At 40.3% G+C, this 203,324-nt stretch carries 148 protein-coding genes and 2 pseudogenes; 77 read left to right on the forward strand and 73 right to left on the reverse strand.

Annotated features, from left to right (window positions below):
• Positions 1-354: 354 nt before the first annotated feature.
• The 8 genes and pseudogenes from QNM18_RS16050 to QNM18_RS16085 all read left to right on the forward strand — a co-directional run bounded on the left by QNM18_RS16050 (position 355) and on the right by QNM18_RS16085 (position 6,536).
• On the forward strand, positions 355-876 hold the full coding sequence (locus tag QNM18_RS16050) for a glycine-rich domain-containing protein (protein ID WP_284137774.1): 522 nt from the start codon (positions 355-357) through the stop codon (positions 874-876).
• Positions 877-1,099: 223 nt separating this feature from the next.
• Positions 1,100-1,849, forward strand: coding sequence for an SAM-dependent methyltransferase (locus QNM18_RS16055; RefSeq protein WP_284137775.1), 750 nt, complete (start codon positions 1,100-1,102; stop codon positions 1,847-1,849).
• Between the two features lie 37 nt (positions 1,850-1,886).
• The gene (locus QNM18_RS16060) at positions 1,887-3,173 is read left to right on the forward strand and encodes a cytochrome P450 (RefSeq protein WP_284137776.1); all 1,287 of its coding nucleotides are present in this window, start codon (positions 1,887-1,889) and stop codon (positions 3,171-3,173) included.
• A 48-nt stretch (positions 3,174-3,221) separates the two neighbouring features.
• Positions 3,222-3,542 carry a hypothetical protein gene (locus QNM18_RS16065; RefSeq protein WP_211008730.1) on the forward strand — a complete coding sequence of 107 codons (321 nt, stop codon included), beginning with the start codon at positions 3,222-3,224 and terminating at the stop codon, positions 3,540-3,542.
• Positions 3,543-3,959: 417 nt separating this feature from the next.
• Positions 3,960-4,223 (forward strand): hypothetical protein, encoded by a 264-nt coding sequence (locus QNM18_RS16070; protein ID WP_284137777.1) that lies wholly within the window; start codon positions 3,960-3,962, stop codon positions 4,221-4,223.
• Between the two features lie 549 nt (positions 4,224-4,772).
• Positions 4,773-5,205, forward strand: a pseudogene (locus tag QNM18_RS16075) (transposase); the annotation flags it as partial.
• 686 nt (positions 5,206-5,891) lie between these two features.
• A pseudogene (locus tag QNM18_RS16080) lies at positions 5,892-6,026 on the forward strand (transposase); the annotation flags it as partial.
• A gap of 171 nt (positions 6,027-6,197) precedes the next feature.
• Entirely contained in the window at positions 6,198-6,536 is a 339-nt protein-coding gene (locus tag QNM18_RS16085; protein WP_284137778.1) for a hypothetical protein, read from the forward strand.
• 745 nt (positions 6,537-7,281) lie between these two features.
• On the opposite strand, the gene QNM18_RS16090 is transcribed toward QNM18_RS16085, so the two are convergent.
• The gene (locus QNM18_RS16090) at positions 7,282-7,596 is read right to left on the reverse strand and encodes a DUF6172 family protein (RefSeq protein WP_284137779.1); all 315 of its coding nucleotides are present in this window, start codon (positions 7,594-7,596) and stop codon (positions 7,282-7,284) included.
• A gap of 573 nt (positions 7,597-8,169) precedes the next feature.
• Here QNM18_RS16090 and QNM18_RS16095 point away from each other — a divergent pair.
• The gene (locus tag QNM18_RS16095) at positions 8,170-8,496 is read left to right on the forward strand and encodes a hypothetical protein (RefSeq protein ID WP_211008734.1); all 327 of its coding nucleotides are present in this window, start codon (positions 8,170-8,172) and stop codon (positions 8,494-8,496) included.
• Between the two features lie 243 nt (positions 8,497-8,739).
• Here the strand turns inward: QNM18_RS16095 and QNM18_RS16100 are convergent, their stop codons facing one another.
• Together QNM18_RS16100 and QNM18_RS16105 are read right to left on the reverse strand one after the other, a co-directional pair.
• On the reverse strand, positions 8,740-9,369 hold the full coding sequence (locus QNM18_RS16100) for a LysE family translocator (RefSeq protein ID WP_284137780.1): 630 nt from the start codon (positions 9,367-9,369) through the stop codon (positions 8,740-8,742).
• Between the two features lie 9 nt (positions 9,370-9,378).
• Positions 9,379-10,008, reverse strand: coding sequence for a hypothetical protein (locus QNM18_RS16105; protein WP_284137781.1), 630 nt, complete (start codon positions 10,006-10,008; stop codon positions 9,379-9,381).
• A gap of 92 nt (positions 10,009-10,100) precedes the next feature.
• On the opposite strand from QNM18_RS16105, the gene QNM18_RS16110 reads away from it, so the two are divergent.
• Together QNM18_RS16110 and QNM18_RS16115 are read left to right on the forward strand one after the other, a co-directional pair.
• Entirely contained in the window at positions 10,101-10,976 is an 876-nt protein-coding gene (locus tag QNM18_RS16110) for a LysR family transcriptional regulator (RefSeq protein WP_284137782.1), read from the forward strand.
• Between the two features lie 741 nt (positions 10,977-11,717).
• On the forward strand, positions 11,718-13,028 hold the full coding sequence (locus QNM18_RS16115) for a cysteine hydrolase family protein (RefSeq protein WP_211008738.1): 1,311 nt from the start codon (positions 11,718-11,720) through the stop codon (positions 13,026-13,028).
• Positions 13,029-13,131: 103 nt separating this feature from the next.
• Here the strand turns inward: QNM18_RS16115 and QNM18_RS16120 are convergent, their stop codons facing one another.
• The gene (locus tag QNM18_RS16120) at positions 13,132-14,220 is read right to left on the reverse strand and encodes a helix-turn-helix domain-containing protein (RefSeq protein WP_284137783.1); all 1,089 of its coding nucleotides are present in this window, start codon (positions 14,218-14,220) and stop codon (positions 13,132-13,134) included.
• Positions 14,221-14,470: 250 nt separating this feature from the next.
• Here QNM18_RS16120 and QNM18_RS16125 point away from each other — a divergent pair, with 250 nt between their 5' ends.
• From QNM18_RS16125 to QNM18_RS16140, 4 genes are all read left to right on the forward strand, one after another.
• Entirely contained in the window at positions 14,471-14,905 is a 435-nt protein-coding gene (locus QNM18_RS16125; protein ID WP_211008740.1) for a DUF6326 family protein, read from the forward strand.
• Between the two features lie 93 nt (positions 14,906-14,998).
• Entirely contained in the window at positions 14,999-16,396 is a 1,398-nt protein-coding gene (locus QNM18_RS16130; protein ID WP_284137784.1) for an FG-GAP repeat domain-containing protein, read from the forward strand.
• Between the two features lie 452 nt (positions 16,397-16,848).
• Entirely contained in the window at positions 16,849-17,841 is a 993-nt protein-coding gene (locus tag QNM18_RS16135; RefSeq protein WP_284137785.1) for a transposase, read from the forward strand.
• Between the two features lie 663 nt (positions 17,842-18,504).
• Positions 18,505-19,719, forward strand: a complete 1,215-nt coding sequence (locus QNM18_RS16140) for a YncE family protein (protein ID WP_284137786.1) — start codon at positions 18,505-18,507, stop codon at positions 19,717-19,719.
• Between the two features lie 1,000 nt (positions 19,720-20,719).
• Here the strand turns inward: QNM18_RS16140 and QNM18_RS16150 are convergent.
• The 4 genes from QNM18_RS16150 to QNM18_RS16165 form a co-directional block, all read right to left on the reverse strand.
• The gene (locus tag QNM18_RS16150; RefSeq protein WP_211008744.1) at positions 20,720-21,133 is read right to left on the reverse strand and encodes a hypothetical protein; all 414 of its coding nucleotides are present in this window, start codon (positions 21,131-21,133) and stop codon (positions 20,720-20,722) included.
• 393 nt (positions 21,134-21,526) lie between these two features.
• Positions 21,527-22,798 carry an O-acetylhomoserine aminocarboxypropyltransferase/cysteine synthase family protein gene (locus tag QNM18_RS16155; RefSeq protein WP_284137787.1) on the reverse strand — a complete coding sequence of 424 codons (1,272 nt, stop codon included), beginning with the start codon at positions 22,796-22,798 and terminating at the stop codon, positions 21,527-21,529.
• A gap of 297 nt (positions 22,799-23,095) precedes the next feature.
• Positions 23,096-24,034: a hypothetical protein gene (locus QNM18_RS16160; RefSeq protein WP_284137788.1), complete on the reverse strand. Its 939-nt coding sequence runs from the start codon at positions 24,032-24,034 to the stop codon at positions 23,096-23,098.
• 745 nt (positions 24,035-24,779) lie between these two features.
• On the reverse strand, positions 24,780-25,178 hold the full coding sequence (locus QNM18_RS16165) for a hypothetical protein (protein ID WP_211008749.1): 399 nt from the start codon (positions 25,176-25,178) through the stop codon (positions 24,780-24,782).
• Positions 25,179-25,840: 662 nt separating this feature from the next.
• On the opposite strand from QNM18_RS16165, the gene QNM18_RS16170 reads away from it, so the two are divergent.
• Complete coding sequence (locus QNM18_RS16170; RefSeq protein ID WP_211008750.1) at positions 25,841-26,170, forward strand: hypothetical protein; 330 nt, start codon at positions 25,841-25,843, stop codon at positions 26,168-26,170.
• Between the two features lie 339 nt (positions 26,171-26,509).
• On the opposite strand, the gene QNM18_RS16175 is transcribed toward QNM18_RS16170, so the two are convergent.
• On the reverse strand, positions 26,510-28,405 hold the full coding sequence (locus QNM18_RS16175) for a di-heme oxidoredictase family protein (protein ID WP_284137789.1): 1,896 nt from the start codon (positions 28,403-28,405) through the stop codon (positions 26,510-26,512).
• A gap of 106 nt (positions 28,406-28,511) precedes the next feature.
• The gene (locus QNM18_RS16180; RefSeq protein WP_284137790.1) at positions 28,512-28,655 is read right to left on the reverse strand and encodes a hypothetical protein; all 144 of its coding nucleotides are present in this window, start codon (positions 28,653-28,655) and stop codon (positions 28,512-28,514) included.
• Positions 28,656-28,864: 209 nt separating this feature from the next.
• On the opposite strand from QNM18_RS16180, the gene QNM18_RS16185 reads away from it, so the two are divergent.
• The 5 genes from QNM18_RS16185 (at position 28,865) to QNM18_RS16205 (ending at position 35,878) form a co-directional block, all read left to right on the forward strand.
• Positions 28,865-29,872, forward strand: a complete 1,008-nt coding sequence (locus QNM18_RS16185) for a ferritin-like protein (RefSeq protein WP_211008752.1) — start codon at positions 28,865-28,867, stop codon at positions 29,870-29,872.
• Positions 29,873-29,883: 11 nt separating this feature from the next.
• Positions 29,884-32,040: a LodA/GoxA family CTQ-dependent oxidase gene (locus tag QNM18_RS16190; protein WP_284137791.1), complete on the forward strand. Its 2,157-nt coding sequence runs from the start codon at positions 29,884-29,886 to the stop codon at positions 32,038-32,040.
• 9 nt (positions 32,041-32,049) lie between these two features.
• The gene (locus tag QNM18_RS16195) at positions 32,050-33,171 is read left to right on the forward strand and encodes an NAD(P)/FAD-dependent oxidoreductase (protein ID WP_284137792.1); all 1,122 of its coding nucleotides are present in this window, start codon (positions 32,050-32,052) and stop codon (positions 33,169-33,171) included.
• Between the two features lie 164 nt (positions 33,172-33,335).
• On the forward strand, positions 33,336-35,243 hold the full coding sequence (gene amt, locus QNM18_RS16200; RefSeq protein ID WP_284137793.1) for an ammonium transporter: 1,908 nt from the start codon (positions 33,336-33,338) through the stop codon (positions 35,241-35,243).
• Positions 35,244-35,644: 401 nt separating this feature from the next.
• Positions 35,645-35,878 (forward strand): hypothetical protein, encoded by a 234-nt coding sequence (locus tag QNM18_RS16205; protein ID WP_211008756.1) that lies wholly within the window; start codon positions 35,645-35,647, stop codon positions 35,876-35,878.
• Between the two features lie 299 nt (positions 35,879-36,177).
• Here QNM18_RS16205 and QNM18_RS16210 read toward each other — a convergent pair whose 3' ends face one another.
• The 5 genes from QNM18_RS16210 to QNM18_RS16230 all read right to left on the reverse strand — a co-directional run bounded on the left by QNM18_RS16210 (position 36,178) and on the right by QNM18_RS16230 (position 45,310).
• On the reverse strand, positions 36,178-37,512 hold the full coding sequence (locus QNM18_RS16210) for a glycosyl hydrolase family 28-related protein (RefSeq protein WP_211008757.1): 1,335 nt from the start codon (positions 37,510-37,512) through the stop codon (positions 36,178-36,180).
• 425 nt (positions 37,513-37,937) lie between these two features.
• Positions 37,938-41,228: a TonB-dependent receptor gene (locus QNM18_RS16215; protein WP_284137794.1), complete on the reverse strand. Its 3,291-nt coding sequence runs from the start codon at positions 41,226-41,228 to the stop codon at positions 37,938-37,940.
• 1,007 nt (positions 41,229-42,235) lie between these two features.
• Positions 42,236-43,828, reverse strand: a complete 1,593-nt coding sequence (locus QNM18_RS16220; RefSeq protein ID WP_284137795.1) for a S8 family serine peptidase — start codon at positions 43,826-43,828, stop codon at positions 42,236-42,238.
• A gap of 398 nt (positions 43,829-44,226) precedes the next feature.
• Positions 44,227-44,472 (reverse strand): hypothetical protein, encoded by a 246-nt coding sequence (locus QNM18_RS16225; RefSeq protein ID WP_284137796.1) that lies wholly within the window; start codon positions 44,470-44,472, stop codon positions 44,227-44,229.
• A gap of 463 nt (positions 44,473-44,935) precedes the next feature.
• Positions 44,936-45,310, reverse strand: a complete 375-nt coding sequence (locus tag QNM18_RS16230; RefSeq protein WP_284137797.1) for a hypothetical protein — start codon at positions 45,308-45,310, stop codon at positions 44,936-44,938.
• A gap of 1,240 nt (positions 45,311-46,550) precedes the next feature.
• Between QNM18_RS16230 and QNM18_RS16235 the strand changes: the two genes are divergently transcribed.
• Positions 46,551-47,396 carry an alpha/beta hydrolase gene (locus tag QNM18_RS16235; RefSeq protein WP_284137798.1) on the forward strand — a complete coding sequence of 282 codons (846 nt, stop codon included), beginning with the start codon at positions 46,551-46,553 and terminating at the stop codon, positions 47,394-47,396.
• 132 nt (positions 47,397-47,528) lie between these two features.
• Here the strand turns inward: QNM18_RS16235 and QNM18_RS16240 are convergent, their stop codons facing one another.
• Positions 47,529-48,821, reverse strand: coding sequence for an alkaline phosphatase (locus QNM18_RS16240; RefSeq protein WP_211008762.1), 1,293 nt, complete (start codon positions 48,819-48,821; stop codon positions 47,529-47,531).
• Positions 48,822-48,950: 129 nt separating this feature from the next.
• Between QNM18_RS16240 and QNM18_RS16245 the strand changes: the two genes are divergently transcribed.
• The 3 genes from QNM18_RS16245 (at position 48,951) to rnd (ending at position 52,777) form a co-directional block, all read left to right on the forward strand.
• Positions 48,951-49,823, forward strand: coding sequence for an alpha/beta fold hydrolase (locus QNM18_RS16245; protein ID WP_211008763.1), 873 nt, complete (start codon positions 48,951-48,953; stop codon positions 49,821-49,823).
• A 122-nt stretch (positions 49,824-49,945) separates the two neighbouring features.
• Positions 49,946-51,595: a long-chain-fatty-acid--CoA ligase FadD gene (gene fadD, locus QNM18_RS16250; RefSeq protein WP_211008764.1), complete on the forward strand. Its 1,650-nt coding sequence runs from the start codon at positions 49,946-49,948 to the stop codon at positions 51,593-51,595.
• Positions 51,596-51,646: 51 nt separating this feature from the next.
• Positions 51,647-52,777 (forward strand): ribonuclease D, encoded by a 1,131-nt coding sequence (gene rnd, locus QNM18_RS16255; RefSeq protein ID WP_284137799.1) that lies wholly within the window; start codon positions 51,647-51,649, stop codon positions 52,775-52,777.
• 160 nt (positions 52,778-52,937) lie between these two features.
• Here rnd and QNM18_RS16260 read toward each other — a convergent pair whose 3' ends face one another.
• From QNM18_RS16260 to QNM18_RS16270, 3 genes are all read right to left on the reverse strand, one after another.
• Positions 52,938-54,032 carry an MBL fold metallo-hydrolase gene (locus tag QNM18_RS16260; protein ID WP_284137800.1) on the reverse strand — a complete coding sequence of 365 codons (1,095 nt, stop codon included), beginning with the start codon at positions 54,030-54,032 and terminating at the stop codon, positions 52,938-52,940.
• A 402-nt stretch (positions 54,033-54,434) separates the two neighbouring features.
• On the reverse strand, positions 54,435-55,385 hold the full coding sequence (locus QNM18_RS16265; RefSeq protein ID WP_284137801.1) for a carbohydrate kinase family protein: 951 nt from the start codon (positions 55,383-55,385) through the stop codon (positions 54,435-54,437).
• Positions 55,382-56,575 carry an AGE family epimerase/isomerase gene (locus QNM18_RS16270; protein ID WP_284137802.1) on the reverse strand — a complete coding sequence of 398 codons (1,194 nt, stop codon included), beginning with the start codon at positions 56,573-56,575 and terminating at the stop codon, positions 55,382-55,384. Before QNM18_RS16270 ends, QNM18_RS16265 begins: the two co-directional genes overlap by 4 nt.
• Positions 56,576-56,816: 241 nt before the next feature.
• On the opposite strand from QNM18_RS16270, the gene QNM18_RS16275 reads away from it, so the two are divergent.
• The 13 genes from QNM18_RS16275 (at position 56,817) to asd (ending at position 75,021) form a co-directional block, all read left to right on the forward strand.
• Complete coding sequence (locus QNM18_RS16275) at positions 56,817-58,088, forward strand: sugar MFS transporter (RefSeq protein ID WP_417714822.1); 1,272 nt, start codon at positions 56,817-56,819, stop codon at positions 58,086-58,088.
• Between the two features lie 186 nt (positions 58,089-58,274).
• Positions 58,275-60,602: a GH92 family glycosyl hydrolase gene (locus tag QNM18_RS16280; protein ID WP_284137920.1), complete on the forward strand. Its 2,328-nt coding sequence runs from the start codon at positions 58,275-58,277 to the stop codon at positions 60,600-60,602.
• Positions 60,603-60,604: 2 nt separating this feature from the next.
• On the forward strand, positions 60,605-61,366 hold the full coding sequence (locus tag QNM18_RS16285) for a basic secretory protein-like protein (RefSeq protein ID WP_284137803.1): 762 nt from the start codon (positions 60,605-60,607) through the stop codon (positions 61,364-61,366).
• Between the two features lie 176 nt (positions 61,367-61,542).
• Positions 61,543-63,432, forward strand: a complete 1,890-nt coding sequence (locus QNM18_RS16290) for a methyl-accepting chemotaxis protein (protein WP_211008771.1) — start codon at positions 61,543-61,545, stop codon at positions 63,430-63,432.
• Positions 63,433-63,619: 187 nt separating this feature from the next.
• Positions 63,620-64,372 (forward strand): DUF3450 domain-containing protein, encoded by a 753-nt coding sequence (locus QNM18_RS16295; RefSeq protein WP_284137804.1) that lies wholly within the window; start codon positions 63,620-63,622, stop codon positions 64,370-64,372.
• Between the two features lie 61 nt (positions 64,373-64,433).
• Positions 64,434-65,753 carry a MotA/TolQ/ExbB proton channel family protein gene (locus tag QNM18_RS16300; protein ID WP_417714824.1) on the forward strand — a complete coding sequence of 440 codons (1,320 nt, stop codon included), beginning with the start codon at positions 64,434-64,436 and terminating at the stop codon, positions 65,751-65,753.
• A gap of 2 nt (positions 65,754-65,755) precedes the next feature.
• The gene (locus tag QNM18_RS16305) at positions 65,756-66,283 is read left to right on the forward strand and encodes a MotA/TolQ/ExbB proton channel family protein (protein ID WP_211008774.1); all 528 of its coding nucleotides are present in this window, start codon (positions 65,756-65,758) and stop codon (positions 66,281-66,283) included.
• Between the two features lie 18 nt (positions 66,284-66,301).
• Positions 66,302-66,712 carry an ExbD/TolR family protein gene (locus QNM18_RS16310; RefSeq protein ID WP_023399110.1) on the forward strand — a complete coding sequence of 137 codons (411 nt, stop codon included), beginning with the start codon at positions 66,302-66,304 and terminating at the stop codon, positions 66,710-66,712.
• 9 nt (positions 66,713-66,721) lie between these two features.
• A complete protein-coding gene (locus QNM18_RS16315) occupies positions 66,722-67,327 on the forward strand; it encodes an energy transducer TonB (RefSeq protein ID WP_211008775.1) in 606 nt (201 codons plus the stop codon).
• A gap of 20 nt (positions 67,328-67,347) precedes the next feature.
• Positions 67,348-68,652, forward strand: a complete 1,305-nt coding sequence (locus tag QNM18_RS16320; protein WP_284137806.1) for a tetratricopeptide repeat protein — start codon at positions 67,348-67,350, stop codon at positions 68,650-68,652.
• Positions 68,653-68,828: 176 nt separating this feature from the next.
• Entirely contained in the window at positions 68,829-70,442 is a 1,614-nt protein-coding gene (locus QNM18_RS16325) for a hypothetical protein (protein ID WP_211008777.1), read from the forward strand.
• Positions 70,443-70,522: 80 nt separating this feature from the next.
• Entirely contained in the window at positions 70,523-73,237 is a 2,715-nt protein-coding gene (locus tag QNM18_RS16330) for a TonB-dependent receptor plug domain-containing protein (RefSeq protein WP_211008778.1), read from the forward strand.
• Between the two features lie 674 nt (positions 73,238-73,911).
• Positions 73,912-75,021: an aspartate-semialdehyde dehydrogenase gene (gene asd, locus QNM18_RS16335; protein WP_284137807.1), complete on the forward strand. Its 1,110-nt coding sequence runs from the start codon at positions 73,912-73,914 to the stop codon at positions 75,019-75,021.
• A gap of 44 nt (positions 75,022-75,065) precedes the next feature.
• Here the strand turns inward: asd and QNM18_RS16340 are convergent, their stop codons facing one another.
• The 4 genes from QNM18_RS16340 to QNM18_RS16355 all read right to left on the reverse strand — a co-directional run bounded on the left by QNM18_RS16340 (position 75,066) and on the right by QNM18_RS16355 (position 77,962).
• Positions 75,066-75,491, reverse strand: a complete 426-nt coding sequence (locus QNM18_RS16340) for a hypothetical protein (RefSeq protein WP_211008780.1) — start codon at positions 75,489-75,491, stop codon at positions 75,066-75,068.
• Positions 75,492-75,798: 307 nt separating this feature from the next.
• Positions 75,799-76,686, reverse strand: coding sequence for a sterol desaturase family protein (locus QNM18_RS16345; protein ID WP_284137808.1), 888 nt, complete (start codon positions 76,684-76,686; stop codon positions 75,799-75,801).
• Between the two features lie 8 nt (positions 76,687-76,694).
• Entirely contained in the window at positions 76,695-77,291 is a 597-nt protein-coding gene (locus QNM18_RS16350) for a hypothetical protein (protein WP_284137809.1), read from the reverse strand.
• An 86-nt stretch (positions 77,292-77,377) separates the two neighbouring features.
• A complete protein-coding gene (locus QNM18_RS16355; RefSeq protein WP_284137810.1) occupies positions 77,378-77,962 on the reverse strand; it encodes a TetR/AcrR family transcriptional regulator in 585 nt (194 codons plus the stop codon).
• Positions 77,963-78,087: 125 nt separating this feature from the next.
• On the opposite strand from QNM18_RS16355, the gene QNM18_RS16360 reads away from it, so the two are divergent.
• From QNM18_RS16360 to QNM18_RS16375, 4 genes are all read left to right on the forward strand, one after another.
• A complete protein-coding gene (locus QNM18_RS16360; RefSeq protein ID WP_284137811.1) occupies positions 78,088-81,219 on the forward strand; it encodes a YncE family protein in 3,132 nt (1,043 codons plus the stop codon).
• Positions 81,220-81,297: 78 nt separating this feature from the next.
• On the forward strand, positions 81,298-82,482 hold the full coding sequence (locus tag QNM18_RS16365; RefSeq protein WP_284137812.1) for an aromatic ring-hydroxylating oxygenase subunit alpha: 1,185 nt from the start codon (positions 81,298-81,300) through the stop codon (positions 82,480-82,482).
• Between the two features lie 673 nt (positions 82,483-83,155).
• Positions 83,156-84,316: a hypothetical protein gene (locus QNM18_RS16370; RefSeq protein ID WP_284137813.1), complete on the forward strand. Its 1,161-nt coding sequence runs from the start codon at positions 83,156-83,158 to the stop codon at positions 84,314-84,316.
• 126 nt (positions 84,317-84,442) lie between these two features.
• Positions 84,443-85,234, forward strand: coding sequence for a carbohydrate binding domain-containing protein (locus tag QNM18_RS16375; protein WP_284137814.1), 792 nt, complete (start codon positions 84,443-84,445; stop codon positions 85,232-85,234).
• Positions 85,235-85,572: 338 nt separating this feature from the next.
• Here QNM18_RS16375 and QNM18_RS16380 read toward each other — a convergent pair whose 3' ends face one another.
• From QNM18_RS16380 to QNM18_RS16395, 4 genes are all read right to left on the reverse strand, one after another.
• A complete protein-coding gene (locus tag QNM18_RS16380; protein ID WP_284137815.1) occupies positions 85,573-86,742 on the reverse strand; it encodes a flavin monoamine oxidase family protein in 1,170 nt (389 codons plus the stop codon).
• 499 nt (positions 86,743-87,241) lie between these two features.
• The gene (locus QNM18_RS16385) at positions 87,242-87,451 is read right to left on the reverse strand and encodes a hypothetical protein (protein ID WP_284137816.1); all 210 of its coding nucleotides are present in this window, start codon (positions 87,449-87,451) and stop codon (positions 87,242-87,244) included.
• Positions 87,452-87,455: 4 nt separating this feature from the next.
• A complete protein-coding gene (locus QNM18_RS16390) occupies positions 87,456-89,297 on the reverse strand; it encodes a tetratricopeptide repeat protein (protein WP_284137817.1) in 1,842 nt (613 codons plus the stop codon).
• A gap of 147 nt (positions 89,298-89,444) precedes the next feature.
• Positions 89,445-89,852 carry a hypothetical protein gene (locus QNM18_RS16395; RefSeq protein WP_284137818.1) on the reverse strand — a complete coding sequence of 136 codons (408 nt, stop codon included), beginning with the start codon at positions 89,850-89,852 and terminating at the stop codon, positions 89,445-89,447.
• A 616-nt stretch (positions 89,853-90,468) separates the two neighbouring features.
• Here QNM18_RS16395 and QNM18_RS16400 point away from each other — a divergent pair.
• The 3 genes from QNM18_RS16400 to QNM18_RS16410 are packed head-to-tail and all read left to right on the forward strand — an operon-like array spanning position 90,469 to position 91,878.
• Positions 90,469-90,741 (forward strand): hypothetical protein, encoded by a 273-nt coding sequence (locus QNM18_RS16400; protein WP_284137819.1) that lies wholly within the window; start codon positions 90,469-90,471, stop codon positions 90,739-90,741.
• Positions 90,734-91,711, forward strand: coding sequence for a hypothetical protein (locus tag QNM18_RS16405; RefSeq protein ID WP_284137820.1), 978 nt, complete (start codon positions 90,734-90,736; stop codon positions 91,709-91,711). Before QNM18_RS16400 ends, QNM18_RS16405 begins: the two co-directional genes overlap by 8 nt.
• On the forward strand, positions 91,708-91,878 hold the full coding sequence (locus QNM18_RS16410; RefSeq protein ID WP_284137821.1) for a hypothetical protein: 171 nt from the start codon (positions 91,708-91,710) through the stop codon (positions 91,876-91,878). The genes QNM18_RS16405 and QNM18_RS16410 overlap by 4 nt, the downstream gene beginning before the upstream one ends.
• 545 nt (positions 91,879-92,423) lie before the next feature.
• Here the strand turns inward: QNM18_RS16410 and QNM18_RS16415 are convergent.
• The 7 genes from QNM18_RS16415 to QNM18_RS16445 all read right to left on the reverse strand — a co-directional run bounded on the left by QNM18_RS16415 (position 92,424) and on the right by QNM18_RS16445 (position 99,495).
• Complete coding sequence (locus QNM18_RS16415; protein WP_284137822.1) at positions 92,424-93,356, reverse strand: hypothetical protein; 933 nt, start codon at positions 93,354-93,356, stop codon at positions 92,424-92,426.
• Positions 93,357-93,512: 156 nt separating this feature from the next.
• Positions 93,513-94,829 carry a sphingomyelin phosphodiesterase gene (locus QNM18_RS16420; protein ID WP_211008792.1) on the reverse strand — a complete coding sequence of 439 codons (1,317 nt, stop codon included), beginning with the start codon at positions 94,827-94,829 and terminating at the stop codon, positions 93,513-93,515.
• Positions 94,830-95,145: 316 nt separating this feature from the next.
• Positions 95,146-96,024, reverse strand: coding sequence for a substrate-binding periplasmic protein (locus QNM18_RS16425; protein ID WP_284137823.1), 879 nt, complete (start codon positions 96,022-96,024; stop codon positions 95,146-95,148).
• Between the two features lie 397 nt (positions 96,025-96,421).
• Positions 96,422-96,874 (reverse strand): hypothetical protein, encoded by a 453-nt coding sequence (locus tag QNM18_RS16430; protein WP_023399132.1) that lies wholly within the window; start codon positions 96,872-96,874, stop codon positions 96,422-96,424.
• Positions 96,875-97,123: 249 nt separating this feature from the next.
• A complete protein-coding gene (locus QNM18_RS16435) occupies positions 97,124-97,759 on the reverse strand; it encodes a TetR/AcrR family transcriptional regulator (protein WP_284137824.1) in 636 nt (211 codons plus the stop codon).
• Between the two features lie 212 nt (positions 97,760-97,971).
• Positions 97,972-98,364 (reverse strand): hypothetical protein, encoded by a 393-nt coding sequence (locus QNM18_RS16440; RefSeq protein ID WP_211008795.1) that lies wholly within the window; start codon positions 98,362-98,364, stop codon positions 97,972-97,974.
• A 117-nt stretch (positions 98,365-98,481) separates the two neighbouring features.
• Positions 98,482-99,495 carry a zinc-dependent alcohol dehydrogenase family protein gene (locus QNM18_RS16445; RefSeq protein WP_284137825.1) on the reverse strand — a complete coding sequence of 338 codons (1,014 nt, stop codon included), beginning with the start codon at positions 99,493-99,495 and terminating at the stop codon, positions 98,482-98,484.
• A gap of 168 nt (positions 99,496-99,663) precedes the next feature.
• Between QNM18_RS16445 and QNM18_RS16450 the strand changes: the two genes are divergently transcribed.
• The 12 genes from QNM18_RS16450 (at position 99,664) to QNM18_RS16505 (ending at position 117,772) form a co-directional block, all read left to right on the forward strand.
• Positions 99,664-100,560 (forward strand): LysR family transcriptional regulator, encoded by an 897-nt coding sequence (locus QNM18_RS16450; protein WP_284137826.1) that lies wholly within the window; start codon positions 99,664-99,666, stop codon positions 100,558-100,560.
• Positions 100,561-100,889: 329 nt separating this feature from the next.
• Entirely contained in the window at positions 100,890-101,828 is a 939-nt protein-coding gene (locus QNM18_RS16455; protein ID WP_284137827.1) for an aspartyl/asparaginyl beta-hydroxylase domain-containing protein, read from the forward strand.
• A gap of 495 nt (positions 101,829-102,323) precedes the next feature.
• A complete protein-coding gene (locus QNM18_RS16460; protein ID WP_284137828.1) occupies positions 102,324-103,376 on the forward strand; it encodes an efflux RND transporter periplasmic adaptor subunit in 1,053 nt (350 codons plus the stop codon).
• Positions 103,377-103,385: 9 nt separating this feature from the next.
• Positions 103,386-106,478 carry an efflux RND transporter permease subunit gene (locus tag QNM18_RS16465; protein WP_284137829.1) on the forward strand — a complete coding sequence of 1,031 codons (3,093 nt, stop codon included), beginning with the start codon at positions 103,386-103,388 and terminating at the stop codon, positions 106,476-106,478.
• A gap of 401 nt (positions 106,479-106,879) precedes the next feature.
• Positions 106,880-109,666 carry a hypothetical protein gene (locus QNM18_RS16470; RefSeq protein ID WP_284137830.1) on the forward strand — a complete coding sequence of 929 codons (2,787 nt, stop codon included), beginning with the start codon at positions 106,880-106,882 and terminating at the stop codon, positions 109,664-109,666.
• A 444-nt stretch (positions 109,667-110,110) separates the two neighbouring features.
• Positions 110,111-110,995: a hypothetical protein gene (locus QNM18_RS16475; protein ID WP_284137831.1), complete on the forward strand. Its 885-nt coding sequence runs from the start codon at positions 110,111-110,113 to the stop codon at positions 110,993-110,995.
• Positions 110,996-111,204: 209 nt separating this feature from the next.
• A complete protein-coding gene (locus QNM18_RS16480; protein ID WP_023399139.1) occupies positions 111,205-111,588 on the forward strand; it encodes a response regulator in 384 nt (127 codons plus the stop codon).
• Positions 111,585-112,496, forward strand: coding sequence for an AAA family ATPase (locus QNM18_RS16485; RefSeq protein WP_211008803.1), 912 nt, complete (start codon positions 111,585-111,587; stop codon positions 112,494-112,496). Before QNM18_RS16480 ends, QNM18_RS16485 begins: the two co-directional genes overlap by 4 nt.
• On the forward strand, positions 112,496-113,446 hold the full coding sequence (locus QNM18_RS16490; protein WP_211008804.1) for a DUF58 domain-containing protein: 951 nt from the start codon (positions 112,496-112,498) through the stop codon (positions 113,444-113,446). Before QNM18_RS16485 ends, QNM18_RS16490 begins: the two co-directional genes overlap by 1 nt.
• The gene (locus QNM18_RS16495) at positions 113,436-115,385 is read left to right on the forward strand and encodes a transglutaminase TgpA family protein (RefSeq protein ID WP_349774893.1); all 1,950 of its coding nucleotides are present in this window, start codon (positions 113,436-113,438) and stop codon (positions 115,383-115,385) included. The genes QNM18_RS16490 and QNM18_RS16495 overlap by 11 nt, the downstream gene beginning before the upstream one ends.
• 1 nt (position 115,386) lies before the next feature.
• Positions 115,387-116,709, forward strand: coding sequence for a Na+/H+ antiporter family protein (locus QNM18_RS16500; RefSeq protein ID WP_239426055.1), 1,323 nt, complete (start codon positions 115,387-115,389; stop codon positions 116,707-116,709).
• Between the two features lie 205 nt (positions 116,710-116,914).
• Complete coding sequence (locus QNM18_RS16505) at positions 116,915-117,772, forward strand: 2-phospho-L-lactate transferase CofD family protein (RefSeq protein WP_284137832.1); 858 nt, start codon at positions 116,915-116,917, stop codon at positions 117,770-117,772.
• A gap of 27 nt (positions 117,773-117,799) precedes the next feature.
• On the opposite strand, the gene QNM18_RS16510 is transcribed toward QNM18_RS16505, so the two are convergent.
• From QNM18_RS16510 to QNM18_RS16590, 17 genes are all read right to left on the reverse strand, one after another.
• Positions 117,800-118,792, reverse strand: a complete 993-nt coding sequence (locus QNM18_RS16510) for a substrate-binding domain-containing protein (RefSeq protein WP_284137833.1) — start codon at positions 118,790-118,792, stop codon at positions 117,800-117,802.
• Positions 118,793-118,934: 142 nt separating this feature from the next.
• A complete protein-coding gene (locus QNM18_RS16515; RefSeq protein WP_284137834.1) occupies positions 118,935-119,612 on the reverse strand; it encodes a hypothetical protein in 678 nt (225 codons plus the stop codon).
• Between the two features lie 107 nt (positions 119,613-119,719).
• Positions 119,720-120,856, reverse strand: a complete 1,137-nt coding sequence (locus QNM18_RS16520; RefSeq protein WP_284137835.1) for a glycosyltransferase family 4 protein — start codon at positions 120,854-120,856, stop codon at positions 119,720-119,722.
• 150 nt (positions 120,857-121,006) lie between these two features.
• The gene (locus QNM18_RS16525; RefSeq protein WP_211008810.1) at positions 121,007-121,459 is read right to left on the reverse strand and encodes a GNAT family N-acetyltransferase; all 453 of its coding nucleotides are present in this window, start codon (positions 121,457-121,459) and stop codon (positions 121,007-121,009) included.
• A gap of 18 nt (positions 121,460-121,477) precedes the next feature.
• Positions 121,478-122,869 carry a sensor histidine kinase gene (locus QNM18_RS16530; RefSeq protein WP_211008811.1) on the reverse strand — a complete coding sequence of 464 codons (1,392 nt, stop codon included), beginning with the start codon at positions 122,867-122,869 and terminating at the stop codon, positions 121,478-121,480.
• Entirely contained in the window at positions 122,866-123,531 is a 666-nt protein-coding gene (locus QNM18_RS16535; protein ID WP_284137836.1) for a response regulator, read from the reverse strand. The genes QNM18_RS16530 and QNM18_RS16535 overlap by 4 nt, the downstream gene beginning before the upstream one ends.
• Positions 123,532-123,555: 24 nt before the next feature.
• Positions 123,556-126,582 carry an efflux RND transporter permease subunit gene (locus QNM18_RS16540; RefSeq protein WP_284137837.1) on the reverse strand — a complete coding sequence of 1,009 codons (3,027 nt, stop codon included), beginning with the start codon at positions 126,580-126,582 and terminating at the stop codon, positions 123,556-123,558.
• Positions 126,575-127,657, reverse strand: a complete 1,083-nt coding sequence (locus tag QNM18_RS16545; RefSeq protein ID WP_284137838.1) for an efflux RND transporter periplasmic adaptor subunit — start codon at positions 127,655-127,657, stop codon at positions 126,575-126,577. Before QNM18_RS16545 ends, QNM18_RS16540 begins: the two co-directional genes overlap by 8 nt.
• Positions 127,647-128,390: a MipA/OmpV family protein gene (locus QNM18_RS16550; RefSeq protein WP_284137839.1), complete on the reverse strand. Its 744-nt coding sequence runs from the start codon at positions 128,388-128,390 to the stop codon at positions 127,647-127,649. Before QNM18_RS16550 ends, QNM18_RS16545 begins: the two co-directional genes overlap by 11 nt.
• 263 nt (positions 128,391-128,653) lie before the next feature.
• Positions 128,654-129,781, reverse strand: coding sequence for a hypothetical protein (locus tag QNM18_RS16555; RefSeq protein ID WP_284137840.1), 1,128 nt, complete (start codon positions 129,779-129,781; stop codon positions 128,654-128,656).
• Positions 129,782-130,067: 286 nt separating this feature from the next.
• Positions 130,068-130,250: a hypothetical protein gene (locus tag QNM18_RS16560; RefSeq protein WP_023399160.1), complete on the reverse strand. Its 183-nt coding sequence runs from the start codon at positions 130,248-130,250 to the stop codon at positions 130,068-130,070.
• A 936-nt stretch (positions 130,251-131,186) separates the two neighbouring features.
• Positions 131,187-131,345, reverse strand: coding sequence for a hypothetical protein (locus QNM18_RS16565; protein WP_211008817.1), 159 nt, complete (start codon positions 131,343-131,345; stop codon positions 131,187-131,189).
• A gap of 541 nt (positions 131,346-131,886) precedes the next feature.
• Positions 131,887-132,819, reverse strand: coding sequence for a TolB family protein (locus tag QNM18_RS16570; RefSeq protein WP_284137841.1), 933 nt, complete (start codon positions 132,817-132,819; stop codon positions 131,887-131,889).
• Positions 132,820-133,014: 195 nt separating this feature from the next.
• A complete protein-coding gene (locus QNM18_RS16575; RefSeq protein WP_284137842.1) occupies positions 133,015-134,199 on the reverse strand; it encodes a response regulator in 1,185 nt (394 codons plus the stop codon).
• The gene (locus QNM18_RS16580; protein WP_284137843.1) at positions 134,186-134,542 is read right to left on the reverse strand and encodes an Hpt domain-containing protein; all 357 of its coding nucleotides are present in this window, start codon (positions 134,540-134,542) and stop codon (positions 134,186-134,188) included. The genes QNM18_RS16575 and QNM18_RS16580 overlap by 14 nt, the downstream gene beginning before the upstream one ends.
• Positions 134,526-137,162, reverse strand: coding sequence for an ATP-binding protein (locus QNM18_RS16585; RefSeq protein ID WP_284137844.1), 2,637 nt, complete (start codon positions 137,160-137,162; stop codon positions 134,526-134,528). The genes QNM18_RS16580 and QNM18_RS16585 overlap by 17 nt, the downstream gene beginning before the upstream one ends.
• A gap of 502 nt (positions 137,163-137,664) precedes the next feature.
• On the reverse strand, positions 137,665-140,187 hold the full coding sequence (locus QNM18_RS16590) for a GH92 family glycosyl hydrolase (protein ID WP_284137845.1): 2,523 nt from the start codon (positions 140,185-140,187) through the stop codon (positions 137,665-137,667).
• A gap of 490 nt (positions 140,188-140,677) precedes the next feature.
• Here QNM18_RS16590 and QNM18_RS16595 point away from each other — a divergent pair, with 490 nt between their 5' ends.
• The 4 genes from QNM18_RS16595 (at position 140,678) to QNM18_RS16610 (ending at position 146,147) form a co-directional block, all read left to right on the forward strand.
• Positions 140,678-141,352 (forward strand): response regulator transcription factor, encoded by a 675-nt coding sequence (locus tag QNM18_RS16595; protein ID WP_284137846.1) that lies wholly within the window; start codon positions 140,678-140,680, stop codon positions 141,350-141,352.
• Positions 141,345-142,727 (forward strand): sensor histidine kinase, encoded by a 1,383-nt coding sequence (locus QNM18_RS16600; protein WP_284137847.1) that lies wholly within the window; start codon positions 141,345-141,347, stop codon positions 142,725-142,727. The genes QNM18_RS16595 and QNM18_RS16600 overlap by 8 nt, the downstream gene beginning before the upstream one ends.
• A gap of 109 nt (positions 142,728-142,836) precedes the next feature.
• On the forward strand, positions 142,837-144,780 hold the full coding sequence (locus tag QNM18_RS16605) for a DUF1800 domain-containing protein (RefSeq protein ID WP_284137848.1): 1,944 nt from the start codon (positions 142,837-142,839) through the stop codon (positions 144,778-144,780).
• 11 nt (positions 144,781-144,791) lie between these two features.
• Positions 144,792-146,147, forward strand: a complete 1,356-nt coding sequence (locus tag QNM18_RS16610; RefSeq protein WP_284137849.1) for a DUF1501 domain-containing protein — start codon at positions 144,792-144,794, stop codon at positions 146,145-146,147.
• Positions 146,148-146,587: 440 nt separating this feature from the next.
• Here QNM18_RS16610 and QNM18_RS16615 read toward each other — a convergent pair whose 3' ends face one another.
• Complete coding sequence (locus QNM18_RS16615; RefSeq protein ID WP_211008827.1) at positions 146,588-147,343, reverse strand: vWA domain-containing protein; 756 nt, start codon at positions 147,341-147,343, stop codon at positions 146,588-146,590.
• 348 nt (positions 147,344-147,691) lie between these two features.
• Here QNM18_RS16615 and QNM18_RS16620 point away from each other — a divergent pair, with 348 nt between their 5' ends.
• Entirely contained in the window at positions 147,692-149,680 is a 1,989-nt protein-coding gene (locus tag QNM18_RS16620) for a methyl-accepting chemotaxis protein (protein ID WP_211008828.1), read from the forward strand.
• Positions 149,681-149,862: 182 nt separating this feature from the next.
• The gene (locus tag QNM18_RS16625; protein ID WP_284137850.1) at positions 149,863-150,519 is read left to right on the forward strand and encodes a DUF1826 domain-containing protein; all 657 of its coding nucleotides are present in this window, start codon (positions 149,863-149,865) and stop codon (positions 150,517-150,519) included.
• A 65-nt stretch (positions 150,520-150,584) separates the two neighbouring features.
• On the opposite strand, the gene QNM18_RS16630 is transcribed toward QNM18_RS16625, so the two are convergent.
• Positions 150,585-151,574, reverse strand: coding sequence for a hypothetical protein (locus QNM18_RS16630; RefSeq protein WP_284137851.1), 990 nt, complete (start codon positions 151,572-151,574; stop codon positions 150,585-150,587).
• 542 nt (positions 151,575-152,116) lie between these two features.
• On the opposite strand from QNM18_RS16630, the gene QNM18_RS16635 reads away from it, so the two are divergent.
• Positions 152,117-154,714 (forward strand): ExeM/NucH family extracellular endonuclease, encoded by a 2,598-nt coding sequence (locus QNM18_RS16635; protein ID WP_284137852.1) that lies wholly within the window; start codon positions 152,117-152,119, stop codon positions 154,712-154,714.
• A gap of 26 nt (positions 154,715-154,740) precedes the next feature.
• On the opposite strand, the gene QNM18_RS16640 is transcribed toward QNM18_RS16635, so the two are convergent.
• Together QNM18_RS16640 and QNM18_RS16645 are read right to left on the reverse strand one after the other, a co-directional pair.
• Positions 154,741-156,270, reverse strand: a complete 1,530-nt coding sequence (locus tag QNM18_RS16640; RefSeq protein ID WP_284137853.1) for a cytochrome-c peroxidase — start codon at positions 156,268-156,270, stop codon at positions 154,741-154,743.
• A gap of 80 nt (positions 156,271-156,350) precedes the next feature.
• On the reverse strand, positions 156,351-156,959 hold the full coding sequence (locus QNM18_RS16645) for a MarR family winged helix-turn-helix transcriptional regulator (RefSeq protein ID WP_211008833.1): 609 nt from the start codon (positions 156,957-156,959) through the stop codon (positions 156,351-156,353).
• Positions 156,960-157,024: 65 nt separating this feature from the next.
• Between QNM18_RS16645 and QNM18_RS16650 the strand changes: the two genes are divergently transcribed.
• From QNM18_RS16650 to QNM18_RS16665, 4 genes are all read left to right on the forward strand, one after another.
• The gene (locus tag QNM18_RS16650) at positions 157,025-157,618 is read left to right on the forward strand and encodes a carboxymuconolactone decarboxylase family protein (protein ID WP_284137854.1); all 594 of its coding nucleotides are present in this window, start codon (positions 157,025-157,027) and stop codon (positions 157,616-157,618) included.
• Between the two features lie 380 nt (positions 157,619-157,998).
• Positions 157,999-158,544, forward strand: a complete 546-nt coding sequence (locus QNM18_RS16655) for a GbsR/MarR family transcriptional regulator (protein WP_023399180.1) — start codon at positions 157,999-158,001, stop codon at positions 158,542-158,544.
• Positions 158,545-158,560: 16 nt separating this feature from the next.
• Positions 158,561-159,907 carry a cytochrome ubiquinol oxidase subunit I gene (locus QNM18_RS16660; protein WP_211008834.1) on the forward strand — a complete coding sequence of 449 codons (1,347 nt, stop codon included), beginning with the start codon at positions 158,561-158,563 and terminating at the stop codon, positions 159,905-159,907.
• Complete coding sequence (locus QNM18_RS16665; RefSeq protein WP_284137855.1) at positions 159,900-160,901, forward strand: cytochrome d ubiquinol oxidase subunit II; 1,002 nt, start codon at positions 159,900-159,902, stop codon at positions 160,899-160,901. Before QNM18_RS16660 ends, QNM18_RS16665 begins: the two co-directional genes overlap by 8 nt.
• A gap of 59 nt (positions 160,902-160,960) precedes the next feature.
• On the opposite strand, the gene QNM18_RS16670 is transcribed toward QNM18_RS16665, so the two are convergent.
• Together QNM18_RS16670 and QNM18_RS16675 are read right to left on the reverse strand one after the other, a co-directional pair.
• Complete coding sequence (locus QNM18_RS16670; protein WP_211008836.1) at positions 160,961-161,989, reverse strand: lytic murein transglycosylase; 1,029 nt, start codon at positions 161,987-161,989, stop codon at positions 160,961-160,963.
• The gene (locus QNM18_RS16675; protein WP_211008837.1) at positions 161,970-162,251 is read right to left on the reverse strand and encodes a YcgL domain-containing protein; all 282 of its coding nucleotides are present in this window, start codon (positions 162,249-162,251) and stop codon (positions 161,970-161,972) included. Before QNM18_RS16675 ends, QNM18_RS16670 begins: the two co-directional genes overlap by 20 nt.
• 146 nt (positions 162,252-162,397) lie before the next feature.
• Between QNM18_RS16675 and minC the strand changes: the two genes are divergently transcribed.
• From minC to QNM18_RS16700, 5 genes are all read left to right on the forward strand, one after another.
• The gene (minC, locus tag QNM18_RS16680) at positions 162,398-163,099 is read left to right on the forward strand and encodes a septum site-determining protein MinC (protein WP_211008838.1); all 702 of its coding nucleotides are present in this window, start codon (positions 162,398-162,400) and stop codon (positions 163,097-163,099) included.
• A gap of 5 nt (positions 163,100-163,104) precedes the next feature.
• Entirely contained in the window at positions 163,105-163,914 is an 810-nt protein-coding gene (gene minD, locus QNM18_RS16685) for a septum site-determining protein MinD (protein WP_023399187.1), read from the forward strand.
• Position 163,915: 1 nt separating this feature from the next.
• Entirely contained in the window at positions 163,916-164,179 is a 264-nt protein-coding gene (minE, locus tag QNM18_RS16690; RefSeq protein WP_023399188.1) for a cell division topological specificity factor MinE, read from the forward strand.
• A gap of 1,104 nt (positions 164,180-165,283) precedes the next feature.
• Complete coding sequence (locus QNM18_RS16695) at positions 165,284-165,760, forward strand: PLAT/LH2 domain-containing protein (RefSeq protein ID WP_284137856.1); 477 nt, start codon at positions 165,284-165,286, stop codon at positions 165,758-165,760.
• Positions 165,761-165,931: 171 nt separating this feature from the next.
• Positions 165,932-167,575, forward strand: a complete 1,644-nt coding sequence (locus QNM18_RS16700; protein ID WP_284137857.1) for a LamG domain-containing protein — start codon at positions 165,932-165,934, stop codon at positions 167,573-167,575.
• 141 nt (positions 167,576-167,716) lie between these two features.
• On the opposite strand, the gene QNM18_RS16705 is transcribed toward QNM18_RS16700, so the two are convergent.
• From QNM18_RS16705 to QNM18_RS16725, 5 genes are all read right to left on the reverse strand, one after another.
• The gene (locus tag QNM18_RS16705; RefSeq protein WP_284137858.1) at positions 167,717-168,619 is read right to left on the reverse strand and encodes a hypothetical protein; all 903 of its coding nucleotides are present in this window, start codon (positions 168,617-168,619) and stop codon (positions 167,717-167,719) included.
• The gene (locus QNM18_RS16710; protein ID WP_284137859.1) at positions 168,619-172,839 is read right to left on the reverse strand and encodes a DUF637 domain-containing protein; all 4,221 of its coding nucleotides are present in this window, start codon (positions 172,837-172,839) and stop codon (positions 168,619-168,621) included. Before QNM18_RS16710 ends, QNM18_RS16705 begins: the two co-directional genes overlap by 1 nt.
• Entirely contained in the window at positions 172,836-175,901 is a 3,066-nt protein-coding gene (locus QNM18_RS16715; RefSeq protein WP_284137860.1) for a hypothetical protein, read from the reverse strand. The genes QNM18_RS16710 and QNM18_RS16715 overlap by 4 nt, the downstream gene beginning before the upstream one ends.
• A gap of 1,151 nt (positions 175,902-177,052) precedes the next feature.
• A complete protein-coding gene (locus QNM18_RS16720; protein WP_211008844.1) occupies positions 177,053-177,556 on the reverse strand; it encodes a YcgN family cysteine cluster protein in 504 nt (167 codons plus the stop codon).
• Between the two features lie 81 nt (positions 177,557-177,637).
• Complete coding sequence (locus QNM18_RS16725) at positions 177,638-179,542, reverse strand: sensor histidine kinase (RefSeq protein ID WP_284137861.1); 1,905 nt, start codon at positions 179,540-179,542, stop codon at positions 177,638-177,640.
• A 401-nt stretch (positions 179,543-179,943) separates the two neighbouring features.
• On the opposite strand from QNM18_RS16725, the gene QNM18_RS16730 reads away from it, so the two are divergent.
• On the forward strand, positions 179,944-181,083 hold the full coding sequence (locus QNM18_RS16730; RefSeq protein WP_211008846.1) for a Na/Pi symporter: 1,140 nt from the start codon (positions 179,944-179,946) through the stop codon (positions 181,081-181,083).
• A 118-nt stretch (positions 181,084-181,201) separates the two neighbouring features.
• Positions 181,202-181,696, forward strand: coding sequence for a hypothetical protein (locus QNM18_RS16735; RefSeq protein WP_284137862.1), 495 nt, complete (start codon positions 181,202-181,204; stop codon positions 181,694-181,696).
• Here QNM18_RS16735 and QNM18_RS16740 read toward each other — a convergent pair.
• The 9 genes from QNM18_RS16740 to QNM18_RS16780 all read right to left on the reverse strand — a co-directional run bounded on the left by QNM18_RS16740 (position 181,685) and on the right by QNM18_RS16780 (position 194,419).
• Positions 181,685-182,869: an anhydro-N-acetylmuramic acid kinase gene (locus tag QNM18_RS16740; protein WP_284137863.1), complete on the reverse strand. Its 1,185-nt coding sequence runs from the start codon at positions 182,867-182,869 to the stop codon at positions 181,685-181,687. The genes QNM18_RS16735 and QNM18_RS16740 overlap by 12 nt on opposite strands.
• A gap of 2 nt (positions 182,870-182,871) precedes the next feature.
• Positions 182,872-183,285, reverse strand: a complete 414-nt coding sequence (locus QNM18_RS16745; RefSeq protein ID WP_211008849.1) for a hypothetical protein — start codon at positions 183,283-183,285, stop codon at positions 182,872-182,874.
• A 9-nt stretch (positions 183,286-183,294) separates the two neighbouring features.
• Entirely contained in the window at positions 183,295-184,053 is a 759-nt protein-coding gene (locus QNM18_RS16750) for a substrate-binding periplasmic protein (RefSeq protein WP_284137864.1), read from the reverse strand.
• Between the two features lie 148 nt (positions 184,054-184,201).
• A complete protein-coding gene (locus QNM18_RS16755) occupies positions 184,202-186,661 on the reverse strand; it encodes a glycosyl hydrolase family 18 protein (protein ID WP_284137865.1) in 2,460 nt (819 codons plus the stop codon).
• Between the two features lie 68 nt (positions 186,662-186,729).
• Positions 186,730-188,163 carry a lytic polysaccharide monooxygenase gene (locus QNM18_RS16760; protein ID WP_211008851.1) on the reverse strand — a complete coding sequence of 478 codons (1,434 nt, stop codon included), beginning with the start codon at positions 188,161-188,163 and terminating at the stop codon, positions 186,730-186,732.
• 80 nt (positions 188,164-188,243) lie between these two features.
• On the reverse strand, positions 188,244-191,372 hold the full coding sequence (locus QNM18_RS16765; RefSeq protein WP_284137866.1) for a glycosyl hydrolase family 18 protein: 3,129 nt from the start codon (positions 191,370-191,372) through the stop codon (positions 188,244-188,246).
• Positions 191,373-191,871: 499 nt separating this feature from the next.
• Positions 191,872-192,822, reverse strand: a complete 951-nt coding sequence (locus QNM18_RS16770; protein WP_211008853.1) for a sensor histidine kinase — start codon at positions 192,820-192,822, stop codon at positions 191,872-191,874.
• 2 nt (positions 192,823-192,824) lie between these two features.
• A complete protein-coding gene (locus QNM18_RS16775; protein ID WP_284137867.1) occupies positions 192,825-193,364 on the reverse strand; it encodes a heme NO-binding domain-containing protein in 540 nt (179 codons plus the stop codon).
• Positions 193,361-194,419 carry a response regulator transcription factor gene (locus QNM18_RS16780; protein WP_284137868.1) on the reverse strand — a complete coding sequence of 353 codons (1,059 nt, stop codon included), beginning with the start codon at positions 194,417-194,419 and terminating at the stop codon, positions 193,361-193,363. The genes QNM18_RS16775 and QNM18_RS16780 overlap by 4 nt, the downstream gene beginning before the upstream one ends.
• A gap of 95 nt (positions 194,420-194,514) precedes the next feature.
• Between QNM18_RS16780 and nosR the strand changes: the two genes are divergently transcribed.
• Positions 194,515-195,816 (forward strand): response regulator c-di-GMP phosphodiesterase, NosR family, encoded by a 1,302-nt coding sequence (nosR, locus tag QNM18_RS16785; protein WP_284137869.1) that lies wholly within the window; start codon positions 194,515-194,517, stop codon positions 195,814-195,816.
• 321 nt (positions 195,817-196,137) lie between these two features.
• On the opposite strand, the gene ppsA is transcribed toward nosR, so the two are convergent.
• The gene (ppsA, locus tag QNM18_RS16790) at positions 196,138-198,513 is read right to left on the reverse strand and encodes a phosphoenolpyruvate synthase (protein ID WP_284137870.1); all 2,376 of its coding nucleotides are present in this window, start codon (positions 198,511-198,513) and stop codon (positions 196,138-196,140) included.
• Positions 198,514-198,654: 141 nt separating this feature from the next.
• On the opposite strand from ppsA, the gene ppsR reads away from it, so the two are divergent.
• Positions 198,655-199,464: a posphoenolpyruvate synthetase regulatory kinase/phosphorylase PpsR gene (gene ppsR / locus QNM18_RS16795; RefSeq protein ID WP_211008858.1), complete on the forward strand. Its 810-nt coding sequence runs from the start codon at positions 198,655-198,657 to the stop codon at positions 199,462-199,464.
• A gap of 25 nt (positions 199,465-199,489) precedes the next feature.
• Here ppsR and QNM18_RS16800 read toward each other — a convergent pair whose 3' ends face one another.
• Complete coding sequence (locus tag QNM18_RS16800) at positions 199,490-200,845, reverse strand: class II 3-deoxy-7-phosphoheptulonate synthase (protein ID WP_284137871.1); 1,356 nt, start codon at positions 200,843-200,845, stop codon at positions 199,490-199,492.
• Positions 200,846-203,324: the final 2,479 nt, after the last annotated feature.

The raw sequence follows: 203,324 nt of genomic DNA on the forward strand, positions 1-203,324 counted from the left end.
AGTAAAAAGTAATTTTATCCTTGCTTATCAATCTAGACTCTTCTTGTTTAATAAAATGAATATATTCCTAAATTATATTTATTTCTACCATAAGGCGGATTTTAATCCCGCGGCTCAGAAACCCTTAGGCTGGAAATACATTTCTACAATTTAATTCTAACTTTAAAAAAGAAAAGAAAGAAAAGTGCCTGTCCTATTTTTTCTGCGCTGTTTTTGTACATGAGTGCTCAAATACCTATTAAGCCAGCCTTTGCCTAATTACTTCTCACAACTGTCATTTTTTTCCAGTTGTGACCGCGCTCCTTGAATGATAGAGTAGTCCCGTAAAGACGAAAGGATATACAACAGAACAACATGGATAATCTATACAACCTCCCTCAATCGATCGAGAAGCGACAACGATATTCAAACGTAATGTCATATCAAAATGACAATGTTATTGACAAATTTACTGAATCGTTCGATGTGTCCAGAGATGAGTCCGCTGCCATTTTCGAAGAGATGAAAAAGTTACTGTGGTTAATGCACCAAGCTTCAAATGAGTCAGGCCCAGAAATCTATGTGCATAAGGAAATTTTAATCATCGATGAAATGTGGCACACCTTTATTCTGTTTACTCGAGATTATGAGGCTTTTTGTCTTCAATTTTTTGGTGAGTTTTTACATCATAGTCCGACAACATTACGCGAAAAAGAGCAAATGAAAAGTGACTATGATAACGCCCAAAGTGTATTTTTAAGCGAGCGTAAGGCTGAGTTAGAGGCTCAATACTCGTACGTTTATGATGCTTTGGGCGAAAACACTTTGCTCAAGTGGTATCAAGAATATCCAGAAACCTACTCTGAGCAAAACATTAAAAACCTTAGAAAATACTAATCAACCATTTTTTGGAGAGATCATGAATAAATCAAAAATCATCAATTCACTTGTAAACAAAAACCTAGAGCGTAACAAGGGCGCAAGATTCTGTGGATGCGTTATTTGTCTTGTTGATAGAAAGCCTGGTGTTGGCCCAAAAAACAAATAAATTGAATGAGGCTGTGCCACATTGGTACAGCCTATTGCTGGTTGCAATGATAATTGTAAGAGGTAGTAGAATTTGTCTGAATTTCTTTTTGATTACGAGCGTGCTTTTAATCCCTTAATTACAGGCCATTTAGAAAGTGCCTCTTTTGACCTAATGCTAAACCAGCAACAAGCGAAGCAAATTCAGAGCTTTCTTGCATTAGAAAAGGGTATGAAAATACTTGATATTCCCTGTGGTACTGGGCGTCATGCAAAGTTATTGGCTGAGCAAGGGTTTGAAATTGATGCATTAGACTACAATGCTTTATTTATTGAACGAGCCCAACAGTTTGCAAAAGAAGCCGGTCTTTCTGTCAATTTTATGCAAGGAGATATGCGTGATCTCAGGTTTAAAGAAAAGTACGACAGAATATTTAACGTTTTTAGTTCGTTTGGCTACTTTGACGATAAAACTAACTTGCAGGTGATGCAAGAAATGTCATCCGCACTTAAGCCCGGTGGACGTCTGTTGTTAAATGTTCTCAACGGTGAGTCAGCGGCAGTAAAGGGCAGTGAAAATGGTATTGCGCGTCAATTTAAAGGCTTGGATACGCAATACGATCCACAAAGTAAAATATTAACAACCAATCGTGTGCTTAATATAAAAGGCGAAGAATATAGCTATGAGTTTAAGGTGCGTCTCTATAATGCCTCTGAACTAACTCACATGCTCGAAATGTGTGGCTTAGTACCTTTGGAATGGCACGGCGACTGGGCAGGCTCAGCTTTAACCAATGCTTCGGCACAAATTTTTGTTGTAGCTGAAAAAAGCTTTGTTGCTTAGTGCTCCAAAAAACTTGATATAAGTAATGGAGTTAGCTGTGAATCTACTTGAACAAAATCAAAATAGTTTTGAGCAACCAGTGCATGTTGCATTGACCGACGTAAGCCAAATGAATGGCCTAAATTTGGTTGATTATATTAAATCGTGCGTGGCTCAGTTTGGAAACATATTCACATTGTCTATTTTTGGTGGGCCGAAAATCACATTAGTTCAGGAACCAGATCTGTTCAGTGACGTCGTGGCAAAAAATAAGATGAATATTAACCCTGAGCTTGTGGAGGTAAGGAGTCAATTTGAAATTGACAATGTATTTTGCGATGAGCAACAAATTGCACAAATGAATCGAGACTTTGTACTCGCACTAAAAGGGCAAAAGTTAGCAATCACAAAAGCACGTTATGATGAAAGACTCAATTTTGAATGTCAGAAATTTGCTGAGCGCTATTTAAATACACATAATTATTGTGAAGTTGAGTTGGCCGAACTGCAACTTAAAACCATGATAAAGGCAAGCCTATATTCACTTTTTGGTAAACCTTTAGCGAGCGACCAAGCTATTGCTGAATATTTTAGCTTTAGTGAAAGTTTGTCACCGACCGTTTCTGATTGTAAGCAAGCTGCAAATGACGCAAGCTGCGCCAAAGAAAAGCTGCTTTTACTGTTTGAACAAGTCCTTGCTGAAGCGCAAACTCCACTTATACAATCGTTAAATATAGGGTTGTTTAGCAGCCCAATGATAAATCAAGAGGACAAGGCAAAGGTATTGCTATATTTTTTATGGGGTTCGCTGTCGAATATATTGCCTTCGATGCAATCGTTTTATCGAACACTTGTCCAGCACCCCTCCTATGTTAATGAAATTAGAGCGAACCCCAGTTTTGATATGTTGCCCCTTATCAAAGAAGTGCTTAGATTGCGTGGAAATAAACCCATTTACAGGTTGGTAGAATCTAATATCAAGATTCAAGGAACTGATGGAAAAAAATTTGTCGTGCCTAAGGGACATTGGTTGGGTTTTATTTCGCAAATACACCACCAAGACGAGAAGACTTTTAGTGATCCAAACAAATTTGACCCATCACGTTTTTGCAAGGCCTTTGGTCATACAAAAAGTAACAAGCGCCCGTCGCTATTTGTATATGGTGTAGGAAACTCAAAGTGTCCAGGCAGTGCCTTTGCAAATCATATGATGGCGAGCACGGCAATGTATTGGCTAAAACATTTTGATGCTAAACTGTGTGGCTCGCATCAAGCCGAAGCCATACGTATGTTCGATTCAGTATTGGGTGACAAGCAGTCACTTTTATTGAAAAAAAGAGCTTAGCCAACGGAATAAAGAAAAGAGTCTGTCCTATTTATTTTTGTGACTATTTTGAAAATCAACATTCGGAAGTACGAAACAGATGGTCGGTTGCTAGCTGTAATCATTGAAGATAAAAATAATGATTACGATGGCTGGGTGGCATTTGAGAGTCTGAAAAGTGTTGCTAACGAGATTGCATCGCATAAAACCAGTTCCAAATTATTACCGTTTACAGAGTTTACTGAAGTTTATAATTACGGTGACACTGAGGTAACACTGCAATACTGTGCTGATACTGGTGATATAGATATTGTCAGTGATTCGAGTAATGGGATAAGCACTTTCCTTGATAAGTTAGTTACCAGTTATGACTTTGAGCTAGCCACATAACAATGCAAATTAAAAGAAACCAAATGGGACAGACACAAGTTCTTTGCAGGCAGGCCAAGTGCAAAACAAAAATACTGTGAACACTTAAAATTAAAGCGACGAGCCAACTTGCTCAGTGTAGTGAATTACTAGCCTAGACTTTATATGCAATAACACTTCAACTTCAACGTAGCTTTTTTGAAGTTACGTGGATAGCCATGTCTGAAATCCTGCCAGAAGCGTAAATTCGAGAAAATTTCCTGCGTAAAAAAGTAAATGTGGGGTTGCTGAACCGTTTGTTTCTGTTTTGAAACTCACCAAAGTATGGTTATGGTATAAATATATATGGGTGTCATTTTTAGTGTTATTTACCAAACCTGAAAGATTACTCAAAACCCGTTTACGAGTTTAAAGGAGATAGATGAGTTGAAGATTATAATGACTATTCTATTTTTCTTAGCATTATTTACTGCAAAGTTTTTAGTAAATGACTCCAAAGAGACGCTGAAAGAAGATAAATTTAATTATGATATTGAAATAGTCAATAGTGCGATGAAAGTCTATTTTAAAGAAAATGGAAAAAACGTTGATGCTATAGAAGAATTAGTCCCGAAGTATTTAAGTGAGATACCTAATTGTCCATACGAAGGGGTTTATATGTTGAAAGAAGGGAATGGTGAATTAATTGTCGTATGCAATTGATTTTCAGCAGGAAATTTTTAGGCTTTACTTTCCGGGTTCAATTTGAGGAAAATAAACATGGAATAAATGATTTTAAAAGAACCCTAATCTAAAGCCCCAGCACACTTGCTGGGGTGTTTTCATGTTTGGTCGCGTTTCGTCGATTTTTTGGTCACGCCTATTTATTACCATTCACCTGCTAATTCATTAGAATCTGTGTCAATATATGGAACAATGAGTGCGCCGTTAATGGTTAATGATTTGTACTCGATAAAACAAAGCTTAGAGAATATAGCTAGATTGAGTGATGGGAATTAATATGTACGAATTTTTTATGGTTTTGATCGCTATAGTTTTAACTAGTACACATTTTTTTATTAAAATATTATGGAAAAGAAAACGCTTTAATTATCTATACCCCTTACAGTTTTTTGCTCTATTTGCGAGCTTTTCTATTGCAGAGTATTTTTTTGAAAAACCGGGGTTCCAGTTTTTTATAGGAGCGTTGGGTTTTTTTCTTTTTGTTGTTAACCTATTGCTAATGGTTGCGCGGAGAAAAAGTTAACGTACTTAGCATATGTTGATTTAAACCCAGTCAGAGCAAACATGGCAGAAACCCCTGAAGAGTCCAGACCACACCAGTATTAAAAAGCGTGTTGAAACAGCCAAGGTGGGTAAGCAGCCCAAATCACTAATGCGTTTTGCAGGAAACCCACGAAAGCACATGCCCAAAGGCCTACCGTTTGAATTTAAATATTATTTGGAGCTTGTAGATTTAACAGGTCGGTGTATTCGAGAAGACAAACGCGGATTTATTAAGGATTCTCAACCCATTTTAGCCAGGCTCAATATCCACCCAGAGAATTGGTTAAAACTCACCACCCAATTTACCAAAGTGTTTAAAGGCTCGGTGGGCAGGCCAGATGCAAAACAGAAATACTGTGAACACTTAAAATTAAAGCGACGAGCCAACTTGGCTAAGTGTAGTGAACTGCTTGCTTAGCTTGTAATACGAATTAAAACACCCACTTTAACCATAACCAATTAAAAGTTACTAGGCTACTCATGCCTGAAATCCTGCCACAAGCATAAATTCGAGAAAATTTCCTACGTAAAAAAGTAAATATGGGGTTGTGGATTCGAGTGTTTCTGTTTTAACACTCACTGAAGTATGGTTATGGTATAAATATAAATGGGTGTCATGGTTAGTGTTACAATCTTTTGTGAACTCAAGCGGAGTTGTAATGAGTAGAACAGTAATGAGGTATCAAAGTGGTTTTAAAGGTATTAAGGCAACTTTTTCATAGCAGGATGTTTATATTAGGTGTAAGCACTCTGGGCATTCACTCAACAAGCTATGAGAGAACTGACTTTGGTTGGGGAGTAGAAGCTATTTTTGCTTTGTCTTCAATTTTGATAATAGCTTCGATATACAGAGCATGTCTAGAGAATTATAAATGATTGTTAATAAATTAACATGATGTATATGGGCATTCTATTTATGTAAGATAGTAATATAGATGACACCCAATCCTAAGCCCCAGCATTTGCTGGGGCTTTTCTGTTTCTGGTCGCGTTTCGCCGATTTTTTGGTCACGTCTATTTGACCTAGATGGTCGCATCTATCTTGTAATAAACTGAAACAGTTCATAAGTAGAATTTCTTTCAATATAAGAAGGAAAATTTAAGATGCGGAAAAGTAAGTTCACTGAAACACATATCGTGGGCATGATCAAAGAAGCTGAATCTGGAGTGCCTGTAACGGAAATATGTCGTAAACATGGCGTTGGTCAAAGTGCATTTTATAAGTGGCGTTCTAAATATTAAAGTTTATAGATGACATAAATATTGTGTCCATATACTTTATTTTAATATATTTTTTAAAAAAACAATTTAAGTTATTATGTATGTGATTTAATTGTGTTGTTTTTGTGTTTTATATGTTGTAATGTGAGGGGTAATAAGAGTGTTAATTTTGTTTAATTAGGAGGTGAAATGAAATTCAAAGGTTTTTTAATTTCTTTTATGGCATTGTTTTCTATTAATTCGTTTGCGGCAGTTGACTGTCAACCCCGTAAAGTTATTAATGTTCAGGTTGAGAATACTAAGGTGTTGGTTAATTTAGAGGGAGCAAATTGGCACTTGGTAGGAAATCATGATCACCCCGCTACCGAGATGAAATTGTCGGTTTTGATGTATGCTCATGCACAAGATAAACCTGTTACTCTGCGCTTTCCTGATGGTTATAACTGCACTAACTACGATACAAGTACACCTTCTCTAATGGTTAGATTAAGTAATTATTCGTATAAGCCATGCGTTACCTATTTATAAATAGAGTGAAACGAATAGGTAACGTAAAACAACTTAATTTTACCAATGTCGGTCGACTACTGTGCCAATCAAAAATCAACGTGTCGAAAGGAGTTAATAAATTTTAACGCATTCAGGAAAAACCAAGTGCTGTCGTTATATTCAGTGTATTTCTAATCTCGGTGAGAGCCATCACCATTAGTAAATAGTGAGCACATATATAGATTAAGGCCTCCCAGGCGACACCAGCAGACTACCTATAAAGGCTGTGCAAAAAGCCACCATTATAAGTGTTGAAGTATCAACCTAAGAAAATATGGTATAAACTCATTCTATTTATTTTAAGAGTGTTATTAATAAACCTAAATAAGGTTTTTAATGGTGTCTTATGATGCTTATTGGAGTGTTTCATCTTTTGTAAAATGAAAAAGTGCCCCAAGCTTGTACTTAGAAGCAAAGGGTTATTTTGGAATTGTCAAAATTTGCCAGATCAAAGAGCAACAATCGATGGTTGGCTGATCTACAAATAGAAGGACATGTACCTTGATATTAATGTCTATTGCGAGAAATTAAATATTAATATGCAACTTTACCCGCGTGATTATCAATTGGATCAACATTGGACTACCGACATTACTGACCTATAAAAGTGAAAATTACACTAAAATTAAGCGCTTTGCTCAGCTTAATGTTGGGAAACTTTGGAAATAAAATAGGTTGAGCGTAGGTAAAGCCGGGTCAGCGTTGCCGACCCACTTTTTCGTAGTTAGTCGCTCAAATCGGCGTCATCTGATTGCGGTTTAGCTTGCCTGTGGGCGGCTCTCGCCAGGATTTCAACATAGAATGAAGTTAGGTTTTCTTGTTGGGTTTGATCAATGAGTTTATTGATTTGAGATACATGAACGGCTTCAGCCTCTGCCTCAGTATTACCAAATTTACAATCAAAGTCCCAAAAATCTGCACCTTCAGGCAAAGTTTTGTTGCGCTCCCGTTTAAGGTACTTTTTTATTTCATATTTAACTGCGTCTACACGCCTTGCTAGTTTGATTTTGGGGTGAGTTAATTCAAATGTTTTTTTCATAATTGCCTTTAAACAAGAAATACTCTGGTCTGCATTCAGCTTGACGAGTAAAGGGAGAACTTTTGACTGCTAATCTCTTCTTAAGGAGAGGCTAGCAAGGCCATTGTACTGTAAGTTTAGCAGACTGGCATTAACTATTAACCCATTTTAAAATTTGTTTTTGGGCTGGCCCGATAGTCGTTGCATAGGTTGACTTGCACTGGCATCTCTTCGGGAATAGAGGGGTAAAGGCACTCATATTAATTTAGATAAAGTTTAATAACTTGTTTGAACGTTAATAGGAGGTGAGTTTTGGGTTGCTTTTTATGATGGCGGCACAGAGAAGAAAAGCTAGCTTTGTATGTGTTAAGAAAATAACTGTATACCTTGAAGCGTAAGGTGAGTACTTTGTGCTCGGAAGGAAAGCGAAATATAAACCTTTAATGGCTTTCATTTTAGTTGAATAACTTTACTCTCAGGGAAAGTTGTAATTTTTTTCTAAATATTTTCTTTTGTTTTGTTCTTGGGTACTTGTTTATTGTTGGGTTTAATTGTACAATGCATTTTTTATTTTCTATTATTTATAGGGACTTAATGATGTTAAGAATAGTAGCATTGTGTTTGCTTTTAATTCCATTTTTTTCGAGCGCTTCGGTAGGCTATACTGGTCAAGTTAAAAAGTATTCAATAGAGGGTGGAATTGTAAAGTTTGCTGTTTGCAACTCTGATTCTTCTGTTTGTCGAGGCTTTTGGTTTAAACCTGAAGGTGATTATGCTGCTGCAATGTTGTCGATAGTTCTAACTGCTAAAGCAACAGGTGACCAGATTTATGTTCATGGTCATGCTGTTTCTGAAAACCCAGCAGGTTGGCAATATGGTTCCAATAGCAAAGTGTCGAGTATTATCGCGAACTCTCAATAATTCTCGAATAAAATATAATTATATAAAAAGCCGCTATTTTGCGGCTTTTTATTTTTCAAATAAAGCAATACGGTTTGGTTGATGTATGCTGCCATTTTTGCAAATTCCGAGTTATATAAAATGCTATAACTGTTATTCATGTGTTGAAATAATCTAATTAGCTAAATAGAACGGACTGATTTTTTTATTAAACTGATTAAGTTTGCTTTCAATACATGTAACGACCAACCGTTTCTAATGCGTTTATTTAACTGTCTCATAGCCTATTACCCCGGCTAAAATAAACATTACACAGCCTGCTAACCTGTCTTGCCAATGACTTTGGTTATTGTTTTTATTAAGCCAACTCCCAAGTTTACCAGAGAGCAATGCAATCGAAATATCACAGCATAGGGTGATTAAGGTATATATTGCCCCGAGTACAAATAGCTGTGTTGATACTTGTGCTGCTTCGTTATTTACAAACTGAGGTAAGAAGGCTAAAAAGAACAGTGCTGTTTTTGGGTTTGTGAGCTCCACCACAAAGCTTTGTTTCATGATGGTAAAGTTATTTGCGTTGCTCAGTGAGGGAGTACCAGTCAATTGTTCAGCAGGTTTAAAATACTGCCAGCCCAAATATACCAAGTACACAGCCCCAACAATTTTTAACCCTGTGTAAGCAATAGGGGAGTATTTAAAAATGGCTGCTAACCCTAATACTGTCGCAATAACATATACAAAAGATCCTAAGGCCATCCCGCTTGCTGCTGATACACCTGCGCTTGGTCCTTGACTAACACTACGTGCTATTATGTACAAAATTGAGGGGCCTGGAGTAATACTCAGTAAAAAGCAAACGACAGAAAAGGCCGCGAGTATTTCTAGTGAGGGCATGGTGAGTCCTTATTTAAAGTCATTGGTTTCTAAGTAAAGGGTGTTAGTATTTTTAATATCAGTCAATTCGAATCTTTTAACTGGTCCGTTCATTGAGCTGTTTAGTTCAGCAATTTTCCCTGCACGATAGTCACAATTGGCCGTTGCTATTTGGTCAAAACTTGGTGATCTCCCAATCTTGTGTACGAGCAAACAGGTGTTGTTGCCCAGCCCTAGCGTATAAAATTGCCCATTGCGTTGAGACGAGTTTATGTCCTTATTTAATATCGTGTTTTGAACTTTAAATGTGATATCTGTGTGCTTAATTTTGCCAGAGCGTTCAAAGTGACCGATAAAGATATCTCCTGAAAACTTTGTAAGTTGACCAGCTCTTAGCTTGTTTAAAGAGAAGGTTTCAGGTCGGACGGTTATGAGCTCATGCGCTTTTAAAAAAGGAATTAGTTGCGCTTTGTATTGACTTGGCAGCTGCGTTTCAAAAATGAACTGTACGGCATGTTTTCCTTGTGGCATCGGGAGGTGGGATGCGTATATACGGTCATTAATTGCAAATAGAACCATGCCGTGTAAGCCTATTGAGTGATCATGTGCACGAATAGAGCCACAGCAGATAAGTAGTAAAAAAATAAAAGTGTTTTTCATAGCAAACTATTAAATTAAAAAGTGTGGAGTTAGTCTAGAATATGTTATTTTAGATTCTAAATCGTTTCTAAAATGTGGCTTTAGATTCCAAAATGGAAATAGCAGATTTACACAAATTTTTAGTTATCGCGCAGCAACAAAGTTTGCAAAAAGCGGCTCAGCTCCTTGATACATCACCCAGTGCATTATCAAAATCATTAAAACGATTAGAAAGCTCTCTACAAGTAAAATTGTTTGACCGAGTAGGAAAGTCATTGCGTTTAAATGAACATGGTGCGATGTTGCAACCTAGAGCTGTAGCTTTGACAAATTTAGCTGAAGATACCAAAGCACAGTTAAAACAGGGAAGTAAAGCGATTAACTGTGTTGTTGCTGCTCCTAGCATTTTACAATTCAAGTGGGCAAGTGTTTTAGCACGTCAATCCAACACGAATAAGCACATTACACTGACTTTTGACACACAATATGAATCAAATGCATTACATAAACTGCTCGCAGGTGAAGTGGACTTAGCAATAGTAACCGGTGAAGTTGTAAAAAATCTGCCAAATGACATTCAATTAACAGAGCTAGGTAAACTAACGATGCAGATTGCAATGGGGCAGAGTCACCCTTTGCGCAAACAAACAAGCACCAGCTTAAAACAACTCGTCAATTACTCTTTTGCAGCGCCTGATACTTCACCGTTTTGCGGAGAGCAAAGAGGTGTTGGATGTGATGGTTGGCTGGCACCAAATATTGCTAGAAATATAAAGTGGGTGGTTAATGATTATGCCGTACTTGGCCAACTAGTTAAAAGTGGGTTGGCGTTGGCATATTTACCTGATTACATCGTGAGAGAATGGCAGTTATTTGAATTACCAAAATGCTCTGAAAATTTAGAGTACACTGAGCATGTCTATATACTCAGCCATAAATCTGCACCCAGATGGTTAAGTCAATTGTTACAAGACTTACGTACTGACTGATAGATAAAAATAGTTAAAGGCTGCGCTTTTTGCTCCTGCTCTCTATATTAGCCAATGCATCTTCTGCGATACCTTTCCATTCCTGATAGCGTTTCAACAACTTTTTTGCCACCTAGGTTGATCATTGAGGCCTACTACTTGGACTTTTTAGTCTTAATTTAGTGGTCTTGGCGTGGGACAGGCACATTTTTGTCCTGCCCAGTTTTATAAAGCCAGTTGAAATTAGTTTGGGACAGTCACTTTTTGGCTTTCCCATAATTACTCTCGATATGGCAGAGCACTTTATTTTAACATGCCTCATGTTAAGGGTTGTGGAGATATGTATGCGCTGAGGACGTCACATTGGTGTATCCACAATAGAGCGTGTTAAACAACCTTCAGAGCAATACGGCTCCAAGCGGGTATTTGCTCAAGGTTAATGGAGCGACAATATGGGACAGGCGCATTTTTGTCTCTGTTCAGTTTAATAAGCTTCGTTGATGTTGCCATCAATTGTAAGCCACACCACTAAAAGAGTTTTGCGGTTTTTCTTATAGGAACTAAGACTATGTGCCTGTCCCAGACAATTATCCCCAGACTACTCCCATATATCACTTTTAAATTAGCCAGGAATAGATGCAAGTATGATGCTTGATTTATCCTCAATTGACTTTGTTAATAAAACGTTTAAATATCGCTTTGGTTAAAAAATAACCAGTCAATTCATTTGCTTTGAAACAAGGATAATTAAACAGGTGATTTATGAAAAAGTCTTTATTAGTACTTTCGTTGGCGTTTGGACTGTCGGCTTGTAACATCGATGACAGATTGCAATTTGCTTCAGAAACCAAAAAGAGTGAGCAGGTTTATCTGAGTGCCCAAAATACGGGCTTACTGATTATTGATGCTCAGGAAGAATATGTGATGGACAGCGATATATTCTGGGTTAAAGTTTTTTACCCTGAGTATCAAATACCAGCGCAAAATGTAGACCCGCAATTGCACGCTAGCATCGACCGAATTGCACAACTGGCACAAAAAGCCAATGATTTAAATATGCCAACAACCATTACTTACGAAGCCTCCAACACCGATCAAGGTTTAGATTATTCGGCTTATATAACGCGTATTGCTCAAGCACTTGATGAAAATACACAAAGCTTCTTCAAACAAACGTTTAACTCAACACTAGAATCTGACATTCATGCCGCCATGGAAGCTTGGTCTGATGCAGGTATTTCCCGAGTGGTAGTCGCAGGTGCAGAAACCGATGTGTGTGTTATGCAAACCGTTTTAGGGCTCAAGAAAATGGGCTTCGATGTCTATTTAGCAAGTGACGCAACGTTTTCAACCGAAATCTATGAGCGACCCACTTTTAAGCGTTTACAACAAGCGGGCGTAAAATTGGCAACGGCCAGTGAAATTATTGAATCAATGGAGTCTAAGGACAAATTGGTCTATAGCCCACGCTACGCAGTGGGTGAACGTGATGAGCTTCACCAAAGCGATCGTCATAAAACCGCGATGATTAATTTTAATATGGATGACACTAGCCTCGCGATGGCTGAGCATGACAACAAATTAGCGACAGAGCCGAGACTTACATTTTTAGGCTTAGAGCAGGAGTTTTTATTTAGCTATATGCCGAACTTTCATGTTAATGAAAAAGGAAAGCCCTATACATCCAAATATCGTAAAAATGCTAATGTGGTCAGCTACAAAAAAATTGATCCAGTGGTTGCTGATATTAAAGCTGCAGGTAAGACTCAAGCTGTTATATCTGGCGTAGTTTCTCAATTTGGCTTGTATGACGCTGTTTATAAATTAATTGAAGCGGGTATCACTCCAATCATTCTGGAGGACGCATTGTTGGGCTCTGATGTGGACCCTGTCCATTATTTGGATTACATTTATCAGCTTGGAGCTGTGCCCAGTACGCAAAAGTCTCATGGCTATGAAATGTTTGTCGAAATACAACTTGGAGACTTTACTGAAGAAGAAATAGCGGCTTACTATCAAATGATATCGCTAAATGAGGTCGTTATTCCTGAAGTATATCCGCGTCTACGCTAAATTTTCTAAGCTTTATATAGGGCTGATAAGAGTAGCCCTTATTAGGTCGCAGAGTTCAACGGACGTCTGTTCTCAAATAAGCCAGTTGAGTTCTGCTCAAAGCTTAACTATTTGCGTGGCCCTTTCGAAATTCACTGGGGGTTTGTCCTGTTGTTTGTTTAAATGCTTTATAAAAGGATGAACGTGCGTTAAACCCCACCTCCAATGCAATATCGAGCACGGTACTATTATTGGCCAATATTTTAGGTTTGGCAGCCTCAATACGCCATTGATTAACAAAATCGAAAAAGCTCACGGATAACGTTTCATTCAGCGTTTGTGATATATAGTTTGGCGAAATATTAAGGTGCTTTGACAGTTTTTGTAAGGATAGGTTTGAGTCTAAATAGAGTTTGTCTTGCTCCATTGCTGAGTTTATTTTTATTGCAATCCGGGCTGATTGTGTTTGACCTAAAGCGGAGCGCTGATATTTTTTAGTGGGGGAGTGCGTATCATTGGAAGGGTTGTCGTGTTCTTTGCTCATGTCTTGGATATCTCCATCGTCTAGATCAGTGAACGCAGGCTTTTGTTGCAGGCCAAAGTGGGTTATGCACCAGATTAATAGAACAGACAGGCTCATCTCCGTATTACTATTGAATAAGGCATGGTCAAATAAGCTTGAGGAAAATACTGTCACTAAAGAAGATAGCCACACGCTTACTGAAATAAAAAGTAGCCAATTCATCCAGTTGAGTTCTTTTTTATCATGATTGGAATAAATGTCTTTTAACTTTTTACGATATTGATTCAATCTGCGTACAATCTTTAATAGTGTATAAGCACATTGGATCAGCCAAAGTATCATCATGATCAAAATTCCCAGAAGTAATGTGCTAACAAAGGGATCATTTACCTCTTCATCAAGGATGAAAATGGCATTATGAATGTCTTTGGGTAAAAATATAATCATCACGGAGATCAGTAAGGCTGGCGCTAATAGCACATAGTGGCCAAGCTGCTTATGATGCAATTGCCAAGGTGAATCAGCTGTAAGTCCTTCAACATAAAACCATAGTGATGGGGAAAGTAAAAATAGCACTGGAAAAGCAAAGGCTGTGTACAAAGCATAGTAATCAGGTAAAACAGAAGATATCGTTGAATTTAACGCCAAAACAGCACTGGCGATTAAAAACAACGCCAATGGCAAATTCATCGCACACTTCACCACTCTTGATAAAAGAATAGGCACACTGATACAAACTTGCCCAACAATTATCATAGTGAGAATAATTTCGATAGGGTCGACCAAACTCTGTTCCTTTTATTACTTTTCTTTGAGTGATTCAAATATAAATAAGTGTCCGTACTTATAGTCTCGGACGACCTAACTATTTATAAGTTATATCGTTTAGCTTCGTCAACAACCCCTTTCCCAAGGGCTTAATTTAAACAACGGAGTTAATATGAATACGATAAAGGACATCTCCATTCCTTTTGAGGACTACCAAATAAACGTAAAGCTAAAGCTTTCAGCACTTTGGGTCGCAGTGATGTTTTGCTATGTGTACGGTGATTACATTCAAGTGTTTGTGCCTGGTATCATGTCCGAGGCATTGCTCGTGAGTGCAGAAAAGGAAGGTATTCAATTTGAGTTTTTTGCCGTCGCGCTATTAATGTCAATACCAAGTGTCATGATTTTTCTAACCTTGACACTAAAACCTAATATCAATCGAAGATTGAATCTCATCATCCCTAGCTTATTTGTTGTGCTACTTGTATCCATCAATTTAGAAACCGTGTGGGGCTTTTATCTTTATCTGACCGGGCTGGAAGTTGTGTTGTCTTTGATGACAATTTGGCACGCATGGAAGTGGCCAAAAACCGAAAACATGAGCTAAGCATAAGCGTAAAAAGTAGCTTAGCCAAATCGTAATAGTAAATTATATCTATATCTTTCAGGCAATTAAAAAATATTTTAATGGACTTCTACTATGAAAAGATTACTTCCTTTTGTTTTATTCAGTAGCTTGAATTACGCATATGATTCAATCGATTTACAATACAAAGCCGATGACAAACTTATCATGGCAGATACAGACTCAGCTTTTGTAGCCGGTAATGGTGAATCTGCCTATTTACAAAAAATCGATCTTAAAACTCAACAAGTCTCTTTGTTAGCTGTACCAGATAAGCCAATTATGTATAGCGTTGGTAAACTTAAAAATCATCAAGGAAGCCAAGCTTTTGTGTTAACTGAGCGGGGAGTGTTCCACGCTGATGCAAATAAAATAAATAATTTGATAGAAGCTGAGACTTTGTTTCAGCCTGACACTTTCTCGTATTTCAAACATCAAACGTTTACGTTAGACGTAAATGGTGATGATTTAACAGACTTTTATTTCCCCGGCATTGAAGAGCAGACCATTTATATCCAACTCGATACTGGCAAGTTTAGGCGCATTACACTTCCACTAAAGGCTAAAACAGTTACTCATGCGTCAGATCAAAACTTGACGATTAGTCATACATTGCCTCGACCTCCTACTTTGGCTGACATAAATGGAGATGGCATCGATGACTTAGTGTTTTATGAGCCAAAAAAGGTGCAGTATTTTTTGGCAACCCCTCAAGGGCCCAGCAAAAAACAGCAAACGCTCATTACTTTTGATGAAAGTAGTAAACAGAAAATCGAGAAGTTTAGCGATTTTAACAATGATGGTTATCCAGATATTCATACGATAGAGAGTCTCTCTGATGGTGATGAAGAGAAGGATTTAAACAGCGAAAGCATTCATAGGGTTTTCTTTTCTGAGCAGACGAGTAACGGACTGGTTTTCAAAGACAGCCCAGATATTAAACTTACTTTGGAGGAAACTAGTGCCATTGCCAATATCAGTGACTTTGACGGTGATGGGCTGGATGATTTGGCGGTGATCTCTTTTGACATTGGCTTTATGGATATTATCTCAATTGCCAGTGCTGCGATGGAAAATAAAGACGTTACGCTTGATAGTACAATTAGTATTTTTAAAGGAACAAACGATAATCAGTTTGAGAAAAAAGCAGCTGCAAAGAAAAGTTTCGAAATAACGATGAATATGAACGAATCAAGCAGCGGGGCTGGCAAAGGTATTATCTTTGAAGACTTCAATGGTGATGGATTAACTGATTTATTGATAAGGGCAGATACCAATGAGCTTAAAGTTTATTTTGGTGATGAAAGAAGAGGGTTATCGCGTAGACCTAAACGAATTAAACGTTCGTTACCAAGTTCTTCGGATGATATTTACAGTTATGATATTAATCAGGATGGAAAAGAAGAAATAGTCTTGAAGGTAATTGACAAAAAAGGAGGTTTTAGGCTGGATACCGTTCTAATCACTAAGTAATTTTATTATGTTGAGCAGTCTGCCTTTGCTTTGATTAGGTAAGGTCAGGCTGTTTTATAAGGAATTGAAATTGTGAGTAAGCTTATCTCCGGGAGACTTTTATTTTTTGAGTTTCTCGTATTTGCGCTAGTGCAACAGATAACTCGGGGTTTTGAAGTTGAGTACCTAAAGCAAACCCTAACTTTTAAGTGCTTTTTTCAAACTAAACGTTAAAAACAAGATAACAGATAGCGCATGGTGGGATTGCAAGAAAATGTAAGAAAGGACAGGCATAAATTTAAAGTACCTAGATGTGCTGAAACTCGGCTACCACCCAATAGTGCTGAGGCAGGATAAGTTTGGGTACTCAGGTAAATAACATGAAATAACATTGGACAGGCACAAACTTGTTGCGTAAACAGACCCCTTCTACTACTGTTTATTTATCCAGTTTAAAGCGGGGTGTAAAAAGAATGACCAGAGCAAGGAAGGCTTTAATAGATTTATCGTCGACGTCTTATTATCACTTAATAGCGAGATGTGTACGTCGCGCTTTTTTGTGTGGGGAGGATAAGTATACCGGCAAAAACTTTGACCATAGACGTAGGTGGTTGGTCGAGCGGATGAAATTGTTAAGTAGCGTATTCGCGATAGATATAGCGGCTTATGCCATCATGAGCAATCACTATCATATGGTTGTAAAAGTGAATAGAAAAGAAGCAATAAATTGGTCAGATGATGAAGTAATAACGAGATGGTACCGATTATACAAAGGCAGCCCAGTTATTGATAGATATTTACAAGAGCAAGTGCTCAGCGAAGCAGAGAGATCGCTGGTATCTGAATTAATTACTAAGTGGCGTGCGAGGCTATATGACATTAGTTGGTATATGAAAAACCTCAATGAATATATTGCAAAGAAAGCAAATAAGGAGGATGACTGTACGGGCAAGTACTGGGAAGGGCGATATAAATCACAAGCGCTTTTGGATGAAGTTGCTCTACTAAGCTGTATGGCCTATGTAGATTTGAACCCAATACGAGCGCATATAGCAAAAAAGCTTGAAGAGAGTGATTTCACATCAATTCAAGAGCGATTAAAACAATTTGAGGTAAGTAGAGCTGGCAGTTCACCACAAAAACATAGAGAAGCAGAGCGAAATCCATCTCAACCTAAGTTGCTAAAGCCATTTGGTAGCTGCAATAAAGGGAACACCTTGCCATTTTCTTTGTTGAGTTATTTCTCGCTGGTTGATTGGACTGGGCGACACATTTACTTAAAGCAGAGCGGGTATATAGAAAAGGAAGATTCAGATATCTTGGTATTATTGAATATAAAAGAAGCAACATGGCTGGATATGGTGAAAAGCTATGGTCGGCATTATGCAAACTTTGTAGGTGCACGGTCAAAACTGAAGGCACATGCTGCTAAAAATGATGTGAGTTGGTATAAAGGTGTTGGATAGTATTGGTTTGAGTTTTCGTTCTCTGCGAACCTAAATTTTCACTTGTTTATCAGTATGAAAATATTCCTAATTGTGAGTTTATTTCTAGTAAAGAACATAAATCTGTAACGCATGCTTATATGGTAGCTCTAACGGTAGCGTTGTTTGGTTGTAATGTTACTCGTTTTTAAAATGTGCCTGTCCGATTTTTGTGTAATGATTCCCGCTCAACTGATTTACATAGCGTTGCTTTAACTATGCTTTTGGACCCAAGCTTAGGTGTAATATATCTATTATCGCGAGTGATAAAGTCGTGTAAGTAAAGACTAAAAGCTTCGATACTGTATTGACTAATTCTGGCTTGAAAAGGTGGGGTTATATCTATAGCCACTTTTGTATTTAAGTAATTTTAAAAGGTTGTGATGAGATATAATAAAATAATCATTAATAAATAAAACTAAATAATCAACGTGATTAAATTTCATTTTATTGCCTTTATTGCGGAAATTAGTGGATGTAGGTGATGAAAATCTAATATTATCTATCTGTATGTGTATAAGGTACTTTCTTATTAGTTGATAAGTAGTGCTAATTATATACAGTACACCCTGAAGGGAAAAGTTATTGAATTAAACAATGACTTCCACAATTACTCTAACAATCTAAATAAGAAAGGAAATCGCAATGGGAAAAAAAACAACTCTACTACTTTCCATGCTCTCAGCGTTGAACATTCAAGTGGCGATGGCGCACAGCACCGGGTTTTATGCAGATAAAGATAACAACCAAGTACTGACATTTGAGCCTCAATCGATGAAAATCAAAGAAGTCATCAACTCAATAGGGGATAGCCCATACCCTATCGACAAAGCTGGCGACGGACAAGTGTACGTGACTACCAGAAACACGCAATCTTTGGATGTAATTTCTAGCCAAACGTTAGAAATAGGTGGTGTGATCCCTCTAAACCACTTTCCTCGCTCTGTAACTTATAACAAAAGTAAAAAGCTGGCGGCAGTGTCGGGTACCAAGAAAGCGGTAACAAGCATCATTGATACAAAGACCAACGAAGTGATTGCAACAGTTGGCAACGAAACTCCTCTAACAGTCAATGACTTTGGTGGGGGCCTTGCTACCGGGCATCCATTTTGGGTAAGTGAAAAGCAGTTTTTGATTTTGGACAGAGCACGCAGAACGTTAGAGCTCTATGAGGTAGGGGTTGAGCAAGGCAGTCATGTCATTTCGCATAAATACACTCTTGCGACACCTACATCTGTGCATCACATTATGTCGACACCTAACGCAACTGGTTGGAGTAAAAATGTTTTCTATGCAGTATTAGAAGGCTCGCCAAAAAATGGTGTCGCTCCAGGTATTATGGCGTTTGAGCTGTCTGATAATAAATTGTATCAAAAGCAGATCAAACATATGCCAGCAACTGCTACAAATGTTGGGACAATGGGTGCACATCATGCTTCTTTCCACCCTGACGGCGTTCATATTTACTTAGGATCAAACGAGGGCAAAACCTTTGTCATCAATAGTGTATCTATGGAAGTAGTTTCAACTATCGAAACGGGGAAAGGAAATGGTCATACAACAATGATCCCTGGTCGCATGTTAGCTGTGTCAACCAATCACACAGATACCTTTATGACGGTGATAGACTTAATTACACACAAAAAAGTGACTGACATTGAGGTGAGTCCACCTGCTTCTTCAAAAAGCCGAAAAACTCAGTCACATACATCTTCTTTTGATCCAAAAAATGATAGATATTTTTATACCGCTGCCAGTGATGATGGCCGTATTCTTGAAATTGATCTAGACACGTTCACTATTTCACGTGAGATCGAAATGTCTGGTAGTTATCCAATTCAAGGGACTTTTGTGTGGTAGCACTAAAAAGGCGTAATTAAACATAATCGTGGGCACCGTAAATATGAAACAGCGTGCCCTTTAAATTCACTATTTTAACTATTCTTCGCTATATCTTTTCACTAAATATGGACTATAGAAACCTTTGTACCCTTCTAGGCTTTAAATAGTGTTATAAACAAGCAAATTCTGGGTTTTAAAGTTGCAAGGTCATAATTGTATTTGTTCAACCTTTTTTAAGTTTAGTTAGAACTTTTCTTATTCGAGAGGTGATTATTAATAAGTTTCTTTTGGCACTTACGGGTGTACACATAAGCTTGGTAGCGGGTGATGGTATATATGAAATCTTGCTAATTTCAATAGCAATAGATTAACTGGCTTACATTTTTACTCTAAATTATTAGCTGATTGTGAAGATATAGAGTCATATATATTTTTAAATTTATTGTGCTATACACAAGCTTCTTTATAGTGGAACACTTCTTTGAAAAAACGGACAGCCAGTTTTTGTAGGTGTTTTAGGTTTCCTCCTTTTTATTATTTATTTAATGCTTATGGTTTTCAGTAGGAGAAGTAAATGAAGTGCATATGGGGCAGTACTTTTCGTTTTAGAGGCGTGTTATATTGTAATTGAGTATTAAACCTTTCCAGAGCTCTCGCAATTTTTGATAGTGCTTTGACGTTCATTTTCTAAAAAACAGCATTTGAAAAGAAGGGGCTGTTCCTTTTTTAGTTTTTCATAAAATAGCAATACCTATATGGCTGGGTGTCATTCAAGGTTGCATGAATTTTGAGGTGCTTACTTGTTTGAAACATTCAATTTGTTGACAGAAATAGTGTGGTTCTATCGTTTGGATTACAACGAAGAACGCACACATGAAGGCTCTGTTAATCAGTCGCTGGTTGTTTACCAGGCTAATAACTAGAGATTACAGATGTTTTACTTACAGGTAAGTGGAAACATCCGTAAGTGCTAAGAAGCTTTCCATCGGTATTTTCTAATTAATTCAGACTTAATTATTTAGAAAAACTTCAGTGAAGAGGCCGCATCGTTAAAACCAATATTAACTAAGTTGTTTTCTTGACCTAGTACAATTCGGTAGTCACCACCAAAATCCCTATCGCGGTAAAGAATTACACCAGTCGAGTTAATGACTTTGATTGAAGAAACTGTGTCGTTAAAACCAATATCTCTAAAGTTACTAACATTGCCGATTACGATACGATATTCATTGCCATAATCTCTATCTTTGTAAAGAATAGCCATTCCAGCTTGGTTATTAATAGCATTGTCAAATGCGTATAACTGCTCGCTGGATAAGTTTTCTCTGATAGATTGAGTTTCTTGAACACTTAATTCGCTAACAAATTCAAGTTGTGCTGCTTGTGAAGATAGTGATGCAAAAGCAAAAGCGGTTAAGAGTAGTTTTTTCATTTTCAAATTTCCTTTTAGTTTAAAAAATCGAGGCCACTTTAACATGCTGAAAACCTCATGTAAATATATCTTATATTGTATGCAATTTAAAATAATTGGGAGCGTGTGGCATCTACATTTTGTTTGTAATTAGACAAAGGTGTTACATGTGTCTTAGTTAAGGTTAAAGTTAACGCGGCTAGTTTATTTCTATGGCACGGAAAGTAATTGTCAGTTTGGTAGACACCTGTTGCTAGGCGTATGTAATCACGTTGACGTTAACCTAAGCCCTAATATTTAATCAACAACCAGCAAATTCTGGGGCTGCAGAGCCATTTTAAAAAGGTTTTGCTAGGCTGAACCAATTAAACTGATTCAGCCCAACCTTACAAATCACTATCAATTGTTGTGGTACTAAGCCTTGTCCAATGCTTGAGCAACATCTTCAATAATATCATCGATATGCTCAATACCAACCGAGATACGAACTAGATCTTCGCTTACACCAGCCGAAGCAAGTTCCGCTTGGTTTAGCTGTCTATGTGTTGTGGATGCTGGATGACACGCCAATGACTTTGCATCACCAATATTAACTAAACGAAGGATCATATTGAGTGCATCAATGAACTTTGAGCATGCTTCCATACCACCTTTAATTCCAAAACTGAGTATACCTGACGCTTTGCCACTTGTTATCTTATGGCAATTCTCGTTATCCGGGCTGTCATTGAGCGCAGCGTAGTTTACCCATTCTACTTTTGGGTGGCACTTTAAAAACGCGGCGAGCTTTTCTGCATTTTCACAGTGGCGATCCATCCTTAAGCCCAATGTTTCAAGGCCTTGGAGAATTTGAAAGGCATTCATTGGCGACAATGCTGCTCCGGTGTTTCTTAGAGGCGCAACGCGACAGCGCCCAATATAAGCTGCCGCGCCAAAAGCTTCAGTGTAAACCACGCCGTGGTATGATGGGTCTGGTTCGTTCAAAACTGCAAAACGCTCCTTATTGGTAATCCAGTCAAACTTACCAGAGTCAACGATAATACCGCCAATTGACGTGCCGTGACCACCAATGTATTTCGTTAAAGAGTGTACGACAATATCCGCCCCAAGTTCAAACGGGCGGCATAGATAGGGCGTTGCGACAGTATTGTCAACTATCACAGGTACGCCGTGTTTATGTGCTATTTTTGCTAAACGGCAAATATCCACAATGTTGCCCGCAGGATTGCCGATAGACTCACAAAAAATAGCTTTAGTGTTTCTATCTATCGCAGCTTCAAACCCATCAAAATCATCATACGAAACCATTTTGACCTCTATACCTTGCCTAGGTAAGGTATGGGCAAATAAATTGTAGGTACCGCCGTACAATTGACTGGTGCTGACAATATTGTCACCAACTTTTGTAAGGCATTGAAGCGCATAGGTAATGGCTGCCATACCAGATGAGACAGCTAAAGCGCCTATACCTCCTTCCATTGCAGCAACACGTTTTTCCAATACATCATTCGTTGGATTCATAATGCGGGTATAAATATTGCCTGGTACCGCAAGGTTAAAAAGGTCAGCGCCATGCTCGGTGTTATCAAAGGTGTATGAAGTCGTTTGGTAAATAGGAACGGCAGCAGACTTAGTTGTTTGCTCTGATGTATAACCTTCATGTAACGCAATAGACTCTAATTTCACAAGATTCTCCCTAAAAAGTGCATAAAAAGCCCTGCTATTGCGCCCTCAACGCTGAAATCCTCATCATGTAGGGCGCAACAAGTTTATTTATAGATTTAATTAGAGAGAATGTAGCATACTTTTTATTCAATTAAGTAATTAAGAGAGTAGATATACGTAAGATAAAAGTAGCAGAATACTTTAGTTAGGTTAAATAACTCAGATTTTGGTGGTGTACGAGGTTTTTTTTTGATAGGGGCGCTCGTATTTCAATAATATTAAGCTTGTCTGCTGTGAATTAGACAATAAATACAAGGGTTAAACTGAGCAGGTACCGTGTGGTGTAGACTCTATCTTACTTTTTGCATCGCTCGCCTCCTGTACTAAACAGTCTTGGTGTGCATTTTGAATCGAATCTGTAAAAAATTGATAGGCTTTTTCATCGATTAGGTTGACCTCTCGGAGAATACTCATTGCTAAGGTTAACTCTTTTAAAAAAGCTTTTTTACGAGCCAATATCACGGTATTTTTACCATCTTCACCTTCTTTATCGAAACCTTGCCCCAACTCTGAATTTACAATGAGCCCAGTCGGGCTTATAAAGGTTGAAATAACAACCATGATTTCACCAAAGTGACTGGTTGCTTTTCCAAAGTCATTTAACTGGCTGATTTTAATATCAGACTGCACTCTCGAATGATTCAGTACTGGGGCAGAAGCTGACATCGAAAAGTTTTCTACTTTTTCGTGAGAGTTGTTTGGAAATGTTCTTTCATACATCTTGCCCTGGTTTATCGTCACTTTGGCCGCAAATTCTTTAGAATAACTAGCATACTGCATGAGTAAATGATCGACATGATCACCAAATAGGTTTTTATGACCGATGTAGAAAGCGAGTGTTTCTTTTTTTTGTGCTAAGTTATATTGCTTGTGCGAGACTTCTAATTGGGCTTGCATCTTAAGGCCGCGCCAATATAGTCCAACTAAAGAAGTTAGGGCGATGAATAGCGTGAATACCCCAATTGGCAAAGAAAAGGTTTCGTGAACACCTGTCCAGTTTTCAAGCTTAGTCGGGTCATAGTGTAGCTGATCCCATGTAAAGATAAATTGAATGACTAAGGTTAACAGCGGAATAACCAAGGTACTAACTAGTAGCCAATGAAATATCCGGCCCAACCTTACAATTAACATTCTGTCGTCATAGCTTTGTATTTCTGCATCTTTTATATTAGTGTTTTGAAACCATTTACTAAACAATGCCTTTCTCCCATTTTTGTGTGCAACCCACTCAATTGAATGATGTTACTGTATGTTAATTGTTTAACCAAGTTTATGTTTTAGATTTGATAGCATGTAAATAAAGTCGCGAAAATAGGTAAGAACCGCGAAAAGAGGTGAGCTGTGAATATCGAATAATAAAATAGATAAAGAATTCTGTTAACGTACTGGTGCACATAGTAAATGGCGCTATAGCTTTTGTATATGGCAATAGGGCAAATCGACCCCGAATTGTTTTAGATGAAGAATATCTACATATTGTTACTTTCAATGATACGCGTAGCGTGTTTTTAAAGTGCAATAAAAAAGAGGCTGCAAGCCGCTGAGAAGAAGCCAGAAACAATAAACCGAGATGTTTCTATTGAGGAGCCCAAAATAACGGTGACAGGTAATGAGGCTGAGCAAGGAAGAAGATCAAATGTTGCGCTTTAAGTCTCGGTTTTCAATGGAGTTTATAAAAAACGGAATTGACAGCAATATAATTAACATGATCACCACGTTCAAGTTACATCCATCAAAGAGAGAAGGTGTTGACAAATGTGAGAGTGCTTGACACGTCGAACAAGAGCAAATTTAAGTATGCAATACTGGACTCTAATACCACCGTAGTTATAAAAGAGTTGCGTTTTCACTGACACCTACTGTTTAGATGTTAGAGAGTCATTTTGCTTTTAGTAGTTACGCAACAACTAAAAGTTGCTGCGCTTGTATATTAACTAGTTGGCTACCTTTGTATTAGATGAGGCTCTAGATTAGTTTGTATAACCTCTCTGACGGTTGCCCCGCCAATACTTGCACAGGTTTGTCCGTCACGCAGATATAGCTTGGCAGCTTCCCCCCTTACAACCGGGCGGACAAAACGCCATGGGAAAAATCCAAATCTTTGCGAACCAACATAATTAACCACAGCATTGGCGTTCACTGCGTTTGCTTTTCTTGCAAGGTGCGGCAAAATATCTGAGACACTACCATATGTTCCTTTTCCATATTTAATTTTATGAATTTTCTCAAATGATACATCTGAAGATGGCTCGCCTGTGATTAAACATATATCAAGAGAGTCATCAGCGATTACTGTAGTTGACGCAAGTATTGATAATCCGATTAAGCTTTTTTTTATCATGAATTGATACCTAATGACCTTTCCACTAAAGGGGAGACAGTAAAAGTGGGATTTTATATCGTTTGTGTGTTATTCGAAATAATTGAACAGCATAATTTATTGATTTAATTTCCAAATGGGTAATAAACAAACGCTTTGTTCGGAAAGTGCACTTGTATGTTTGTATTGACGGCAACTGAAAGCATAATTTTAGAACTAATTAACTTGAGGCTATGAAGACTACAAGAAGAATTAACATGATGCCTTCGTTAATTTGTAGTTAGAATTGAATGGGTGTTCTCAATAGAGGAGCTTCTTTTGAAGGTTAAAGTGTGGACTATTCATGATGGCAATCGTACGGAAATGACTAGTGAGCTGGGTTGATGCCAAGAACTATCGCTGTATCTTTCCACGCATGATGCGACCAAAAAGTTAAAACGGTAAGCGAATTTAACGCTGTGCTGTGAATTACTAGCATAAACTTAAAACGCTACTAACTATTCTCACTATTTTTAAACTTGGCTTTTCTTTATAAGCTCGTATTATATTTTTTATTTCTTCTCTTGCTGAGGCGTTATTAAATGAATTTATTTATTTTTAGTTGCCATTAATTTCTTTATGAAAATCAATTTTGATTTTTATCTCTTTGTGGATATAATCTCCCTTTTTTGAGGGGTATGTATATGAGATTATTAATTGTGCTATTGGCACTATATAGTGGGTTGAGTTTTGCGACACCGAGTCACACTGGGAAAATAACATCTATATTATCTGGGCCAGTGTATGGTGACAAATTATTTATAAAGGTTGAAGGTTCACTAATCAAAAAATCTTCTTGCCATACAAATACAAATTTTGACTATGTGTTAGATACTTCTACTGCTTCTGGTGAGCGGTATATGAGCATGATCCTGACCGCATATGCGTCAGGAAGAAGCGTAACTATCACAGGTTACGATGGGTGTTCTATTTACACTGGCGTAACTAACTTTAGGTCAATCAGCTTAAAGTAATGATATAGGCAAGTAAATCGCCTTGATTTAGTGGCTATTTTTATTAGCCACTAAATGTTTTCAATCAACATAAGCAAGCGTTACAAAAAGAGCGTACTAAAAAAAGCATTTAATAAAAAAGTATTTAATAAACACTTTATTAAAGTTAGACGAAGCTATGTTTTTTAACCTAGCTTTATCGATTACGTGTAATGTATCTTAAACCATCTGGATCGCCTTTTATCAACGTAATGCTATATGTGTATGTACAATTCATTCACGAGCCCTTGTACTTACAAAGTGAGGCACAGGGTCTAATCTGACCTCACTTTGCTTCTGCAATACTCACTAATTGCGTGTCTACTTATTAACGTACTGTATTTCGGAGACACCGTCTTGTATGGGGAGTCTAAGGCTCTCTAAAAATTCAATGAGTTCTTGTTGCTCGTTCGCTGATAGATTGTTGAAGTTGATGAATTCTTTTTTCGCCTCACTACCCTCGGCACCGTGCAACTGTATGGCTTCCAATAAAGTCCTCGCTCGACCATCGTGCATGTAAGGAGCTGTGTCACCAACTCCCCAAAGTGGACGTGTCACATAGACACCTGGTTGAGCAGCATACCCGTCAGTATCCGTTGGCTGTGGATAATTATCAGACAGTTTTTTACCCATAAAATGGAGTTTCAAGTCACTGTATAAAGGTACTGAAGTTGTAGCCCCGTTTTTGCTAATTAACCTAGGCCACACATAATCAGGGACTTGGTTGTGCGCATATCCAGTGAGATTCAAATCTATTTGATAGTTACCTTCGGCTAAATGTTTGACGTTAGTGGTGTGAAGGTGTGGCAATGCGGTTTGATACAGTTTTTCAGGGGTTATTAGCTCATTAGAACGAGTCAATGCTAATACTGACTGGTTTTGAAATGCATGTTTGACTTGTAGTTTAGCTTCTTTTGCGGCGCCTGAAAGTTGATCTGCTGGGTTGATCAGTTGTGCTACTTCCGGAGGGCATGCTTTATCGTCAGGCACATCAGGGGGGGTCATTATAGTCAGTGTCGGATTGTCCATTGTCAAAGTTGAAGTGTGGCAGTTTATACAGCCGACCTGCTCAAAGAGTGCTTTGCCTGGTAGCTTTTGTGCACCTTTGTCGTTGTTAGCTAGCTGAATAGGTGGCCTAAACATACTGACATATGCCGTAAGGGCGGTCACGTTACCTACTGTGATCTCATTAATAAGACCATCTAAATCACAATCCTTGTTGCCGACTTTCTCAACAGCCTGCACACTGAAGTGAAAATCTAATGCATCACGGGCAAAATGTCTGACTGTGGAGGAAATTCCACCCCATTGGAACGGGCGAACAACAAAGTCTTTCTGCACGCCCACAACTTCTAAAGTATTTTCATCACAGTTATCAATTCCACCCTTTGCACAAGTCACTGAGTAACGACCGAATTTAATGCCTTTTGATGTCAATTGAATACTCTGAGTGTTGTTTCGATACAATAGAGCAACCATTTTGGTGGCTTCTACTTGTGCTTGTAATTCGGTTGTCATTTCCGTCGCTAACCGCTGGGTATAACCCGAACCGAATACATGAGGAGGATTGCGTACAAACTTGGTCATTACAGCTTTGTTTTTTGGATCTGTCCCCAGTAGTTGATAGAGCTCCTCTGGAAACTGGTCATTAATAAAAGCATTACTGGCTACAGCGGCTGAGCCTCCTTGTGCCGCTGGCTTTCTAACCTGAGCGATTGTTTTAGCGCCATTTGGAGTGTATTGACCAATGGTATTGTGGCATTCAAAACAGCTTTGTGAATCAAGACCATTCACTCTTAAAAATGGCCACGCTGCTGGGTCTTTATCGGTACCACCACGGTTATTCCATATATACCTTTGCTTAGATCTTGGTCCCTTTGCGCCTTCACCATGGCCATTGGCGGGGTCAAAAGGAACATTAAACTGGTTTTGTCCAGCCTCTAGTAATTCATTTAGGGAATATCCACCGGCCAGCAGCGTATCTTGATCAATACTCGGAACGCGCTGTGGGGTCTCACTTCCGCCTTTTGGGAAAGCGACGTAGAGATCCGGTGAAATTTTACGTATCCCAGAATCCGAAAATTGAAATATATTCGACTCTTTAGGCTTCTCTTGATTGGTAAATACGTTGCAGCCAACGACAGTGCTTACTAATGCAACAGAAATTGCACCCAGCTTTAGCGTGACCCTTGATGTGTTTAGACGGTGTTTCATCATAGTCCCTTGCTCTTTGTGTCTCAAATCAAACCATTCTTGCTAAGAACAGCCCCATTCAAGCGTATCGCACCGCCTGATTTAAGGTATTACATCCTGTTACATCAAATCAGTCAGCAGGTGTAATAAAGTGTAAGGTTAATTGGCTGGCATTTTGATAGATCGGATCTAAGGTTTCGGTGAGGTAAGTAGCAATCGAGGGGCGCGTATCTACTTTACTCGATACAATTTTGGCTAAATTGGTGTCACTCAACAAGTATGCTATTTGTTGTTTCGTGTGTTGTTTGGACAGTCATTTTTGATCTTGTCAACGTAGTTCGCTCCTCATTTACTCCTTATGTACCGTCAAAGTTTGTTCGTAAAGTTACGCTCGATGCCTATAGAGTTTGTATTGCTCCATAGATGCGACTGGGGATGGCATTAAGTGGGTTTGCGACAAGCTAAACCCATAAAGGAATTATCATGATAAAACTTGTCAATGCTTCGCCCTTGCTAAAGGCAAAAAAGCTCATTAAACCCAAAAAAGTGACCCGAGATGACCTCTGGACATTGAAGGCTCTGCACGAGCACCTCCAGTGGGCGGTTGATGTTGAACTGTATACAATCCCGTTTTATATGGCGGCAATGTATTCGATAAAGGATCAGTCAACCGAAGCTGGGCGACTTATTAAGTCTATCGTTAATCAAGAAATGCTGCATATGCAAAGTGCCGCCAACATCGCCAATGCCTATGGTACAGAACTTCAAATATGTGCCCCAATGTATGGTGGAGAGATCCCACATCTAGACTTTGATTTAGATACACCTAACCCCAAAGATATTTACTACCCTTATTCAACAGCCATTGGTGCTTTTGATATTCAAAGATTAAATACCATGTGTATCATTGAGTATCCGGATTGGTCCGTGCCTGATAGCAAACAGGTATCCGATGAGTATGGTTCAATTGGTGAGCTGTATAGTGCAATAGCAAACGGTTGCCATCAATTAAGAGAATGTATTCAAGGTAACCATAAACAAGTTAATCATTTTGAGCGCTTCTATCCAGATACGCAGTTGACCATTACTGAGTCTCATGAGCAGGGACTACCTCAAGTGAATAACCTAATCGATCTGATCGTCGATCAAGGGGAGGGGGTTGCCAAGGATGCACAATATGTCCCCCCTGAATATCAGAACCGTGTTGATGACGTTCAGCCAACGTGGGATCACTATGAGAAGTTCACTTATATGCTCAAGCAGCCACTGCCAGAAACATTTGCAATAGAACCCTATGGCGAGCGGCAGAAAAAGTTACAGGAAATCCAACTGTCTCACTTCAATGAGTTCCTGTTGATTATGAATGAAACATTCACCACAGGTAACACGCCCAAAGACTTTGCCACTGTGATGTACAAAAATGGCGCGGCGATATCTGCATGTTGGCAAAACGGTGTACTACCCGTTTTTTCGATGTCCAATGAATCATAAGGAACATGAGTATGTCTAAAACAATATTTAGAGTTCATCCAGCTATAGGCATTGCACGTGTTGGTAACAGTGAAGAATATTACCTTGCACCAGAGTCTATCGCAGCGTTGCCTCAACCAGGAAAGCCTGAAGATAAAACAACGGGCGGACTGCCGCTCGACCCAGATACTGGAGAAGTCATAAAAAGTAGCCAGCTGAGAGATCAACAAGGTGCATTTAAGCGACAAGCTGCGCGTTTCAGAGTCTTTGCATATAGCGACCTTGATAAGCCAAGCTACCCCGAACAGGGTGCTGAACAAGAAGTGACAATAGGGTCTCAGATCCAAGGGAAGACGGTTATAAATATTAAATGGTGTGTGCACTTAGCCAATAAAAAATCGGCATGGTTTGTCAACGACGATGATCATGGTGTTGTTGCTTATGAAAACGGAAACTTTCCGGTATTAAGAAATTTACCTGAAGGCTTAGACCCATACAATGAGAGCCGTTTACGCCGCTTGGTAATTGATGCAGGGCCCAGAGTGGTCGATCAAAACAATGACCTTGCACAGTTTGACAGCAAAAGCCACACACAGGCTGCATATTTAAAAGGCACAGAAACAGTCAGCGTTGCGGATTATCCATTTTCCTTTCCTTATATGCACTTTGACCATTTAGATATTCCAAAAAAGGGCGAAGACACCAAACGATGTACCGGAAAGCCACTTCAAAAAAGTAGAGAGGCAAGGGGGATAACCAGCTTAGGAAACATGCTAACAGACAGTTGCGGTAGGCTAATCGTGGCGGGCGGGTATGGTAAAGCTGTTGGCTGGCGGTTAGACAACAAAGATAACCCTGTCCCTATCGATGGGCCGGTTAATAATGATCAATGGTTTGATGACACTTCGGACGGCCCAGTCACAGCTGTGATTGAGTTTGAAGATGGCTCTTGCGAAGAAGTATTTGGCGGCTGGGTCGTTGTGACAGATCCGAGTTATGCGCCTCAAACGTTAAACGTAGTATCACTTTTTGACGAAGCGTATGACACATTTGTGAGAAAGCTAAACTTGCAACCTGACGTGTTTTGCAATGGTCGCTTTAACCCAGAGTACAAACCTGCTTTTGATGACCATATACGACCTATTTTTAAAGCGACAGGGCAGCAACTTTGGAATGCCTATCTTCCGGAAATTGCGATACAAGCACATAAATCTGTGGATGAGATCACCGCAAGCGATGATCCCGACACGACAATTCTTGCTGGTTTAGCCTATATCCGCCAACCTAATCCCGGTACTGAGGCGACGTGGCGATCGCAGTCAATTGACGAAGGTGCACCACTCATGCCGTTATCGCTCGGGGATTCGAGCGAAGCGGGAGGAAAGCCGTTTTTGACGCCAACGGTCACGCAATACCAGTTCTTACATAGTTGGTCGAATCACAATTATGTAGACAGCAATGCACAAAAGTTAGGTGAAGGAGAGTATCTCGACCGAGCTACATTGCAAAACTGTCTGGGGGGTCGGTTTAGCCCTGGAATCGATATGACATGGATAATTAGAGAAACAGCCATGTATCAGGATTGGCAAACTGGCGCAGGTCCATTTCGGATAAAGCATAAACCACTTAACTATGCTGCGATAAATAATGCCAACACAGCGTTTTTAGGGTTAGGTTGGATACCAAGACACGAAGATGTGGAGCATTTAGGTTTGGAGCCAGGTGACGCGACTAAATTTATGGCGTTGCCTTGGCATGCCGATTACAACTCTTGTGCAATTCACCAAACGTCTCCCAACGACTTGAATTCAGAAACCCTTTATTGGTCTTGGCCAGCCCAGCGTCCTGTAACCGTATATGTTGCGCATGACTATGATATTAATGCCAAAGATCTACCTGCACAGCGTTACTCCGTTAGAGGAAAAGGAACTTACCCGCTGGAGAATACGCCAACTGATAAACATGATTTAGCCAATGCTGGTCGCTTTTGGGAATACCGGGAAATGTTGACTAAATGGGATGATATTGGCGTTGTTGTTCAAGGTACTGTCATTGATGATGGCAGGGAGTATTCAGAGCATGTTTATCTCGAAGTCGAAAGTATGCTGCATGGAGATGAGCCTGAGTTAGCAGCGCCTATGCCATGGCCTTTGTTAGGTGGTAGCGGTACTGCGACTCGCAAGAAGTAAGGAGAGATCATGCGCGATTTTTGTTTCGAGGTTGCCATTATTGGTGGCGGTCCTGCTGGTACAGCAACAGGGATCGCGCTTAAGAACTTGGGCATTGATAGTGTTTTTATTGTTGAAGCAGGCACCTATTCAAAGCCTAAAATAGGAGAGAGTATTCCGCCAAATACCCAAACTCTGTTCCAGCGTTTGAATATATTTGATGCTTTCTCTTCGCAACATCATGAACCGTGTTTAGGTAGTTATTCGTGCTGGGGAAGCACTCAATTGGGATTTAATGACAACTTATTTAATCCCTACGGAGCAGGCTGGCATTTGGATCGACGCCGATTTGATTTGTTTCTGGCTCGACAATTTAAAGCCTTGTCTGGCGCTCTAGTCGACAACACACGGTTTAGCAATTTATCTGTCATGAAAAATGACCTATACCCCATCAAGCTGTCATTTGAGAACCACCCTGATGTTTGTTGCCGTTTTGTTGTAGATGCAACGGGGCAGTCCGCAAAAGTTGCGAGAAAGTTTGGTGCAGCGGTGAGTATGCAAGATTTAATGGTGAGTTTTGCTGCGTATTTTGACTGTCAAGACACCCACTTGAATGAGAATAAGCTGACCCTGTTAGAGGCGGTTGAGCAAGGTTGGTGGTATTGTGCTTCAATACCCAACAATTTACAGGTTGTTAGCTTGACCACGGATATTGCGGTGGCAAAAAAGCTCAAGTTAAAACAGCCTGAAAACTGGTATTCATTACTCAAACATAGCAAACATATCAACAATCGAATTGAAGGTTCAGCGTTCCCTAATCGACTAAATAGTTGGAAAACACCCTCTAGTTTATTGAGCCCTCCTGCTGGAAACGGATGGCTTGCAGTGGGCGATGCTGCTGCTTGCTATGATCCAATTAGCTCTCAAGGTATATACAAAGCACTTGCAAATGGCCTACAAGCAGCTAAGGCTATTGCGCTTTGGTTAAATGGCGACGCCAATGGGCTGACGGAGTATCGCAATAAAGTCGTCAAAGACTTTGTCAATTACCTTGAGCAAAGGGACTATTTCTATGGGCAGGAACAACGTTGGCTGGAAGCCGAATTTTGGGTAAAACGGCGCGCTTATCTTGCTGGGTTAAAATATGGATAGGTAACATGTGGGTAAACGCGACGTTCTGAACTATCGTTCATGCACAATTTGCACAAAATCAGGTCTAGCTAGACTGTTTAATAACAGAATTGTGAGCTTGTGTGGAGAAATATAAGGAGCTTGTCTAAGCTCGTTATACGAGTCACCAAACGTTTGGGGTATCTTTGCTAAATATTGAGATCGACCCACATACGATATCTATTACGTGGACGTTGCTTTGCACCGCGCTTGTGCTGCTAATGCAGCCTGGGTTTACTTGCTTAGAAAGTGGATTGGTTCGAAGCAAAAACAACATTAACGTCGCTTTGAAAAACGTTGCAGATTTTTGCATTAGCGGCGTTTGCTTTTGGTTAGTCGGGTATGGTTTGATGTATGGTGCGAGTGCAAGTGGGTTCTTCGGTACCAATCAATTTGCCTTGGATAGCTATGACAACCCCTCAATCTTAGCGTATTTCTTATTCCAAATGATGTTTTGTGGCACCGCGGCGACTATTTTATCGGGTGCAGTGGCAGAGAGAATGCGATTTTCCGGTTACATTATCTGCTCTTTTTTAACCGCAACAGCATTATTTCCTATCGTTGGCCATTGGATTTGGCATGGTAAACATTTCGAACAGGCACCAATGGGATGGCTTATTGAGCTTGGCTTTATCGATTTCGCTGGCGCAACCGTTGTTCATTCTGTTGGTGGGTGGATAGCTTTAATTGCACTTGTTGTTGTGGGGCCTAGGTTAGGGCGGTTTACTAGAGAAGGTGAACCAAAAGAAATGTATTGCCAAAACTTACCTCTGTCAGCGCTGGGGACTTTTTTACTTTTTATTGGGTGGTTTGGGTTTAATGGAGGTAGCATACATACACCTAGCACTGAGTTGGCTCGGGTGTTTTCAAATACAGCTCTTTCAGCATGTGCAGGTGGTGTGAGTGCACTACTATTGTCTTGGAATTTACATTCTATGCAAGGAATACGTTATGTATTGAACGGACTACTTGCTGGGCTGGTGGCAATATCTGCCAGTGCAGATTTAGTAAATTTACCTTCGGCGATTGTTATTGGTGCAATCTCTGGCTGTATTAGCGTATTGCTTGGCGATCTATTAGAGAAGTTTAAAATAGACGATGTTGTAAGTGCAGTACCAGTTCATTTGGGGGGCGGTATTTGGGGTACTGTCGCAGTGGCATTGTTTGTGCCATTGGAAAAACTAAAGCTAGAAACTCACTCAGAGCAGCTTATCGTGCAGTTGATAGGGGTCGCGGCGTGCGCTATCTGGGTTTGCTCCATAGGTTTAGTTTTTTTGTGGTTAGTAAATAAAGTACACCCTCTGCGGGTCTCCGCTCAGACGGAAACGATAGGCTTGAACTTTGGCGAACATGGCATGAAAGATGAGCTGATAGACTTAATGGAGCAATTCGACAACATCGCTAAAAATGAGAATACACCCCAGCATCTTAACGTTGAACATGGGTCAAACAACGCGTCGTTATGCATGACTTACAATTACCTATTAGATCATACGAGTAGGCATTTTAAGGCGCGAGAGGAAGAGTTACTACGCCTTGCAAGTTTGGATCCTTTAACTGGGATAGCTAATCGCCGCGTCTATGAAAATGTGCTTTCGGAGACTTTGGAAAAAAGTAAAAAGTCGAGTTTAGATTTTTGCCTTTTAGTGATCGATGTAGATAATTTTAAACAATATAACGACCACTATGGTCATCAACTTGGAGACTATTGCTTACAAAATGTTTGTCAGGCGTTGTCGAGCAAGTTAACGATAAAAAATGGCTTACTTGCGCGAATAGGCGGGGAGGAGTTTGCCATTATTCTCCCAAATACAAGTCAAAAAGCGGCACAAAGTTTAGCTGAAAAAATACGTAAAGCGGTCAGTGCACTTAAAATACCACACTGTGCAGGACAAGGTGAATTTGTCACCGTTAGTATTGGAGGAGCCCGTTGGAGCCATACAAATGAAGTAAATCTTCAAACTTTATTTGATGACGCAGACATGGCCCTGTTTCAAGCCAAAAGTAATGGTCGAAACCAAGTGCGATTTAGTGGTCAAGCAGAGACAAGTTGATCCCATTTATTACGCATTGCTATTTATCTAAACAATTCAAATTTATATATTTCAATACATTCCGACGGAGTTTTGGAGAACGTCTAAAAAGTCCTCTTTGGATACGTGTATCTACACTCAGTTTCTGAAATGGGTATTTTAATATAAACAGAGCTTTAGGTGTTTTATCTTTAAGTGAGCAACTTGGTATATGTTTGTTTGACAGTAAGATATACACGTAAACGAGACGTCAATAAAGGTTATTTTAGCGAATTGCTTAACATTAAGCTTGGCTCAAAGTTTGCCCGCTTTGTAGGAGATTTAGCGCACTATTAAAAGAAACATAATTGTGACAAGTTTCTTTACATTTTGTAAATTTAGGTATAAAAAATAGATGCTAATCTATAAAAGGAGAATAATTAATGAAATTAGCATCTTTATTTCTGAGTGCGGCAATTACACTCGGCGCTGCAGCACCTGTGTCTGCGAAGTCAGTTACCGACTTCGCGTATTATCATGTAGGCTGCTATGCGACAAGTTCTGGCGATATGATGTGGTATGAAATTGCGGATACAAGCTCTCAGATAAGAAGCATTATCCAAAGGTGTACCGCAGAGGGAGGCCAATTTAGAATTCAAAAAATATACTACAGATAGTTTCTTAGCGTATATAGAGTGAATTAGTACAACTTAATAAGCTCCCGCTCGGGGCTTATTATTTTTCGTTAAGTTGAACCTCAATAGCATAGTGATACAAATGTGTTATTCAATTGAGCCTGCTTGAATGAAGGATCGAAAGTTGGGGGTAAGCGGGGGATGAAATTAACCCGTTTGTGGGAATTGTTTCACTGCAATTTTGGGGATATAGAAAATTGCAGCATTTCAAGGTGGTATAATCAGTTTTATTGCTTACTGAAGGTGAGCCAATAAGCTCACCCACAGATTCACACAAATGTTTAGTGAAGCCTTTCGATAGTAACTTTACCACCGCTTAAGCCATTGCCGCCATTGTAGGCTAATTGTGCGTAGAGTCGACCACCTTCAACTTTAAGCTTTACACGGCCAACTCCTGAATTATGCACGATTTTGCCATAACGACTTACGCCATTCCAATTGAATATAGTGTACTCCTCCAAAACGGGCTCGTAGCCATCTCGGATCCCGGTAACGGTGACTCTGTAAGTACTATTGAGAGAGACTGCGACACTGCTAGGAAGCGCAACCCAGCTGCTGTTGGCAGGTAGGCTAATACCAGCGGTTTGTTTACTGGAGTAAACCGATTGAGCATCGATACTTGGAGTGCCTCCCACTGCCGCAACGTGCCCAGTTAAGTTTGTATTTTTCAGGATTACGCTGTGAGTCCACCAGTCTTGACCTGTCATACCTTTGACATTAATTACACCACCATTTTCGGCGTCTATAACAGCGTACGCTCGATCGCTGCTTTTACCACCTTGGGCAAACACGCCGTTAATATCCAATGTTCTGGAGTTTTTCACTTTAAATACTGTCTTTACACCTTCGGCATAAAAGTTACTTATTTGGTTATTCCATGTTCTATGATCTGCAGGTCCATAGATCTCGATACCAACTCGTGAGTTTTGTACCGTAGAGTTTGCAATGTCGCTGCCCATCGCTGCTAACTTTATGCCAGTATCTGACTTTTCTACATATACATTGTCAAAGATGTTGACGTTATTAAACCAGCCATTTGGTTCTGTATTCCAATAAGCTGGCGCTTCACCATTACCATGTAAATGAATACCAAGGTTTACATTGGCGATAAATAAATCTTCGAAGCGACTCCATATTACCCACTTGCCATTAATACCCGTATTGAACCCGGATATATCTAGTTTTGAGAAATTTGATCTATAACTTGCAAACGGAATGTCGATTGCAGTGCCTTTTTTATAACCTGCTGTTTGAGACAGAGATAAATTATGTAATTCCACACCGTGTGCTACTTTAAATAAAGCTATGTCAGCGGAAGTTTCTAATTTTGATAAGTTACGTTTCTCACCATATATTTTAATTCTAGAGTTATGATTTCCTTTGCGTTGCGTTACATCAAGTGTATTTGAAACTTTGAAAGTACCCGCAGGAATATATACGCTTTTGTTATTTTCTACAGCATAATTTATAGCAGCTTGAATTTGAACTGTATCGTCAATATTGTCATTTGCAATTGCACCGAAACGGCTGTCTGTAATTGATATTACACTAGCATCAAAAGCAAATGCGGAAGAAGATAACAAGCTTAACAAGAATATTGAGTTGCGTTGGTTCATTGTAGTCCTTTTATTGAAGTTTTAACTTTCTCGTAGATAGTACACTATTTTTATAATTAATATAGAGGTGTGGTTAATATAGTTTAAATATTAATATTTTAATGTAAATGGGTTTTTAAGTGATTTATATTTTCTTGTTTGAATTATAATCAGGTTGAGATTTTGGTGTTTAATCCGTTGTGGTGGTTGTCTTTATTTTGAAATTAGGTTAAAGAGGGTGTGTGGTTATAAATAAAAAGTTATGTTGATTAAAAGCCCGGATAATTAAATTTATAGCCAATTTATCGATAAGTAAAAAGTTGCCTTACTGAGAGATTAAATATTAACCTCTCATAGAGCACACCTAAGAATAAGTGATATACCATATAAATAAAAATGGCCAACAATTGTTGGCCATCATAAAGTTATGTAGTTAGTTTCAACTATTAAAATGTATAGCGGATACCAACTTTAGCTTGCCAAGCTGACGAGCCTTTATCAATTTGAGAGTAGTTACGAACATCAGAGCCTTTGTAACGCTCATCGATCACAAGCTGACCATTTTCTAAACCACCAAAGTCATACAGTTTTTGGTCACTGTGGCTAAGCTTCTTCTCGATACCCCAGTCGCTATTAAGTAGGTTTGCAAAGTTTTCGATCATGAAATAGATCTCGCCTTTGTGCTCTTTATAGAAACCTGGAATTTCTTGTTTAAAGCTGACATCCATAGTTGTAACCCAAGGTTGAGTACCCGTATTTCTGTCAAGGATCTGACCGCGCTCAGAAATGCCTGCACGGTTAAGAAGTGCCTCTAGCTGCTCCCAGTTGAGGCCAGATTCATCCCAATTTACTTTTGGATCGTTGGCACCAGTTGGAATGTAAGCTAGGTATGCTGACGTGCGGTTAAAGTCGCGTGTATCACCAAAGTCGCTGTCATTGTATGAACCCATTGTGTAGCTGAATGGGCGGCCTGAACGACGTTCGAAGAAAACATTGAACTTAGATGCATAGCCGTCAATAAATTCTGTTTGGTAACGAAGGTTCAGCTTGAAGCTGTGCTCAACTTCATAGTGACCACGACCGACTAGGTCAACATTACGACTGTGTGTAGTTGTATGCTTGTAGTTTCCATCTGCTTGCGATGCGCCGCCAGGCACGATGTCTTCAACGTCTTGGTTTGTGTAGCTTGCAGAGATATATAGGCCGTTTTCAAACTCTTTCGCAATTGCTGTTGAGATGATGATTGATTTGGCTTCAAGATCAGAGTTGGTCATCATGATATCGTAGTTATCACGCAGATCACCTGAGTAAATGCTGTCGTAGATTACACGACCTGTTGCAGAGCGAACAATGTTTCCACTTTCATCTAACTGGGGCTTGATAGATGTGTTGCGCCATACTGCTTCGTCTTGTTTATTTTGGTATGCAATTTCCGCAGACCATTTAAAGCCATCACCTAGTAGTTCTGAATCGAACTCATATTCAAAACCTACTTGCGCACGAATACTTGAAGGCAACTCAAAGTCTGGATCAGTATATGCCGTGCTGCCAGTACCTGGTTTTAAAGAATCTTGGATCCCTTGAGGTACTTTTGTAATATCCACCTGTTCAACGTCAGCAAAGTGTGCGTTGATTGCAGCTTGCGTCGCAGCTACTTGTGTGTAACCGTCTTTTTGGAAAGGGTTGTTAAACCAAACATTTGGAATACCACCTTGGAAACGGCCAATACCACCGTTGATAGTCAAGGCGTCAGTCGCATAGTATTTGAATCCGATACGAGGCAGGATGATATCTGCGCCATCTAGGTTTTCTTGGTTTGTGTAGCCATAAGTATTCTGGAATGCTGCGTTAAGTCTTGGCTCATCGCTTGAAGCCAAACGCTCATAACGAACACCCGTAGTGATTTCTAGGTCATCAGTTAGATAGAACTTGTCTTCAATATATAATGCGATCTGTTCACGAGTTGCGTCATAAGCAAGGTCATTTACGTTATTAGTGTATGCATTAGTATATGAGAACTGATAATCTTCAACTTCGGTTCTTCTGTCTTTAATAACGTGCAGCTTCTTATTTGCAAAGTCTTCAAGGCTACCAAATGTCCAAGTACCCATTGAGCCTTCACCGAAAACATTATATAGACGTTTACTTTCTAGTTGCGCACCAAAGTTGATTTCGTGGTCGCCCATGAAGTATGTAGCATCGAATGTCAGCGCGAAAGTCTCAGTTTCACTTTTGTTTGCGTGACGGTATCTGTCACGGCCAAACTCAAATGATTCACCTCTACCACCGTCGATAAATACTTCAATCGAGCCTAAATCAGAGTTTGTGATACTGTCATTGGTAACATTTTTGTACGCTAAACCGATTTCTGTTGAGAATTCATCAGACCAATCAGAATATAGCTTGGTTGCAAAGTTGTCGAACTTAGTCGTGTACTCATATCGGCTAGACGCCATGCTTAGTGAGTTACCACCAGTTGCAAAACCTCTGTCGTCTTTTTCATCTTGCCACTGGTAAGTGAAATCGGCGCGGTGTAAATCACTAATATTCCAGCTCAGTTTTACTAGTAAGCTTTCACTCTTATCTTCTGGATTGCCGCCTAGTTCATCTTGAATACCGTAAGTGTTGTTTAGCGTGTTAACAAATGTGTTGTAATCAGATTCAGTGATATCGAATTCATGTGCAGTACCTGAACCGTCAAAGCCGTAATCCATGTCCATCTCTTGCTTCCAAGAGTTGTAGTTCACAAAATAGAACAGTTCGTCTTTGACAATTGCGCCACCAGTACTGAAGCCCATGCGAGACTCAGTTTCGATAGGATCTGTACTAGAAATCTCAAACGTTTTATGGCCATTCTCATCAAGAATGCTCGAGCCTGCGCGGTGAATCGTTTCACCATTCGCATCTTTTACATCTTCTTTGTATTTAGCTTCAGAAATATTGTCTAGTTTACCTGTCAGGCTAGGCGTACTGGTTTCATAAAAACCAGTAAACGTGTAATCATTTGAGCCAGACTTAGTAACTGCGTTAATGGTACCGCCACCAAAGTTACCTTTTTTCGCAGAAAACGGAGATGTATCTACTGAGATTTGCTCAACAGCATCTAGAGCAACAGGAGGTTGTGAAGTAGGGTAGCCACCGAAGTTCAAGCCAAAATCATCATTTTGACCAATACCGTCTACAGTTAAACTGTTTGTTCTTGGGTTATTACCTGCAATGGTCAGTTCGCCGTTACCGTTAATGCTTGCCATTGGATTTAGGCGCGCAACATCTTTAATATCGTTGTTAAAGCTAGGGACATTATTGATTGCATCTTCACCAAATACGCTACTTGATCCGCCAGCCTGTTGTACCAACTTATAACCACTTACTTCAATTTTTTCAATGGTTTGTAGAGGCTTTAATTGATTGCTGATTCTGTGCGTGTCGCCCAATTGAAGGAAGATATTGTCAAGCTCTGCATCTAGGTATTTGTCAGAGTCCAGCACTACGCGGTAAGGACCGCCTACGCGTAAGCCTTTGGCAATAAAAGCACCCGCTTCATTGGTAGTAAATGTGCTGATAGTGCCAGTTGGTTCGTGAATAACTGTAACTTTAACATTAGCTGCCGCATCTCCGTTAGGTGTGGTGATTTTACCACGCATTGCAGACGATGTATCAGAAGCGAATGCGCTTGCTGATACGCCAATAGCTAATGCTAAGGCGCCGGCCACTTTAGTTAAGCGAACGTTTTTCATTGTGTTGTTTCCCGTGTGTTTTGTATTTAAAAATTAATAAGGTCAAATATTTGAATCTCAGCTCAATGCATATTTGACTTAAACAAACTGCTCCTTCGAACGACTTTATTTCTCACACCAAAACACGGTTAGATTCTAAGCTAGGACTAACCTTGAGAGTTGATGCAGTAAAGTACAATCGATAGGAATTACTAACTAGAAGTTGATGCTATTGCCAAAGGGCATTGTGATTACGATGGTTTAATATCGGCGAGTTTACCAAGCGGATTGTTGAATCACTCAAAAGTTCGTCGACCAAAGTCATTTTTTGAGCTTGTAACAGCATTGTGTGTTGAATTACCACGTTTTAGTTTATCCAAATCATCGTTAAAAAAGGTTTTTGACGTTGTTAAGTACGAAATAGAGTTTCCATAGGACATTCATCCTGTGTACTTAAAACAATGTGTTTTATTCTTCTCTTTTACTTAAGCTATAGTCCTATGCGCTAGCAGTGCAATTGAGAAGAACCCTTTGGATTTTTGCAATTGTTGAGGCGCATTATAGCGCAATGTTTATTAACTTATCAAAGATATTGCTACTCAATGGAATAAATATTGCACAAAAGGAGAGGTGATTTTACCCCAAAGGATAAAGTTGCTGTATAGGTAATCAGTAGTTGGTTTGAAATATACGCAATGTAGTAACTTTTACTGATTGAGTAACCTAAGTGTATATTAATAAAGCTATTAATTGTTTTAGGTATTAGCTGGTTTTATCAAAAGAATTTGAGTGGTGCATGGTGGGGTTATGGTATCTCAACACCTCGAATTTATGATGTTTTTATATTTATAAATTGTGAATAGCTGATAATATATATTTAAAAAAAATAACGCGGCAGGTTGCTTTATTGTTGCTATATTTAGTTTAATTAATGAGGGTTTGATTTCACTTCTTCAGAAGTGAGTCGACGCAATCACAGCCGACTCTATGAGAAAAGTAAAGTGAGGTGAGACTCACTTTACGTGTGTTTATTTATATGAGTAGTTTAACGTTACACCATTGTAATTGTTGTAACCATATAGGCTGATGTGCCATGTACCCGCATTTGGATTAGTAAATGAGCACTGCTCTTCATTACCATTTTTCCATGGACGGCAAGTATAGTTGTTAGCGTCTGGTTGAGCGTTGTATCTCACGTAAAGGTCAGCATCACCTGTTCCTCCTGTGATCGCCAAGTTCATTTCTTTCACTCCCTGTGGAATATTCCATGTGTAGTGGGTCCAACCATTTTGATTACCTTGCAAGTTTGGTAAAGACCCGTTTACTGGTTTAACATCACCTGGGTTGCCCGGATCGCCGCCACCTTGACAGCCATTTGCAGAAAGGTAATCTGATGCACTTTTCGCTTGGGCGATACCATGTCCATAGTAATTATCACGGCCAGCTGCGCCCTTGTCTTTTGCTGTAGCGTTAATGGCTGCACGGATCTCTTGGTTTGTACATTGCGTGTGATGGCTCCAAACTAGTGCTGCTACACCTGCAACATGAGGCGATGCCATAGATGTACCACTTAGACTTCTATAAGTATTAGTTGGATAAGTTGAGTTTACATTCGAACCTGGCCCTGCAACCTCGACTTGGTCATTGTATTGAGAGAAAGAAGAGCGAGACTCGCTTGATGTTACAGACGCAACAGAAATGACCGAATTGTAAGATGCTGGGTAGGACTTAGAGCTATTTCCGTCGTTGCCTGCGGCTGCCACAAGCATCATGCCGCCATTTACGAAGTTTTGCATCGCCGTATTTTCACTGCTCGAATAGTTACCTCCGCCTAAGCTCATATTAACAACATGAGATCCTGCGTCTTTACATTGCTGGATAGCATTAATGAGGTTCGACGCGTGTGTCCACTGACCATTATCGTTAAATATTTTAACGATATGAAGGTCTACGCCAGGGTAAACACCTACCACACCTTGACTGTTGTTTTCGGCCGCTATGGTGCCGGCAACGTGCGTTCCATGACCATTTCCGTCATTATTCCATCTACCGACGGCATTATTGTTCGCAATGCCTGTGACGTTGCCGTAAGGTAAATCTGGGTGTCCTAGATTGTAACCTGTGTCAATTACACAGACTTTTCTTGCAGAGGTGTTATTTTGAGACAGTAAGTGTCCTTGCACCATATTGATACCGTATGGCGTACTTTGTGCGTAAGGGCTAATTACGCCGTCAGATTTAGTGGCATCAAGTAAGAAACGCTTTGGGTCAATTTCTATCGACTCAATAGATGACAAGCCGCGCAATGTTTCCAGACTATATTCGTCTAGTTCGGCAACCATGGCTTGTTGACCATTAAGCGAGAATAATGGTTCAGCACCAGCTGTAAAAAGGAAATTCATAGCAATAAAGTCATTAAAGACTCGTTTTTCGGCTGTTTTTTCACTCTTAAATTTAATGATGTAGCGGTTGTTGGTTGCTGATTTTTCCTCTAGCTTAAAAGCGCTTAGCTGCTTTAGTTGTTGCTCTTGCAGCACAGGGGCGTCCGCCAAAGTTGGAAAACTCATAGCTGATACCATGATGGTTGCTACTGTAGAAAGTTTAAATCGCTTGATACTCATGTTTGTTCCTTGTTGTCTTTAGTTACGGTTGTTTTGAACTGATAACTCACTTAAACATCAGCACTAAAAAACAGAGCATAAAAGTGGTTTAACTGCTCTTTCAATTTCATAAAATTGACTTAAGTTAAACATATCAGTTACATTTTGTGTGTTTTTTAAACAACCTTACACTTGGAACGGTCTAACCGCAACTCTGAAACTGACTTCAATACGCCAAGCTGTACCTTGTATGGCTAAAGTTTAAGCTGAAAGCTATTGTTAAATATGCACTTTTTATCAACATGAAAAATTTTAATAATGAGCCAAAACTACATTGTAGTTGTTAAATTTGGGTTAATCCACTTGAGTTGAAATGTTCTTTTCGTAAAAATTCGAGGAGTTATCTCTGCACATTTGCTTCATGTATGGTTTGTTAGAACAAACAGCTTGGAAATGAAGTCACCTAAGGGGGCCAAATACTCTGAGCGATAGGGGCAGTCAGTATTTATTAAGTACACAGGACTATTTTGCTGAAAGAGAGAGCCAAGCATCAACATTCGATGCCCTAAATTCGCATGAAAACGCGATTGCTGCGACAAGAAACGACTATTTAATTCGCAGTTCACCAATAGGGATAAGCCTTGAGTGCGAGTTGAAGTTGTCATATATACAGCTCAATACGTGAGAAATTAGGCTGATAATAAACATGTGCTGTTTTCAATTAGCCATGTTTCACCTGCTCGGTATGAACTAGGCTACTACGATAAGTTAATGGAGTTGAGTATAGCGGTATAGCAGTAATTAAACTGTTTTCTATGAACTTGGTCGATTCTGAACAATGTTAGCTACTTACAAAGTACTGGTCATTCGAATATCGCTAGTGTGGTTCGGGATTAATACTCAGAAAGTAAGTGCCTGTTTTTAAGTTTTTGATAGGTAATGTACTTTTTATGGGTTCTCAATATTTGTAAGCATAGTATTTTTAACTCTGGGCATTATGTATTAAACCTACTTTGTCGTTTTTCCAAAAGACATAACTAAAAAACCAAAAGCTTATTGGGGGCTAATCAATTTGCAGCGCCCGTTAAATTTAGACAAGGCGCTGCTGTTTTTAAAAAGCCCTAAATTTTAGTGGCCTGTTTCGTACGACGCTCTGGCAGTATTTGTTCTTTCCCAAGTGCCATCTTTATAAAGAATAAGTGCTGATGCCGTATTGCCACCTGAATAAGCTCTAACAGTAACATTACAGCTTGTACCACCGCTACATCTTGCAATACCGTCCCAACGAACCTCTTCAATATCCTTCGTCACATCTTTGAGATAAAAGCGGCCTGACGTTGAGTTACCGAAAGAAAAATCGAGCGCCATACAATTTTGAGTGCCATTACCCCATGAATGGCCGCTACCTTTAGCATAGACGTCACATACAACTTGAGCTGAGAAAGCAGATCCCGCGAAGAAAGTACCAGCAATTAGCGTAAGAGCTTTTAAAGTAGTTTTCATTTTAAATTCCTGTTTATTGATATTTTTTAATGTTGCGCATCAGCGCAATAACAAGGTAGTAAACAACTCTAAGTGGAGTCAATAGGGTGAATTTCTCTTTGATTTGTCTGTTCTTGCTTATTAAGTAACTAGATTTTTCTTATAAGTCGGATAATTTATCTAAAGCTATTGAGGGTGAATTATTTTGATTTTTTCGAATTTGATGATTTACCTTCTTATTTTTTAACGTTTGCAGTGCTTTGATAAGGTAGGTCAGGGCGAAAGAGATAAAATTCAATTTATTTTATTCTTGGTTGGTGCTTTTGCTTTGAATTTAATATTACATTCTTTTAACGGGTTGATTTTATGAACTATAAATTGCAGATTTTTATTTTTCTTCTGTGTAAATGGTAAGTAAATTTGAAACTTTCAAACGTCGAAAAATTCAACGTTGTTTTTTTGTTGCTTTTTTGTTTCCAAGTGTTTTAGCGATTCAAATTAGAGTGTTTTTCAATTTTTAGTCGATATACACGTAAGGCATGAATGCGCATCGACTAGGAAAACAATACACGTTATAGATCCTAGATTAATGAAACATGAACAGTGCAATAGAGGAGGGGCAACTTGGGTTGAAAAGAATACCCTTGCAAATTATTCTGAATCGGAACCCACACATACAGGAAGTATCTTCGTATATTTTTTTATAGGGCTCAAACCGGGTGGGTTGAACTTATATTTTCAAACATCGAACCAAAGTAAGTTAAGTCGTATTACTAGGATAAGAAAGACACTCAGGTAACAATGAGAGTATTAGGTAAGTTATACAGAAGTCACAATACACGCACTGAAAAGCATCGCATTCACGTCTTGCCGGCCAAGCGGATCTTTCGACAGGCTATTACTCCCGATGAATTAAGAGTTAGGTCGCTGATGCATGATTTTGGTTAGCAAAAAAATCACATCATGATGTAATTGGTCATTGTCGTTTTCTGGCGGCTTAATTTCTATTTAATGGCGCAAGAGCGGCCTAAAACGAGTATCTTGCTGGCTTCCAAAAAACGAAAAAGGTGTGTTCACTATTTAGTGCTTTTCAAAGTCTTATTAGGAAACGTATTACTCACTAAGTGTCGGGTATAATTACTACTAGCCTAAGGGTTTTGTATAACTCAGTTATTTTTAGTTACAAGATGGGACTGACAATGGCTTGTCAGTTTCTGCTAAATTAATCACTCCACCGCTAAAGAATAATAAGGACAATACGATGAAAAAGACAATATTAGCCCTGGGGCTTGCAACAGCGCTAACGGGTTGCTCGGTGTCTATTAAGGAATCAAACTTTATTAGCCAAGACGAGGTGGTCACTTATTATAGTCGTGATTTTGTTGAAAAGCTGAACGCTAAGACGCCTGAACATGCAATTAGACCAATCTCAATTCAAGTCAATGGAGAGGCTGTCGTATTACACGGTCTACACTTTGACCATGCAAATACAAAAGACACCATTTTATATATTCCCGGCAATGGTATGAGCGTTGAAAAATCAGTGAGTACTGAACTTAGTGATATTGTGAAGTACGATTATGATATTGTTGTATTTGACCGTAGAGGATTAGGTGCGAGCAATGGAACTGCAACGATTTCAACCTTAATCAGCGATGCACAATTAAGTTACGAATTTAGTAAAAATGAATTGGGTGCTGAAAAATTAATAGTTCATGGCTTTTCTCTTGGTAGTTTTATTGCGGCACAAGTTGCCAAAAGTAACTCAATTGATGGCCTAGTAATGCAGGGTTCTGCGACAAACGTTGCTGATTGGATCGACGAAGCCATTCCTTGGTACAAAAAAATGTGGGTTGATGTGCAGGTCGATGATGTGTTTTTTTCGGTCAATAATGCGCAAGTCCTTAGCGATTATTATCAGGGTCCACTGCTAGTGATAGGCGGATCAAAAGACAAGCAAACACCAGTATCTTTGTCACATAGACTATACGACGCAAGCCAAAGTATTGATAAACAGATAGTGATATCTGAAGAGGCTGGTCACTACAAAATGTTTGATAATAAGCAAGTACGCTTAGCTTACGAGGAGTTTCTCAATAAGATTTAGAGGCCACTTGAGAGACACGGAGCTGCGGACTATGTGTTTTGTCCCTTGCAATAAAAGCCGCTAAAAAATGACTTAGATGGTCAAGTTCGGCGGCTTTAGTACCGCCAAACCTTCATATTTAAAACAAACTAATTACTCAATAAAAGAAATTAGCTTTTCAGCAATTTGGGTGTTGTTTTGCGAACCAATAAAATGTTCACGGCCTTTTCCGTGGGCAAATACTTGCACATCAATTGCTGTGTGGCCTCCAGTAGTCCAACCTGTATAGCTTGCTTGGTTGATGTATCCATTGATGACGTCAAAAATTGCTCTATCGCCGTTAGGCTTTGCCTCAGTGAGCTTTTTAGCTATGTCTTCAGAATATTCTAATCCGGTCAGCTCTACCCAGTCACGTTCAATATTTTTGCTATCTTTAAGCTTTTTCGTGATTGTTTTGACAGAGTTTTTTACATTTGCTACGACATCTCGTTCCCATTTGTAATCGCCGTCAGCTCCAAGAGTTAAACCGCCTGTTGAGTGGTCAGCTGTGATTACAAGTAGCGTGTCGGGGTTGTTGTCAACATAAGCCTTGGCCAGTTCAATAGATTGTGCGAAATCTTCCATTTCTTTCATGGCACAGGCAATGTCATTAGCATGACCACACCAGTCGATTTGACTTCCTTCGATCATGACAAAAAAGCCTTTATCGTTTTTGTCTTTGTTCAGCAAAGACAGTGCTTTTTTTGTCATATGTGTCAGGCGCAAGGGACTTTCATCGATAGCGTAAGGCATGCCCTTTTCTGCAAAAAGCCCAATTGCTGGGATTGATTCAATGGTATTTAGCTTGTTCAAATTATCAATATATTGATAGCCAGCCTGTTTAAATTCAGAGACAATATTACGGTCTTCGCGAATAAAATACTTAGTACCACCCCCTAGCATAAGGTCAACAGGCAGCTTACCTGCAACTTTTACATCAACATAGTCGTCAGCAATTTCATCGTAGTTACGACGAGATTCATTATGTGCTGCAAAGCTGGCTGGTGTAGCATGGTTTATTTGAGAGGTAGCGACTAGCGCTGTGGTTTTTCCGTTTTCTTTTGCCATTTGCAGCATGGTTTTTAACGGCTTCTTTTTTGTGTCGACCGCGATTGCACCATTATAGCTTTTAATAGCTGTGCTTAGCGCAGTTGCTCCTGCTGCACTGTCCGTAACAACCGTGTTGTCGTCTGGGTATGTATGCGCCATGCCAACTAAAATAGAGTCAAACACAGTTGGTTCTACAGTTTTTGTTGTTTTATCGTCTTTGTAGTATCTATACGCAGTTGTGTATGCCGGACCCATACCGTCACCAATCATATAAATGATATTTTTTGGTGCAGCGTAAATTTGACTACTTGCCAATAGAGAGATAGCCGCTGCAACTGCCGAAATTTTGCGTGACATAGTTTTTCCTTTGATTTCCCGTGTTTGGTTTAAACGAGTTTTGTAATAATTGATATAATTATTACCTTAAACGCTTAAGTTTTATCGCGTATGATCTTAACTAAATGTGATTGTGAAGAATATCAATAAATGTCGATTAATAAAAAAAATGAGATGAAAGACTATTTTTGCAATGGTTTTGCGTGGCAGCAAGTTGGTCATGGTCCTAATGCAGTGGTGTGTTTGCATGGTTGGCTGGACAACAGTAACAGTTTTAAGCCCATGGCAGAGCTATTGTCCGAGCAGCACTTAGCAATGCATACTTGGTATCTGGTGGACTTACCAGGCCATGGTCGTTCAAAGTGGAAATCGGCGGATGCACAATATTATTTTATTGACTATATATACGATGTGATCCGATTTATGGATGCAATAAACTTGCCGCAGGCGCATTTTGTGGGTCATTCAATGGGGGCGTTTATTTCCAACTTGCTGGCTAGCACTTTCCCAAATATGGTGCAGTCATTGAGCTTAGTGGATGGTATAGGGCTCGTGTATCAAAGTCCTGAGCATGTGAAATCAAACTTGATTAAAGCCTTTGAAGAGAGAAAAAAGCTTGCTGCTCAGCCAAAACGTTGGTTTGACGATAGACAATCAATGGTCAGAACACGGGCTACAGTCGGCAAGTTTAGTGATGATATCGCAGAGATATTAATGGCCCGTACAATAATCAGCGAGCAGGGGAGGTACACGCTAAGCTCTGATCCTAAATTAAAATTGCCCTCTACGATTAGGCTAGGCCAAGAACAAGCGATGAGTTTATTAGATAAAATCACAGTAGACACTATGCTTATCTTACCAAATGAAGGATATGCTCAAATGCGTGATAACATGAAACAATTTCTTCCATGTTTTGATACGCTTAGCGTTTCAAAAGTTCAAGGAGGGCATCACTGCCATATGCAATACCCAAAAGAAATATTGAAAGAGATCGTCTCTCATATTGAAAAAGCAAGGGGCTAGTTGATTGTAAGTTTGCTTTAAATATGGGAATATCCCTCAGTTAGAGTAATTACTCAATTGTTTAAGTGCCTTATTTGCTTTAAGGTAAGTGTAAAAAAAGAACGAGAATACAGGAGCTAAGAGTGGAAAAAATCTGGCTAAAACGCTATCCAGAAGGCATGCCGGCGACGATTGATCCAGAGCACTACAACTCGCTGCTAGAACTAATAGACGAATGTTTTACCAATTATGCTCAGTTACCCGCTTATTCAAATATGGGCAAAACACTGACATACAAAGAAATAGACAATGCGACTAAAGCAGTTGCTAGCTATATTCAAAATACGTTGAAACTTGGGAAAGGCGATAAAGTAGCGGTCATGATGCCGAATTTATTACAAACGCCGATCACCATTTTAGGTGTACTCAGAGCGGGCTGCACGGTTGTAAATGTGAACCCTCTGTACACGGTTCGTGAGTTGGAGCATCAACTTAATGATTCAGAAGCTAAAGCGATTTTTATTCTAGCTAACTTCGCTAGTACGCTAGAAAAGGCTTTGCCTTCGACACCTGTGAAACACATAGTGATGACGCAGATTGGGGATTTGCTTGGTGGTGTTAAAAAACACTTAGTGAATTTTGTCGTCAAGAAAGTTAAAAAAATGGTCCCTGCGTATAATTTGCCATCGGCCATTCCGTTTGCTCAGGCAATAAACGCAGATCCCAATAGCTACAAAAAGCCAGACGTTAGCCAAACTGATTTGGCTTTCTTGCAATACACTGGTGGAACTACTGGTGTTTCGAAAGGTGCAATGCTGACCCATGGCAATATGGTTGCGAATTTAGAGCAAGTTTCAGGCTGTTTGGACAAAGTTCTAGATAAGGGCAAAGAAGTCGTCATCACGGCTTTACCGCTTTACCATATATTTGCGCTCACTGCGAATTGCCTGACATTTATGAAATACGGCGGTCACAATATCTTGATCACTAACCCTCGTGATATGGCCGGGTTTGTTAAAGATTTGGCTAAGTATCCGTTTACCGTTATTACGGGTGTAAATACCTTATTTAATGGTCTACTCAACACTGAAGGTTTCGCACAGTTAGACTTTTCAAATCTTAAAGTGTCTTTAGGTGGTGGCATGGCGGTACAACGACCTGTGGCTGAAAAGTGGCAATCTGTCACCAATTCTAGATTGCTTGAGGGCTACGGCCTGACTGAATGTGCGCCGCTTGTCACGATTTGCCCGCTAGACCTTGAAGGTTACAATGGCTCGATAGGCCTACCTGCACCTAGCACGGATCTAAAAGTTGTGCTTGAAAACGGTGAAGAAGCACCAAAAGGTGAGCCGGGTGAATTGTTAGTTAAAGGCCCACAAGTCATGGCTGGATATTACAACAGGCCTGATGCCACAGCTGATTGCTTGCAAGATGGTTGGTTCGCTACCGGAGATATTGCGACATATGATGATGAAGGGTTCTTTTATATTGTTGATCGTAAAAAAGACATGATCTTAGTCTCTGGCTTCAATGTGTTCCCGAACGAAATTGAAGAAGTCGTTGCCAGCCATGATGGCGTTCTTGAAGTTGCCGCTATTGGCGTACCTCATGAGGTAAGTGGAGAGCAAGTAAAAGTTTTTGTTGTAAGAAAAGATCAATCTTTGTCAGAAAAAGATATAATAGCGCATTGTCGTGAAAACCTAACAAACTACAAAGTTCCTAAAATGGTTGAGTTTAGAGATGAACTACCAAAGACAAACGTAGGAAAAATATTACGTAGGGCGTTAAAATAAGAAAAAACCGGCAGCAGCCGGTTTTTTTTCGCTAAATGCGAAGGAGTCAATGTGCAGTATCAGTTTATTCAATACCAAGCTGAATTAGATGAGTTTGTAAGCCTCATTTCGGATAGTAAAATTTTGGCAATAGATACCGAGTTTATGCGAAGAAGAACGCTTTACCCGGAAAATGCCTTATTGCAAGTCTATGATGGTAAACATTTGGCGTTAATAGACCCCTTGGTAGACATGGATTTCTCGGCGTTGTGGGCATTATTTACGTCACCTGATGTGATTAAAGTGATCCACTCTCCTTCGGAAGATATTGAAGTATTTCAAAACTTTGCAGGTATAGTACCGGCGCCTCTTTTTGATACTCAATTTGCCTTACAGCTTTTAGGGGAGGGCAACTGCGTTGGTTTTGCTAATATGGTTAAATCATTGCTAGATATTGAGATAGATAAAAGCATGTCTCGTACAGATTGGTTGAAAAGGCCCCTGTCGGATAAGCAACTTGAATATGCAGCTGCTGATGTATTTTACTTATTACCCTGTTTCGAAAAAATCATTGAGCAGATAGAACAAAAGCAACTGTTTGATATCGTGATTTCTGAAAGTGAACTCATCGCTAAAAAGCGTGCATTCAGAACCCCTGACGAATACATTTATCTTAACATCAAAAATGTATGGCAACTGCGCAGTCGCGATCTGGCTGTGTTGAGAGAGCTTGCTGCATGGCGTATGAATAAGGCTGAAAAAAAGAATATTTCAGTAAACTTCATACTCAAAGAGCTCAATATGGTTGAAATTGCGAAAAGAAGACCTTCTTCATTAGCAAGTATGCGCAATATTCCTGAAGTTGAAGCGATGGAAGTGAACCGTTCTGGTAAAGAAATCTTAGCATGTATTGAAGCGGGCCGAGCTGTTGAGGAAGATGCATTACCGGCCAAAGTTAAGCGGTTAATCGATTTTGCGCAGTATAAAAGAGCAGCTAAAGAGATTAAATCTGACATCACCCAAGTTGCGAAAGAGCGCAATTTACCAGTGGATGTGATCGCGTCCAAAAAACAAATTAATCAGGTAATAAGTTGGAATTGGAAGCTTACCGATACACAACGGCAAGTGATGATTAAACCTGACCTTTTTCAAGGTTGGCGCAAAGAAATCATTGGTGATGCGCTTAAAAAGTGGGAAATTTAAGCCTGCTAATTGGATAATTTATGTAGACGTGTAAAAGGCACTGGCGCTGTGCCTTTACTTTTAAAGTTTATTTAGTTGTAGCAAACATGGGCCATTAAGCCCTAATTAGTCTGCTGTTGCTAGCGAAGTAATGATTACTCGCTATCAATAGGATATGCAACTATAGCTTAACTTGCTCACCCTCATTTAAAATATATAGTGGAGTTGTACTTTTTAGCTGGGTTTTCATATGGAGTAGTCTAAATAGCGCAGAATGAGAGGAATGATCTCCCATTTTCCAGCTCATATTGCCATGACCCCATGGGATCATTACCCCACAATTGAGTTCTTTGGCAGCTAAAAGCGCATCTTCGGGTGTTAAATGGACATTACGATACCATTTTCCATGTGTTTCATGATGGTATGACGCAATTGGAATGAGGCATACGTCCATATCGCCGTACTTTGCATGAATATCTTTAAAGTGTCCTGAATACCCTGTATCACCAGCGAAAAACAGTTGTCTGCCAGCGCTTTTAAATACCCATCCACCCCACAAAGTTTCGTCGTCATCATTGGTGATCATAGGCACAACTACACGGTTGCTGAAATGGTGTGCTGGAACAAAGTGAACACCAGTCTGACCTACGTCATATTGAGTATACCAAGGCATTTCAACAATATTGTATCCGCCAGTTGGAAAGTAGTCGGCAAAGTTTAGTGGAGTAAGATAGGTAGGTTGATTACCGATTTTTTCGATATCAGATTTACTAAAATGATCGTAGTGAATATGTGAATAAACGACTGCTTTGGCATCGTTCAAAGTTTGTTTTTGGTACGCGGTTGGTTCATTGCGATAAAACCCGCCTGCTAGGTGCACAAAAGCCCAATCTACTGGCCAATCGAATTGTCCTGTTACCGGGTCAATCAAAATGGTTTCCCCTGTGGGAGTTGTGACTGAAAAGCTGGCATGTCCTAACCATTTTACGTCAAATGTATGCTGTTCATTGATAGAGAAAGCGGGGTTTTCTCCGATGTATTGACATGTTTCCATATCGTTTTGACATTCAATATATTGACTCTTAGGGTAACAATTTTCTACACAGGTATGGGGGTAAGTCTCAGGCATTTTGTAGCTGTTAGCAAATTGATGTGTGTATCCTTCGGTAGACTTATATTTTATCTCTTGAGATGGCTCTAAACGATTGACATTGTTTGGGGTGGCGCAGCTAGCAAGTAAGATGCACATTGGCAATGGTAGGTATTTGTTTATCATGGGTATTCAAATCTTGTTGTAATTATGGCTATCTGTCTCTATTCTGACATTGACTGAAATTGCTTGTCTTATTCAATGTTAAACCGCTACGGGAGTATTATGGAACGAGTGTCAGATGAAACTTGGTACGCTGTATTATTGTTCTTTGCTTTAATAATAGTACCGTTTTTAATAGGGCTCGCAATCTTTAAAATGTATCGAAAAGTGTTTCCTTACAAGCCATCTGAGTTTCAGTCTATTGTTGAGGAACTCAACGCTAAACGGGTCGGGTTTTTCAAACCTTTTTTGGTGGGGTGGGTAATTTGCAGCCCAGTGGTATTTTGGTTTTATAGTGAATATCTAGCACATCTTTAAATTTAAATAGGCTCTTCCATGAGCCTGTCTCACACTTAGGAAAATGTTCTAGCCTATATCGTGTTTTGTTGGCAATGAAGCAAACGCGCCATATCTAGTCACCGCATATGCGCCACATTTTGCCGAGAAGTTAACTAAATCTAAAACTTGTGCTTCGTTATTGACGATTTCATTGAATGCTATTGACTCGAGCTTTCTGGTCAACTCCGCAAGTAGGCCGCCGACAAAAGCATCTCCACCAGCTGTTGTATCAACGGCGTTGACCTTTGGTGGAGAGATGTAACCTGAAAATTGATTGCTAAAATAGCGGATATCATTCGCCCCATCTGTAATGAGCAACAGCTTTACACGACTATTGAGAATTGCTTCTATCGTTGTTTGCTCATCTTGTGAAGGGTGCGCATGGGTATTCAAAAACTCCAATTCTTCTTTAGAAAGCTTAACAATATCTGCCTGAGTCATGATATGCCAAATTCTATCCAAGCAATGATTCATGGATGGCCATAAATTTTCTCGCAAATTCATGTCAAAGCTTTTGATCAAACCGTGGTTTTTAGCTTGTTCCATTGCAGTGACTGTACTTAAATAAATATTCTTTTCGGTCAAACTATTTGAGCAAACATGCAGAATCTTTCCCTGCTCGAACATGTCAGACTCAAAGTGCTCTGCACGAAACAATAAGTCAGCGGCTGGTGGTCTGTAGAAGCTAAAGCTTCGCTCTCCGTTAGCATCCAATGATACGAACGCAAGGGCCGTTTTCGCTTCTTTCGTAAATTTAACGTACTGCGTGTTTACTTGTTGGTGAGATAACTCTTCTTTGAGAAAATGGCCGAACATGTCATCTCCTAACATGCCACAAAATGCGCTGTCCACACCTTGCTTTGCCACCGCGACAGAAACGTTAGCGGGGGCGCCGCCTGCGTATTTTGTAAATGACTCTGGCGTGCCGCCATCGGATAAGAAATCAATTAATGCTTCGCCAAAACAAACTACACTCATTGGCTTTTCTCGCTTATATTGTAGGCTCTAAGTACTTCGTAGCATGCGCCCATTGTATGGTAGTCAGTTTTACCTGCGGGGCTTTTTTCATCACTATATGAGCGATTGTCTTGTGTTAGTATTCGATACCACGCACCATATTTATGATCAATCATATGTTGCCAGCTGTATTGCCAAATTTTGTCGTACCACTGCCAATACTTCTCGTCATTGGTTTCAATAGCGAGAAGTGCGGCCGCCGCAAAGCTTTCTGCTTGAACCCAAAAGTACTTGTCGCCATCACAGATAGTTTTATCCGGTGCGAATCCGTAGCAAATACCACCATGTTCTTCATCCCACGCGTTATCTAGTGCTTGGTCGAATAAAAACTTGGCTTTTTCTACCATCCAAGATTCTGGTTTGTGTCTGTTGAGAATTAACAACAGTTTGGTCCATTCAGTTTGGTGACCTGGCTGAAAACCCCAGGGTCTGAACAAATGTTTCGGGTTGTCTTTATTATAATCCCAATCAATTTCCCAGTCTGTGTTGTAGTGCTCCCAAATCAGTCCGTCTGCCAGTTTAGCCTGACGAACCGTCATATTGTGGGCAAGGGTATAGGCTCTTTCCAAAAACTTACTGTCATTGGTGGCTTCAAAGCACATCAGCAGCGCTTCACACATGTGCATATTGGCATTTTGGCCACGATATTGATCTGCATGTTCAAAGCTTGCATCAAACTCATCTAAATACAGCTCGAACTGAGTATCGTAATATTTGTCTTCTAGCAGTGACCATACACGCTCTATAGTGTCACTTGCTGAGTTTATGCCGGCTTTGTGCGCAATGGCGTTAGCTAAAAGTACAAAAGCAAGGCCATAGCAGTGGTTGGTAAGGTCAGTGGCTACACCGTTTTCAATTAGCCAAGCATAACCGCCATTTTCTTGTTTATGTACGTTTTCAAGGTAATCAAGCCCATGACGTGCTAGATCTAAATATTCGGTTTTATCTGTATGGATATACGCCATTGCATAATTGAAAACAAATCGTGTACTTGAAACTAGGTGTCGGGTTGTGGCGTCATACACCTCACCGCTATCTTTAAAAAATTGATAAAACCCGCCTTGGCTGTCTACGCATCTTGGGTGATAAAAATCCATCGTTCTATCAATATGTTGCTGTAAAAAATCTCTACTCTTAAAATCTAGCGACATAAATTCGTGCTCCACTCTCTAATCGCGTAGCGGTAAATGCTTAACAAGCTTAGCGTGTTTTTGAATCAAAACGTTTTTCTTTTAGCTTTGTTAATTTAGGGAAGTGCATCAACCGTTGTTTTTCATTTATTCGTTTACTCTAGCATCTTAAAAAAAATAATGGAACGATCCAATAAAACATTTGTGATTTTCTTGTAACAATGTGTAGAATCATTACATCCTTTAACATGGAGTAATCCGAGTGAGTGAAATCAACATGAATCAAAGCATTGCTGCTGGCACCCATAACAACGAAAAAAACTTTTTTTTTCCGTTAGCAGCAATGACAACCCTGTTTTTCTTATGGGGTTTTATAACTGTATTTAACGATGTATTAATTCCGAGATTAAAAAGTGTCTTTGACTTAAACTACACCGAAGCAATGTTAATTCAATTTTGTTTCTTCATTGCCTATTTTGTCGTTTCCCTTCCAGCTGGCTCTTTAGTAAAACGATTTGGATATCAAAAAGGTATAATCATTGGTTTGATTGTCGCCGCGTGTGGCTGCCTATTGTTTTACCCCGCAGTGATTGTACACCAGTACTGGATCTTCTTGACTGCACTGTTTGTAATGGCGTCAGGTATTGTGATCTTACAGGTATCTGCCAACCCGTATGTTGCAGCGCTGGGCACCTCTAAAACAGCCTCAAGCCGCTTAAACTTAGCCCAAGCACTTAATTCACTCGGCACAACACTCGGCCCAATCGCAGGCGGTATGCTGCTCTTTGGCGCTGGTGGTGCAATGGCTGTAGAAGCTGCAAGTGCAGATTCGGTAAAAGTACCATATCTCGTTATTGCAGGGGTTTTGGTTGCTATTGCCGTGGTATTCGCATTTTTAAAGCTACCTACAATTGAGGCACATGTTGAAACTGTAGACTGCAAAGTTAAAGACAAAAATCTTAAAGAAGCCCCGCATTTGATGATGGGGGTTGTCGCAATCTTTTGTTATGTAGGCGCAGAAGTGTCTATTGGCAGTTTTATTGTAAATTACTTTGCAGAAGCGCATATCGGTGGCTTGGATGCGCCTACAGCAGCCAAGCTACTAGGCTATTATTGGGGTGGTGCCATGGTAGGCCGATTTATCGGTTCGCAAGCACTAAAATATGTAGCGCCATCTAAGGCACTGATCTTTAATTCTGTATTTGTGATGTTGTTGCTGGTTGTAACAATGTCAACAGAAGGGAATGTCGCAATGGTTGCTGTTTTGGCAATTGGTTTATTCAATTCCATTATGTTCCCAACTATCTTTACAATCGCGATTGAGGGCCTAGGCTCGTTGACCAGTAAGGGTTCTGGCTGGTTGTGTTTGGCTATCGTTGGCGGTGCAATTATTCCGTTGTTACAAGGTGTTGTGGCGGATAGCATGCATATTCAAATTAGTTTTATTGTACCACTGGTGTGCTATGTGTTTATTGCATGGTACGGACTTAACGTCGTTAAGTTATCTAAACAATGGCATGATAAAGTAGCCTAGCGCTCAAGCACCCCCTGCAATTAGGCAAGTGTTCACTTGCCTTTTTCATCTTAAATTTATAAATTTCTATCTCATAACTATTGAATACGTATTCATAGACGTTGTATATTAAACTCAGTTGGAACGATCCAATCATAATTTAGAATAAAGGAGAGGCACATGCATCGCTCTATTTGGGCAGCAGCTATGCTGTCACTTACCACTGTATCGTCGGTAAGTGTCGCTAGCGGGTCAAACACGCAGTGGGTTGATACATTTATTGGTACCGGGGGAGATGGTCATACTTTCCCTGGCGCAGTGGTTCCATTTGGTATGGTGCAATTAAGCCCTGATACCGATAACCCGATGCGCGGCGTTTCACCACAACCAGAAATATACAAACGTTGTGCAGGTTATCATTATGACGATCACACCATTGTGGGATTCTCCCATACACATTTCTCAGGTACTGGACATTCTGACCTAGGTGATCTTTTAGTCATGCCTATAACAGGTGATGTCAAACTAGATGCGGGTACAGCAGAAAAACCTGACACAGGTTATCGCTCTCGCTTTTCACACGACAAAGAGTGGTCAGAGCCAGGTTATTATGGTGTCGAACTACAAGACTACAATGTGACGGCTGAACTCACCGCAACAGCACGTGTGGGCATGCACAAATACACCTTTAACAGTCATGATAGTGGTCATGTTCTGTTTGATTTAACTAGCTCTATTTATAACTTTGAAAATAAAGTGATTTGGAGTGATATTCGCAAGGTTGATGACAGAACCCTAGTTGCGTATCGCGCCACAAACGGTTGGGCTAGAAATAGACAAATGTATTTTGCGATTCAGTTCTCTCAACCAATTGAGGACTATCAATTTATCAATCAAGACAACATGCGTTACAGATGCATGAACTGCCTAAATACAAAGCAAAAACATTCAACAATTGAAAATAAAGCGGTAAAAATGACCGCAGGTAAAGCGGTTAAATTTGTTGCATCATTCGATGGCTTAAAAGACAAACCTCTTTACGTAAAAGTTGGTCTTTCAGCTGTTAGCCGTTCAAACGCCCTTGAAAACTTAAATGCAGAGATCCCACATTGGGACTTTGAGAAAGTGCGTGCAGACTCAAAACAACTTTGGGCAAATTATTTAGACAAGGTTGACGTAGAAGGTACGGTTTCTGAAAAACGTCAATTCTACACCGCACTTTATCACGCACTTCAAGCACCGAGCATCTATCAAGATGTTAACGGTCAATATCGTGGCGTTGATGGTGAAATTCATGAAGGTAAAGGGTTTGAACACTACACTCTATTCTCTTTATGGGACACGTACAGAGCACTGCACCCGCTATTAACATATATTGACCCAGACCGTGTATCCGGCATGATCCAGTCCATGTTGGTTCACTACCAGCAAAGCTATGAAAAAATGCTGCCAATTTGGTCTTTCCATGCTCATGAAACTTGGACAATGATTGGTTACCACGCGGTATCGGTTATCGCGGACGCTTACCTAAAGGGCATTAGAGATTACGACATTGACCTAGCAGTTGAAGCGATTACCAATACGGCGAACAACAAAGTATACGATGCGATACCTGAGTACAAAAAGTATGGTTATGTACCTATGGATGTGCTGCCAGAATCTGTGTCGATCACTTTAGAATATGCCTACGACGACTATGCGATTGCACGCATGTTTGAAGCCATGGGTAAAACTGAACTGGCTAAAGATTACTATGCACGTGCAATGAGCTATCGAAATGTATTTGACCCACAAACCAAGTTTATGCGTGGTCGTGATACGAAAGGTAACTGGAATCCAGACTTCAATGCGTACGAAGCAAAGTACATGGGTGCATTCACAGAAGGTAACTCAATGCAATACAGCTTCTATGTGCCACATGATGTCGCAGGTCTGATTGACTTAATGGGTGGTGACGATGCCTTTGAGCAGCGCCTCGATGATCTATTTGATACACACTTGTCCGCTGACATGATTAAAGAGCATGAAGATATTGCAGGTCTTATCGGCAACTATGCACATGGTAATGAACCAAGCCACCATATTGCATATCTATACAACTATGCAGGTAAGCCTTGGCGTACACAAGAGCGTATTCGTCAGATCATGGATACATTGAGCTCTGATAAACCAGATGGCTTGGCAGGTAACGATGACGTAGGTCAGATGTCAGCATGGTATATTTTCTCTGCAATGGGCTTTTACCCTGTCGCGCCGGGTGATTTAGCTTATGCAATTGGTGCGCCTCAAACGCCAAAAGTAACACTTAAACTTGCCAACGGTAAAACGTTTACAACCACGGCAAAAGGTTTGAGCAAAACACACAAATATATTCAGTCTGTTAGTTTAAATGGTAAGCCGCTAACACGTAACTATCTGACTCATGACGATATCATGGCTGGTGGTGAATTAAAGTATGTTATGAGCGATAAGCCTAATAAAGCGTGGGGTAGCGATATTACCGCGCGTCCGCCTTCAATGTCGGAGTATCACTAAGTATGACAATTAAGACTGCAATCACTACGCTTGCAGTGGCTGTGGGCCTATTGGCTCACAGCGCATCAGCGTTAGAGAATATCAATACAGACATCAAACCGATTCAATTTGATGCAGACATTGCCTGGCAAAACTTTTCGTTACCCAACGTTCAAATACGTAACTTTAGCAAAGAAGCAGTGCCCGTATGGCAGCACGTCAACGTTGATTTGATCAAGCAAATTTCATACAACGTCGCGCGTATTTTGTATAGCCAAAAGCATCGAGCGCCCCAGCTACCATTGCTGGAGATCATCGTTGAAGATATGAAAGGAGTTGCCTATAAAGAAGGTGACTTTAACGGCGCAAAAATACACATCAGTGCGCAGTATCTCAATAAATTTGCTGAAAACCATAGTGAGCAAGCGCTTTATGATGAGCTCATTGGCGTGCTTTACCATGAAATTGCACATGCCTATCAATTGGACGATCACAATTATAAAGAGATTGGACCTATCATTGAAGGCATTGCGGATGTGGTGAGAATGAAAGGTGGGTATGTCGATTTTGCACATAGAAAGACCGGAGGCAATTATGACTCAGGTTATAAAACAACCGCATTTTTCTTGCACTGGTTAGAGCAGAATCATCACCCTAACTTGTTGGTAGAACTAAACGCCCAATTAGATCCCTCTGATAATAAAAAGTGGACTTGGCAAACCTTCTCCTCTGAGCTGGAAATCAGCTTGGATACGGCTTGGTCTGATTATCAAAGTAAACTCTAATATTAGTTCTTTTTTACTAGCTAAAAGGCGGGCCATACCTGCCTTTTTTTGTGCCAATTAAAAATAATTCAATAAATTTATAATAGAAAGATAAAAACTGCCGATAACATAAGACAAAGCTTTAAAGATTTGATACAACCTACTTAGAAGTAGATAAGAATTAAAACAGGATCTGCATGTTTAGCGCCTTTAAATTTACCACCAAAATTACCCTTGCGGCTTCGGTCGTGCTCGTTATCGTTTTAAGTCTATTTACAGTGAATAACTTTGTCTTGATGCGTTCACAGACTCAAGATCAGTTGACACTTGTATTACAAGAGATATCCCAGTCCGTATCGCAAAATATTGCTAATTGGCTAAATGATAGATTAGACATCGTGCAGTCGGTTGCACAAGGTCACCTTAAGTCAGACAGTAATGAAGAGGTACGTAGAAGGCTGCAAACAGCAGCTAAAGCTGGCCACTTCAAAAATACCTTTATTGGTACACCAGACGGCCAATTTGTATTAAATGACGCCTCTATTGTATTACCGAGCGACTTTGATGCGACAACGCGTCCTTGGTATCAATTGGCAATGCGGAAAAGAGATACCGCTTTTACCACACCATATACAGATGCAACTACCAATGAGCTGACGATTACTGCGGTTGTACCAGTTTATAGCAACGGAGTTTTGTCTGGAGCAACAGGTGGTGACATAGATATGGCCACTATTACTCAGATCATTAATGAGATTGATTTCTTAGGTTTTGGTTACGGTTTCTTACTCGATGGAGAAGGGCGCATTTTAAGTCACCCAAATACGCAAATGAACGACAAAAATATGCGTGACTTATTCGGCCAGCAGCTGAACTTGCAAGAAGACTTTGTCGAAATAGAAATCGACGGAACAGAAAAACTCGTATCGTTTGTCAAAATGCACGGTATCAAAAATGTTGAGTGGTATCTTGGCGTTGTTATCGACAAAGAAATTGCTTATTCCTCGATTTCATCATTCAGAAATATGGCTCTGATCTACATGTTATTGGGTGTAGTCGTAATTGTCGTTATGATGCAAGTGCTGTTGAAATATCTAATGAGACCAATGACCCATCTCAATGAGGCCATCAAAGATATTGCTCAAGGTGAGGGTGATTTGACTCGGCGCTTAGTTGTGGAAAATAACGATGAATTTGGAGAGCTTTCAAACTACTTCAATTTGTTTGTAGAAAAAATTCATCAAAGTATAGGCAAGGTTAAAAGTACAACAGATGCGTTAGAAAATGTTATGGAAGGTCTGCAAAGACAAACTCAAGATGCATTGGATATCTATACTGAACAAACTAAACGTACCGACAATGTCGCAACAGCAATCAATGAGTTGTCTTCTAGCGCTATTGAAATCTCAAACAATGCCAAGCACGCATCTGAGTTAGCAACTGGCGCAAATACAATGTCTGATGAAAGCCAATCCGCGCTGAACTCAAATATTGAAGAGATCGGCGCATTGAGTTCAAAAATGCAAGAAGCTCAGTCAACTATTGACGGTCTTGATAGACTGACAGCCAGCATCGGACAAGTATTAGAAGTTATTAAGGGAGTCAGCGAGCAGACAAACCTATTGGCACTCAATGCTGCGATAGAAGCTGCTCGTGCTGGTGAGGCTGGGCGTGGATTTGCAGTCGTTGCCGACGAAGTTAGGCAGCTTGCACAACGTACCCAAGAATCTACACAAGAAATTGAAAACACCATTGCTGAGTTACAACAAGGCTCAGCGTCAGCTGTTGCTGTTATGAAGCTCAGTATTGAAGACTCCAGCGCGAGTGCAGAGCAAGCGCAGTCAGCTGGCACAAAAATGCAAGAGGTGTCTCATGCAATTGAATCGATCGATGGAATGAACCATGCGGTGGCTAATGCGACACAAGAGCAAAATACAGTAATTCAATCATTGGATAGTGATATCCACGGCATAAGTGATTTATGTGTTCAGGGGAGTGCGAGCTTGCAGCAAACCTTAGATGAATGCAAAACACTAAAATTGCAATTTGATGAATTAGAAAACATGATGAATAAATTTAAAGTTTAATTATATTAGGGCTGTATAAATACAGCCCTTTTTTAAATGTTGAACTAAATAGCACAAACCCTCCTTTAAAATAATATTACAGCTGTAACATTAACGTATTATTTGCGCAACACGGCTGTCATTTTTCATATTTAAACTGCACACACTTCAAAATTGGAACAAGCAAATATTATAAAAGGTGTGTGAGATGAAGTGCGTTAACCAATTGCTTTTAGCGGGCGCGTTTGCAGTAGCAAGCAGTACGCAGGCAAACGATCTCAATCAAGTAATAGACTCTAGCTCTGCAATCAATAATTCAGCGCTAACTTCTCAAAATAAAATCGACGCGATTTCAGATAGTATGCAGTCTCGTCTGCAGCAATTTAGAACGTTGAATAAGGAAATCGAAGGTCTTGTTGTTTATAACAGCCAATTAGAAAAGCAAGTTAATAACCAACTTGAAGAAATGGCAGCTATCAACGCTTCAATGGACCAAGTATCGGTAATAGAACGTCAGATCACTCCACTAATGCTGCGCATGATCACTGGCCTTGAGCAATTTGTTGCTTTAGATGTGCCATTTTTACCAGAGGAGAGAGCAAAGCGAATCGCCTCTCTTAGAACCCTGATGGACAGAGCCGACATCACATCCAGTGAAAAATTCAGACGTGTACTTGAAGCCTATCAAGTCGAAGTAGAGTACGGACGTACAATCGAAGCATACTCAACACTACTCACCATTGATGGACAAGAGCGTGAAGTCGATATGTTGCGTATCGGACGCCTTGAGCTGTTATACGTCACTAAAGACTCTGCAAAAGCAGGTAGTTGGAACCGAGAGTCAAAGCAATTCGAAGCTTTGCCTAATACCAACATCAGCCAAATCAATAAAGGGGTTCGCATTGCGCGCAAACAACTAGCCCCAGATATGTTAACTCTGCCAATTCAAGCTGCTCAATAAAGAGGTATAACTAATGAGCTTTTTAAAATCATTTAGTCGCAAAGCATTACTTGTATCCTCAATGGCCTTAAGTGCATCAGCTCTGGCAAATGAAGCAATGGATCTAGATTCTTTGTTGAAAACGCTAGAATCTGGTCAGGCTGCGCAAACACAACAAAACCAGCAACGTGAAGCTGAGTTTAAAGCGCGCGAAAATCAGCAAGTACAAATGCTAAATGACTTAAAGTCAGACCGAAACAATCAGCTTAACCGTTCTGAGCGCATGGAAACACTGTTTGAAGAAAACGAAATCAAGCTGGGTAACTTAAGCGACACGTTATCCAAGCGTATGGGTTCTTTAAAAGAGCTGTTTGGTGTGCTTCAGCAAGCTTCTGGTGATGCGAGTTCAAAGTTCAGGACCTCTGTTGTGTCTGCTCAAATTCCAAATCGTAGCGATGTGATGGATGAAATGGCCAAGAAAATGGGCTCAACATCTAAGCTTGCATCTATCGAAGATATTGAAAAAGTTTGGTTTGAACTACAACGTGAAATGACCGAGCAAGGCAAAGTGACTCGCTATAACACGGATGTCATTGTAGCTGGTGGTGAGAAGATCAACAAAGAAGTTGTACGTGTTGGTGCATTTAACCTAATTGCCGACGGACAATACCTAAATTACAGCCCTGAAACCAATACTATTTCGGAGTTGACACGTCAACCTGTATCTCGTTTCCAACAAAGTGCGGGTGACTTGCAGGCTGCAAACTCGGGCATTGTTGACTTTGCATTAGACCCAACTGGTGGTTCTATCTTGGGTTTATTAGTACAGGCACCTAATCGTAAAGAACAGGTAGAGCAAGGTGGTGTAGTTGGGTATGTCATTTTAGCAGTTGGTGCTTTAGCACTCCTTATTGCACTAGAGCGTTTTGTTTCACTGATGCTGATTGGTGCCAAAATCAAACGCCAGCTTAAATCGGATGTTGCTAAAGACGACAACCCGCTGGGTCGCGTTATGAAAGTCAAAGATCAATACCCTGATGTAGCTTATGACACGCTTGAGCTTAAATTGAGTGAAGCAATTTTGCGTGAAATGCCAAAAATCACTCGCAACCTAACTTTGATTAAAATCATCTCAGTGGTTGCCCCTCTGCTAGGTCTACTTGGTACGGTAACCGGTATGATCAACACATTCCAAGCAATTACACTGTTTGGTACTGGTGACCCGAAACTAATGGCTGGTGGTATCTCAACTGCGCTTGTAACTACGGTATTGGGCCTAGTAGTCGCTATCCCAACAGTGTTCTTATACACGCTATTGAACACGCGTTCACGCAACCTTCTGCTTATTCTTCAAGAGCAAAGTGCGGGCATTATCGCTGAGCGCAGTGAGAAAGGAGCGTAATCATGGTGCTACTAGTAGATGCTATCACTGCACTACAAGAGTTCCTTGATACTGGTGGCCAGGTTCTCCTGGTCATCGCAGTAGTCACCTTTGCTATGTGGTTACTTATCCTGGAACGCTTTATGTACTTTTTTGGAAAGTATAGGGGATACAAAAAGCAGACAGTAGAAACCTGGCAAAACAGAAATGAGCGCAACAGCTGGAATGCTGAACAAATCCGTCAAGCCATGATCTCTAAAGCAGGTATTGAACTTAACTGCAACCTGCCTTTTATCAACGTGATGGTTGCGCTGTGTCCTTTATTAGGGCTATTGGGTACGGTAACGGGCATGATTGAAGTATTTAACGTAATGGCTATTACAGGCTCAGGCAGCGCACGTTCAATGGCAGCAGGTGTGTCAAAAGCCACTATCCCAACAATGGCAGGTATGGTTGCAGCATTATCTGGTGTTTTTGCATCGACTTACTTGCAACGAAAAGCGAAACGAGAAGTTGAGCTTTTAGAAGATAAATTGCTGTTAGATCATTAAAGAATTTGAGGTAAAAAAATGAGAGCTCCTCTAGCAAAAGTTTTCCAAGAAGAAGAAACCGAAGAAATTAACATGACGCCTATGTTGGATGTTGTTTTTATCATGCTTATCTTCTTCATCGTTACAGCGACATTCGTCAAAGAAGCGGGCATTGATGTAAACCGCCCAGAAGCGGCAACGGCTGTAAAAAAACAGCGCGCCAATATTTTGGTAGCCATTTCTGACAAAGGTGAGATTTGGATCAACAAGCGCCAAATTGATATTCGTGCTGTACAAGCAAATATCGAGCGTCTTAAAGCGGAAAACCCGCAAGGTAGCGTTGTAATTCAAGCCGACAAGAAAGCAACGACTGAAATTTTAATTAAGGTCATGGATGCGTCAAGAGCCGCGGGTGCCTTTGATGTTTCTATCGCTGCACAGGAATCCTAAGGGAAAACAATGCGCTATATAATTGCATTATTAATTGCTGGTGTAGTTACATTCTTCCTATTTTTGGGAATGCAGGCCTTGATCAATGGTGGCCAAGGCACGGCCACAGAACCTGTTAAAGGCAATGTGCTTGACTTTGTTCGCCTGAAAAAAGAAGAAACAGTCGAGAAGAAAGAGCGTAAGCCACAAAAGCCACCTACACCAAAAGAGCCGCCACCGCCGATGGATGCACCGCAAATGCAAGCAAATAATCTAGATGCGGGCGCTTCAAGCTTTGACTTCTCAGCAAACGTGGACGCCGATGTTGATCTCGCCGGTGGGCTGGCACTGGAATCAAGTGATGGCGAATACTTGCCAATAGTAAAAGTGGCACCAGTATACCCAAGACGCGCGCTTTCAAGAGGTATTGAAGGATATGTATTGGTTGAGTTTGTGGTTACAAAGCAAGGCACAGTGAGAGACCCAAAAGTGCTTAAAGCTGAGCCAGAGAACATTTTCAATCGCGCCGCAATGGATGCTGCACTGAAGTTTAAGTACAAGCCTCGTGTCGTAAACGGCGAAGCTGTAGAAGTGGCTGGTGTACAAAACAAAATCACCTTCCAAATTAACGGTTAGTGAAATTAGGAGTTTGTATTATGAAGTTAATAAAAAACGCATTGGCACTGAGTGCCGCTGCACTGGCCATTAATGCTTCTATTAGTCTTGTTTCTTTGGTACCTGAGGTGTCATTTTCGAGTGCATACGCTGCGACAAAGACAAAACGTGTGCCTGCGCTAAGGGAAAAAGTATACAGCCAACTCGCCAGAGCTCAAAAGCTGGCTGATGACGGTAATGTTCAAGAAGGTCTTGAGGTACTTGACTCAATTAAAGAGCGCTCATCGAGTATGAATTCGTACGAAGTGGCCATGATGCATAACTTTTATGGGTTTATTTACTACAACGAGAATGAGTTGAGTAAAGCCATCGCATCGTTTGAAAAGGTTGTTGCCGAAGAGGCTATTCCTGAGTCTTTAAAACTGTCCACGACATTTAGTTTGGCACAGCTTGCAATGGCTAATGGCGACTATGAAAAAACAGTGGTGTATTTAGATAACTGGAAAGCGCTAAATACACAACCGATAAAGAGCAACTATTATACATTAAAAGCGCAAGCGCTTTATCAAAACAAGTCATACAAAGATGCATTGGAAAATATCAATGTTGCCATCTCCCTATCTGAGTCAAAAAACGAAGTGCCTAAGGAGAACTGGTTAGTACTTCAAAGGGCTCTATATTACTCATTAAACCAGCCAGAAAATGTAGTAGCGACATTGGAAAAAATGGTTCAGCTATTTGACAAGCCACAGTATTGGATACAGTTGGGTGGCATGTATGGTGAGGTTGGAGATGAGAAAAAGCAATTGGCTATATTAGAGACTGCAAAACAGCGCGGATTTATTAAAACTAAGTCAGAAGTTTTGCAACTTGCTCAAGTTTATTTGTATAACGGATTGCCTTTTAAAGCAGCTCAAACATTAAAGCAGGGCATAGATAGTAAAGTAATAGATAACTCTGAAAAGAACTTATCTTTTATTGCTGAAGCGTATGTTCAAGCAAAAGATGATGAAAAATCAATTGCTTTCTTTAAGGAAGCTGACAAATTAGCCTCTCATGGTAAATTTCAACAGCGACTTGCAGAAGTATACATTAATATGGAGCATTATAATGAAGCCGCTGATGCAGCAAGAGCTGCATTAGATAAAGGTGGTTTAACATTTGAATCTAATGCTTATGTTGCACTTGGTATGGCGCAATATAACTTGGAAAATTTTGACGCATCTATATTGGCATTTGAACAGGCAGAAAAACACAAAAAATCTGCAAGACTGGCTAAACAGTGGATTAAATATGTTCAAAACGAAAAGCTTCATAAATTGAGTTTAAAACAAGCTGTTCTTTAATTTATTGTTAAATATTCGCAACACCAAAGCCGCCTTCGGGTGGCTTTTTTATTTTTAATTAATATTTATTATGTCATTTTAAATTATAAAAACTGTCACCCATTTGTAACACGTTAAATCTATTCTGGCTCCATTAAATAAATACCGTTATAACAATTATATCTTTGGAGACCAACATGAACCTTTCTGGTTTATTTAAAGTAAGCTTAATTTCTTCTGCTCTTGTACTTGCTGGTTGCGGCGGCGACATCAATATCACACCTACTAACAATGACAACCATGTAGACAACTCAGTTGAAAATCCGGTCGTTGTTCCAGATACAGGTAATGATGATAACGATAAGCCTGTTGAATTACCTTGTGCGAGCTACGCGATAGATGGCACAACATTCAAAGGTGACCAGGATGGTACACACTGTAAATACAGCCAAGCGTTCGCGAGCAATGCAAAGAACATTACATCTTCTTTCCTATTAGAAGCATTGCCTGACGGTGGTGCTCACATTTTCGAAGGCGCACTATTCATCGGTGATGACGTGCAAACTTCTGAAGGTGAAACGGTTGATCCAAATGGCCCAACACTGACGATTGAAGCTGGTGCGACAATCGCATTTACAAAGGCTGAAAACTTTGTACGTATCGGTCGTGGTTCTAAAATTCACGCTGTGGGTGAGCTAGGTAAGCCAATTACTTTTACGTCGATTAAAGAAATCGATGGTGATGATACAACTGTACCAGCGATGCAGGACTGGGGCGGAATTCAAATCAATGGTATGGCTACAACAGAGAGCTGTTCAAAGACTGCTGCTGATGAAGGCAAATGTGACGCAAAAGCTGAAGGCGTAATTTCTTACTACGGCGGTAACAATGATGCTGACAACAGTGGTTCTTTAGAGCACGTTGTTGTTAAGTTTGCTGGTAATGGTGTTGAAGGCGATGAGCTAAACTCTATTACGCTAAACGCTGTAGGTTCAGGCACTAAGATTGAATACATCCACATTCACCAAGGCTACGATGATGGCATCGAGCTATTCGGTGGACAAGTTAACTTAAAGCACATTGTTGTCACTGAAACAGCGGATGACGGTATCGACTGGGATACAGGTTGGAAAGGTAATGGCCAATTCATCCTTGTTCAAACTCTGACTCAGGGTAACCACGGTTTCGAAACAGACGGTGGTAAAGATGACCCAACAACTGCTGATAAAGCAACAACTGTATCAAATCCAACAATTGCAAACGCAACAGTTGTAAGCAACGGTATCAAAGGTCCTCGTGGTCACGGTGCTGGTATGGAAATGAAAGAGTGGGGCAAAGCTCAGCTTCATAACATGCTATTTGTGAGCAAGGGTACTGAAGATGGTTCAGGTTGTTTTGACCTAATGAACAAAAATGACTTGTCGGGCGCTGCGGGCATTCATGCTAACGCGAAGAATGGTGAAATCAAGTTCCACAACTCAATTTTTGCTTGTGCGAAGAACTTCGAGTCAACAAAAGTTCCACTTGTAGGTGATTTAGCTGACTTCAACATCGAAACTTGGTTCACGGACGATGGTAACAAGTTAGTCGGCTTTAACTCATTCTCAAATGTACTTGGTGACGACTTAGCAACAACAAAAGGCACAATCCTAGACAAAGATGGTAATGCTATCGAAGCTGTTGAAACTTCTAAACTAAGCGACGAAAACTCATTCTTTACTGACGTAACTTACGTAGGTGCGTTAGGCGAAGATGAAACGGACACTAACTGGGCTAAATTCGTAGCTGAGTCAATCGCTCGTACAAAATAATCTAAGCCATATAAGAACAAATTGAAGGGCGCTTTAATGCGCCCTTTGTGAATCAATATTTTGGTTTAGAGGAATTACAAATGAAACCAATCAAAGTGTTCAAAACAAATTTGATAACGATTTCTTTGCTTTCTCTGTTAAGTCCTTTGTCTACACATGTAATGGCAGAAGAGACAGCCCAAGAAATAGAAGAAGTTGTTGCAGTAGGTAGCCGCCTCAAAGGCAGCGCGAGTGCGGTAATCGAAGAGCGTAAAAATCAAGCATTTGTTGCAGATATCATGGGCTCTGAGCAGATCTCTCGTACTGGCGATAGTGATGCAGCGTCTGCGCTACGTCGTGTGACTGGCTTGAGTTTGGTAAATGATAAGTTCATTTATGTTCGAGGCCTCGGTGAACGATACTCTAGCGTGAGACTTAATGGCGCTCAAGTGCCAAGTCCAGACTTAACTCGTAATGTCATTCCGCTTGATATATTCCCATCAAGCATCATCGAATCTTTGGCAGTGCAAAAAGCCTATTCACCAAATATGCCTGCGGCATTTGGTGGTGGTGATGTAAACATCAGAACAAAAAGCATCCCGAACGATCGTGTTATAAAGCTAGAAATTGGTGTGACACACAAAGATACCAATGATCATGGCTTTGTTTATAACGGTAGTGATGATGACTGGTTAGGTGAAGATGATGGTTTGCGTGCAATGCCTGCAACGATGACATCGGCACTGAACAAATATATCAATGGTATCTCCGATATTTCGGTTCTGAATATCCGTGATATTGAGTCTAAAGAGCGTGGTGAAGCTGTTTCTCAGGAAGAGGCCGTAGCAATTAACAAGTCACTTACTAAATCACTTCATCGTGATTTTGGTATGGTCGAAAAAGATTTGGACCCAGATTTTGGCGGTAAGCTTGTTTACGGTGACAAATTTGACGATGTATTTGGGCTAGGTGGTGCGTTAGGCTTTTTATTCTCTGCGGCATACGACCATGAGTGGTCGCATAGCAAAGGATACTCAGCTGTATTATCTTCAGTAGAAGTTAACCCAGATGACTGCTCAAAGTCTGATTTGGAGTGTTACTCTGCAAGAACAGATAAAGAGTCAACGAAGAAAAATGTTAAGTTAAATACTTCTTTGAACCTTGGCTACAAATTGGATGGTCATGACTTAAACGCATCTTATATGAAGCTAAGAGATACTGAAGATGAAGCTGCTGTGTCTCTATACCAAGAGCCATCTAAGTCTCTAAGTATCGCGGATGGCGAAGTTCAACGTAAAAACCTTACGTCTTTTGAGCAGCGTGAGCTAGAAGTAATTCAATTCCGTGGTAATCACAACATTGAATATGACTTTATCAAGGGTGTTGGTTTCGACTGGCAATATACAGATTCAACCGCTACGACTGATATTCCGAGTGAGTTAGAGATCACAGCGCGAGATCGCTACACTGGCGGGACTTATACTGACACATACACAAGTGGTGCATTAGGGGGCGACCCTTTCTTATACCGCTTTGTTGATATGGAAGATAAGGTTGAAAACTATAGCTGGAATCTTTCTAAAGTCTTCTACTTCGATTCTTCTGAAGTAGAGCTCAAAGGTGGTGGTTATTTCGTTGACAAGACACGTGAATACAAAACTGACTTCTTCAAGTATCGTTTTGGACCGAGTGAAAATATCACGCTCGCAACAAATAAAAATGAAGCTTTAGGTATCGGCAGTATTTTCAGAGATGATAGTCGTGTAGACGATACTGATGTTGAACTACTATTCCAAGAACCAATTGCAGATGATTACCTTGCGGCGCAAAAAATCGATGCTTATTACGGTAGCTTTGATTATGTGTATGCAAATGACTGGCGATTTTCAGGCGGTTTGAGATATGAAGACTTTAGACAAGTCGCGCTGGCTTTCTCACGCTCTACTTTTGATGCTGAATTACTGAAGGACAAGTTAAGCGGCGAAGCAATTCAAAAGTCGACAGTAATGGAAGACGAGACGTTTGGTTCACTATCCATGACGTATAGCCAACCTACGTACCAAGTACGTGCAGGCTGGGGTCAAACAATCGTTCGTCCTGATTTACGTGAGCTGACACCTGTTCAATATCAAGATCCACTGACTGACTACAGAACATTAGGTAACCCAAGGCTGGAATCGAGCCACTTAGATAACTTTGACTTACGCGTTGAGTTTTACTTTGAAAGCGGTGATAACTTCTCTGTTGGCGCATTTTACAAAGACATTGACAAGCCAATCGAAGCACAGCTAAATGAGTCGGATGGTCGATTCACTCTTGAGTTTGAAAATGCTGACTCAGCCTATGTTTACGGCTTGGAAGCAGAGTGGCTGGTGGAGTTGTCGTCTGACTTCTTAGGTGGCGCATTCTTCACTTCAGGTAACTTAACAGTGAGTGACTCTGAAGTTGAAATTCTAGAGCTTGATAGCGGTGATTTGACAAACCTGAAGCGTCGTATGACTGGTCACTCTAAATACGTAGCTAACTTGCAGTTGAACTATGACTCTCATGATGGCAACCATCAGGGCTCGGTGATTTACAACGTCTTTGGTGACCGTATCTTAGCGGCAGGTGTGAATGGTTTTGACGATGCTTACGAGCAACCGATCAATTCTTTAGACTTGGTGTATAGTTACTACCCAACTTTCAGTACAACTGTAACCTTTAAAGTTAAGAACCTATTGGGTCAAGACTTTGAAGTAGAGCAAAACGATGTGCTTATCCGTTCAAAGGAAACTGCGCAACAAGTTAGCTTAGACTTTGCGATAGAATTTTAATATTAAAAACTGTTCAAAAAAAGGCCGCCGTTAAGGCGGCCTTTTTATTTTTGCGATTAACTTAATAATTATAAATATTATTTAGTATAATTATTTTAATCTCTCCTAAATATGTACCCATTTAAATCGTCTTCATTTTAACTTGGAATATTATCTATAAAATTTAATAACTTTCATGTGAGAAATATTACATTTACGTAAAGGTAAACATATATTAAATTTAGATTTTTTTTATAACCTAGATCAATATTTAGAATGATTTTTACTTGAAAATAGTACTAAAGTGACTCATAATAGCTAACACAAAAAGGTTATCGCATATCCTTACCACATTCAGGTATTTTGTTTACATAAAATAAACATATTACCAAAACAGAGTTCTAGTTTGATGCATAGCATCAAGCTTGGACGCAACCTTTACATGTTGTATCCAAACCCCGCATCGCGGGGTTTTTTTATGCTTTCTGACTGCTTTCACCACGTGATATCGACAGCTCTTTGACTGTAAAACAGTGTTACGCTCGTTCCGCCAAAAACTTCTATATCTCCGTTACATGAGTAATTCGCTTAACGACTAAAAAAGTACTAGAGATGGCAAGTTAATTTTGATAGGTTAGACGTCTAGACGTACCCCTCACGCAATGAGTCATTTAAAATTAAATAAGGGTAATGTAATGAACAATGTTGGATTTATCGGCTGGCGCGGTATGGTTGGCTCAGTATTAATGGAGCGTATGCAACAAGAAGGTGACTTTGCTCATCTTGACGCGCATTTTTTTACTACATCTCAGGCGGGCCAGCTAGGACCTGACTTTGCTGGTGAAGCCAAACCACTTAATAACGCTTATGATCTGCCTTCTCTAAAGAAGATGGACATTATTGTTTCATGCCAGGGTGGTGACTATACCAAAGAAGTTTATCAGCCTTTGCGTGATGCTGGTTGGCAAGGATACTGGATTGACGCGGCTTCTGCACTGCGTATGTCCAGTGATAGTATTATTGTTTTAGATCCTGTCAATAATGATGTTATTCAGCAGGGACTAGAGCAGGGTGTTAAAACGTTTGTAGGCGGAAATTGCACCGTTTCTTTGATGTTACTAGCGCTTGGTGGGCTATTTGAAAAAGATCTCATCGAGTGGATAAGCCCGATGACCTATCAGGCTGCATCAGGTGCTGGAGCGCGTAATATGAGAGAGCTCATCACACAAATGGGTGAGATCCACGGTAGCGTAAAATCTCAGCTAGAAAGCCCTTCATCAGCGATTCTGGAAATAGACAAAATTGTAGCAGACAAACTCAAAGATAATGAATTACCAAAAGACCAATTTGGCGTGCCACTAGCTGGCAGTTTGATCCCTTGGATTGATGTTCCAATGGAATCAGGCCAAAGTAAAGAAGAGTGGAAAGCAGAGGTTGAGGCCAATAAAATTTTAGGGTCAATCAAGCAACCTATACCGGTAGATGGCCTTTGTGTCAGGGTAGGCGCAATGCGCTGTCATTCTCAGGCGCTAACCATCAAACTTCGTGAGGACATTGAGGTTAGCGAGATTGAAAGAATTCTCGATGAACACAATGAGTGGGTAAAAGTTATTCCTAATGAAAGAGGTATAACTGAGCAGGAGCTGACTCCTGTGAAAGTCACTGGATCTTTGCATATTCCAATTGGCAGGATCAGAAAGTTGTCTATGGGCGATAAATTCATCAGCGCATTCACTGTGGGCGACCAGTTACTATGGGGAGCAGCCGAGCCGTTAAGACGCATGCTCAGAATCATCACAGGTTAGCAGCTAAAAGTGCCTAGCATTTCACTCTAGGCACTATTCTTTTATTAAAAGTGGAATTCATGCACACTATAGGTGTGATCTACGCCATTACAATCAGTTGCGATTGCAGTTGTCGGGCGAAAGCTACTATCTAAAAACCATTTAGCCTTCATTTTTGAACCATCTGGGCAAGTTGCCCCTTCTGTATGTGCGACTCTTTTTCCAGCTGATACACCCGCCGGGACATTTTTATTCCAGTAAATTCGAACTTCTGAATGTGGTGGAATATCAGGCACAAACTTGTAATAGACTTTCATAGGGTAGCGACGTGTGACAATATCACCGCAAGAGCTAGATTCACATTTAAGATAAACAAAGTTGTAGGAGTACTTGAGTACGCCATCACTACTTTGTGTATCTTGTTCATTTGCCATGGCAAAGTTGCCTGTAAAGCCGGCGACTAAAAGTCCAGCTAAAATAACGCTTTTCATAATTTATCCTTTTATGTATACCAATTTTAACTAAGGTTTGCTTAAACCTACTTATCTATAGCATCAAAATGGGTAAATAAGCACCCTAAAATGGTTACGATTTGTTTACACTGAAACGGTTTTGAAACAAGTGTGACTGTCAGCGGATAGATGCCGGTAATTGGCTCTTGAATCCAAGGAAAAAGAATGACTCAGACAATCATCTTTTTGATCTGTTTGGCCAGTGGTAGGAGGTCGTACTTTGGAGAAATGGCCTAGGAGTCAACTAAATTCGACAACGCCGAGGCCAGCATCTAAGGATTAAAAGCTATTTATTTTTGTTTTCTTGTTGCCAAGCCCAAAGTGGTGGCTTGATGAGTAAGTTCCATCGATAACGCCAATTTGGGGCGTGCCACATTTGACGTACAAGCTTTACATACCCACTAAAAAACACAGTGACTGGGTTGATACTCTTAACTGCCGGATAGATCCCGTATTTCACTTTGATATCTTCCTTAGCAAAAGTACCAAACATGCGGTCCCAGACAATAAAAATACCTGCGTAGTTTTTATCTAAGTACTGCTTATTAGTTGCATGGTGTACGCGATGATGTGAGGGGGTATTGAAAATAGCTTCAATTGGACGAGGTAACTTTTTCACGGTCTCCGTATGCAACAAAGTCTGGTAAACCTGAACGACCACTTCCGCCAGAAAGATGATAAATGGATTGAAACCCAGAATAGCCAAGGGTAGGTGAAAGAATAACGGAAACAGCCAATCTAAAGGCCCATGACGGTACGCGACAGAAATATTAAAGTGCGGAGAGCTATGATGAACTGTGTGTGTAGCCCAAGCAAAGCCATTTTTATGCAAAAAACGGTGTTCCCAGTAATATGCTAAGTCAGCCAATACGATACAACACAGTATGGTCCAAGGCGTCAGGGGAAGTTCAACCAACTTAAAATTATCATAAACATAGAAAAAGACGCCTGCATACGTTGCCGCTACTAAAGCGACAATCAATATAAATGTGCCGAGGGTAATAAAATTGGTAACACTGTCCCCAAGCAAATTGCGTGTAAATGTTTTTTTTAAGCCGTATCGAATGAGCTCAATGACAAAAAGTGACAGTGCAATTACCAAGAACCAGTCGTCAATAAAAGTTTCGAGCCACCAAATATCATCGGTTGAGAAGGAGTATGTTAAAAAATCCATGATTTCCCCTATTTGTAATTAACCATGAATTCAGAAGACACGGGGTGTCCACTGGCATCCAAGTAGTGGATCTCTAGCACAGATTGTAAATTTTTGCGGTAATCTATTTTTTTCCATGCATCGGCGAGTTCTTCGTTTGAGTGAGCTGCCTTTTGTAAGACCCTTTCATACCTTCCACCTTGAATGGTCGTTGACTGATTTGCGGAGCGAACGATGTCTGATAGGTAACCAATTGATATTTCTGCCTGTTGGAAATCTTGACTGAAGTTTTGGTAATAGACGCTGATTTTTCTTGGGTATCGCAATAGATTTTTATTGAGTGCTTGTTGGTTTTCAAACGTCTCCCACAACTTTGCGATATGTTTGATTGCAATTTTTTGCTGTACGCCACTGATACTCATAGTGTTAATCCGTACACCCTTCACAGCCTCGGTTGTATTCGGGCGTAGACTGGGTTGTTTTGTAGCGAGATTGGGTGCTTCAACCTGTACATCAGGTTTGTCGCTGTGCTCAGTTGCAGCCATTAGGGGGAACTGCATCATAGCTACCCCCCAAATACTTACAACCACCACTCCCGAGATTGCGAAAGAACTCATTAACTTCATTGATACTCCACATAGCATTTGATCATTAGATTGATATATAGGCTAGTGTTAGAGATTTAAATTGTCAATATGAAAATTAACTTCGTTTATTCGGTGTTAAGTGTCGTGCATAACAATTTGGAGCTATGTTTTAAGGTGTGGACTTGCTCTTTAAACTTGAGCGGGAGTAATGATTCGGCCATTAAATAATTAGCATATATACCATTGCTTACTAAGTTGATCTTGTCATCCCCAGCATTAGGGTAGTCCACTTTTAAGGCATCCGAGACGTGCTGGATAAACTCGGACATTATGTGTTGTTGGTCGTCTTTAATGGCATCAAGACGTTTGGCTTCTGCAAATAAGGCTTCGCCAATGATAGTCGCGTTGAGCTGCTCAGCAGATCCAACTGAGAATAGCGTTTCTATGAGTGCTTCCGAACGGCTATTATTGGGTAGCCAGTCTATAACTTGCTGCCATTGAGCACTGTAGATACCCCGCCAGCGTTTGCTGAGTGCGCAAATAATGTCATCACGATTTCCGATATAGTGGCGCAAAATCGTTCTTTTTACGTTGGCGGTTTCCGCTATATTTTCTAAAGATGTTGCTTGCATACCTTGTTTTAAGATACACACCTCTAAGGCATCAAGAATCTCTTTAATTCTCTGTGCTGCCATGCTTGGGCGAGCCATATTAAACCTCTTCTATCACAGTGCTTGAATATGGATAATTTTAGCAAATATATTTTCACATTGACAATTTAAGGTTGTGCGATCTAATCTATAAATTGTCAATGTGAAAATATACGGGTGATAAAGTGGATAAAGTTAAAACCAAGAAGCTCATTGGAGTTTTATATTTGGTGCTGTTGGCTAGCTGTGGTAGCAATCCTGAAACAAATAATGAAAAGCCTCAGGGATCTGATATACCGGAGGCCATTGTTATGCCAGAGCCTATTGCTATGCCAGAACCTCCTGTAAAAGTAATGCCACCAAGTGCAAAGTCGGACTACATTGGTTTTGAGTCTGCACCAGTGAGGCCCATGGCGAAAACCTCTGACGGTAAAAAATTATTGCTGACCAATACTTCTAACCATACTCTAGAGATTTTTTCTATTGGAAAAGATGGGACGCTCTTATTGTCGCAAAGCGTGCATGTCGGATTAGAGCCAGTGTCTGTTGCAATTAGAAATAATCAGGCTTGGGTCTTAAATCACCTATCTGATTCAGTAAGTATTGTGGACTTGTCGCTTTCGCCAGCCCGTGTAATTCGAACCCTGCTTGTCGGTGACGAACCAAGAGATATTGTTTTTGCGAACAATAAAGCTTTTATTACCACAGCACATCGAGGCCAACAAAGGCGAAGCCCCGCGCTAGCGAAGGTAAAAGGTGCAGGAGATCCAAAGCTGTACACACCCGGTATAGGGCGCGCTGACGTCTGGATTTTCGACATTTATAATTTGGGGGATAATCTAGGGGGAACGCCTTTAGAAATTGTGTCTATGTTTGGAGACACGCTGAGGGGGCTTGCCGTATCTCAGGATGAGAAAACAGTATATGCCGCCGTACTAAACTCTGGAAATCAAACCACAGCAGTGCATGAAGCCGTTATGTGTTTGGGCTTTGAAGACGATCAATATGGTGCAGTACCTTGCCAAGTATTAGATGGGTTGAGTTCCCCTAAGGGGCTGCCAGAGGGATACTTACCAGGCGGGAGAACTGCACCGGGCGTAAATGCAGACGGCGAATATCAGCCTTGGACGAGTATGATTGTGCAATATGACCGTGCATCAGGGCAATGGCAAGATAGCAAAGGGCGCAACTTTTCAAATGGAGTTCGTTTTCACCTGCCAGATCATGATGTATTTGCGCTTGATACACAGACCCATAGAACAATAGCAAGTTTCAAGCATGTGGGTACAACGCTATTTAATATTGCGGTTAGTCCGACCACCGGCGCATTGTTTGTATCCAATACAGACGCCAACAATGCAACTAGATTTGAAGGCTCAGGCAAGTTCACAGGATCTACGGTGCAAGGGAATATTGCAAAAAGCCGTATTACAGTTATAGATCCTTCGACTGGTAATGTTTTTGCTAGACACTTAAACAGACACATTAATTACAACGATTTAAAAGGGAATAAGTCGGTAAAGCATCATAGCTTATCGGCCCCTCTACAGCTTGAAGTGAGCAGCGATGGAAAGCTGCTTTACAGCGCTGTGTTAGGCTCAAATAAAGTTGCTGTATTGCCGACATCTGAATTGACCGACGATAGCTATTGGGACAATAAGGACCAAGAGTTCGACCCTAAAGAGGCGAGTGCACGTTATTTGTCAGTACAAGGGGGGCCTGCAGGAATATTACTCAATGAGCGGCATCAGTCGTTGTATGTATTTACACGTTTCGATAACAGCCTCGTTCATATTAATTTATCAAATCGAAGTGAGTTGCAGCGTATTGCAATGCCCACACCTGAGCCCAAGGATTATATGGCAGGCAGGTCCATGCTCTACGATGCTAATCGTTCGTCGTCAAATGGTGAGTCTTCTTGTGCAAGCTGCCATATCTTTGGGGATACAGACCACTTAAGTTGGAATTTGGGCAATCCCGATGTAAGTAACATCAAGAATCCGCAACCTTTCCCAACTCAAAATTTGTCAGAGCTAGGCTGTTTGTTAGTTGGTCCTGAAGAAGAAAGTTGTCAACTTCTGGAAATTATTAACGGCAATGGTGATGAACGTAGCTTCGCTTCTATGAAAGGGCCTATGGGGACACAAACATTAAGAGGGATGCAGCATCATGGGCATATGCATTGGCGCGGGGACCGTTCAGTTGGCTATTTTGGTGATGATACTGCGCAGACTTTGGATGAACGTATTTCTTTTAAAAACTTTATTGTTGCTTTTGAAGGCTTGTTGGGTCTGGATATAGCGCTTCCTGAATCAGTTGATGCAGACTTAAAGACCGCAGATGTAAGACAATTGGAGCAAGACATGGATAAATTTGCTGACTTTATGCTCAAAGTAGCCTTACCACCCAATCCGATTAGAAGCTTAGACAATGCTTTATCTTCCTCTGCGCACATTGGCGAGCAGTTTTTTCATGGCGCAAGGCGGTCAGATGGCGCAGCGCAAGATACGCCATTAAATGGCAATAATGCCGATGGAGTAAACTGCGAGGGGTGCCATGGTGTTGATCATGAAAAAGGGTTTTATGGCAGCCGCGGCGAGATCGCACACGGAGGAGAAATTCAAATATTAAAAGTACCCCAATTAAGAAACCTGTATACGCGTGTTGGTATGTTTGGCTTGCCTGACCGTGAAGGGTTTTTACCTTCTCACACGAAAAACCATCAAGGCGACCAAATAAGAGGTTTTGGCTTTTTACATGATGGTGCGACGGATCAGTTGCTAAACTTTCTCAAAGGAGGGGTATTCGATAATGGTGAGCAAGGTTGCCCAGACGGCGCAGATGAAAGATATGGATGTCATTTCAATGCTGGTGAGATAGGCATTCCTGACGAAACAACGCGACAGGGGTTAGTCGATTACATGATGGAATTTGATAACGATTTGGCCCCGGTTGTTGGACAACAAATCACATTGACTGAACATACACTTGAGGTTGTCAAATCGAGGATCTTACTACTCGAGCAACGCGCAAGTACGCCTTTTGTTTCCAAGCTGTTGGGTGGAAAGGTCACCGAATGCGACTTGATTGTACTGGGCGTCGTCAATCACGAGCAGCGGGGCTACTTATTTGATCAAATAGAGCAAAACTACAGAAGTGATCGCGCATTTGAACGCCGTCTGACTTTGGCACAATTGATGAATCTGGGGGCGACAGCAGACAATAGCTTAACCTTTACTTGCACCGTTCCCGGTAAAGGTTGGCAAGCTGCATTAGACTACGACTTAGACGGCATATTAAACGGTGATGCAATTTAGGCTGTATTTTTGGGGCGAATAAGCTAAAGAGAGACAAATAGCATTTACGATCAGGTAAGTAGACTAGCAGGTAAAATTATGAGCAAATACAAAACGCAGCTTATTTCAGAGTATGAACAAATCGCACAGGCGCCTATAGAGGAAGCCTACTCGCTGCCTTTTGCGGTATATAAAGACCAAGATATACATTCGCTTGAAATGGAGCATATATTTAAAAGCGAATGGGTATTCATTGTTAGCGAACAAGAGCTAAGCCAAACTGGGGACTATTTTGCATTTACACTCGCAGGCGAAGCGATCGTTTTGATCCGCAGCCAAGACGGCGCGGTTAGAGCGCTTTCAAATCTTTGCCGGCACAGAGGCACATTGTTGCTAGACGAAGGGTATGGTCGTGTCGATAAAAACATCGTTTGTCCTTATCATGCATGGACCTATTCAGACGAAGGCACGTTTAAAGGCGCACCCTTTACAGGAAAAGTGCAACTTGATAAAAAGGCACATTGCTTATTGCAATTTCATTTAGAAAGTTGGCATGGATTGCTGTTTATTCACCTTGGAACTCCTGATAAACCGCTCAGCAAACGTCTTCAGGGAATTGACGACTACTTGCATCATTTTAACCTACCTTCATTTACGCATGGCTACCGCTCACAAAGTCTGGAGCTATGGCATACAAACTGGAAGCTCGCGATGGAAAATGCCATGGAAAGTTACCACTTGTTTAAGGTGCATAAGGAAACACTAGAGACTGTTACACCAACTAAGCAAGCGTTTGATATTGCAGGGCACTTTGAGTGGACTTTGACTGGCGGGGAGATGAAAGATAACGCCAGTAAACTGGCTAAATGGTTTAGAGGAAGTTACCCAAAAGTGTTCGACAATTATGTGCTGATATCAATTCCACCTTCTTTTGTTGGGATCTTAACGTCTGAGAGCCTATCTTGGGTGCATGTGTTACCGCTAGACAGTGAGCAGTGTACTGTTCGATCTGCTGGGATTTCAAATGTTAAAACGAGCAGCGAAGATAAAACAGAAAAAGCGTTTGTAGACGCGTTTTTTGCTGAAGATAAAGATATTTGTGAGCGTGTACAAAAAGGAATGGGGTCAACTATTGCTCGAGGAGGAAAGTTAGTTTCAATGGAAAAAGTAATTGCTGACTTTCATCAATTTCTGGGAAACAGCTTATTCAATACGCCCACATGCGACTTTTACGAAGCGCCAAAAGCTAAGCTTTTTTTAAGTGACAGCGGAAATGAGGAGTAGTTTGTCTGAAAGTGCAGAACGCCTAGTGGGGAGCACGTAAAGTGCCCCTTCACTAAGGTGACGTGAGTTATAATGTTATGTCCGGTCATGCTTTTGTATATGTATAGACTCTATGTCAACAGCGCCCGGTGAGCACTTATTGGCAGGGCGTATCGACAGTAGGCGTTTAGCCCTTTAAAAACGTAATACATCATCAAACTTGTTATTCGTGGTCATTTTTAACACTGACATAAATATCCCCCATCAATGAAGTAACTAGCACTCTAAAGTTTACAAAAAAACAACATTTTCAGGTGAGCTACATGCTTTTGCTCGCTTATTAATTGAGAAAAACGCTGTTAATTGATCGCTCTATACATATAAAACGGAACAGATTAAATCAGTGCCCAAAATGTGTACTTTTATTATTTCATTGCAAAATTTACCCAATATAGAAAATTTCAACGAGTTTAAGCCACCAAATACCAATTATATGCTTTAAGGTGTAATGAAATTTATACTAAATTTGGTGAAAGATACCAAGTCTTATATCTTGCAAAGAAGATTTAAATCACCAAATATAATTCGCACATTATTAAAATTTGTTCAAAACGTATCTGTCTTGCTACTTCTAAAATAATGACATTAGGGTAATATAACTGCCTAATTTATACTCAATTTAAAAGGATGATTTATGAATAAAGTGATAAGAATGACTTCCTTGTCTATTTTGCTGCTCGGTACATGTAATGTAAATGCAGAACACGCTCGAGGTGAGTGGATCGATAAGTTTGACCTAATAAGTGCTCAATATCAGGCACAATACCCAAATAGTTTTAGTCGTTCGAGCAGCCTAGCGTGGGCTGAAGCATATTATTTGGATGCACTCATTGAAATGTATTTGGGGACAAAAGATCCTAAGTACCTAGATACATTTACGCTACGTCTAGATATGGCGATAGCGCTTGCAAAAGATGATACAGGGATGGGAGTTGACGGGTTCAAAGGGTGGGGCGAATGGAAGTATTCCATCGATGCCATTCAAAATTTTAATGCAGAAATCGCAGATCAAGAAGACAGCTCTCTACCTGCTAATTGGGTCAGGTGGCAATCAACCGATGAAACTGCATACAGGAACACAACTGAAGCGGATAACGTTGATAAAAGTACTGCAGCCTTTACAATTAAAACGGCTCCTCAAACCAATCGTTGGCAAGTACTTCAAACACCTTTAAGAAACCCCCACAAACCCAATGAACACTTTGATCCAAACAGTAAGTATCAAATTAATTTCCATGCGAAGATAGAGAATTGTGATGCGGGCGTAAAAGGCCGGCTGCAAGTTTATGACTTTACCCAAAGAAAAGTACTTTTAGATAGGTTTATCGAGTCGCAATCATACCTATATCACACTGCTGATTTTGTCTCGCCTGAAAACCCCACAAACGACGTTCAAGTCAGACTTTATACTACAGATTATCGTAAAAATTGTACCGTGCATTTTGATAATATAAGCGTCAAGTCTTGGCGTGAGTACCTTGTTCACGATGGGATGATCACAGCACCAATGGCAAAATTTATAAAGTTGGCAAGGACAGGGCGCTTGGAACCTCGTTTTTCACAATTTGCCGATGAATATTACGATTTTTTAGTGACGCAAATTTTCCCTAAATGGCAAAAAGATTTACACGGTACGCTAAGTGGAAATTTAGTTTATTTATTCGCTGATGACTCATCTAGTAGAAAGCCTGGTCAGTCGTTACCACATAACCAATACCTTGCACTACAACGCACGTATGCAGAGTTGGCACAGATAGAAGGCCATGATCCTAATCATAAGTTTATGGCGCAATAGTTAATTAAAGCATTTAAAAGTAGCTTAAAGCTCGGGCAATACCAATCGGGATCTGGTTCAACAGCCAATAAGTATGAATGGAGCTACTGGAGTATACTGAGCGATAGAGACACAATAAATGACGGCTTGAACTGGACAGGCACTGAAGATACAAGCCATGGTAACTTAGATGTTGCTGCGGCTTTTAGCAGTTACTATGCAGGGGTTGGATTAAATAAAGAAGACATGACGTACTTTGCCAATACAGCAGATTTTATGATTTCTCACTGCGGCAACTTTAGTAAGCATGTAAACAAATGCTACGGCGACGAGTCTTTTACTTCTCTAAGGTGGTGGATGCAATTAGCAGAGTTTAAACCGAGTATTTATCACGACTCTGAAGCCAAATTAACGCAGGTATTCAATGCAATCCAAGGTGTAGGTCAGCGTTATTATATGGGGGCAATTGCACAACTTGTAAAAGGTTATCGGGTTTACGATCAACCATTTAATAACGTAGCTGAAAATGCATTGCCTGAAGGTTGGAGACATTGGCAGTCAAATCCAGAGACTGTATTTTTAAGCCCTAATAGCGCGTTTAGTGGATCACAAGGTCTAGCAGTAAAAAACAGACCGAGCTATGGCTGGCAAGTGGCGCAAAAGGTTTTCGATTATGAACCTGGGGCAACATATAGACTCGATACGATGGCGCGCGTATTCTCGGGAGATGCCAATGGTCGAGTTATGATTTATGACGCAACGAGCAAAAAATCAGTCGCCCAAGTGATTACAACAAGTAGAGATTGGTCGCCGATCTCTATGGAGTTTACTGTGCCAAATGTTTCTGGCCATAATTTACAGATCTATTTGTATTCAACAAAATGGCAAGTTGACAGTGAGATACACTTTGACGACTTGGAAATTTTCAGAATAAACTAAGTTACACTAGGTGGCGAGCTCATTGGGGCAAGCCACCCATAAACTGACTACAACTAAAAATATTCTGAAGTGCGTCAAGTACCTAAAGCCAATATAGGGCACTTAAATAAAAGATGATATCTTGATGGTAAATCAAATTTTTAGGCTAGGTTTTAGTAGATGTGGTGAGTAAGACTTCTATACGTTAAATATCCCATAATTCATATTATGTTAAATAGGGTTTTTATCTATATATCAAAGATAACACCTCTGCTTTTGTAGCGCTGTGTTCGCCATGCTTCTGTTATGTCCAATACTAGTCAGTATCGGACTTAACGGGAGGTTCGTAACCCATAACATTATGATTTGAGTATATCTTTAACGGCACGTTTTGCTGAATACACAGCGGCATGAACTGAACCCCAGTCTTGACCATCAGTGTATGCATCACCAGCAAAAAACAAACGTTCATTAGTGCTTTCACCAAGCTTTTTTATTTGTCTCCAATCTTCATTGTTACGTACGTAAGCGCCAAATATGTGCGGTTCAGTATTCCAATTCTGGATTATATGCTTGACGTAATATGTTGATGCCTTGCCATCAAACAGCGCATCAAGTTCATCTAATATGTATTTAATTATCTCGTCTTCTTGTAAATCAACATAAGGAATTGAGGCTGCACCAACTGCAAATAATCCTAGTATATGATGTGTCGTGTTCTGACCATAAGCTGCATCATAATAGAGCTTCTCTCCATGTTCAGGTGGATTGACATTGAAGCCAATCAGCGCAGGATAAAACTTATCTGAAAACTCAATAAATGCTTTAAACCCACCCCAAACTTTAACTTTATCGATTGCATCTTGTTTAAGCTTGGGTAGTTCAGGTGTAAAATTAATCTCTCTTTGTTGAAGAATTTTTATCGGCGCTGTTACGATAACTCGGGACGCATAATGGGTGCTATCATGTGTTTCAACTATGACTTCATCAGTTGAATAATCGATACTTTTAACTTTTGAGCTATATACAATGTGTTTCTCAATAGATGGTGCAATGTATTGTTCAAAGAAGTCGAACCAGGTAGAGTTCACAAACTTACTGTCTTCGCTCATTTCCATTTCTTTGATGCTGATCTTTTCACCCTCGTATAATGCATAATCATTTTCGGGATCATACATTAGCGTATCTATATCAACATCTACTGAGTCATCATTAACAATTTCGTCTAGTATTTTTGGCTCTGCATGTATCCATTCGGCGCCCAAAGGAATTGGAAAATTTGAAAAGTCGCTTGTGCGCTTCATGCGTCCTCCATAATTTGAAGACGCCTCTAAAATTTTGATGCAAATCCCCTGCTGCTTCAGCAAGTAACCTGCAACTAGCCCAGCAGCACCAGCACCAATAATAATCACTGGCTTAGTGCTATCATTTTGAAAAATCTGCTTATTTGTGCAGGCATTCAGAAATGGCTGCAGTGGTATGATGATACCTAGCGCACGACAAACTTTTATAAATTTTCTTCTATTCATTTATTGTATTGTTTATGCAAGTTTGCTCTTCCACTATCGAATATTGTATAGGTTAAGACGCGGGAAACATAAACTCAAGGTTAGTTTGATGGTAATTTTTACTAATGAATTTACCTTTACAGTTGCGCCTCTATGCATCTGTATTCCTTTTGAAGTATTTTATTTCAGAGGCTGGCTTTTATATCAAACCAGATACTAAAAAGTTCGTAAATCAAGTCAAACACACTAAGGCTTAGCATACAGGTCAAGCGGGAGATAAAGTCTTAAAGTCAATTATGTATTTGTCTAATCTCGATGGGTTAGAACCAATTAGTTTTGCATATACAGAAATGCAGAATGATGACTCAGACCTGCTCTGACAGCAGACGCATTCCAACCGTCGACTATCAAAACTTCAAATCAATGGATAATGATATCGTTCAGTACGGAACGGCTAAATTAGTTGAGTATTAGGCTGGATAAGGTAAAAAAAGTTTTATTTAACATAAAATGGTGGCTGCTACTTTTTCGGCAGCTCACCTTTGTTATCCCCGCCTATTTGTACGGCGTTATTAATATCACTACCAGATATGCTCTGGTTAACGGATTCTTGCGGCTCACTGCGCCCTGACTTTTTGAATATAGCGACAAGTACCCCGATAATGCTCACCAACAGCGTCAAGGCACTAATTTGCTCTCCTGTACCAAGTGAGGTAAACCATTCCATCATAAAATTATGACTTCTTTGTATTCTCTAATTCTTCAAGCCAGCTAGACACTTCCGCTATTTCTAGTTTTGCGCCCACTTGCTCGTACAATACCAAGGCCTTTTCCCAATGCGCTTTTGCTTGATTGAGGTCGTCCTGTAGTTCAGATAATACGCCCATATTGGCATACTGATTTGCCATGCCTTGTTTGTTACCTAGAGATTCATTGATTTCATGGCTCTTTTTATAGTACTCAAGCGCCTTATTTAGCTCACCTTTATTTTTGTAGAAAAGTCCCATATTGCCATACTGAGTGGCCATACCTTCTTTACGACCTAGAGTTTCATTGATTTCAAGGCTCTTTTTATAGTACTCAAGCGCCTTATCTAGCTCGCCTTGTATTTGGTATAGGTTCCCTATATTCCCATAATGGTTTGCCATGCCTTCATTACGACCTAGATCTTCATTGATCTCAAGGCTTTTTTGATAATATTCAAGAGCCTTATCCAACTTGCCTTGTGTTTGGTAAACAATCCCCATATTGCCATAATTATCAACCATGCCTTCTTTGCGACCTAGAGATTCTTCGATTTCAAGGCTCTTTTGGTAATATTCAAGTGCCTTATCCAGCTCGCCTTGTATATGGTAAACACTCCCCATATTACAATACTGGCGCGCGAAGCCTTCTTTGCGACCTAGGGATTCATTGATTTCAAGGCTCTTTTGGTAATATTCAAGTGCCTTATCCAGCTCGCCTTGTGCTTTGTAAACACTCCCCATATTGCCATAACTAATAGCCATGCCTTCTTTACTGCCTAGAAATTTATTAATTTCTAGGCTCTTTTGGTAATATTCAAGTGCCTTATCTAGCTCACCTTGTGTTTTGTAAACGACCCCCATATTACCATAATCACGGGCCATCCCTTCTCTACGACCTAGAGACTCATTAATTTCCAGGCTCTTTTGGTGATATTCAAGTGCCTTATCTAGGTTGCCTTGTATTTGGTATACATTCCCTATATTACCATAGTGACTGGCCATGCCTTCTCTACGACCTAGAGACTCATCAATTTCCAGGCTCTTTTGGTAATATTCAAGCGCCTTATCTAGCTCACCTTGTGTTTTGTAAACGATCCCCATATTACCATAATCACTGGCCATGCCTTCTCTACGACCTAGAGACTCATTAATTTCCAGGCTCTTTTGGTAATATTCAAGCGCCTTATCTAGCTCGCCTTTTATTTGGTAAACAATTCCCATATTACCATATGATACGGCTTTACCTTCATCATCACCGGTCTTTTCAGCCAAGCTTAAAACATGTTGATAAGCTTGTAATGCACCGCCTAATTCACCAGTTCGCCTATACATATGGCCAGCCCTAGTCCAAGCATTTATATGCTCATGGTTTAATTGCGTCGCCCTGACAAAATCCTTAAGTGTTTGTGTAGACTCGTGAAGATAAGATAACGAACCGCGCTGATAATAATATTCTGCCTGTTTGAGAATGATGTCTTCGTTTTCATCGATCAGCTGTGACAGTAGCGCTCGTGCTTCATCAACATCACCACTATCTATGATTGCTTGTAATGCGGCATCTACATCTTCGGCGGGCAATTCGTTATTTTGTTTGCTTTGACTTAAATTAAATATGATTTCTAGATAAGTTTTAAGCAGCTGCTTGTATTCAGCAATTTCAATTTGTTTTTTATCTAATTCAGCTTTTAAAGCTTCGAACGCTTTCACTGCTATCGGATCATTGATGACAATATCACCTGAATTATTTCCAGCAATTTGAACCACAGTTGAGTTATCAGTGCGTGCTGTTTGGAATACGCCGCTTAATTTTTTGAACAGAGATGCTATCAACGTTATATCCTTGTATCGCTTCACAATACAACTCTACTTAACTGGATACTAAAATCAATGCAAACATTAAAGATTTAATGCATATATGAAATGGTAACTGAGGATAGGTTTCGACTCACTTTGGGATGTCTAAAAGCAAACGTATTTTTATCCAAATTCGAAACGCGCGTTGCAATAATACTCGGCCTGTTTGAGAATGGTGTCTTCGTTATCATCAATCAGCTTTGACAGTAGCGCTTGTGCTTTATCGACGTCGCCACTATCTATAATTGCTTGCAATGCAGCATCAACATCGTTAGCTGGTAATTCGTTATTTTGTTTGCTTTGGCTTAAATTAGAGATGATGTCTAGATAGGTTTGAAGCTGCTGCTTGTATTCAGAAACCTCGATGTGCCTTTTATCTAATTCAGCTTTTAAAGCGTCGAATGCTTTCACTGCTATCGGGTCATTAATGACAACATCACCTGAATTGTTTCCAGCAATTTGAACCACAGTTGAGCCATCGGTTTGCACAGTCTGTATTATGTCATTGGATTTTTTAATCAGAGAGTTCATCAACGTTATATCCTTGTATTGCTTCACAATACAACTCTACTTAACTGGATACTAAAAGCAATGTAAACATGAAAGGTTTAATGCAGATATGAAATGGTAACCGAGGAAAGGTTTGAACTCACTTTGGGGTGTATAAAAAAATGTATTTTCATCCAAATTCAAAAGGCGCGTTAGAAGGAAGTTATATTACATAATAGCTCTGGTGTAAATTCCATTGATATAGGTCTTTTGTGAATATTAAAAGAAGCCTAACAGCTCTATTGTTGAGGGTAATATCATGAGTGCCGTACAACGGAGGAGCCAGTGTAAATTATGTTCCAATATTTAATCAAACTCCTATGTCCTCTTCACTGAACATGAGACATGTTTAATTAGAGTTCTTGTATCATTACTAATAGGAAACAGCGGTTCTACTCTAGTAACTACTTTGATTCTCTTCAATTTTTATGAATGAAAGCTAGATTTATAAATTATATTATGTTTGAATAATAATCAACCCGCTAGGTGCAGAAACGAAGCTCAGTGATATATGGGGGTCAATATATTAAAGATGAGAACTGTCAAATGTAACTATTGTTTATGTTTACTTCTACTTTTCCTCCTCACTGGTTGCGCAGTGACATACGTTGATGAAAATGGTGACAAAAATATCATTGGTTTTGTCAACATCAAAACCAAGTCCATTGAAGACCGTTTTTTGATTGGCGGAGAGACCGTAGATGTTACAAGCTTTGGAGTTATGTTTTTTAACTCATCTGAACAATCGTCAGTAACAATTGGCTACGGAAAGGAATCTAACACTTATCTTAAAGATAATGTCTTACTACTAAACGCATTGGACACAAATACGATGCAATGCCTCATCAACGAGGGAGTGAAGAATGAATAAAATTGTAATTGCCATGGTTTTTTGTGCAGTAATAGCCGGGTGCTCATCTGTTGATAAAGCTGTATTTGTTACCAAAACATCAATTAGTGTGATTGATGTAGATTCTACGCCATCAGAAGTCTCACTTGCATACGATCGTACAGAAGGTTTTATAGGCCCAAATTATGAAAATGGAAGCGTCCCTTCTGTTGTGGGATCTTTTAGCTCAGACGGTAAGATTATTAGCCCTAAAATAAAGCAGGTTTATGCTACTGGAGAAGCTGCAAATTTAGTAGTTGACGACGGTGCCCCTAAATATACACCGGTTGAGCAAGACAAACATAAAACTAATGGAAAAGATGATAAAAAAACTCTGTTCTTTGGTACCAGTACAAGCTTAGGGTTCAAGTTTGGAGTGCAAAATACGAATCCAACATTTTTACTTGGCTACAGAAGAAAAGAGGCCTCTTATATTCCACTTAGGAAAAATTCTGATGGTGAGGAAGTATATTCTTCCGTGCTAGCGAGTATCGACACGTCGATATCTAAATCAGATGGGGGCGAGTTTACGCATGGACAGTACTTTGCTACAGGTGTAGCAGCTAAGAAAATGGCATCTCAGGATATTGTGCAGAAAGCATTTAGAAAACGAGCAAAATCAGCATTAGAGCAATATGACGATGAAAACAGACGTCAGTCGGACTCTTTGTCTAAGTTGTCGTCATGTGCGTTAAGAATGACTAGTGTAGCTAACTGGAAAAGCATTGTGGATTCAGCTGCTGTAGCTGGACTCTTTAAGGATGCTGACGCGGTAGGGGTGGAGTTAAATGATTATGCTGGGGCCACAAAAGCGGAAAACCTTCTTGAACTTATTGCAATATACATTGATGAACTCAAAGTTGGTAAGGTTATAACCTCGAGCGAACACTCCCTACTCTTAGAAAAACACAGCTTGCATATATGCAAGCTTGCAGACGAGGAAGCGCAATGACCGATAAAGCAAATAAAGTACATACTGAAAACGTGCCCTGTGAACGCTGTAGACAGCGTACTGATGAAATTACTTCGGGAGGTCGTTATGAAGTGTTAAGTTGTACTAAGAAATCAGATAACCCTTGTATCTGTGAATTAAGGTATACGCGAAAGCGGAGAAGTTGATTAAAACTAAAACTCAGTAAGTTAATTTGTAGTAGTGTGGGCACGTCAAAATCACTAGGTACTACAACTTATACCGTCAGTATCACTGGGCAATCACACTTACTCAATTAATCACCATTTCCTATACTACTTGTTGGTTGTAATTCTCTAGTTTCTCAAACATCATCCAAAACACATTGCCTGCATGTATGTATTTACGTGAGGAGTGCTCATGTACTCTGATACAGAGATTGTTTGGTACCCTTGAAGGACTCTTTATATTTAGCGGGTCCAACAAAAATGTACTGGGAGGCAAATTGTATAATTTTGATAAATAGTGTATTGATTAGGTTTTTGTGTAACTAGCTTTGCATTAACACTAATAACTTATCATTATCAAGCTTTAAGCATCTTCCTAGCCTTAATCTTCCAGCAGTTTTGTTTACATATCAACAATACCTGTCTTTATCTCACGTTAGCTAGGTGGCTTTGGTGGAGCTGTTTATTGGTGTTAACTATATTGCCGAAATTACCACTCCACCAGCAGTAACTTATATGCTTGTCATTCAATTACTTTGGAAAAACGCTTTTCTAAATGACTTTACCTCGTTTTCATAATGGGTTTGCCACTGCTGCGCTGATAAGTGCGCATATTCGGATCCTTTGAGCATGTGTAACTGTGCTTTCTTTTCGCTGAGTGCTTGTTGGTAGCTGAGCACGGTCTCTTGTTGGTGAAGGATTTGCTGTTGGCGAACTAAAATGGCTTGGGCTTGCTCATGGTCAAAGTAACGCCGAGCAAGCTGACTTCGTAGATGTGATAGTTCATTTGGTGTCATATTCGTGCCTAAAATCTCAATTGCGATGCTATATTGCGCCTGCGCATCCGATGAGACTTTACCTTGTTGGCTTAAAATATCCAGTTGCTCAATAAAGTCATCGGGTGTCATTTCTTGGCTTAAGTCGGTAAATTCGGCAAGCGTTGCTCTGGTGTCATAAAAAGCAAATTCTTCATGAAATAGATCTGTGGCGAGATCTCCCCAAACTTGAGTGTAGATACGCTTGATCCTGCTGACCTTTTCAACTGTGGTGGTATTAAAGTCTTCACTGGCGGTCAATTGCTCAAATTCTTGTTTTTTGGCTGGGTAATCAGCAATCAATTGATATCTATGTGTGCTTGCGTGAGCATGCAGTTCCGCAAGTAGTGCGTCACATTGTGATTGTCGCAAGCAGTGCTGCCAAAATGACTCTATCAGTGGTTTCAACTCATTTAAATTAGTCTGGGCTAGTTTATTGAGCAGCTCCCCTCTTCTATTTTCGCTATGTTCAAGTGGCAATTGTTTCGGCGTTTCAGGTAGTGGGTTGTGCTCTTGATATGGAGTATTTTGAGTCGCTTGTATGTTGGCTTTGGGCTCTGCTGTCACAGGCTCTTCGCTCTGATAAACAGCGCCAGTGACAGCTGCAAGGATGGCAAGACTCAAGAAAATGGTTGTTTTGTTCATTGTGTCACCTTGGTTAAAAATCTCGGCTTCTCATTCGAATGGTTAAGTGCATATGTCATTTTACGAAATATACAGCGATTAACGGTTAGGGTTTGGCCGTTTCGTTTCAAGGACATTGGAGCAAGCTTTTAAATAAGCTTGCTCCATTAAATTGAATTACTTGATCACTGCTTTTACTGGGAAGTGATCAGACAGATCCCAATGCTCCCAAATACTCTGAGCAGTGCTGCGAGGTACTTTGACTTCATTCACATTGCTTTGAGTTGCTTTGTATTCATCACTTACAACAATGTAATCGAGATATTCAACCGTATCGCCCGCTTTTTTGGCGAATGAATTTACACGAGGGTCAAAAGTCGAGCTGGTATAGCCGGTGTATTGAGGAGCGGATGCCGCTAAATTTGCCAGCATATTGGTATAGTCTCCAGGGAACTTAAGTTTATTGACGTTAAAGTCGCCCCCATAAACAACAGTTTCATTGCTTGGTATGTTTAAACTCGTTGCTAAACTACGTATTTGTTTAAACTGTAATTGTCTGTGTTGACGCGCCGTATCTGTATCGCTAGATGCAGTATGTGTTGCAAACAGATGGTACGCTTCTCCGTCTTTTATGATTTCTGCGTAATTAACGCCTTTATCAGCAAAACAATCTGTACTAGAGCAGTCAGGAAAAACATATTGCGCTTGGTTGACGATTGGATAACGGCTAACAATGATCACGCCACCATCGTATATATTGACGCCTGATTTATCTAACATTTTGGTTTGGTATGGGTACTCAGTGGCAATTTCGCGCAGGAAAGACTCTCGTTGTGAATGAAAGACTTCTTGCAGTAGCAATGCATCGTACCCTTTTAAATATTCAGGGATTAATGTCATACGATCGGAAATATGGGATGCAATCACAGGGAGCGCCCAAATATTGTATGTCATGACTTTAAGCGCCTCTGGCGCTGGGTTGGCAGCTTCGTCTTGGTGTGACGGCGTAATGGAATAATAAAAGTCGTCATATCTGGCCGTTGCTTTGGCCTTAAAAGCGACTTCTGCCGGTAATGATGATACGCCAACGTTTGACTGATATCTGTGGATGTTTCTATCGCTAAAATTGCCTGAACTAAAATCTTGTCCATGTGCACTGTGCGTGATCGTGGAGCCGTACCAAGTGCCCTTCATATTTTGTTGCAAGTTAATAACCTCGCCTGACTGCGTTGTCACCTTTGTTTTAAATTGGTAGTTGTGACCAGACTTGGCGCCATAATAGCGATTAAAGCTTAAAACCATACGGGTTTCATAAGGCTTTAACTGCGTTGTGTGTTGAGACCATTCATCTCCATATTCCATTAGATCGGAGCCGGTATGTTCTACAGAGATATTTAAAACTTGGTCGCTATTGTTCGTTACATAGATGTCACTGTCGGCAAGTACCGACGTGGAAACCAGTGCTGCTACAAGACCTAATAATTGAAATTTCATATATTTTTCTTTTTAGTGATTAAAGTTGCGAAGAATTATTCACAAACAATATTTCAATATCATGTCTTTTCTGTGAATTGGTATAGACCAGGTTGTATTTGGGATTAAAATTTATCGGTATGTTGAGTTTACTTGTTATAGCTATGATTTATTTGAATTATTTTTCAGGCGTTGATAAGTTTAACTAACTTTAGAACTTAGTGCTTGTACTTTCATGGTGTTTTATTGGGACGTTGAAAACGTTTTAGGTCTCTAAAGTGAGCCTTATGAGGGGTCGAAGACAGCCTGTTTTGGGCAAAAGTTACAATTTTTAGTTTTACTGCTTTTCGTCTAGTTCATATTTGTACTTTTCAATGATTGATTGCGTAATTTTGTGTTCGCTCGGTGGCAAAAAATTCAAATGTGCGGCGACAAAAGACTGTGTCTTGTATATTTTGCGCATAGCTTTATTAATGGCTTTTATTAGCGCCTGACTGTTAGATGTTTTGTTACACATGACGTGGCCGAGTATAAAAGTCGGCGTCCCGGCTATTTTATACGAGCGATAGCTTGCCCCATCGTTTTTAACATGGCGAAACACCTCTGCCGGGTAGCCCAGTAGATAGTCGACTCGTTGTAAACGGAACATTCTGTATATGGTTTCGTATTGTTCACTGCCACTTCGTATGACTTTGTTACTGCTGTCGACTTGCTTTAATTGATCATCTAAAAAAGGGCCGTAAGACATATTGTCAGACAGCGCGATCAACTTACTGCTGTATACTTTGAATAAGGATTGCAAAGAGCGTATTTCCCCATTTGGGTTGAGCACTGCATTTGCCAGCTTTCGTGCCGATGCATGCTGATATAATCTCCGACTAACGTAAAAGTTTACTGGCAAACTAAATAAAAAAGAGGCTTCTCGCTCAGCAGTTTTGATGCGATTAATGGTGCATATCGCTTGGGTATTGGACTGCATCTCTCGCAGCGCTCTATTGTAACTGGATAGCGCGAACTCTATTGAATCATTATCTAAGACATCGAATAGCAACTTATTTGTTGCCCCTGCAATGTTTGAAGGTGCTGTTAATGAAGTAAATACTTTAAGTTCATCTTCCTCATCGAGGTATATGCGGGCTTTATTAGCCAAACATTCATTTATCGACATAAAAAAAGGCAGTATACATGCCCAAACCCATCTCTTGGCGAGTCTCATTTTCCCACTCCTTTTCTCAGGGAAAGCCGCAATAGCTTTCGTTCAATTACAAAGGCGTAAGATAGATACCAATCTTTAGTTTAGTTAATGTATCTACAATTTAAAAGGCGACAGCTAGGTTACCGGGTTAAGGTATTTTTGTGCATTAAAAGAGTGTCTTATTGGTTCGCACCGAGTACTTGGCAAAATGACTTTGCCAATGTAGCTTTTTGCTCGCACTTTTCTAGTAACGTCGATTCGCAATGCGGGCTTTATCCAAACCAAAGTAACTTTAGTTTTGGCAGTCGTCGCCTTGAATGACCTAACAGGGCTTAACTTTGCTGTTTCGAAATGTTGAGAGCGCCCATTTTTTGGGTCCTTTTAACTTGTTTTCGTTACTCAGCGGATATTGATAATGTTAGTGCCATACAGAAACTGGAAATGACAACCTCATAAATGTACGAGAGATCAAATCAAGTTTGACGCCAAAGTCGATTATTTCCTCGCAAGTCCAACCGTCTGGGTGCAACCAGTTCTCTTCCTCCAAAGCACATAATATTGCCAAATCCTGATCTATATACCCTAATGGGGCTGCGGCTAACCCCCACAGCATTACTAGTTTGCCTTCGGTTTCTGGGTTTCGTGGATTGTTAGACTCAAGTGTTCGAAAGTACTTTTTGGTTTCCATTAAGGCTTTCGATACTTCAACCAGTATTGCGTCTCTAATGTAGTGATTATCCATTGGAATTGCATATAACTTAACTGCCACCTCATTGAGTTTTTCGATAAGTTCGTTATGAGACTGACTATGGTGTCTTTCAAAAAGCTCAATGTAAGCATCTTGCGCGGTTGTGGTCGCTTTAAGAGCCATATCCCTACCCCTAATTTAGTTGTCATAATGGATAATAATCGTGAAGTACACCCTTATGTTTAGCAACAAGGTTAGCAAAAGGACAGATAAAACTATTAAATTATTTCGAGCAATTTTTGAAGTGGATATAGGCAATTGAAATTACGCTAGTAGTTTTTTGGGGACTCATATAGGATACGAGTGCCCCTTTATAAACCTGCTTCTGATTCAGTTTGATGGCGGGAGTTGAAGTAAGACGTTTGCCAATATTTATTGTGTATAGATGTGCAATACGTTTTCCTTACATTTTACCTGCCCGGCGTCGAGCAGCATGTCTACTAGCTGAGCACTGTTTACCTCTCCGTAAGGAGTTTTATGCTGGTGACCGACACCAAATGCAGCAAAGATCAATTGACAATATGTGTGTGCTTGCTGAGGCGCTAATTGTAAATCACCATCTTCGATACATTGCGTAATATCAATCATCATATCGTTAAACATGACTTCCGCGATAGGGGCGTATTGAGAAAAGGTATTGACTACAAAGCGATTCCAAACTGTGTCTTTTTCGATTCTTTTGAAGTACTGTGTCAGCACTAACACTAGCCTTTTCAACCCCGGCGTCATTTCAGCATACGCGATCCCGGTTTGCTGCTCAAAGTCGTCATCAAATGCTTTGTTTTCTCGGGTAGCTAGCTCGCCAATATATTGCTCAATAGACTCAAAGTAAGAATAAAAAGAGGTGCGGTTAAGGTTGGCTTTTTTACATAGTTCGCCTACAGTAAACCCATCAATTCCGTGATCGGCAATAAGTTCTATGCCTGAGTCTAACAGTGCTTTTTTTGCTCTATAGCCTTTTTGCGACTTAGATTTAAAAACGCTGTCGTCGCTATATTGATTTGTCAAAGCTTTCCCCTAGTTATCGTATAGATTACATGCCAAAAGCAACATGCTGTCATTAATTTTTGACTTTAAATAATCCTTGTATATTAACACTCTATTTTAAAACGAACACGCTTGAAAGCAGTTCAAAGATGAAGAATTATATGGGGAGTTATGGCAACCATGCCGTTTGTAGTTTGATTTTTACTTAAATGAATTTACAACTTATATGTATTCTACTGTTCGTAAAACATGCCCTTTTGCGTTAGCCAAGACTTAGCGTCATCTAAATTTAGAAAGATTTGTGTATCGACATTAGGCATTGCTTCGTGGATCAACTCAACTAAGGCTTGCTGGTATGAAGCGCCACAAACAACAGCTTCGTACTGCTGATTTTGCTCGTTACTCCACTGGCTATAGCGTTTTATATGTGCCCAAGCCTCTGGGACCAATAGCTCAAACTGTGTTAAGTTGACTAAACACGCCCATGGTTTGTCAGCTAGTAGGTGAACATTTTTTTGATACTCATCACTCCAACGCAAAGCGGTCTCAAGATTCCAAGCACCCATGGCGTCAACAACAATGGTTTGCCCTTTAATGTACATTTCAAAGTTACCATGTTCACGCATGCAGCCCTCCCGAGTTATATCAAAACACTGACATGAGCTTCATTTTGGAGCTTATGCCAGTGTTAGTGAAAATGCAAAGAAGGCGCTTAGTTTATCGGTTAGCTTGGTTTAATTTAGTTACCATTGAACACAAATTTTACCAAAATGTGAGCCTGATACTTGATATCGAAATGCATCGGCAAGAGAGCCGTAATCGAATACTTTGTCTATTACAGGTCTCACATTATTTGCTTCGAGTGCTTTTACATAATCTTGTTGTTGGCTTCGACTCCCCACCAGCAGACCTTGTAGTCGTGTCTGTTTAAACATCAATTGTGCAGTTGGCAGATTGCCTTCAAAGCCTGTTAATACGCCTATCAGGTAGATATTTCCGCCAACAGCAACGGATTCAACAGATTGGGCAAGTGTGCCCGGTCCACCTACCTCAATTATGTGTTCTGCGCCCTTACCATCTGTGATAGCTAATACATCTTTAGCCCATTCTGGGTTGGTTTTATAATTAATAATGTGATCTGCGCCTAGTGCTTTTGCACTTTGCAGCTTTTCGTCAGAGGAGGAAGTTACAATCACCTTTGCGCCAAACATTTTACCGATTTGCAGCGCTGCTAAAGATACACCGCCAGTTCCCAAAGTAACGATTGTTTCACCGGCTTTTAAGTTGCCGTCGCTCACTAGTGCGCGCCATGCAGTTAAACCTGCCGTGGTGATGGTTGAAGCTTCCAGATGAGACCAGCCCTTTGGTGCGACCGTAAATGCAGAAGCGTCCCTCGTTACATACTCCGCAGCCATGCCATCTATGCCATCTCCCGGCGTCTTAGCAAAATCTCCAACTGCGTGGCTCGGGCTTCCTGAAAGCCATTGAGGGAAGAATGTTGAAACGACATGGTCGCCCACTTTAAATTCAGTGACTCCTTGGCCAACTGCAACAACCACTCCGGCACCATCCGAAAGCAGTACTCGCTCTTGCTCGAGTGGTAGATGCCCGTCTGCAACCAAGTAATCATGATAGTTCAGTGAGCTTGCCAATATCTTTACTTTGACCTCCCCTTTTACAGGAGCTGAAGATTCTGTGTCTTTAGATAAATATATGTTTTCCAATCCACCTGCTCTTTTTACCTTTATTGACTGCATTTATTTGTACTCCAAACATTTAGCTTTGTTGCTTTAAGTGGTTTATGAATTGGCAGGCCTGTACGTAGGCCAACCAAAGTAGTGCCATTTTAATAAAGCTAAACAACTAGAAAAAGATTGTGCTTATTGTAATATTAACAATTAAATGATTGTTAATTGGTGTGGTAAATGACTGAATTGGATAAGCTGGATGTCAAGCAAATGCGGTTGCTTCTTCTGCTACTCGAAAAGCAAAGTATTAGCAGAGTGGCTGAATCTTTGAATGTCAGCCAACAAGCTGTGAGTCTTCAACTTAAGTCTCTAAGAGCTATTTTTAACAATCAGCTTTTTGTGCGTCATGGTAGAGGTATTGCGCCCACGCCTAAGGCATTGTCGTTAGGTAAAATGCTTGAGGGGGTTTTAAACGTATTGGAAGGCGCAGTTCTTACTGATGACTTTGATCCAGAAGAAGTTGAGAGGACAATCGTGATTTCTTCCACTGATTACGCGCAGCAAGTTGTGACTACGGCGTTGTTTTGCCATTTCAGGAAAATAGCGCCAAATATCAAACTCATTATTAAAGATCTAGAAATTGAAACTCTAACCGAGTCGTTGACAAAGGGCACAGTCGATTTTGCAATCACGATCCCCGATTTTTTGGACTCAAATATCCCATATAAACGCCTTTACAACGAAAGTTACCAGCTCGTGACTAGTGCAAAGAGTACATTGAGTGCGCACATCAAGATTCAAGAACTTAACAACCATAATCACCTTATTGTGTCTCCTGCCCGTGCAAACCTAAGAGGTTCCTCTACTGAGTGGTTTAAAAAGTATCAGGTTGAGCGCAATATTGTCGCATCGATTCCATCATTTAAAATAATGAGTGAATATGTACACCACTCTGATGTGGTAGCGTTTATTCCAAAAAGAATGTTACCGGATCCAAAGCTAAAAGAAATCCAATTACCAGACTACCCACCTGGCTTCAATGTAGTGCTTGCTTGGCACCAAAAAACAGCAAATGATCCTTTTTATAAATGGGTTGTAGAACAAATCACCTTGATCTGCAGCAAGCTGGATTGAGAGTTTAGGTCGAGCCTATTACTGGTCAGCAGATAACGACGTAATTTCTAGGAATATATGACCATCGTATATTCTTAGGCTACCTCCCGTCCTCACATATTAAAAGTCAATCAAGCGGTGCACATTGTCTGAGATACTCATGCGTTAAATCACCGTGGTTAGAAGTACAAAACTGTCCATGTGTAAGTCTCTAGAAAGGTTCAAAGGTTATGTTAAGGCAAAACATAGTATGAAATGGGCACTTATTTAGGAAACTAAATAGGTGTGAACTTTGAATTATCTGTTCTGGCGGTGGTGGAATGATTAGCTTTTATATATTGATTCTTATAATGTCTTTTACAACGTTATCAATATTATATGTATATAAATTTAGGGGCCAAGCAAGGTTTGCTAGTTTTGTTGAATATTTACGTAAAGGCTGGCCGATATTTGCCCCACTAAATGTACTTTTATACCTTTCTACAAAACGTGGCGCAAGAAGTGCTTTTGTTGATGCAGGCCAGTTTGAAGGGTTAGCTATATTACAAGATAACTGGCAAGAAATAAGTAAAGAAGTAAATAATTTATATCACTTAGGCTACTTTGAAAAGACCACAAACAAAGACAATTTAAGCTTTTATGATGTCGGATTTAGGACATTTTATAAATATGGTTGGAGTAAATTCTACTGTACTTGGTATGGTACAACCCTAAATTCAGCCAAGGAATTATGCCCAAACACAATAAAGCTGCTTGAGCAAATTCCAAGTGTTAATGGCGCAATGTTCACAATTTTACCAGCTGGGTCGAAGTTAACTCGTCATCTAGACCCAATAGCTTGCTCGTTTAGATATCATTTGGCGCTGGACACGCCAAATAGCTCAGACTGCTTTATTAATGTCGACGGAAAAAAGCAAGCGTGGCGAAATGGTGAAGCGTTTATTTTTGATGAAACCTACCTACATTTTGTCGAAAATAATACTGACAAACCTCGATTAATTTTAATGTGTGATATCGAGCGGCCATTGGGCTTGTTTGGGAGAGTATTTAATCGGCTTTACAAAAAGCTAGTGAGAATGACGTTAGTGCCCAACTTACCCGGCGATCAAGCTGGTGCAATCAATGGGTTATTTAGTAAAGTTACACCTGTTTTAAACAGTGCAAAACGGCTAAAACAGGCCAATAGAAAAATCTACTACCCGATAAAGTGGGCATTTAATACTTTGCTCATATGTATCTTTATGGCGTTTATTTATGCTTTTTTGTCGTTACTAGCAACGGTATTTTAGATTTTGAACCTAGCCAAATCGCATATACAACATATGCTGTTTGGCGACCCTTGTATTAATTTCTTTTGCCACCTAACCCTTGAATTGAGTTAGTTTTTGATATGGTAAACACGCTAGAGCAAAAAGCTCGCATATTATAGCCTTGTTCCTAGGTTATCTATCGAGTTGTGGGTCGCCTTGTCAAAAAAACAACGTCGATAGCACCGATATTCAACATTTTCCTCACTGATTTTGATGTTACGTATAAACGCGCCGTAGCGCATTGCCACCACCAATTGGAGTAACACATTTGATTGCATCACCATATAAGTAAGTTGCTGATTTAATTGTTTAATAATTTCTTTTTTGTGGCTGAAACTGTCAATTTATCAAAGCTGTACTAGTGAAGCTTTTAAGTCGGAGTATAAAAACAAATCAAAAATGACACATTGTCATTATTTTCTTCCTGAGTATAATTGAAAAAATGACATGGTGTCATTTTTGTGGGTAAATACGATGAAGAAAGCAATTTTTACTGTTTCGCTGACTAGCGTTTTGATGTTGGTGGGCTGCGACGAGCCTCTGGAAAATGGCGTCGTGCTGGCGCCAAAACCAGTTAAGTTATATGAGATCAAAGAAAAGCCAGCGATGCATTTGGTTCATTTGCCAGCATTTGTTGAAGCTGCCAAAGAAACCGCGGTCACCTTTCAAGTGCCGGGGCAGATAAATAAAATTACGCTCCAAGAAGGGCAAGAAGTAAAAAAAGGCCAGTTGTTGGCTCAGTTGGACCAGCGAGATTACAAAAACGCTTTAATGAGTGCGCGAGCTGATTTCAGGCAAGCCGAATCTGACTATCGAAGAGCGGCAAACTTAATCGGCCAAAAAGCCATTTCACAAAGTTTATTGGATCAAAGGTTAACACAGAAAAACAAGGCAAAATCTGCGCTAGATAGTGCTCAAAAAAAGTTGGATGACTCCACACTGGTAGCGCCATACGACGCAATAGTCGCAAAGGTTCACATTGAAAAGTTCGAGAATGTTGCGCCTCAGCAACCCATTGTGACCTTGCTAAGCTCAAAAGGGTCTCATGCTGTTGTACATGTACCTGCAAGCCTCGTTATAAAATCAGATACAGAGATGCCAGTTCGTGTTTCTCTAGAGCTTGATGCCGCGCCCGGTATCGAAATTGAAACAACCATGTTTGAAGCTGCTGCAAAGGCCAACCCAAGTACACAGACTTTTGAAGTGAGGTATGCATTCCAACCACCAAAAGGTCTTGTCGTTTTGCCCGGAATGACCGGGACACTTAAAGGTGAGTTCAGCTCCTCCAACACAATAGACGCTAACGTATATGTCGTTCCTCTTGGCGCGGTTGTGGCTCAGGCTGGAGAAACGTTTGTTTGGGTAGTTGATATGACAACTAATAAGGTTGAGCGCAGACAGATTAAGGTGTCACCTCATAGTCAAAACAAAGTATCCGTAACAGGATTGACAGAAGGTGAAGTCATCGTTGCTGCGGGAGGACATTACCTTTTTGAAGGCGCCAAAGTGCGTCCATACAAACAGTAAGGGGTATGCATGAACATCGCTGAATACTTTATCAACCGAAGGCTATTGAGTTGGGTTATCATTCTAGCATCTTTTGCTTTTGGCTATAACGCGTATACCAATATGCCCAGGTTGGAAGACCCTGAGTTTTTAATTCGGGAGGCGCAAATTGTCACTCAATACCCCGGCGCATCGCCTCAAGAGGTTACCGATGAGGTGTCGGACATACTGGAGTCAGAGATCCAAGGTATGCAGGAAGTCTCCAAAATTACAGCGACCTCCTATTTTGGTTACTCTGTGATAAAAGTTGAGGTCAAGCACACATTCTCTAAATCACGTAAAGAACTTAACGCGGTGTGGACTCGACTTCGTGGCAAAATAGACAATGCGTCGCAAAGTCTGCCTCCTGGAGCTGGCAGGCCTTTTGTGAACGACGACTATGGCGATGTGTTTGGTTTACTCTATTTTGTTACAGGTGAAGGTTACAGCATTCAAGAACTTGAAGAGTATGCTAAAAACCTCAGAAAAGACCTTTTGAGTGTTGATGGTGTGGCAAAAGTCTCTTTAATGGGTGAGCAACAAGAAGTCATCACAATAGAAATATCAAGAGATAGAGCAGCTGCATTGGGGGTCTCAATCGCGGGCGTGTTCAACAGCCTATCGCAACAAAATGCCATGGTTGCTGCGGGTGACATACGTGTTGGCGACCAACGGCTAACGATTTACCCAACGGGGAAGTTAGACTCGCTCAGTGATATCAAGCAAATTATGGTGTCTGTGCCTGATCAAAATGACCTTGTACGCATTGGTGATATTGCTACGGTAAAAAGACAAGAAGCTGAACCTGCAACCTTGTACTCACGGTTTAATGGCGAGCCGTCCATTGCCATTGGGATATCAAATGTGAGTGGCGCAAATATAGCTGTTATAGGTGAGCAGATCAGGACGAAGCTTGATGATACGTCGCACAATCGCCCGCTTGGCATAACGGTACATGAGTTTTATCACCAAGGAGACATTGTCAATGAAGCAGTAGATAGTTTTGCAATCAATGTGCTGTTGGCCATTTTGATTGTGCTCGGTACTTTGTTCATTTTTATGGGCGTTCAGTCCGCAATTGTAATAGGTGCTGTTTTAGCCATCATCATCGCAGCAACCGTTGCCACAATTGATATGATGGGCATCCCGATGCACCGTATATCGCTGGGTGCACTTATCATTGCCTTGGGTATGCTGGTGGATAATGCAATCGTGATTACTGAGGGAATACTGATCGGTGTGAAATCCGGGAGAAGTGTGACTCAGTCTGCCAATGACGTCGTGGGTAAGACAAAGTGGGCTTTATTGGGCGGCACTATTGTCGGTATCATTGCTTTTGCACCAATTGGCTTTGCGCCAGGCGACACCGCCGAATACACAAACCATCTGTTTTGGGTAATTTTGATTTCACTTTCGTATAGCTGGATATTTGCCATTGGTTTGGTCCCAATGTTAGCTGACATTGTATTTCCAAAACCAAAAAATGCACAGATGGATGAGAGCGAGCAATCAGTTTCTGACAGTCGATTCATGAAGTTGTACAAACACTTCATGCACCAAGTTCTTAGATTTCGATGGTTTGCAATATTCATGGCTATTGGAATGTTTTTTGCCGCTGGATGGGGTTTGATGTACGTTAAAGAGGGATTTTTCCCAACGTCAACGACACCACAGATAGCAATTGACTACTGGTTGCCTGAAGGGGCAGATATATCAGCCTCAAAGCGCGATGTACTGAAAATAGAAAAGGAGCTGCAAAGTTACCAAGGCATTATAAATATGCACTCGGTTATTGGTTCAGGTTCTTTGCGCTATATGCTGATTTACTCACCAGAGTTACCCAATAGTGCATATAGCCAGATAATATTAAGTGTTGATTCCCTTGATAGAATTGAGGGTTTAATTAGCAAAATACAAGCCTACCTTGATAGAGAGTACCCAAGTGCGCAAGCACGCGTTTGGCGATTTAGACTTGGGCCGAGCCAAGGTTCAAAAATTGAGGCGACATTTTATGGCCCCGATCCAGTAGTGCTTCGTAAACTTGCTCAGCAGGCGACAGATATTATGGCAAGTACCCCTACAGCGACTGCAATAAAAACCAATTGGCGCCAGCAAATACCCGTTTTAAGGCCTGAATACGATGCCGCTAGAGGCGGGAGATTAGGTGTGTCTCGTGAAGATTTTGCAGATGCGCTCAACGGTAATTTTACGGGTAAAACAGTGGGTTTATATCGTGACAATGATCGTAGGCTACCTATCGTATTTAGAGCGCCTGAAGATGAACGCAATGATTTATCGCTTGCGCAGGACATTCAAGTGCCAAGTAAAGTTACAGGTTCTACAGTGCCGCTATCTGAGTCCATGAAAGGAATGGATATTCAATGGATGGATGGACAAATGCAGCGCGAAAACCGGGTCTGGACGCTAAAGGTTCAAGCTGATCCTGCTTCCGGTATTATTGCGTCGGATTTACTCACTGAATTGAGGCCAAAAATCGAGGCTATCGCCCTTCCTCCGGGCTACTACTTGCGTTGGGATGGTGAATATGGAGATAGTGAAAAAGCCAATGCTGAATTGGCATCTACCCTGCCCATTGGGCTTTTGGCAATGGTACTGGTTGTTGTCTTGCTTTTTAATGCAATTCGTCAGGCGGCAATAATTTGGTTGATAGTACCCTTAGCCGTAATTGGGGTTGTAGTGGGTCTACTTTTGACAAATACGCAGCTGGAATTTATGGGGTTACTCGGTTTACTTTCATTGTCTGGCCTACTGATAAAAAATGCAATTGTATTGGTCGATCAAATGGATGATGAAATAAAAGAGGGTAAACCTCGTTATGATGCGGTGATAGACTCGGCTGCCAGTCGCGTACGGCCTGTAATGATGGGGTCTCTAACAACTGTGTTAGGTGTTATTCCATTGGTGTGGGATGTATTCTTTTCGTCTATGGCGGTAGTGATTGCCTTTGGACTAACCTTCGCAACTGTACTTACTTTGGTATTGCTGCCAGCGATATATGCGGTGTTTTTCAATATTCAATCTGATGAAACGTCTGGTACAAACAAGACAATGAAATACGCATAATAGAGCTGTACTGGATAAAATGAGTCCCTGTTGATTGATTATTGGAAGCTGTTTTTTATCACAAAAATAATGTGAAGTATAAGGTAGTCACTTATACCCTCTTGTACTTTAAAGTTGGTATTTAAACTAGTCGATTCAGATTTTACATTTTCAGTGCAAAGAAGTGCATAGGGAGGTGCCCTTCTAAAATGTCACTACTTGTATGTTTGAATAGGCGATAAAAAATGCCTAATTAGGTATTTTGATTGATTATTGTCCGCTCAATAACTTAGCTTAAGTGTGATTGTATAAAACTAATTCTAGTGCTAAATAGTTATTCCGTCTCTAAGTTCTATATAAAGTATTGCAAAATAATATTATTTATATAAAGTGCCGGAAAATTAAATAATTTAGGAAAACTATTGAATAAGCTCATATTTTCAGCGGTAATGTTGCTTTTTTCGTTTTATACAAATGCATTTAAAATTGATACGCATATCTGGATAGGCCAACAGGTTATCAATGATCTCCAAGATGGAAAACTTACCTTAAAAATCGGCAATGAATATTTAGATGTACCAGTCTCTGCAGCAACAAGAGAAGCTATTTTAAACAATAAGAGCGAGTATCTACTTTCTACTTTGGGGCCTGATGCATTTCCCGACGTAGTGGCCGGTCAATTACTCATCCATCCAGGAGGTCTGGCCCCTGGCGCGTGGCAGACCAACGACTGGTTAAGGTTTCTGTACGATAAAATTAATGATGCGGATAATGCGCATTACCTATACCTAAATAGTAATAAAAAAGATCCTAATTATGTAGATAGGCGTGAAATTGCACGCGTTGTCGCTTATGGATTTTTAGCCCATGCCGCTTCAGATGTATTTGCACACACCTACGTGAATCAGTATTCCGGTGACGTATTTGAGCTGACGGATACTGAAACTGTAGTCGAACAGCGTCACTTTTTACTGGAATCATTTATTGGGAAATACACACCTGCTCTGAAAAACCATAATAATGTGGCACTGGGAAGCAAGTGGCAGAACGCCGGTGCGAGCCAAGCATATTATGATTATATTAGGGATAGCCTGATATATAATGATAGTGCGTCATTTCAGTATTCTTCTCAGGCAGCGCCGCATTTGAGAGCGATAAAGTTGTTTAAGGATGCGGTTAATACAATGGCTAATGATGAAATGTGGACTGCCATCGACAGCTTAATCATCAGAGCAATAGCCTATTATTATGATATTGACCTATCACAAAGTCAGGCGGAAGATATTCAAAAGCTGCTACAGCAAGTACTTGATGAAGGAAACATAGTTACTGAAAAGCTTGACGCGTTAGATATTAAAATCAACCAGTCTCTATTGATGGTAGATAGCCAGATTTACGGAGGGTTTTATCGTGTTAACAATAAGTTCAAAGAGCAAAAGCATCGTTATATTAGCCTTAAAAATGAGTTAGAAACGACAGTCCTTCAGCTTGACTCGAAACATCATGAGGCAGCATGTGAGCTATTTTTGAATGAAAAACTTTTAGACCCGGCCGGACTCCTAAAGTTTGTTAAAGAGACAGATCCAGGACTTAGATTAATAAAATCTATATTTGGAAGTGATTTTAACCCATTAGATCCACTAGGTCTTATTGGAGGCTCAAAGCCAAAGGAACCTAAATGGGATCATGGCATCACAGGTACTAAGGAATCGCTCTTGGCTGCTAAGTCTTCTTTTTTAGGCGGAAAGACGTTTGAAGAATATGAAGACGAAGTCTTAGCAAGAGTTGAAGGCGAGCATGGGGATCTGGAATGGGAACACAGCGAACAATATGAGCAATTGCTTAAGGAAACTAGGGATGAACTACACCGTATTAAAACTCGTCTCGATTTGATAGATACCGCAGTTGTAGACTTATCACAAGGTGACAAAATAACGGTTACGCTCGCAAGTCAAGGGGGGGGAATTAGTGACGGTCGGGGTCATGCGTTTTGTAAAAAAGTAACCGGAGCGTTATTTAACAACGTGATAAAGCTCACCAATAAGAAAAATAGTCTAGCTAAGAAGCTAGTTGATGCCGAAGCAGAATTAAAAAATACAATTCCAGATCTGCAGCGTGAATTAAACAGCGCTATGACTTCTATAATCGAGGTCAAAGCAGCAATTCAGGCGCTAAACCTCGCCGCACGTGAGACTACCAGCCCAGTACAATCTCTACTGAAAAATTGGGCTAAGGATATTGATGAAGCAAATTCTGAGTACGTCAAGGCTGCATCACAGGCAATTGTTAATACGATTAATCCTAATGCAAGTGCTATGGAACCATTAACTTATTGGCTCACATGTTATCAACCTCAGTTGATTGGCGTTGCCAGTCAAATCAGCGGGTGCGATACCATGGAAAACATCAGTAATATAAAAGCAGCCCTGAGCAATGTAACAACGATTGTTGCAGAGGCGGGAAGCTTGTCAGCGGCTCTTGGTGCACCTCACCTTAAGGAAATCGAAGAGTTAGAGCAGAAATTGCTTGATGCAATGAAAGAAAAGTTGATAGAGCGCTTAACAAAAGAGTTTATCGGTAAGTTACCTAAACCATACCAAGAGTTTATCGAACTACAAAATAAGCCGGTAACGGACGCTTTGATCAACCAGGTATTTACGCGTACAGCGCCCGGAAAGTCTCTGGTGATCATCGACAATTTTGCACAGAAACTGCGTGATGAAATGGCTGATACAAATGGACAGTTCAATCCACAGACCTTTACGGTAGTTGCAAACGCAGTCACTTTGACAAAGCTAAGCTTATTGGATGAGCAAGGCATTGCCCAGTTATATCAGCATATTGGATTGCCTAAAGATCCAAATGTTCGTGACAACTTAGTTGTAGATTCTTTCGCAAATATCGACGGAAATCACCAATGGTTAGATGCATCCCCACCGCTGCCTAGAGGCGATAAAAACTATACACAATCTTCATGGACAAAGTATTCTTCGGCACACATATTCAGTCTTTGGAAGGAGCCAGTTCGAAATACGTTGTTCAGAAAGTTGTTCGTGGGTCCATTGTCACCAGCTTTGCATCAGCAAGGTGCGATGTCTGGCAGCTACCCATATCAAACTTGCTACTTGAACCCTTTCCCTTCAGGGGTAGACGATAAAACTTGCACAGCAGTATGGCAGATCCCTACTTTATCAATAACCCTACTATAATGACATTAGAGCGCGGTGACCACGCCGTGCTCCAGTGTAACTTACGCAAAAGCCTTTAATCCACTAAGTTTGTATTAAAGGCTTTTGTAATAAGACGTAGCCAAAGTGTTCAAGTAGGCATCTACCCAAGAACAAACAACTCGTTTATTTCATGGTACTAATTATACAAATTACTTAATTTGGGGAATATAAAAGCTTCTGGTGTAAAGCTCCAACAATGAGACCTATTGACCTTACTACCTAGATATAAACATTGTCTATGCCTAAGACAGAAGGAGTAAGGTACCTCCCATGCGATGTAAAATTTGCCTTTAAACATGCTAATACCTATCGTAATTAGAAACGTGAGTGAACGCTATTCACCGCATATTTCCCCTTTAATTGTGGGACAAGCACAAATCTCGGCTACAATTGAATAGATGTTAATAAATAGAGGCATGAATAGTGCGTTGCAGTGATAAGTTTGCATACTTGTTAGTCGTGGCAGCTTGCACCGTTTGCAGTAATTCGTCAGCTCAAGGCATACGTATTTTTCTTGATGACCAGCTGGACTTTGAGCTATTGAGTACTAAGACTCGTAAGCCGGAAAATATTGCAGGTGCGACCAATGAGTTGGTATTGTCTCAGATAAAGGATATTGATATACATTATGTGAAGTCTAGTCGTAAGCGCGCCTTTAAATCAATACAACAGACTCAGGTCCCCTCTTGTATTATCAACATGATAAAAAATGAACCGAGGAAGTTACGGTATCTCTTTAGCCTACCAGTTAACTTTTATTGGGCGCACAAGCTCTATTCCCATCATGATTTATCCAAGGCTTCAAAAGCAGTATTAAACGCAGAGGGAGAAATCACTTCTTTACCCGATCTATTTAAGGTATATGACAGTAGTGCGATCGTTATCGCCGAGAGCTTCTCTTACGGAGACTTTTTAGATGCGCAGATCTCTGTCGTAAATAAGGAAAATATTATTCTTCGCGGAGGCGCGGATCACTATGAAACTGTATATAGAATGTTCATTTCTAAAAGAGTCGATTTCTCATTAAACTACCCTTCTGAATTTCACCGTTATAGCAATAATATCAATATACCTGTGAGATCATATCGCGTTGCAGGTTCTCCTAAAGTGGTTATCGGTCAGTTTATGTGCAATAAAACCCCGGAAAGCAGTAAGTTTATCGCAAGAGTGAATGAAGTTTTGTTACAAAGTTATGACAAAGAGGCGTTTTTAAAAGCGCATTATGACTACTTGCAGGCATCAGAACACAAAAAACTCAAAGCATATATAGAACAATATGTTGCACCATTTCAGCGAGCTAGACATTAATTAAATCAAAGCTTTATGTATGCACGCTCTCAATGAAATATAACCGTAAATCAATATTAATGCTTGGTTGCTCTCCTTTTGTATACTATATTCAAGAATGAGTAAATAATTGTACTAAGTTAGGTTGCAGCCTTGATAAAAATAAACCATTGAGCTCATTGTCGCCATGCCTTAGTATTAAGCCAGTCGTTGTCAGATAGCATTACAATATGGAACTTGTTAGACCTTTAGAACCTATACTCATAATCGATGATGTTGAAGAAGTACGAAGCTACTTAATTGATATTTTAGAAAACTTAGGATTCGAAGAAATTTACGAATCAAAGGATTTTACTTCAGCTAAACCGTTGCTCGAATCAAAATCACCCAATGTGCTTTTTTTGGACATAGAGCTGCCAGATACCGATGGCACTCAAATTCTCGAATACGTCAATGACCAATTCCCTAATACACATGTCATTATGTGCTCCGGTCACAACAGTTTGGAGAATGTGCAAAATACTTGGGAATTAGGCGCAAAAGGCTTTATTGCAAAGCCGTTTAACGCTAAAAAAGTAGATACAGTGATGAAAAGATTAGAAATGATTGCATGAACCCAGTTACAAATAAAATAATAGAAAATCTTTCTCAATTGATTTTGGGAAAGAACGAGCAGTTGAAGTTGGCTTTGTGTTGTTTGTTGAGTAAAGGTCACTTGTTAATTGAAGACTTGCCTGGAATGGGTAAAACGACCTTATCGCATGGGTTGGCCAATGTTCTTGGTCTCAGTTATCAAAGAGTGCAATTTACCAGTGATCTGCTTCCTGCTGATATCACAGGGTCCAGTATATTTAATTCCCAGACACACTCTTTTGATTTTCACCCAGGTCCAATTTTCAGCCAGATATTGTTAGCAGACGAAATTAACCGCGCTAGCCCAAAAACCCAAAGTGCACTTTTAGAAGCGATGGAAGAGGGGCAAGTAACCATTGATGGCCAGACCCATCCATTGGCGCAACCATTTTTTGTAATTGCAACACAAAACCCGTTGCATCAGTCTGGGACTCACCCCCTACCTGAGTCTCAATTAGACCGTTTTTTCATGCGAATAAGTTTGGGTTACCCGGATGCTCAGGTTGAAAAAAGTCTTATAGCTTCAGGGAATAAGCGTACATTGAACATGAATGACTTGGGTTGTTCTATCAGTGATGAACAACTGTTCGAGATGCAAAATGCGGTTATGGACGTTAAGTTAGCTGAGCCCATTGTGCAGTATATCCTTGATTTAGTGAGTTACACGCGAGACTCGGGCGAATTTAGTGATCCACTTTCCCCACGTGCTAGTATCGCACTCGGATTGTCTGCTCGAGCTTATGCGTTGATTTCTGGTAGAGATTATACTTTACCGGATGATGTCCAAGCGGTCTTTGGGTGCGTCGCGGGCCATAGGCTAAATATTCCTTGTAGTGAGCAAGAATCTGCCGTTGAAGCAATTTTTGAAAGAGTTGTGGTGCCATTGTAATGGCAAAGTCGCTTTATAAAGGCTGGATAGATAAAGTCATTGCTAGAAAGCACAGCGCCAACAGCATCACCTTTTCTCACAATAATATATACGTAGTACCTTCACTGCGCGGACTCTTTTTTTTATTGTTTGCGCTGTTAAATTTCATCATTGGCATCAACTACCAAAATAACCTTATTTTAGGGGTTGCTTACTTGATGCTAATGCTCCAAATCTCTTCTTTGTTTTACGGATATTTTAATTTACACGGATTGAAGCTTGAATTACTTGATGTAAAAAATAATTATAGCGGCAATCACAATGACGCAAAATTTAAACTCTCAGCGTCAAAAGAAGTCTTTTCGTTGAGCATCAGTAGTGCTAATTGGCACAGCTCCGGTGTGCTAGATAAAAATATTTTTGAATCGACTTCCAGCCAAGTAGTGAGCTTGAGCCTAGAAAAAAGGGGGAAATATGAAGGCGGAAAATTCAAAATACATAGTTGCTACCCTTTTGGTCTAGTAAACGTATGGAGCTATTTGTTATCTGATAAAACCTTTTATGTTTACCCAACGCCGTTAAAGTGTGAGTTAGATTTACGGGAGTCTCTTGATTCCGAAGATGATACAGACGTAATTGCTCAAAAGTCAGATAGCCTTGATGAGTTTTCGGGCTTGAAGCCCTATCAGCAAGGTATGAATAGAAACCGTATTTCATGGCGACACTTTGCGAAAAATCAAGAATTGCTGGTCAAAGACTATGTGGGTGATAGCCATGGGATCACCTTAGTGTTAGATTTTTCCCTAATAGAGGGAACAAAAGAAACACGCTTATCTAAGCTGTGCCACCAAGTTCTTGAGGCAGACAGACTGGGGCACGAATTTGCGCTAAAGCTACCTGGTAATCATATACCCGCCGCAAGTGGAGAGCGTCATGCAGTGCAATGTTTGGAGAGCTTAAGTGAATGCTAGCGAGTTAGTTCAGCGAAATACACTGATTACCTCATTGATATATTGTGGTATGTCACTGTTGCTGTTTCAAAATCTGGGCTATGTTTTTTGTGTTTCAATATTATTGATCTGCATTTTTAAGGTGAGCACTTCAGTGGGCGCGGTAAGAAATCCGTCGCAGTTGGTGGTTAACTTACTTGCAGTCACTGTCATTATTGTTGTGTTTTTGTCTCTTGGTTTTAGAAACACCATTGAGATGTTTGTCGCTATGTTGCTCGGTGCCTGTTCATTAAAAATGTTGCAAGTAACCAGCGAAAAGCAAGCCCAAAGTGTTTACATTCTCAACTTTTTTACCTACCCCTGTTTTTATTTGTTTTCACAGAATATTTTGGCATTTTTGCTGATTGCAGCCATGTTATTGTTAAATTTGTCACAGCTTTTTAGTGTGACACATCATGTCGCAATAAAAAAATCGGTTCACAGCTCGGTTCGCAAGTTTGTGTTTAGCTTACCTTTGGCCATAGCCATGGTGATGCTAATACCAAAGTTGCCGCCTTTTTGGCAGTTACCAAACGCCAAATCTGCATCAACAGGGCTTTCGGAAAACGTTGACCCTTTTGAGATTTCGGATTTGTCTCGTTCTTCAGAGTTAGCATTTCGGGCATTATTACCGATATCAAATGAATTCCAACCGCCCTTTTACTGGCGTGCAATTATTCACGATAGTTTCGATGGTAAAAAGTGGGCTATGTCTAGCCTGCAAACTAGGCCTTTGTACAAAACGTATGAGCCCATAGCCCAACCTTACTCGGTTATTTCAAGCCCCTCCAATACGCGTTGGCTTTATACTTTAGGAGAAGGCATCCCGGCGAGCAGTGGCATTTCAGCGAATCATTTCGGTGCGATTTACCAAAAAAAGCAAAGCAACAAAGCTATCCAATACGATGTCTCACCGGTAAAGTTAGACGATGCGCGGATCACCCGGTGGGAATATAGACAAAATACTCACCTACCAGATGGAATAAATCCCAAAGCTGTAGAGTTGGCCAAGCAGTGGGATCGCACCACGGGCTCTACCGCTGAGTTTTTGGCAAAGATGGAAGCATTTTTCGTAGCGCAAGGTTTCCAGTATAGTTTGTCTCCGCCAAGTATTAACTCAAATGACACCATTGATGAGTTTTTGTTCTCCACTCAGGTTGGGTTCTGTGGACATTATGCGTCGTCAGCTGCGTTTTTGATGCGATCAGTAGGTATACCAACTAGGCTAGTGTCTGGTTATCTAGGTGGCCAGTTTAATGAAGAAAGTAGTTATTATGCGGTTTATCAATATGATGCGCATGCTTGGGTTGAGTACTATGTCCCACAATATGGATGGCAAAGACTAGACCCAACCGCTTGGGTAGCGCCCGAACGAATGTTGGGTTCGCTGTCGGATCTAACCGACTTAGAGCAAGAGTTTAAGGATAATTTGGGCTTTAGCCTTCAGGCATTTTCAAATATTGCCGCGATCAATTGGGTACGTTTGCAGCTCGAGCAAATAGATTTTCATTGGACCCGTTGGGTATTGAATTTTGATGACAAAAAACAATCGTCGCTGCTCAAAACACTGTTTGGGCAAAAGCATAAACTACTACCAGCTCTAAGCGTCGTGTTGTTGTTAATCCTTGTATTTGGCTGTTGGTTTATCTATATAAATCTACGAGCAAGGTTTAAACAGCCGAAAGAAATAAGAATATATAATAAGTTGTTAGTGTTGGCTGAACTAAAATCTGATAGATTAACGCCAAAGCAAATATTCGAATGCTTAAAAACAAAATGGCCGCATGCAAACAATGAGCTCTCAGAGTTTTATGATTTGTTTGAAAGCACACGATATAACGAGGTGCAACTGTCATCACAGCAGTATCGAAAGCTTTCAAAACTAAATAGACAAATAATAAAAAAGGCAAAAATAAAATAATATGAACGCAGTACTCATCGGGGTCATTTTGATGTTGGGCCTCTCTTTATTTCGGGTTAACGTGATTGTAGCAATGACGATTAGCGCGCTCGTTGCTGGGTTAACGGCTGGTTTAGGGTTAGAAAAAACGCTCAATGCGTTTAATGATGGCCTGTCCGGTGGGGCTGAAATTGCGCTAAGCTACGCCATGTTGGGTGCTTTTGCGGTCGCAATTTCAAAGTCAGGGTTAACACTTATTTTGGCAAACAAATTATTGGGGTTAGTCAATAGCAAAAACAAAGACTCGGCTTCGTATTTGAGTATGCTTATTCTTGCGGTAATTATGTGTTGCGCGATAGCGTCTCAAAATCTAGTGCCGGTACATATCGCTTTTATCCCAATCCTAATTCCACCACTTATTGTTATTTTCAATAAATTAAAAATGGATAGACGTGCGATAGCTTGTGTGCTCACATTTGGCTTGGCCACTTCTTATATGGTGTTACCTTACGGATTCGGTGGTATTTATTTATATTCGATTTTACACAAAAACCTCACAGATAATGGCCTTGAAGTGATTAATACCGATGTGCCTTACGCCATGGTGATCCCGGCGATTGGCATGCTAATTGGTTTATTGGTTGCCGTATTTATCAGCTATAGAAAACCCAGAGAGTACCAATCTAATGAGATGACATCTGGACAAAGCGACTTGGTAGTAGAGGACCAAAGAAAAGTACTGATAGCTGGTGGTATCGCTGTTTTTTGCTCTTTGCTGGCGCAAAATGTTAGCGGTTCAATGATTTTGGGCGGACTTGTAGGTGTGATGATGTTCGCTTTGTTTGGTTTGATTAAGTGGGAACAAAACTCGGATATCTTCACTAAAGGTGTGGCTATGATGGCCATGATAGGTTTCATCATGATATCTGCTCAGGGCTTTGCGGCGGTAATGAAAGAAACCGGTGATGTGGCTTCACTTGTGGCAACGTGTGCTGACCTTATAGGAGATAGTAAACCAGTTGCAGCAGCGGTGATCTTGCTGGTCGGTTTACTGATCACCATGGGTATCGGTAGCTCATTTTCAACAGTACCTATTATCGCCACGCTGTTCGTTCCTCTATCGCTTGAAGTTGGTTTCTCTGCGATGGCAACTGTAGCCTTAGTTGGAACCGCTGGTGCACTTGGTGATGCAGGGTCTCCGGCGTCAGATTCTACACTTGGTCCAACATCCGGTTTAAATACCGATGGTCAACATGATCATATTTGGGATTCAGTCGTACCTACTTTTATTCATTTCAATATACCCTTACTTATATTTGGCTGGATTGCTGCAATGGTGCTTTAAAGAAAAGGGCCTACAGGCCCTTTTTTTAGCTCTTAACTTATCGTTTTATGGCTGTTATTTTTAGTTTAAAAAAACATTTTTAAGTTGCTTCGCAAACTGCAATTTACGGTCTTATTTTTCATAATTAAATAAGTAAAAACAACAGCTTACCTTTTGGCTCGCTTCATGCAAAATGTCTTCTGAAAAATAATTTGGAGGTGATTGTATGAATGTAGTGTTTGTTGGTGCTGGGCAAGATATGCTTGATTTAATGAAGTCTTTAAAACCACTTTGTCAAAACCTTAGTGCAATATGTGCTACGCCTGAGGCAAGCTTTGATATAGACAATAAGTGCGCATTGCTCTCATATTCACAATTGGAAATATTGCAAAGTATGAGTCTGGCTTTGAGTTCCTCACAACGAAAGAACAAGACCCATCATGTAGCCAATTTAGAATTGCTATCATTGATGTGTCACACGCCAACGGAAGCCCTCACGGTATTTAATCAATCCATAAATAACAGCACTAATAGCGTTTTGCCGATGTCGGACTATGCGACGGACTTAATAGCGATTACGTATGGTGGGGAAACCGTTGTCGGTGCGAAAAATATCAATCGCCTCAATGCGCTTCCCAAAGAAGTGTTTTTATCAAAAGACGTTGATACATCGCTAGATGCTATTGCGGTTATTGAAGATGCTGATCTAATAATTTTTGGGCCTTGTAACCCGTTCACAGATTTGTTGCCTTTGCTGCTTATCCAAGACATAAAAAATGCTGTGCTAGAAACAAGTGCTAGTCGTCTATTTATTGATATGCCCCAGTCTAATAGTGAGCTTTTGAATAGTTGTACATCTGCAGAGTATTTGCATTGGATGAGTTGTCAATTAGGGTATCAATTTTTCGATATTTCAATATCAAACCAGTTTGCTGACATTATCAGTTACCACTATAAAGAGAGTATGTCTTCTAAGGCACATGATACATACCACAACAATGGACTAGATATGATGAACACGCTGTTTGAATTACCAAGTTTAAGGTCTTCAAATCCACTGAGCGTTACGGCGGTGAAGTATTAAGGTTACGCTCACTCGGTTGTGAGCAAATCATCTGTTGTTAGTACAAGTCATTGCATTTTTTTGATTACAATAATGAAAATCTAAATAGTATGCACTTTGGGGAGGCTTTTTATTGAATTTAACATAATTGTAAAGCAGTTCAGCGCTGTTTAATCCCATATGGTATGGCTTTTGACCTATGTTAATTGTGGAAAGCCCTAGTCCCAGCGCTTTAACTTGAATTTCCTCGGTATCTGCGGAAATAACAGTGACAGTTTGTTGTAACAGTTTTTGTTTAAAAGGTTGTAATGCGCTGACGTATTTGTCATTAAACTGAGCAAAACCGGCAACTGCTATAAAGATAGGAGGTGCATCGGTGCTCAGTATGGCAATCAGTTGGCTCAAAGCTTCATCGCGCTTACCCATAGTATAAAGTGGACACCTTTCATGCTCTATCCAACCCGACTCCCCCGTCAGCTTTTTATCTGCTGTGCCGGAGAGTGCATGCCTTACACCCCGAATTCTTTCATTTAAATTTGGGGTAGTGTAATGTCCAGATTGAATGCAGACAGGTTGAGGGGATTGCTTTTTGTATTTTTTGGCTGCCTGCCCCAATGCAACACCAAAATCAAAATTATTAGTACCTACATAGGCCAATCTATAAGCATGTTGCTCGCTTAATAGATCAGAATCAAATGTAATTACAGGGATACCTTTTTGCTTTGCCTCTTTTAATGCCCCTGAAACCAAGTAATTTGAATCAGTTGTTGATACTAAAATACCATCGACACCTTTTTCGACGTATTCCCTTACGATAAGTACTTGCGTACGGACATCTTGATAATCATCAGCGCCATCATATAGACAAGTCAAATCACTTTTTTGGCGTGCAAAGTCCTTACAGCCTGCAAACGCTTGCTGATAAAAACTATCATTTTGCGTTTTGCCTATTAAGGCAAATGTATATTGAGCTATTGCATTTGTGCTTAATAAGGATAAACCGAATAGCAAATAAATTGATATACGCTTCACTTCAGTCACTATTTCTAAGTCCTTGACTAAATTATGATATGTCTGGTTTGTAGTGCAAATATTTTAACGCTTTTTTAAATTAGCGCAATGAGTTATACCGCAAAGCTTGCTATCCATTGGGACGTTTTCGGTTATTCTGGCGGGGAATCGGCTAGTCGGTGGTAGTGCAAGCCGCCTTTTTTCTTTGGATGGCCAGCTCGAGTATCGAAATGTGACGCGATACTTTTGACGCTAACAAGCGGCTAAATGCACCGAAAAAATAAATGATGGGAATGACGTACGCTATCGATAAAACCCAATCAAGCTCAATTTCACTGAGCTTATCCAAAGAGATCAGTAGCGCTAGTATACCTGGCGCAAACCCTATTCGCTCAATTGATCCTACCAGCAATGCAGTTTTTTGTTCAAATAAGTGTTTCTGTGCTTGGATTTCAAGTAACACAAGTTCTAGGTGATGTATGTTTCTAGTGCTCAGGAAATCAACATATTTTTGATCAAATCTTTGGGTATTTAGCGCGTTTACATAAATTAGATTAAACGGGTTTTTGAAATGGGATTTTATCTCGTCTTTTTTCAAAATAAATAGCAAGGCTGGGTGAGCAACAATACCAAAATATCCCATTAAAAGGAGAATTAGCGAAGTGTATTTATAAGTTTCAAGTTGACTGATCTGCCACACAAATGCGACTAGGATAGCTGCCAATATGAGCGTAAGGTAGCCAATGTACAGTTTGATTTCAATGTGCTTAGGGAGTCTCCCCCCTTGCTTACACAAAATAGTCTCGCGTCGGCTTAACCCTTGCAATGCTCTATATATTGAGTCTGACAATGCAATGTTCCTTGTATTTAACTTAACCTATTTTAGAAGCAGTCTGAAGTGCTCCTCGTCTTATAGGTATAGAACATAAAACAATACTTGATGCGACTTTATTGGAATCACAGCGCTTGGATCCACCTAGACAGGGCTCTAGATTGGTGTTTTACATTGAAATTTTCTTCTGCATATTTACGCGCATTTTGACCGAGTAAGTGCCGGTGATAGGTACTTAACTGCATAAAAGCAGTTAGCATGTTACTCATAGCTGTAATGCTATTCGGGGGGCATTTCATTCCGGTATTAGAACTAGTGATTTCTTTACATGCCGCAATATTAGATGTGAGTACAGGCAAACCACTGGCCATAGCCTCTTTTACATAGGTGATATTATCGACTTGTGCGAGGCTGCCGTTTGAGCAATAAGGCGAAACGATAGCGGTATAATGAGGGAGCTTATTAAGGATCCACTTTCGAGATTTATTGCCAAGAAAATGAACTTTACCATTGAGTCTTTTTCGGATCAGGTCATTAACTAAAGTCTTTTTAATTGGGCCTTCGCCAATTATATCTAGCTTTATGCTGAATCGGGACGGTAAATCAGCGAGTGCGCTTAGTACTACCTTTAACCCTGATTCATCGACAATGTTGCCAATGAATACCAGATGCAAAGTAGTTTTGTTTCTTTCATATGGTTTGTATTTTGATATATCTAGGCCTCTATTAAGCACTAAGGAGTGCTCGTCAGCAGCGAGTCGTTGGCATTCTAACTCTACCAATGGTAAATCACATTGATCTACAAGCTTTTGCGCACTTTTCCCCATGCTGCTATATGAAGATACGCCCCAAAAACTTGAAAGTGAAACTTTGGCGCACTTGCTGCCTAACAGGCTGACGTAATAATCGTGTTGATTAAAAATACAGTGTAAGTGTTGAATTTCTAGTTGTTTTAGCTTTTCTGCAAGCATTAAACCCTGTGAAACAAAGCGATAAGAATTATGGCAATTCAGTTGCTTCCATATTGAATAGCAGGTGCCTAAATCTGAGAAACTTGTAAACAAAGGGGCTGTCGAAAATATGCCCGCTCTTGCCAAATACGTTATAGATACAGATTTGTGTAGGTTACGGATATTTTTATACTTAATAGGTGTCAAGACAGTAACGCGATGCCCTATTTCTGCAAGTGCATTCGCCTCACTTAATATCATAGCGACTTCGTTTGGCACCTTAGATGTCGTGTATATTCCAATATGCTTCATTTTACTAACCCTTATCTGTTGTTTAAGATTAGTAATCAAAAAACAAGCCAATATTAACTTTCTGTTTTTTAAAATAAAAAACTTTTGTATTGGCTGAGTTATGCAAAATGCGACGCATTTTTCAATGGCCACATTAAAAACGCAATGTATTTAAGCTTGAACGATAGTTTTTGACATCGGGACAAATCGAATGCCATTGAATTGTCCCTCAGGCTCAGTTTCGGTAAACCCTTGCTTTTCGTAAAAGCTGCGGGCATTGAGCGATGACCTTAGTGAGACTTGCTTACCCTTGGCATAACTTAGTAGCTTATCTAATAGGACTTTGCCAATACCACTCCCCTGCTCCCCCTTGGCGACGAACAAATGAGTTATGTAGTTTCTTTCCCTTATTGCTGCAAAACCGACGATTCTATCTTCATCAATGGCGATAAATGAATTAAAAATTGATTGGTTTAAAGTCGCTTCAAGATCGGGAATGACTCTGTTTATAAACTCTGTCTGACCTTGCTCGCAAAAGTGTGGCAATATGTCGCACTTCGAAACTTCTGAAACAAGTTTAGAAATGTTTTCAAGGTCACTAAATTGAAATGCTCTAATGTGCATAGCTTAACTCCTTTAGCGCTATGATGATGCAGTAGGTACAACCCTATCATGGAAATAGACGTGAAAGGTAGCCCCACCTAACTCATTGTTACATATAACATCTATCTTAGCATCGTGAGCCGATACAACTTCGTGGACTATTGCTAAACCTAATCCACTTCCCGTTAATGTTGATTGCTCCTTACGCCAAAACCGCTCAAACAGTTTGGCTCTATCTTCTTCTTTGATCCCCGGCCCTGAATCTTTAACGGAAATACGACCACAAGCTACTTCAACGATAATTTGTGCGCCATCTTGTGCATGTTTTAAGGCATTTTCGAGTAGGTTTTTCAACATGATAATTAGTGCAGCTTGATCACCTATCACCGATGGATTTTCATCGACTTCTTCCAAAGCGAGTTCTTTTTGGTAGGTCAATGTCAAAGGACCTAGCAGCATACAGACATCTTTAGCAACATCGGTAATATTGACTGGTTTGTGAAGGTAACTGTTTTGGTTCTGCGCTCGCGACAAATCAAGTAACTGCTCTACAACACGAGTCATATAAGAGATATCGCTCATGAGTTCGCATGCAATTTTATCAGGTAGGTTAGCAAGCTCAAGGCGTGTTCTCAGTACTGCTAATGGTGTTTTTAGTTCGTGTGCCGCGTTGGCAACAAAGCGCTTTTGTTCTTTGAACCCTTTTTCTACTCTGTCCATCGTGTCATTAAGTGCATTAACAAGGGGCAGCATTTCACTGGGAACCCCCTTTTTGTCGAGTCTGCGGTCAAGTTGCGCAGGTTCAATGCCATCTAACTCTTCGGCCACCTTATTGACTGGTTTTACAATCGCTTTTATCGAGACGTATCCTACACATATGAAAATTAAAAATGCGGCTACCATAGTCAGGGTTAACACTTGTCCGAGCATAGGTAAAACAGCTTCGTTGGCTAACTCCCCTATTAAGTCGTCTCTGGCAAGGTCAACGTAGAGTTCTCTTCCTTGAACTGATACAGCCATGCGATACCTATCAATGCCATTTGAGAATGAATACCCCTCAGGCAAGTCCATAGGAAGTGCCAGTAAGGCAACTGATGTTTCGATATGTGGGTTCGAGGTTAAAATGACAGCGTTGCTGCTTCGATCGATAACTTTGAATGCTAGATTGTTAAAAAGCGCGTCATAGCCCCACTTTTTCGCGATATTGCTTGAAGAATAATTGAGCCTTCCTTGTGCATCAAAGTGCAAGCCATCCGGTATATCTTCTGCCATACCATGCATACTTTTTTCAACGGCAATATTCGCGAAGTTGATAGAAAATAAGAACAGAATAGCGCCAATTAATGCGAAGACTACACCTCCCATTACACCAAACAATATAAAAAGCTTGCGAGCCAAAGAGCCTTTTTTTGTAACACCAACTTGGTTCATGACAATATGTACCCTATTCCACGTATTGTTTTTATATCTGCATTAGCACCTGCCTGTTCTAGCTTTTTTCGTATTCGGTGCATGGCAACTTGGATTGCATTGTCCGTTACTTCGAAACCGAGTGCATATATTGCATCATAAATGGCATTTTTACTGACTGTTAAACTGGCGTGGCGTATCATATATTCTAATATTGCAACCTCAGTTTTACCCATATTGACATTATTGTTATCGACCATTACCCGTCTTGCCTTGCTGTCTAGCGATATATTTCCTCGAGTCAGTATATTGCCGGAGTACCCGACTGGTCTTCTCAAGATAGCGCGAAGCCTTGCTTTGAGTTCATCAATAGCAAAAGGTTTATTGAGATAGTCATCTGCACCTAGGTCGAGGCCTTTGATCCGGTCCTCTACACCTCCTCGTGCAGTCAATATTAATATTGGGATCGGATTCTGCTGTGCTCTTAATTGCCTGATAACGTCAATACCATCCGTATCAGGGAGCCCTAAGTCCAGCACCAATGCATCATATTGCCAACCTTCTAAAAGGCTGGTCATCTCTTTTGCGCAATTGGCAATGTCGGCTGCATGTCCATCTTGCAGTATGGCCTGTTGAATAAATTCGGCAAGCTGAAGATTATCTTCTGTGATTAAAATACGCATGGCGGTGGATTATCCTTTTTATTGTTAGCTCACATTTATTCGATTGTTATACCGATTTGGTTCAATTAACCAACTCATTAATATTGGCATAATATACAACATCATCAATGTTGAACTTATTAAGCCGCCGATTACGGTCCAAGCCAGTGGTGGCCATAACGGGCTCTCTCCTGATGTAAGAGGTAACATACCGATAATCGTGGTTATTGTAGTTAGCATAATAGCCCGTAACCGATTTGATACAGCAAGCTTTATTGCTATATCCTTATCGTGCCCGTCAATTATGCTTTCTATTGTTTTTTCTATGAGTAATATAGCGGTGTTTACTACAATCCCCACCAACGCGAGTATGCCTAGCAGTGACATAAAACCGAACGGGACTCCTACAAAGGACAGCATTATTGGTGCACCAATAATACTAAAAGGAATACTCATCATAACTAATACAGTTAATTTATACGAATTAAACTGTAGGATTAGGGCAATGAACAAGAGTATTAAACCTGCGGGGAGCGCTAGTAATAGCGCACTATTTGCCTCTTGAGATTCTTCTAGTTCCCCGCCAAACTGCAATGTGACGCCATGCTTTTTTGCAATGGCAAATAACTCCGGCTGAAGTGATTCAAGTAATATGCTTTCATCAGTGCCATATGTAACGTCTGACAGTATGCGCAGCTCTTCGCGTCCATTTCGACGTGTTTCTACGGCTTTTTCGCCGATTAGTCGCGCGTTTGCAAATGCTGAAATAGGCAAAAATTGCTTATTATGATCGACGACTTGTGTCGACATAATGCGCTCTAAAGTTTGGTCCGAGCTGGTATCTTGCAACAGCAATGTGATGGGCTCTGTTTTAAAAGTTAAATCGCTAATGTGCAGTCCTGTCCCTTGCCATGCAAGATAGTCGGCTAATACACTTTCATTTAGGCCTGCCTGTTTCAATGATTGTTGATCAATCAACATGTTCAGTTGTGCCACCCCATAGCTATAGTCTCTTCGAACATGTGCAGTGTTACTTTGCTTGCTTAACAATATAAAAACTTCTTCAGCAGCTTTGAGGTTTATTTCTGTTTGGCTACTTATAAGCCTTATCTCGATGGGGCTTTCGATTGGTGGCCCTTGGCCAAGTTCTCTGGCAAGTACCAAAGCGCCGTTGAAAACTTGGGGCAACAATGCGTTGAGCTGCTCTACCACATCTTTAACATTTGTCCCTTCTTTGACCTCAAAAACGACTCTAGCAATGTGGCTTTCACCTGGTTGCTGAACAAGGTTGTAATAAAAGCGCGGGCCAGATGAGCCGCTAAACGTCATCGTTTGAGTTACAAAATCGAGTGCTTGAATATATCCGCTTATTTGTTTTGCAACGCTCGTTGTCTTGGTAATATCACTTCCAAGGGGCAGTTGAATATCAACATAGCCTTGGTTTCGATTGGTTTTTGGAAAAAACTCGCCGACTGTAGATGGCAACAAAGGGATCAACCCCAATATGCATAGCATGATAATAATGACGGTTTTGGGGTTTGCTAAGGAAAATTGAGCAATGCGACTTCCGACTACGGAAAATTTACTTTGCTTTTGAACTGTCTTAGGGCGACTTTGAAATAGATAATTGGCCATGACTGGCACAAATGACAGCGCAATAAGATAACTTAAGCTGATGCACAAAATAACGAGGATTGGGATGGTAGATATAAAGTCTGCGACGCTGCCTTTTGCCAGCAACATCGGGAGAAATGCCGCAATTGTTGTTATTGTGGCTGTTGCTAAAGGTTTGTAAAGGCCCTTTACAGCTTCTTTGCTGGCATCAAAGCGGCTTTTCCCTTGATCCATTAACTGTAAGATCTTTTCTGCCATAACGATGCTGTTGTCCACCATAAGACCCAAAGATATTACCAAACCGGCTATTGTCATTTGATGTAAAACGCCACCCGCAGCAGTAAAAAAGCCAAGGGCAGACAATGCGATTGCAGGAATTGTGACTACCACAACAATAGCTGTTCTGACAGACATCAGTAAAATTAATATTACAGCTACAGCAATGCATCCAGTTGCCAAAGAATTGAGTAAGTCAGACTTTCGTTTTTTTGTCCATTTAGGCTGAAACAAAACGATTTTAGCAGGACTATTGGTAAATTTCTGATTAAATTTTTCTACGACTTGCCTGATTGCATCTCCTACTTCTGTAACTCTAACTGTATTGGCAGGAAGCGAAATTGCTAAACCGACTACTCGCTGCCCATTGACCATAAACTGCTCTGGTGCTATCGGGTTTGGACGATAATAAATGTCAGCAATGGTAGATAGAGAAACAGGGTTGGCGTTATCAAGGGTCACTTGACTGTTCTTGATATCATCAATTGATTGAATTCTTCCCAATGGGTTGGTGTTGGTTGTTATACCACCGGTTTGGAAGCTCGCTCCACGCCCAGACATAATTGAAAGCCTGTGGGCAATTTGTTCTGGCGTTACGCCAAACTCCTGCATAGCATTTAGAGTGTAATCAATTACTAGTTGTTCATGGGGATCGCCAACGAGATTTACACTGCGAATAGTTGAAAGTTGCTCCAACTCGGTTCTAAGCTCGATGGCCAAAGCCCTCTTCGCCAATATATCACTTGGTTGTGAGATAGCGATTACGATGCCCTGCGTATCCTGTGCTCTGTCCACAATATTGGCAGAAATGCCTGGCATATCATTTTGTTTATTTGTTATATCGTCTTTTATTCGTTCCCACACCGTATCGGTATCGTAAATATGTTCGTGAAGTTCGATGTTAATAACTGCGTTACCATTTTTTATACGGGACTGATAGGTACTCACTTCATCAATATTGCTCAAGGTACGCTCCAATGGGACAACTGCGGCATCTCTAAGCTGAGCAATGGTCATATTAGGCGCTGTGAGCGTGACAAAACCGTTGCGGTAAGGAAATTGAGGGTCCTCTTGCTCGCTTGCACTGAACCAACCTGCAAAACCAACCAGTGCAAGAATAAAGACTATACCTATGATGAGGCGTGGGTTTTGAAACCAATAGTGTTTAGCGCTATCACTCACTTTCCACCTCCACTACAGCCATCAGGTTTCGATTTATTTTTGTCTCTGGTGTAGTGTCGAATTCGATCTCGTCCAAGCTAACTTGGGCAGATACCAATAAATTGTCGCCTCTACTGCCTAGAACTTGCACTTTATATAAAGCATGGGATTTATCTAGCATATAGCTATTGCCATTTGGGTCGAACCGAACAGCGCTAGAATGAACGCTGTAGATGACATCGGGTGTCGTATTGATTCTTAATTGGGCGGTTAGACCTAATAGTTCGGGCGTAGTCTCTTCAATATGAACTGTAATTTTAAACAAAGACGGTCCATGGATACTCGGGATTGCTTTTTCAGCAACTGTGGCAGTTATACTTTTATTTAGTGCACTTATGTGGATCGGTACTTCTACGTCGGCTACAAGTGTCACTGCATCTCGCTCAGGTATGAAAAACTCAATTTTAAATATTCCAGTTTCTTCTACCCGAACAATAGGTACCGACGATGATACGAATTGTCCTTCTCTAGCGTACAGGGCAGCTACAATGCCATCGTGAGCTGCATAAACGGATATATCGTCTAATAGGTTATTAGCCTCCGTTAACTGTGCCTTCATTTGTCTAACTTTTTCGTGTGCCACTTGTGCTGTTTTTTGCGCGTATTCAAGTTGTGCTTCTGATGCTAAACCCTTTGCTCGCAAGTCAGTAATTCTTTTGTACTCGTTTAATGCTTCATCTGACGCGGCCAGTGCAGCACTTAAGGTTGCCTTTTTCTCTAGAACTTGAGTACTTAATTTGGGAGAGTATAGTCGTGCAATGAGATCTCCTTGATTGACAAGTTGACCTTCCTTTACTGCAATAAGTTCGACACGACCACTATTGAATAGCGCCATATCGTACCCCCTATTACTTTGCACTTTGCCATAAAATATTTTGTTTGGTGATGGCACTTGTATTGCGACGACTGTCGACTGTTCATAAGAACTCGGTTCATTATCATGAGCCGCCTGTGGGGCTTGACTACACCCCGTTACAATACAAAGCGTGCTGAATAAGACTCCATGAAACTTCGAAAAGATAAACTTAGAATACATATACATACCCCAACAGCAGTTGGAATGTGCCAGATTTATCAACAAGTGGAGAGTCCTTGATTGTTGTGTCGAATGACATGTAACTAACATCAGCTTTAATCATGTGATTTTGTCCAAAAAACCAATCACTACTGATCCCGACTTCTAGGTTGGTGGCGCTGTCAACTTCGTAAAATGAGCGTTGTGCAGTAGCTTCTGATTGTTTTACGCCATAGTAGTAATCTGTCAGGTCCTTACTTGCAAAATTGGCTGCAATGTAGGGCTTGATTTGACCCTTTTTGAACCTAAAAGGTGCGCCATAGGTTAATGTCGCCTCGTATCCTTTATGAGTGCTGCTGGCATCCTGAGAGTATTTAATTGCAAACTCACCAAACTCGGTGTCAAACTCTGCCTCAAGACCTAAATCGAAGCTCATGTCCCTATCTTCCATGCCCTTAAATAAATCATTATCATCTTGCTCGTAACCATCTAGTCTCATCATGCCAATTGCCGATAGCTCAAACGATTCGTTACGATAAAATGTATATGAAGCAAAAGGCCCGAGTAGTCTGAAGTCACCGTATTCAATAGCAATGGCAGGAACGAACTGAGTTTCGCTGCCTACATCTTTATACCCTTCATCTTGTGTAACAAACGCTCCACCTAGGCCAATTTTTAGTTCGCTGTCTTCTTCTGATTGAACTTGGTAACTCACAGACATTGTTAGTGCTAGCAAATATTTAGAAAGTTTCATATATGGTCCTTAAAAGTTTTAACTTGGCGATGTTTTTTTAAAAGTTGTCTCTACAAGGCAAACAATAATTCAGGAAACTTTCTCGAAACTTACAAAATGGTAATTTTTTAGCCAAATACGGGCTTATTATTTTCATGGGTTGAAATATGCTTTTTTGTGATGTTGCCCCAAACAAGTGCGACATTCCTAGAAGCTCAGGCAAATAATTGAAATGACAATGGGGGAGAAATGCCATTGTCATTTGGTTTATATGAATACGAAGTTTAAAATTCTACAGACATGGGAGACAACTTAAGCAAGCTGTCAGCAGTGCCCTGAAATGCACTAAAGTTAATGTTTTCAATGATATTTGCATTTAAATATTCGGAACGAGAGACCCCCTGACGAGCTGCTTCTTGAAAGCTCCCATATCGATTTGTTTGGACCGCAAAATTCATGGACCAGATCGCGTGAGTTGCCCGTTTATATGATGCACCTTGCTGAAAAGTCGCATGTTGCCAGGGAATGTTCCACTGAACTTTAGTTTGATATTGGTTTGTGAATGCGTTTTTGTTGTGTGTAAGAGTAAAGAAATTTGACAGGAATGCTTTTGCATTAGAGCGATCTTTACCTAATCCAAATAGGTCATTATCAAGCCATACTTCAAAGTCTGTTGGAAGTACCTGATTGATACTGGTTAGGTCCTCGCGAAACTTAAGTTCATTGATGTATGCGTTAAGTGTAAACTCGCCTTTAAAAGGCAGTGCAAATTGCAACGGACCATCTTTGTCAAAGTTAGGGTGGTTAAGGTAACTATAGTCGCAGCGAACACTGTCGTGGTTCATACAGTATTTTATTACGCTATCTAAAACCCCATATTCATTCCCTTTTTTATCGATTGGTTGCTGAACTACAAGGCTGTAATCTTGGTTATCAGATCCGCTTTCAAGTAGCTCTAATAGTGCCTGTCTATTATATCTGAGCGAGTTTAGGCGGTAGCCTGGTGTTGAGTCCATGGAAATTAAAGAGATTTCAATGAAATCCGAGCGCTGAACTTTCTCAAGGGCTTCGAATAGTGGGATGGTTGCTTTTAACGTTGTCTGGCTGTGTGTTCTTGGGAATGTTTCGTTGTAAGCGAGAAGCCCTACCGGTGAAGCTTCAATGTCAAAGTACAAGTACTGAAGACCCTTTGGGGCCGCTACAGTTGCTGACAAATGAGGTTCACCATTTATTTCTTCGATATTAAACCCTAAAAACCTAGATTCAGGGGCGCCATTTGCTACTTGGGCTGCCATCGCTTCATCGTCCGAATAGTGTTTTTCGTTATGGCTGTGTGCCTCAAAAGGGGCTGAAAATATACTAATTGAACTGATGGTTACAGACACCAAAAACAGACACTTTATGAATTTCATTATCTTTTCCTTAGTTAATTCGTTGATAAAGGTCCACATAACATACTGCCTATGTGTAAAACTAGGGTATAGAGCAAATGCTACTAATGCAACATTATAGTTACAATAAATATTATCAATGACGGACGAAAATTTTACCTTGGAAACTGGTGCGGATTATATTGAGAGGTGTTATTCGATAAAGCTAAGATACGAATTTATTTGGAGAAAACTAAGGGAAAGCAAGAAGGCGCAAAAGCGCCTCCCAAAGCCTGAAAAGAACAGGCATATTTAAAATATTCGTACTTTAAAAAGTAACTGGTACACCACCACTTGTAACTGTTTCAGATGGCTGGTCATCAATAATACAAGCTGGACCACCTGAACATGCACCACGACCACCGCCAACATTAGGTGTCATTGCTTTATTAAGCATGTTTTTTGTTTCCGATAGGTTTTTGATTTTTTTCTTCATTATTTTTAGTTTCATAACGTTCTTCCTTTAATAAAACATTTTTATTTATTCTGTTTTTGAATCTAACATGATTATTTATAATTGCAATGGTTTATCTTGCGGTTTATGAAATTAATATCATGTTGATTGATTTGTGATCAGTTTTTGCGGGTGATTACTTTCTTTTAAAATGCATTTAATATTAGTTGTTTGGGGTTTTATTGTTGTTCTGTTTTGTCAATTTAGTGTTTGAACTTGGTTGTGTATCGTTGTACCAATAACAATATAATATTGTGAATATATAAACTTTATCTTATTATTAAGATGTTTGGGATAATGAGCTATTTTGAGTTTTTCATTGCTATGATCAGGCGTACGTGTCGAGAGCTGGTTAGTTTCTCCTATTTGACAAACTTTTTTAAAGTTTAAAGTGAGTTGTTTAGAGTAATATTCGTTCGATGAACATGGCGATGATAACAAAGGCCTTTAGAGCAGTAACTCGTTTTTCAGTTGCTAGTGACTACACCTTGAATCCACCAGTTTTTAAATACATATGTATTGCGTTCTATCAGGTCTATTTGCTTTATGGTGTTATATTCGTATATGCCTTAGATTAAAAGTGTTTATAGAATTTATGAAGATGAGTCGTGATTCGTTGGGTGATTGTGTGTTTATAGGTATCGCACGTTTTGTTCAAATTTAAAAATAGAAGAACTTTAAACATGTCGACTGAAATACTCACTGAACCTCTTGATGTTTAAAGGTTGGGTCATTCTAAATCGCGTGCATACTTTTTCAAGGTTCTGGCTTTACTACAATTTTAAATTAGAATGATGTATATATTGGTATGTCTATAACTGATGGGGCTTAGAAAGAGCCCGAAAATTGAAATAGCGCCGTTTCTTTTTTAACTTGAAACAGGGTTAGATAAAGAGGTGCTTGTACACCTCTTCTATTCACTTTCATGAGCTATTAGCACATGCAAGCCCAGAATCCGTTACCAGTTTCAGATACTGCCGGACGACATCTATAAGTGCTACCTGCACCAACGATGTTAGGTGTAGCATTGTTGTCTAGAGTTTTGTCATTGTTTAATTGCTTAAGTTTTTGTTTTTTTAGTGCAAGTTTCATTACTTATTTCCTTATTTTAGCTAGTTTTAACTTAAAATAACCCTTACAGAATGTTTCTGCAAAAGCTATTTAACATTAATAGCATCATTGGGTAACATATTACAAGTATCCAGATAGTAAAATTAATTTATGCCGAGTGAGTGCTAAAAGTAAAGAGCTTAGCTAATTGTAATTCCATGTTTTAAATGCTTATTTATTTTTTCTGTCAGCTTAGGGGTCTAATGTTATTTGGTGTTTTTAACTAAAAGCTATTAACTTCACGGCTATGGTTAGCTGTTTTACCGACTATTTATATAGTTGTGTTATATAAAGGTTAACTCTTATTGCTAAATATGCTTAATTTAGATTGAAAAATGTACATTTTTTTAATGTTTTTTAATACCTCCCTGATTTTTGCTCTTACGCATTGCTGTCGTGTGCTGTTCAGGGTTACAAATTATATCTATCAGATAACATTGACTGATGGGATTGTATAATCTTGAAACCCTGCCTGGGATAACGCTAATTTAGTTATGGTACTGTCTTTGCTTTTTGGCGTATCCTATTGTTTTTCCTTTAGCTTCGATAACTGCGTTGTATCGAGGTTAATTACAGAGTTAACTTGTGATCCACTATTGAGTATTTTGATTAGCGAGGAGCCGTCACGATGAATCGAGAATACATCGTAAAAGTCGCTTTCGTTTTGTGATATAAAATAAATGTAATTACTATCTGCTGACCATGCAGGATCCCAATCTTCTATATTATTGAATGTAAGGCGTCGTTGATCCGAACCATCTATGTTCATCACATAAACCTCTTGGTTACCGTCCCTATTAGCCAAAAACGCAATATATTTACCATTAGGTGAAACAGCAGGAGAGCGATTACTTGAATTTGTATCTGTAAGTTGAACCTGATTGTTACCATGTATGTCAGCAATGAATAGTTGGCTATGCTTGGAGTTTGATTGGAATATGATTTTGCCATCAGGTAAAAAACTAGCAGCTCTTCCTTTTAAAGCGTGGATCTGGCGCTGATTATTTCCATTTTCATCCATTAACCACACTTCTTCTTGCCACTGATTACTTGCACCTTTATATTCTCGGGAAAAGATGATGCTACTTCCATCTGGTGACCATGATGGCGCACTGTCCCAGACAAAACGCTTGTTAGTAAGCCTTATTACATTGCTTCCGTCTAGATCCACTTTATGAATCGACCATGTTCTGTTGTTATCGTATTTGCCGTAAAATGCGATGGTTTTTCCATGCGGTGAAATAGATGGGTATCCGTCGTTGTTCGTTAAATCAATCACTTTAAGCCGATCTCTGCCATATTGATCACTGAGGTACACAGATCGGTTGTCCCCTTCTTTAGCTGAGTAGATAAATGAATACCCGTCCGACATAGAACTTTGATTGATAGCACAGCTACTAAACAGGGCTAAAGAAATTGCAGCCAAGGCTATTTTACAACAGAAATTTTGTGTCATGGTTACCTCGAAATTGTGTTTTGTGTTTTCACATTTGTGGAGGTCTGTATAGTATCTGTCGCGGCGTTCAAAGTGATTACGTGATGTTGACGTGCGGTTGATTTTCAGTTGAATTTTATTTATCCATTTTAAACAATGGCTTATGGTAAGGGCTGGCAGTTTTTCGATGTGTTAAGAGTTGTGTTTTATCGGCCCTTAAGGGCCAATTGCTTTATTGACGACCGCTAAGATCTCTTTTTTTGTAGATGGTTTTAGAATATACCCATCGAGACCATGCTCGGCCCATTTCTTCACTAGCTGCTTGTTTTTATTTCCTGTTAATGCAATTACAGGTGTCTTGATATTTTTACCGACGTTGCGAATATGCTTTGTTGTATTTAAGCCGTCTAAATTTGGCAAAAAGAGGTCCATTACGATTAGGTCATACTGAGTACGTTTTATTTTTTTTATGGCCGCGAGTCCGTCATCGACTTGCTCAATTTCATAACCCACTGTGCTTAATACATCGCTAATCATCTCTCTGTATATATGGTTGTCTTCAACCAATAAAATTGAGTGCTGTTGATTAGTCGGCGTTTCCAAAAATGCATTGTCGCTCGATGAGACAACAGAGTTATCCTCGCATTTTGTATGGATAGGTTGTTGAAGTTGCTTCATTAAAAGGCTGTTCAAATCTTGAGACTGTTTTAATCCATTCACCAGATCTAGGAGTTTGGTTGAGAGTGATGTTTCTAATGCGTTAAGTAGTGGCTGAATGTGCGTATTATTAATTTCCGAAAGGAGTTGTTTGTCTATATTATCAGGCATTTGAGACAAGATATCTTGGTTAATGGAGTTCACCTCTTCTTTGCTCTTACTAATTTCTTCAACCACCGCAGTCTTGTAGCTTAAGCCCAATTCGATCAACGAATTAAGCTCGTCATTTTGATCTTTGACTATTTTGTCTAACGACTCGATATAAGAGTCAGTATTGGTAAACTGTTTTAGTCCCTCATAGACGATGAGTTGTAGTCGGAACTTTTCATATAGAGGCTGGTATACAAAGTAGCTATCAAATAAATTCTTCAAACAGCACTTAAATGCTAAACCAGACTCTCTGTTACTACACAAAAGGACGCTGTAGTGATTTTTTACTAATCTATTCTCTTTTATCAGTAGGTTATATAAGCAAATACTCTTTTTTACATCTGACAAAGCAAAAAGAATGACTTTAGGTGCTAACTGCTCAATGTCATCTAATGCAGTTTTTCTTACAACCAAACACCGAAAATCCTCGGTTTGCTCTGCAATGAGTTCTGTAATACCTTGAACGTCGTCTTCTCGATGAGTTAGCACAAGTACTGCCGGATGGCGTTTTGCAATGCGATTAATGCTGGTCATAGGTAAGTTCCTTTTTTATCGCTTTAAACTCGCCATTGAGCTTTATGATGACTTGTTTAATTGCAGCTTTGTTTCTCTCAAGGCTGTAACTTTCAATTGTTTCAAGAAAATAAGCACTGCGCTCTGCCCCGACAGCTTTTGCAGACGTTTTTAGAAAATGTGCTTGATTTTTGATCTCAGAAAAATCGTCGGAGTTAAACGATTGGATAATAGTTCTTAAAATGGCTGATGATTGTTTGAGAAATTCAATGTGAAACTTGTGAATTTTAGCAGGCTCGTCACCAACTAGTTCAATAATGGTGTTGTGGTTTAGTGTTTTTAATTGATCAAGCTGTGTGTTCATACCAACGCTCCAAGATTGATCTGATGTCGGTGAGTCTAACTGGCTTGCACAAAAAGTCATTCATGCCAATTGAAGTACATAAATCCCTCTCGCCTTGCATTGCGGCTCCCGTCACAGCAATGATAGGGATTGGGGGTTTCTCTCGTTTAGCCTCTTCTGTACGGATCTGTTTTGTCATTTCATAGCCGTCTACTTCAGGCATATGGCAGTCAGTTAGGATCAGTTTGTAAGTATGGCTATGCCAGTAACTAAAGCCCTCAGCGCCGTTATTCGCGATATCACAAAAAAGCCCCAATTTTGCCAACTGAGTTTGAATCAATTTTTGATTGAACGGGTTATCCTCCACCAGTAAGATATCATGATGCCCAAAGCCTTCATCGTCTTTCATCTGGATAGGACGCTGTTCTTGTTCTGAATCGCTTGACTCGATAGCAAACTCTAGTTCATCCAGCGCAAGGTTATCTTGCTGCTGAGTTCTGATTTGTTTTACAAGTTGCGCGTAGGTAAGCGGTTGATTTGAAAATACAGCCAGATGTGGGAAGGTGAGTTCAAAATTTGCGACTTGTTCTAAATCGGTATAAACCATTAAGTTATCAAGTGAGTTAAGAATACCAATACGTGTTAACAGTGATTTAAAATCATCAGTCAAAACTAAATTTATTCCTATATTTTGATCAAACATGATGTCTTGGCACTCTAGTGGGATTATTGTAACTGTGTATGTGGATTGCAGCAGTTGAATCACATGTTGGTTGTCAATAGATAGTTGCCCTAGGGTGAAGCAGTTGAGTACACTTTTTAAAGGGGTTTCCTTGTCGTTCAGTTCGACCCAAAAAGGCGCTTTGACTGTAAATTGACTGCCTTTACTCAGCTCACTGGTTACTGTGATTTGCCCCCCCATTAAATCTATCAATTTTCCGCAAATTGAGAGTCCTAGACCAGTCCCTCCAAACTTCCTTGTGGTTGACTTTTCGGCTTGTGTAAATGGGGTAAACAGTTTATTAATGGTGTCTTTGCTCATACCGACGCCGGTATCTGAAATAGACACCGTAATTTCACTTTGATATATGTTTAGACGCTTAAACCCCGATGTAACAGTGATCTCTTTCGAGCGTACACTGTCACTGTTGGTAAATTTGATCGCATTACCCAGTATGTTAAGAAGAATTTGTCGAAACCTATTTATATCTCCTTTTATTGGCTGAACTTCAGTTTGATTTTCGTAAACCCTTAATTTAATGCCCTTGTCTATAGCCGATGCTGTAAATGTACTTACTACATCTGAAATGACAGTGGGCAAATCAAATACAGCGGTTTCTAGTTCTAACTTGCCCGCTTCTATTTTATTTAAGTCTAACAAGTCATTTAAGATAGTGATTAAGTGGTCGGCGGATTTTGAAGCTGTATACACTAAGTCTTTCGGTTCGCAGCTTAGCGAATAGTGAGAAAGTAGATCCAATGCACCGATTATACCATTGAGTGGTGTTCTGAGTTCGTGGCTGATCATAGATAAAAATTCAGATTTTATTTTATTCGCACGTTCGGCTTTTTGGAGGGTGTTATGAAGTTCCGCGGTCCTGTCATTAACACGTGTTTCAAGCTCCGAATTTAGTTTTTTTAGCGCCTGCTGAGTATTGTGTATTTCTGTTTGGTCAACACAGACACCATCTATCCTACAGTGCTCCCCTTTATAATTTTTGCCGACTCTACCTTGGGCAAATACGTATATGACTTCGCCGTTTTTTAATATGCTTCGATAATGCTGTTTGAACTCTATGCCAGTTTTTAAACTTTCGTCCAAGGCTTCTTTGACTCTTGGTTTGTCTTCTGGGTGAAGAAGTTCAACCCACTTGTTTAGATCCCCAATATCTTCGGGTTCAAGCTTGAAAATTGTGTTGGCTAGCATGTCCCACTTCCAATGCCATTGACCTCCCGACTTCGTTGCCCGCCATGTTCCAATTTTGCCAGCTTCAATTGCCAATTGTTTACTCTCATCCGCATCGTTCAGAGCAATCACAGTGGTTTTTTCTGCTGTGCAATCTTGCAATGTACCATTGATCCATTTTCCATCGGGCTTATTGGTACAACTTCCTCTCAAAGCAAACCAAGATTTTTGCCCTGAAGACTTTAGCCTAAACTCAAATTGCAGTGGCACCCCAAACTGGACATGATTTTCAAAGAAAAGTGGGAACAGTGCTTGGTCATCTTTATGAACAAGTGAGAGAAGTTTCCGCCAACTCAATGGGGTTGGTGCTGCAATCCCCAATAGTTTTTTGGCAATGTCTGATAGATAAAGAGATCGCGACGCAAGGTTGTAGCGCCATACGCCTATGTTTGAACTAGTAACGGCATCGATCAAAAAACTCATTTCTTCTTTATTTGAGTCATGTTCCTGAATCAAGAAGCAATACCCAGTCTCGCAAGGAAATCTCTTTATGCTCAGGGGAATATTATTATAGTGGCCAAGAGAAAAGTCACCGCTAATAAGCTCTAGATTAAAGACCTGATTTAGGTTCTTACCTATTATATTGTCTTCGCCAAGCAACGTTTGCATAGCGGCACTGATAAATTGAATCTGTAGACAGTCATTGGTAACTAAGTGGGGAACTTTGCTATCCATTGTCTTCCTTGCCGCCAAATGGTCTGTGATATGACTAACTATAGCAGTAATAAAGTATATAGTATTTTTTTATGAGTAGGATGCTGTTCTTCCACTTTTGTTATAGAGCAGTTTAATCGCAGACATCGAGAAGGAGTTGTAAATTTATATTTATTGGCGTCCCTTTAGCAACCTCCTGTTATCAACGTTAATTTGTTAGATACACAATTATGAGCATCGCATAGATGCGTGGATGCGAAAATACATAAGGTTATCTTGAACCTGTTTAGTTATGCTAGCTATCTGTACTTAAAAATAAATTCGTCCTAAGTCACAACTATCAGCGTTTTTAAATACAGTTTGGTTACTTAATACAAAGATTAATTTGAAGCGGCGTTTGAGCAAAAACAGAGAAAACTATATAGAGCTACTAGGGTTAACAATTTGGCACGAATTAGGTCGTGCCAAATTGTTGTCAGAGGTTAAGACAATGCTTGTTTTGTTTCTTTTATAATACAAACGTTTAAAGAATAGACTTTTCTTTAAGGTTTGTTGGGGAGTAACTTGGTGGCCTGTGCTCAACGGCTTTCCCAAATTCGTGGTTTGGCGTTTCGCTTAAACTAAAGTCTAAAGTAACAGGTTCGTTTATATATGTTTCGTCAATCCAGCTTTTCAAGGTGTCATTACCGTTTACTTTTAATGAGTTAATATAAATATTTTTACGAGAAGCACTTGGTGCATTTATAGTTAAGTTCCCGATTTTAGCTTGAGTAAATTGAGGACTTGATAACACTAAATCTGCGCGTCCAGGATATTTGGGGTAGATCCCAAGGCTCGCAAAAACATACCAAGATGACATTTGGCCAAGGTCGTCTTGCCCCGGTATGCCGTCAGGTGTATCTAGCCAAAGTTGCGCCATGGTTTCACGCACAGTCTGCTGTGTTTTGTAGGCATTTCCAGTATGTAGATACATCCATGGAGATAGAATTGAGGGTTGATTTGAGACATCTGCAAATTGCGCTGAGTCACGATAGAGCACCCAAGTACCATCTGCTTTTCGGAAGTGACTATCAAGCCTCTCACTCATGACATTATCTCCGCCAAGGATGGTTGAAAGACCCGCACCGTCATGGGGAACCATCCAAAGATATTGAGCGGGGCTACCCTCTACAAATAGATGACCAGAAAAAGCGTCAAACTCTTTTTTCCATGTTCCATCTTGGTTGCGACCTTGAATGTACCCTAATGATTCCGTTGCCAAAGGATTATAGATATTTCTCCAATATCCTGCTTCATCGACAAAGCGTGAAGCATCATCTTGCTCTCCTAAGCGGTTAGCCAACTGTGCTAAAGAAAAATAACTTGATGCTTGCTCAAGTGTTTCTGAGGCGCCTTCCCAACTGTTGGATTGTTCGGATATATAACCAATGCTTTGCCATTCATCTAATGATGGTTTTTGACCTCTACAAAAAACCGGGCACCCGATATCAGTCAAATCAAATTCTGTTGGTTGAGTTGCAGCCTTACGCAGTGAAGCATAAGCACCCGATACATCAAAATTGTCTGCACCAAAAGCAACGAAATTAGAGATTGCGATTGTTGACGGGTCACCACTCATCACGCCAGTTGGACCTGCATTGTGCGTCCAGCGATCCCATACCCCATTAAATTGATTTGCTTGGTTAAAAAGCGACTGTGCGATATCACTTCCTCGCTGTTGATCTAATAAGGTTACCAATTGCAGTTGAGAACGATATACATCCCAGCCAGAAAAGTTAGCGTATTGAGCTGTTTGCGTTGATGATATTGTATGTACTTTTTGGTCAAAGCCCGTGTATTCTCCGTTTACGTCAGAGAAAACATTAGGGTGGAACAAACTATGATACAAGGCGGTATAGAAAATACGTAATTTGCTGTTGTCATCGGAAGCTACTTTTATTTTGGATAGCTCGGCTTCCCAGGCTTGCTGTGATTGCTTTTGAAGCGCAGCAAAGCTTGTATCACCTTGCTCTTTAGCTAAGTTCTCTCTAGCATTTTCTAGACTGACATAAGATATACCAACGCGCATTTGGACCGTTTCTCCGTCGTTGATGTCAAGGTCGACCCAAACACCGGAGCCTTTACCAATGTCCGGCCAGCCGTTATCACCATAACCCATTGCGCCTTTTGATGAAGTTGCACCATCGGACAGCTTTGCATCTTTCCAAGCGCCAGAACCTGAAATTGGTTTATCAAGTTTAGCGACGAAATGCAGTGTGTAGTAATCTCGTCGATTGTGCTCACCTAAGTACCCACAGAAGTTACCCGAAGTCACATAACCAGTAATTTCGCCGCTTTTTGGATCTACTTTTGCAAATGCGTCTCCACTACCTAGTTGAGAATAGGACGTTCGGAACAAGAGTTTTGCGTTATCTGAGTGCTTAAACGTGAAATTTGCAATACCTGTGCGTGTGGTCGATGTAAGCTCTACGTTTACCCCGTTGTCTAACCCAACTTGATAATAACCTGGAATTGCAGTCTCATCATCGTGGCTAAAGGCTGCGCTGTAATATCCGTTTATCGGATCTGTAGCAGGTGAAAATGTAATATCTTTCGTAAAAGGCATAACGGGTATATCACCTGATGCGCCAAGACAACCTGTTCCAGATAGACGAGTAAACGAAAAGCCTTTTACTCGGCTTGCTTGATAGTTGTAACCGCCAGGGGATACCGGTACCCGTTTCTTCTCTTCAAGAATCTTTTTTGAAATTCCCTCAGATTCAGCCATTAAGTCTTCTGTATATGCGTGTTCAGGACCAAAATTAAACATACCAAACGGCATTACAGCACCCGGAGTGACATTACCTGCTTGACGATGATTAAATGGCCCCTTTGTACCTATTAAGGGATTCACGTAACTGACGACATCAGAAACATATTTGGTTTCTGGTGTGTCCTGTGTTGTCGTATTGAACACTTCTTCATTTGGCTTCTCACTACAGCCAATTAGACAAGCGGAAGTAAATGACAAAACTGCCAAATTTTTAGCTGATATTTTAAGGGTCATTGTAGGTTTGCTCTTAGAACGTTCCAATTTTAGAGTCGGACATTGATAAAGTTTCTTTACACGATGCCATTAATTACTAAGTTTGTACAATTTTAATGCGTTTATTTAATAGGTTTAAGCGATAAATTAACATTTCTGTTAAGAGATACGTCTATTTTTGCAGGGTCTAGGCTTTGCGGTTCGGTTTAGCCAATAAAGAATAATACAGACAATACTTTCCTGATGCGTATTAAACGCGATTTGTTTCGCTTACCAAATTAAAATCGTTAATCGTTGTTAGCTTCACCACTTTCTATGGTTCTAAAAAAATATTTTAGGTGTACTAATTTCTATGTGAGGAGTTATTTTGAGTATTTCACTGCAAAGTACATTATGTGTTTCATGTGAAGAACTATCTGCATCAATGTGCATGTTGAGTCATACAAAATTGTATCTTCGTTTTAGCAACGATTGAGTTAAACTTAACAAAAGTCAACAATAGAACCAATTTATGAATGTACTCATCGTTGAAGATGATATGGATACTGCCTCTTTTATAAAAAAGGGATTGCTACAGAATGGCGAATCTGTTCTGCACGTAACATCAGCCAGTGAAGGGATGATAGCTGCTTCTTCTTCAGAGTTTGATGTAATTATATTTGATCGCCTGCTTCCTAATATGGATGGTCTAGACGCTGTTAAGGTCCTAAGAGCAAGCAACGTGACGACGCCCATTATTATGTTAACGGCTTTGGGTGATACCGCAGATAGGGTTGCGGGTCTAGATGCAGGTGCAGACGACTATTTAGTTAAACCATTTGAGTTTTCGGAACTGCACGCGAGGCTCAAGGCGCTCACTAGGCGAAAACCGATTTCACAATCTACGGTGTCTCTTCGATTGGGGGACCTTATTGTCGAACGAACGAGTCGAAAAGTCACCAGAGATGGCCAAGTCATTGACTTAAATACAAAGGAATATCAGATTCTGGAATTTCTAATGCAGAGCCCAGGACAATTGGTCACAAAAACTATGCTTCTTGAAAAGGTTTGGGGCTTCAATTTTGACCCTAAAACCAGTTTGGTCCAAACTCACGTAAGTAGGTTGAGAAATAAGGTCGACAAACCTTTTAACATCGAATTGATCAAGACGGTTCGCGGCTGCGGTTACATTATTTCTAATGATTAAATATATTAAAGACTCCTCACTTGTTTTCAATGCAGCTAAAACGAGCGCTGTCGTGACGATATTCGTTGTCAGTGCAATCACTATCACTTCATTGATTGTGTTATCTGCAATAGATGCTAACCAGAAAATCGAATTAACAGAATACCTAGATGAAGTTAAGTCACGATATGAAGAAGAAGGGCTTGATAGCATTTTGGAAGAACTTGATTTGGAACCCCATACTATGTGGGACCGCAAAGAAAGTCTTGAGAGGCTAAATGAGCACGATGCAATTTTTGCTTTGTTTATTGATAACGAATTGGCACTTGGTACTGAACTGACGTTACCTATTTCACCTGATGCAAAATGGCAGACACTGGATTTTGACTCGAATAAAAGTTTCAAGCTATTGACGCTAACCGTTCAATTAGACGAACAACAGCACTTAAGCATTGCTCAACCCATAAGTTATGAACATGAGTTTACGTCCACAATTTTAGTTCGTTTTGGGCTTATCTTGGCAAGCATTGCCGCAGTGAGTCATTTTATATTATCAATAGTTGCTGGTGGAAATAGCAAGCAGGCCACAAGACAAATTGTTGAAAGGTTATCTGAGATTGGGCAATCCCCTGATACAGCTCGCCTTAATCTCGATAATAAAATGGAGCTTCACAGAGACATAATACACGCAACCAATGAAATGTTAGACCAAATAGCTTTTTTGCATGGCAGAGCAAAGACCATGTCTGTCGGTATTGCTCATGATTTAAAAACGCCATTGTCGAGAGTCGCAAACCGCCTACAATCTATGCGGCAAGATTTGGGAGACAACACTGCAATTGATGCGCATATTACTCGTGCGAGTGAAGATCTTAATGCTGTGATATCTACATTCAACAATCTAGTGCGGCTCAATAGTATTGAATCCGGAAAGCATAAGAGCAACTTTATTCAGATTAATCTCTCGGAACTAATAACTGACCTCACGCTTAGCTATCAACCTGTTTTCGAAGACAGCGGACGAGTGCTTGAGTTGTCGACAGTTGATGATGTGTATTGCTTTGGCGATAGTGATTTATTAAGTCAATTAATTTGCAATCTGTTTGAAAACGCTTTGGAGTATAGTCATTCGTCTGCAAATGTTTGGATTAGATTGCAAAGTCATACAGGTAGCGCGTTGTTGCAAGTCGGCGATGACGGCCCCGGTATAAGCTTGCAAGATCAGCCTCATATATTTGAGCGCTTTTATCGCGCGGATGTAAGTAGGTCAAAACCCGGTAATGGTCTCGGGTTGAGTATTGTTAAAGCAATTTGTGATGTGCATGACGCCAAGTTATGTTTATTGTCAGATCAAAAAGGTGCTGTGTTCAATATCGAAGTGCCAATTTCAAACTAAATATTGTGATTCATACAATTTTGTATGACGAATGTATGCAAGGTGTAAAACATAAAAGCGTCATTTAGCTCTAAACTAATAGTGTCTGATCTATGTTTAAGGCTAAATTATGCACATAAAAAAATATATACAAAGTATTGTATTAGCTTTATTTGTTGGCTTGCTGTCTGGCTGTGGAAGCGGCGGCAGCGAGCAAAATAACACATCTCAAAGCCAAGTTAATACAACCAATCAACCCACCAGCAGTGCGCAAGATAATAACAATCCTGTCAATAATGGGAGTGAATCGAATAACGGCGGTGATAGCAATGCGAGCAACGGCAACAATAGCGATGAAGATGAAAATTCTTCCGACGGTGAAAACTCAGCAAATGAGGATGAAAACAATCAAGAACCTTCAGGCGATGACACTACGTTTTCTTCTAAAATTGAAGTGTCACGCTTTATTCAGCAAGCTACCTTTGGTGTTCAGCCAAGTCAATTAAATGAGTTAGAGAGCACCAGTGCATCGGAGTGGTTTGTCAATCAATTGGCTTTGCCAGCGAGTTTGGTTTTACCAGGAGTAGAAGCGGCAGCTCCAGCCGATCCAGAGGATGATTTTAGCTTGTTCTACATTGAACAAACTAGCTTTTCATTTTGGAGAAACGCGATTAGTGGAGAAGATCAGCTCAGACAACGTATTGCGTTTGCGCTTTCAGAGATCTTAGTGGTTTCAAATGGAGGGGGTGAAGTACTGACTGATGTACCAGAAGCTGTGGCGTTTTACCAAGATATTCTTATCACAAATGCATTTGGTAATTACAGAACGATTCTGGAACAAGTCACCTACTCTCCTGCCATGGGTCATTATTTAACTTATATGGGCAGTGAAAAAGGCGATGCGCAAACTGGCAGGATGCCGGACGAAAATTATGCGAGAGAGTTATTGCAGTTGTTTACGTTAGGCGTTGTTGCATTAAACAATGATGGCACAGAGAAGGTAAACGATAGCGGAGAAAAAGTTGAGTTATATAACAATACTGATATTACAGGATTGGCAAGAGTATTCACCGGCCTGAATTTGGACGAAGAAGATCCAGATGCCCCACTCGGCAAAAGATTTAGTATGCCCATGGCAGTATTTTCCGAATCACATTCAGAAAAAGCAAAATCGTTCTTAGAGCTTACTATCCCAGAAGGCACAGATGCAAGAGCGTCAATTACCCAAGCTCTAGATCATATTTACGCACATCCAAACTTAGCGCCATTTGTGACAAAGCAACTCATACAAAGATTAGTAACATCTAATCCAAGTCCAGATTATGTTGGGCGTGTTGTAACCGCATTTGAATCTGGTCAGTTTGTGTTACCTGATGGTCAACAGGTAGGTACTCAGCAGCGAGGTGATCTGACAGCAACTGTGGCTGCTATTTTGTTTGATCAAGAAGCCCGAACACTGTCGGCACAAACTGGGGGGAAAATACGTGAGCCAATTTTGCGTTTTACTCAGTGGGCTCGCGCATTTAATGTAGAAAATGTAACCCCTCAGTTTGTGAGCCTCTTGTGGGAAACTGGTGCCAGTTCAGCGCTTGGCCAACACCCCTACCGAGCACCCAGTGTATTCAATTATTTTCGTCCAGGTTACAAATCTCCCGGCAGTGTGAGCGCAGCACAAGGTCTCGTGGCTCCAGAGCTACAAATTACTAATGCAAGTTCAATTCCTGGGTATGTAAATTTTATGACCTTCTTTATTACCGGGCAGCAACAGGACGCGGATCTCGAGGAGCTTAAAAATGAGTTAGAGGAGTTGGGAATTGAAGCTGATATTGCACAGGCGCTGGAAAGCTTTAAACCAGACTACGAACCCTTACTCGCCATTGCAGATGAACCGAGTGCATTGGTTGATTATTTGGACGTGATATTGAGCGCACAACAGCTCAGTGAGCGAAGCCGAAAAAATATATCAGATGTTTTAGCTACCGTTGAAGCCGATGAGGATGATGGACTTTTACCTCGTGTACAACTTGGCATATTAATGGTGATGTCATCACCTGATTACTTGGTACAAAAATAGGAGAATGGGCAATGAATAGACGTAATTTTATAAAATCAGCCAGTGCAGGAGTTGTTGCTTCTTCTATTTTGAATATGGGAAAAGTGCTAGCTAGTACCCAAGTTAACGATAGTGGAGAGTATAAAGCGCTTGTATGCGTCTTTTTGTACGGCGGAATGGATAATCACGATACAATCATTCCCTTTGATGGTGATAGCTATAAAAAATGGGCACAAATAAGAGCGCCTTTACTCAACCGATATGCGACTAAGCGCGATCTGGGAAGCATATTGCCAATTAATACACCTTCTCGATTTGCCGATCGCCAATTTGCGTTACCGCCAGAAATGCCAAACATCGCTAGTCTATATCAGCAAGGCAAGCTGTCAGTTGTAGGTAACGTCGGGCCTTTATTGGAAAATGTTACAGCGACGAGTATTCGCCAAGAAACGGCGAAACTGCCGTCAAGGCTATTTTCCCACAATGATCAGCAAAGTACTTGGATGTCAGGTAAAGCTGAGGGGGCGCAGTTTGGTTGGGCTGGTCGATTGAATGATGCCTTAATTAATCAAGGAACCGTGCAAACGAACACATTTTCAGCAATCACAACATCCAGTGCAGAGCTACTTGTAACTGGCACAAATACAACTCCTTACCACGTGAATGATGGTCGTGCAGCAACCATAGATGCACTTGATTTTTTTGAAGGCAATGAGCAAGTACAAGCACATTTTAGCGCAAGCGGGCATCAGACGACTAACTATTTACAGCAAGATCTTTCTGCGAAAATTAGCCAATCATTTGATGCCAATCAGATGTTTAATCAAGCGATTTCAGGACAGTCTGTGAACGTAGGTGAGTTTCCAAAATCAAGGTTAGGCAGGCAGTTGGAGTCTGTTGCACGTACGTTGGCGGTAAGAGAACAGTTAAGTACAAAAAGACAAATCTTTGTGGTGACAATGGGTGGTTTTGATACGCACTCCGACCAAGCTCAAAGTTTACCAAAATTACAAAGTGCTTTGGATGCGGCGTTAGCTGCTTTCAACACGTCGATGGAAAGTATGGGGTTGAGCAACAATGTCACCTTGTTCACCGCATCGGACTTCGGAAGAACTTTGGCTATTAATGGTGATGGTACCGATCACGGGTGGGGTGCACATCACTTTATTATGGGCGGAGCGATAAATGGTGGAACGATATTCGGTGACGTTCCACAAGCTGAATTTGGTCATGAATTGGATGCGGGTAGTGGTCGGTTGATACCAACGATGGCTGTAGATCAATATGCCGCTTCGTTGGGCGCTTGGTTAGGGTTATCAGAGACTGAACTGGCGCAAGTATTTCCAAATCTCTCCAAGTTCTCCGATCGTCCGGCCCTATTTGTCTAAGGTCGATAACCTCAGGTTCAAGCGGCTAAATTGTTAGGAAGAGCTGGGTCCTCTTCCTAAACTTACTATACTTAAAGTTGTGTAATGAACTGGGTCAAGGCTATGGTTATTTCGTATAGCGGAAGTGTATTTCTAATTCTTGTTTTACTGTTAATTTGTTTGTGTTTCTTATACGGGGATCGTTATAAAGAGAAGTTCAAAAAACGTAAAAGCCAGACTGACGAAGACAGGCCCAATTAAGCCTCTCTCAGCATCTTACTGTCGTCAATTGAACGAGATCTTCATTTTCTAAGACACCTAATAGGAACTTAGATCACCCCATTCTTGCTGGTACAGTGTTTAAGTTTTTGAATATTTAAAGCTATCTGATCACAACTAATAACGCTTCTCCATTCAATAAATTGAGAAAAGCGTTATTGAGAAATTAAAAGTGCAGCTGTTTACCATTCTCCAGGGTCGCCGCCATCACTATCACTGACTTCTTCCACTGTCCCGCCAGTTTGTGCTGCAAGCTGCTTGAGAAAATCAAAAGTGGGTACATTTTTAGTATAGGTATTAGGCGACATAGCGTAAGCAGGGAGATCATTTGCAATCGCTGCATTTAGTTTATCTGACATTGCTATGCTCTGTACGGTGCCTGTGTATATGGTTGCGTTAAATTGCACTTGTGGCAGTTCCATTAAGTACTTAGCGGTCACATTCGCTTGCCAATTAGCGCCTCCGCAATGTGTCACAGGACTCGCGTTTTCGTCACCATCACTAGAGCCATACACGCGCAGCAATGCGCCTCTGCTGGCTTCTACCGAAAAGTTAGTACGTAATTCATCAGCACCATCACACATGGCTTCGGCAAGTGCTGTGGCACCGCGACATCCCTCTCCATCAAGCTGTTGTAGCGCCATAAACGCACCTGTGAAGTCAACAAATCCATTGGTAATGGATTGGATTTGGCCACCACTACTAAAGGTTTTGACATTCAACTTCTGGCCGTTTATCGAGCTATCTAAAAAGAACTTAGTCGCTTTACTAATGGCTTGCTGTTTTGAGTAGGCACATCGAGATTGTTTGTCGGGTCGCAATGTCATCATAGAACCGCTTCTATCCAAAAACAAAATGCCATAAGACTCTGGTGCGCTAAGTGTCGAAAATGACACGGTCGTTAACGCGCCGAGTAGAATGCTTGCTAAAGTTTTCATATTTAAACTCCATATCCGTATAAGGTGTTGCCACAATACATTGTGGCTATCTTTATTCAGCCCTAATAGGTTTCATTAATCCCAAACTGCGATTTTGCATGGTTAGTGCTGATGATAGAAGCCTAGTGCGCTTGAGAATGGTTACTATTACACTCTGTTACAGCTGCTTAAATAATTGGTACTAACGATAAAAGTACACAAACCTACTAGTAGATATTTCTCTACAAGTGACTATTTACGTGAAGAAACTTATGACGAACTGGTTATTTTGACTATCTTTTAACTTAAGGAAAGATTAGTAGCCATCCGCTTAAGATTGGCAATAGGTATACGCCTCGGAGAAATTGAATGAATTTGCTAAAACGCTTATCCATTTTGCAACTGACGATAATTAGCTCTCTCGCACTTGTTATTTTCATCTTTATCCTACTTTTCAAAATTGCATCGCAATACTGGCAAGACTACAACTCGACACTGCAGGATATAGAATATATAAAGCTCTTAGATGCTATAGAGAAAGTCGCACACCATCATGCAGTAGAGCGAGGATTGTCAGCTGGTTACTTAGGAAATCCGAGTGCAGATAAAAGACAACTCGTATCAGCGCAGAGGATAAAGGCAGATAACGCTGTGAAAGTAGTCAGAGACTTATACTCGGGGCAGTTCAAGGAAGACGAAAAAGTACAAAAATGGCTTCCGTTCTTATTTAGGGAGCTCCAAGGGAAATCCGCTGTCAGGCGTGAAGTGGACAACTTAAACAGTAAAAGTGCTTTTAAATATTACAGCCACCTGAATCAAGTCGCGATTGACACAGCTATCCGAATGCAAGCTTATATCAGCAATCGAGATTTAGCTTCAAAGCTATCAATTGCGTTTTTATTGGCAAAAAGCAAAGAGCGCAAAGGTCAGATCAGAGGGAAGATAAATGGGGTCTTGGCCAAAAAGCAAGTAAGCTCAAAGCTCAGAGGCGAGCTCACTTACTATCAAACGCAACTCGGTGTGCTAAAAGAGCAGCTCGAAGCGATACTAGAGGGAGAGCAGCTTGCGCAATACAATCAAGCGATGTCTGATACAACGGCCAGGGAGCTGGATAAAGTAATAAATTACTTATTAATAGAAGACAACCCTGATTTCAATACGCTTTTATCAAGCAATGAATGGTTTCCTAAAGCCACAAATCAAATCGTTGCGGTTAAAAAAATTCTCGATGGTCAGTGGGTTAAAACGTTAAATCACAGTTCCAAGGTGAAAAGCGATTTGCTTAGCCAGAGTATGTTTATTGGAATAGCTTTCATTCTGGCCATGAGCATAATCGCAGTGATCAACATGCATTTAGTATCATCTTTGAAGCATGAATTGCATCATTTAACAGGTATTTTGGAAAAAGTCGCCAAAGAAGGTGATTTGACTTTAGATGTACGACTGAAAACCAGCGACGAATTGGGGCAAATTTCCGAATCCATTCACAATACCGTATATGCTTTTAAAGATTTACTTGTCGGTTTATCCAAATCTATAAAAGTTGGTACAGAGTTGGGGGGCGAAATGGATAAGGCGGCAAGTCATGTCAACGAAGAGGCGCAGCGAACCCAAACTATGGCGTCGAGCATTGCGACGGCAATTGAAGAAATGGCGGCAACCAGCGAAGAAATTGCTCGTTCAGCCTCCGACACTTTGGCTGCAAGCGATCAGCTTAACAACGAATCTCAAAAGCTGTTAGAAGACAATCAAAGAAATTTGGATGCAATGAATACCCTGTCTGATCACATGGATACGGTCAATGAAATGGCCGCAAATATGGAAAAGCAAGTGGCGGAAATAAACACGATACTGGACTCTATTCGCAGTGTTGCTGACCAAACAAATTTACTCGCCTTAAATGCTGCCATTGAAGCTGCTAGGGCTGGTGAGCATGGCCGCGGTTTCGCAGTTGTCGCAGATGAAGTGCGTGGCCTTGCAAACAATAGTAAAGAATCGTCAGAGCAGATTTCATCACTATTGAGTAACTTAAATGAAATTAGCCAGAGTGTTGTTAATGCAATAAAAGATAACACTCAACTTGCCAGCGAAATCATGAGTGAAATAGAAGAAACTCGGCTGGTCTCCATGCAAGTGAGCGAACATAGTAATCACGTTGAGCAGCTGACAACATCCGTTGCGACAGCGGCTCAACAGCAATCTACCGTTGCACAGGACATATCAACTAACACGTCAGCTGTGCTTGATGCTGCAACAGACGAATTAGAGACATCAATAGCCTTGAAAAAACTTTTTGAAGACATGAAGTTGAACAGTGATACCTTACAAAGAACCATGGATAACTTTAAGATTGACTGATGGTCCATGGTTTTAGCTTAGGCTTTTGAGTTTGATGTGGCGGTAGCCCCGCCTTCGAGTTCTTTTAAGCAGATACATTTTGACTGATATTAATTCGTATTCTCAATAAATTACTGTAACCACTTCAATTCGGTCGTCGAAAGTGATAGTGTTGATATATTATCACATAACAATGTAGGTTTATGAGCGTTAATTCTGAAGTTTGTGCTCAAACACAAAGCACTAAATATCTTATTGATGAGTCCGCTAGCGTCCTTTCAGAGATTTATGATCCTAACACAGCACTCGCCTGTTATTGCACACCCGCTACTTGGGCTAAAAGCCGTGCAGCGGTTCATTATGTTAAAAAAGCGCCAGATCACGCTTTCCAGTATCAAGGTGCAATTAATGAAGAACTGTCAGAGCAAGTTAAAAACGTGTTTGTAGGTACAGCGCACGGTAATTTATTGGTTGAACATATTGAATTAATGCTCTGCATGTTTGATGCTTTACTTGAACCAAAAGAAATTGGTTTGAGGATCCTCCCCTGCACTTATGCTATGAGCCCGGCTTTTCATTCTCAAAACGGTATTGTGAGAATGCTCTCCACGTTAGGTGGGAGTGGAGAAAGGTGGTTGGAGCACGGCTTCGTCGAATACTACCCTCTTGAAAAAGGCCAATTCACTCCAGCAGTTAAAAAGCCAAAAGAGTGTAATGTAAACACATTGTGTGATGGCGATATTGCATTGATGAAAGGTAAAAATTGGCTAGATCAAGAACACAATGCGGTTGTTTGCTCTTCTCCGCTATTTGGCAACGACACTGCGAAACTTTGTGTCTATATAGATTATATTAGTTAAATGTTATGGCGTCTGGTTTATCATAAGAAAGAGAAGTTAGCCTTCTCTTTCTAGGCAAGGCATCATTATTTTGCTTGACCTGTCCAGCTCCACCCTGGGTAGAACTTGCCGTTCACATTGGCATTGTTCCCAATGATAATTGAATAAGGCTTATCTACAGCCTTCCAGTTATATGCAGTTGAATGCTCTAGTTCAAATACAACATTCCCCCATATCCCGTAAGGCCCAGCAATAGTCGACTCTTTGTAAGCAGCAAAGTGGGTTTGCCCGCCCATCATGATCTCCCCCACTCGACTTTTGTTGTTGATTTCCGCAGCTCCTTTGCTCCAAACCATAAGTAAATTGATGTTACTTTGATTGTCAGCTAAGAAATATCCATTCCCCGCGACCTGAACTGAGCTAAAGTGGTTTTTGTCGTTCGACTTTGCTGAAGAGGTGTCGAAAACACTAAGTTTGATTTGGTCAGTTGCTTTTGTAAACTCTGCGTAAGAGCTGCCATAAACTCCAACGGAATTTCCTGAGAAACCTTCAAAATACGCTGTGCTATTGTCAGTGACCAAAAATTGTTGGATTGAGTCTTCGCTTGCTGATTTGGCATTAGTGGTAACTTGTTTTAGTTGCCCAACACTGTTGGCTTTAAGTTCAACCGCAGGCATATCATTTGGTACATCGATATTGATGTTCGAAAGTACAACCGAACCAGACCGAACCAATACCGCACTCTGTTGTACGTGCTCCTGATCTTGCTTAACTCGTATTGAACCTGTTCTTCCAGCGTCATTGATAATTTCGAATCGACTATTCTTAATTTCAATTGGACCTGCGCATTCTCCTGAAACCACGAATTTTACTGTTTGCTCGAGGTAATTGAAGGAGACGGCTCTTTGCAGTGCTTCTGGGTGGGCTTGGCAATCAAGATTGAGAGTGATGTTGGCCACTAATTCTTGTTGAGTATTTGTGTCAATAATGCCCTGTTCCTTGTGCGCATTTGCCGGCGCCGCGATCATCATTGGTAGTGATAGTAAGGCGAGTTTCATCAGATTTTTCGTTTCCATTAAATCTTCCTTTTTTGAAATTTCTTTACATGTTGTGATCTAATTAGCTGAGAGTAACTAATTGTTACTGAAAGAGCCTTTGTCATTACTGCCTTCTCAGCGTTGTAATTAAATACGCTGAGCCTCTCAAGACGATCTCGCTATTTCAGAGTTAGTCAATTTAATTGACTTTTAGACAGTAACTTAGTTTTGCGCTGGTGGTCAAAAAAACACCACGTAAAATGGAGTTCATATTGTTATAAGATATCAATAATTATTTTGTTCATTTGAAACTCGCTTGAATATTGTTTCTGTACTCACGGTCATAAGAGTGAGACACTTTATTAGGTGGACCTGTAATGGGGTCTTGCGGTTGATTTAAATTTATTAGACTAAAACTAAATAGTTAGAGCTGTGAAAATCAAACACTTTTCGATGCTCAAAAATGAATTTAAATTCAATAAAAAAGATACAAAAATATTACAATTGAAATATTTTTCATATAGAGTTACATCCCTTATTACTAAATAATTCATTAAAAACCAAAGTAAATGGAAATAACTATGTTCAAAAAATCTCTACTAGCTTCGGCAGTCGCGTGTTTAATGGCACCCGCTTATGCTGAGATCATGATTTCTGAATATGTCGAAGGAAGCAGTTATAACAAAGCAATCGAACTCTACAACAGCGGCGAATCTGAAGTCGATTTGAGTAGCTATCGCCTTGAGTTTTATTTTAACGGTAAATCTACAGCGGGAACCAGCATTGCGCTTGAAGGCACATTGTTGCCAAAAGCTACACATGTTGTAGTGCACGCCAGAGCGGCAGAAGAGCTTAGACTCAAGGCACAACAACAAAAAGACGGCAGTTGGTATAACGGCGATGATGCCATTGTGTTGTCAAATAGCAATGGTGCTGTGGACAGTATTGGACAAGTAGGTTTCGATCCGGGTTCAGCGTGGACTGATCAAGGCGTTTCCACAAAAGACAAATCACTAGTCCGAATGAGTTCTGTTGTAGCAGGAGATACGGTTGTAGATGATGTGTTTTTACCATCTACAGAGTGGGAAGCACTTGCAAAGGACGATTTTTCAAATATTGGTCTTCACAATGCCACAGATCCAACTGAGCCACCAGTACTTGTTTGTAATGAAAACAACGTCTTAATTCACGTAATTCAAGGCGAATCTTCTGAAAGTCCGTTAGTGGGTCAACAAGTTGAAATTCAAGGGGTGGTAACAGCGTCTTTTGTTGAAGATGGCCAATTAAAAGGGTTTTTCATTCAAGAAGAAGATTTTGAGCAGGATAACAACCCACTGACTTCTGAAGGTATATTTGTTTCATATCAAGACGCGTCAATTGTAGAAGGGCAAGTGATTAAATTATCCGGTAGCGTCAGGGAGTCATATGGGCAAACTCAAATTTCAAATGTGAGTAGCGCAATATCTTGTGGTACAGATTCGGTGGTGAGTGTAGACATTAGTTTGCCGGTAGAGTCTGGTTTGGAAGCGTATGAAGGTATGCTTGTGAACATAACCAACGAGCTGTTTGTAAATGACACATACGGCTTAAAGCGCTACGGAGAATTAAAGCTGGGCTCTGAGCGTTTGTATCAAGGTACTCAAGTGGCATTGCCTGGGGAAGCGGCCAATGCTATCGAGCGCCTGAATGTGAGCAAAGAAATTACTTTGGATGATGGCTCGACAGCGCAAAACCCGGAAATAATACCTTACCCGACACCTGAGCTTGATGCATACAATACGATTAGATTGGGTGATAAGGTGAGCGGCGTTGAAGGTGTGATCGGATATGGTTTCTCTCAATATCGAATTCATCCGATCACAGCGCCAAACTTCATCCAAGAAAACCCTCGTAACGATTCTCCTCAAGTCACACAAAAAGGTAACTTAAGAATTGCGAGCATGAATGTGCTGAACTTTTTTAATGGTGATGGGCTAGGCGGCGGCTTCCCGACATCACGTGGTGCAGACTCACTAGAAGAATTACAACGCCAAAAAGCCAAACTTATGGCTGCATTGGTGACGTTAGATGCAGATGTCATTGGGCTGTTAGAAGTTGAAAACGATGGCTTTAGTGAAAACAGCGCAATCGCTGAGTTGGCCAGCTCACTAAGCGAAGCAGACCCACAAAATACCTATAGTTACGTTAACTTTGCTACTGATTCTGTAGGTACTGATGCAATAATGTCAGGGATAATCTATCGCAGCAATAAAGTAAAAGAAGTAGGTGTGCCTGCTTTCACAGATGTTGTCCCATTTGATTACGGTAATCGCCCACCAGTGATGCAGAGCTTTGAGGACTTATCTACCACCGATGTATTTAACGTGGTAGTTGCTCACCTGCGCTCTAAAGGTAGCTGCAGTCGAGCAGAAGGTCTAGATCAGGATCAGAACGATGGGCAAGGCTGTTGGAATCAAGCTCGCGTAAATGCTGTGAACGAGTTACATTCTTGGTTAGCTGGTACTCCAACTACCGTTCAAGACGATGACACTGTGATATTGGGGGATTTTAATGCTTACAATTTGGAAGACCCAATCAGGCAGATGAGTGCAAATGGCTACTCAAATCTAAGGGATATTATAAACGGGGATGTGAATAGCTACTCTTACGTATTTAAAGGGCGCTTAGGAAGCCTAGACCATGCATTTGCCAGTGACTCTATGACAGCAAAGGTTGTCGCTATTTCAGATTGGCACATTAATGCAGACGAACCTGTTGCATTAGACTATAACGTAGAATACAAGTCAGACAAACATCAGCAATCGCTATACGCGGACCATGCTTATCGTTCATCTGATCATGACCCGATTGTAATCGAGGTAAATACACAGGACCCATACCCGGTGATTGAAGGTAAAATCGACAATATTTATGGCTGGTTTTGGTGGCAGCGAACTGTTGTTGAAGTCCCTGAAGGATATAGTAATTTGGAAGTCAGCATTGAGGGTAATGGAGAGGCAGACCTGTATTTAAGACATGGTAAAAAACCTAAGTTTTATAAGTTTGATTGCCGTCCATATTTATGGGGAAGTAACGAGTCATGTCAAATACAAAATGCACAAATGGGAACTTGGCATATTGGCTTGAGAGGCTTTTTGCCCTACCACAACGTAACCTTAAAATATAAAATTACCAAGTAGTTAGAAGGTGGCTAAGCCACCTTTTGTTACGTACGTCCTAATATTATATTTTGGACCTTGAGCCTTAGATTATCTGGATCGGGTGTTCTAGGGCTTGGCTCGAATCTTCTAATACAGCGTGAGTCTTTGGCACATTTGTCGGTGAGTGCTTTTAAAAATGCGACGAGATCTGCTTGTTGGTTTGTATTCAACGGTGGCGCGACAAATGGAGATAATTGCAATAGATTTAGTGCGGTTTGGCTATTTTCCAGCGCATTATTGTTGAGTGACTGGCAATGTTGATCTTGAGTGAATTGTCGCAGGCCACAAGCTCCGCCCTTTTCAAAAAAACCACTAATTGCACTTTGTGGGTCAACGTAGTGTGCAACAACTTCTTCGAGTGTTTCGTAAGCGCCTGAATGTCCATACGGGGCTGTTAGCTCGACGTTTAGCAAGCTAGGTACTCTAAACGCAAACATATTCCTCTGCTCAGAATCAATTAAGAACCGCCCTTCATCTGAATTGTGTTCGTTTAAACCAATACCAAACTGAGGAAATGCAAGGTTGAAAAAACCATCATTGCTAAATCGGGTGCCACCATGGCAATTTACGCACCCCGCACCTCCATCACTGATTTGCGTAAAAAATAGCGCTGCGCCGCGCTTTTGTGCTTGGGTCATCGCATTTTGGTTTCCACGCAAATAATCATGCCATGGAGAGTTTACTAGGTTTACAGATGCTTGATATTGTCCAAGTGCAAACGCAATACTGTCGAATGTAATTAAGGACTGTGAAGCGTCATTGCTATTAAATGCCTGTCTAAACTCCTTGAGCCATTCATTCTTATCGAGTTCATTAGCTAGCTCGCCATAGTTACCTATGCGTTGGGCGAGGTGTTCTCTAACAGATTGGTTATCGAGCGCATTTGGAAAAGCCTGACCGCGCATTTCCTCTCTAGAGGTCACTGGGAAGCGTGACAAAGCTCCGACAAGGTCATTGCCTACTCGCTCATCAATAATACCAAAACCGGAGTCTGGTGTTGTTATTCCTGAGATCTCGTTTCCAGAGGTATCCGTAGTGTTTATACGTTGCACTCGCCCATCCCAAAATAAACTCGAATTAGCGAGTCCAACATTGAAAATAGTCGGCGAGTTTCTCGGAATATTTATTGTATCAGAGGTTAATCTAAGTGGGCCGATGATATCTGGATTGATGGCGTTGGTACCAATCGGTAAAGATAGTCCATCAGCTCCGCCCAGTCTCGGGTGGTGACAACTAGCGCATGCCACAGTCTTCTCTGCACCGAGCGCTTTGCTGAAGAAAAGCTTCATACCGAGTTGCGGAATTGGCTCTGATATATGCGGCAACGCGGATAGTTCGGGGATCGTCGAGCTCAGGTTTTGTCCAGCTACGATCTCTTGCAATTGAATATCAACCGCTGTTTGGATTTGAACCAACTGCTTTGCATGCCCTTTTTTCGGTCTATGCGGTTCATGGCTGGGTTTTGCTTGTAATTGAAAACTGGATACGTTTAAAAAGATTAACGCACCCAGGCCTATTCGGTTTTTATATTTCATATTTTCGCCCCTTGATGATGTAATAACTAGCTTGTTCATCAAATGTGCAAAAAGTATGTTACCGAAACAGATTTATGTTGTTACGTATCTTTTTTGGTTGTGCGACTGTGCCACCTTACAATTTCTTTGTGATCACGTGTGACTGAGTCACCGACAGACTCACAATGTTGCACCTCTTTAGCGAGTACTGCTTCTGCATTAATTTCTAACTTCTGTAGCAGCTGCCTCAGCGTACTTTGCTCATCTGGCGTCAATGTTTCGAGTAATTTTTCTTCTCGATTTTGTAGGTGAGCTGTGACCTTTGCGTATATACACCGACCTTCTTCTGATAGTTCGACCGGTTTACTGCGGGTTTGCTCTTGCCCCTGTACATATTGAGCGAGCCCTTTTTTAATTAGCGCTGCGATAGCCCTTGTTGTTGAATAAGGATCCAGCCTCGTTTGGTATGCGATGTCTGATGCAGTAATTGGGCCATATGATCCGATATTAACCAGTATGCGCAGTTCCCTCGTATCCAAATCAGTCAGACTACGAATTATCGGATCTCTGGATATAGAAAGTAGGTTACTGACGACAGCAACTTGAAACGGAATATGGTTTTCTAGAGACAGTATTTGTCTATTGTCGCCTTGCGCGAAGCTTTCCAATCTGTTTTTTAATGCATTTTTATATGAAATATCACTAGACAACTAGTTTCTCCAGGAGTATGTTATGTTGCATATGCAACAAATAATAAATTTAACAGGAGCTGATTATGCCTTTAGTTACCCCTTTATCTCAAGACCACGATCAGGAAGTAACTGAACTTGCGAAATTCTTTAATGAAACACTAGGCTTTTGCCCTAATAGTGTACTCACGATGCAAATTCGACCTGCAATTGCACGCGCATTCATAAACTTAAATAAAGCAGTTATGGAAAACCATGGGCGCGTGACATCTGAGCTTAAAAGGCTAGTTGGTTATATTACAAGTGCAAATACCGGTTGCCGCTATTGTGAAGCGCATACAATTTTAGCTGCACAGCGATATGGTGGTACGGACTCTAGATTGGCTCAAATTTGGCAGTTTAGAGAGTCAGACGCATTTACAGATGGTGAAAAGGCTGCATTTGAATTTGCGTTGGCTGCTTCGAGTGTACCTAATGCCGTTGATGAACCTATTCAAACAGAACTGAGAAAATACTGGGATGATGGCGAAATTGTTGAGCTACTCGGTGTGATATCTCTATTTGGCTACCTTAATCGTTGGAACGACTCTATGGGTACTACATTAGAGTCAGGAGCAATTGACGCTGGCGAGACTTTATTAAAACAAAACAACTGGGAAGTTGGAAAACATCAGTCTTAAACCTACCTTTACATCTCAACTACCAAAGGCTTTTTCATATGATCAAGCCTTTTTATTTTCAAGTCGCATGGTGCATTCATCGCCGTCGTAGAGCAATGTCAAAGGGTAACCATTTGGAGGCTACAATAATGTGGCTACTAAATGCGCAAATCAAGTGCGAAGTTTCATTATTTATCGAAACTTTTAAAAGATTTCCATCAGGCAATATACAAATACGTGAAAAGCGACTAGATTACAGTCTGGCTTTAGGTACTAACTCGATTATCCAAGTTTATTGTATAAACTATTTGTGAAGTTTCAGAAAAAAGTGAAACTTCAGTTGATCTGAGTCAATTACCTCTGTATATTTAACTTTCAATAATTACTGAATGTTTAGAATTATGAATTTATCACCAAAAATCGAAAACTTCGTGCTCCATTGCGGTGAAATGGGCAGTCGTTGGGGATTTAACAGAACCATTGGGCAAATGGTGGGGTTACTCGTTATCAATGAGCACCCGCTAACTGCGAATCAAATCGCAGAAGCCTTAAAGATTTCCCGAGGCAATGTCAGTATGGGGATCAAAGAGTTGCAATCATGGCAGCTAGTAAAAGTTCAACATATCCCCGGCGATAGAAAAGAATATTATGCGCCGAACGGTACAATATGGGACCTTGCTAACAAAGTGTTCGAAGAACGACGTAAGCGAGAAATAGACCCTACTCTGACGTTATTACGTGACCAAATACTTGATACCGCTAATACGCCAGAGGAAAAGTACGCTCAGGAGCAAATGCAATCCATCCATGACCTGTTAGAAACAGTAACGAAATGGTCGGCGGAATTGCAGAGGTTGACACCTGAACAATTGCAATCATTGATGAAACTTGGTTCATCGGTAAGTAAGGTGATCGACCTCAAGGACAAGTTATTGAAAAAGTCGTAAATAACAGAGGTGTGTCATGCTTGATACCTTATTGCTGTCGCGAATTCAGTTCGCGACAAATATAAGCTTCCATATACTTTTCCCGACCATATCCATAGCGCTTGCTTGGTTTTTGGTTTTTTTTAAAGTCAGATATGTTCAAACAAACCAGCCCGTTTGGCTCCGGGCTTATCGGTTTTGGGTGAAAATATTCGCGCTAACCTTTGCACTTGGTGTGGTAAGTGGTATCACCATGTCGTTCCAATTTGGCACTAACTGGCCAGGTTTTATGGAACGAATAGGCAATATTGCTGGCCCCTTGTTGGGATATGAAGTTCTGACTGCTTTCTTTATGGAAGCGACATTTCTGGGAGTTATGTTATTTGGTATGAAGCGTGTCAGCCCTGCTGTTCACACGTTTTCCACCATTGTAGTTGCTATTGGCACTTCAATATCTGCATTTTGGATTCTCTCTTTAAACAGCTGGATGCAAACACCAGTTGGTTACGAAATTATTGATGGTGTTTTTTATCCAAAAGATTGGTTTGCCATCATTTTTAATCCGTCTTTTGGTTACCGTTTGTCCCATATGTTACTTGCATCCGGGATCACAGCGTCGTTTTTGGTGGCTGGAATAAGCGCTTATCGTCTACTGAAGGACGACCACAAACATGCGCCAAAGTTAACCTTAAAAGTTGCGCTTACGGTCGCTGTCATTTTAACTCCGTTGCAGGCATTTGTAGGGGATCTTCACGGATTAAACACATTTGAGCACCAACCACAAAAAGTTGCCGCGATGGAAGGTGTTTGGGAGACCGAAAAAGGAGCACCACTCCTATTATTTGCTATTCCCGATGAAGAGACTCGGTCAAATCACTTTGAGCTTGCAATTCCGAATCTAGCAAGTTTGATACTCACTCATGAACTAGATGGTGAAATTAAAGGCTTGAATGAGTTTAAAGGCGCGCACCCGCCTGTTAAACCCGTTTTTTATGGTTTTAGAGTTATGGTTGGGTTGGGTTTGCTTATGATCCTGATTTCAGTTGTCGCAAGATTTACCTTGTTTAAAACAGGAGATCTGCCTCGCTGGCAACTAAAAGCATTGGTTGTAATGACGTTTTCTGGTTGGGTTGCCACACTCGCTGGGTGGTATGTTACCGAGATCGGTCGACAGCCCTACATGGTTCAAGGCTTAGTAAAAATAGATGAATTGGTGACACAAGTTCCCTCAGAGCATGTGTTATACACCCTGATTGGTTACATTTGTATTTATGCACTATTACTCGCAGCCTACATCAAGACCTTATTTTATACCGCCGATAAAGCCGTTGAGGTCGAGGAATACGAGCTTAATCCACCAATGCGAGGAGAACAACATGCTTAGTACGGAGTTTTTGGCGCAGTTTTATGGTGCCTTAATGGCATTGGCGATTTTGGTGTATGCAATACTCGACGGTTACGACCTCGGAGTTGGTATTTTGCTACCGCCTGATAACAAAGAACAAGCAGACACCATGATTGCATCAATCGGCCCTTTTTGGGATGCAAATGAAACATGGTTAGTTTTAGCTGTAGGCTTGGCATTAATTGCCTTCCCGTTGGCTCACTCAGTTATTTTGCAAGCGCTGTATCTACCGGTTGCGCTTATGTTGCTAGGTTTGATCTTGAGAGGCGTTGCTTTTGACTTTAGGGCAAAAGCAAAAACAAAGTATCAGGATGCATGGGACATTAGTTTTAAGCTAGGGAGTGTTATAACGTCATTTTCGCAAGGGTTTATGCTTGGGTTATACGTGATGTCTTTTGATTCAAGCCTCGAAAGCTATGCGTTTGCAATACTTAGTGGCATTGGGGTTGTCTCGGCATATGGTTTAATTGGCTCCGCATGGCTTGTAATGAAAACCACAGATAGTTTGCAAGCAAAAGCGGTTGGGTGGTGTAGAAAATTCAATTTGGTTGCATTATTAGGGGTGGTAGCTGTTTCAATTATAAATCCCCTTATCAATGACTTTGTTGCAGATAAATGGTTTGGCGATGAGCTATCGACGTTACTATTGCCAGTGCCTTTTGCTTGTATTGCGCTATTTATCTATCAAGATAGGTTGCTGGCAAACTACAAAATGCAACAATCGATAGGTGGCAGTTGGAAGCCATTCGCGATCACAACTTTCATATTTCTGCTGTGCTTTTTTGGCCTGTTATATAGTTTTTACCCCTACGTGGTTCCAAATCAATTGACAATTTATGAATCGTTAGCGGATGCTTCTGCTTTGACATTCATGTTGTATGGTGTGGTGCTTGTGGTTCCAGCAATCATCGGCTACACAATTTTTTCTTACAGGGTGTTTTGGGGAAAAACAGAGGCGCTTTCTTATTATTAATGTCGCTATATCAGCCCAACTAAAAAGCAGCTTTTAAAGCTGCTTTTTTTCAAATAAATTTAAATCTTTGGATAGCCAATTCTATCGGAGAGGTATCCAACGCTTGTTACGAAGTAGTAGCTTCTGTTCCAATTCATCAATGCCTTGTAATTATCATAAGCTAAGTACATTCTGCCATTTATATCATCAGGCATTACAAGCGCAGCGCTAATATTTACGTTGGGTAAGTCGGTACCATCTGTGCGTCTGATGCCGAGTGATTGCCAATCGGATAAAGAGCGTTCAGAGTTCTTGAAAAATTCAAGCCATTGGCTGTGATTTCGGGTGCCACGTTGTAGCACATAGTTTTCAGAAAACCCTTCAGGTAACTTGACTTGACGGCCCCAAGTCAAATTATTATTCCATCCAACACTTTTTAGGTAATTTGCAATAGAGGCAAAGGCATCTTCTTTAGTTGTCCAAATGTCCTTGCGGCCATCTTTGTTGTAGTCAACAGCGTAAGAGTTGAACGAGGTCGGCATAAATTGGGTTTGACCCATTGCACCTGCCCATGAACCTTTAAACTTATCTAAGCCAATGTGACCATCGCGCAAAATGTCCAGTGCGGCCCAAAGTTGGCGTTTGTATAATGCTTCTCGTCTGCCGTCAAATGCGAGGGTAACAAGTGAACTTATAACTGGATAACCGCCTTGAACTCGTCCGAAACTACTTTCAAGGCCCCAAAGAGCGATAATAAAACGCCCTTGTACGCCAAAATCTCTTTCAATTTGATCTAGAAGTTCTTTGTTTTCTTTATACAGTTTTCTTGCACGTTTGATTTTCCAATCAGGAACGCGTTTTGGCAAATATGTTTCAAGCGTCTCGACAATTTCTGGTTGAGTTTTGTCTGCTTTGATTACTTTCTTTTTGAATTTTGCTGTTGCAAACGCCGATTCTACTAAAGATTGTTCATAACCTTTTGCGATGGCTTCTGATTTTAGTTTTTGTACGTATTTATCAAAATCAGCTTCTGTAGTTGCATTCACAGAAGCCGAAAAACACAGAGATGTAAGTATTACTTTGAATGTCTTAGTCACTCTTTGCTCCATTTCGTTTTTTAAATTCGTCTAGAAGGTTTTCTTCAGGTGGTGGAATTTGTAAGTAAAACCCTTGTTCAGTTAATTGTTCCTTAACAAGGCTCAAATCTGCAACACCAAGTTTTTCTCTTTTAGCAAGATCAACTAACATTACAAATAATGGGGTGCCAAAAGTGTTCATTAAAGGCTCTGGAACTTTGCTGAAATCGTCTCTTTTTTCAATAAAAAGGTAGGTGTCGGCTTTTTTACTACTTTTGTATACTGCACTTAGCATTATAACCCTATAAATTCTTGCTTATCTTAGAGCAGCACTATACCATGACATATACAATAATTGGAAAGTTTTGCTGCTCTCAAACGTACACAGTACGGGGTCAAAATAAGATTTAGTAAAGAGTACGCAGTTATATTTGAGCGCTTATGTCTACACAATCTTTTGAACTTAAGGGGAACCTTTTCACTTTGTCGGTGTTACAACTTTTAAACGCTGACTTAAGTGTTGTTAAAGCACAGTTAAGTGAAAAAATTTCTCAAGCGCCTAAGTTTTTCAAAGGTGCACCTATTGTCATTAATCTTGCAGAAGTTCAAAGTGAACCTTTGGTACTCTCAGATTTAAAGTCTATTTTAAGTGAGTTGTCACTTAATCCAGTTGGAATTTGCAACGGCAGCGAGGAACAGAACGAAACGGCTAAGTCTATTGGTATGTCAGTTCTAAACTACACCAAAGATGTTGCGCCGACTGTTGCATCTAACGCAAAAACAGAAGTCGTTGAAAAGCATGTCTATGTGCCAGCGCAAGTTGTCAATGGAACGGTTAGGTCTGGTCAACAAATATATGCAAAAGATCGAGACTTAATCATCATCGGCGCAGTGAGTCACGGCGCTGAAGTTATTGCTGATGGAAATATTCATATCTATGGAACATTGCGCGGACGCGCTATTGCTGGAGCGCAAGGCAATGATTCGGCGAGTATTTACTGTCAAAAATTAGAAGCTGAACTAGTATCTGTAAATGGCAGTTACTGGATAAGCGATTCTCTGCAAGGAGAATTTTGGGGTAATCCATGTCAGATAACCCAAACAAACGAATCTTTAGAATTAACAGCATTGGTCAAAGGATAAATCTAATGGCAAAAATTATTGTCGTAACTTCCGGTAAAGGTGGCGTAGGTAAAACTACATCGAGTGCAGCAATAGGTACGGGGCTAGCACTGAAAGGCTATAAAACAGCCATCATCGATTTTGATATTGGCCTACGAAACCTTGACTTAATAATGGGTTGTGAGCGCCGCGTTGTTTATGATTTTGTAAATGTAATCAACGGCGAAGCAAACCTAAACCAAGCGCTTATCAAAGATAAGCGAGTAGAAAAGCTTTTCATTCTTCCTGCATCTCAGACTCGCGATAAGGATGCTTTGACTCGTGAAGGGGTTGAAAAAGTCCTAGAAGAACTAAAAGAAGAATTTGACTTTATCATTTGTGACTCCCCTGCTGGTATTGAAGCTGGTGCAATGATGGCCTTATATTTCGCAGATGAAGCGATCGTCACAACGAACCCTGAAGTGTCATCTGTGAGAGATTCAGACAGGATACTTGGCATATTGCAAAGTAAGTCAAAGCGCGCAGAGCAAGGTGAACAGCCAGTAAAAGAACACCTTTTGTTGACTCGTTATAATCCTGAGCGAGTGTCTACTGGTGAAATGTTGTCAGTGGAAGATGTGCAAGAAATACTGGCGATTGACTTGCTTGGTGTGATTCCTGAGTCTAAATCAGTGTTAAATGCTTCTAACTCAGGACAACCAGTCATTTTAGACAGTGAATCTGATGCGGGCCAAGCATATAGCGATGCAATTGAAAGGCTGCTAGGTGAAATTATCGACTTTAGATTCCTTAATGTCGAAAAGAAAGGTTTACTGAAAAGAATATTCGGAGGTTAATTTGTCTCTATTAGATTATTTCCGTTCAGAAAAAAAGAACAGCGCTTCGCTAGCCAAAGAGCGTTTGCAAATAATTGTTGCACACGAACGCTCTAAGCGTGGCACCCCTGATTACCTGCCACAGTTAAAGCAGGATATTTTAGAGGTGATCAGTAAATACGTTAAAGTAGACTCAGATGCAGTGAACGTTCAGTTTGAGCAAAATGAAGACGATCTAGCTGTATTGGAATTAAACGTTACATTACCTGAAGATGAAAGTAAGTAACTAAAGCCTTGAAACTAAGGTAACTTGTTAAAGCAATCTAGCTTCTATAAGCGAGTTTTAAGACCTGAATTCGAGCTCATTGGATTCAGGTTTTTTTATATTTACTATTTTTTGACACTGTCAGTGAAAATCCTAGGTTTTCATATTAGAACAAGCAGTGAATTAACCCCTATTGTAATAAGCGACTATCTCATCTTTAGAAGCCCAGTATCGGCTTATCCTATGCTGCAAAAGTTTAACTTGTTAGCACTTTTTTAAGAACTTTGATTAACCGCATTGTGTTTGATATGAATACACTTCCTATTGTTGTTCATCGGATGTTATTTGTCGTCAGTTTTCCATAAAATACTCACCCATAGCTGAATAGAAAATAGCGTGTCTGATAAAAGACTTAAAATTAAAGGTGATTTTACTTTCTTAATTATAATCACAAGGTCGTTCGTTAATGCTTCACTAAGCTTTTGAACGTGTAATCTCCTCCTTTTTGGATAATAATTATAGATTTTAATTAATTGGCACTTAACGTTCGTTTCAAAATACGCAATGTTGTTGATTCTCCATCCTGAATGACATCATCTGCTGATATGCTCTAGAGCATAATGTGCGCCCTTTACATTAGGCCATTATGGGCTTTTTTTGTAAAAGTTGAAGTTGCACATGAGTACTATTGAAGACAGTTGTGATTGATTTAAATTAAGGTTTTTCTAAAAAAATATTTTATTTAAAAATATATATTTCTGCGTATTGGAATAAATCTAACTTAATTTTTATCTTTGTATTTTATTTTGACCATTAAATCATAGGTTTGCTCTGTCCCTTTGTATTTTTGCATCGCTTGTTTATTCACCAAATTGAAATTTTTTTGATTTTTTATGTGTTTTCACTGGTTGTTTTGATTGTCATATTTCTTTAATGTATTTTTAATCACTGTTAGGTGGTTAGTTTTGATTTTAAATAATAAGGAAATTTAAAATGGTAAAACACATTGTTACATCAATTATACTTGCTGGATTATTTTCAACTACTAGTTCTTTTGCTAAAGAGCAGGAAGAGCTTTTCCAGGGCACTAAAATCTCGGATAGCATATCTTCATTTGAAGAAAGTATGTTAAGAAACGGAGTTATAGACGAAGAGGCTTATATCCAAGAATACGTATTGAAATTCGGTAATGGTGACGACGGGAAAGCATACGAAAGAGCGTCTTTCTGTCAGGGAAGAGAAGCTGAATATATCGTAAATGTCCATACTTCAGATATTTATAGAGCTGGTACAGACTCAAGAATACACATGCAAATAAACTGGGGCGGAGGCACAAGCTCTAATTGGGCTCGTTTAGATGTTTCTGGAAGAGATGATTTTGAACAAGGCGCGGTGAATGATTTTTATGTCTTTCTCAGAAACAATGGCTCATTGGCTAATACTGCGCTGACAATAAAAAGTGATGGTTCTGGAGACAAGCATGGCTGGCACCTTGATAGAGTGACCATAGAAGATACGTGTACCGGTGAAGTAGCAACTGCTCGGTTTAATAGGTGGATCTCCAAGTCTGTAGGGTTAATCTCTACACGAAGAATGCGTTAAACAACGAAATTACTAAAAACATGAATAACAGTTTGGTTATATACCAAGCTGTTATTCTTTATTGTAAATTTTATTATAATGAAATTGTCTTGGGTTTTTGGTTGTTGTCTATTGGTATAAATTTTGTGATGTATTAAAATTATTTTTTACACAAAAATAAGATATAAAATAATGGCAATAAACCAAACTAAATTTAAATTGCGCTTCATCAATACCCTGATTTTTTTACTTTCTGTATTTTCTCTAGTATTTGGCTTTCGCGCTGTGGCGTCCAGCTTTACTGCAATACCAGATCTAGCAACTACGCCACTTGGAAACAAGGTCGCCGTGTCTTGTCATAACTGTTATAACGGGCCGGGGAACCAGATTTATAATTTGGGGCAGGCAAATTCAAAAATTAATAAAGCATTAAGTAATGGCGCCAATTTAATTGAGCTTGATCTTGCATACAATACAAATAACTCTCCAAACATATGCGTTAGCCACGAAGGTGTTGAAGCCAATTTATGCAAGAGCTCACAGCCAAGTTTGGAAGGAATTTTAAGCAATTCGATTCTAAAACGGTCTAAGGCTTCTTTATTTATTGAGATCACTAGGATCACAGCCGAAGACGAGCAAAACTTTACGACCAAATTCTTAGATACACTGCTTAAATACCCTGAATACGCTGCGTCCCATCGGCCTGTGTACTTCCGTGCATTTCAAAACAAGCTAGGTTATTTGACAAAAATTCAAAATGAACTCATCACTAACCACCGTTACGCGTCAATTCGAAACCATGTACGCTTTTCTGTTCTATACATTGATAGAAACTGGGGAGGTGCAGGCTCGATTAAAGCACTTCAACAACAAATTAAGAAACAAGTCGCTGACAATAACTTTCATATCGCAGAATTTAATTATCAAATGAAAGACCTATTGAGTGCAACTCGTTACTCAAAATCACTAGGATTGGATGTCGGTATTTTTACGATTCCCGCGCGCTTTGGTGATGCTATGACGGCCGCGCTTAGAAACGAAGTTGACCAAATTACCACTGAATATCGAGTTGATCTTACTCGAGACGTGATAGAAGAAAAAAACCAAATTGCTTATCTAAATGCCGCAGGCTGCCAATCTCAATCGGATAGTCAGGTGTCTTATTCTTACAATTATCTTGGCGGCAAGAATACAGTAAATGAATTAGTCAATATACCGGCTACGCCAAGCAGTTATGGTACGCCTGCGCTATGGTTTGACTCAGCAGGAGAAGATAGATTTTCGTGCTCGCTCGACTTCAGAAGCAATCAGGGCTTATCATCTCGTGCTTTGTCACTTGGGAACAGGAATAATGCCCAGGGTGAAGGTTTTTTAGTCACAGCGAATGTCAACTTTGATAAGTTGAATAATCTGCCTGAGGGTACAATGGCAATTGTAAATAAATCACAATCTGGAGGCTTCGCTCTAGAGTTGGTCAAACAAGGGAGCCAAGTGAAAATAAGGTTCGGTGTTCACGTTAATGGCGCTTATCGCTACAAGAGCTACGATATAAACAATACAGGGATCTCGGGTGCCAATTCAAAGCTTAACTTAACCGACGCGTACTTTCTAATAGGCGCTTATGACGGGAATGGCGGTGTTTACTTGTGGATAGATAATCGACAATCTGGACATGTTGATAGCTACAACGGTACCGTAACGATACATAATGAAGATATTCTGATTGGCGCAGATCCAGAACCTTCTGCGGCAAAAGGTGCGCGCTTTTTCTTTGATGGATTAATTCAACAAGTGTCAATTTTGGCTTGGGATGATCACAACACCGGTACTAATTAGTGTTCGAAAAAAGAGTAAAATAGCCCAGCAGCCTCTAGGTTCTAGCTTGAGCAATGCAAAATAATAGGCCCTACTAATTTGGTAAGGCCTAAGAATTGAAAAGAGCATGTGTACTTTCACGCTCCCTAACTTTTCATGTTGTTAACACTTCAAGTTAGCATCAGGAAAATACTGTTCTTTAAATTCGATAAGTTCCGCCTCAGTAATATCAATTAGATTGTATGCTACAAGCTCTTTTACCTTTGGCATTTGGTGCTGTGATAGCGTGTTAAGGCAATCTCTAGTCATATCAGAAATGTTAAATTCATCAATTGACCATTCACTTACCTGTTTACAAATTTGCCCTAAATCTTCCGGAGGAACATTGAAAAGCTCAATACTCAGCGGTCCAGTCCCCATGTGTTGCTCTAAACTAGGAAGATCTGCAAGGTAAAACAATTCGCCACTAGTACGCTCCTTAAGACCAAATAATTGGTAGCCTCGACCGCAAATATTTATGGTACTTAGGGTATTCTCAGGTCCAGAAAAATACACGTTAATTGATCCTGCCTTTTCGATGCTAGTTAGGCGCTCCATTGTAGATATGCGGTATGAACTTAACTTATCTGGGGAATTCCAAGAATAAGTGTGTTGCATATTACCTTTGTTAACAACTAAATCAGAATATGCATTTGAGTCGCTAAAGTGTTGACAACAACCTTCCTCGGCTTTGCCATCAACATAACACTCAATATCACTGATTAGGCTATTAGGTCCAGGTACAAAAACATAACCTGTATAGGGTTTGCCCTGAAACTCTAAAACTCGATAGCTCTCCCAATATTCATCCAATAAATCATCAAGTATCCCCATGGACGGCGACTGTTGATATGGAAATTGGTGTTCTTCACTCGTTTCCCCTTCGGTATACGATTGAAAGCGAGTAACAACTCCCTTTTCCGTAGATAGTGCAATGCCCGAAAAGGACACTCCACTATAATAAACGCGGTCGTCTTTAAGCAATAGAGCCTCAGACAACACAACCATAGGCGCGTAATATGACATTATGGTGCCCCTGTTGCTTTTGTTTCTCCTGTAAGTATTTTAAACCTATCAAGAATACCAGTACAGTTTAGGCAGGCTTTAAATGGCTTTCCTGCATCGTCACCCTTTAGTTTAACGGTGGCTATTCTAAAGTTTTTGGGGTCCATATGTGGGTATTTGTGCAATATAGCGTTTGCAGCCCTAACCTCAGCGTGCAATGCTGGGGCAGCTGCATTGCCTGACGGTATTGCAATTCCATGCTTTTGAGCGTGTTGTAAATAACGCCTTATTTCAGTTTCTAAAACAGGGTGCAGTGGTTCGACGTCCTGTTTGTAGAAGTTCTTTTTCAAGAGCTTCATATATGCATTATGATCTGTAATAATCAGTGTTTGAGGCTCTGAGCCCCACTTAATACCATTACTACCATCTGGTAAAACTATTCTATTTAACCCTGAAGCTTTACCAGTAAAATTGAAGAATGCTTCGGTTTTAGTGTTGACCGTTGAACCTGGTATAAAAGCTTTAGCGATCGCGGTTCTGTTCTTGACAAGCGGCGTTTGGCCATCGCCATGCTTAAGCAAGTACTCTGCGTCATCAACTAACTCTCGAACAAAGTTTTTCTCTTCTCTATGTATAAACCTTCGGACAATTCCTTCTCTACTTGTGCGCTTTAAGGCTTCTTTTACGACTTTAGTACCAAGCTTGGCTATTAAAGCTGCAGCACCAAACTCTTCCAAAGCTTCAATGAGAGGTAAGTACTCAACATATCTATTCCAGCGATGTTGGAATATCTCTCTAATAGCATCGATACCTTTTACTTCGTTCATATTTGAAGCGTCAATCGTTAACTTCATTTCGATGAACGCATTTACTGCACCAGCTGCGGCAGCCATCTGTCCGAACTCTTTCCAGTTAAAATGTATTATCTCACTATCAAGGTTGTTAAAAGATGTAGCTACGACCGTGCCATACTCTTCTACAAGTTTGGCTTTTTGTACAGGTGTGCCTGTAGAAAGGATTTCCATTACAGCAATATCATGCAGGAGTGTAGCCTCAGCGCCTGAAATTTCAGTATTGGCCAGCGTAATATCATCAAATGCAGAAGGAAGTTTAACGCCATCCTTAAGCAAATCACCAACAGTATAAGTTTCTAAAAATGCAGCTTGCAGTAGTTCGTATTCTTCTAGAGCGCCAAGGAGTACAACCGCCCTTCTATACTCAAGGCTCATTGTTCTAAAAGTAGAACCTTGAGAAATAGCTTGTCCGTTGTTAGCAGCAGAGTTAATCGCATTGGCTGTGCCTTTAGCAACAAATGCAGACAGTCCAGCGATTAGTCTAGTTATATCTGCACTCTGGGCTTGTAGTGTATTGAGTTCAGATATTGCCTCACGAAGTCGCGTCCAATGATAGAGCTCTGATGGGCTGATTGTTTTGTTTTCATAGTAGTACTTGATTTCTTCTTCAGACATACCGGCCGCATCTACGCCGACATGCTTTTGCAGCCAAGCAGCTACATCTTCACCTTCTTTAGTGAGCTTATCTACTTGAGGATCATATTGACTGGCGACAAACTTAGCCGCAACTGAACCAGAAGCGCCAGCAGCACAATCTTGCGATTTACTACCTGAAGTTGATTGAACTGAGGCTAAAAGGCAACCCGTAGCAGCATGTGCAATATACTTCATTGCTTCATTGAAACTACTTTTCTCAATATTCTGCGCAATCCCCTTACCAACTTCATTTATAGCTTGAAGTTTGAGTGAATTAACGAACGCATTGCCTAACGTATCAAGAGATTTTCCACTTATAAGCGTCTCTACCCCTGCTCTAACGGCTGAAGACACGACAACTTGAGCGGCTTGATTACCTATAGAAATCAATTCATCGGCGTTGGCTATAGCAGCGTCTGGCAAAATTTTATCAAAGAATTTAATGCCCTCTAGTTCTTGCAGAAGACCCGCAGTTACCATAGAGATAGCCAAAGATCGAAGGTTATCACTTTCGGTGATGGATTTGATAGCGCCATCTATCCCTTCACCGTTGGCAATACTCGTCGCAGCTTGAGTCGCAAGTGTTGCTGCGCCCGCTGAAAGTGCTGCGGCAGAAAAAGTGCCTTGGCCAACAGCTTGTGCAATCGCACCTTCCGCTCCAATCCAATTTGCGCCAGCAGGACCCATTGCGACCGATACCGCGATTGCAATAATCGCCATTGCTGCCGGACTTAAGTTGCTTGTTTTTTCGTGTTTGTGGACTTTCTCAAGTTTCGTATAAACCACATCAAGCAAGCTGTTGCACTGTTTAAAGTCAGGGTCAGCCTCTATTGCTGCATAGGCATAATCAGAGAAACCGTCTGGTGTGGTCACCGAAGCCTGGGGAGGACAAGCGTATTTCGGATCGTTGTATATATCAGCCATCCAAGAGAGGCTCTTGGTAGAGCTTAATCCATTTACGACATCGGCAATCGACTCGCCCTGGTATTGACCTAATTCTAAGGTAAGTCCAGCAGTGGCATTAACACGAACTCCGCCGATAATGTCATTGTATATGGCTGTATCAACTGTATCTTGCTTAGTTTCTGTCTTTATTTTCCAGAAACCTTTTTTCACTTTGTTGTAGAAGTAATGATCTTGCTGTTTCGCCAGAAGTAAATGCACTTTTCCGTTGTAAGCATCTATTTCAGCGCCTTGAGTTGACGTGATTTTGGTAGCTTTTAATGTGATGTCACCATATTCAGAACTGATTACGATGCCCTTGCCTGCGTCTAACACAGAGCGGATTGCAATTGTCTCAAATTCTTGTTCAGTCTCAGTGGTTTTACCCCACTTCCTGTCCATGGTGCCAGAGTATTCATCAAATTCATTGAGAATGTATATACCGTTGTCAGACAGAATTTCGATTACGCCTTTGTCTGCATGCAACTCAGAAGCAATTATTTCGATAATACCGGACGCATAGAGACTAATATTATCTTTTGCAGTCAACATAGACTGAATATAGTTAGTGCCGTTTTTTGTCTTGTGGCCACCTCTAATTTTAAAGCTCGCTGCGTTTTGTAGTTTGACTGCACCGATCATGATATTACCGTCAGCTGAAAGTGTAATACTCCCACCATTGGCATTCGCAGTTGCACCAGCAAACTCCATGTCGCCGTACGTTTTAATTGAAATACTGCCACCAGCATTTATAGAGGCGATAGAGCCTAAATAGTCAGAGTAACCATGCACTGTTTTAAATCTATGTACAAAGGTCTTTTGCACATAATTGCCCGCGACTATGTCGACGTTCCGTTCAGAGTTTATCTGCCCATAGTTGTATAAGGTTCCTGTCGCTACGCCTTGAACTTTACCTGAAGCGTCAGGTAAAAAGCTCACACCCGCATAAATACGAGACGCGGAATTGTCGATGCTGATACTTGATTTAGAACCGATGACCAAGTCGTTGATAGTGGTAAATACAGTATCGCGCTGCAATTTAATATCGGCATTGGTGATCTGAGCTGATTTGAAAGTTGCATTAGATTTTCTAAACTCTACAGTATGTTGACCGTCAGTATCACGGTCTTCTACGGTAGCCTTTTGTAGGTGAACAACTGGCACTAATACGTATTCACCTCCTATTGAGCGACGTTCTGGCCAGATAAAGTCCGCCTTCATCGTATCGGCGATACCCTCGGGTAACGTATCGCCAAACCGGTATTTAAAAGTACTCTTACTGGCAACAGTTTTTGCGTTCGCATATAACTGGCTGATTTGAGCCTGCTCGCTGGTAAACGTAGTTTTGTAATAAGTACGACCAATCAAGCGCTTGATTTGCGAACCGATAAGTTTGCGCTGAACAAAGCTATCGCCAACGAGTTTGTTTAGTGGATAGATTGTCCTTTCTTGAGGAACAAAAAAAGTGATATTGCCAGCTATCGGGATCCAATCAATAGCGATTTCACTAGGTACACGATGCAAGTAGCTTGACTGCAATACAGAGTGAAATTCTTCTATTGTCTGGTTTGCGTAATTCCCTGGTGGTTTTGGAATATACTTCGAGCGCTCATACAAATATGTTTGTATCGCAGAGCGAGCAAACAATTGCTCAGCAGATAATTCCTGCTGAAAGAGTCCATTTGATGCACTTGTCATCGCCGCAGCAACACTAGGAATAGTAAGCTGCAACATCATAAATAAAGTTAAAACGTAGCTAGTGGCTCTGTGCCATAAAGAACGCTTCATTGTATCCATAGGCGCATTCATTTTAAATTGCCTCCTTGTTCATTACTACCTGACGAAGCAGCTGACTGGATTGGTAGTGTGTGAATAGAGCAGCCTTCACACGGTGGTGGCTCAATTGGACCTCCGCCGCCTCCGCCACCGTTGCCGCCGCCGACGTAATCAACAGTTTTGGTCTTGTTCGCGCTGTAACTCCCGCAGTACTTATTGCCATTGTATTGCGTACAAGCACGTACTCTATATCGGATTGTGCCGTCACTGCGTTTTGAGAAAGTTCGGTTTAGGCCTGTGGAGGTTGCACTGCCAAGTGACGAATCAATTTCATAAGTAGTATTTGGAACCAATACTGGCGACCAGCTGAAAGTAACTGCACCCGTGTTTTGGTTGTAGCCAATGTCTCTAATAACTGGTGTTTTTGGCTTAGCGTTTTTAAACGTAGAGTAAAGCACTGTTTTAGAGTGGAGTTGATTTGGGTTATAGCTAACAACGTCTGTCACAAATTGAGTGCGCGCTAAGTCGTGAAAGAAACGGTTATAGTAACGGAATGTAATTTCAATATTACCGCTGCTATTTTGAGCTATATCGTATCGGCTATTTGGAAATGAATTGCCCCAATACCCATTAACTGTTCTTAAATCAGGTTCACTTGGGTTGTGATAAAACCTCTGTTGTACCGAACCCGCACCATTGAAATTACCTTGGTATATGGCGATCATTTCTTTAATTTGTGCGTCGGTCTGTTCTGTTCCCGGTACGATACCATCTTTCGCAGCCTCTGCTGCTATATTTGTAACCCCCGCTGAGTGGTCAGATGGAAAACAGCGCTTATCATAGAAATCTTCTCCATCTAATACCAAGCGGCATTTATAGATAGTGATGACCAAAATGTCGCCGTGATCATATTTGTCTACACGAGTGTTGTAGAAGAACATTTTGCCGAATTTAGTGGTTAATAAGTTTCCAGCGTTAACAAAAGCGTCCTGCTCTTTCTTTGTGTATGCTGCAATATAATCGTCGATACTTTTTTGTAAGAAATCTTCCACTTTAACTTGGGTTTCAACTAATATTTCTGAGCTCAAGCCGTCAACATCATCTAAGAAAGAGGTGAATGTAGTTTGTGTGTAGTTGTCTTGGTAATTCTCATTGCCGCAACCTGTGACAATACATTTTACAGAGGTACCAGCATTGGTTTCTGAAGAAGCCACAATCGCTATTGAAGCAAAATTGGTGTTATAGAAATTTGAGCGGCCATGAATCTGCATGAAGCTCATTAAGTTATTGAACACAGTTGATGACGTGCTAGTTAAAGGCGAATAATCAAATCTGCCAAAGCTATATAAAATAGCCATAGGAGATAACGCGTCTATGTGAGTTTCTAACTCGGTCCCATGTGTAATGTGTTTTTCTTCAGTACTATTTTGTTCTTTGCGAGCAAAAATATAACCTTTGGTGTCTACTCTATATCGCTCGTTCTGCATTACAGGGGTATTTATTGTAAAGGTTCCTGAGTTGTCCAAACCTAATATAGAGCTGCTGTTTAGCAAATACTTACTCGCATAAATATTAATAGAGTTTTGCGCTGTGATGCTCACACGTCGTGATTTGGCATAGTTCAGTTCTACTTTATCATCCCATATCTCGACTGAGCGACGAACTCTATAGTATGGGTTGATGTTCTCGACTTGAGCCGCATTAATTGACAATTCAGAAGCAGAGATATGGGCTGAAAGTTCACTGACAGCAGATGATGGCGTGCTGTATCCGTTGCTGTTGTAAATACCGTAATCTGCGGCGTCTGATAGGTCACTTTGAATAGTTAGGTCGGATTTTTTAGCAATACTCGGTGCGACTTCTTGACGTGAACCATTGATGAAATAGCTGGTATCAAGAGTGACAACATTACCTAATATACGACCACCTAAGTGATTGAAAATAGCATCTTCAGCATATACCTTTAAATTGGTTGCATTGAGTGCTCGGCGGTTATCAAGTATTTTTGAGCCTACCTCTAGGTTCCCTGCGACTTCAATATAACCAGTATTTTTTAACGTGCCTTTAATTGATATTTCTGAATTATGACTGGCAATCATTCCTGCGTTCTCAAAGTGCTCACCACTGAGAATATTTGCACCAGTATCAGATAATAATGTGCCCGCATTAATGACTTTGCCATGGTTACTCTTTTTACTAGTGGTAACAATATCTATGTTGCCTGTAGGTACGAAGAAATCATCACCGACATGTCCCGATGCCATTAAATCAGATTGTGTTGATAATTTTGTGCCTTTTGCAATTGTGACAGGTCGAGCACTGACAATTGCAATACCTGCACCGTGAATATTGCCACTGAAAGAGTTTACTGAGCTGACAGTTTCATCGGCATCTACAACTTCATGGTTATTGTAATTGACTGTGAGTGGTCCTGTAAAAAAGCTAAAACCTCCATTAACGCCAATTAACCCTGAATCGCTGACAACGTGATTGGTACCCTGTTTTTGTGCTCTAAAAACAGAGTGAATATTGCCTGCTGTGCTAATTGTTTTTGCGTGTGTTTCAATGGATACGGCATCAGGAGCACTTAAGTTATTTAACGAAACTTGTCCGCCTGATGTATTTGTCAAATTGCCTACACTACTCATACTTGAAGATAGACCGGTGGAGTTAGTGGACGCAGCAAGTGTGATCCGTGGGTATCCGTTAAACGAGCAGCTAGTACATGAAATGGCCCCATTTGCTGAGCTAACGATGAATATGATATTTGCAGAAATATCGCCAGACACAAAAGAAAGCGCACTGTTCAAGCTAATTGTGTCTGCGTGTATCACAACTGTTTTTAGCTGATTTTTTGGCGTTATTCCCGGTAATGAGTTGTGATCAAGCATTAACAAAGGACGCGTGATGTTGAAATTTTTAAGGCGATTGTATGATATGCCGTGACTGTTTGGTTCTGTCACGATAAATTTATCGACATCCCCACTTAAATAGTTGGGAGAAGTTTTTGCATTTGTCAGTGTTATCGTAGAAGCGGATGAATTCCACGACTGACTGAGAATCAAAAACAATAAAACGGACTTTAGTAGTTTCATTTGACCTCGTACTATATTAGTTATTATTTATTTGTTTCTACTGAGAAGTTAAAACAGTGTCTCGATAAAAAGGAGTTGTTAATGGATCAATATTCATAAATAAACTCAAAGTTGGCATGTGCTTTTTATTACATGAATACAAATTCAAGTCTTATTAAAAATGGATATAACATTAGGTATTACAGCTAATTTCAAAAATTCATACGATTCAAGTCATAAAAGTTAAATTGTTTTTGACTTGATTATATGCACTGTAGAAAGCTTTATTCCCAGTTGTTTATAGCCAGATTGGTCAATTAACTTTGAAATGGTATTACATCAAAGTATCCCAAAACAACGCCAAATGTTAATTTGGTTGGTTTTGGTGTGAAATAATTAAACATTTAATAAAGTGTGCGTTAATCTATAGAAAATTAATTATTTTATATACTATGCTTGTAACTTTAATTAATAGGTAATTTTATTAGGTGTACTTTGCTAAAATCGACTATTCTCGGGTAGAGGTGAAGCTGTTAATACTGGAGGGGCTAAAATTCATTCTTGTCTGTTCACTGTTGGAAGCTTTTAGCATTTATTCTTGTGAATAACTTTAAGGTGTTGATTGTAGTTGATTTTTTCGGGGTTTTCTCTTGGCTGAGATGTTAGTAACTTGACTTTGTTTGATATAGTAAGAAACTTCGCAGAGTTGGATGTTGACTTGTGTGAGCATTTTTTAATCCGATATATTAATGGTGATAATATTAGGCAATATTGCATTATCATGAATTTGTTGAGATTGCGCACAACGCCTATAGGGTGTGGTTGAAAAAAACACACTAAGCCAATGTAATATGGGTTTATGAGGTTTGCAGCAAGATACTTTTAATACTGGCTATATCCAAAAGGTGAAAAGCATAAATGTTTGATTTTTATTTTAATTTAGTAACAAATATGTTTGAAGCATCTTTGCTTTTTGGCTTTTTTTGTTCAATGTTTTAGAGAAAAACAGGTGGTTAAACAGGGAGATAAAATTGAAAAAATTGATTTGGTCCGAGGAAGAAATGACGTAGAGGTTGATTGAAATACGTATTTTTCACTGAACACAGCGAGGTTGCGTGCTCAGTGTGCTAGATAAACAAACTAGCGACTAACCAATAAAAAGGTTATACGGTTTAATCACAATCGTGCTCAGGCCATTCTACGATATGCTCTTCGAAATCTTCTTCTAAATCTACTTCTGTCTCTTTTACCACTTTATTTTGAATACTGACGCCTAGGTCATGCATTAGCTTTTTGGAGCCGTTATTCCTGAGTGGGTGCCATGATGCAAGGCCCCTCCCCTCGTAAAGCCTTCTATAGCTGCATGATTGGGGCATGAAGAAAATATCTTTAAGATTGTCTTTAGTTAATTGAACGCAGGTGGGCACCAATGTCTGTCGCTCGCTATAGCGTGTGCAGCCACCAGTTTTAATATCGCTGTATTGGCAAATGACATTTGTATATAACAGCTCTTCTCCCTCTCTGAGTACGTCTGTGCTTTCAAAATGCTCTTCTTCTTCATCGCTGTTAATAAATGAATGAAGACAACACTTTCCACACCCGTCGCAAATTGACTCCCACTCCTGAGGGGACATATCAGCTAAAGACTTAGCTTCCCAAAACTGTATACTGCTCATATTTAACGCCCAAAAAATTGAACGAAGGATTCTACTGTATAGTAAGTTATAGCGCAAAGAGTAAAATGCGCTACGGCTAATCTATTGAGATAACACGGTCGTTGCTCTTGAGTCCATCGGTAATGAGATTTCAATACACAGGCCACCGAGTAGGCTGTTATGAGATTCAATCTTTCCATTATGGGATTCGACTATCTTTTTGCACACCGCTAATCCCATTCCTTTACCACCCATAAGTGTACTTCTAGATACCTCTTCTCTAAATAAAGGTTGAAACAATTGTTGATGCGCTTCATATGACAACGGCATACCTGAGTCTTCGATTCGAATTATTAAGTTATCATTGTGTACATGCGTATTGAGAGATATTTCTACCCCTTCACCACCAAATCGCAATGCATTTTTAACGACTTCACATACCGCATTTTGTATCGTTTGCTTGTCCAAAGTGATGGATACTGTATCACTTAATTTATTGGTAATTGAAAACTTAGAAGTTTTTGGGTCTCCTTCACTGAGACAGGTTTGAAAAACTTCGTTGACATAAACTCTGGCGTTGGTTGGCACTTTATTTAACAAAGAAGCAATATCTTTGTCGTCTGTCACGAGCATTAACTGATCAATGAAAGTGTTTAGCTCATCGATTTTAGTCATTAGCTTATTATAAGAATCTTGGACGTTCTCGACGATATTGTATTGCAGGGACTCAACTTGAATCTTCATTACAGTTAATGGTGTCCTAAGCTCGTGAGAAAGATCAGTGAACAGCTTTTCTTCTTTTTCTTTAAGTTGAACTTCTTTGTCGTTCACTTCTTGATGCTTTGTATTAACGGTTTGGTTTAAAGCATGAACCTGATGCTGTAACTGACTGAGAAGTCTAGATTGTAAAGACTTATGCTGAAGCGCAAGGGCAATGGTAAATAATAAAACTTCGATTAAGTAACCAATTTTGATAAAGGATGTAATGTCGAAAACATCGATTAAGTTTCCGTAGCTAGCACCAACTATTGTGAAAATATTCAGAAACAATAAGTGATTAATCAAACTAAAGGTGAAGGTTCGCATACCTGGGCCTTTTTGTTTCGAACTCCAGGTGCAGGTGTATACAAATACAGGTATTACAACAGTACTAAGAATGAGATTAAAATACACACTATTAATAATCAGCGCTGTTGGCACTAACATCGCGTATAAGCATATAAAAACACAATAGACTTTATTAAGCGTTGGGTGGTAGTGCTTGAGTTGTAAAAAGCCTCTTACAAATAAAAGGTGAAAGAGTGGCACAGTGGCCATTAAGAAAATCGAAAACTGACCTGAAAACGCATTGTGTTCGGGCCAAAAGTATTGGAAGCTGAAGCCCGCTGTATCCACAACAATTAGAAAGAATAAGAATGTCCAAGCTGCGTAATATACGTTTGTGCTATTTCTATTGAAAAACAAATTGACTAATACGATGAGCAAAATTGCGGCGATTACACCGGTCAGACTGGCATTGGTGATTAGGCTTTTATGGGATTCTTTAAGAAAGTTCTCAGGCGTATGGACTCTTATGTTGGCTGGCGCATTGGCAAAAGTCTGATATTCAATAAGGTAAATGTTTTCGCCAAAATCCAGCTCTAGCGGAATATACATCTGAGGGTCTTGGATCGGCCTTTTACTGAAAGGGTCTGATTCATCTAGGTTTAATAAATCCTGCCAACCGTATGGTGTTTTTTTATAAACGGATAGTTTTGCCAGACGAGGAAAGCCAAACGACATCATCCAATTTTTTTGGTCACTCGAATTGTTTAGTTTTATATATGCCCACTTAGAATATATTCCCATCTTGGGCTTTTTGTTTATCTCGTTGAGTGGTCGAAAGCTGTTAGTGTGATGTTCAAAATCAAAAGCGCTGCGAAATTTATCGTCATAATCGAAAAAAAACATAGCCTCATGATTTAACGGTAAGACTTGAGTGCGTTTAGTAACACTGCTCGATTTCATATCTGAAAGAGGGCTAGCTTGTATGGTTGTACAAAAAAAACACAGCATTATCAGCAAAAAACAGCGCATTACTTATTCTCTTTACCTTTTTCAACAATGCTAACCCTCAATCATGTAGCAAATATGGAGGCTGAGAATGATTGTTGTTTAGCAAAACTTCTAATGTAAATGATTGTAACACAACAAAATCTGATAAAAATACGTCAAAACAGCTATATAGCAAATTGAGCTGTTCCATTTATAGCAAATTGTTTGATGACGGACATTAATTGGTAATCGTTTCTAGGTACAATTATCGTGACTGAAATATTTCTGTCATATTTCTTTGTTTAAATGCGTCCTGAAACAAAAACGTCATCAAAATGCCATAAAAAATGGCATTGACAAAATGAGATAAATCAATGAGTGAATATAGCCAAAAGTCATTACCATCAAAGTTACTAACCTGGGGTGCGATAGCATTTCTTGTTTATTTAGTGCTAGTTGCAGTAGGTACAGTCAGTGGTGGTTTTAAACTTGCTTCCGGCGGTTCTGAAGGTGCGAAAGAAATTTTCGCTTTTGCTACTAACCCATTTGTTGCGCTTTTATTAGGTGCACTTGCTACGGCCCTTGTCCAATCTTCTTCTACTGTTACGTCTGTAATAGTCGGTCTAGTTGCTGGTGGTTTGCCACTGCAAATCGCGATTCCGATGATTATGGGTGCGAACATTGGTACTACGATCACAAATACACTTGTATCAATTGGTCATATTCGCTCAAAAGAAGAGTTTCAACGTGCATTTGCGGCCTCAACAGTACATGACTTCTTTAACTTATTTGCGGTTGCCATTTTCTTACCATTGGAAATCATGTTTGGCTTGTTAGAAAAGTTTTCTGCAAGTTTGGCACACCTTTTTGTTGGCGACGCGGACTTATCAATCAAGAGCTATAACTTTATTAAGCCTTTAGTGAAACCAGCAGTTGGTATTGTTAAAGATGGTGTAAGTTTCCTTGACGGCAAGGCCGCAGGTATTGCAATGGTTGTTATTGGTATTGCGTTAATCTTATTTGCTGTAACAACACTAGGAAAGCTTCTTAAGCAAGCGTTGGTAGGTAAAGCAAAAGACTTGTTACATGGTGCAATTGGCCGTGGTCCGGTTGCAGGGATCAGCTCAGGTGCAGTAGTTACCGTTATGGTTCAGTCTTCATCAACAACGACAAGCTTAATGATCCCTCTAGCAGGTAGCGGTGTTTTCACTACACGCCAAATTTACCCTTTCACCCTAGGTGCTAACATCGGCACAACGATTACTGCATTACTCGCAGCGACATCTATCACTGGCCCTGCAGGTGAAGTTGCTCTAACAGTTGCGCTTGTGCACGTCATGTTTAATGTGTTTGCAGTAGGCCTTATCTACGGTCTTCCACTACTTCGTGAAATTCCAATTAAGTGTGCTGAAAAGCTTGCTGAAGTTGGTGCTAGGAATAAAACTGCAGCATTTGGCTATGTACTTGGTTCCTTCTTCGTGGTACCAGGCCTAATTATGCTGGCTGTTCGTTAATTATCACGAGCTCACTTTTGCCTCGGCTAGACTTTTACAAAGTCGCCGAGGCTTTGTTCATACTATTGCAATAAAGCATTGTCACAATATAACTGTTTTAATTTTTCAGTACTCACTAATGCCTAATACTAGAACCATTCAATTTGAACTTTATACACACACAGATCCCCTGTTTCCAATTGGTAAGGCGTCTGCGCTAGATGAAATCGTATTTGATACGCAAGGTGAAGAGCTTGTTCTTGATTGTTTGTTACCTAGTGACGCGGTCAGCGGTAACAAGTTAATTATTACTGCGACACACTTAGATGCTAGATATGTGAACTTTAGTGGTAGGTTACAGCTGGATGATATGGATATTATGCGCGGATCTGTCGAGTTGATCTTGCAAGGTAGTGGGCAAGCTGGAAGCTACATGACACAGCTTAGTTTAATTGGTGATACCGGCGGCGTTAAAAATATAGTAGACGCGCAAGTAGAACTTACGCATCCACTGCATGGAAAAGACACAGTAGAGCAGTCATCAAAAAGTAATCAACCGTTTTTCAAGACTTTATCTACTAAGCTATCTGAACTAAAAAATGACGTTTTGAATGGGTTGGCGCTACAAAGGTAGTGATATTTTGCCCATTGTTAAGCTGGAACTGTCTGTATTCCGATCCCCATTCATAACAGCTTCATTCGCTAAAATAGCAAATAACACAGCCTCTTTAGATTCTGCACAAATACCGTTTTGATCCACAATAGTGATATTTATGTCCGATACTAGCAAGTTTCTAATGCTCGTTATCAAAAAAGCGTTATATGCCCCACCACCACTTACAAGTATGTCTAATTCAGAATCTATGCCTAGTATTTCAATGTGTTTTACGATACATAGCGCAGTAAACTTGTTTAATGTGGCCAGTACATCCTGATGGGCAAGTTGACCGAGACCCAAAGCATCTAAAGTACTTTCGATTAAAGACAAGTTAAATAATTCGGGACCAGTTGTTTTAGGCATGGGTTGGCTAACAAAATCCAACTCTAATAGTGCTTGTAGTAATGGTTCACTTACTCTTCCTGAGGCAGCAAAACGGCCGTCTTCATCATATTCTAGATTGAGGTGTTTTCGAACATACTGGTCCATAATGGTATTACCTGGGCCAATATCTGAACAGATCAAATCGTTACCTAGGCTACTTTTTTTGATCAAAGTAAAGTTCGCGATGCCGCCTATATTCAATAGTAATGTGTGCCGTTTTTCATGAGCAAACAGGCAGTAATCTCCATATTGGGCTAAGGGGGCACCTTCATAGCCCGCCGCAATATGTTTTTGCCTAAAATCAGAGAGCGTAATTATCCCTGTATTTACCGCGATGTGATCGCCATCACCTATTTGCAAAGTTGCATTGTTAAAATCATGGTATTCATGAAAGCTGTTTGGACAGTGGTATATTGTCTGTCCGTGACTTGCAATCAAATCGATGTCTTTGCTGTCTATGTTCCAACTTTGCAGTTGCTCGTTGATGCACTTTGCATGCAGCTCCCCTATCCAAGGGTTAAGCAATGTAAGGTATTTTAGGTCTACTTGCTCTTTTGCAAACACATTCAAAATTTTCGATTTAGTCGCTTTGTCGTACGCTATAGTTGCGAAGTGAGATACCTCGCAATAAGTGTCCCTACCGTGACCTGAGATTTTGCATACTGCGATGTCCAAACCGTCTAATGACGTTCCGCTCATTAGACCAATAATAATACGTTCTGATTTTGTAGCTAGGTTATATAGTTTGTCTATGTAGGGGTTCATAATTACTGCTTGAGATTATTAGAAGTTAAAACTGATATAATGGGGTAAATATTGTAACCTAGCTCTATGGTCATGTTTACGCTGGCGCCGCCATCAACAGTAATTTTTTTTGGTAATGAGCTAAGTTTTGTGACATCACCGTTAGCATACATGACAACTATTTGTTCTGGTTCTAGTATTCTTCGCCCTGAAGAAAGGTTTTCAATGCTAACAAGTACGGCTCGGTTTCCATCCTCGTTTGACATTGCGATAGTACTTTTAATTTTAAAATCGCTTTTTTGCGGTCTTATTTTATCTTCTCGATAAAACTCATAAACATTTATAGGCGGCAAGTAGCTATCCATCGTATAAGGTTTTTCTTCCGCTGAAGATGATAAGGAAATTATGAGAAGACCGAATATGGTTAAATAGTTCAAATATACCTCCTAGCGAAACCCCTTGGGCTGTGCTTCTTTTAGAATATTGTTTATTTCTGGCTCTAACCTGCGAATAGCATCATTAACTGCTTGTATTTCTTTTTTTGAGAAGTTTGTTCGGCTGAGCATAAAGTGTATTGCATTATCATTGACGATATATGAGTGTAACCTTAACCCGTCGTATCCCAGCCTGTTAATATAGTAATAGCCGCTATATTCATCTTCAATTAGAAAATCGATTCGTTTTTTATTTACGAGTTCCATTCTCCTAGATGCACTAGAAACTTCAACTAAACGCTGTCGATACCAGGCAATTTGTAAAATTTGTTTAAGTTCTTCACCGTAGTATGCACCGGGGTTAGTAACAAATGTGTACTCTTCGGCAAACAACTCTGTCAGGCTTTTAACAGGTGGTAAGTCTAACCTCGTAAATAGGCGCATTCTTTCTCGCCTATACGGTATGGTAAAGTGGGCATTTTGCGCTCTTTCAATGTTAAAACTAGCTGAGGGAAGAACGTCGACAAATCCTTTGTAGAGTTCGACTAGACCCCTAGCTGAACTGGGCAAACGCAAAAACTGAATGCATAGTTTTGCTTCTGCAAATACAAGTTTTGTGATAGCGATATCTACACCGTTTGGTACATCATCTTTATATGTGATGTAGGGAGGCCAATTGCCGCCAATTCCGATTTTTTTTTCTGACTTACAGTTGGGGGCAGAATGTGCGAAGTTTGTTATAAAAATAAGTGTAAGTATTAGTCGTTTCACATTCTTTTTCTGGGTGGAATTATAAATTTATTATGATTTATTTGTAGAAAAAAACAAAGGTGCTTCGCACCTTTGTTTTTTGAGGTTGGCCTATCCTTAGGTCAATTGATGACACCGTCATCAATATCAACCCGATAATGAAGATTCATTAAAGCGCTTTCCAAACCTGCGCTTTGCCAGGTTCCTCACCTCTAGTCCACCATTTAGCTTGATATAATGCGCCATTGTGTGAAACTTTATCACCGCCAACATATACAGTGTTTGCATCCCATGGAGCCGCACCTACATCTACGTTTTTGATAGTTACGTCAAACGAAGATGAAGTTGTATATGTGCCATCTGATACATCAACAGTCACAGTGACCTTAGTATCTTGTGCTACTTCGCCTGCGGTTAGAGATACTGAAGAACCTTGACCAACTACAGTTAAGCTAGCAGGAACACTCCAAGTGTACGTTAGAGGATCATTGTTCGGATCAGTTGCAACAACCGATACGTTCACTGATTTGGTTTCTTCAACTGTCGCGTTACTAATAGGCTGTACGACGGGAGCACCAGCTGGCACTTCTGCCTTAACAAGTACCGAAACTGTCTTTTCAGTCGCGGCATTTTGGTCGTCTGTCACAACAATCTTCAATTGATAAGTTGTATCAGTAGTTACTGTTGGTGCAGTAATACCCACTGTTGCAGTGTTTGCACCTGTTAATGTTAAGCCTTGAGCTGACCAAGCATAAGTTAACGCTTGTCCTTCTGGGTCAGTTGCATTAACGGTTAAGTTAGTCGCTTGACCTGAATTTAATGTCAGGTTCGCGTCAACGTTTACAACTGGCGCTCTGTTTACTGGCATGCCACCAGTTAAGCCGTCATACATAGCGTTTAGGATGTCGCCATTATCCGCATCGATTTCCCAAGCGAATAGGCCGCCTAAATTATGAAGGTTAACGTACTGGCCTTTTGCAAGAACTGAACGAGGACTATCGTAAGTAAGTAGTTTTCCTTTCGACTTATTCCACACCCATGCCGCTTCAGCTTGCTCATCGTATCCAACTGTGAACCCGTTAATGCCATTCCCGCCGCCAACTAGGTTTTTAGCAATGGCTTTATAGTCCATGATGCCCGCTTCCCATACACCTTCACTGGTTGAGCCTGAGTATTTTCCGTTACCTGGCGCAGTCATTGGGTTACCTGGAATTGTCGTATTTGAATCTAGTACTCCATCCCAGCCACGGCCATACATAGCGGCACCAACAACGATTTTTTTCGAGTTTACACCTTGTGCTAGTAGCGCCTTAACAGCATTATCAAGTGTATAGGCAGGACCTTTTCTAGGCTCGCCGTTGTCATCTAATCCAGTGCCGTCACATTCGCCTTGGCTTAGATGTGAACCGCAGTAAAGAGCAGTTTGGTGTCCTGTTACATTGTTCCAGCCGCCGTAAAAGTCATAGGTCATAGCGAAGATATAGTCCATGTACTGTTGAGCAACTTGGTAGTCTACGTCTTCAATTTTGTCATAACCTGAACCAATCGCAGAAGTCAGCTCGTATTTACGGCCCGTTTCTGCTTCCAACTCGTCCAACATTACTCTAAGTTCTTGCATTAATGCGATATATGCAGGGCCGTCATTGACTGGATCGCCTAGACCTGGGTTTGGACCATCGCCACCTGGGAATTCCCAGTCAATGTCTACACCGTCGTAGAATTTCCAAGTTTTAAGGAACTGCTTCATTGAAGCAACGAAAGTGTCCCTATTCGCTTTAGTAGTAAAGCCATGGAACGGGTCCGAAAGTGTCCAACCACCCACTGAAGGTAGGATTTTAAGGTCTGGATAACGTTGTTTAAGGGCCATTAGCTGAGCATATGTACCACGGATAGGATCATTGTTATCCGTACCTGGAAGTGTCTTTTGTACCGCAGCCCACGGATCGTGAATTACTACTTCATAATCTTGTGAATCAGCACATGCTTTTTGCAAGGCGCGCCAGCTGTTTCCGTTCTCAATTTCTTTTAAAGATTCATTAGCGCCACAAATTGGAATAAAACCATAAAGCAAGTGAGATAAGTTGTGTGCTGGAATATTTGATACGTCGAAGTCACGACCATAAATACCCCACTCAACAAAATACGCACCTGTAACCATACCTGGAATAGTACCGTTATTGGCATTATTTGGATCTACATCCATTGTCAATGGCTGTAAGTGACCACCATCAGTATCAGCAATCACAATTGGCTTCCCTGCACTTTTTGCACAACCTGTCGCATCACATATTTCTAGATAAAGCGTATGACGACCTGATTTAGTGTAAGGGAAAGTAACTGTCCCGCCTTTGGTGCCAGCTGCCAACGAGCCTTGGTTTACAACTTGATTATCAAAATAGACTTTGTAACTATCGCCGCCAGTACCGCTCCATGAATTCCACTTAATGTTTACTGTGACCACATCCTTAGCTTGTACAATCTGTTTATATGAACCGTTACCCTCTAGATTTACGTCTACAAAAGAGTAAGTTTGTGGTTCCCAGCTGATCTGTGGTGCTGAAGGCGCTGCCATGAGCCCAGTAGACATTAGAGCCAGTCCTATAGCTGCAGTTAAATTATTAATTTTCATTACTATCTCAACCTTATTTTACATGTTATATCCAAACCCCAATAAATTGGAGTGACCTTTACATCTGTTTAAATCTTTTTCCAAACTTGCGTGGTGCCAGGCTCTTCACCTCTGTTCCACCATTTAGCTTCGTAATCAACACCTTTGTGACTCACCTTGTCGCCTGCTACATAAGTTTTGGATTTACTCCAAGGCTTTAGCGCACTAACGACATCTTTAACTGTGATGTCTGCTGTAGTCGTTGATGAAAGCTCTCCATCCGAGACGCTGATATTTATCGTATAGTTTGTATCCGCTGCGACATCAGACGCTTTGAGTGTTATGGTTGCGCCAGTTCCTGTATATGTCAGGCCGCTAGGCACGTCCCAGGTGTATGTCAAATCCATCGTGTGTTCGTCAAAAGCATGAACATGAAGCTGTGTTTCAGTGAGCTCATTCATAACGATAGGGTCTGGTTTATGTACTGTTGGTGGCGTATTTGGCTGCTTAACTTGGATTGTTAAGTTATATGTATGTGCTGCATCAGCCACATAAACTTCATTACTAAGTAAGTTGTTTTGGTCGAAGTTTACATTGCCTGCCGCATCCTTAACGCCAACCTGCACATCAGTCGCGTAATTTGTGTTAAGCGTGGTTGCTAAATCTGTTTGCCAATTTGCGGCGTTCGTCGTTGTTATTTTTAGAGATTGTTTAACTATTTCTTGCCCATTTGCATCAAAAATACGTGCCCATACTGTATCTCCGGCATTGGCATCTTGTCCTTGTTTGATGAAATAGCCAGCGGAATACCAATTTACTGGTTGCGTGTCTGACACGATATTTATATCAGAGCAATTGTAAAATCCTTCTCCCGCGACGTCGTTGCGTTGCCAACGTGTGTACAATACTGCTCTGCCACTTCTATCTTGTGGAATGTTAACAGTCATTTCGTAGAATTTTTTACCGTCAGGGTCCGTAACAAAATTTATGTTGCCAACTTCAGTGATTAGATCTAGGTCAGTCCAGTTTAAAAGATCTGTAGTTGGGTTGTAGGTTGGCTTAGTTAGATAAAACTTCCAAAAACTTGGGTTGTGAGGTGTCGTGGCACGAAATCGTACAGCAACATCTCCGTTTGCATTTGGTTTGATGTCTGTTGTTTGCCAGTCTGTGTGAGGTAGGTTCATACCTCGTTTTTCATTTGAGCCAGCAGCACAAAGTGTTCCGTTAGGCACTGCGGCTTCTACGGCTGCTTGATTATTGTAGTCAGCGATTAGAGAGGCGAATTCATGTTCTTGAACAAACTGTACATAACCTGATTCTAAAAACGCCGCTCGACAAGCAAGGTTCGGAATATTTGAGCCGTCATCCGGCCACCAATAACCGCCTTGGGCTTCACATATGGATTGTCTAGCTTTTGGATGATCCATAAAGCCGTGTGCTGCAACGTTCACAGAATGCAATGACAAATACGCTGTGCATGCGACAGAAACAGAGGTTAGTACCTTTCCTTTTATAGTTTTCATTTCGCTCACCTTATTGACTACATGTTGTTTTTGTTAAGTACTCAAATGGATGGTGGAGGTCGCCCTCCACCGACTTTTAGTTAAAGCGAGCAGACTTTTTGGTAGTCTGAGCTCGTAGATGGTTGTTTATTACTCCACCATTTCGCCTTGTATACGCCTTTTCCATCGATGATTAAATCACCTGCTCCGGCATGGGTTTGACGTGGGAATGTAGGGTAAACTACGATATCCGCAATAGGTGTACCTTCACAGTGAGTGATTGGGCCACCGTTACCATCACCTGGTTTTGCAGCTGGTAGCGTAGGATGTTCAAACTTAAATGCGTAACGCTTGCCATCTTTTTCAGCAGTGAAGTTAACTGGGCCTGTTACCGGCATGTAATACATCACTTGTGCATTGATAGTTTCTCCTGGCGCAAATGATTTAGGCGTATTACCCCACTCGTTCACTAATGTAATTGAGAATCTGTGGAAATCATTGTCAAAACCACCGATATTGTTACCTGCCGCGTTGGAGTTGTTTACGTCTACTGCCATTTTAAGTTTTTCTTGGGCGTTCCAATTAGACTTAAATATTGCAGACGTTGACACCGGCACATCGAATGATATTTTTGCGCCAGAGAGGTCAATATTCGAATTGTTGGTAAACGCAAATGTCGGTGCTATTGGGTAATTGTCGTCGCCAACAGGGAAGCTTTTAGCTTCGAATGAAACATCAACCTGCTCAGTTGGTACTTGGAATGCTATATCGCCTCTGTGAATATCATATTGTGAGCCTGACTGCTTAAACTTGTCATATGCAAGTGTTGTCATGCTCGAACCCATGAAATATTCGCCTTTAGCTGCGTCATAATCAAAGTCACCAGCTAGCTCCCAGAACATGATGCCGCCTAAGCCTTGGTTAATAACGTAATCAACTTTTGTACCCATGGACTCTTCGTCTTCAATTGAAATAAAGACGTTCTTTTGTGCATTCCATAGCCAAGGTGCAACTGCTACCGAGTCATAGTGGCGAGCATATGTACCAGTTAACTGGTCCGCAGGATCCGTATCCGGTGTTAATCCGTATGCAGCTAGGTAGCTAGGCACAACTCCGTTTTGTAAATTCTTTGCATGCCATAGAGGGTTTGAACCCGCGGGTACTTCTAGACCTACATCGTTCTTGTCATGCCAAAGGTTGTCAATGCCTATCGCGCCATTGCCACATTTGTTCTTTTCACCAGAACCTGTACCTGGAGGACAGTCGGCCTGATTCGGTAGCGGAGCTTGTCCCCATAGGCCATTTGTACCGCCCTGAACGTTTTGGAATCCGCGAGTATAGTAAGGAATACCAATGTTAATACGTCCAGCTGACAAACCACCTTGGAAGTATTTAACAGCCCAATCAGTGTTTAAGTAGCCAATGCCTTCAAATTCTTTGGTGCCATACACATCCCATGCTTTAAGCTCTGAATCTTCACCTGTATCGTATAGCGCCGCATTGTGACCAACGTGTGAGTTCCAAGCACCGTGTAAGTCATAAGACATGATGTTTACGTAATCTAGGTACTTAGTTGTTTGGAAAGTTTCCATACCGCGTAACAAATACCCAGAAGATGGCGATGCAATTGTTAGCATGTAGTGAACGCCGTCTTGCTGACCTGCTTTATCAAGTTCTTCACGAAGACGCTTCATTAATACTTGGTAAGATGCATTTAGGCCAGCTCTTCTTGCATTCGAAATTGGGAAATCATCTGGGTGGCCAGAGTCTTTCATTGAAGAAGGATATTCATAGTCGATATCAACACCGTCAAATCCATACTTGCGGATAAACTCAACAGAACTGGCAACAAACGTCTCAATACCTGCATTGTTAACAGAGCCGTCAGCGTTAGTAGTCATAGTGTAGAAACCACCGCTGTTAACACGCTTGCCGTCTGGCCCGAAGAAACCGCCGGTTTCAGCCCACCCACCAACACTGATTAGCGTTTTAACATCAGGGTATTGCTTTTTGTATTTGTTAAGTAGGTTAAAGTGGCCTTTGTACGGTAGTGTTGGGTCTAATTCAGCACCTGCTACGCCTGGCCATTCCATGTTGGTAGCTGGATTTCCTGCTGCATTTGGATCGCCAATTGATACTTTATTACCTGCATCGACATGGGCAAATGCGTAGTTGATGTGAGTAATTTTATCCCAAGGGATGTCATTAACAAGATATGATGGTTGGCCGTTTGCACCGTTTCTCCAACTCGTGAAGTAACCAATTACACGGCGAGGATGATCCGGTCCCATCAGTTCGCGACCATTGGCGTCGTAAATTGTACAGTAAGGTGTATTTACGCCCGGAGTTTGGTACAGACCGTCTGGCTTACATGCATCTCTATCGCCCGGAACTTGAGCACCTACCTGAAGCTGAGTGGTAACACTCGTAACAGCGTTGTCATTATCAGTCACAGTTAAAGTGAAGTTGTAAGTTCCATCAGCTTCGGCTACCCAAGTATGGTCTGAAGCTGTACCGTTTGTGGCTAATACTTCAGTTCCATTAACAGCAAAACTTAGTTTGGTTAATGTTCCATCAGCGTCAGTCCCTGAAAGTGAGAAAACTACCTGACTACCTACCACTAGCTCAACTGGTTTAGATTTGATATCAAGTGTTGCAACGGGCGCTTCGTTGACTGGCGTCGCCGTTTTAACCGTTAGCAGGTTTGTCAAAACATTTGATGCTTCGTTCTTGTCATCAAATGCTTTTGCGCTTATTTGGTACTGGCCTGGTTGGCCCGCGGTCCAGTTTGTGTCGAATACATCAGCTGTACCAGTTGAGTCAGTCGCAATCAGTGCGTTATCAACATAGAACTCAACTCGGTTAACGTTTCCGTCAACGTCAACTGCATTTACGCTAATGGCAACGCTGTCATTTTGGTTAAATTCAGAACCGTCGATTGGTTTTAACTGACTGATTACCGGAGGCTTATTTACACCTGAACCGGCGCAATCGCCAAGCTTTTTCCACTCCTGATTTGGGCCTGAATGTGATGCTGGCTCTGATCGTGTCCACCATTTTGCTTCATAGGCAGCGTTGTTTTGAACGACTTGATTACCGCCTACGTAAGTAGATCCACTTTGCCAATCGGCTAATCCAGTACAGTCATAAGCATGTGCATACGTTGTGCTAATTGCAATTGCTATCGAGCTCAACTTGAGCGCATTTATAATATGATTTCTCATTTTCATTTTATCACCAACCTTTACATTAATTGTGATTAACATTTGTTAAATAAAGCTAACATAGAAATTAAACACGTCAATGTTGCTGTGGTTAAATAATGAGCATCTTTTTCTGGTTGTTAATACTTATGTACTGCTTTTAAAGTGGCTATATGAAATAAATTAATTTTCGCACTGAAAACCAACGTATGAATCCAATTCATCTCTTTTTTAGGTAAAATCTTATACTATTGCATATATAACAGTTGGTTAATTAATATCTGTGTCTGAAGTAGGTCTAAATGTAAACTTTCGCATTAAAAAAAGTTATGCGAAAGTTTACGTGCACGTAAATTTAAAATGGTTATATATTATATTTATTGGTTATATAAATTAATCATTAAATCTTCGTGAAATTGACTTTGCGCAGGGACTTTCAAAATACTTGGTTGAATGTTAAGTGAATGACATTAGACTTATGTCTAATGTCTAACTATAAATAGGCTTTTGTAGACAGGGGCTTAGGCTAAATAGTCAGCGGTAATTCAAGGTTAAGAGTTACACCAGAATCAGGATTGTTGCTGATTGATACCGTACCATGGTGATTTGAAATGATGCCATATACCACAGCTAAGCCCATTCCAGTCCCCTCTCCTAATGGTTTCGTTGAATAAAATGGGTCGAATACGCGATTTATATCAGCTTCTTCTAAGCCTGCGCCGTTATCCTTTATTCTGATAATGGCTTTATCATTTGACTTGTAGGCGGATATTTGGATTGTTCCTCGAAACGACGGATCAGCGTTTTTTACTTTAGCGCATGACTGGGCCGCATTAACTAGAGTGTTGATCAACGCTTGGGTTAAATTGGGTTTACTGCCTTTTAGTAGTAGGTTTTGCTCGCAAGTTACATCAAGCTGCAGGAGCTTAAGTTTGTTCTCTAACAATTGTGTAGCGTGCTCAATGACGTCAGAAACCTCAAACTCTAATAAACTGTCGCTTTTAGGTTTGGCAAAGTCGAGTAAGTTTTTTACTATTGCGCTGATCCGCTCACACCCTTCTTTGCAATCTTGAGAAATATCGCTAAGGTCCTCGATTAATTCTGCAATGTCTGTAGTTTTTTGTAGCTTATGAAATTGCTCAAAAAACTCGTCTCGGGAAACTTCATCCTTTATATATTTGCTTGTTAGGGACAAATAGTCATTCATATCTTTTGAGTAGACAGCGAGTGTGTCTATGTTACAAGTAAGGTACGCTAGAGGGTTGTTTATTTCATGTGCGACGCCAGCTGAAAGCGTACCTAAGGTCGCCATTTTTTCTGACTGTACTACAGCGACTTGTTGACGTTCTAATAGTTCTAACTTTTTCTCAAGTTCTACATTAAGTGCATATAACTTTGTTGTTTTTTCCTCTAGCAACTCTTCTAATTTATCTCGTGCTTGCTTCTCTCTCATGTACGCTTTGTAATAATTTTGCATAGCTAGCCGTGTTTTATAATGAAAGTACACATTGAATCACCGTGATGGCTACAAGTTGTTTGTTGTATATCAACACTTTCATTAAAATGCTGGGCACAACCATAAATTAAACCCTCAGCGCAAAAACAAAGCTGCCGAGGCGAATTATATATTAACTTGATTGTTTCTGAGTCCAATACACTTGCGTCAATCACTGGTAAATTTGGCTCATCATACAGTTTTTGAACCTCACTGTGGATCACCTTGTCTATGGACAGTATAAGGTCCTCGAAACTATGAAACTCGTTAACGATTGAAGTATGTTTTTTTGCTAGAAACGAAAACAAGTAAGTCCCGAACGCTTTTAATGTCTCCGGCATGCTCAAGTTTAGAGTTTTTGAAACGCTTGTAGCTAAAGCGACAAGCTCTTCGTCCGGATAAGACTGTGCACTAATATAGACTCTATCACTGGGGCAATGCTGCTCTAAAAGTTCTTCCCACAAATCCATTCCTTTTGTTTCGATAACAAGTTCTTCCAAGCAGCGGAAAATCACACCTTTCATAATATACTCTCTTTGATTTTATTTTCTTGTTTCGAACCGTCCAAATACCTAGTCAGAGATTGGATGTCAACGTTATCAGACCCGAATATGTCTTGAGCTTTTTTGCTGTCGAGGCAATTTAATGAAACCGAACTGATGAGGTCATTGGACGACAAGTCGGAAGCATTAAGTATAGTACGCCTCTTTTCAACGATGGTTGGGTCGACTCCCCAAATAATAGCAAAGCGATCTAATAATTGAATTTCGTATGTTTTCATCGAAATTTCGTGAAGGTAATCACGAAATATGTGATTTAAAACATAGCTTAACACTATATGGAAGATATCTTCAGCATCCTCTTGGTGAACGGCGTTGTGAATTGCGAATCTATAAGAACGCGCAGCCCAATCGTAGTAGTGCTGAAACGCAGCCCTTATCTTATTCAAACCAACAGTGTCGATCAGTTGATCTGTTATGGCTTCAAGAATATGGATTAACTTGTAAGTAATCTCGAGACATTTGCTGCTAAGTTGCGAAGCTTTAGTGTCGAAGCAAACAGTCTCATTTAATTTATCTAGTTGGTGATTGCCGGTGGAACCATTGCTAATAATTTCTGAGCATGTTTTCTCATCTGGTACTGGAATATAAGGGATAAGCCCCAATTGAATTTGCGATTCTTCTTCAAAGTGCACTTTGCCAATTTGGACTAAAAGGTTGCCCAAATGTTTAATGTCACCGATTGAGAAAGGCTTTGGAAGAAATAAGTTAGCCGGTATATTTTTAGAATTAGTTTGTAAATGTTCTAAATCACCAGACATCAATACTCTAATTGTTTTGGGGCTGTGCTGTTGCACAATTTTTAGTACGTCCACGCCGTTTAAAAAAGGCATTTGAAAGTCAGTGATAAACAAATTGAATTCGACTTCTGAGTTAGTCAAATAATGGTCGACCAATGTGGCGTCATTTAGCGTTACTACGTTATCTATTCCAAGTACGCGAGACAATGATTTAGAGAGTGCCCGAAGGATCAATTTGTCGTCATCTAATATCAACACATTCGTCGATTTTATTTTCATCAAAGTGTGCCTATTTTGTTGTTTCTTATTAAAGTTTAGTCTAATTTTAAAACTAATAACAAATCAATAATGGTGAGTAGGAGCACATTTAATAAATGAATGATGAGCCGATTGTTGTACTTTGTCTTGATGATGAAGAAAGTGTATTGAAGTCACTAGGTAGGTTATTGAGACAAAATGGAATAAAAGCAGAGCTTTTTCAATCCGGGAATGAAGCACTCGATCGTGTTCGTGAAATTGATTTTGATGTGATTATTTCCGATATGAGAATGCCAAATATGGATGGGGCTGAATTCTTAACTCATGCTAAAGCTATCTCACCGGACGCGAGAAGAATACTACTCACCGGTTACTCAGATATACAAGATACCATCAATGCAATTAACAGTGGTGGAATACACGGTTATCTGCAAAAGCCTTGGAACAATGAACAATTAGTACGGGAGATAAACAAGGCTGCTGAGCTTACAAAGCTTAAAAAACAAAATGATGCGCTGCAGAAAAAAATTCAGTCTCAAAACGAAGAACTTAAAGAACTAAATACCAACTTAGAAAACCTGGTAGAAAAGCGAACCTCTCAAATAAGACAAGTACTTAAACAGCTTGAAGCGGCGAACGAAAACGAAAAAAAAGAACATAGAAGCACGGTTGAGCTACTTTATAATTTTATCAATGCGAACCCCCACTTGGACGCTGACAAAGCAAAGAATATCGCTAAATTGTGTTATCAGGTAGCAAAAGGCTTATCACTAAGCGCCGAAATAGCCGATATGGTGCGTATGTCCGGGTATCTTTCACAAGTCGGCTTGTTGGCAATGGATCCTAGTTTATATGCAAAGCCATTCCACGAATTAGACAGCGAAAAGAAGAAGCTATTTTTAACCCACCCTTCAACTGCTCAACTAATGCTGATGCCAGCTCAGCATTTGAGCGATGTTGCCGAAGCTATTTATAGTCAGTTTGAAAAGTACAATGGTCAAGGCGTGCCAAAAGGTTTAAAAGGCAAAGAGATCCCCATAGGTGCTCAAGTACTCGCAGTTGCTCGAGATTACATGGAGCACATGTATCAAAGTCAAAGACCTATGGGCGAGCGCAAAGAAAATGCTTTAGAGATAATCAAAATGTACAGTGGCAGTTTTTATCACCCTAAAGTGGTTGAATCTCTATTAAGCGTGCTGTCAAAAGATCAGGAAGAGACTGATAAAGTAGGTAGTATGAGCATTTTAACAGCGCAGCAACTTAAGCCAGGAATGGAGCTCGGTCTAGCGATGCACAATGCGCAAGGAATTATGCTATTGCCCAAAGGCCATGTTTTCTCAGACAATTCTATATCTAAGTTGCAGCAACTAGAGTTACAAAAACCGAACCCTTTTCGCATAATGGTAGTCGATAATTAATGATATTAGTTATGTTAAATTAGCTATTAAGAATCTTCATTAGTAATCTAGATCGTGATAATTGGACAGTTCATGCGTTCAACACTGTGAGAACACATCATACATATGCTAGGCTTAGCACCGTTAATTTTATCGTGGAATAATTAAATCGCAGATCATCACACGATAGAGTGTTGAAGTGTTGAAGTGTTGAAGTGTTGAAGTGTTGAAGTGTTGAAGTGTTGAAGTGTTGAAGTGTTGAAGTGTTGAAGTGTTGAAGTGTTGAAGTGTTGAAGTGTTTAGAAAACTGCGCCTAGATATCTAGGCGCAGTGTGAGAATACTTATTTGTTGAACTTTTCAGCTAAATACAACCAAGTTTCTAATACTGTGTCAGGGTTAAGAGATACGGTGTCAATACCCTGCTCTACTAACCAAGCGGCGAAGTCTTCATGATCCGATGGACCCTGTCCACAAATACCGACGTATTTACCTTTTTCTTTGGCTGTTTTTATAGCCATCGACAGTAACTTTTTGATTGCGGGGTTTCTTTCATCGAACAGATGCGCGATAAGGCCTGAGTCTCTGTCCAAACCAAGAGTTAACTGAGTAAGGTCATTTGAACCAATTGAGAAGCCATCAAAATACTCTAAAAATTCGTCTGCTAATAATGCGTTTGAAGGTAGCTCACACATCATAATGACACGCAAACCATTCTCGCCACGTTTTAAGCCGTGCTCTTCTAGAAGCTCGATAACTTTCGCTGCTTCTTCTAACGTTCTAACAAATGGAATCATGATTTCAACATTTGTTAGGCCCATTTCATTACGGACGCGTTTGATAGCTTCGCATTCAAGAGCAAAACACTCTCTGAAATCTTCTGAGATATAACGAGATGCACCACGGAAGCCTATCATCGGATTTTCTTCTTCCGGCTCATACTGTTGGCCACCGATCAAGTTAGCGTATTCGTTTGACTTAAAGTCTGACATACGAACGATAACTTTTTCTGGTGCGAACGCAGCGCCTAATGTAGAAATACCTTCAACCAATTTTGCAATGTAGAACTCTACTGGTGACTCATAACCAGCAATAATATCTTCGATTTCGGACTTAAGTTCTTGCGATTGAGTATCAAAGTTAATAAGTGCTTTTGGATGAACGCCGATCATTCTGTTAATGATAAACTCTAGACGCGCTAAGCCAATACCCGCGTGAGGTAACTTAGCAAAGTCAAATGCACGATCTGGGTTACCCACATTCATCATGATTTTCAAAGGTAAGTCAGGCATTGAATCAATACGAGATGAAATTACTTCGTACTTTAACTGACCTTGATAAATGTATCCTGTATCACCTTCGGCGCAGGACACTGTTACTGCGTCTCCGTGCTTAATTGTGTCAGTTGCATTTCCGCAACCTACAACTGCAGGAATACCAAGCTCGCGAGCAATAATTGCAGCGTGGCATGTTCTTCCACCGCGGTTTGTAACAATAGCAGAAGCGCGTTTCATGATTGGTTCCCAGTCAGGGTCAGTCATGTCTGTAACCAGTACATCGCCTTGCTGTACTTTGTCCATTTCATCAATAGATGATAATACTCTTACTACACCAGTGCCGATTTTGTGACCAATCGCTCTGCCTTCACATACAATCTCAGATTTTTCTTGAAGCTGGAAACGCTCCATTACATTTGAATCTTCGTTTGAACGTACTGTTTCTGGGCGAGCTTGAACAATGTACAACTTGCCATCATTACCATCTTTGGCCCACTCGATATCCATTGGTCTGCCGTAGTGTTTTTCAATGATTACAGCTTGCTTGGCCAGCTCTTGCACTTCTTCATCTGTGATAGAAAATTTATTTGAAAGTGCAGGATCCATATCCACAATTTCAACTTGCTTGCCATGAGATTCGTCAGACGAGTAAATCATTTGGATCGCTTTGGAACCAATATTTCTACGCACAACAGCAGGCTTATTGTTTGCTAAAGTTGGCTTATGAACATAAAATTCGTCTGGGTTTACAGCTCCTTGAACGACCATTTCACCAAGACCGTAACTTGATGTAACGAATACAACATCTTCAAAACCTGATTCAGTGTCGATCGAGAACATGACACCAGAAGATGCTTTGTCTGAACGGACCATTCTCTGAATACCGGCAGAAAGCGCAACACCCCTGTGGTCATAGCCTTGGTGTACACGATATGAAATTGCACGGTCATTGAAAAGAGATGCGAACACGTGCTTGATAGCGACCATTACTGCATCAATACCACGTACGTTTAAGAAAGTTTCTTGTTGTCCCGCAAATGAAGCGTCAGGCATATCTTCAGCTGTCGCAGAAGATCTTACAGCAAATGAAACGTCATTGCTTTGATCGCCATGGAGGGTTGAATATGCTTCGCGGATTGCGTTGTCTAATTCTGGTTGGAAAGGAGTGTCGATTACCCATTGTCTGATTTGGCTACCTACTTTTGCCAACTCGTTGACGTCTTCAACGTCTAGGGTGTCTAAAATGGTGTGAATTTTTTCGTTTAGCCCTGACTGCTCAAGGAATTCATTAAAAGCTTCTGCCGTGGTTGCGAAACCACCAGGCACTTGTACACCAGCGTTAGCAAGGTTAGATATCATTTCACCTAGAGAAGCGTTTTTACCACCAACTCGAGGTACGTCTTGCATACCCAATTCTTGATACCAGAGAACGTAGTCTTGCACGGAACTGTCTCCAAAAACAAATTGTAATAAATGTGAGAGATTAATTGACCTTCCTTTAGGTCGAAGGCATTCTACAACGGTAAGTATAGCTACGTAAACCAAGACTTGAAAAAATACTAAAAAAGTAATGAAAAGGTTAAGATGAGAACAGCTTTTTATATATCAGATGGCACTGCCATTACAGCAGAAGTTTTTGGGCATGCGACTTTATCGATGTTCCCTGTAGAGTTTGATCATAAAACACTACCGTTCATAGAATCTGTGGAAAAAGCGCAAGCAGTAAAAGCCACTATTGATAAATTGGCGGATTCAAGTGGAGAACCACCGTTAGTGTTTTTTACATTCGTAAATCCAGAATTGTCCGATATTATTTTGTCCTCTAAAGGTGTTTGTTATGACTTTTTGTCTTACGCGAGTGAAATAGTGAAGCGAGAGTTAAAAGTCAAACCTGTACCTAAGGTACATAGAACTCATAGTATCCATGAAAAGACTTATGATTTCCGGATTTCAGCGGTAAATTACGCACTTGCAAATGACGACGGTGCAAATATAAAAGATTATGATGAAGCAGATATTATTTTGGTGGGGGTCAGTCGAAGTGGTAAAACCCCTGCTAGCCTTTATCTTGCGCTACAGTACGGGATCAAAGCAGCAAACTACCCTATCACCGAAGATGATCTAGAGAAGGGTAATTTTCCTCGATTTCTTATTGATCATAAGAACAAACTATTTGGTTTAACAATTGACCCAGAAAGATTAGCTTCTATCAGACAAGAAAGAATGGCCAACTCTAAATATGCCTCTCTAAGACAGTGCAGAATTGAAGTAAGGGAAGTTGAGATGTTGTTTAAGAAGCATAAAACACCATTTCTAAATTCTACAAAGTTTTCAGTAGAGGAAATATCAGCGAAGATAATAGCTGAGGCCGGATTATCACGAAACAAATATTAAAAAAGCCGCTTAACGCGGCTTTTTATTAAACTCTATCTCTTGCATCTTTGAGTAAGTCTGCAACTAAGAAACCTAGCTCTAATACTTGGTCAGCATTGAGTCTTGGGTCACATTGAGTTCTGTACCTTTGAGCAAGATCTTCATCTGATAGGCCATATGCACCACCAATACACTCAGTAACGTGTTGCCCAGTCATTTCTAAATGAACGCCACCAGGGTACGTGCCTTCTGATTTATGTACCGCGAAAAATTGGCTAATCTCTCGCAATATATTATTGAAGCTTCTCGTCTTGTAGCCAGTACTCGCTTTTTCAGTGTTGCCATGCATTGGATCGGAAGACCAAACGACATTGCGACCTTCACTTTTAACTTTGCGAACCAAATTCGGGAGCTTTTCTGGTAATACATCAGCACCCATACGTGTAATAAGCGTTAGCCTACCTGGAATATTATCTGGGTTTAATGCATCGATAAGTCTGATCAACTCGTCGGGATCCATACCAGGACCAACTTTCACACCAATCGGATTCTTAATTCCTCTAAAGAATTCAATGTGCGCATGATCTAGCTGTCTAGTTCTTTCACCTATCCAAACAAAATGAGCCGAACAGTCGTACCAATCCCCTGACAAGTGGTCTCTTCTGGTAAGCGCTTGTTCATAGCCTAGAAGTAATGCTTCATGGGATGTGTACAAGTGGGTCTCTTTAAGGCTAGGTGCCACAGAAGCGTCAATGCCACAAACTTCCATGAATTCAAGAGCGTCTTGAATTCGGTTTGCCATTTGTTGGAATTTATCTTTGAGAGGATTAGCTGCAACAAAGCTCATATTCCAACGACTTACTTGGTGTAAATCAGCTAAACCACCTTGAGCAAAAGCTCTCAATAAGTTTAATGTTGATGCACTATGGTGGTACGCTTTCATAAGTCTGTTTGGATCAGGGATCCTAGCGTCTTCAGTAAACTCAAAATTATTTATAATGTCGCCACGGTAAGATGGCAATGAAACACCGTTTATTGTTTCATAATCTGAAGAGCGCGGCTTTGCATATTGTCCGGCCATTCGTGCAATTTTTACGACTGGGCATTTACCACCGTAGGTCAAAACGACTGCCATTTGTAGCAGAGTCTTAAATGTGTCTCTTATATTTGTTGCGCTAAAGTCAGAAAATGACTCCGCACAATCTCCACCCTGTAATAAAAATGCTTTTCCGTTACATACATCTGCTAAGTTCTTATACAAGCTTCTTGTTTCTTCAGCAAAAACAAGTGGAGGCGCGGCATTTAACTCAGACTCTACGTTTGTCAGCAATTTTTTGTCGGGATATTCAGGTTGTTGGACTATTGGAAAGTCTCTCCAACTGTCTGGACTCCAAGGTTTCATTTCTCATTCCTCATTAGTTACCTCACCATGCACGTTAACGTATAGGACGGTTGGCTTCAAGCACAAATTAGTGAAATATCGAATAATTTTATAATTCAAAAGTGATAGGTTCATTTTTGAACCATAGTCATAATCCATGAACCATGCCTATTCTAAGAACACATCATACTTTATCGATTTGAATTCATAGCAACACCTGAGTGTAACTAAATTATAGCAACCAAAAGTAGTGCAAATTTAATAGTACTCTTATGTTTAATTGCGAGTTTTGAAGTTATAACAAAAAACTATTCGATGATTTTCGCATAACTCCATTAATTGCACTTATCTATAATCGATCTTAATTAAAGAAAAGCGCTCAGTTCAGGGGGTTATATTTGTACTAGCAATAGGTGGATACCTTGGAATAGATTATTTTAATTTCCCTAGCAGTTCCACCTTTGTTTTTATATATTTGAAAGCTTTTTAACATAATATATTAATAGACAAAGACGCTTTTAAAACTAACCAGTCGTGGTGATGAAAGTTAGAAGAATTGACAAGCCTACAAATGGCCTAAGTCTTATATAAACCATAACACGCCCCTAACAAGAAAGCCTGGATTCATAACTGGACCTTTGGTATAGATAAGCTCATCAATGAACCATAGTTAAATAAAGAATAAGTATTGAATTTAAAAGTCAAAATAGGCATACCTGCTTACCTTTACAAAATCAACGATCAATACGACTTTGTAAACAACTAGTCTGAATGGCCACTATCACGACAAGTGCAATTGGTCCAATCTCGGTAATTAAGAAAAATTAATGAAAATGATGTTTCCCGATTGTCTACTCGATAGCGTTTATGCATCATAATTTTTTGTCTAAAGTATAGACAGAAACCAGCGACATAAGTGAGTGCTTACTCGGGCCAAGAAGTCTGTTTTTAAGGATTCCAACAAATGATAGCTTAAATATGGTTCTTCTTTGATAGACATTGTGCCTGTTCCAAAAACTGAACTCACAAAAAATCTATCGTTTCTGTTTTTAGCAATTGCTTAGGTTCAATAGCTTGTTATACAAGCTGGATTGGAGCAATTTTAGGTATGTCATTATATTCAGTAAAGTATCACTGAAAGTTATGTTTTTAATTATCACGCCGATTTTTAGTTATGATATAAATAAGGCTTCGCACTCACTGTGTTTTCTGTCTCCTATTTTTGCTACGCGGAATGACAAAGTCATATGTGTTCATAAAACCTGTTGTTCTAAATAAAAGTTTTAACTACAGCTCATAAAAGCCCGAAACACTTGATTTAAGTAAATTTAACTGCCAGAATTATAGGAACACATCATACTATGTAAAGATAACCTAAATCCACATAAAAATGCTAAATTAATTTATAAGCCATCATCAAAACAACGTTCTTCCTAGTGAAAATTTGGTTCTTTATAAAAGCATTTTGGGCGTTAATTTTATACAACATGCATTATGTTAAATTCTTACCTAAACTTCTTACCTAAACTTCTGAACTAAACTTCTTACCTAAACTTCTGAACTAAACTTCTTACCTAAACTTCTGAACTAAACTTCTTACCTAAACTTCTTACCTAAACTTCTGAACTAAACTTCTTACCTAAACTTCTGAACTAAACTTCTGAACTAAACTTCTGAACTAAACTTCTGAACTAAACTTCTGAACTAAACTTCTGAACTAAACTTCTGAACTAAACTTCTGAACTAAACTTCTGAACTAAACTTCTTACCTAAACTTCTGAACTAAACTTCTGAACTAAACTTCTGAACTAAACTTCTGAACTAAACTTCTGAACTAAACTTCTGAACTAAACTTCTTGTTAACTTTTGACTTTATAACTTTAAAAACGCTTTCCGAAATTAAAGACCGAACAAACTTTACTTAGTTCACTAGAACAACAATAACAACACGGCTAGATAATTATTGATAATAACGCTTTCAAAATTGATGCTATTAGAAGGTGTCTAATCTAGTTTGCAATAATCGGACTAACTTCGCAGAATTAGTCTCATCAGATTCGAGCCCAAAAACCTGTATTTCTATAAAACACCTATATATGTTGATTTAAGTCAGGGAGCAAACAAAGTTGATAAAGAAAAAAAAATTAACTATTATATAAAGGAACACATCATACATAATCGTTAATAAATGCCATTCCTGCCAACGATTAGTTACTGACATTATCTCCAAAATACTAATTTTTAAAAGTTTTTGAGTTTGAAATATCTTTTCCAAAGAATACAACTTATCTATCTGTCAAAATTTAGATATTCAATTTTCTAATTTTAACAAAAACTAAGTCATCAATAGCATGATGTGTTCTCTGATACTCCGATTTCTGATACTCCGATTTCTGATACTCCGATTTCTGATACTCCGATTTCTGATACTCCGATTTCTGATACTCCGATTTCTGATACTCCGATTTCTGATACTCCGATTTCTGATACTCCGATTTCT

The sequence above is a fragment of the Pseudoalteromonas obscura genome, assembly GCF_030135505.1.
GTDB lineage: Bacteria > Pseudomonadota > Gammaproteobacteria > Enterobacterales > Alteromonadaceae > Pseudoalteromonas > Pseudoalteromonas obscura.

What these genes read in the sequence shown, in the direction of transcription:
- QNM18_RS16130 (WP_284137784.1), top strand. Translation starts at nt 14,999, where the DNA reads ATGAAAAGATTACTTCCTTTTGTTTTATTCAGTAGCTTGAATTACGCA.
- QNM18_RS16430 (WP_023399132.1), bottom strand. Translation starts at nt 96,874, where the DNA reads ATGGCTCTTAAAGCGACCACAACCGCGCAAGATGCTTACATTGAGCTT.
- QNM18_RS16735 (WP_284137862.1), top strand. Translation starts at nt 181,202, where the DNA reads ATGCCTAATACTAGAACCATTCAATTTGAACTTTATACACACACAGAT.
- QNM18_RS16585 (WP_284137844.1), bottom strand. Translation starts at nt 137,162, where the DNA reads ATGGATAGCAAAGTTCCCCACTTAGTTACCAATGACTGTCTACAGATT.
- QNM18_RS16675 (WP_211008837.1), bottom strand. Translation starts at nt 162,251, where the DNA reads ATGCTAAGTGCAGTATACAAAAGTAGTAAAAAAGCCGACACCTACCTT.
- QNM18_RS16260 (WP_284137800.1), bottom strand. Translation starts at nt 54,032, where the DNA reads ATGATAAACAAATACCTACCATTGCCAATGTGCATCTTACTTGCTAGC.
- QNM18_RS16570 (WP_284137841.1), bottom strand. Translation starts at nt 132,819, where the DNA reads ATGACACAAAATTTCTGTTGTAAAATAGCCTTGGCTGCAATTTCTTTA.
- QNM18_RS16425 (WP_284137823.1), bottom strand. Translation starts at nt 96,024, where the DNA reads ATGAGACTCGCCAAGAGATGGGTTTGGGCATGTATACTGCCTTTTTTT.
- QNM18_RS16215 (WP_284137794.1), bottom strand. Translation starts at nt 41,228, where the DNA reads ATGAAAAACGTTCGCTTAACTAAAGTGGCCGGCGCCTTAGCATTAGCT.
- QNM18_RS16385 (WP_284137816.1), bottom strand. Translation starts at nt 87,451, where the DNA reads ATGATGGAATGGTTTACCTCACTTGGTACAGGAGAGCAAATTAGTGCC.
- QNM18_RS16565 (WP_211008817.1), bottom strand. Translation starts at nt 131,345, where the DNA reads ATGAAACTTGCACTAAAAAAACAAAAACTTAAGCAATTAAACAATGAC.
- QNM18_RS16620 (WP_211008828.1), top strand. Translation starts at nt 147,692, where the DNA reads ATGAATTTGCTAAAACGCTTATCCATTTTGCAACTGACGATAATTAGC.
- QNM18_RS16240 (WP_211008762.1), bottom strand. Translation starts at nt 48,821, where the DNA reads ATGTCACGCAAAATTTCGGCAGTTGCAGCGGCTATCTCTCTATTGGCA.
- QNM18_RS16505 (WP_284137832.1), top strand. Translation starts at nt 116,915, where the DNA reads ATGAATGTAGTGTTTGTTGGTGCTGGGCAAGATATGCTTGATTTAATG.
- QNM18_RS16280 (WP_284137920.1), top strand. Translation starts at nt 58,275, where the DNA reads ATGCTGTCACTTACCACTGTATCGTCGGTAAGTGTCGCTAGCGGGTCA.
- QNM18_RS16555 (WP_284137840.1), bottom strand. Translation starts at nt 129,781, where the DNA reads ATGAAATTCATAAAGTGTCTGTTTTTGGTGTCTGTAACCATCAGTTCA.
- QNM18_RS16530 (WP_211008811.1), bottom strand. Translation starts at nt 122,869, where the DNA reads ATGAACCAAGTTGGTGTTACAAAAAAAGGCTCTTTGGCTCGCAAGCTT.
- QNM18_RS16700 (WP_284137857.1), top strand. Translation starts at nt 165,932, where the DNA reads ATGGCAATAAACCAAACTAAATTTAAATTGCGCTTCATCAATACCCTG.
- QNM18_RS16225 (WP_284137796.1), bottom strand. Translation starts at nt 44,472, where the DNA reads ATGACAACTTCAACTCGCACTCAAGGCTTATCCCTATTGGTGAACTGC.
- QNM18_RS16305 (WP_211008774.1), top strand. Translation starts at nt 65,756, where the DNA reads ATGGTGCTACTAGTAGATGCTATCACTGCACTACAAGAGTTCCTTGAT.
- QNM18_RS16090 (WP_284137779.1), bottom strand. Translation starts at nt 7,596, where the DNA reads ATGAAAAAAACATTTGAATTAACTCACCCCAAAATCAAACTAGCAAGG.
- QNM18_RS16050 (WP_284137774.1), top strand. Translation starts at nt 355, where the DNA reads ATGGATAATCTATACAACCTCCCTCAATCGATCGAGAAGCGACAACGA.
- QNM18_RS16085 (WP_284137778.1), top strand. Translation starts at nt 6,198, where the DNA reads ATGAAATTCAAAGGTTTTTTAATTTCTTTTATGGCATTGTTTTCTATT.
- QNM18_RS16205 (WP_211008756.1), top strand. Translation starts at nt 35,645, where the DNA reads ATGAAATTAGCATCTTTATTTCTGAGTGCGGCAATTACACTCGGCGCT.
- QNM18_RS16350 (WP_284137809.1), bottom strand. Translation starts at nt 77,291, where the DNA reads ATGAAGTTAATGAGTTCTTTCGCAATCTCGGGAGTGGTGGTTGTAAGT.
- QNM18_RS16800 (WP_284137871.1), bottom strand. Translation starts at nt 200,845, where the DNA reads ATGAAACCTTGGAGTCCAGACAGTTGGAGAGACTTTCCAATAGTCCAA.
- QNM18_RS16125 (WP_211008740.1), top strand. Translation starts at nt 14,471, where the DNA reads ATGAATACGATAAAGGACATCTCCATTCCTTTTGAGGACTACCAAATA.
- QNM18_RS16380 (WP_284137815.1), bottom strand. Translation starts at nt 86,742, where the DNA reads ATGAATAGAAGAAAATTTATAAAAGTTTGTCGTGCGCTAGGTATCATC.
- QNM18_RS16605 (WP_284137848.1), top strand. Translation starts at nt 142,837, where the DNA reads ATGCACATAAAAAAATATATACAAAGTATTGTATTAGCTTTATTTGTT.
- QNM18_RS16625 (WP_284137850.1), top strand. Translation starts at nt 149,863, where the DNA reads ATGAGCGTTAATTCTGAAGTTTGTGCTCAAACACAAAGCACTAAATAT.
- QNM18_RS16710 (WP_284137859.1), bottom strand. Translation starts at nt 172,839, where the DNA reads ATGAATGCGCCTATGGATACAATGAAGCGTTCTTTATGGCACAGAGCC.
- QNM18_RS16595 (WP_284137846.1), top strand. Translation starts at nt 140,678, where the DNA reads ATGAATGTACTCATCGTTGAAGATGATATGGATACTGCCTCTTTTATA.
- QNM18_RS16730 (WP_211008846.1), top strand. Translation starts at nt 179,944, where the DNA reads ATGAGTGAATATAGCCAAAAGTCATTACCATCAAAGTTACTAACCTGG.
- QNM18_RS16140 (WP_284137786.1), top strand. Translation starts at nt 18,505, where the DNA reads ATGGGAAAAAAAACAACTCTACTACTTTCCATGCTCTCAGCGTTGAAC.
- QNM18_RS16320 (WP_284137806.1), top strand. Translation starts at nt 67,348, where the DNA reads ATGAAGTTAATAAAAAACGCATTGGCACTGAGTGCCGCTGCACTGGCC.
- QNM18_RS16705 (WP_284137858.1), bottom strand. Translation starts at nt 168,619, where the DNA reads ATGTCATATTACGCGCCTATGGTTGTGTTGTCTGAGGCTCTATTGCTT.
- QNM18_RS16535 (WP_284137836.1), bottom strand. Translation starts at nt 123,531, where the DNA reads ATGCGTATTTTAATCACAGAAGATAATCTTCAGCTTGCCGAATTTATT.
- minC (WP_211008838.1), top strand. Translation starts at nt 162,398, where the DNA reads ATGTCTACACAATCTTTTGAACTTAAGGGGAACCTTTTCACTTTGTCG.
- QNM18_RS16370 (WP_284137813.1), top strand. Translation starts at nt 83,156, where the DNA reads ATGAATAAAGTGATAAGAATGACTTCCTTGTCTATTTTGCTGCTCGGT.
- QNM18_RS16345 (WP_284137808.1), bottom strand. Translation starts at nt 76,686, where the DNA reads ATGGATTTTTTAACATACTCCTTCTCAACCGATGATATTTGGTGGCTC.
- QNM18_RS16245 (WP_211008763.1), top strand. Translation starts at nt 48,951, where the DNA reads ATGTCGATTAATAAAAAAAATGAGATGAAAGACTATTTTTGCAATGGT.
- QNM18_RS16575 (WP_284137842.1), bottom strand. Translation starts at nt 134,199, where the DNA reads ATGACCAGCATTAATCGCATTGCAAAACGCCATCCGGCAGTACTTGTG.
- QNM18_RS16550 (WP_284137839.1), bottom strand. Translation starts at nt 128,390, where the DNA reads ATGAAACTTTCTAAATATTTGCTAGCACTAACAATGTCTGTGAGTTAC.
- QNM18_RS16265 (WP_284137801.1), bottom strand. Translation starts at nt 55,385, where the DNA reads ATGAGTGTAGTTTGTTTTGGCGAAGCATTAATTGATTTCTTATCCGAT.
- QNM18_RS16615 (WP_211008827.1), bottom strand. Translation starts at nt 147,343, where the DNA reads ATGAAAACTTTAGCAAGCATTCTACTCGGCGCGTTAACGACCGTGTCA.
- QNM18_RS16100 (WP_284137780.1), bottom strand. Translation starts at nt 9,369, where the DNA reads ATGCCCTCACTAGAAATACTCGCGGCCTTTTCTGTCGTTTGCTTTTTA.
- QNM18_RS16195 (WP_284137792.1), top strand. Translation starts at nt 32,050, where the DNA reads ATGCGCGATTTTTGTTTCGAGGTTGCCATTATTGGTGGCGGTCCTGCT.
- QNM18_RS16765 (WP_284137866.1), bottom strand. Translation starts at nt 191,372, where the DNA reads ATGAAAATGAGAAATCATATTATAAATGCGCTCAAGTTGAGCTCGATA.
- QNM18_RS16725 (WP_284137861.1), bottom strand. Translation starts at nt 179,542, where the DNA reads ATGAAATCGAGCAGTGTTACTAAACGCACTCAAGTCTTACCGTTAAAT.
- QNM18_RS16185 (WP_211008752.1), top strand. Translation starts at nt 28,865, where the DNA reads ATGATAAAACTTGTCAATGCTTCGCCCTTGCTAAAGGCAAAAAAGCTC.
- QNM18_RS16600 (WP_284137847.1), top strand. Translation starts at nt 141,345, where the DNA reads ATGATTAAATATATTAAAGACTCCTCACTTGTTTTCAATGCAGCTAAA.
- QNM18_RS16500 (WP_239426055.1), top strand. Translation starts at nt 115,387, where the DNA reads ATGAACGCAGTACTCATCGGGGTCATTTTGATGTTGGGCCTCTCTTTA.
- QNM18_RS16405 (WP_284137820.1), top strand. Translation starts at nt 90,734, where the DNA reads ATGAATAAAATTGTAATTGCCATGGTTTTTTGTGCAGTAATAGCCGGG.
- asd (WP_284137807.1), top strand. Translation starts at nt 73,912, where the DNA reads ATGAACAATGTTGGATTTATCGGCTGGCGCGGTATGGTTGGCTCAGTA.
- QNM18_RS16290 (WP_211008771.1), top strand. Translation starts at nt 61,543, where the DNA reads ATGTTTAGCGCCTTTAAATTTACCACCAAAATTACCCTTGCGGCTTCG.
- QNM18_RS16420 (WP_211008792.1), bottom strand. Translation starts at nt 94,829, where the DNA reads ATGAAATTTCAATTATTAGGTCTTGTAGCAGCACTGGTTTCCACGTCG.
- QNM18_RS16110 (WP_284137782.1), top strand. Translation starts at nt 10,101, where the DNA reads ATGGAAATAGCAGATTTACACAAATTTTTAGTTATCGCGCAGCAACAA.
- QNM18_RS16665 (WP_284137855.1), top strand. Translation starts at nt 159,900, where the DNA reads ATGCTTAGTACGGAGTTTTTGGCGCAGTTTTATGGTGCCTTAATGGCA.
- QNM18_RS16755 (WP_284137865.1), bottom strand. Translation starts at nt 186,661, where the DNA reads ATGAAAATTAATAATTTAACTGCAGCTATAGGACTGGCTCTAATGTCT.
- QNM18_RS16480 (WP_023399139.1), top strand. Translation starts at nt 111,205, where the DNA reads ATGGAACTTGTTAGACCTTTAGAACCTATACTCATAATCGATGATGTT.
- minD (WP_023399187.1), top strand. Translation starts at nt 163,105, where the DNA reads ATGGCAAAAATTATTGTCGTAACTTCCGGTAAAGGTGGCGTAGGTAAA.
- QNM18_RS16560 (WP_023399160.1), bottom strand. Translation starts at nt 130,250, where the DNA reads ATGAAACTAAAAATAATGAAGAAAAAAATCAAAAACCTATCGGAAACA.
- QNM18_RS16355 (WP_284137810.1), bottom strand. Translation starts at nt 77,962, where the DNA reads ATGGCTCGCCCAAGCATGGCAGCACAGAGAATTAAAGAGATTCTTGAT.
- QNM18_RS16440 (WP_211008795.1), bottom strand. Translation starts at nt 98,364, where the DNA reads ATGCGTGAACATGGTAACTTTGAAATGTACATTAAAGGGCAAACCATT.
- QNM18_RS16415 (WP_284137822.1), bottom strand. Translation starts at nt 93,356, where the DNA reads ATGAACAAAACAACCATTTTCTTGAGTCTTGCCATCCTTGCAGCTGTC.
- QNM18_RS16070 (WP_284137777.1), top strand. Translation starts at nt 3,960, where the DNA reads ATGACTATTCTATTTTTCTTAGCATTATTTACTGCAAAGTTTTTAGTA.
- QNM18_RS16485 (WP_211008803.1), top strand. Translation starts at nt 111,585, where the DNA reads ATGAACCCAGTTACAAATAAAATAATAGAAAATCTTTCTCAATTGATT.
- QNM18_RS16610 (WP_284137849.1), top strand. Translation starts at nt 144,792, where the DNA reads ATGAATAGACGTAATTTTATAAAATCAGCCAGTGCAGGAGTTGTTGCT.
- QNM18_RS16770 (WP_211008853.1), bottom strand. Translation starts at nt 192,822, where the DNA reads ATGCAAAATTATTACAAAGCGTACATGAGAGAGAAGCAAGCACGAGAT.
- QNM18_RS16580 (WP_284137843.1), bottom strand. Translation starts at nt 134,542, where the DNA reads ATGAACACACAGCTTGATCAATTAAAAACACTAAACCACAACACCATT.
- QNM18_RS16760 (WP_211008851.1), bottom strand. Translation starts at nt 188,163, where the DNA reads ATGAAAACTATAAAAGGAAAGGTACTAACCTCTGTTTCTGTCGCATGC.
- QNM18_RS16165 (WP_211008749.1), bottom strand. Translation starts at nt 25,178, where the DNA reads ATGATAAAAAAAAGCTTAATCGGATTATCAATACTTGCGTCAACTACA.
- ppsR (WP_211008858.1), top strand. Translation starts at nt 198,655, where the DNA reads ATGAGAACAGCTTTTTATATATCAGATGGCACTGCCATTACAGCAGAA.
- QNM18_RS16655 (WP_023399180.1), top strand. Translation starts at nt 157,999, where the DNA reads ATGAATTTATCACCAAAAATCGAAAACTTCGTGCTCCATTGCGGTGAA.
- QNM18_RS16220 (WP_284137795.1), bottom strand. Translation starts at nt 43,828, where the DNA reads ATGAGTATCAAGCGATTTAAACTTTCTACAGTAGCAACCATCATGGTA.
- QNM18_RS16695 (WP_284137856.1), top strand. Translation starts at nt 165,284, where the DNA reads ATGTTAAGAAACGGAGTTATAGACGAAGAGGCTTATATCCAAGAATAC.
- QNM18_RS16490 (WP_211008804.1), top strand. Translation starts at nt 112,496, where the DNA reads ATGGCAAAGTCGCTTTATAAAGGCTGGATAGATAAAGTCATTGCTAGA.
- QNM18_RS16235 (WP_284137798.1), top strand. Translation starts at nt 46,551, where the DNA reads ATGAAAAAGACAATATTAGCCCTGGGGCTTGCAACAGCGCTAACGGGT.
- QNM18_RS16775 (WP_284137867.1), bottom strand. Translation starts at nt 193,364, where the DNA reads ATGAAAGGTGTGATTTTCCGCTGCTTGGAAGAACTTGTTATCGAAACA.
- QNM18_RS16445 (WP_284137825.1), bottom strand. Translation starts at nt 99,495, where the DNA reads ATGCAGTCAATAAAGGTAAAAAGAGCAGGTGGATTGGAAAACATATAT.
- QNM18_RS16590 (WP_284137845.1), bottom strand. Translation starts at nt 140,187, where the DNA reads ATGACCCTTAAAATATCAGCTAAAAATTTGGCAGTTTTGTCATTTACT.
- QNM18_RS16270 (WP_284137802.1), bottom strand. Translation starts at nt 56,575, where the DNA reads ATGTCGCTAGATTTTAAGAGTAGAGATTTTTTACAGCAACATATTGAT.
- QNM18_RS16295 (WP_284137804.1), top strand. Translation starts at nt 63,620, where the DNA reads ATGAAGTGCGTTAACCAATTGCTTTTAGCGGGCGCGTTTGCAGTAGCA.
- QNM18_RS16650 (WP_284137854.1), top strand. Translation starts at nt 157,025, where the DNA reads ATGCCTTTAGTTACCCCTTTATCTCAAGACCACGATCAGGAAGTAACT.
- nosR (WP_284137869.1), top strand. Translation starts at nt 194,515, where the DNA reads ATGAATGATGAGCCGATTGTTGTACTTTGTCTTGATGATGAAGAAAGT.
- QNM18_RS16150 (WP_211008744.1), bottom strand. Translation starts at nt 21,133, where the DNA reads ATGAAAAAACTACTCTTAACCGCTTTTGCTTTTGCATCACTATCTTCA.
- QNM18_RS16310 (WP_023399110.1), top strand. Translation starts at nt 66,302, where the DNA reads ATGAGAGCTCCTCTAGCAAAAGTTTTCCAAGAAGAAGAAACCGAAGAA.
- QNM18_RS16520 (WP_284137835.1), bottom strand. Translation starts at nt 120,856, where the DNA reads ATGAAGCATATTGGAATATACACGACATCTAAGGTGCCAAACGAAGTC.
- QNM18_RS16210 (WP_211008757.1), bottom strand. Translation starts at nt 37,512, where the DNA reads ATGAACCAACGCAACTCAATATTCTTGTTAAGCTTGTTATCTTCTTCC.
- QNM18_RS16670 (WP_211008836.1), bottom strand. Translation starts at nt 161,989, where the DNA reads ATGGAGCAAAGAGTGACTAAGACATTCAAAGTAATACTTACATCTCTG.
- QNM18_RS16340 (WP_211008780.1), bottom strand. Translation starts at nt 75,491, where the DNA reads ATGAAAAGCGTTATTTTAGCTGGACTTTTAGTCGCCGGCTTTACAGGC.
- QNM18_RS16315 (WP_211008775.1), top strand. Translation starts at nt 66,722, where the DNA reads ATGCGCTATATAATTGCATTATTAATTGCTGGTGTAGTTACATTCTTC.
- QNM18_RS16230 (WP_284137797.1), bottom strand. Translation starts at nt 45,310, where the DNA reads ATGAAAACTACTTTAAAAGCTCTTACGCTAATTGCTGGTACTTTCTTC.
- QNM18_RS16715 (WP_284137860.1), bottom strand. Translation starts at nt 175,901, where the DNA reads ATGAAACTACTAAAGTCCGTTTTATTGTTTTTGATTCTCAGTCAGTCG.
- QNM18_RS16635 (WP_284137852.1), top strand. Translation starts at nt 152,117, where the DNA reads ATGTTCAAAAAATCTCTACTAGCTTCGGCAGTCGCGTGTTTAATGGCA.
- QNM18_RS16120 (WP_284137783.1), bottom strand. Translation starts at nt 14,220, where the DNA reads ATGAATTTGCCATTGGCGTTGTTTTTAATCGCCAGTGCTGTTTTGGCG.
- QNM18_RS16395 (WP_284137818.1), bottom strand. Translation starts at nt 89,852, where the DNA reads ATGAACTCTCTGATTAAAAAATCCAATGACATAATACAGACTGTGCAA.
- QNM18_RS16105 (WP_284137781.1), bottom strand. Translation starts at nt 10,008, where the DNA reads ATGAAAAACACTTTTATTTTTTTACTACTTATCTGCTGTGGCTCTATT.
- QNM18_RS16640 (WP_284137853.1), bottom strand. Translation starts at nt 156,270, where the DNA reads ATGAAATATAAAAACCGAATAGGCCTGGGTGCGTTAATCTTTTTAAAC.
- QNM18_RS16525 (WP_211008810.1), bottom strand. Translation starts at nt 121,459, where the DNA reads ATGCACATTAGAGCATTTCAATTTAGTGACCTTGAAAACATTTCTAAA.
- QNM18_RS16740 (WP_284137863.1), bottom strand. Translation starts at nt 182,869, where the DNA reads ATGAACCCCTACATAGACAAACTATATAACCTAGCTACAAAATCAGAA.
- QNM18_RS16460 (WP_284137828.1), top strand. Translation starts at nt 102,324, where the DNA reads ATGAAGAAAGCAATTTTTACTGTTTCGCTGACTAGCGTTTTGATGTTG.
- QNM18_RS16660 (WP_211008834.1), top strand. Translation starts at nt 158,561, where the DNA reads ATGCTTGATACCTTATTGCTGTCGCGAATTCAGTTCGCGACAAATATA.
- QNM18_RS16190 (WP_284137791.1), top strand. Translation starts at nt 29,884, where the DNA reads ATGTCTAAAACAATATTTAGAGTTCATCCAGCTATAGGCATTGCACGT.
- QNM18_RS16300 (WP_417714824.1), top strand. Translation starts at nt 64,434, where the DNA reads ATGGCCTTAAGTGCATCAGCTCTGGCAAATGAAGCAATGGATCTAGAT.
- QNM18_RS16285 (WP_284137803.1), top strand. Translation starts at nt 60,605, where the DNA reads ATGACAATTAAGACTGCAATCACTACGCTTGCAGTGGCTGTGGGCCTA.
- QNM18_RS16135 (WP_284137785.1), top strand. Translation starts at nt 16,849, where the DNA reads ATGACCAGAGCAAGGAAGGCTTTAATAGATTTATCGTCGACGTCTTAT.
- QNM18_RS16450 (WP_284137826.1), top strand. Translation starts at nt 99,664, where the DNA reads ATGACTGAATTGGATAAGCTGGATGTCAAGCAAATGCGGTTGCTTCTT.
- QNM18_RS16465 (WP_284137829.1), top strand. Translation starts at nt 103,386, where the DNA reads ATGAACATCGCTGAATACTTTATCAACCGAAGGCTATTGAGTTGGGTT.
- QNM18_RS16455 (WP_284137827.1), top strand. Translation starts at nt 100,890, where the DNA reads ATGTCTTTTACAACGTTATCAATATTATATGTATATAAATTTAGGGGC.
- QNM18_RS16630 (WP_284137851.1), bottom strand. Translation starts at nt 151,574, where the DNA reads ATGGAAACGAAAAATCTGATGAAACTCGCCTTACTATCACTACCAATG.
- QNM18_RS16330 (WP_211008778.1), top strand. Translation starts at nt 70,523, where the DNA reads ATGAAACCAATCAAAGTGTTCAAAACAAATTTGATAACGATTTCTTTG.
- QNM18_RS16720 (WP_211008844.1), bottom strand. Translation starts at nt 177,556, where the DNA reads ATGAGCAGTATACAGTTTTGGGAAGCTAAGTCTTTAGCTGATATGTCC.
- QNM18_RS16325 (WP_211008777.1), top strand. Translation starts at nt 68,829, where the DNA reads ATGAACCTTTCTGGTTTATTTAAAGTAAGCTTAATTTCTTCTGCTCTT.
- QNM18_RS16175 (WP_284137789.1), bottom strand. Translation starts at nt 28,405, where the DNA reads ATGATGAAACACCGTCTAAACACATCAAGGGTCACGCTAAAGCTGGGT.
- QNM18_RS16365 (WP_284137812.1), top strand. Translation starts at nt 81,298, where the DNA reads ATGAGCAAATACAAAACGCAGCTTATTTCAGAGTATGAACAAATCGCA.
- QNM18_RS16115 (WP_211008738.1), top strand. Translation starts at nt 11,718, where the DNA reads ATGAAAAAGTCTTTATTAGTACTTTCGTTGGCGTTTGGACTGTCGGCT.
- QNM18_RS16545 (WP_284137838.1), bottom strand. Translation starts at nt 127,657, where the DNA reads ATGTATTCTAAGTTTATCTTTTCGAAGTTTCATGGAGTCTTATTCAGC.
- QNM18_RS16095 (WP_211008734.1), top strand. Translation starts at nt 8,170, where the DNA reads ATGATGTTAAGAATAGTAGCATTGTGTTTGCTTTTAATTCCATTTTTT.
- QNM18_RS16780 (WP_284137868.1), bottom strand. Translation starts at nt 194,419, where the DNA reads ATGAAAATAAAATCGACGAATGTGTTGATATTAGATGACGACAAATTG.
- QNM18_RS16170 (WP_211008750.1), top strand. Translation starts at nt 25,841, where the DNA reads ATGAGATTATTAATTGTGCTATTGGCACTATATAGTGGGTTGAGTTTT.
- QNM18_RS16410 (WP_284137821.1), top strand. Translation starts at nt 91,708, where the DNA reads ATGACCGATAAAGCAAATAAAGTACATACTGAAAACGTGCCCTGTGAA.